General features: G+C 62.7%; 196 protein-coding genes, 2 tRNA genes and 1 pseudogene (2 of these 199 cut by a window edge). 64 read left to right on the top strand and 135 right to left on the bottom strand.

Annotation, left to right across the window (positions count from 1 at the left end):
• Together prmB and DXK50_RS25135 are read right to left on the bottom strand one after the other, a co-directional pair.
• A protein-coding gene (prmB, locus tag DXK50_RS05270; protein ID WP_161865343.1) for a 50S ribosomal protein L3 N(5)-glutamine methyltransferase crosses the window boundary here: on the bottom strand, positions 1 to 278 show its 5' portion. Its footprint begins 643 nt before the window's first position; 278 of the gene's 921 nt are visible here — the first part of the coding sequence; its start codon is at positions 276 to 278; the stop codon falls past the left edge of the window.
• Between the two features lie 77 nt (positions 279 to 355).
• On the bottom strand, positions 356 to 484 hold the full coding sequence (locus DXK50_RS25135; protein WP_268870299.1) for a hypothetical protein: 129 nt from the start codon (positions 482 to 484) through the stop codon (positions 356 to 358).
• A gap of 155 nt (positions 485 to 639) precedes the next feature.
• On the opposite strand from DXK50_RS25135, the gene DXK50_RS05275 reads away from it, so the two are divergent.
• The 5 genes from DXK50_RS05275 to DXK50_RS05295 all read left to right on the top strand — a co-directional run bounded on the left by DXK50_RS05275 (position 640) and on the right by DXK50_RS05295 (position 3,370).
• Positions 640 to 1,236, top strand: coding sequence for a cysteine hydrolase family protein (locus DXK50_RS05275; RefSeq protein WP_161865344.1), 597 nt, complete (start codon positions 640 to 642; stop codon positions 1,234 to 1,236).
• 81 nt (positions 1,237 to 1,317) lie between these two features.
• Positions 1,318 to 1,638 (top strand): hypothetical protein, encoded by a 321-nt coding sequence (locus DXK50_RS05280; protein ID WP_161865345.1) that lies wholly within the window; start codon positions 1,318 to 1,320, stop codon positions 1,636 to 1,638.
• Between the two features lie 110 nt (positions 1,639 to 1,748).
• On the top strand, positions 1,749 to 2,306 hold the full coding sequence (locus DXK50_RS05285; protein ID WP_090430735.1) for a Smr/MutS family protein: 558 nt from the start codon (positions 1,749 to 1,751) through the stop codon (positions 2,304 to 2,306).
• A gap of 85 nt (positions 2,307 to 2,391) precedes the next feature.
• Positions 2,392 to 2,937, top strand: a complete 546-nt coding sequence (folE, locus tag DXK50_RS05290; RefSeq protein ID WP_024307778.1) for a GTP cyclohydrolase I FolE — start codon at positions 2,392 to 2,394, stop codon at positions 2,935 to 2,937.
• Between the two features lie 64 nt (positions 2,938 to 3,001).
• Positions 3,002 to 3,370 carry a glutathione S-transferase N-terminal domain-containing protein gene (locus tag DXK50_RS05295; protein ID WP_212629606.1) on the top strand — a complete coding sequence of 123 codons (369 nt, stop codon included), beginning with the start codon at positions 3,002 to 3,004 and terminating at the stop codon, positions 3,368 to 3,370.
• Positions 3,371 to 3,523: 153 nt separating this feature from the next.
• On the opposite strand, the gene ligA is transcribed toward DXK50_RS05295, so the two are convergent.
• The 4 genes from ligA to DXK50_RS05315 form a co-directional block, all read right to left on the bottom strand.
• Positions 3,524 to 5,884, bottom strand: a complete 2,361-nt coding sequence (ligA, locus tag DXK50_RS05300; RefSeq protein ID WP_212629607.1) for an NAD-dependent DNA ligase LigA — start codon at positions 5,882 to 5,884, stop codon at positions 3,524 to 3,526.
• 60 nt (positions 5,885 to 5,944) lie between these two features.
• Complete coding sequence (gene zipA, locus DXK50_RS05305) at positions 5,945 to 6,769, bottom strand: cell division protein ZipA (protein ID WP_161865349.1); 825 nt, start codon at positions 6,767 to 6,769, stop codon at positions 5,945 to 5,947.
• 214 nt (positions 6,770 to 6,983) lie between these two features.
• On the bottom strand, positions 6,984 to 10,472 hold the full coding sequence (gene smc, locus DXK50_RS05310; RefSeq protein ID WP_212629608.1) for a chromosome segregation protein SMC: 3,489 nt from the start codon (positions 10,470 to 10,472) through the stop codon (positions 6,984 to 6,986).
• 6 nt (positions 10,473 to 10,478) lie between these two features.
• Positions 10,479 to 11,138 (bottom strand): GntR family transcriptional regulator, encoded by a 660-nt coding sequence (locus DXK50_RS05315; RefSeq protein ID WP_143502634.1) that lies wholly within the window; start codon positions 11,136 to 11,138, stop codon positions 10,479 to 10,481.
• Positions 11,139 to 11,369: 231 nt separating this feature from the next.
• Between DXK50_RS05315 and DXK50_RS05320 the strand changes: the two genes are divergently transcribed.
• The 6 genes from DXK50_RS05320 to guaD all read left to right on the top strand — a co-directional run bounded on the left by DXK50_RS05320 (position 11,370) and on the right by guaD (position 19,371).
• A complete protein-coding gene (locus DXK50_RS05320; RefSeq protein WP_212629609.1) occupies positions 11,370 to 12,503 on the top strand; it encodes an alkane 1-monooxygenase in 1,134 nt (377 codons plus the stop codon).
• 315 nt (positions 12,504 to 12,818) lie between these two features.
• Positions 12,819 to 14,258, top strand: a complete 1,440-nt coding sequence (gene xdhA, locus DXK50_RS05325; RefSeq protein WP_212629610.1) for a xanthine dehydrogenase small subunit — start codon at positions 12,819 to 12,821, stop codon at positions 14,256 to 14,258.
• A gap of 27 nt (positions 14,259 to 14,285) precedes the next feature.
• Complete coding sequence (gene xdhB / locus DXK50_RS05330) at positions 14,286 to 16,682, top strand: xanthine dehydrogenase molybdopterin binding subunit (protein ID WP_212629611.1); 2,397 nt, start codon at positions 14,286 to 14,288, stop codon at positions 16,680 to 16,682.
• 153 nt (positions 16,683 to 16,835) lie between these two features.
• Positions 16,836 to 16,967, top strand: coding sequence for a hypothetical protein (locus tag DXK50_RS25140; protein WP_268251338.1), 132 nt, complete (start codon positions 16,836 to 16,838; stop codon positions 16,965 to 16,967).
• Positions 16,964 to 17,809 (top strand): xanthine dehydrogenase accessory protein XdhC, encoded by an 846-nt coding sequence (xdhC, locus tag DXK50_RS05335; protein WP_212629612.1) that lies wholly within the window; start codon positions 16,964 to 16,966, stop codon positions 17,807 to 17,809. Before DXK50_RS25140 ends, xdhC begins: the two co-directional genes overlap by 4 nt.
• 257 nt (positions 17,810 to 18,066) lie before the next feature.
• Positions 18,067 to 19,371, top strand: a complete 1,305-nt coding sequence (guaD, locus tag DXK50_RS05340) for a guanine deaminase (RefSeq protein ID WP_212629989.1) — start codon at positions 18,067 to 18,069, stop codon at positions 19,369 to 19,371.
• Positions 19,372 to 19,556: 185 nt separating this feature from the next.
• On the opposite strand, the gene DXK50_RS05345 is transcribed toward guaD, so the two are convergent.
• Complete coding sequence (locus tag DXK50_RS05345) at positions 19,557 to 20,324, bottom strand: GntR family transcriptional regulator (RefSeq protein ID WP_037050562.1); 768 nt, start codon at positions 20,322 to 20,324, stop codon at positions 19,557 to 19,559.
• Positions 20,325 to 20,916: 592 nt separating this feature from the next.
• Here DXK50_RS05345 and DXK50_RS05350 point away from each other — a divergent pair.
• A complete protein-coding gene (locus tag DXK50_RS05350) occupies positions 20,917 to 22,257 on the top strand; it encodes an NCS2 family permease (protein ID WP_003243322.1) in 1,341 nt (446 codons plus the stop codon).
• A gap of 403 nt (positions 22,258 to 22,660) precedes the next feature.
• Here DXK50_RS05350 and uraH read toward each other — a convergent pair whose 3' ends face one another.
• The gene (uraH, locus tag DXK50_RS05355) at positions 22,661 to 23,014 is read right to left on the bottom strand and encodes a hydroxyisourate hydrolase (RefSeq protein WP_161866241.1); all 354 of its coding nucleotides are present in this window, start codon (positions 23,012 to 23,014) and stop codon (positions 22,661 to 22,663) included.
• A 399-nt stretch (positions 23,015 to 23,413) separates the two neighbouring features.
• On the opposite strand from uraH, the gene puuE reads away from it, so the two are divergent.
• The 7 genes from puuE to DXK50_RS05390 all read left to right on the top strand — a co-directional run bounded on the left by puuE (position 23,414) and on the right by DXK50_RS05390 (position 31,998).
• Positions 23,414 to 24,340 carry an allantoinase PuuE gene (gene puuE, locus DXK50_RS05360; protein WP_212629613.1) on the top strand — a complete coding sequence of 309 codons (927 nt, stop codon included), beginning with the start codon at positions 23,414 to 23,416 and terminating at the stop codon, positions 24,338 to 24,340.
• A gap of 11 nt (positions 24,341 to 24,351) precedes the next feature.
• Complete coding sequence (gene uraD, locus DXK50_RS05365; protein ID WP_161866243.1) at positions 24,352 to 24,867, top strand: 2-oxo-4-hydroxy-4-carboxy-5-ureidoimidazoline decarboxylase; 516 nt, start codon at positions 24,352 to 24,354, stop codon at positions 24,865 to 24,867.
• 44 nt (positions 24,868 to 24,911) lie between these two features.
• Positions 24,912 to 25,415 carry an ureidoglycolate lyase gene (locus tag DXK50_RS05370; RefSeq protein WP_003243314.1) on the top strand — a complete coding sequence of 168 codons (504 nt, stop codon included), beginning with the start codon at positions 24,912 to 24,914 and terminating at the stop codon, positions 25,413 to 25,415.
• 47 nt (positions 25,416 to 25,462) lie between these two features.
• Positions 25,463 to 26,761, top strand: coding sequence for a urate hydroxylase PuuD (locus tag DXK50_RS05375; RefSeq protein ID WP_212629614.1), 1,299 nt, complete (start codon positions 25,463 to 25,465; stop codon positions 26,759 to 26,761).
• A gap of 234 nt (positions 26,762 to 26,995) precedes the next feature.
• Complete coding sequence (locus tag DXK50_RS05380) at positions 26,996 to 28,513, top strand: nucleobase:cation symporter-2 family protein (RefSeq protein WP_212629615.1); 1,518 nt, start codon at positions 26,996 to 26,998, stop codon at positions 28,511 to 28,513.
• Positions 28,514 to 28,598: 85 nt separating this feature from the next.
• On the top strand, positions 28,599 to 29,459 hold the full coding sequence (locus DXK50_RS05385; RefSeq protein ID WP_212629616.1) for an outer membrane protein OmpK: 861 nt from the start codon (positions 28,599 to 28,601) through the stop codon (positions 29,457 to 29,459).
• 1,078 nt (positions 29,460 to 30,537) lie between these two features.
• Positions 30,538 to 31,998 carry an NCS1 family nucleobase:cation symporter-1 gene (locus DXK50_RS05390; RefSeq protein WP_212629617.1) on the top strand — a complete coding sequence of 487 codons (1,461 nt, stop codon included), beginning with the start codon at positions 30,538 to 30,540 and terminating at the stop codon, positions 31,996 to 31,998.
• A 4-nt stretch (positions 31,999 to 32,002) separates the two neighbouring features.
• Here DXK50_RS05390 and DXK50_RS05395 read toward each other — a convergent pair whose 3' ends face one another.
• A complete protein-coding gene (locus tag DXK50_RS05395; protein WP_212629618.1) occupies positions 32,003 to 32,842 on the bottom strand; it encodes a substrate-binding periplasmic protein in 840 nt (279 codons plus the stop codon).
• A gap of 42 nt (positions 32,843 to 32,884) precedes the next feature.
• Positions 32,885 to 33,880 (bottom strand): GTP 3',8-cyclase MoaA, encoded by a 996-nt coding sequence (gene moaA, locus DXK50_RS05400; RefSeq protein WP_212629619.1) that lies wholly within the window; start codon positions 33,878 to 33,880, stop codon positions 32,885 to 32,887.
• A gap of 210 nt (positions 33,881 to 34,090) precedes the next feature.
• Here moaA and DXK50_RS05405 point away from each other — a divergent pair, with 210 nt between their 5' ends.
• Entirely contained in the window at positions 34,091 to 34,726 is a 636-nt protein-coding gene (locus tag DXK50_RS05405) for a TetR/AcrR family transcriptional regulator (protein ID WP_161865644.1), read from the top strand.
• A 216-nt stretch (positions 34,727 to 34,942) separates the two neighbouring features.
• Here DXK50_RS05405 and DXK50_RS05410 read toward each other — a convergent pair whose 3' ends face one another.
• On the bottom strand, positions 34,943 to 35,377 hold the full coding sequence (locus DXK50_RS05410; RefSeq protein ID WP_161865623.1) for a GlcG/HbpS family heme-binding protein: 435 nt from the start codon (positions 35,375 to 35,377) through the stop codon (positions 34,943 to 34,945).
• Positions 35,378 to 35,559: 182 nt separating this feature from the next.
• Positions 35,560 to 36,474: a LysR family transcriptional regulator gene (locus DXK50_RS05415; RefSeq protein ID WP_013715037.1), complete on the bottom strand. Its 915-nt coding sequence runs from the start codon at positions 36,472 to 36,474 to the stop codon at positions 35,560 to 35,562.
• 111 nt (positions 36,475 to 36,585) lie between these two features.
• Here DXK50_RS05415 and gcl point away from each other — a divergent pair, with 111 nt between their 5' ends.
• The 7 genes from gcl (at position 36,586) to DXK50_RS05450 (ending at position 45,588) form a co-directional block, all read left to right on the top strand.
• Positions 36,586 to 38,361, top strand: coding sequence for a glyoxylate carboligase (gcl, locus tag DXK50_RS05420; protein WP_212629620.1), 1,776 nt, complete (start codon positions 36,586 to 36,588; stop codon positions 38,359 to 38,361).
• Between the two features lie 114 nt (positions 38,362 to 38,475).
• Positions 38,476 to 39,258: a hydroxypyruvate isomerase gene (gene hyi / locus DXK50_RS05425; RefSeq protein ID WP_212629621.1), complete on the top strand. Its 783-nt coding sequence runs from the start codon at positions 38,476 to 38,478 to the stop codon at positions 39,256 to 39,258.
• A 141-nt stretch (positions 39,259 to 39,399) separates the two neighbouring features.
• Positions 39,400 to 40,290: a 2-hydroxy-3-oxopropionate reductase gene (locus DXK50_RS05430; protein ID WP_161865620.1), complete on the top strand. Its 891-nt coding sequence runs from the start codon at positions 39,400 to 39,402 to the stop codon at positions 40,288 to 40,290.
• A gap of 342 nt (positions 40,291 to 40,632) precedes the next feature.
• Complete coding sequence (locus DXK50_RS05435; protein ID WP_212629622.1) at positions 40,633 to 41,904, top strand: glycerate kinase type-2 family protein; 1,272 nt, start codon at positions 40,633 to 40,635, stop codon at positions 41,902 to 41,904.
• Positions 41,901 to 43,316, top strand: coding sequence for a pyruvate kinase (gene pyk / locus DXK50_RS05440; RefSeq protein WP_212629623.1), 1,416 nt, complete (start codon positions 41,901 to 41,903; stop codon positions 43,314 to 43,316). Before DXK50_RS05435 ends, pyk begins: the two co-directional genes overlap by 4 nt.
• 176 nt (positions 43,317 to 43,492) lie before the next feature.
• On the top strand, positions 43,493 to 44,404 hold the full coding sequence (locus tag DXK50_RS05445; protein ID WP_212629624.1) for an urea transporter: 912 nt from the start codon (positions 43,493 to 43,495) through the stop codon (positions 44,402 to 44,404).
• Positions 44,405 to 44,562: 158 nt separating this feature from the next.
• Positions 44,563 to 45,588, top strand: coding sequence for a DNA topoisomerase IB (locus tag DXK50_RS05450; protein ID WP_212629625.1), 1,026 nt, complete (start codon positions 44,563 to 44,565; stop codon positions 45,586 to 45,588).
• Positions 45,589 to 45,889: 301 nt separating this feature from the next.
• Here DXK50_RS05450 and DXK50_RS05455 read toward each other — a convergent pair whose 3' ends face one another.
• From DXK50_RS05455 to DXK50_RS05465, 3 genes are read right to left on the bottom strand one after another with little or no spacing between them, the layout of a single operon-like run.
• Positions 45,890 to 47,353, bottom strand: a complete 1,464-nt coding sequence (locus DXK50_RS05455; RefSeq protein WP_212629626.1) for an efflux transporter outer membrane subunit — start codon at positions 47,351 to 47,353, stop codon at positions 45,890 to 45,892.
• Positions 47,350 to 50,394: an efflux RND transporter permease subunit gene (locus DXK50_RS05460; RefSeq protein ID WP_212629627.1), complete on the bottom strand. Its 3,045-nt coding sequence runs from the start codon at positions 50,392 to 50,394 to the stop codon at positions 47,350 to 47,352. The genes DXK50_RS05455 and DXK50_RS05460 overlap by 4 nt, the downstream gene beginning before the upstream one ends.
• 4 nt (positions 50,395 to 50,398) lie before the next feature.
• The gene (locus DXK50_RS05465) at positions 50,399 to 51,478 is read right to left on the bottom strand and encodes an efflux RND transporter periplasmic adaptor subunit (RefSeq protein ID WP_212629628.1); all 1,080 of its coding nucleotides are present in this window, start codon (positions 51,476 to 51,478) and stop codon (positions 50,399 to 50,401) included.
• Between the two features lie 275 nt (positions 51,479 to 51,753).
• Here DXK50_RS05465 and DXK50_RS05470 point away from each other — a divergent pair, with 275 nt between their 5' ends.
• Positions 51,754 to 52,116, top strand: a complete 363-nt coding sequence (locus tag DXK50_RS05470) for a cupin domain-containing protein (RefSeq protein ID WP_212629629.1) — start codon at positions 51,754 to 51,756, stop codon at positions 52,114 to 52,116.
• A gap of 121 nt (positions 52,117 to 52,237) precedes the next feature.
• On the opposite strand, the gene DXK50_RS05475 is transcribed toward DXK50_RS05470, so the two are convergent.
• The gene (locus DXK50_RS05475; RefSeq protein WP_212629630.1) at positions 52,238 to 52,432 is read right to left on the bottom strand and encodes a hypothetical protein; all 195 of its coding nucleotides are present in this window, start codon (positions 52,430 to 52,432) and stop codon (positions 52,238 to 52,240) included.
• Positions 52,433 to 53,098: 666 nt separating this feature from the next.
• Between DXK50_RS05475 and DXK50_RS25275 the strand changes: the two genes are divergently transcribed.
• Complete coding sequence (locus DXK50_RS25275; RefSeq protein WP_349292090.1) at positions 53,099 to 53,416, top strand: helix-turn-helix domain-containing protein; 318 nt, start codon at positions 53,099 to 53,101, stop codon at positions 53,414 to 53,416.
• Here the strand turns inward: DXK50_RS25275 and DXK50_RS05485 are convergent.
• Positions 53,399 to 54,304: a sterol desaturase family protein gene (locus DXK50_RS05485; RefSeq protein ID WP_212629631.1), complete on the bottom strand. Its 906-nt coding sequence runs from the start codon at positions 54,302 to 54,304 to the stop codon at positions 53,399 to 53,401. The genes DXK50_RS25275 and DXK50_RS05485 overlap by 18 nt on opposite strands.
• Positions 54,305 to 54,457: 153 nt before the next feature.
• Here DXK50_RS05485 and DXK50_RS05490 point away from each other — a divergent pair, with 153 nt between their 5' ends.
• Complete coding sequence (locus DXK50_RS05490; protein ID WP_212629632.1) at positions 54,458 to 55,324, top strand: ion transporter; 867 nt, start codon at positions 54,458 to 54,460, stop codon at positions 55,322 to 55,324.
• A gap of 84 nt (positions 55,325 to 55,408) precedes the next feature.
• Positions 55,409 to 56,866, top strand: coding sequence for an SLC13 family permease (locus DXK50_RS05495; protein WP_212629633.1), 1,458 nt, complete (start codon positions 55,409 to 55,411; stop codon positions 56,864 to 56,866).
• A gap of 97 nt (positions 56,867 to 56,963) precedes the next feature.
• On the opposite strand, the gene DXK50_RS05500 is transcribed toward DXK50_RS05495, so the two are convergent.
• The 10 genes from DXK50_RS05500 to ccmA all read right to left on the bottom strand — a co-directional run bounded on the left by DXK50_RS05500 (position 56,964) and on the right by ccmA (position 64,463).
• On the bottom strand, positions 56,964 to 57,329 hold the full coding sequence (locus DXK50_RS05500) for a hypothetical protein (RefSeq protein WP_212629634.1): 366 nt from the start codon (positions 57,327 to 57,329) through the stop codon (positions 56,964 to 56,966).
• The gene (ccmI, locus tag DXK50_RS05505) at positions 57,326 to 58,537 is read right to left on the bottom strand and encodes a c-type cytochrome biogenesis protein CcmI (RefSeq protein WP_212629635.1); all 1,212 of its coding nucleotides are present in this window, start codon (positions 58,535 to 58,537) and stop codon (positions 57,326 to 57,328) included. The genes DXK50_RS05500 and ccmI overlap by 4 nt, the downstream gene beginning before the upstream one ends.
• Complete coding sequence (locus tag DXK50_RS05510; RefSeq protein ID WP_161865607.1) at positions 58,534 to 59,007, bottom strand: cytochrome c-type biogenesis protein; 474 nt, start codon at positions 59,005 to 59,007, stop codon at positions 58,534 to 58,536. The genes ccmI and DXK50_RS05510 overlap by 4 nt, the downstream gene beginning before the upstream one ends.
• 158 nt (positions 59,008 to 59,165) lie before the next feature.
• A complete protein-coding gene (locus DXK50_RS05515; protein WP_212629636.1) occupies positions 59,166 to 59,708 on the bottom strand; it encodes a DsbE family thiol:disulfide interchange protein in 543 nt (180 codons plus the stop codon).
• Positions 59,705 to 61,678 carry a heme lyase CcmF/NrfE family subunit gene (locus tag DXK50_RS05520; RefSeq protein ID WP_212629637.1) on the bottom strand — a complete coding sequence of 658 codons (1,974 nt, stop codon included), beginning with the start codon at positions 61,676 to 61,678 and terminating at the stop codon, positions 59,705 to 59,707. Before DXK50_RS05520 ends, DXK50_RS05515 begins: the two co-directional genes overlap by 4 nt.
• Positions 61,675 to 62,166 (bottom strand): cytochrome c maturation protein CcmE, encoded by a 492-nt coding sequence (gene ccmE / locus DXK50_RS05525; protein WP_161865604.1) that lies wholly within the window; start codon positions 62,164 to 62,166, stop codon positions 61,675 to 61,677. Before ccmE ends, DXK50_RS05520 begins: the two co-directional genes overlap by 4 nt.
• Entirely contained in the window at positions 62,163 to 62,339 is a 177-nt protein-coding gene (gene ccmD, locus DXK50_RS05530) for a heme exporter protein CcmD (protein WP_013715013.1), read from the bottom strand. Before ccmD ends, ccmE begins: the two co-directional genes overlap by 4 nt.
• On the bottom strand, positions 62,336 to 63,091 hold the full coding sequence (locus DXK50_RS05535; RefSeq protein ID WP_212629638.1) for a heme ABC transporter permease: 756 nt from the start codon (positions 63,089 to 63,091) through the stop codon (positions 62,336 to 62,338). Before DXK50_RS05535 ends, ccmD begins: the two co-directional genes overlap by 4 nt.
• A 59-nt stretch (positions 63,092 to 63,150) precedes the next feature.
• Complete coding sequence (gene ccmB, locus DXK50_RS05540) at positions 63,151 to 63,822, bottom strand: heme exporter protein CcmB (RefSeq protein ID WP_013715011.1); 672 nt, start codon at positions 63,820 to 63,822, stop codon at positions 63,151 to 63,153.
• Positions 63,819 to 64,463 carry a cytochrome c biogenesis heme-transporting ATPase CcmA gene (ccmA, locus tag DXK50_RS05545; RefSeq protein ID WP_212629639.1) on the bottom strand — a complete coding sequence of 215 codons (645 nt, stop codon included), beginning with the start codon at positions 64,461 to 64,463 and terminating at the stop codon, positions 63,819 to 63,821. The genes ccmB and ccmA overlap by 4 nt, the downstream gene beginning before the upstream one ends.
• Positions 64,464 to 64,690: 227 nt before the next feature.
• Between ccmA and fliK the strand changes: the two genes are divergently transcribed.
• Together fliK and DXK50_RS05555 are read left to right on the top strand one after the other, a co-directional pair.
• On the top strand, positions 64,691 to 66,220 hold the full coding sequence (gene fliK / locus DXK50_RS05550; protein WP_212629640.1) for a flagellar hook-length control protein FliK: 1,530 nt from the start codon (positions 64,691 to 64,693) through the stop codon (positions 66,218 to 66,220).
• Complete coding sequence (locus DXK50_RS05555; RefSeq protein ID WP_161865600.1) at positions 66,217 to 66,558, top strand: EscU/YscU/HrcU family type III secretion system export apparatus switch protein; 342 nt, start codon at positions 66,217 to 66,219, stop codon at positions 66,556 to 66,558. The genes fliK and DXK50_RS05555 overlap by 4 nt, the downstream gene beginning before the upstream one ends.
• 104 nt (positions 66,559 to 66,662) lie before the next feature.
• On the opposite strand, the gene DXK50_RS05560 is transcribed toward DXK50_RS05555, so the two are convergent.
• The 70 genes from DXK50_RS05560 to DXK50_RS05905 all read right to left on the bottom strand — a co-directional run bounded on the left by DXK50_RS05560 (position 66,663) and on the right by DXK50_RS05905 (position 140,816).
• Positions 66,663 to 67,085, bottom strand: coding sequence for a DUF2802 domain-containing protein (locus DXK50_RS05560; RefSeq protein ID WP_013715007.1), 423 nt, complete (start codon positions 67,083 to 67,085; stop codon positions 66,663 to 66,665).
• A gap of 3 nt (positions 67,086 to 67,088) precedes the next feature.
• Complete coding sequence (locus DXK50_RS05565; RefSeq protein ID WP_003243242.1) at positions 67,089 to 67,568, bottom strand: chemotaxis protein CheW; 480 nt, start codon at positions 67,566 to 67,568, stop codon at positions 67,089 to 67,091.
• A gap of 95 nt (positions 67,569 to 67,663) precedes the next feature.
• A complete protein-coding gene (locus DXK50_RS05570) occupies positions 67,664 to 68,470 on the bottom strand; it encodes a CheW domain-containing protein (protein ID WP_212629641.1) in 807 nt (268 codons plus the stop codon).
• Between the two features lie 86 nt (positions 68,471 to 68,556).
• A complete protein-coding gene (locus DXK50_RS05575; RefSeq protein ID WP_161865597.1) occupies positions 68,557 to 69,345 on the bottom strand; it encodes a ParA family protein in 789 nt (262 codons plus the stop codon).
• 82 nt (positions 69,346 to 69,427) lie between these two features.
• Complete coding sequence (gene motD / locus DXK50_RS05580; protein WP_212629642.1) at positions 69,428 to 70,237, bottom strand: flagellar motor protein MotD; 810 nt, start codon at positions 70,235 to 70,237, stop codon at positions 69,428 to 69,430.
• Positions 70,238 to 70,249: 12 nt separating this feature from the next.
• The gene (locus DXK50_RS05585) at positions 70,250 to 70,990 is read right to left on the bottom strand and encodes a flagellar motor protein (RefSeq protein ID WP_161928836.1); all 741 of its coding nucleotides are present in this window, start codon (positions 70,988 to 70,990) and stop codon (positions 70,250 to 70,252) included.
• Positions 70,991 to 71,015: 25 nt separating this feature from the next.
• On the bottom strand, positions 71,016 to 72,149 hold the full coding sequence (locus DXK50_RS05590; protein WP_212629643.1) for a protein-glutamate methylesterase/protein-glutamine glutaminase: 1,134 nt from the start codon (positions 72,147 to 72,149) through the stop codon (positions 71,016 to 71,018).
• A 45-nt stretch (positions 72,150 to 72,194) separates the two neighbouring features.
• A complete protein-coding gene (locus DXK50_RS05595) occupies positions 72,195 to 74,423 on the bottom strand; it encodes a chemotaxis protein CheA (RefSeq protein ID WP_161865593.1) in 2,229 nt (742 codons plus the stop codon).
• Positions 74,424 to 74,435: 12 nt separating this feature from the next.
• Positions 74,436 to 75,224: a protein phosphatase CheZ gene (locus tag DXK50_RS05600; RefSeq protein WP_161865592.1), complete on the bottom strand. Its 789-nt coding sequence runs from the start codon at positions 75,222 to 75,224 to the stop codon at positions 74,436 to 74,438.
• Positions 75,225 to 75,243: 19 nt separating this feature from the next.
• Complete coding sequence (locus tag DXK50_RS05605; protein WP_169968482.1) at positions 75,244 to 75,618, bottom strand: chemotaxis response regulator CheY; 375 nt, start codon at positions 75,616 to 75,618, stop codon at positions 75,244 to 75,246.
• Positions 75,619 to 75,717: 99 nt separating this feature from the next.
• Complete coding sequence (fliA, locus tag DXK50_RS05610; protein ID WP_161865591.1) at positions 75,718 to 76,464, bottom strand: RNA polymerase sigma factor FliA; 747 nt, start codon at positions 76,462 to 76,464, stop codon at positions 75,718 to 75,720.
• Positions 76,461 to 77,291 (bottom strand): flagellar synthesis regulator FleN, encoded by an 831-nt coding sequence (fleN, locus tag DXK50_RS05615; protein WP_161865590.1) that lies wholly within the window; start codon positions 77,289 to 77,291, stop codon positions 76,461 to 76,463. Before fleN ends, fliA begins: the two co-directional genes overlap by 4 nt.
• Positions 77,292 to 77,378: 87 nt before the next feature.
• Positions 77,379 to 78,689: a flagellar biosynthesis protein FlhF gene (gene flhF / locus DXK50_RS05620; RefSeq protein ID WP_161865589.1), complete on the bottom strand. Its 1,311-nt coding sequence runs from the start codon at positions 78,687 to 78,689 to the stop codon at positions 77,379 to 77,381.
• 11 nt (positions 78,690 to 78,700) lie between these two features.
• Complete coding sequence (flhA, locus tag DXK50_RS05625) at positions 78,701 to 80,830, bottom strand: flagellar biosynthesis protein FlhA (RefSeq protein WP_161865588.1); 2,130 nt, start codon at positions 80,828 to 80,830, stop codon at positions 78,701 to 78,703.
• Positions 80,831 to 80,929: 99 nt separating this feature from the next.
• Positions 80,930 to 82,066, bottom strand: a complete 1,137-nt coding sequence (flhB, locus tag DXK50_RS05630) for a flagellar biosynthesis protein FlhB (protein WP_161865587.1) — start codon at positions 82,064 to 82,066, stop codon at positions 80,930 to 80,932.
• 9 nt (positions 82,067 to 82,075) lie between these two features.
• Positions 82,076 to 82,852 carry a flagellar biosynthetic protein FliR gene (gene fliR / locus DXK50_RS05635; protein ID WP_161865586.1) on the bottom strand — a complete coding sequence of 259 codons (777 nt, stop codon included), beginning with the start codon at positions 82,850 to 82,852 and terminating at the stop codon, positions 82,076 to 82,078.
• A gap of 11 nt (positions 82,853 to 82,863) precedes the next feature.
• On the bottom strand, positions 82,864 to 83,133 hold the full coding sequence (fliQ, locus tag DXK50_RS05640) for a flagellar biosynthesis protein FliQ (RefSeq protein WP_013714993.1): 270 nt from the start codon (positions 83,131 to 83,133) through the stop codon (positions 82,864 to 82,866).
• Between the two features lie 11 nt (positions 83,134 to 83,144).
• Complete coding sequence (gene fliP / locus DXK50_RS05645) at positions 83,145 to 83,930, bottom strand: flagellar type III secretion system pore protein FliP (protein WP_212629644.1); 786 nt, start codon at positions 83,928 to 83,930, stop codon at positions 83,145 to 83,147.
• Positions 83,930 to 84,361, bottom strand: coding sequence for a flagellar biosynthetic protein FliO (gene fliO / locus DXK50_RS05650; RefSeq protein ID WP_161865584.1), 432 nt, complete (start codon positions 84,359 to 84,361; stop codon positions 83,930 to 83,932). Before fliO ends, fliP begins: the two co-directional genes overlap by 1 nt.
• Before the next feature lie 2 nt (positions 84,362 to 84,363).
• Complete coding sequence (fliN, locus tag DXK50_RS05655) at positions 84,364 to 84,831, bottom strand: flagellar motor switch protein FliN (RefSeq protein ID WP_161865583.1); 468 nt, start codon at positions 84,829 to 84,831, stop codon at positions 84,364 to 84,366.
• Between the two features lie 69 nt (positions 84,832 to 84,900).
• Positions 84,901 to 85,872, bottom strand: coding sequence for a flagellar motor switch protein FliM (gene fliM, locus DXK50_RS05660; RefSeq protein ID WP_161865582.1), 972 nt, complete (start codon positions 85,870 to 85,872; stop codon positions 84,901 to 84,903).
• Positions 85,873 to 85,884: 12 nt separating this feature from the next.
• Positions 85,885 to 86,403 carry a flagellar basal body-associated protein FliL gene (gene fliL / locus DXK50_RS05665; RefSeq protein WP_212629645.1) on the bottom strand — a complete coding sequence of 173 codons (519 nt, stop codon included), beginning with the start codon at positions 86,401 to 86,403 and terminating at the stop codon, positions 85,885 to 85,887.
• Between the two features lie 273 nt (positions 86,404 to 86,676).
• Complete coding sequence (locus DXK50_RS05670; protein ID WP_212629646.1) at positions 86,677 to 87,915, bottom strand: flagellar hook-length control protein FliK; 1,239 nt, start codon at positions 87,913 to 87,915, stop codon at positions 86,677 to 86,679.
• 66 nt (positions 87,916 to 87,981) lie between these two features.
• Entirely contained in the window at positions 87,982 to 88,335 is a 354-nt protein-coding gene (locus DXK50_RS05675; protein WP_161865579.1) for an Hpt domain-containing protein, read from the bottom strand.
• A 30-nt stretch (positions 88,336 to 88,365) separates the two neighbouring features.
• Positions 88,366 to 90,054 carry a fused response regulator/phosphatase gene (locus tag DXK50_RS05680; protein WP_161865578.1) on the bottom strand — a complete coding sequence of 563 codons (1,689 nt, stop codon included), beginning with the start codon at positions 90,052 to 90,054 and terminating at the stop codon, positions 88,366 to 88,368.
• On the bottom strand, positions 90,054 to 90,359 hold the full coding sequence (locus DXK50_RS05685; RefSeq protein ID WP_161865577.1) for an STAS domain-containing protein: 306 nt from the start codon (positions 90,357 to 90,359) through the stop codon (positions 90,054 to 90,056). Before DXK50_RS05685 ends, DXK50_RS05680 begins: the two co-directional genes overlap by 1 nt.
• 85 nt (positions 90,360 to 90,444) lie before the next feature.
• Positions 90,445 to 90,894 (bottom strand): flagellar export protein FliJ, encoded by a 450-nt coding sequence (fliJ, locus tag DXK50_RS05690; protein WP_021489636.1) that lies wholly within the window; start codon positions 90,892 to 90,894, stop codon positions 90,445 to 90,447.
• 46 nt (positions 90,895 to 90,940) lie between these two features.
• Complete coding sequence (fliI, locus tag DXK50_RS05695; RefSeq protein ID WP_161865576.1) at positions 90,941 to 92,287, bottom strand: flagellar protein export ATPase FliI; 1,347 nt, start codon at positions 92,285 to 92,287, stop codon at positions 90,941 to 90,943.
• The gene (fliH, locus tag DXK50_RS05700; RefSeq protein WP_161865575.1) at positions 92,277 to 93,077 is read right to left on the bottom strand and encodes a flagellar assembly protein FliH; all 801 of its coding nucleotides are present in this window, start codon (positions 93,075 to 93,077) and stop codon (positions 92,277 to 92,279) included. The genes fliI and fliH overlap by 11 nt, the downstream gene beginning before the upstream one ends.
• A 3-nt stretch (positions 93,078 to 93,080) precedes the next feature.
• On the bottom strand, positions 93,081 to 94,097 hold the full coding sequence (gene fliG, locus DXK50_RS05705; protein WP_024307703.1) for a flagellar motor switch protein FliG: 1,017 nt from the start codon (positions 94,095 to 94,097) through the stop codon (positions 93,081 to 93,083).
• Complete coding sequence (gene fliF / locus DXK50_RS05710; RefSeq protein ID WP_161865574.1) at positions 94,090 to 95,874, bottom strand: flagellar basal-body MS-ring/collar protein FliF; 1,785 nt, start codon at positions 95,872 to 95,874, stop codon at positions 94,090 to 94,092. The genes fliG and fliF overlap by 8 nt, the downstream gene beginning before the upstream one ends.
• Before the next feature lie 10 nt (positions 95,875 to 95,884).
• A complete protein-coding gene (fliE, locus tag DXK50_RS05715; protein WP_212629647.1) occupies positions 95,885 to 96,214 on the bottom strand; it encodes a flagellar hook-basal body complex protein FliE in 330 nt (109 codons plus the stop codon).
• Positions 96,215 to 96,428: 214 nt separating this feature from the next.
• Positions 96,429 to 97,844, bottom strand: coding sequence for a sigma-54-dependent response regulator transcription factor FleR (gene fleR / locus DXK50_RS05720; protein WP_212629648.1), 1,416 nt, complete (start codon positions 97,842 to 97,844; stop codon positions 96,429 to 96,431).
• A 3-nt stretch (positions 97,845 to 97,847) separates the two neighbouring features.
• Positions 97,848 to 99,062: a sensor histidine kinase gene (locus DXK50_RS05725; protein WP_161865571.1), complete on the bottom strand. Its 1,215-nt coding sequence runs from the start codon at positions 99,060 to 99,062 to the stop codon at positions 97,848 to 97,850.
• 167 nt (positions 99,063 to 99,229) lie between these two features.
• Positions 99,230 to 100,705, bottom strand: a complete 1,476-nt coding sequence (locus DXK50_RS05730; RefSeq protein ID WP_161865570.1) for a sigma-54 dependent transcriptional regulator — start codon at positions 100,703 to 100,705, stop codon at positions 99,230 to 99,232.
• A gap of 258 nt (positions 100,706 to 100,963) precedes the next feature.
• The gene (gene fliT / locus DXK50_RS05735) at positions 100,964 to 101,257 is read right to left on the bottom strand and encodes a flagellar protein FliT (RefSeq protein WP_161865569.1); all 294 of its coding nucleotides are present in this window, start codon (positions 101,255 to 101,257) and stop codon (positions 100,964 to 100,966) included.
• 25 nt (positions 101,258 to 101,282) lie between these two features.
• Positions 101,283 to 101,663 carry a flagellar export chaperone FliS gene (gene fliS / locus DXK50_RS05740; protein ID WP_161865568.1) on the bottom strand — a complete coding sequence of 127 codons (381 nt, stop codon included), beginning with the start codon at positions 101,661 to 101,663 and terminating at the stop codon, positions 101,283 to 101,285.
• A gap of 72 nt (positions 101,664 to 101,735) precedes the next feature.
• Positions 101,736 to 102,128, bottom strand: a complete 393-nt coding sequence (fliS, locus tag DXK50_RS05745) for a flagellar export chaperone FliS (RefSeq protein ID WP_161865567.1) — start codon at positions 102,126 to 102,128, stop codon at positions 101,736 to 101,738.
• 3 nt (positions 102,129 to 102,131) lie between these two features.
• Complete coding sequence (gene fliD, locus DXK50_RS05750; protein ID WP_212629649.1) at positions 102,132 to 103,598, bottom strand: flagellar filament capping protein FliD; 1,467 nt, start codon at positions 103,596 to 103,598, stop codon at positions 102,132 to 102,134.
• A gap of 80 nt (positions 103,599 to 103,678) precedes the next feature.
• Positions 103,679 to 104,080: a flagellar protein FlaG gene (locus DXK50_RS05755; RefSeq protein ID WP_161865565.1), complete on the bottom strand. Its 402-nt coding sequence runs from the start codon at positions 104,078 to 104,080 to the stop codon at positions 103,679 to 103,681.
• Positions 104,081 to 104,151: 71 nt separating this feature from the next.
• Positions 104,152 to 105,660: a flagellin gene (locus DXK50_RS25345; RefSeq protein WP_212629650.1), complete on the bottom strand. Its 1,509-nt coding sequence runs from the start codon at positions 105,658 to 105,660 to the stop codon at positions 104,152 to 104,154.
• 249 nt (positions 105,661 to 105,909) lie between these two features.
• Positions 105,910 to 109,446, bottom strand: coding sequence for a glycosyltransferase (locus DXK50_RS05765; protein WP_349292091.1), 3,537 nt, complete (start codon positions 109,444 to 109,446; stop codon positions 105,910 to 105,912).
• A 187-nt stretch (positions 109,447 to 109,633) separates the two neighbouring features.
• Positions 109,634 to 110,938, bottom strand: coding sequence for a polysaccharide pyruvyl transferase family protein (locus tag DXK50_RS05770; protein ID WP_212629651.1), 1,305 nt, complete (start codon positions 110,936 to 110,938; stop codon positions 109,634 to 109,636).
• 11 nt (positions 110,939 to 110,949) lie between these two features.
• The gene (locus DXK50_RS05775) at positions 110,950 to 111,912 is read right to left on the bottom strand and encodes an FkbM family methyltransferase (RefSeq protein WP_212629652.1); all 963 of its coding nucleotides are present in this window, start codon (positions 111,910 to 111,912) and stop codon (positions 110,950 to 110,952) included.
• 13 nt (positions 111,913 to 111,925) lie between these two features.
• Positions 111,926 to 112,969: an NAD-dependent epimerase/dehydratase family protein gene (locus DXK50_RS05780; protein WP_212629653.1), complete on the bottom strand. Its 1,044-nt coding sequence runs from the start codon at positions 112,967 to 112,969 to the stop codon at positions 111,926 to 111,928.
• Between the two features lie 10 nt (positions 112,970 to 112,979).
• A complete protein-coding gene (locus DXK50_RS05785) occupies positions 112,980 to 113,849 on the bottom strand; it encodes a class I SAM-dependent methyltransferase (RefSeq protein ID WP_212629654.1) in 870 nt (289 codons plus the stop codon).
• Complete coding sequence (locus DXK50_RS05790) at positions 113,843 to 114,673, bottom strand: SDR family oxidoreductase (protein ID WP_249186700.1); 831 nt, start codon at positions 114,671 to 114,673, stop codon at positions 113,843 to 113,845. The genes DXK50_RS05785 and DXK50_RS05790 overlap by 7 nt, the downstream gene beginning before the upstream one ends.
• Complete coding sequence (locus tag DXK50_RS05795) at positions 114,666 to 115,721, bottom strand: Gfo/Idh/MocA family protein (protein ID WP_212629655.1); 1,056 nt, start codon at positions 115,719 to 115,721, stop codon at positions 114,666 to 114,668. The genes DXK50_RS05790 and DXK50_RS05795 overlap by 8 nt, the downstream gene beginning before the upstream one ends.
• On the bottom strand, positions 115,718 to 116,599 hold the full coding sequence (locus tag DXK50_RS05800; RefSeq protein WP_212629656.1) for a sugar phosphate isomerase/epimerase family protein: 882 nt from the start codon (positions 116,597 to 116,599) through the stop codon (positions 115,718 to 115,720). The genes DXK50_RS05795 and DXK50_RS05800 overlap by 4 nt, the downstream gene beginning before the upstream one ends.
• A 2-nt stretch (positions 116,600 to 116,601) precedes the next feature.
• Entirely contained in the window at positions 116,602 to 118,392 is a 1,791-nt protein-coding gene (locus DXK50_RS05805; protein ID WP_212629657.1) for a thiamine pyrophosphate-binding protein, read from the bottom strand.
• Complete coding sequence (locus DXK50_RS05810) at positions 118,393 to 119,592, bottom strand: FkbM family methyltransferase (protein WP_212629658.1); 1,200 nt, start codon at positions 119,590 to 119,592, stop codon at positions 118,393 to 118,395.
• Between the two features lie 10 nt (positions 119,593 to 119,602).
• Positions 119,603 to 121,498, bottom strand: coding sequence for an N-acetylneuraminate synthase family protein (locus DXK50_RS05815; RefSeq protein ID WP_212629659.1), 1,896 nt, complete (start codon positions 121,496 to 121,498; stop codon positions 119,603 to 119,605).
• Entirely contained in the window at positions 121,495 to 122,859 is a 1,365-nt protein-coding gene (locus DXK50_RS05820; RefSeq protein ID WP_212629660.1) for a GHMP family kinase ATP-binding protein, read from the bottom strand. The genes DXK50_RS05815 and DXK50_RS05820 overlap by 4 nt, the downstream gene beginning before the upstream one ends.
• Before the next feature lie 2 nt (positions 122,860 to 122,861).
• A complete protein-coding gene (locus DXK50_RS05825; RefSeq protein WP_212629661.1) occupies positions 122,862 to 123,548 on the bottom strand; it encodes a sugar phosphate nucleotidyltransferase in 687 nt (228 codons plus the stop codon).
• Positions 123,548 to 124,870, bottom strand: coding sequence for a lipopolysaccharide biosynthesis protein RfbH (gene rfbH, locus DXK50_RS05830; RefSeq protein WP_212629662.1), 1,323 nt, complete (start codon positions 124,868 to 124,870; stop codon positions 123,548 to 123,550). Before rfbH ends, DXK50_RS05825 begins: the two co-directional genes overlap by 1 nt.
• On the bottom strand, positions 124,863 to 125,930 hold the full coding sequence (gene rfbG / locus DXK50_RS05835; RefSeq protein ID WP_212629663.1) for a CDP-glucose 4,6-dehydratase: 1,068 nt from the start codon (positions 125,928 to 125,930) through the stop codon (positions 124,863 to 124,865). The genes rfbH and rfbG overlap by 8 nt, the downstream gene beginning before the upstream one ends.
• Positions 125,921 to 126,691 (bottom strand): glucose-1-phosphate cytidylyltransferase, encoded by a 771-nt coding sequence (rfbF, locus tag DXK50_RS05840; RefSeq protein ID WP_212629993.1) that lies wholly within the window; start codon positions 126,689 to 126,691, stop codon positions 125,921 to 125,923. The genes rfbG and rfbF overlap by 10 nt, the downstream gene beginning before the upstream one ends.
• Before the next feature lie 203 nt (positions 126,692 to 126,894).
• Complete coding sequence (locus tag DXK50_RS05845; protein WP_249186701.1) at positions 126,895 to 128,583, bottom strand: flagellar hook-associated protein 3; 1,689 nt, start codon at positions 128,581 to 128,583, stop codon at positions 126,895 to 126,897.
• Between the two features lie 63 nt (positions 128,584 to 128,646).
• A complete protein-coding gene (gene flgK / locus DXK50_RS05850; protein ID WP_212629664.1) occupies positions 128,647 to 130,692 on the bottom strand; it encodes a flagellar hook-associated protein FlgK in 2,046 nt (681 codons plus the stop codon).
• A gap of 9 nt (positions 130,693 to 130,701) precedes the next feature.
• Entirely contained in the window at positions 130,702 to 131,886 is a 1,185-nt protein-coding gene (flgJ, locus tag DXK50_RS05855; RefSeq protein WP_161865557.1) for a flagellar assembly peptidoglycan hydrolase FlgJ, read from the bottom strand.
• Between the two features lie 14 nt (positions 131,887 to 131,900).
• Entirely contained in the window at positions 131,901 to 132,980 is a 1,080-nt protein-coding gene (locus DXK50_RS05860; RefSeq protein WP_074681540.1) for a flagellar basal body P-ring protein FlgI, read from the bottom strand.
• A 251-nt stretch (positions 132,981 to 133,231) separates the two neighbouring features.
• Positions 133,232 to 133,930 carry a flagellar basal body L-ring protein FlgH gene (flgH, locus tag DXK50_RS05865; RefSeq protein ID WP_179589866.1) on the bottom strand — a complete coding sequence of 233 codons (699 nt, stop codon included), beginning with the start codon at positions 133,928 to 133,930 and terminating at the stop codon, positions 133,232 to 133,234.
• A gap of 40 nt (positions 133,931 to 133,970) precedes the next feature.
• Positions 133,971 to 134,756 carry a flagellar basal-body rod protein FlgG gene (flgG, locus tag DXK50_RS05870; RefSeq protein WP_024307671.1) on the bottom strand — a complete coding sequence of 262 codons (786 nt, stop codon included), beginning with the start codon at positions 134,754 to 134,756 and terminating at the stop codon, positions 133,971 to 133,973.
• 46 nt (positions 134,757 to 134,802) lie between these two features.
• On the bottom strand, positions 134,803 to 135,543 hold the full coding sequence (locus DXK50_RS05875) for a flagellar basal body rod protein FlgF (RefSeq protein WP_143502044.1): 741 nt from the start codon (positions 135,541 to 135,543) through the stop codon (positions 134,803 to 134,805).
• A 207-nt stretch (positions 135,544 to 135,750) separates the two neighbouring features.
• Positions 135,751 to 137,121 carry a flagellar hook protein FlgE gene (flgE, locus tag DXK50_RS05880; RefSeq protein ID WP_161865555.1) on the bottom strand — a complete coding sequence of 457 codons (1,371 nt, stop codon included), beginning with the start codon at positions 137,119 to 137,121 and terminating at the stop codon, positions 135,751 to 135,753.
• A gap of 36 nt (positions 137,122 to 137,157) precedes the next feature.
• Positions 137,158 to 137,823, bottom strand: a complete 666-nt coding sequence (gene flgD, locus DXK50_RS05885) for a flagellar hook assembly protein FlgD (protein ID WP_212629665.1) — start codon at positions 137,821 to 137,823, stop codon at positions 137,158 to 137,160.
• Positions 137,824 to 137,842: 19 nt separating this feature from the next.
• Positions 137,843 to 138,286, bottom strand: a complete 444-nt coding sequence (flgC, locus tag DXK50_RS05890; protein ID WP_143508575.1) for a flagellar basal body rod protein FlgC — start codon at positions 138,284 to 138,286, stop codon at positions 137,843 to 137,845.
• Positions 138,287 to 138,297: 11 nt separating this feature from the next.
• On the bottom strand, positions 138,298 to 138,705 hold the full coding sequence (gene flgB, locus DXK50_RS05895) for a flagellar basal body rod protein FlgB (protein WP_161865553.1): 408 nt from the start codon (positions 138,703 to 138,705) through the stop codon (positions 138,298 to 138,300).
• A gap of 307 nt (positions 138,706 to 139,012) precedes the next feature.
• Positions 139,013 to 139,840 (bottom strand): protein-glutamate O-methyltransferase CheR, encoded by an 828-nt coding sequence (cheR, locus tag DXK50_RS05900; protein WP_212629666.1) that lies wholly within the window; start codon positions 139,838 to 139,840, stop codon positions 139,013 to 139,015.
• 43 nt (positions 139,841 to 139,883) lie between these two features.
• On the bottom strand, positions 139,884 to 140,816 hold the full coding sequence (locus tag DXK50_RS05905; RefSeq protein ID WP_161865551.1) for a chemotaxis protein CheV: 933 nt from the start codon (positions 140,814 to 140,816) through the stop codon (positions 139,884 to 139,886).
• A 76-nt stretch (positions 140,817 to 140,892) separates the two neighbouring features.
• Here DXK50_RS05905 and flgA point away from each other — a divergent pair, with 76 nt between their 5' ends.
• From flgA to DXK50_RS05925, 4 genes are all read left to right on the top strand, one after another.
• Positions 140,893 to 141,651 carry a flagellar basal body P-ring formation chaperone FlgA gene (gene flgA / locus DXK50_RS05910; RefSeq protein WP_161865550.1) on the top strand — a complete coding sequence of 253 codons (759 nt, stop codon included), beginning with the start codon at positions 140,893 to 140,895 and terminating at the stop codon, positions 141,649 to 141,651.
• 135 nt (positions 141,652 to 141,786) lie between these two features.
• Positions 141,787 to 142,122 (top strand): flagellar biosynthesis anti-sigma factor FlgM, encoded by a 336-nt coding sequence (gene flgM, locus DXK50_RS05915; RefSeq protein WP_161865549.1) that lies wholly within the window; start codon positions 141,787 to 141,789, stop codon positions 142,120 to 142,122.
• Positions 142,123 to 142,172: 50 nt separating this feature from the next.
• Positions 142,173 to 142,640 carry a flagella synthesis protein FlgN gene (locus tag DXK50_RS05920; RefSeq protein ID WP_161865548.1) on the top strand — a complete coding sequence of 156 codons (468 nt, stop codon included), beginning with the start codon at positions 142,173 to 142,175 and terminating at the stop codon, positions 142,638 to 142,640.
• A gap of 89 nt (positions 142,641 to 142,729) precedes the next feature.
• Entirely contained in the window at positions 142,730 to 143,479 is a 750-nt protein-coding gene (locus tag DXK50_RS05925) for a flagellar brake protein (RefSeq protein ID WP_212629667.1), read from the top strand.
• 20 nt (positions 143,480 to 143,499) lie between these two features.
• Here DXK50_RS05925 and DXK50_RS05930 read toward each other — a convergent pair whose 3' ends face one another.
• On the bottom strand, positions 143,500 to 144,813 hold the full coding sequence (locus DXK50_RS05930) for an MFS transporter (RefSeq protein WP_161865546.1): 1,314 nt from the start codon (positions 144,811 to 144,813) through the stop codon (positions 143,500 to 143,502).
• Positions 144,814 to 145,326: 513 nt separating this feature from the next.
• Here DXK50_RS05930 and sstT point away from each other — a divergent pair.
• Together sstT and DXK50_RS05940 are read left to right on the top strand one after the other, a co-directional pair.
• Positions 145,327 to 146,550 (top strand): serine/threonine transporter SstT, encoded by a 1,224-nt coding sequence (sstT, locus tag DXK50_RS05935; RefSeq protein ID WP_161865545.1) that lies wholly within the window; start codon positions 145,327 to 145,329, stop codon positions 146,548 to 146,550.
• A gap of 135 nt (positions 146,551 to 146,685) precedes the next feature.
• On the top strand, positions 146,686 to 147,453 hold the full coding sequence (locus tag DXK50_RS05940) for an ATP-binding cassette domain-containing protein (protein ID WP_212629668.1): 768 nt from the start codon (positions 146,686 to 146,688) through the stop codon (positions 147,451 to 147,453).
• A 10-nt stretch (positions 147,454 to 147,463) separates the two neighbouring features.
• On the opposite strand, the gene fhuF (DXK50_RS05945) is transcribed toward DXK50_RS05940, so the two are convergent.
• The 8 genes and pseudogenes from fhuF (DXK50_RS05945) to DXK50_RS05980 form a co-directional block, all read right to left on the bottom strand.
• On the bottom strand, positions 147,464 to 148,207 hold the full coding sequence (fhuF, locus tag DXK50_RS05945) for a siderophore-iron reductase FhuF (protein WP_212629669.1): 744 nt from the start codon (positions 148,205 to 148,207) through the stop codon (positions 147,464 to 147,466).
• Between the two features lie 21 nt (positions 148,208 to 148,228).
• Positions 148,229 to 148,375, bottom strand: a pseudogene (locus tag DXK50_RS05950) (GNAT family N-acetyltransferase); the annotation flags it as partial.
• Between the two features lie 88 nt (positions 148,376 to 148,463).
• The gene (locus tag DXK50_RS05955; RefSeq protein WP_212629670.1) at positions 148,464 to 149,378 is read right to left on the bottom strand and encodes an iron-siderophore ABC transporter substrate-binding protein; all 915 of its coding nucleotides are present in this window, start codon (positions 149,376 to 149,378) and stop codon (positions 148,464 to 148,466) included.
• A gap of 10 nt (positions 149,379 to 149,388) precedes the next feature.
• On the bottom strand, positions 149,389 to 151,425 hold the full coding sequence (fhuB, locus tag DXK50_RS05960; protein WP_212629671.1) for a Fe(3+)-hydroxamate ABC transporter permease FhuB: 2,037 nt from the start codon (positions 151,423 to 151,425) through the stop codon (positions 149,389 to 149,391).
• Between the two features lie 70 nt (positions 151,426 to 151,495).
• Positions 151,496 to 153,697 (bottom strand): TonB-dependent siderophore receptor, encoded by a 2,202-nt coding sequence (locus DXK50_RS05965; RefSeq protein ID WP_212629672.1) that lies wholly within the window; start codon positions 153,695 to 153,697, stop codon positions 151,496 to 151,498.
• A 558-nt stretch (positions 153,698 to 154,255) separates the two neighbouring features.
• Positions 154,256 to 155,932: a multidrug ABC transporter permease/ATP-binding protein gene (locus DXK50_RS05970; protein ID WP_212629673.1), complete on the bottom strand. Its 1,677-nt coding sequence runs from the start codon at positions 155,930 to 155,932 to the stop codon at positions 154,256 to 154,258.
• Positions 155,933 to 156,451, bottom strand: coding sequence for a sigma-70 family RNA polymerase sigma factor (locus DXK50_RS05975; protein WP_249186702.1), 519 nt, complete (start codon positions 156,449 to 156,451; stop codon positions 155,933 to 155,935).
• Positions 156,452 to 156,545: 94 nt separating this feature from the next.
• On the bottom strand, positions 156,546 to 158,633 hold the full coding sequence (locus tag DXK50_RS05980) for a TonB-dependent receptor (protein WP_212629674.1): 2,088 nt from the start codon (positions 158,631 to 158,633) through the stop codon (positions 156,546 to 156,548).
• A 202-nt stretch (positions 158,634 to 158,835) separates the two neighbouring features.
• On the opposite strand from DXK50_RS05980, the gene DXK50_RS05985 reads away from it, so the two are divergent.
• On the top strand, positions 158,836 to 160,482 hold the full coding sequence (locus DXK50_RS05985) for a cyclic peptide export ABC transporter (protein ID WP_212629675.1): 1,647 nt from the start codon (positions 158,836 to 158,838) through the stop codon (positions 160,480 to 160,482).
• Here the strand turns inward: DXK50_RS05985 and fhuF (DXK50_RS05990) are convergent.
• A complete protein-coding gene (fhuF, locus tag DXK50_RS05990) occupies positions 160,473 to 161,123 on the bottom strand; it encodes a siderophore-iron reductase FhuF (protein ID WP_212629995.1) in 651 nt (216 codons plus the stop codon). The two genes, DXK50_RS05985 and fhuF (DXK50_RS05990), sit on opposite strands and share 10 nt — an antisense overlap.
• Positions 161,124 to 161,356: 233 nt before the next feature.
• On the opposite strand from fhuF (DXK50_RS05990), the gene DXK50_RS05995 reads away from it, so the two are divergent.
• Complete coding sequence (locus DXK50_RS05995; protein WP_212629676.1) at positions 161,357 to 163,054, top strand: ABC transporter ATP-binding protein/permease; 1,698 nt, start codon at positions 161,357 to 161,359, stop codon at positions 163,052 to 163,054.
• A gap of 98 nt (positions 163,055 to 163,152) precedes the next feature.
• On the opposite strand, the gene DXK50_RS06000 is transcribed toward DXK50_RS05995, so the two are convergent.
• The 3 genes from DXK50_RS06000 to DXK50_RS06010 all read right to left on the bottom strand — a co-directional run bounded on the left by DXK50_RS06000 (position 163,153) and on the right by DXK50_RS06010 (position 167,953).
• A tRNA-Arg gene (locus DXK50_RS06000) sits at positions 163,153 to 163,227 on the bottom strand.
• Between the two features lie 75 nt (positions 163,228 to 163,302).
• Complete coding sequence (locus tag DXK50_RS06005; RefSeq protein ID WP_212629677.1) at positions 163,303 to 164,412, bottom strand: Leu/Phe/Val dehydrogenase; 1,110 nt, start codon at positions 164,410 to 164,412, stop codon at positions 163,303 to 163,305.
• 73 nt (positions 164,413 to 164,485) lie between these two features.
• Positions 164,486 to 167,953, bottom strand: coding sequence for an indolepyruvate ferredoxin oxidoreductase family protein (locus tag DXK50_RS06010; protein WP_212629678.1), 3,468 nt, complete (start codon positions 167,951 to 167,953; stop codon positions 164,486 to 164,488).
• A gap of 198 nt (positions 167,954 to 168,151) precedes the next feature.
• Here DXK50_RS06010 and DXK50_RS06015 point away from each other — a divergent pair, with 198 nt between their 5' ends.
• Entirely contained in the window at positions 168,152 to 168,619 is a 468-nt protein-coding gene (locus DXK50_RS06015) for an Lrp/AsnC family transcriptional regulator (protein WP_024308775.1), read from the top strand.
• Here DXK50_RS06015 and DXK50_RS06020 read toward each other — a convergent pair.
• Positions 168,616 to 169,578, bottom strand: a complete 963-nt coding sequence (locus DXK50_RS06020) for a DMT family transporter (protein WP_212629679.1) — start codon at positions 169,576 to 169,578, stop codon at positions 168,616 to 168,618. The genes DXK50_RS06015 and DXK50_RS06020 overlap by 4 nt on opposite strands.
• Before the next feature lie 277 nt (positions 169,579 to 169,855).
• Here DXK50_RS06020 and DXK50_RS06025 point away from each other — a divergent pair, with 277 nt between their 5' ends.
• Positions 169,856 to 170,116 carry a DUF6316 family protein gene (locus DXK50_RS06025; protein ID WP_024308777.1) on the top strand — a complete coding sequence of 87 codons (261 nt, stop codon included), beginning with the start codon at positions 169,856 to 169,858 and terminating at the stop codon, positions 170,114 to 170,116.
• A gap of 1 nt (position 170,117) precedes the next feature.
• On the opposite strand, the gene DXK50_RS06030 is transcribed toward DXK50_RS06025, so the two are convergent.
• Positions 170,118 to 171,107, bottom strand: a complete 990-nt coding sequence (locus tag DXK50_RS06030) for an alpha/beta fold hydrolase (RefSeq protein WP_212629680.1) — start codon at positions 171,105 to 171,107, stop codon at positions 170,118 to 170,120.
• 195 nt (positions 171,108 to 171,302) lie between these two features.
• Positions 171,303 to 173,603, bottom strand: coding sequence for a 5-methyltetrahydropteroyltriglutamate--homocysteine S-methyltransferase (gene metE, locus DXK50_RS06035; protein ID WP_212629681.1), 2,301 nt, complete (start codon positions 173,601 to 173,603; stop codon positions 171,303 to 171,305).
• A 168-nt stretch (positions 173,604 to 173,771) separates the two neighbouring features.
• Between metE and metR the strand changes: the two genes are divergently transcribed.
• The 6 genes from metR (at position 173,772) to DXK50_RS06065 (ending at position 182,091) form a co-directional block, all read left to right on the top strand.
• A complete protein-coding gene (metR, locus tag DXK50_RS06040) occupies positions 173,772 to 174,689 on the top strand; it encodes a transcriptional regulator MetR (RefSeq protein WP_024308780.1) in 918 nt (305 codons plus the stop codon).
• 208 nt (positions 174,690 to 174,897) lie between these two features.
• Entirely contained in the window at positions 174,898 to 175,554 is a 657-nt protein-coding gene (locus DXK50_RS06045) for a TetR/AcrR family transcriptional regulator (RefSeq protein WP_212629682.1), read from the top strand.
• 9 nt (positions 175,555 to 175,563) lie between these two features.
• Positions 175,564 to 176,649, top strand: a complete 1,086-nt coding sequence (locus DXK50_RS06050; protein ID WP_212629683.1) for an efflux RND transporter periplasmic adaptor subunit — start codon at positions 175,564 to 175,566, stop codon at positions 176,647 to 176,649.
• A gap of 1 nt (position 176,650) precedes the next feature.
• Complete coding sequence (locus tag DXK50_RS06055; protein WP_212629684.1) at positions 176,651 to 179,806, top strand: efflux RND transporter permease subunit; 3,156 nt, start codon at positions 176,651 to 176,653, stop codon at positions 179,804 to 179,806.
• Positions 179,807 to 180,362: 556 nt separating this feature from the next.
• The gene (gene yghU, locus DXK50_RS06060; RefSeq protein WP_212629685.1) at positions 180,363 to 181,208 is read left to right on the top strand and encodes a glutathione-dependent disulfide-bond oxidoreductase; all 846 of its coding nucleotides are present in this window, start codon (positions 180,363 to 180,365) and stop codon (positions 181,206 to 181,208) included.
• 538 nt (positions 181,209 to 181,746) lie between these two features.
• Complete coding sequence (locus DXK50_RS06065) at positions 181,747 to 182,091, top strand: hypothetical protein (protein WP_212629686.1); 345 nt, start codon at positions 181,747 to 181,749, stop codon at positions 182,089 to 182,091.
• Positions 182,092 to 182,682: 591 nt separating this feature from the next.
• Here the strand turns inward: DXK50_RS06065 and DXK50_RS06070 are convergent.
• The 4 genes from DXK50_RS06070 to dapA form a co-directional block, all read right to left on the bottom strand.
• Positions 182,683 to 182,772, bottom strand: a tRNA-Ser gene (locus DXK50_RS06070).
• A 118-nt stretch (positions 182,773 to 182,890) separates the two neighbouring features.
• Positions 182,891 to 183,760 (bottom strand): phosphoribosylaminoimidazolesuccinocarboxamide synthase, encoded by an 870-nt coding sequence (locus DXK50_RS06075; protein WP_161866920.1) that lies wholly within the window; start codon positions 183,758 to 183,760, stop codon positions 182,891 to 182,893.
• An 88-nt stretch (positions 183,761 to 183,848) separates the two neighbouring features.
• Entirely contained in the window at positions 183,849 to 184,970 is a 1,122-nt protein-coding gene (bamC, locus tag DXK50_RS06080; protein ID WP_212629687.1) for an outer membrane protein assembly factor BamC, read from the bottom strand.
• A 16-nt stretch (positions 184,971 to 184,986) separates the two neighbouring features.
• Complete coding sequence (gene dapA / locus DXK50_RS06085) at positions 184,987 to 185,865, bottom strand: 4-hydroxy-tetrahydrodipicolinate synthase (RefSeq protein ID WP_024308786.1); 879 nt, start codon at positions 185,863 to 185,865, stop codon at positions 184,987 to 184,989.
• A 200-nt stretch (positions 185,866 to 186,065) separates the two neighbouring features.
• Between dapA and DXK50_RS06090 the strand changes: the two genes are divergently transcribed.
• Both DXK50_RS06090 and DXK50_RS06095 read left to right on the top strand, forming a co-directional pair.
• On the top strand, positions 186,066 to 186,623 hold the full coding sequence (locus DXK50_RS06090; RefSeq protein WP_024308787.1) for a glycine cleavage system transcriptional repressor: 558 nt from the start codon (positions 186,066 to 186,068) through the stop codon (positions 186,621 to 186,623).
• Positions 186,624 to 186,792: 169 nt separating this feature from the next.
• Positions 186,793 to 187,266, top strand: a complete 474-nt coding sequence (locus DXK50_RS06095) for a peroxiredoxin (protein WP_212629688.1) — start codon at positions 186,793 to 186,795, stop codon at positions 187,264 to 187,266.
• A 59-nt stretch (positions 187,267 to 187,325) separates the two neighbouring features.
• Here DXK50_RS06095 and DXK50_RS06100 read toward each other — a convergent pair whose 3' ends face one another.
• Positions 187,326 to 188,390, bottom strand: coding sequence for an AI-2E family transporter (locus tag DXK50_RS06100; RefSeq protein ID WP_161866923.1), 1,065 nt, complete (start codon positions 188,388 to 188,390; stop codon positions 187,326 to 187,328).
• A gap of 64 nt (positions 188,391 to 188,454) precedes the next feature.
• Entirely contained in the window at positions 188,455 to 188,694 is a 240-nt protein-coding gene (locus tag DXK50_RS06105; RefSeq protein WP_013716292.1) for a sulfurtransferase TusA family protein, read from the bottom strand.
• Positions 188,695 to 188,802: 108 nt separating this feature from the next.
• Between DXK50_RS06105 and DXK50_RS06110 the strand changes: the two genes are divergently transcribed.
• Positions 188,803 to 190,236 (top strand): M48 family metalloprotease, encoded by a 1,434-nt coding sequence (locus tag DXK50_RS06110; protein ID WP_212629689.1) that lies wholly within the window; start codon positions 188,803 to 188,805, stop codon positions 190,234 to 190,236.
• A 486-nt stretch (positions 190,237 to 190,722) separates the two neighbouring features.
• Here the strand turns inward: DXK50_RS06110 and DXK50_RS06115 are convergent, their stop codons facing one another.
• The gene (locus DXK50_RS06115; RefSeq protein ID WP_212629690.1) at positions 190,723 to 195,564 is read right to left on the bottom strand and encodes an NAD-glutamate dehydrogenase; all 4,842 of its coding nucleotides are present in this window, start codon (positions 195,562 to 195,564) and stop codon (positions 190,723 to 190,725) included.
• Between the two features lie 652 nt (positions 195,565 to 196,216).
• On the opposite strand from DXK50_RS06115, the gene DXK50_RS06120 reads away from it, so the two are divergent.
• The 9 genes from DXK50_RS06120 to DXK50_RS06160 all read left to right on the top strand — a co-directional run bounded on the left by DXK50_RS06120 (position 196,217) and on the right by DXK50_RS06160 (position 207,060).
• The gene (locus DXK50_RS06120; RefSeq protein WP_212629691.1) at positions 196,217 to 198,100 is read left to right on the top strand and encodes a methyl-accepting chemotaxis protein; all 1,884 of its coding nucleotides are present in this window, start codon (positions 196,217 to 196,219) and stop codon (positions 198,098 to 198,100) included.
• 267 nt (positions 198,101 to 198,367) lie between these two features.
• Complete coding sequence (locus DXK50_RS06125; RefSeq protein WP_212629692.1) at positions 198,368 to 199,081, top strand: 5-oxoprolinase subunit B family protein; 714 nt, start codon at positions 198,368 to 198,370, stop codon at positions 199,079 to 199,081.
• Positions 199,078 to 200,007, top strand: a complete 930-nt coding sequence (locus DXK50_RS06130) for a 5-oxoprolinase subunit C family protein (RefSeq protein WP_212629693.1) — start codon at positions 199,078 to 199,080, stop codon at positions 200,005 to 200,007. Before DXK50_RS06125 ends, DXK50_RS06130 begins: the two co-directional genes overlap by 4 nt.
• Positions 200,008 to 200,173: 166 nt before the next feature.
• Positions 200,174 to 201,133: an AAA family ATPase gene (locus tag DXK50_RS06135; RefSeq protein ID WP_074856748.1), complete on the top strand. Its 960-nt coding sequence runs from the start codon at positions 200,174 to 200,176 to the stop codon at positions 201,131 to 201,133.
• 100 nt (positions 201,134 to 201,233) lie between these two features.
• Positions 201,234 to 202,181, top strand: coding sequence for a DUF58 domain-containing protein (locus DXK50_RS06140; RefSeq protein WP_212629694.1), 948 nt, complete (start codon positions 201,234 to 201,236; stop codon positions 202,179 to 202,181).
• Entirely contained in the window at positions 202,178 to 202,672 is a 495-nt protein-coding gene (locus DXK50_RS06145) for a DUF4381 domain-containing protein (protein WP_212629695.1), read from the top strand. Before DXK50_RS06140 ends, DXK50_RS06145 begins: the two co-directional genes overlap by 4 nt.
• Complete coding sequence (locus tag DXK50_RS06150; RefSeq protein ID WP_212629696.1) at positions 202,665 to 203,669, top strand: vWA domain-containing protein; 1,005 nt, start codon at positions 202,665 to 202,667, stop codon at positions 203,667 to 203,669. The genes DXK50_RS06145 and DXK50_RS06150 overlap by 8 nt, the downstream gene beginning before the upstream one ends.
• Positions 203,666 to 205,423 carry a VWA domain-containing protein gene (locus DXK50_RS06155; RefSeq protein WP_212629697.1) on the top strand — a complete coding sequence of 586 codons (1,758 nt, stop codon included), beginning with the start codon at positions 203,666 to 203,668 and terminating at the stop codon, positions 205,421 to 205,423. The genes DXK50_RS06150 and DXK50_RS06155 overlap by 4 nt, the downstream gene beginning before the upstream one ends.
• On the top strand, positions 205,420 to 207,060 hold the full coding sequence (locus DXK50_RS06160) for a BatD family protein (RefSeq protein ID WP_212629698.1): 1,641 nt from the start codon (positions 205,420 to 205,422) through the stop codon (positions 207,058 to 207,060). The genes DXK50_RS06155 and DXK50_RS06160 overlap by 4 nt, the downstream gene beginning before the upstream one ends.
• A gap of 325 nt (positions 207,061 to 207,385) precedes the next feature.
• Here DXK50_RS06160 and DXK50_RS06165 read toward each other — a convergent pair whose 3' ends face one another.
• The 10 genes from DXK50_RS06165 to DXK50_RS06210 form a co-directional block, all read right to left on the bottom strand.
• Complete coding sequence (locus tag DXK50_RS06165) at positions 207,386 to 209,740, bottom strand: efflux RND transporter permease subunit (protein ID WP_161866934.1); 2,355 nt, start codon at positions 209,738 to 209,740, stop codon at positions 207,386 to 207,388.
• Between the two features lie 18 nt (positions 209,741 to 209,758).
• Positions 209,759 to 210,853 carry a WD40/YVTN/BNR-like repeat-containing protein gene (locus tag DXK50_RS06170; protein WP_212629699.1) on the bottom strand — a complete coding sequence of 365 codons (1,095 nt, stop codon included), beginning with the start codon at positions 210,851 to 210,853 and terminating at the stop codon, positions 209,759 to 209,761.
• Positions 210,854 to 211,045: 192 nt separating this feature from the next.
• A complete protein-coding gene (locus DXK50_RS06175) occupies positions 211,046 to 212,416 on the bottom strand; it encodes a DUF1329 domain-containing protein (RefSeq protein WP_161866935.1) in 1,371 nt (456 codons plus the stop codon).
• 208 nt (positions 212,417 to 212,624) lie between these two features.
• Positions 212,625 to 214,658: a DUF1302 domain-containing protein gene (locus DXK50_RS06180; RefSeq protein ID WP_212629700.1), complete on the bottom strand. Its 2,034-nt coding sequence runs from the start codon at positions 214,656 to 214,658 to the stop codon at positions 212,625 to 212,627.
• A 461-nt stretch (positions 214,659 to 215,119) separates the two neighbouring features.
• Positions 215,120 to 217,777 (bottom strand): aminopeptidase N, encoded by a 2,658-nt coding sequence (gene pepN / locus DXK50_RS06185; protein WP_212629701.1) that lies wholly within the window; start codon positions 217,775 to 217,777, stop codon positions 215,120 to 215,122.
• Between the two features lie 51 nt (positions 217,778 to 217,828).
• Positions 217,829 to 218,665, bottom strand: coding sequence for a DUF2797 domain-containing protein (locus DXK50_RS06190; protein WP_212629702.1), 837 nt, complete (start codon positions 218,663 to 218,665; stop codon positions 217,829 to 217,831).
• Positions 218,665 to 218,928 carry a YeaC family protein gene (locus DXK50_RS06195; RefSeq protein ID WP_161897819.1) on the bottom strand — a complete coding sequence of 88 codons (264 nt, stop codon included), beginning with the start codon at positions 218,926 to 218,928 and terminating at the stop codon, positions 218,665 to 218,667. The genes DXK50_RS06190 and DXK50_RS06195 overlap by 1 nt, the downstream gene beginning before the upstream one ends.
• A gap of 47 nt (positions 218,929 to 218,975) precedes the next feature.
• Positions 218,976 to 219,830, bottom strand: a complete 855-nt coding sequence (locus DXK50_RS06200) for a rhomboid family intramembrane serine protease (RefSeq protein WP_212629703.1) — start codon at positions 219,828 to 219,830, stop codon at positions 218,976 to 218,978.
• On the bottom strand, positions 219,827 to 220,801 hold the full coding sequence (locus DXK50_RS06205; protein WP_212629704.1) for a metallophosphoesterase: 975 nt from the start codon (positions 220,799 to 220,801) through the stop codon (positions 219,827 to 219,829). Before DXK50_RS06205 ends, DXK50_RS06200 begins: the two co-directional genes overlap by 4 nt.
• A complete protein-coding gene (locus DXK50_RS06210; protein WP_013716320.1) occupies positions 220,802 to 221,689 on the bottom strand; it encodes an NAD(+) kinase in 888 nt (295 codons plus the stop codon).
• 96 nt (positions 221,690 to 221,785) lie between these two features.
• Between DXK50_RS06210 and DXK50_RS06215 the strand changes: the two genes are divergently transcribed.
• Entirely contained in the window at positions 221,786 to 222,718 is a 933-nt protein-coding gene (locus DXK50_RS06215; protein WP_212629705.1) for a DUF1853 family protein, read from the top strand.
• A 79-nt stretch (positions 222,719 to 222,797) separates the two neighbouring features.
• On the opposite strand, the gene DXK50_RS06220 is transcribed toward DXK50_RS06215, so the two are convergent.
• The 3 genes from DXK50_RS06220 to DXK50_RS06230 are packed head-to-tail and all read right to left on the bottom strand — an operon-like array spanning position 222,798 to position 226,240.
• Positions 222,798 to 223,907, bottom strand: coding sequence for a cyclic nucleotide-binding domain-containing protein (locus DXK50_RS06220; RefSeq protein ID WP_212629706.1), 1,110 nt, complete (start codon positions 223,905 to 223,907; stop codon positions 222,798 to 222,800).
• Between the two features lie 21 nt (positions 223,908 to 223,928).
• The gene (locus tag DXK50_RS06225) at positions 223,929 to 224,831 is read right to left on the bottom strand and encodes a 1-aminocyclopropane-1-carboxylate deaminase/D-cysteine desulfhydrase (protein WP_461818460.1); all 903 of its coding nucleotides are present in this window, start codon (positions 224,829 to 224,831) and stop codon (positions 223,929 to 223,931) included.
• A gap of 41 nt (positions 224,832 to 224,872) precedes the next feature.
• Complete coding sequence (locus DXK50_RS06230) at positions 224,873 to 226,240, bottom strand: chromosome partitioning protein ParA (RefSeq protein WP_212629708.1); 1,368 nt, start codon at positions 226,238 to 226,240, stop codon at positions 224,873 to 224,875.
• Positions 226,241 to 226,803: 563 nt separating this feature from the next.
• Here DXK50_RS06230 and DXK50_RS06235 point away from each other — a divergent pair.
• Positions 226,804 to 227,757 carry a TAXI family TRAP transporter solute-binding subunit gene (locus DXK50_RS06235; RefSeq protein ID WP_212629709.1) on the top strand — a complete coding sequence of 318 codons (954 nt, stop codon included), beginning with the start codon at positions 226,804 to 226,806 and terminating at the stop codon, positions 227,755 to 227,757.
• Between the two features lie 8 nt (positions 227,758 to 227,765).
• Here DXK50_RS06235 and DXK50_RS06240 read toward each other — a convergent pair whose 3' ends face one another.
• Positions 227,766 to 228,197, bottom strand: coding sequence for a nuclear transport factor 2 family protein (locus DXK50_RS06240; RefSeq protein WP_143502116.1), 432 nt, complete (start codon positions 228,195 to 228,197; stop codon positions 227,766 to 227,768).
• 65 nt (positions 228,198 to 228,262) lie between these two features.
• On the bottom strand, positions 228,263 to 230,296 hold the full coding sequence (locus tag DXK50_RS06245) for an NADPH-dependent 2,4-dienoyl-CoA reductase (RefSeq protein WP_212629710.1): 2,034 nt from the start codon (positions 230,294 to 230,296) through the stop codon (positions 228,263 to 228,265).
• 202 nt (positions 230,297 to 230,498) lie between these two features.
• On the opposite strand from DXK50_RS06245, the gene DXK50_RS06250 reads away from it, so the two are divergent.
• Positions 230,499 to 230,686, top strand: the 5' end (the start) of a protein-coding gene (locus DXK50_RS06250) for a carbon-nitrogen hydrolase family protein (RefSeq protein WP_212629711.1). 835 nt of this gene lie beyond the right edge of the window; only the first 188 of its 1,023 coding nucleotides appear in the window; its start codon is at positions 230,499 to 230,501; the stop codon falls past the right edge of the window.

A 230,686-nucleotide genomic window follows, 5' to 3' on the forward strand; every position in this document is an offset into this window, starting at 1 on the left:
CAGGCTTCGCCGAGCAGATAGGCGGTAGGAACGCGCTCTTCGATACGACGCTTGAGCAATGCCTGCAGATGGGCATGCTCGTCATCTTCCAGACGGCAGTCGAGGTAGGCGTCGGAGATTTCCCAGGGCAGGTGCAATGCACCGAGCACCAGTTGGCGCGCCTCATCCCAGGCATTGTCGGTGCCGTGCCCGAAAAACAGCTGTTCGGCCTGAAAACGGCTGACGGCCCAACGGATGTAATCACGCAGAGTGCGTAAACGGGTGGTGAGAGCGGTCACGGGCGGCCTCCGGAAGAAAAGTGCGGAAGTTTAGCCCAGTGCGGTAGCCAGCGCATGAACGTCGGGTTAACGAAGGCTCATGGACCTTTATGCTTTTCGCGCGCTGCATCGTCGTCAGGGCGGCGCAACTCGCGCAGCACGGCGACCGATACGGCGATGGAAAACAAAAGCCAGAAATGCGGGGACAACTGCGACAAAAGTGACATGGCAACTCCTTTTGCGTACGACCCCAACTCCTTCGGGGCAGTTCCGATTCTGCTCCGGCTCCATGCGCCGAGCAAGCATTGACGCAGATAGAGGTTCACAGACCGCTCTGGCAAGCGGACAATGGCACATCATCACCATCAGCCAGGAGCCCGAGATGTCCCATCCGCAAACCATGTTCCAGCTCACCGGTCGTGGCCACGCACCGGCCAGCCTGAGCAATGCGACCTTGCTGATCATCGATGCCCAGGAAGAGTACCGCAGCGGCGTACTGGCGCTTCCCGGCCTGGATCCGGCATTGGCGGAGATCGCCAGCCTGCTGGCCGCTGCCCGTGCAGCCGGCACCGACATCGTTCACGTCAAGCACCTCGGCATTCCCGGCGGTCTGCTCGACCCCAGCGGCCCGCGCGGCCGCCACCTGCCCGAGGCAGCGCCGCTGGCCGGCGAGATCATCGTGGAGAAACGCCTGCCCAACGCCTTCGCCGGCACCGAGCTGCATGATCGCCTGCAGGCGCTGGGCCATCTCGACCTGATCGTCTGCGGTTTCATGACTCACTCCAGTGTCAGCACCACGGTACGTGCAGCCAAGGACTATGGTTATCGCTGCACACTGGTCGATACCGCTTGCGCCACCCGCGACCTGCCTGCGCCGAATGGCAGCGTGATCGACGCCGCCGAAGTGCATCGCATCGAAATGATCGCCCTCGGCGACAACTTCGCCACCCTCGTGCCTAACGCCAAATCGCTGGTGTGAAAGCGGTAGCAGTATCACCAGCGCTGCGGAACCCGAACGCGACCAGCCGGTCATACCGCCGATAAGCCAAAGGAAATCGGAATGAAGCTGTCCGACGATTTCGATGCACGCCGTCTGCGTCCGCGCCAGCCGAAACACTGGCGCCTGCGTATCGGTGCCGGGCTAGGCGCCCTGCTCGCCGCCTTCGGCATCCTCCTGTCCATGGCCGGCGTCGCTTCGCTGGCAGGTCGTGCGCCGGTACTGGGTACGCTCAATGACTCCACTGGCGAGGCCATTGTTCTGCTGCTGCTCGGCCTGTTTCTGCTGTGGGCCGGCATCGCCTTCTGGCGTCGCTGTCGCCGGCGCCTGCGTCGCCCCAGCGACCTGAGCCTGTCGCCAGGACTGATGAAAAAGCGAGACTGACCGCCCTCAGCGGCAGGGGAAATAGCCCGACGGCCACCTTTAACGTCGCACAACGATGGCCCACAGGCTGGACAGCCCCTAAAATGGGAGTCTGTTTCGCGGAGCCACCGATGCAAGACGACGACTTTTCTCTGTTCCAGGCCGAGCTGCGCGGCGTCAAGCCGCTCAAGCACGACCGCGCCGACACCGGCAAACCCAAACCCGATCGCAAGCAGTTCAACACCCTGCGCCAGGCTGCGACCGTCAGCCAGAGCGAGATCAAGGTGGATGGCCTGTCCGACCAGTTCGTCATCGACGTCGGCGCCGAGGACGCCCTGTACTGGGCTGCCAATGGCATGCAGGAAGGGCAGATGCGCAAGCTCAAGCTTGGCCAGATTCCATTCGACGGCAGCCTCGACCTGCACGGCATGAGCGTCGAGAAGGCGCGCGACACGCTTTGGGAATTCCTGGCCGAGGCTACCAAGCTGGAGATTCGCTGCGTGCGCGTCACCCACGGCAAGGCGGTGCGCATGGACGGGCGCAAGCCCATGATCAAGAGCCACGTCAACACCTGGTTGCGCCAGCACCCGCAGGTGCTGGGCTTCAGCTCCTGTCTGGCCAAACACGGCGGTACCGGCGCGGTTTACATCATCCTCAAACGCACCATGATGGATGGTCGCGACGAGTAACCCGGTACGCATCGGCCCTGACACTCTTGTCAGGCTCATAATGGCGCCCTACCCTGCGCCCATTCGACACCCAACAGGATTTTCCATGTCCCTGGAACAACAGTACACCGCGATCCTCGGCCAGCTCGGTGAGGACGTATCCCGCGAAGGCCTGCTGGACACGCCCAAACGCGCCGCCAAAGCCATGCAGTACCTCTGCCGCGGCTACCAGCAGACGCTCGAGGAAGTGACCAATGGCGCGCTGTTCAGCTCCGACAACAGCGAAATGGTGCTGGTCAAGAACATCGAGCTTTACTCGCTGTGCGAGCACCACATGCTGCCGTTCATCGGCAAGGCGCACGTAGCCTACCTGCCCAACGGCAAGGTGCTCGGCCTGTCCAAGGTGGCGCGCATCGTCGACATGTACGCCCGCCGTCTGCAGATCCAGGAAAACCTCAGCCGCCAGATCGCCGAAGCGGTCGCGCAGGTCACCGGCGCCCTCGGCGTGGCGGTGGTCATCGAAGCGCAGCACATGTGCATGATGATGCGCGGCGTGGAGAAGCAGAATTCCTCCATGGTCACTTCGGTGATGCTCGGCGAATTCCGCAGCAACCCGGCGACCCGCGGCGAATTCCTCAATCTGGTTCGCTGATCCCGCTCAAGACGACGGCCGCTCACTTCGGTGAACGGCCGTCGGCATTTCAGGAGTTAGAAAGATGTTGATCAAAGTCCTTCGAATCGGCCTGGGCCAGCTGGTCGTGTTCGCCGACTGGGTCAGCCGTCCGCGCAAGCTCAAGCGCAGCCCCGAGGCACAAGCCGAAGTCGAGCGTGCCACGGCCAACCTGGCGCTGTACCAGTTCCACGCCTGCCCGTTCTGCGTCAAGGTACGGCGCACCCTGCACCGCCTCAATCTGCCGGTGCAATTGCGCGACGCCAAACACGACGGCGAGCACCGCCAGTCGCTGGAGCAGCAAGGCGGCCGCATCAAGGTGCCGTGCCTGCGCATCGAGGAAAACGGCCAGAGCACCTGGCTGTACGAGTCCAAGGCGATCATCGCCTATCTGGATCAGCGCTTCGCGAACTGATGCCTTAAGGTGGGTCTCCACCATTGCGGCGGATCGTAGCCCGGATGCAATCCGGGAGCTCTGGAACGGCTTTCGCGGCTGAAGCCGCGCCTACACGAGCGGCGTACCTTCGCCTGACTCTTGTAGGAGCGAGCTCTGCTCGCGAAAGGCCCTCTAGGGTTCGATGCCGTAGGCCTTGAGCTGGTCGAGGAACTGCGCTTCGTCCAATACCTTCACCCCGAGTTCGCCGGCCTTGGCCAGCTTCGAGCCAGCACCTGGCCCCGCCACCACACAGTGGGTCTTGGCCGACACCGAGCCGGCCACCTTGGCGCCCAGGCTTTCCAGCTTTTCCTTGGCGACATCGCGGCTCATCACCTCCAGGGTACCGGTCAGCACCCAGGTCTGGCCGGCCAGGGGCAGGCCTTCGGCGACCTTCTTCTCGCTTTGCCAGTGCATGCCGAACTCGCGCAGCTGCTGCTCGATGGCGCGGGCACGCTGGGCGTTGGCCGTCTCGTCGAAGAACTCGCGCACCGCCTTGGCCTGCCTCTCGGGCAGCGCCTGGCGCATGTCCAGCCAGTCGCCACCCAACACGCCTTCCAGGCTGCCGAAGCGCTCGGCCAGCTTGTGCGCCGCACCTGGGCCGACGGAGGGAATGTTCAGCTTGTCGAGCATGCCGCCGAGCGTGGCCACGGCGGAGAACTCGGCGCTCAGCTCGCCCTCGTCCTGCAACTCAAGGCCGCACTCGCCGAGCAAGGCGCTGATCACCTGCTGGTTATGCGCATCCTCGAAGAAGCTGTGGATCTCGTGGGCCACTTCCAAACCGATATCCGGCAGGTACGTCAGCACCTCGGGCAGCGCCTGGCGCACACGCTCCAGCGAGGCCAGCGAACGGGCCAGCACCTTGGCGGTTTCCTCGCCCACGTCGGGAATGCCCAGGGCATAGATGAACCGCGCCAGGCTCGGCCGCTTGCTGTTCTCGATGGCTGCCAGCAGCTTGTTGCTGGAAACCTCGGCGAAGCCTTCCAGACCGATGATCTGCTCGAAGGTCAGTTTGTACAGGTCGGCCGGCGAGCCGATCAGCTTCTCGTCCACCAGTTGCTCGATGGTCTTGTCGCCGAGCCCCTCGATGTCCATGGCGCGACGCGAGACGAAGTGGATGATGGCCTGCTTGAGCTGTGCCTGGCAGCTCAGGCGACCGACGCAGCGGTACACCGAGCCTTCGCTGACCGACTCCTTGCCCTTGCTGCGCTTGACCAGTTGCGTACGCTCCACCGCCGAGCCGCACACCGGGCACTGCTCGGGAATGTGCACCGGGCGGGCGTTTTCCGGGCGACGCTCGGGCACCACCGCCATCACTTGCGGGATCACGTCCCCGGCGCGGCGAATGATCACCGTGTCGCCGATCATCACACCCAGGCGCGCCACTTCGTCCATGTTGTGCAGGGTGGCGTTGGCCACCATCACGCCCGCCACCTTGACCGGGTTCAGGCGTGCAACCGGGGTCACCGCGCCGGTACGGCCGACCTGGAATTCCACGTCGAGCAGCTCGGTGAGCTCTTCCTGCGCAGGGAACTTGTGGGCGATGGCCCAGTGCGGCGTGCGCGCGCGGAAGCCCAGCTGCTGCTGGTCTTCGATATTGTTGACCTTGAACACCACGCCATCGATGTCGTAGGCCAGGCTCATGCGCCGCTGACCGATATCGCGGTAGTAGTCCAGGCAGGCCTCGACGCCCTTGGCCAGTTTCAACTCGCGGCTGATGGGCACGCCCCATGTCTTGAGCTGCTGCAGCATGGCCACCTGGGTGCCCGGCAGTTCGCCACTGACCTGACCGACGCCATAGCAGCAGAACTCCAGCGGGCGACTGGCGGTGATCTTCGGGTCGAGCTGGCGCAGGCTGCCGGCAGCAGCGTTGCGCGGGTTGGCGAAGGTCTTGCCACCGCTCTCGGCCTGACGTGCATTGAGCTCCTCGAAGCCCGACTTGGGCATGAACACTTCACCACGCACCTCCAGCACCTGCGGCCAGCCCTCGCCCTGCAGCTTGAGCGGCACGTTGCGAATGGTGCGCACATTGCTGGTGATGTCCTCGCCGGTGCTGCCGTCGCCGCGCGTGGCACCGCGCACCAGTTGGCCGTTCTCGTAGCGCAGGCTGACGGCCAGACCGTCGAGTTTGGGTTCGCAGCTGTACTCGATTTCGGCACCGCCGCCGAACAGATCGCCGCCCGAAACGCCAAGGCCATGCTGCACACTGCGATCAAAAGCGCGCAGGTCGTCTTCCTCGAAGGCGTTGCCCAGGCTGAGCATCGGCACCTCATGGCGCACCTCGCCGAAGGCGCTGAGCGCCTCACCACCGACGCGCTGGGTCGGCGACTCGGGCGTAACCAGCTCCGGATGCTCGGCTTCCAGCGCCTGCAGCTCGCGGAACAGGCGGTCGTACTCGGCGTCGGGCACGCTCGGCTCGTCCAGCACGTAGTAACGGTAGTTGTGCGCGTCCAGTTCGTTGCGCAGTTCGGAAATACGTTGGGCGGCGTCGGTCATGCTCGGTCTCTCAAACGAAAAGAGCAGCCTTGGCTGCTCTCTTTTGACTTCGTGTTCGGGTCAGCGTTTCTGTGTCAGTTGCCGGCGCTCGAACTCGACGATGCGCTGGCGGTAGTGTTCGATGGTTTGCGCGGTCATCACGCTGCGCTGGTCGTCCTTCAGCTCGCCGCCCAGTTCGTGGGCCAGCTTGCGTGCAGCCGCGACCATCACGTCGAAGGCCTGCTTGGGATGACGCGGGCCAGGCAGGCTGAGGAAGAAGCTCACCGCTCGGGTACTGAAGCCTTCGATATCGTCCAGATCGAAGGTACCGGGCTTGAGCGCGTTGGCCATGGAGAACAGCACCTCGCCATTACCCGCCATGCTCTCATGACGGTGGAAGATGTCCATTTCGCCGAAGCGCAGACCGCTTTCCAAAATGTTCTGCAGCAGCGCCGGGCCCTTGAAGCCGAAGTCGTCACGGGCCACCACGTTGATCACCAGCACCTCTTCCACGGGGGCAGCATCAGCGGCGGGCTTGGCGGGTTTCTTAGGCTCTTTCGGCTCGACTTCATCGACCGGGTTGAGCAGGGTCGGTACCGGCTCGTCGACCGCCAGGTTGAGGTCGCCCTGCTGCGGCTCGTTGCGCGAGCGACGTGGCAGGTCCTTGGCACTCATCGATGGCAGATCATCTTCATCCAGTTGAGGATCGTGGTCGCGCTGCACTACCCGCGGCGGGCTGAGCAGATCAGGATCACTGTCATCGTCGGGCATATTGGCGAAGCTGCGATCGAGCTTGAATCTGAGTTTCCCCTTACCGCCGCGCATACGGCGCCAACCGTCGAAAAGAATGCCAGCGATAACGATGATGCCAATAACGATCAGCCACTCGCGCAGACCGAATTCCATGAAATACCTGACCCTTAAAAATTCTGGTGAAAAAAAGATCCAATCAACCGGATCGCAACTCGACTATAAAACGCGGCGCCAACTCCATGTTCTGTCTGACGTTTTCCGCGTGTAACAAAAGTGGGCAATAAGCTAGCACGACGAAAGACAACTTTACACAGGGAGCAACATTAAGGTTGTGCCTATATTCAGTTAATCCCACGGCGCTCTGCCATCACGCCTCCACCATCGCCAGCGCCTCCTCGACATCCACTGCCACCAGACGCGAGCAGCCCGGCTCGTGCATGGTGACCCCCATCAGCTGATCGGCCATTTCCATGGCGATCTTGTTGTGGGTGATATAGATGAACTGCACCGTCGCCGACATCTCCTTGACCAGCCGCGCATAGCGTCCGACGTTGGCATCATCCAGCGGTGCATCCACTTCATCCAACATGCAGAACGGCGCCGGATTGAGCTGGAAGATGGAAAACACCAGTGCCAAGGCGGTCAACGCCTTCTCTCCACCGGAGAGCAAATGAATGGTGCTGTTCTTCTTGCCCGGGGGCCGCGCCATGATGGTTACACCGGTATCGAGTAAATCTTCGCCGGTGAGTTCCAAATAAGCGTTGCCGCCACCGAAAACTTTTGGAAAGAGTGCCTGCAAACCGCCATTGATCTGATCGAAGGTGTCCTTGAAACGGTTGCGCGTTTCCTTGTCGATCTTGCGGATGACGTTTTCCAGGGTTTCCAGGGCCTCGACCAGATCGGCGTCCTGCGCGTCCAGATAACGCTTGCGCTCTGACTGCTGCTGATACTCGTCGATGGCTGCCAGGTTGATCGGCCCGAGCCGGGCGATGCGTGCGGCCATGCGCTCCAGCTCTTCTTCCCAGGCGTTTTCAGTGGCCTCGGCCGGCAGCGTGGCGATCACCCCGTGCAGGTCGTAATTGTCCTCGGCGAGCTGGTCGGCCAGCGCCTTGCGCCGCACGTTGAGCGACTGCCAGTCCATGCGCTGCTGCTCCAGCTGGCTGCGCAGCATCTGCGCCTGCTGCTCGGCCTGAGTGCGGCGTTTCTCGGCGTCGCGCAGTTCGCGGTCGGCATCTTCCAAAGCCAAACGCGCCTGTCGCAGTTCCTCGTCTACCGCCATGCGCCGCTCTAACAGCTCTTCGAGCTTGATGCGCAGCTCTTCCAGCGGCGCCTCGCCCTCTTCCAGATTCAGCGACAACTGCTCGCGCCGCTCGTGCAGACGCTCGGCCTGCAGTTGCAGACGCTCCAGCGCCTGGCGGGTGGAGTCGTGCTGCGCCTTGAGCGAGCCGACCCGTACCGCCAGCTGGTGGGCGTGATCCTTATGCTGCCGCGCCTCCTGACGCACCCGATCGAGGCGCTCGCGCAGGCTGTCGCGGCTGGCCAGCAGGCTTTCGCGCTGCTCGTTATCCAGGGCCATGGCGTCCAGCGCATCCTGCAATTGCAGGCGCGCTTCGCCGAGTTGTTCCTGCTCGATCTCGCGCTGCTCGGCCGCTTCCTGCAGCTCGTCCTGCAGACGACGACGGCGCAGGCCCAGCTGCTCGGCCTTGGCCTGACTAGCGGACAGGCGCGCCTTCAGCTCGCTCAACTGCCGCGCCAACTCTTGGCCTTGGCGACGCTGCTGCTCACGCTGTTCTTCCTGAAGACGTTGTTCGTCGCGCAGCCCCAGCAGACGCTCATCCAGTTGCGCCAAAGCCGCTTCGCGTTCCTCACGCTCCAGTTGCAGACGTTCCAGTTCCTGGCCACGGGCCAGCACGCCACTGTCGGCCTCGGCAGCGCGGCGCACACGCAGAAAATGCCGGCCGACCCAATAGCCGTCGCGGCTGATCAGGCTTTCGCCCTCGGCCAGCTGCGCGCGAGCCGCCAGCGCCTGTTCCAGCGACTCCACCGGGCGCACACTGGCCAGCCAGGGCGACAGGTCGTGGCTCGACTCTATCTTGTCCAGCAGGCTGCCAGTACGACGTGCGCCGCCACTGGCGGGGCTGGCCAGACGCAGTTCACCCTGTTCCAGACTGGCAAAATCCAAGCCGGCGAAATCGTCCAGCAGCACGGCCTGCAGGTCGGCGCCGAGCACTGTTTCCACCGCTAGCTCCCAGCCGGCCTCCACACGCAGCCCTTCGGCCAGGCGCGGGCGCTGCAACAGGTTCTGCTCGCGCAGCCAGTCGCCTGCGCCCTGCCCCGGGTCCAGGGCAGCCTGTTGCAGGGCCTCCAGCGAGGCAAGGCGGCCGTTCAGCCGCTGTAGCTCACCTTGCGCCTGCTGCTGCGCCTGACCGGCTTGCTGCAGGTCCTCGCGCAGTTGCTGCAGAAGCTCGGCCTGCTGCTCTTCGCCCAGTTGCAGGGCTTCGTGCTCCAACTCGCCGGCGGCGAGCTGTTCGTTCAGTTCGAGAATGGCAGCGTCTTCGGGGTCGGCCGCCAGTTGCTGCAATTCTTCGTTCAGTCGGCGCTGGCGTTCGGCAAGGCGCTCCAGGCTCTGCTCCAGCTGGGCGATGCGCGACTGCTGCACTTCGGCCTGGCGACGCGGCTCGGCGCTGCGCTGGTTGAAGCCGTCCCATTGCTCCTGCCAGCCGTGCATGGCGGCCTCGGCCTCTTCCAGGCTGGCGGCGGACTCCTCGGCAGCGGCGGCGGTCATCTCCTGCTCGGGCAGAAGCATCTCCAGCTCTTCACCCAGAGTGGCCAGCAGGGTGCGGTCATGGCCGAGGTGCGATTCGGTTTCCAGGCGCGCCTTTTCCGCCTCGCGCAGGTCGTCCTGCAACTGGCGCAGGCGCTGCTGGCCGTGCTGGATACTCTGCTCGACGCGGGCAATATCGCCACCCACGGAATAGAAGCGGCCCTGCACCAGGTTGAACCGTTCGGAGAGTTCATGATGGCCGTCGCGCAGGCGCTCGATGGCGGCATCGGCGCTGCGCTGCTCGGCCACCAATGCTTCGAAGGCCACTTCCTGGTCGCCGATCACCTGCTCGCGGCTGCCCACCTGCTGATTCAGCGTCTGCCAGCGCAGGGCCAGCAGCTGGGCCTTGAGCTGACGCTCCTCGGCCTTGTATTCCTGGTACTTCTCCGCCGCCTGAGCCTGACGGTGCAGACGTTCGAGCTGGCGCTCCAGCTCCTCGCGCAGGTCGGTCAGGCGCGCCAGGTTTTCCTGAGTGCGGCGGATACGGTTCTCGGTCTCGCGGCGACGCTCCTTGTACTTGGAGATGCCGGCGGCTTCTTCGATGAAATTGCGCAGCTCCTCGGGCTTGGCCTCGATCAGCTTGCTGATCATGCCCTGCTCGATGATCGAGTAACTGCGCGGCCCAAGGCCGGTGCCGAGGAAGATATCGGTGATATCGCGGCGACGGCACTTGGTGCCGTTGAGGAAATAGGTGTTCTGCCCGTCACGGGTGACCCGGCGGCGGATGGAAATTTCCGCGAAGGCGGCGTACTCGCCCACCAGCGAGTTGTCGCTGTTGTCGAAGATCAGCTCGATGGAGGCCTGGGTCACCGGCTTGCGCGTGTTGGAGCCGTTGAAGATGACGTCGGTCATCGACTCGCCGCGCAGGTTCTTCGCCGAACTCTCACCCATCACCCAGCGCACGGCGTCGATGATGTTGGACTTGCCGCAACCGTTGGGGCCGACCACCGCCGCCATGTTGCTGGGAAAGCTCACCGTCGTCGGATCGACGAAGGACTTGAAGCCGGCCAGCTTGATGCTTTTCAGGCGCATCTGGGCTTAGCGCTCGGCCAGGGTCGCCAGCACCAGCTGGCAATTGTGCTGACCGTAGGCCTGCAGCACTTCGCGGGCGCGAGCGTGATCGCGGGCGATGATCGCCTGCAGCAGGCTGGCGAAGGTGTTCATGAACTGACCCATCTCGCCTTTGCGCCTTTCCAGCGCCAGGTGATAGGTGCGACTGATGGCCGGCAGCAGGTTCTCAAGGGTTTCCTGCAGGTAGGGGTTGTCGGCGAACGGGAAGGCGGCGCGCATCACGTCGAAGCTGTTCTCGACGAAGGCACCGATATCGCTGCGCTCGAGGCTGTCCTGCAGCCGATTCTTGATATCGATGAAAGGCGCCAGGTCGGTTTCCACCTGCCAGTGCTCGATCACCGCACGGGCCAGCATGGCGTACAGCTCGATGCTCAGGGCATAGAGGCTGGTGACGTGGTGGGCGGTCAGTTCGCTGACCTGGGCGCCGCGGCGCGGCAGGATCGTGATCAGGTGGCGACGCTCGAGAATCAGTAGCGCCTCACGTACCGAGCCGCGGCTGACATTGAGTGCCTGAGTGACCTTCTGCTCCTGGATGCGTTCGCGCTCCTTGAGCTCTCCGCGAATGATGCGTTCGGCCAGGTAGCGGGCGATTTGCTCGGCGAGGCTGTCCGGGGCCTTGAACGTCATGACATTCCTTATTTGCGTCGATCCAGGGGCAGGCAGTCGAGTCTGGGAGCCCCGCCACGGCTGGGCGGAGGCTGAAAAACAGACGCGAAGTGTAACACAGGGTGTTACCGGGCCAAGCGTCCCGGTGAGGTGGTTTCCGTTCGAAAGGTCGGGCGCACAGGCATGGTCACGAAAACTGATCGCCCTACAATCCTACATAGAACCTACAACAAGAATGACCCGGAGAATCCGATGTTCGAACGCCTGCCCTCAAACCGGATGCTGGCCCTGAAAAAGATCGGCTACTGGATCTGGCTGATCCCGGTATTCGGCATACCACTCAGCTATTACTGGTCGCTGGGTAGCGCCCATGCCGATGCCTGGGCCTGGCTGGTGATCACGGTGGTGTTCGGCGTCATTCCGCTGCTGGATTTCGTCGTCGGTCGCGACCCGGCCAACCCGGACGAGCGTGAGGAAGTACCGGCGCTGGAGGCGCAGGGCTACTACCGCCTGCTGAGCCTGGCCACGGTGCCCCTGCTGCTGGCGATGCTGATCTGGAGCGGCTGGATTTTCGTCAGCTACCCGGCCTGGAGCTGGGTCGGCCAGCTCGGCTGGGTGCTGTCGGTCGGCACGGTGATGGGCGCCATCGGCATCACCGTGTCCCACGAGCTGATCCACAAGGACCCGCGCCTGGAACAGAATGCCGGCGGCCTGCTGCTGGCGGCGGTGTGCTACGCCGGCTTCAAGGTCGAACATGTACGCGGCCACCACGTGCACGTATCCACGCCCGAGGACGCCTCCTCCTCGCGCTTCGGCCAGAGCCTGTACGCCTTCCTGCCGCACGCCTACAAGCACAACTTTCTCAACGCCTGGAAGCTGGAGGCCGAGCGCCTGGGGCGCCGCGGCCAGCCGGCCCTGCACTGGCGCAACGAACTGATCTGGTGGTACGCGATCAGTGCGCTGTTCCTGCTCGGTTTCACCCTGGCCTTCGGCACGCTCGGCGCGCTGTTCTTCCTTGGCCAGGCGGTGATGGCCTTCACCCTGCTGGAGATCGTCAATTACGTCGAGCACTACGGCCTGCACCGGCGCAAACTGGACAACGGCCGCTACGAGCGCACCAATCCGCATCACTCGTGGAACAGCAACTTTCTGCTGACCAACCTGTTCCTCTTCCACCTGCAGCGTCACTCCGATCACCACGCCTACGCCAAACGCCGCTATCAGGTGCTGCGCCATTTCGACGACAGCCCGCAGTTGCCCAATGGTTATGCGGGGATGATCGTACTCGCCCTCTTCCCGCCGCTGTGGCGCGCGGTAATGGACCCCAAGGTCCGCGCCTACTACGCAGGCGAAGAACATCAGCTAAGCGAATCGCAGCTGACGTAAGCCTCGCTCGAACCATCCCAAGCAACCCCGGCAGCGCCAGCTCCCGGGGTTTTCTTTTGCCGGCTGGCGCCTGTGAAAGGCCCACGATAGAGGCCTACCTGGCACGAAAGCCGCTAATCTCAGGCAATGATTCTGCCCGCCAGGCTCATAACCGTTTTGCATGACAAGCAGCTGACCGCAGGGTCAAATATTTGTTGACCCAAAAGTCAGAAAACTCTAGATTGGCCCCATGGCAGCCCGCGCCAGGGCCCTGCAGTGCGTGCATCACCTGGCCAGCCAACCGAGTCATAACAATAAAGTGCCTGGAGGTCGTCCTTGATCCAGTTTTTACTCAACCGGGAGCTGCGCACCGAGCATGCCCTGGACCCCAACGTCACCGTGCTCGAGTACCTGCGTGAGCACGTCGGCAAGACCGGAACCAAGGAAGGCTGCGCCTCCGGCGACTGCGGTGCCTGCACCGTGGTGGTGGGCGAGCTCGATGGCGAGCGCGTGCGCTATCGCACCCTCAATTCCTGCCTGACCTTCGTCTCCAGCCTGCACGGCAAGCAGCTGATCACCGTCGAAGACCTCAAGCACCAGGGCAAGCTGCACAGCGTGCAGCAGGCGATGGTCGACTGCCATGGCTCGCAGTGCGGCTTCTGCACCCCGGGCTTCATCATGTCGCTGTTCGCCCTGCAGAAGAACTCCACCGGCTTCGACAAGGGCGCCACGCTGGAAGCCCTGGCCGGCAACCTGTGCCGCTGCACCGGCTACCGCCCGATCATCGACGCCGCCGAGCAGGCCTGCTGCCAGAAGCAGCCGGACCAGTTCGACGCCTTCGAAGCCGACACCGTGACCCGGCTCAAGGCCATCGCCCCACGCGAGACCGCCGAACTCAACAGTGGCGACAAGCGCTGCCTGGTGCCGCTGACCGTCGCCGACCTGGCCGACCTCTACACCGCCAACCCGGAAGCCCGCCTGCTCGCCGGCGGTACCGACCTGGCCCTGGAAGTTACCCAGTTCCACCGTGAACTGCCGGTGATGATCTACGTCGGCCATATCGAGGACATGAAACGCATCGAAGTGACCGACAGCGCCATCGAAATCGGCGCTGCCGCGGCCCTGTCCGACTGCTACGAAGCGCTGTCGCGCGAGTACCCGGACTTCGGCGAGCTGCTGCACCGTTTCGCCTCGCTGCAGATCCGCAACCAGGGCACCCTGGGCGGCAACATCGGCAACGCCTCGCCCATCGGCGACGCCCCGCCGCTGCTGATCGCCCTCGGTGCGCAGATCGCTCTGCGCCAGGGCAACACCCGGCGCATCCTGCCGCTGCAGGACTACTTCCTCGACTACAAGGTGACCGCCCGCCAGGAAGCCGAATTCATCGAGAAGATCATCGTGCCGCGCAAGCAGGCGAACCAGGCGTTCCGTGCCTACAAGGTGTCCAAGCGCCTGGACGACGACATCTCCGCCGTCTGCGCAGCCTTCAACCTGAGCATCGTCGACGGCGTGGTGACAGACGCGCGCATCGCCTTCGGCGGCATGGCCGCCATCCCCAAACGCGCCAGCGCCTGCGAGGCGGCCCTGGTCGGCTCGGCCTGGTATCCCGGCGTGATCGAACGCGCCTGCGACGCACTGGGTGAGGACTTCACCCCGCTGTCGGATTTCCGTGCCAGCAAGGAATACCGCCTGCTCACTGCCCAGAACCTGCTGCGCAAGTTCTTCCTGGAACAGCAGTCACCCGAAATCGAAACCCGGGTCACGGCTTACGCCTGAGCGCGCAGCATTTTTTTGGAGACGAAGATGTCCAGTCATATCGAACACAAATCCCAGGAAGAACTGGCCGCCCTGTTCCGCGCCGGCATGACCAGCGGCGTCGGCCGCAGCGTCAAGCACGAGAGCGCGGACAAGCATGTCACCGGCGAGGCGGTCTATGTCGACGACCGTCTGGAATTCCCCAACCAGTTGCACGTCTATGCGCGCCAGTCGGATCGCGCCCATGCGCGCATCCTGCGCATCGACACGAGTCCCTGCTATGAGTTTCCGGGCGTGGCCATCGCCATCACCAAGGATGACGTACCGGGCCAGCTGGATATCGGCCCGGTGGTCGCCGGCGACCCGCTGCTGGCCGACGGCAAGGTGGAGTACGTTGGCCAGGTGGTGCTGGCGGTGGCCGCCGACAGTCTGGAAACCGCGCGCAAGGCGGCCATGGCCGCCATCGTCGAATACGAAGACCTGGAGCCGGTGCTCGACGTGGTCGAGGCCTACCGCAAGAAGCATTTCGTGCTCGCCAGCCACACCCACCGCATCGGCGACTCGGCCAGCAAACTGGCCAGCGCCCCACGTCGCCTGCAGGGCACCCTGCATATCGGCGGCCAGGAGCACTTCTACCTGGAAACCCAGATTTCCTCAGTAATGCCCACCGAAGATGGCGGCATGCTGGTCTATACCTCGACGCAGAACCCCACCGAGGTGCAGAAGCTGGTGGCCGAAGTGCTCGGCGTGCCGATGAACAAGATCGTCATCGACATGCGCCGCATGGGCGGCGGTTTCGGCGGCAAGGAAACCCAGGCCGCCGGCCCGGCCTGCCTGTGCGCGGTGATCGCCCATCTCACCGGCCGGCCGACCAAGATGCGCCTGCCGCGCATGGAAGACATGAGCATGACCGGCAAGCGTCACCCCTTCTATGTCGAGTACGACGTCGGCTTCGATGACGACGGCCTGCTGCACGGCATCGAGATGGACCTGGCTGGTAACTGCGGCTACTCGCCGGACCTGTCCGGCTCCATCGTCGACCGCGCCATGTTCCACTCGGACAACGCCTACTTCCTCGGCAACGCCACCATCAACGGTCATCGCTGCAAGACCAACACCGCGTCGAACACCGCCTACCGCGGCTTCGGCGGCCCGCAGGGCATGGTCGCCATCGAGGAAGTGATGGACGCCGTGGCGCGCAGCCTGGGCAAGGACCCTCTGGAGGTACGCAAGCTCAACTACTACGGCAAGACCGAGCGCAACGTCACCCACTACCACCAGACCGTCGAGCACAACGTCATCCACGAGATGACCGCCGAACTGGAGCAGAGCTGCGAGTACGCCAAGCGCCGCCGCGAAATCATCGAGTTCAACAACAAGAGCCCGGTATTGAAGAAAGGCCTGGCCATGACCCCGGTGAAATTCGGCATCAGCTTCACCGCCACCTTCCTCAACCAGGCCGGCGCGCTGATCCACATCTACACCGACGGCTCGATCCACCTCAACCACGGCGGCACCGAGATGGGCCAGGGCCTCAACACCAAGGTGGCTCAGGTCGTCGCCGAAGTGTTCCAGGTCGATATCTCGCGCATCCAGATCACCGCCACCAACACCGACAAGGTGCCCAATACCTCGCCGACCGCAGCCTCCAGCGGAGCCGACCTCAACGGCATGGCGGCGAAGAACGCAGCCGAAACCATCAAGCAGCGCCTGGTGGAATTCCTGGTGCGCGAGTACAAGGTCACTCCGGAAGACGTGGAGTTCCGCAACGGCCAGGTGCGCGTGCGTGATCACTTCCTGTCGTTCGAAGAAATGATCCAGAAGGCCTACTTCGGTCAGGTCTCGCTGTCTTCCACCGGCTTCTACCGCACGCCGAAGATCTACTACGATCGCGACAAGGCGGCCGGCCGCCCCTTCTATTACTACGCCTACGGCGTGGCTTGCGTGGAAGTGCTGGTGGATACCCTGACCGGCGAATACCGCATGCTGCGCGGCGACATCCTGCATGACGTCGGCGACTCGCTGAACCCGGCCATCGACATCGGCCAGGTCGAAGGTGCCTTCGTCCAGGGCATGGGCTGGCTGACCACCGAGGAGCTGGTGTGGAACGCCAAGGGCAAGCTAGAGACCTGCGGCCCGGCCAGCTACAAGATCCCGGCCATCGCCGACATGCCCATCGACCTGCGCGTGAAGCTGGTGGAGAACCGCAAGAACCCGGAAGACACCGTGTTCCATTCCAAGGCCGTGGGCGAGCCGCCCTTCATGCTCGGCATCGCCGCCTGGTGCGCTCTCAAGGACGCCGTGGCCAGCCTGGCGGACTACAAGGTGCAACCGCAGATCGACGCCCCGGCCACGCCCGAGCGCGTGCTCTGGGGTGTGGAACAGATGCGCAAGTTGAAGACGACGGCCAAGGCTGCCAGCGCTGCCGAGGTTGAACCGGCGTAACACGATCGGCCCCCTCTCCCATTCATGGGAGAGGGGTGGGGAGAGGGAGGCTCGGACGACTCGATCGAGCAGGCCACCCTCTCCCCCGCCCCTCTCCCGCAAGCGGGAGAGGGGTGAACAGCCATGTAGTTCGAATTAAACAGGTGTACAACAATGACAAAACACACCGAACCGAATAACCGCCCTGCTCGCCCGGCACCGGAGCCGATTCTCGATCCGTCGCCGAGCAACTGGCGCCTGCCGCGCCCGGGACAGACCACGCCTTCCTGGAGGCTGAGCAAATGAGCTGGATCAGTGCCCTCGCCGAACTGCAGGAAAAAGGTGAAGCCTGCGTTCTGGTGACCATCATCGAAGAACGCGGCTCGACGCCGCGTAATGCCGGCTCGAAGATGGTGGTCACCGCCGAGCGCATCTTCGAGACCATCGGCGGCGGCCATCTGGAATACAAGGCCATGGAAATGGCCCGCGAGATGCTCACCGCGCGCAGCCAGGACACACGCCTGGAGCGCTTCTCCCTCGGCGCCAGCCTGGGCCAATGCTGCGGCGGCGCCACCGTGCTGCTGTTCGAGCCAATGGGCCAGCCCCAGGCGCAGATCGCCGTGTTCGGCGCCGGCCATGTCGGTCGCGCGTTGGTGCCGCTGCTCGCCAGCCTGCCGTGCAAGGTGCGCTGGATCGACTCGCGGGAGAACGAATTTCCCGAGCACATCCCCGCCGGGGTGGAAAAGATCGTGGGTGACGAAGTGGTCGACGAGGTGGAGAACATGCCGCCCGGCAGCTACTACATCGTCATGACTCACAACCACCAGCTCGATCTGGAGTTGACCGCGGCCATCCTCAAACGCGGCGACTTCGCCTACTACGGCCTGATCGGCTCGAAGACCAAGCGCGTCAAGTTCGAGCATCGCCTGCGCGAACGCGGCTTCGCGGACACCCTGATGGCGCGCATGCGCTGCCCCATGGGCCTGCCCGAGGTGAAAGGCAAGCTGCCGGTGGAGATTGCCGTGTCCATCGCCGGCGAGGTGATCGCTACCTATAACGCCCTGTTTGGTGAAAAAAGAGCCGGCCAGGACGTGAAGAAGGGTGAGTCCAGCGTCGCCAAGCTGTTGCCCGCCTCGCGCCGGTCCTGATTATTGGTGCGCTGTACGCACTCCCCCCATTTTCTGGTGCGTCCAGCGCACCCTAGCCACAATGCTTTCACTTAAGGACGTATGCGTTTTGCTCCCCTCTACCATTTATGGGAGAGGGGTTGGGGGAGAGGGCCGAAAACACCGCGAGGCTGCCAGTTTCCCCCTCTCCCTAGCCCTCTCCCCAGAGGGGCGAGGGGACTGACCGCGCTCGCCCAGTACTAAGCGAACAGTATTGATCAACTCATGAGATCCAAATGATGAGCAACACCCGCAAAGCCTACCGCGCCGCCATCCTGCACAGCCTCGCCGATCCCGCCGTGGTCGGTGTCGAGCAGTCCTATGAATATTTCGAGGACGGCATCCTGCTGATCGAAAATGGCAAGGTCGCTCAGGTTGGCCCCGCCGCTGAGCTGTTGCCGAAGCTGGCCGGCGTCGAAGTCACCGAGTACCGCGACGCGCTGATTACCCCCGGTTTCATCGACACCCATATCCACTACCCGCAGACCGGGATGATTGCCTCCTACGGCGAGCAACTGCTGGACTGGCTCAACACCTACACCTTCCCCACCGAGCGGCAGTTCGAAGACAAGGCCCATGCCAGCGACGTGGCGGCGATCTTTCTCAAGGAACTGCTGCGCAACGGCACCACCACCGCCCTGGTGTTCGGCACCGTGCACCCGCAGTCGGTGGACGCCTTCTTCGAGCAGGCCGACAAGCTCAACCTACGGATGATCGCCGGCAAGGTGCTGATGGATCGCAACGCCCCGGACTACCTGACCGACACCGCCGAATCCGGCTATGCCGAGAGCAAGACCCTGATCGAACGCTGGCACGGCAAGGGTCGCCTGCACTATGCGGTCACCCCGCGCTTCGCCCCGACCAGCACGCCGGAGCAACTGGAGCTGGCCGGCAAGCTGCTGGGCGAGTACCCGGATCTGTACATGCACACCCACCTGTCCGAGAACCGCAAGGAAATAGAATGGGTCAAGGAACTGTTTCCCGAGCGCAAGGGCTATCTGGATGTCTATGACCACCACAAGCTGATCGGCCCGCGCGCGGTGTTCGCCCATGGCGTGCACCTGTGCGACGACGAGTGCAAGCGCCTCGCCGAAACCGGCTCGGCCGTGGCCTTCTGCCCGACCTCCAACCTGTTCCTCGGCAGCGGCCTGTTCGACCTGAACAAGCTGGAAGCCCATGGCGTGCGCGTCGGGCTGGGTACCGATGTCGGCGCCGGCACCAGCTTCAGCCAGCTGCAATCGCTGAACGAGGCGTACAAGATCATGCAGCTGCAGGGCAAGAAGCTCGACCCGTTCAAGTCGCTGTACCTGGCCACCCTGGGCGGTGCCAATGCGCTGTACCTGGACGACAAGCTGGGCAACTTCCTGCCCGGCAAGGACGCCGACTTCCTGGTGCTGGACTACAACGCCACGCCGCTGATGAGCTACCGCATGCAGCAGGCCAAGAGCCTGGAAGAGCGTTTGTTCGCCCTGACCATGCTCGGCGACGACCGTGCGGTGAAGGAAACCTTCGCGGCTGGTGCATCAGTGCACCAGCGCGATTGAGCCCGATGATCTGCGCGCCCTTGTAGGAGCGGATTTATCCGCGATCAGGCTGTAGGCAATGCCTCGACAGCATCGCGAATGAATTCGCTCCTACACAAGCGCGCCTCACCTCAGCCACATCGTCTCAGCAATGAAAAAGCCCCGCTGCTCGCGCAGCGGGGCTTTCTTAATTTGCATGCAACGAATCAGCGATTGGCAGCGTTGCGGCCGGGCTTTTTCTTGGTCTGCAGCAGGTGCGAGAACACCGCGTGCAGGTCATCCGAGGCGCTTTCCTCGTCCAGGTTGAGCTTGCTGTCGATGTGGTCCATGTGGTGCATCATCAGGTGCACCGCACGCTCGGCATCGCGCGCCTCGATGGCGTCGATCAACTGGTTGTGTTCGTCGTAGGAGCAATGCGAGCGGCTGCCGCTTTCGTACTGGGCGATGATCAGCGAGGTCTGCGACACCAGGCTGCGCTGGAAGCTCACCAGCGGCGCATTGCGCGCGGCCTCGGCCAGCTTCAGGTGGAACTCGCCGGACAGGCGGATGCCGGCACCACGATCACCGCGGGAGAAACTGTCCTGCTCGTCCTTGACCATCTGCCGCAGCTCGGCCAGCTGCTCGGCGGTGGCATGCTCGACGGCCAGCTCGGTGATGGCCCGCTCGACCAGGCGGCGCGCATAGAAGATCTGCCGGGCTTCTTCGACACTGGGGCTGGCCACCACCGCACCGCGGTTCGGGCGCAGCAGCACCACACCCTCGTGGGCCAGGCGCGACAGGGCGCGGCGAATGATGGTGCGGCTGACGCCGAAGATCTCACCCAGCGCCTCTTCGCTCAGCTTGGTGCCGGGCGCCAGACGCTGCTCGAGAATGGCATCGAAAATGTGGGCATATACGACATCGTCCTGAGTCCCGCTGCGGCTGCTTTTGCCCGCACGCGGCTGCTTCTTCAGTGGCTGCAATTGATCGTTCATTCTGGCTCGCGTCAATGAGAGTCGGCGACACTGCGACTCTACTGTGTTCTACCCGGTAGCTGACAAGCTCCGAGCGAAAAAACATCAGAAAAAAATCCGAGCAATTGTACACAAGTCAATCAGCCACTACACCTGCGTCGTATGACGTCATAGCTGCTCAATAGCAGCAGACTGTCTCAGTCTGAGTGCAACGCATCAAATCCTTTCTTTATATATAGGCCCCGCCTCAGCTCATTAGCAGCTAAGGGCGACCTACAGCCTGCAGATGATTGCCGAGGCAGCCAGAGCCCCCTTGCCAGCCGCGATCTTATCTAGTTGTTTTTAAAGACTTTTAACTTCAAGGCTTGGTGGATTGTCGCCAAATCCAGTCGCACTCATGCCCGCCCCGTCAACTGGTGCGATTAATGCAAAATTAAAAAACATTAATTGCATTTTTTGTATACAACATCATAATCGCGCCTGAGTGACTTCTTGACCGCTCGGTCAACAACTTAGCCAGGAAGCACCACTGAAACACCGCCTGCCTCAGAGAGCATTGTTCTTGCGCAACGCTCTGGGCGGTACACAACAAGAGAGATGAGGAGTACCCGCTGTGGAAAGCGTCAAACAAGAACAACACGCGAATCAACTGGCAAGGGGCGGCCTGCTCGACCGCTTCTTCAAACTGACCGAGCACCGCACCACCATCAAGACCGAGCTGCTGGCGGGCCTGACGACCTTCGTCACCATGGCCTACATCATCTTCGTCAACCCCAACATCATGGCCGGCGCCGGTATCGACCATGGCGCCGCCTTCGTCGCCACCTGCATCGGCGCAGCCCTGGGCTGCTTCCTGATGGGGCTGTATGCCAACTGGCCGGTGGGCCTGGCGCCAGGCATGGGCCTGAACGCCTTCTTCACCTACACCGTGGTCGGCGAGATGGGCTACAGCTGGCAGATCGCCCTCGGCGCGGTGTTCATCTCCGGCGTGCTGTTCATGATCATGAGCCTGTCGAAGATTCGCGAGTGGCTGCTCAACAGCATCCCGATGAGCCTGCGCTTCGCCATGGGCGCCGGGGTCGGCCTGTTCCTCGGCCTGATCGGCCTGAAGACCGCTGGCATCGTCGTCGACAGCCCGGCCACCCTGCTGACCATGGGTTCGTTCGGCAATCCTTCTGCGCTGCTCGCGGCGGTGTGCTTCCTGCTGATCGCGGTGCTCAGCCACCGCAACGTATTCGGCGCCATTCTGTTCAGCATGCTCGGCGTCACCGCCCTGGGCTGGGCCCTGGGCCTGGTGGAGTACGGCGGCCTGGTGTCGATGCCACCGAGCCTGGCGCCGACCTTCCTGGCCATGGATATCGCCGGCGCCTTCAATGTGGCGATGATCAGCGTGATCCTGGCCTTCCTCTTCGTGAACATGTTCGACACCGCCGGCACCCTGATGGGCGTGGCCCACCGCGCCAACCTGGTGGATGAGGACGGCAAGATCCACAACCTGTCCAAGGCGCTGAAGGCCGACTCCACCTCCAGCGTGGTGGGCGCCATGGTCGGCTGTCCGCCGGTGACCAGCTACGTCGAGAGCGCTTCGGGCGTGGCCGCCGGTGGCCGCACCGGGTTGACCGCCGTCACCGTCGGCATTCTGTTCCTCGCCGCGATGTTCTTCGCCCCGCTGGCCGGCATGATCCCCGCCTACGCCACCGCCGGCGCGCTGATCTACGTGGCGATGCTGATGATGAGCGGCATGGCGCACATCGACTGGAAGGATCACACCGACACCATTCCGGCCATCGTAACGGTGGTGATGATGCCGCTGACCTTCTCCATCGCCAACGGCATCGCCCTGGGCTTCCTTACCTACGCGACGCTGAAGCTGCTGACAGGCCAGCGCGACAAGGTATCGCTGAGTCTGTACGTGCTGTGCGTTATCTTCATCGCCAAGTTCGCCTTCCTCTGAGGGCAAACCCTTCGTTGATCGAAGCCCTAGCCCTGTGCCGAATGCTGTTCACTTAAGGTCGCACACGTTTGGCTCCCCTCTCCCATTTATGGGAGAGGGGCTGGGGGAGAGGGCTGAAAACACCGCAAAACTGCCAGTTTCCCCTCTCCCCAAAGGGGCGAGGGGACTAATCGCGTCCGACCATTTCTTATGCGAACAGCATTACGGCCCTGTGCGGGGCTTTTCGTTTGGCCCGGCAACGACAGACGCGCTCGTCGCAAACATATCGCCGGCCCCGGATTTCATCCGGGCTACGGCGCACCCTACACGCAGACGAAAAAAAGCCCGCAGTGTGAGCGGGCGTAAGGACTCAAACGAGTCTGAGGGTGACAAGCATTCGTCTGGCGGGCGGCCCGCCAGTCAGTCAGCTACCGCGATAGGTGGAGTAGCTGTAAGGGGAAATCAGGAGCGGCACGTGGTAGTGCTCCTGGCCGGCATCGATGCCGAAGCGCAGCACCACCACATCGAGGAAGGCCGGCTCGGGCAGTTTCACGCCACGGGCACGGTAGTAGTCGCCGGCATGGAAGTGCAGCTGATACACGCCCGTGCGGTAGTCTCCGCCCTGCAGCACCGGCGCATCGCAACGGCCGTCGTGGTTGGTGGTCACGCTGTTGATCAGCTCCAGCTGCGCGCCTTCGACGCGATACAGCTCGACCTTGATGTCACTCCCTGGGCAGCCGTGTGCGGCGTCCAGTACATGCGTAGTTAAACGTCCCATGGGTCTCGGATGCTCGTGGCGACCTGCGCCCAACGAACACCACACCTCCTCTACTCTGTTGAAATCGGCTCGTCGCAGTGCTCCGACGCGATGGCAGGATAGCATGCAGCTCGAATATAAAACATTTTAACCATAAATTGTACACAATAAATTTATTGGTCGCGCCGGCAACGCACCATAAAGGTTCATGATCCACATCGTCCAAAGCTAGCAATCACGGCCTTACCAGCACAGGTTGCTGGCCACTCGGTCAATTTCGACGTCGCTGCCTATAGTGAAGAAAAGCGTAAAAAGTCGATTTACAAACGACAACTAACTTTGTATACAATTATCCATTCCGGTCGCGCAGCCCCCATCGTCATGCGCAGTGACCGCCACGATCCAGATAGGAAGACTGCAGTGAATGCTGATTACCCACGCGATTTGATCGGCTACGGCGCCAACCCGCCCCATCCGCACTGGCCGGGCGATGCCCGCATCGCGCTGTCCTTCGTGCTCAATTACGAGGAAGGTGGCGAGCGCAACATTCTTCATGGGGACAGGGAATCCGAGGCTTTCCTCTCCGAGATGGTCGCCGCCCAGCCATTGCAGGGCCAGCGCAACCTGTGCATGGAATCGCTGTACGAATACGGCAGCCGCGCCGGTGTCTGGCGCCTGCTCGAGCTGTTCAAGAAGCACGACATCCCGCTGACCATCTTCGCCGTGGCCATGGCCGCCCAGCGTCACCCCGAGGTGATTCGCCAGATGGTCGCCGCCGGTCACGAGATCTGCAGCCACGGCTACCGCTGGATCGACTACCAGAATGTCGACGAAACCACCGAGCGCGAGCATATGCTCGAGGCCATCCGCATCCTCACCGAGCTGACCGGCGAGCGCCCGCGGGGCTGGTATACCGGCCGCCTGGGGCCAAACACCCGGCGCATCGTGCGCGAGGAAGGCGGTTTCCTCTACGACTCCGACACCTACGACGACGACCTGCCCTACTGGGACCCGGCCAGCACCGCGGAGAAGCCGCACCTGGTGATCCCCTACACCCTGGACACCAACGACATGCGCTTCACCCAGGTGCAGGGCTTCAACAAGGGCGACGATTTCTTCGAGTACCTCAAGGATGCCTTCGACGTGCTCTATGCCGAAGGCCAGGCCGGCGCGCCGAAGATGCTGTCGATCGGCATGCACTGCCGCCTGCTCGGGCGCCCGGCGCGCCTGGCCTCGCTGGCACGCTTCATCGACTACGTGAAAAGCCATGACAAGGTCTGGTGCGCCCGCCGCGTCGATATCGCCAGACACTGGCACGCCAACCACCCCTTCCGCGCGACCGAATGAGAGAGCCGTCCATGAGCCGTTTCCAAACCCTGACCCCGTCCCAGTTGAGCCGCGAGGAGTTCGTCGCAGCCTTCGCCGACATCTACGAGCACTCGCCCTGGGTCGCCGAGAAAGCCTATGACCTCGGTCTGGACGAAAGCGTGGACGATATCGACAGTCTGCAGCAGCGCATGGCCGACATCCTGCTGTCCGCCAGCGCCGATGCGCAGTTGGCACTGATCAACGCGCACCCGGACCTGGCCGGCAAGGCTGCAGTGCGTGGCGAGCTGACTGCTTCCAGCACCGCCGAACAGTCTGGCGCCGGCATTCATGAGTGCACCGCCGAGGAGTTCGCCCGCTTCACCGAGCTCAACGACACCTACAAGGCCAAGTTCGGCTTTCCCTTCATCAAGGCCGTCAAGGGCAGCAACCGCCACCAGATCCTGGCCGCCTTCGAGGAGCGCATTCACAACACGCCAGAGCAGGAATTCGCCACCGCCCTGGCCGAGATCAACAAGATCGCCCTCTTCCGTCTGCAGCAGCTTTAAGCCTGCAGCAGCCCCGACAATCGAACAGAACAAGTAGAACAGCCATGCGTAGCCTGACCATCGAGCCCCTGAGCAAAGAAGCCTTCGCCCCTTTCGGTGACGTGATCGAAACCGAGGGCAGCGACTTCTTCATGATCAACAACGGCTCCACCCGCCGCTATCACAAGTTGGCCACGGTGGAGACCGCGCAGCCGGAGGACAAGGCCATCATCAGCATCTTCAGCGCCGAAGCACTGGAGATGCCACTGACCATCCGCATGCTGGAACGCCATCCGCTGGGCAGCCAGGCCTTTATCCCGCTGCTCGGCAACCCCTTTCTGATCGTGGTCGCGCCACTTGGCGATGTACCTGTATCAGGGTCCGTCCGTGCCTTCCTCAGCAATGGCAGGCAGGGCGTCAATTACCATCGCGGCGTCTGGCACCACCCGGTGCTGACGATCGAAAAGCGGGATGACTTCCTGGTGGTTGATCGCAGTGGTTCCGGCAACAACTGCGATGAGCATTTCTTCAATGAGGACGAGCTCCTTCTCCTCAACCCCCACCAATAAGAGAAGCCCGGGGCTGGCGTGCCTCCCCCGGGAAAGAGGTACGAATCGTGGAAGCACATTTCACCGAATGGCTAAACCTGGGCATCCGCTGGATCCATATGATCACCGGTATCGCCTGGATCGGCGCATCCTTCTATTTCGTCTGGCTGGAGAACAACCTCAACCGGAGCAACCCCCGCGAGGGCCTGTCGGGCGACCTCTGGGCGATTCACGGCGGCGGTATCTACCACCTGGAAAAGTACAAGCTGGCCCCACCGAAAATGCCGGAGAACCTGCACTGGTTCAAATGGGAGGCCTATGCCACCTGGCTGTCGGGCGTCGCCCTGCTGCTGGTGGTGTACTACCTCAACCCCAGCCTGTACCTGGTCAAGCCGGGCGTCGAGCTGTCCCCGGCAATGGGCATCGCCATCGGCCTCGGCTCCATGGCGATCAGCTATGTGATCTACCACTTCCTCTGCGACTCGCCCCTGGGCAAGCGCCCCGCCCTGCTCGGCGCCGTGCTGTTCGTGCTGATCATCGCCGCCGCCTATGGCTTCAGCCAGATCTTCAGCGGCCGCGCGGCGTACATCCATGTCGGCGCGATCATCGGCACCATCATGGTCGGCAACGTGTTCTTCACCATCATGCCGGCCCAGCGTGCGCTGGTTAAGGCCATCGAAGAGAACCGTACGCCCGACCCGGTACTGCCGGCCAAGGGCCTGCTGCGCTCACGGCACAACAACTACTTCACCCTGCCGGTGCTGTTCATCATGATCAGCAACCACTTCCCGAGCACCTACGGCAGCCAGTACAACTGGGCGATCCTGGCTGGCATCGCGGTCCTGGCCGTGCTGGTGCGTCACTACTTCAACACCCGCCATGACAGCAGCAAGTACGTCTGGACCCTGCCGGCCGCAGCGCTGGGCATGATCTGCCTGGCTTATGTCACCTCTCCAGCGCACCGCGCGCCAGCTGCTGCGCCAGTAGCCGCCGTCGAAAAACCGGCCAGCACAACCCCGGCCAAGGTCGAGCAAGCAAACCCGGTAGCGACTCCTGTCGAGCAAGCCGCCAGCACGGACGGCACACCAGCCGCCAATGCGGGTGCGAGCGACTTCGCCCAGGTCGAGAGCGTGATCCATGAGCGCTGCACCGTGTGCCACTCGGCCAACCCGACCAGCCCGATGTTCAGCGCAGCGCCGGCCGGCCTGATGCTCGACACCCCCGAGCAAATGAAGGCGCAGGCGGCGAAGATCCACGCCCAAACCGTGGCTTCGCAGATCATGCCGCTGGGCAACATCACCCAGATGACCCAGGACGAACGCGACCTGATCGGCAGCTGGATCGCCGAGGGCGCGCAGATCAACTGATTGCCACACATGTCGCGCCCGTGACTGGGTGCGGCATCTTTTTACAGCCATGAACCGCCGGCAGCGCGAGCTGACCGGCGGTTCATTTTTTGTGCACAATCTATAAATAAATTGTTTTTAACCATGTCCACAAGTTGCTATAGTCGCCACATCCTGACCACCTAGACAACTTTCTAGTAACCAGGAAAGAGGTGCCGTGAAGCCTCGTGCAAGCCCATGACCGTATAAAAACAAATGGCAGGCTATGACATGACCACAGACAGCAACACCCCTACCCCCGCTGCGCCTTCCGGCAATAGCGACCTGATCTATCAGCTGGATGACACCCCGGCATTCGCCCCAGCCATCTTCGCGGCGCTGCAGCATGTGCTGGCCAGCTTCGTCGGCATCATTACCCCCACCCTGATCGTCGGCAGCGCGCTGGGCCTCAGTGCCCATGTGCCGTATCTGGTGAGCATGGCGCTTTTCGTGTCCGGCCTCGGCACCTTCGTCCAGGCCAAGCGCATCGGCCCGATCGGCTCCGGCCTGCTATGCCTGCAGGGCACCAGCTTCGGTTTTCTCAGCGTGGTGCTCAGCGCGGGGTTCATCGTCAAGGGCCGCGGAGCCAGCGAGGAGGAAATACTCGCCACGCTGTTCGGCATCTGCTTCTGCGCCGCCTTCGTCGAGATCGCCTTCAGCCAGTTCATCAACAAGTTGCGCAAGGTCATCACCCCGGTGGTGACCGGCACCATCATCTGCCTGATGGGTCTTTCGCTGATCAAGGTGGGCATGACCGACCTGGCCGGCGGGTACGGCGCGCCAGATCTCGGCGCATTGCATCACCTCGCGCTCGGCGGCCTGGTGCTGGGCACCATCGTCGTGCTCAACCGCGTCTCGTCGCAGGTACTGCGCCTGTCCGCGGTGATCATCGGCCTGACCCTGGGCTTCGCCGTAGCCTGGTTCACCGGCCGGGTAGATTTCGCCAACATGGCCGAGGTACCACTGATCAGCGTGCCGCAGCCGTTCAAGTACGGCTTCGGTTTCGACTGGATCGCCTTTGTGCCCATCGCAGTGATCTTCCTGATCACCCCGCTGGAGACCGCTGGCGACCTGACCGCCAACTCGATCATCTCCAAACAGCCGGTAAAGGGCCCGCTGTACATGCGCCGGATCAAGTCCGGGGTGCTGGCCGACGGCTGCAACTCGGCAGTCGCCGCCATGTTCAACAGCCTGCCGATGACCACCTTCAGCCAGAACAACGGGGTGATTCAGCTTACCGGCGTGGCCAGCCGTCATGTGGCCTTCTACATCGCCGGCATACTGGTGCTGCTCGGCCTTTTTCCGGTGGTCGGTGCAGTGTTGCAACTGATGCCCAAGCCGGTACTCGGCGGCGCTACGTTGATCATGTTCGGCACCGTCGCGGTGGCCGGCATCAAGATTCTCAGCGAAGCCGGTCTGCACCGTCGCAACGTGCTGATCGTGGCCATCTCCCTGGGCCTGGGCCTGGGCGTAGCCGGCGTGCCGGAGGTGCTCTCGCACATGCCGGACGTGTTGAAGAACATCTTCGGTTCACCGATTACCATCGGAGCCTTCAGCGCCATCGTGCTGAACATTTTCCTGCCAGACGAACAGCAGGAAGTGGAGGAGGACGACTACGATCCCGAGGCGCACCTGCACACCGTGCTGCAGAACCGCGAGGACGACGATAGCGTCGATGACAACAGCCTCAAGACTCTGAGCCGTGACCTTACCCCGGAAGCGCGCACTAGCTGACCCCCGTTAACCGCAATACACCGATTCACTCCCGGCAGCTTCTGCCGGGAGGCACCTGCTTGCACCTCAAAAACAAGGACAATTCATGAAACTCAAGCATCTGCCTCACTGCCTGGCCCTCTCTGCCGGACTGTTCTCCGGCCAGCAGACGCTCGCCGGCGACCTGCTCCACTGGCAGGACAACAGCCTGTCCTACCTGTATGGCGAGAACTTCCAGCGCATGAACTTCAATGGCGAGGAGCAGCGCACCCAGACCACCTTCACCTTCGAGCACGCCAGCGGCTGGGCCTGGGGCGACATCTTCTACTTCCTCGACTACATCCGCGCCGACAACGTGCAGACACGCGGCAGCTTCGACAATGGCACCTTCCGCCAGCACGACCGCAACTCCTTCTACTACATGGAGTTCTCACCGCGTGTCAGCCTGAGCTGGCTGACCGGGCAGAAGCTGGCTGCCGGTCCGATCAAGGATGTCTACGCCGCCTTCACCTACGAGAAAGGCGAAGGCGGCCCGGGACCGGAGAACTACCTGTACGGCATAGGTCTGGATTGGGAAATACCGGGTTTCAACTACTTCAAGACCAACCTGTATCAGGTGAAGATCAACAACCACACCTTCTTCACCGATGCCAACAGCAACGGCTACGCCACCCAGCTGACCGTCAGCGCCGCGTACCCCTTCAGCCTCGGCGATCAGGATTTCGTCGTCGACGGCTTCGTCGACTGGCGCTCGCCGTCGCGCGATGCGGGCACCCAGACCTCGGTAGGCTCCTCGATCCAGGTCAAGTGGGACGCCGGCAAGGCTCTGTTCGGCAAGGAACGCCAGCTCTACGTCGGCACCGAGATCAACATGTGGCGCGCCAAGTACGGCGTGAAACCGGTGGATGGCTCGGGCGATCGCTTCGACCAGACGGCCGTGCAGGCACTGGTTAAGTACCACTTCTGACCACTGCCGCAACGCACTTGGCCGACGTCGGGTAGGGACGGCGGCCGGGTAAAAAGGGGGATGGGCGTTCGCGCCCTTTCCCCTTTTTCTTTGATCGTCGTCTTTCCATGCACGGTGCGCTTGAGACCGGACTAGCAAATAAGTGTGTGCTTTTGGTGCTAGCCCTATCCATTAATGCGTCGCATGACCTGACCGGTTTCGCCCCTTACGGGCGACTCACTTTCTTTGCTTGTGCAAAGAAAGTAAGCAAAGAAACACACCCTTGCATACGAGCTAGGCGCCCCCGCCCTGCTGCGCCGGGGTTCCCTCCTGAAGAGCACTTGAGCGTCGTCTGTGAGATCGCACTTCAAGAGCAAAAGCCAAACGCTGCCGACGTTGGTCTTCCGGAGATGTCGCAAGCTCGCGACCTGGTCCCCTTCAGGAGGCCGAGTGGAGGTGTTGCGTAGGGGGATGAGCCGCATGGATGCGGCGAAATACCGATGGCGGCCCCGCTTAAAGGGCCATGGACGGCCCTTGTAAGCCGGCCCCCCGGAGCAGCGTCGGAGCGAGGAAACGCAGCGCAGCGGAGTAACAGCCGCAGGCTGGCCCAAAGGGTGAGCGCAGCGAATCAAGGTGTGGCGCCCGAAAGGGGCGCAACCCAAACGCTCAGTACACGCGGTAATGGACAGCGCCAAGTCAGTAAGCGGTACGCACACAAAATTGCCAGTCCGGTTCAACCGACCCTTGCCCAGCACCGCGCGAGACGCACCAACCTAATCCCCTCGAGCGAGACCAGCACCGCATCGGTGCAGAATCGGGCCGCCTATCCGGCTTTTTCATCAACGACTTGCAAGCATGCAACTGACCGCAAGGTCAAGTTTTTGATCACAAAAATGCTGTTTTTTGTGTGCAATTTATCCGAAAGCCATATTCAGCAACGAATTTTCTGTGTACAAGACAAACAGGTTCTTACCGAAACACTGTTGAAATGGCTGTATACACAGATTCAGTCATGACGCGAATACAAATTCGGAACGAAACCTGCAGACAAACCTCCTCATACGCCATCGCGGCGCAAGAACAAAACTGGGAGCTGTCCATGTCCAATGCCGAAGATTTCCGCATCAAACACATCGATACCTCGCTGCACAACGAAGATCTCGCCCCCCTGGCTCCCGAGAAACGTACCTGGGGCTGGTTCGAGATCTTCAATGTCTGGTCGAACGACATTCAGAGCCTGTTCGGCTATACCCTGGCGGCGACACTGTTTATCTCTTACGGCCTAAATGGCTGGGCGGTACTGGCCGGCATCGTCCTTGCCGGCTTCATCGTCATGGGCCTGGTACAGCTGACCGGCAAACCCAGCGTCAAGTACGGCATTCCCTTCCCGGTGTTCGCCCGCGCCAGCGTGGGCGTGCGCGGCGCCAACTTCCCCGCCCTGGTGCGCGGTATCGTCGCCATCTTCTGGTACGGCGTGCAGACCTACTTCGCCTCCACCGCGGTGGCGCTGTTGCTCAACTCGCTGCTGCAACCGCAGGATCCGGCCGTATACATGGGTCTGACCGCCATCGGCTGGCTGTCCTACGTGATCGTCTGCCTGTTCCAGGTGGCGTTGTTCGTCTGCGGCATGAGCTGGATCACCCGCTTCCTCAACTGGGCCGGGCCGCTGGTCTACGTGGTGATGATCGCGCTGATGGGCCTGATCTGGTACAAGGCCGGCCCCAGTCTGCTCAGTGAGCTGGGCAACATCTTCAGTGGCAGCGGTGAATACAAGGCCGGCCCGGTGGCTGCCTTCTTCGCGGTAGTCGGGACCATGGTCGCCTACTTCGCCGCGGTGGTGATCAACTACGGCGACTTCGCCCGCTTCGTCAAAAGCGAGAAGCAAATGACCATCGGCAACTTCCTCGGCCTGCCGGTGAGCCTGGCGTTCTTCTCGCTGATCGCCCTGGTGATCACCGCCGGCACCGTGGTGGTGTTCGGCGAGACGCTGACCAACCCCACCGACATCGTCGCGCGCGTCGACAACCTGACCCTGACCATCATCGCCGCGCTGACCTTCTTCGCCGCGACCGTGGGCATCAACCTGGTGGCCAACTTCATCCCGCCGGCCTACGACCTCGCCAACCTGGCCCCGGCACATATCAGCGCGCGCACCGGCGGCTTCATCACCGCCGGCATCGCCTTCTTCATCGGCGCGCTGTGGGTCGCCTTCATCAGTAGCGTCGGCATCGCCGCTTTCGTCGACACTCTGGGCGCCGTGCTCGCGCCGCTGTACGGCATCATCGTCGCCGACTACTACCTGGTGCGCCGGCGCAAGCTCGACCTGCAGCAGCTGTTCAGTGCCGAAGTCGGTTCCGCCTACTACTTCGATGGCGGCTGGAACCGCAAGGCGCTGATCGCCTTCGCCATCGGCTCGGTGTTCTCCGTCGCCTCGGTCTGGGCGCCGGCACTGAGCCAGCTGTCGGGATATGCCTGGCTGCTTGGCGCCCTGCTTGGCGCAGTGCTGCACTATGGCCTGATGCACGGCCAGGCGCAGGCGCTGAAACGCGCTACCGTATGAACCCTCATCGAGCGGACGAAGCCGGCGCCTGTGCGCCGGCTTTGGCTTTCCGGCGTTCGAGAAAGTCCACCTTCCATTGCTCGACGCCCATGTATTCGCTATCCAGGTTGGCCTCAACGCGGTGACTCGCCTTGAGCGTCGCGACCTGAGCCGAGCGCTCGCTGAGGAAACGATCGAAACGGGCGATCAGTTGTGGATGACGCTGGCTCGACAGATGAAAACTGCCGCGGGTGTGCGGCAAGCTGGGATCGAACACCAGCGCACCGGGCCGCGCGCGGATGTTGTCCAGATAATGCGTGGCCACCACCACATTGAAATAGGCGCCATCGGTGTCCTGCTTCAAGGCCTGGCGGATCATCTGGCGCAGATCCTCGCTGTAACTCAGCTGGATCTGCCCTCTGTCGATGGGTTGCTCGTAGCCCCGCGGGGTCCAGCCCTGCACCATCGCCAGGCGGTGAACCTTCTCCAGCGCCTGGCCCTGACGCTGTGGCGCTACCAGCACACCGTCGACATAGGCGACCACGGCCCGGCTGTAATACAACGTCACGCCCGCCTTCTGCGCGCCGGCCCAGTGCGGGCTGTCGGGATACTTGAAGTCGATCTCGCCGCGCTGCAGGGCCGGCAACAGTTGATCCACCGGCAGAGCCCTGTAGGTCAGGCTGACGCCGCTATCGGCGGCGAAGGCATCCAGCACCTCACGCGCGAAGCCACGGTATTGCCCATCGGCATCGAGGCTGTAGTGCGGCTCGAACGGCAGGTCCTCGACGCCGACCACATAGGTCTGGGCCAGAACATTCGGGCTCATCAAAACGGTAGATAGCAGACACAGTCGTACGGGCTTCATGCAGAGCCTCCTTATTGTTGTTGTGAAAATCCAGAAGCGGGACTATCCGCCGGTCATGCTCATGAAGCGCACCACCTGGACCTGCTCGTCGGCGGCGAAGTGGTGTCTTTCGGGCTTCAGGCGCAGTGCCTCGATCAGTGCCTGACGCAGGCGTTCCCCGTCACCGGGATGGGCACGCAGCAGACGCTTGAGATCCAGTGCGTTGTCGTGGCCAAGGCAGAGCACCAGCTTGCCCTCGGCAGTAACCCGCACACGATTGCAGTCGCCGCAGAAGTTGTGACTATGCGGCGAGATAAAGCCGACTCGCGTATCGCTACCGACCACCTGCCAGTAGCGCGAGGGGCCGCCGGTTACGGTGCTGCTACGCAGCAGCGAGTGCCGCTGCTCGATACGCTGGCGCACCTCGTCGCTGGAGCAGAAGGTCTGCTCACGACTGTGGCTCACCACGCTGCCCAGCGGCATTTCCTCGATAAAGCTGATATCCAGGCCACGGTCGATGGCGAACTCGACCAGATCGAGCACCTCGTCGTCGTTACGCCCGCTCTGCACCACGCTGTTGAGCTTGATCCTGTCGAAGCCGGCAGCACGCGCCGCGTCGATACCCGCCAGTACCTGGCCGAGTTTGTCGCGGCGGGTGAAGGCGGCGAAGCGCTCGCGCCGCAGCGAATCCAGGCTGATGTTCAGCCGGCGTACACCGGCCGCACGCAACTGCGGTGCCAGCGCGGCCAGCTGCGAACCGTTGGTGGTAATGGCCAGGTCCTCCAGCTCGTCACGCTCGCCCAGGCGCTGCAGCAGGCTCAGCAGATTCTTGCGCACCAGCGGCTCGCCACCAGTGATGCGAATACGCCGTACGCCAAGGCCGATGAAGGCGTCGGCCACGGCGTAGAGCTCTTCCAGGCTGAGAATCTGCGCGCGCGGCGCGAACTGCATGTCTTCGCTCATGCAGTAGGTGCAGCGAAAATCGCAGCGGTCGGTCACCGACAAACGCAGGTAGGTGATGCGCCGACCGAAGGGATCGACGAGCTGACTGGTATTCACGTTGGTCTCCTGCAGCGTCGCGCGCCGAGACTTTTGCTCATGGATGTAACTGTTCGGGATAAGAACAGAAAAGCGATTTCCTGTACACAGAAATTTGACCCGCAAGTCAGCTAAGCGCTGCGCAGCCCGTGGCCGCTGCCTTGAGCCTCGCGCAAAGCCGGTGCTACCATGCCCGACCGCCGCTCGGCGGCAGAGAAGACACAGGGCCTTATGACCAGCATTCGCGAGCGCAACAAAGAGCTCATCCTGCGCGCAGCCAGCGAGGAGTTCGCCGACAAGGGCTTCGCCGCCACCAAGACCAGTGACATCGCGGCCAAGGCAGGCCTGCCCAAGCCCAACGTCTACTACTACTTCAAATCCAAGGAAAACCTCTACCGCGAGGTCCTGGAAAGTATCGTCGAGCCGCTGCTGGCCGCCTCTGCCCCCTTCAACCAGCCGGGCCACCCGAGCGAAGTCCTGACGGCCTACATCCGCTCGAAGATCCGCATTTCCCGCGAGCTGCCGCATGCCTCCAAGGTGTTCGCCAGCGAGATCATGCACGGTGCGCCGCACCTGTCACCGGAACAGACCGAACAGCTCAACGCACAGGCCAAACACAACATCGCCTGCATCCAGCACTGGATCGACCAGGGCCTGATGGCAAAGGTCGACCCACATCATCTGCTGTTCAGCATCTGGGCTGCGACTCAGACCTACGCCGACTTCGACTGGCAAATCTCCACCGTCACCGGCAAGGCCAGCCTGGACGACGCCGATTACGAAGCCGCGGCGCAGACCATCATTCGCCTGGTGCTCAAAGGCTGTGACGTCGACCCGAAGGCCTCCGAACTGGTAAGCAGCGTCTAGGTGACTGTCCGTCTCAGTATGGATCGCGCTCTACCGATACACCTCTGGTGGATGTAAAAGGCGACATCCACCCTACGGAGCCCTGTAAACCGTGGGAGGCGCTTTAGCGGCGACGCTTCGATGTCCCAGTCGCGGCTGAAGCCCCTCCCACAGTCGTAGCCCGGATGCAATCCAGGGCATCGCGCAGTCGCGATCAAGGCGGTGCGCAAAGCCTCCTTACGCCCCCGCATCCGCCTTCAGCCCAAGAGATTCCAGCGCGCTGACCGCACACTGCTCATCGATGTCCGAGGTGTCGCCGGTGATGCCGACGGCGCCGATCACCTGCCCCTGCGCGTCACGGATCAACACCCCACCCGGGGCCGGCACCAGGCTGCCCTGGGCCAGATTGTTCACCGCACCGATAAAGGCCGGGCGCTGCTGCGCATCGGCGGCGATCAGGCGCGAGCCCTTGCCCAGGGCCAGCGCGCCCCAGGCCTTGCCGATGGCGATCTGCGGACGCAACAGGCTGGCACCATCCTCACGCTGCAGGCTGATCAGATGCCCGCCGGCATCCAGCACCGCCACCGTCAGCGGCGCAGCGTGAAGCTCACGCCCGACGGCGAGCGCGTTGTGGGTAATGCTCACGGCTGTGGACAGGTTAAGCGCATTCATAAGGAATCTCCGAAAACCGAACAGGAAGTCACCGCACGCACCAATGACGACGTGCGACATGAGAAGGCGCCTTATGCAATAGCCGAACAGAAGGATTGTTTCAACAAAAAAGAACAAAATAAATTGAAAATGTACACAATAAATTTATCTGATAAAAACAAGACAAGTATCGAATAACCTCTTTACCCTCCCCGTACTTCCCAGTACCCCGGCGCGTTGTAGATGTCCTTCAGGTAGTCGATGAAAAAGCGCACCTTGGCCGGCAGGTAACGTTGCTGTGGGTATACCGCCTGGATGTCATAGGCCGGGATTTCGTAATCATCGAGCACCGTGACCAGCTCGCCGGCCTTCAACTCCGCCTGGATTTCCCAGGTCGAGCGCCAGCCGATCCCCAGCCCCTGCTTGACCCAGTCGTAGAGCAGTTCGCCGTCGTTGCAATCGAGGTTGCCGGCCACCTTCACCGCCACCTGGCGCCCGTCGCGCAGGAAGGTCCAGCCGCGCTGTTGACCGCCCTGCAGGTTGAACGCCAGGCAATTGTGCCGCGCCAGGTCTTCGAGGGTGCGCGGCACGCCATGCAGCTCGAAGTAACTGGGCGCCCCACAGACCACGCGGCGGTTGGGGAAGAGCTTGACCGCAACGTAGTTGGGGTCGGTCACCTCGCCGATACGGATGCCCATGTCGTAACCCTGGCGCACCAGGTCGACCAGGCTGTCGGTGAAGTTGAACGACAGCTTCAGGTCCGGGTAGCGCTTGAGAAATGCCGGTGCATGAGGCGCGATATGCCGCCTGCCGAACGCCGCAGGCGCGGATACTACCAGGTGCCCGCGCACCGACCTGCCCCCACGGGCCACGCTGGCATCGGCCTCGTCGAAGTCCTTGAGCAGGGCGCGGGCGCGATCGAGGTACTGCTCACCGAGGTCGGTCAGCTGCAGGCCGCGCGTGGAGCGATGCATCAGCTTGACGCCCAGGTGGCGCTCCAGCGCGTCCAGGCGGCGCCCCATGACCACCGGGGTGACACCTTCGCTCAGCGCAGCTGCGGCAAAGCTGCCGTTGTCGGCTACCAGAACGAAACTGCGGATGAGGGTATGACGGTCCATTCGGTACTCCAAGTATCGACAGAACTGAAGTATCCAACAATTCCGCCGCACCGGTACAGCCGTCATCCTTGCTCCCAAGAAGAAAAACCACTGACTCGGAGAACAATGGTCATGGCCAGAATGAGAGCAATCGAGGCAGCCGTACTGGTGATGCGCCGCGAAGGCGTCGATACCGCGTTCGGCGTCCCCGGCGCTGCCATCAACCCCCTGTATGCCGCCCTGAAGAAACTCGGTGGCATCGATCACGTCCTGGCCCGTCACGTCGAAGGCGCTTCGCACATGGCCGAGGGTTACACCCGCACCAATGCCGGCAACATCGGCGTGTGCATCGGCACCTCCGGCCCGGCCGGCACCGACATGGTCACCGGCCTGTACTCGGCCTCCGCCGACTCCATCCCGATCCTGTGCATCACCGGCCAGGCGCCCCGTGCGCGCATGCACAAGGAAGACTTCCAGGCGGTCGACATCACCAGCATCGTCGGCCCGGTGACCAAGTGGGCCACCACCGTGATGGAGCCCGGCCAGGTGCCGCGCGCCTTCCAGCGTGCCTTCCATGAAATGCGCAGCGGCCGCCCTGGCCCGGTGCTGATCGACCTGCCGTTCGACGTGCAGATGGCCGAGATCGAATTCGATATCGACGCCTACGAGCCGCTGCCGGTAGCCAAGCCGAGCACCAGCCGCGTCCAGGCCGAGAAGGCCATCGCCATGCTCAACGAGGCCGAGCGCCCGCTGCTGGTCGCCGGTGGCGGCATCTTCAACGCCGATGCGGCGGACAAGCTGGTGGAGTTCGCCGAGCTGACCGGCGTACCGGTGGTGCCGACCCTGATGGGCTGGGGCGCGATCCCCGACGACCACAAGCTGATGGTCGGCATGGTCGGCCTGCAGACCTCGCATCGTTACGGTAACGCCACCCTGCTCGCCTCCGACCTGGTGTTCGGCATCGGCAACCGCTGGGCCAACCGCCATACCGGCTCGGTGGACGTCTACACGGAGGGCCGCAAATTCATCCACGTCGACATCGAACCGACGCAGATCGGCCGCGTGTTCAACCCGGATCTGGGCATCGTTTCTGACGCCGGTAGCGCACTGAATGCCTTCCTCCAGGTGGCCCGCGAGTGGAAAGCCGCCGGCAAGCTGAAGGACCGCAGTGCCTGGGTCGAAGCCTGCCGCGAGCGCAAGCGCACCCTGCAGCGCAAGACCCACTTCGACAACGTGCCGGCCAAGCCGCAGCGCGTGTACGAGGAAATGAACGAAGCCTTCGGCAAGGACACCTGCTATGTCAGCACCATCGGTCTGTCGCAGATCGCCGGCGCGCAGTTCCTCCACGTGTACAAGCCGCGCCACTGGATCAACTGCGGTCAGGCAGGTCCCTTGGGCTGGACCATTCCGGCAGCCCTCGGCGTGGTCAAGGCCGACCCGACTCGCAACGTGGTGGCGCTGTCCGGCGACTACGACTTCCAGTTCATGATCGAGGAGCTGGCCGTCGGTGCCCAGTTCAACCTGCCGTACATCCACGTGCTGGTGAACAACGCCTACCTGGGCCTGATTCGCCAGGCGCAGCGCGGCTTCGACATGGACTACTGCGTGCAGCTGGCGTTCGAGAACATCAACGCCGAGGAGCTGGGCGGTTACGGCGTCGATCACGTCGCCGTAGTCGAGGGCCTGGGCTGCAAGGCGATCCGCGTGTTCGACCCTAACGAGCTGCAGAACGCCTTTGCCGAAGCCAAGCGCCTGATGGCCGAGCACCGCGTACCAGTGGTGGTCGAGGTGATCCTGGAGCGTGTCACCAACATCTCCATGGGCACCGAGATCAACGCCATCAACGAGTTCGAGGAACTGGCCGAGCGCGGCGTCGACGCCCCGACCGCCATCTCGCTGCTGGATTGATCCGTACGCCGGGCTTGCCAAGCGCACCCGGCCACCACGACGTAGCCCGGATGCAATCCGGGAAGACCGCAACACCGCCCCGGATTGCATCCGGGCTACGACAAGGAGCACACCATGCCCCGTTTTGCTGCCAACCTGTCCATGCTGTTCACCGAAGTGGACTTCCTGGACCGTTTCGCCGCTGCCGCCGAAGCCGGTTTCAGCGGCGTGGAATACCTCTTCCCCTATGACTTCGCGGTGGAAGAAATCAAGGCCCGCCTGGACGCCAACAAGCTGGAACAGGTGCTGTTCAACCTGCCGGCCGGCGACTGGGGCAAGGGCGAGCGCGGCATCGCCTGCCATCCGGATCGCGTCGAGGAATTCCGCGCCGGCGTCGACAAGGCCATCGCCTACGCCAAGGTGCTGGGCAACAAGCAGATCAACTGCCTGGCCGGCATCCGCCCGCAGGGCGTGGATTGCGCGACCGTCGAGAAGACCTTCGTCGACAACCTGCGCTATGCGGCCGACAAGCTTGCCGGCGCCGGTATCCGCCTGGTGATGGAAGCCATCAACACCCGCGACATCCCCGGCTTCTACCTCAGCACCACCAAGCAGGCTCTGGACATCCGCGACAAAGTCGGCAGCACCAACCTGTACCTGCAGTACGACATCTACCACATGCAGATCATGGAAGGTGACCTGGCCCGCACGGTTGAAAGCAACCTGGCCACGATCAACCACGTGCAGCTGGCCGACAACCCGGGCCGCAACGAGCCGGGCACCGGCGAGATCAACTACCGCTTCCTCTTCGAGCACCTGGATCGCATCGGCTACCAGGGCTGGATCGGCTGTGAATACAAGCCGGCAACCACCACCGCTGCCGGCCTCGGCTGGATGAAAAGCCACAACGTGATCTGACGGCCGCATCTGTAGGAGCGGATTCATCCGCGAACACTGGCGCAGCCGGTGCCAATCACCGCGCTGTCTGCTTCGCGGGTAAACCCGCTCCTACAGGGCTCTGCGGCATCTGATTCAACACTTAAGACGAGGTTATCTCTCATGGCAAAAATCGGATTTATCGGCACCGGCATCATGGGCAAACCCATGGCGCAGAACCTGCAGAAAGCCGGCCATACCCTGTTCCTTTCTGAGCATCACGACCCGGCTCCGGCCGACCTCGTAGCTGCCGGGGCTATCGCGCTGGCCAACCCGCAGGAAGTCGCTCAGGAAGCCGAATTCATCATCGTCATGGTCCCGGACACCCCGCAGGTCGAGGACGTGCTGTTCCGCGCGGACGGCGTTGCCAGCGGTGTTGGCAGCGGCAAGGTGGTGATCGACATGAGCTCGATCTCGCCCTCCGCCACCAAGGCCTTCGCCGAGAAGATCAAGGCCACCGGCGCCGCCTACCTTGACGCCCCGGTATCCGGCGGCGAAGTCGGTGCCAAGGCCGCGACCCTGTCGATCATGGTCGGCGGCTGCCCGAACGCCTTCGAACGCGCACTGCCGCTGTTCCAGGCCATGGGTAAGAACATCACCCTCGTCGGCGGCAATGGTGACGGCCAGACCGCCAAGGTGGCCAACCAGATCATCGTCGCGCTGAACATCCAGGCGGTGGCCGAAGCGCTGCTGTTTGCTGCCAGGAACGGCGCCGACCCGGCCAAGGTGCGCGAGGCGCTGTCCGGTGGTTTCGCCGGCTCGAAGATCCTCGAAGTGCACGGCGAGCGCATGATCAAGGGCACCTTCGATCCGGGCTTCCGCATCAGCCTGCACCAGAAGGACCTCAACCTGGCGCTGTCCGGCGCACGCGAGCTGGGCCTGAACCTGCCCAACACCGCCAATGCTCAGCAGGTGTTCAGCACCTGCGCGGCCCTCGGCGGCAGCGGCTGGGACCACTCCGCCCTGATCAAGGGTCTGGAGCATATGGCCAACTTCAATATCCGCGGCGAGTAACAGAGCGCCCTCTCCCCCGGCCCCTCTCCCGTAAACGTGAGAGGGGAGACAAGCAGTTCGGCGTTACACGGATTTCCGGCGTACGCCAAGCCAGTCCCCTCCCATAAATGGGAGAGGAAGAGACAAGCAGCTTGGCGTTGCACGGACTTTCGGCTTACGCCAAGCCAGTCCCCTCTCCCATTTATGGGAGAGGGTTAGGGAGAGGGGCTTTGCTTCTGGCCCACCCTTTCGACCTTCCTGGCAGGAGGTGTCACGGCCCGATTGCCAGGTTGGTCGATTCCATTCCCCAGATGCTGCGCGCGGCATCTGGGGAATGGAATCGATCTGCAAGAGACCACCACGATGACCTTCGACCCGCAACGCCTGCTGCGCGACCTGTTCGCCACCGCCATCGCTGCTGCCCATCCGCGCCAGGTACTGGCCGATCATCTGCCTGTCGACCGCAGCGGTCGTGTCATCGTCATCGGCGCCGGCAAGGCCGCCGCAGCGATGGCCGAGGTGATCGAGCAACAGTGGCAGGGCGAAGTCAGCGGCCTGGTGGTGACCCGCTACGAGCACGGCGCCGATTGCAGGAAGATCGAAGTGGTGGAAGCCTCCCACCCGGTGCCGGACGATGCCGGCGAGCGCGTGGCGCGCCGCGTGCTGGAGCTGGTGTCGAACCTGTCCGAAGACGACCGGGTAATCTTCCTGCTTTCCGGCGGCGGCTCCTCGCTGCTGGCGCTGCCAGCAGAAGGCATCAGCCTTAAGGACAAGCAGGCGATCAACAAGGCGCTGCTCAAATCCGGCGCCACCATTGGCGAGATGAACTGCGTGCGCAAGCACCTCTCGGCGATCAAGGGCGGCCGCCTGGCCAAGGCCTGCTGGCCGGCCACGGTCTACACCTACGCCATCTCCGACGTGCCCGGCGACGAGGCTACGGTGATCGCCTCCGGCCCCACCGTGGGCGACCCGACCACCTCGGCCGAAGCCCTGGCGATTCTCGCCCGCTATGGCATCGACATTCCCGCCAACGTGCGCGCCTGGCTGGAAGATCCGCGCTCGGAAACGGTCAAGCCGGGCGACCCGGTACTCGCCCGTAGCCACTTCCAGCTGATCGCCACCCCGCAGCAGTCGCTCGACGCCGCTGCGGCCAAGGCCGAAGCCGCCGGCCTCCCGGTGCTGATTCTTGGCGACCTGGAAGGCGAGTCGCGCGACGTGGCCAAGGTGCATGCCGGCATCGCCCGCCAGGTGCAGCTGCACGGCCAGCCGATCAAGCCGCCGTGCGTGATCCTCTCCGGCGGCGAAACCACCGTCACCGTGCGTGGTAATGGCCGCGGCGGGCGCAACGCCGAATTTCTCCTGAGCCTCACCGAGAGCCTCAAAGGCCTGCCCGGCGTCTACGCGCTGACCGGCGACACCGACGGCATCGACGGTTCCGAAGACAACGCCGGCGCCATCATGACGCCCTACAGCTACGCCCGCGCCGGAATCAAGGGCCTGAGCGCCCGCGACGAGCTGGACAACAACAACGGCTATGGCTACTTCGCCGCCCTCGACGAGCTGATCGTCACCGGCCCGACCCGCACCAACGTCAACGATTTCCGCGCCATTCTGATTCTCGAGAAAACCCAATGAACGCCGACAAGAAAGTAAAGATCCTCGCCACCCTCGGCCCGGCCATCCGCGACGCCGCGCATATCCGCCAGTTGGTGGAGGCCGGGGTCAACCTGTTCCGCCTCAACTTCAGCCATGGCGAACACGCCGACCACGCACAGCGCTACCAGTGGGTGCGCGAGGTGGAGCGCGAGCTGAACCAGCCCATCGGCATTCTCATGGACCTGCAGGGGCCGAAGCTGCGCGTCGGCCGCATCAAAGGCGGTAAGGTGCATCTGGTCAACGGCCAGAGCCTGCGCCTGGATCTGGACGCCACGCCCGGCGACGCCAGCCGGGTCAACCTGCCCCACCCGGAAATCATCGAAGCCCTGCAGCCGGGCATGAGCCTGCTGCTGGACGACGGCCGCCTGCGCCTGAAAGTGACCGGCAAGCAGGCCGATGCCGTAGACACCTGCGTCGTCGCCGGTGGCGAGCTGTCCGACCGCAAGGGCGTCAACGTCCCCGAGGCGGTGCTGCAGCTGTCGCCACTGACCGAGAAGGATCGTCGCGACCTGGCCTTCGGCCTGGAGCTGGGCGTGGACTGGGTGGCGCTGTCCTTCGTACAGCGCCCCGAGGACATCGTCGAAGCCCGTGAGCTGATCGGCGGCAAGGCCTTCCTGATGGCCAAGATCGAGAAGCCCTCGGCGGTGCAGCACCTCGAAGAAATCGCCCGTCTGTGCGACGCCATCATGGTGGCGCGCGGCGATCTGGGCGTGGAAGTGCCGGCCGAGAACGTGCCGCGCATTCAGAAGGATATCGTGCGCACCTGCCGCCAACTGGGCCGCCCGGTGGTGGTCGCCACGCAGATGCTGGAATCCATGCGCTTCTCCCCGGCGCCGACCCGCGCCGAGGTCACCGACGTGGCCAACGCCGTGGCCGAAGGCGCCGATGCGGTGATGCTGTCGGCCGAGACCGCCTCCGGCGACTACCCGCTGGAAACCGTGCAGATGATGAGCAAGATCATCCGCCAGGTGGAAAACGGCCCGGACTACCAGAGCCAGCTCGACGTCGGTCGCCCGCAGGCCGAGGCCACCGCCAGCGACGCCATCAGCTGCGCCATCCGTCGTATCAGCTCGATCCTGCCGGTGGCGGCGTTGGTCAACTACACGGAATCCGGCAGCTCCAGCCTGCGCGCCTCGCGTGAGCGGCCCAAGGCGCCGATCTTGAGCCTGACGCCGAGCCTGACCACTGCCCGCCGCCTGACCGTGGCCTGGGGCATCTACTCGGTGGTCAACGAGCGCCTGCGCCGGGTCGAGGAAGTCACCAGCACCGCGCTGGAGATCGCCCAGGCCCAGGGCATGGCCAAGCGCGGCGAAACCGTGGTGATCACCGCCGGCGAACCCTTCGGCCAGCCCGGCAGTACCAACAGCCTGAGGATCGAAACGCTGCAGTGACGTCCGTAGCCCGGATGAAATCCGGGGGAAATGTTCCGCCCCCCTGCCCCGGATTGCATCCGGGCTACGCACTGAGCCGGCGCGAACTACACCGCTCCTCCGGGCCACACGGACGGCTCCCCTCTCCCATTTATGGGAGAGGGGCTGGGGGAGAGGGCTCTCATGGCCAATACATCATGTCCCCATTACCAACATCCCACGTCATCCTGCAAAGCATGCGCGCCCTGCTCTGCGGCTTCGCCCAGATCTTCCTGCAACAGAGTCCCGGCTGCGGCGCACTGGTGCTGCTCGCCATCATGATCGGCGCACCCGAGCTGCTGCCCGGCGCCCTGCTCGGCGGCCTGACCTCGACGTGGGTAGCGCAACGCTGCGGCTACCCGCCTTCCGATATCGCCATCGGTCTGTACGGTTACAACGGCGTCCTCCTCGGTCTGATGCTCAGCCTGAAACTGCCGTGGACGCCGCTGCTGCCCGTGCTGATCATCGCCAGCGCCACCCTGTCCAGCCTGCTGCTGGCACCCTGGATGCGGCGCATGCGCCAGCATGGCTGGCTGCCCGCCTTCACCTTTCCCTTCGTGCTGCTGGGTTGGCTGCTTTTGGCACTGCTCGCTCAGTTGGAGCTGTCAGCTGCACCGCCAGCCAGCGCGCCCGACGCGCCGGCGCTGAGCCTCCTGCAGCTGATACTCGCCGTGCTGCGCGGGCTCGGTCAGGTGATCTTCCTCGACTCGCCATTGGCCGGCCTGTGCCTGCTGCTCGGCTTGCGCCTGGCCGATGGCCGCATGGCGCTGTGGGCGCTGCTGGGTTCCAGCGGCGGCTTCGCCCTGGCGCTCTTCTCCGGCTGGCCCGGCGAGGGTGCGCTGGCCGGTCTGTACGGCTACAACGCCACTCTGGCGGCCATTGCCCTGGCCCAGGTACACCGCAACCTCTGGGTGCCCGCCCTCGGCATCCTGCTCGCCTTGCTGCTGCAGCCCGGTTTCAGCGCCCTCGGCCTGCCGGCCCTGACCATGCCCTTCATCCTCGCCTGCTGGCTGATCAGAGCCGGCGCGCAGAGCTGGCAGCAGGCGGTCAGAAACAGCGCAGCGCCCTGACGCCCGGCCCCTCTCCCCCGCTTGTAAAGAGTGAACTCCCGCCTCGTTTGGCGGGCTAATTCATATCTGCTGCAACGAGCGATCCCCATGCCCGACATTGTCCTTTGCCCTGCCATCGCCGTTTCGCCTGTTGTCAGGTTTTATCGAGGGGCGCGCCGATGAGCCTGGCGCCTGGCGATATCGAACTACCGGCCGACCTGCGCTATGTCGACGACAGCATGCCGGGCATCAGCCGCCGCAAGCTGCGTGGCAAGTTCTGCTACTTCGACACGCAGGGCCAGCGCATCCGGGACCCCAAGGAGGTAGCTCGCATCAATGCCCTGGCAGTGCCGCCTGCCTACACCGATGTCTGGATCTGCCCACTGGCCAACGGTCATCTGCAGGCAACCGGCCGCGATGCCCGCGGGCGCAAGCAATACCGTTACCACACCCGCTGGCGCGAAATCCGCGATGCGGACAAGTACGCCAGCCTGCTGGCATTCGGCAAAGCCCTGCCGGCGCTGCGCGAAGCGCTGCAGCAGCACCTGAACCTGCGCGAACATCGCCGCGAGAAGGTGCTGGCGACCGTGATCATGCTGCTGGACAACACCCTGATCCGGGTCGGCAACGCCCGCTACGCGCGGGACAATCGCTCCTATGGGCTGACCACCCTGCGCAACCGTCACGTCGAGGTGCAAGGCAACACCATACGCTTTCACTTTCGTGGCAAGAGCGGCATCGAGCATGAAGTGAAGGTCAACGATCGACGCCTGGCGCGCATCATCCAGCGCTGTCTGGAACTGCCCGGGCAACACCTGTTCCAGTATCTGGACGAGCATGGCGAGCGTCGCGCGGTGACCTCCACCGATATCAACGAGTACCTGCGTGAACTCACCGGCGCCGACTTCACCGCCAAGCACTACCGCACCTGGGCCGGCAGCGCGCTGGCCCTGACGCTATTGCGCGAGCTCGAATGGCAGCCGGAAAGCGCAGCCAAGAAGCATGTGGTGGCCATGGTCAAGGAGGTGGCGCAGCAGCTGCGCAATACGCCGGCGGTCTGCCGCAAATGCTACATCCATCCGGCCCTGATCGACGCCTTCCTCGCTGGCGAACTCGCCGGCATCCGCCTGGCGACGTCGCGCAAGGGCCTGCGCGCCGAAGAAAGCCTGCTGATGCGCTTTCTGGAAAAACTGCCGCCCGCCTGAGCCTGCTGCCCGGGGATGCTCTGAACATCAAGGCTGCACGACGCCTACCGGACGCAGAACGTCCGAGGGTCAAGCTCCCACGCGGAGCTCGGCAACGATCAAACGGGCATGTGGGTTCTGTAGGAGCGGCTTCAGCCGCGATCATCTTGCACCGCATGATGCCGAGTAGCGCTGAACCCTAGGCCCCAAGGACACAAGCGCTCCGGGGCGAGCCCACGCAGAGCGTGCCAACGACGCTGACAGCGATTCGCGGCTGAAGCCGCTCCTACAGAGGCGGCACATCGGCGCTCTGCCGCCGCGATCACTCCCCAGCGCCAGTATCCGCAGCCTGCACGCCCCCCGCCTGCCAGCCACCGCCCAGCGCCACGTACAACGCCACCTGCGCGGTCGCCAGTGCGGTGCGGCCTTCCAGTGCGCGCTGGCGCGCCTGCAGTGCGCCACGCTGGGCGTCCAGCACCTCGCTCAGGTTCGCCTCGCCCAGCTCGTAGCTACGCTGCGCCAGCCGGTGCGCGCGCTCGCGGTGCGCGCGGGTGCGGCTGAGGGCGGCGTGCCGACGCTGTTGTCCGGCAATGCGCGTCAGGCCGCGTTCGACCTCCTCCAGCGCGCGGGCCAAGGCCTGCTCGAAGGCGATGTAGGCGCCCTCGCCCTCGGCATCGGCCAATTCGATGGCAGCGCCACGGTTTGCATAGTCCAGCAGCGGCAGACCGAAGGTGGCGCCGACCCGGGCGAAATTCGAAGCGCTGGAAACGGCGTCGCCCAACGCGAAGCCGGAGCGCCCCACGGCAGCCTGCACCGCCAGTTTCGGGAACAGGTCGCGGCGGGCGGCCAGTGCCTGCAGTTCGGCGGCATCCAGCCGCGCCGCTTCAGCGATCAGGTCCGGGCGACGGCGCAACAGGTCGATGGGCTGACCGGCGGCGATTCGCGATTCGGCCAGCGGCACCGCCGCATTGGCGGCGAGGTGGACGGCGGTACTGCCCGGCGGCTCGGCAAGCAGGGTATCCAGCGCCAGCTGCGCTTCGGCCAGGTGGATGTCCAGCTCGTCCAGATCGGCTTCCAGCGATGCGCGTTCGGCGGATGTGGCCTCGACGTCCAGCCGGGTCACCTCGCCGGCGTGAAACAGCAGCCCGGCGATGCGCTCCAGTTCGCGCGCCACTTCGATGCCTTCGACCAAGAGCGCGCGCTGCCCCTGCAGCGCGCGCAGCTGCAGATAGCCCTGCGCGGTGTTGGCAGCCACGGCCAGGCGTGCGGCCACCGTCTGCGCCTCGGCCGAACGCAGTTGCTGGGCGGCGCTGTCGCGCCGGGCTCGGGTGGCGCCGAACAGGTCCAGTTCCCAGGTCGCCTGCAGCGCCAGTTCCCAACTGTCGAAGGCGATCGGGTCGTCATCCGGGATGAAGTCAGCCAGCGGGCTGCCGGGTTCGGCGTCCTGGTCGTTCTCGATCCACTGGCGGCTGGCCGAGCCCGGCAGGTCGAAGCTCGGCAGCAGGCCGGCGCGCGACTGGCGCAGCTGCGCGCGGGCGCTGTCGACCCGCGCCATGGCCAGGCGAACATCGTGGTTCTGCTGCATGGCGCGGTGGACCAGCGCGGTGAGCTGCGGGTCGTCGAACTGACGCCACCAGCTGGCCAGCGACTCGGCATCGGCCGGGTGGGCGCCGGCGGCGCTGAACCAGGTATCCGGCAGTTGCGGCGCCGGGTGCTGCGGTGCGCTGGAGCAGGCGCTCAGGGCCAGGGCGAGCAGCAGCGGAGCGGCCAGGGCCTTGGCAGTCATGCGGTTTCCTCCGGGCGCACTTTCATCAGCAACAGGTACAGACAGGGCACGGCCAGCAGCGTCAGCAGCGTGGCGAAGCCCAGGCCGCCCATGATGGTCACCGCCATGTTGGCGAAGAACGGGTCGAACAGCAGCGGCACCATGCCCAGCACCGTGGTGCCGGCGGCCATCGTCACCGGGCGCAGACGCGAGGCCGAGGCCTCGATGATGGCAGTCAGGCGCGGCACCTCGGCGGCGATCTGCCGGTCGATTTCGTCCACCAGCACCACGGCGTTCTTGATCAGCATGCCGGTCAGGCTGAGCAGGCCGAGCAGCGCCATGAAACCGAAGGCCTGGCCGGTGAGCAGCAGGCCGAAACTCACGCCGCAGATGGCCATGGGCACCACCGCCCAGATCATCAGCGGCTGGCGCACCCTGGCGAACAACAGCACGGTGACGAGTACCATCGCCAGGTAGGGCACCGCCAGCGTGCTGGCCAGCGCCTGCTGGGCGTCGGAGGACTGCTCGTAGTCGCCGCCCCACTTCAGGCTGTAATTGACCGGCAGCTCAATGCCCTCGATCAGCGGACGGATGCGCTCGTGCGCCTCGTTGGTGTTCTCGCCGTCGCGCGGTTCGGCGCGGATGGAGATGGTGCGCTCGCGGTCGTAGCGCACGATGATGCCGTCCTCGCTGCTCGGTTCGATGCGGTCGGCGACCTGCGCCAGCGGCACGTAACCGTTGCCGGCCGGGCTCCAGATCAGCCGTTGCAGCAGGTTGTCGGCGTCGATGCGGTCATCCGGCGCGGCGCGCAGCAGCACCGGGATCAGCTCGTCGCGTTCGCGCAGCAGGCTGACGCGCTGGCCCTCGCTGCCGGCAGCCAGTGCGCGCGCCACCGCCTGGCGGGTCAGCCCGGCATCGGCGAGGCGATCCAGCGCCAGTTGCGGGCGCAGCACCAGCACCGGCTGACGCCAGTCGTCACGCACGTTGAGCACCTGGCCCTGCTCCTGCAGGCGCTTGCGCCCCTCGGCGGATATCTCGCGCAGCACCTCGGTGTCCGGGCCGCTGATGCGCGCTTCCAGCTTCGCCTCGGCATTGGGGCCGAACATGAACTGGGCGGCGCTGACGTCCGCTGATGGATAGCGCTGCGGCAACTCCTGGTTGATCTGCCGGACCAGGCCGTCGATCCGCTCGGCATCCTCGGTGCGCACGAGAAAGTGCATCAGCGAGGCATTCGGCTGCTCCGGCATGTAGGTGAGCATGAAGCGCGAGGCCCCGGCGCCGATGAAGCTCGACACATCGCTCACGCCGTCCTGCTCAGACAGGTACTGCTGGACCTCGCTGGCAGCGCGCGCGGTATCGCGGATATGCGTGCCCTGCGGCAAAAACAGGTTGACGTAGAACAGCGGCGTGCTCGACGGCGGAAAGAAGCTCTGCGGCAGGCGGGTGAAGATCACCGCACTGATCACCGTCAGCACCAGCAGCGCGCCGATGGTCAGCTTCGGCCGGCGCAGCACGCCTGTTGCCAGCCGGCGATAGCGCGCGTACCAGGGGCCGTCGTATGCGGCATCGGCATCCTCGTCGGCGCCGGCATTGCGCAGCAGGTAATGACCGAACAGCGGTACCAGCAGCAGGGCCAGCAACCAGCTGAGCAGCAGCGACACGGCGATGACGAAGAACAGCGAGAAGAGGAACTCGCCGGTGGTGTCCTGGGACAGGCCGATGCCGGCGAAGGCCAGGATGCCGATGATGGTCGCCCCCAGCAGCGGCCACTGCGTCTGCTGCAGCGTCTGCTGCGACGCCTCGAGAATGCTCTTGCCCTGGCGCTGACGCACCAGCATGCCGTCGCAGACCACCACCGCGTTGTCCACCAGCATGCCCATGGCGATGATCAACGCGCCGAGGGAAATCCGCTCCAGCTCGATGCCGACCAGCCACATCACCAGCAGCGTGCCGAGCACGGTGAGAAACAGCACCGCGCCGATGATCACGCCGGCGCGCAGGCCCATGGCGATGCACAGCACACCGACCACGATGGCCACCGAGAGAAAAACGTTGAGGGCGAAGCTGTTCACCGACTCGTCGACGATGCGGTGCTGCTCGTACAGCGGGTGCAGCTCGGCGCCCAGCGGCATGCGGTGCTCAACGGCCTGCAGCACTGCCTCGACGCTGTGCCCGACCTCGACGATGTTCGCCCCGGACACCCCGCTGATGCCCAGCGTCAGCGCCGGCTGGCCATTGTGGCGGATGATCTGCTGCGGCCGCTCGGCGTAGTCGCGCGACAGCTTGGCGATGGCGCCCAGCTCGACCCGTTGCGGGCCCTGGCCGACCGGCAGCGCGCGCAGCTCCTCCAGGGAGTCGAACGCCCCGCTGGGGCGCAGGCGCACGAAGAAGTCGCCGGCATTGACGCCGCCGGCTTCCACCGCGGCGTCGGTATCGCCCAGCGCTGCGGCGATCTCGTCGGGGGCGATGTTCATCGCCGCCAGCTGCGCCTGATCGACCTCCACCAGGATGCGTTCCTCCTGCACGCCGGCGATCTCCACCTTGCCGACGCCATCGGCGGTGAGCAGCGCGCGACGCAGGTCCTTGGCCGTTTCGTGCAGTTCCTTGAGCGTCAGACCGTCGCCGGTCAGGGCGTAGAAGATGCCGTAGACATCACCGAAATCGTCGTTGACCTGCGGCGGCTCGATGCCCGGCGGCAGATCGCCCTGGGCATCGTTGATCTTGTTGCGCAGCTCGTCCCAGATCTGCGGCAGCGCGTCACCGTCGTAGCGGTCCTGCATCTCCACGCGGATCTCGGCGATGCCCGGCATCGAGCGCGAGCGGATCTCCTTGATCTGCGACATCTGCTGGATGGCGCTTTCCAGCGGTTCGGTCACCTGCTGCTCGACCTCCAGCGCCGTGGCGCCGGGGTACTGCACGTTGACGATGGCCTGCTTGATGGTGAACTCGGGGTCTTCCAGGCGGCCGATCTCGAAGAAGGCGAGGATGCCGCCGAGCAGGCAGGTGAGCACCAGAATCCAGATATTGACCGGCCGAGTGATGGCGTAACGGGCAAAATCCATCGGCTCAGTTCCGCTCCCGCGCTTCGATCGGCTGGTCCTCGTGCAGCTTGCTGCCGCCGGCGACGATGATCGGCAGCTGCGCCTGCAGGCCCTCGCCGCGGATCAGCGCCTGGTCGCCCTCGACCTGCTGCAGCTGCACCGCCAGCCGCCGCGCGCGTCCCTCGTCGGCCTGCCAGATGAAGTACTTGCCGTCGCTGCCAGTCTGCAGCGCCGACAGCGGCAGGCGAAAGCCCTCCTCCTCTGTCTGTGACTGTGCGGGGCGCTGCAGACTGACGCGCATGGCCATGCCCGGCAGCAGGTTGTAGTCCTCGGGCGGCTCACCCTGTAGCACCAGCCGGTAGGTGCGCGCGCCCTCGCGCGGCTGGGTGCTGTGTTCCTTGTAGCGCAGCGGCAGGCGCAGGTCGGCGATCACCAGCTGCGCTTCGGCCTCGAGCTCGGGCCCGAGCGGAATGCTCAGCGCGGCGCTTTCCGGCAGATCGACGCCGACCTCGATCTGGCGGTTGTCCTGCATCTCGAACACCGGCGTGCCGACCGCCACCACCATGTCCGGCTCGGCCAGGCGGCGCGCCACCACGCCATCGAACGGCGCGTTCAGGGTGCTGTGTTCCAAGTCGCGCTGCGCGCTGTCGCGCGCCACCCGCGCGGCCACGGTGTTGGCCTCCAGCGCCTCGATGGCGGCGGGGGCGAGAATGCCTTCGGCAAGCAGGGTGCGCTTGCGCGCCAGATCCGCCGCCAGCTGACGCAGGCGCGCCTCGGCTTCACGCAGCTGCAGGCGGTAGTCGGTGCGGTCCAGCTCGGCCAGCGGCTGACCCCGCCTGACACGGGTGCCCTCATCGATCAGGATGCGCTCGATGCGCCCGGCCACCTCGAACGACAGCTGGGTGGTGGTCACGCTCTGCACCACCCCGGAGAAACGCAGCGCCTCGGCCTGCGGCGCGGCGGGCTGCAGCGGCTCGACCAGCGCCACCCGCGGCGGCTCGGGTGCCGGCTCGGTCTCGGAGGAACAGCCGCCGAGCAGCGGCAGCGCACAGGCGACGATCATCAACCAGGACTTGGGCGAGCGGGATGCTGGTGTTGACGTCATCGGGACTCCTTGTCTGCGCTGCTTGACGACCACAGGTTCGGGCCGCGGGACAGACAATAGAGCCCCCTTTATGCGCAGGAGTTCGGCGACAAGTTATGAACACCGGCGTGACCAGGCAGTCGCGCTTCGCCGCATGTACCGAACGCAAGCAGTCCGACGCAGGCTGAACGCAATGATCAGGACGTTCCCTGGCTACCGATGTCGCTGCCACGACTGGCTCGTCCCCAGGTCCCTGCTAGCGTGCATTACCTTTCACCCTATCGAGCGAGAACGACATGCTGCACAGCATCAAGCAAGGCATCACCCTGGACGAACTGGAACTGGCCGGCACCCTCGAGGACATCGGCGTGGAAATGCTCGAAGGCGACAACGCCATGTTCGCCCTGACCACCTTCGCCACCGAAGACGAATCGGTCAGCGCCGGCTACTTTGGCGTGCGCCGCAGCCGCTTCCGCCTGCCCTACACTTTTCACGAACAGGCTGTGGTGACCCTCGGCGAAGTGAAGATCACTGATGAAGCCACCGGCGAGACGGCGCACTACAAGGCTGGCGACGCCTTCTTCGTTGCCAGTGGCACCAACACCCTGTGGGAAGTGGTGAGCGACAGCTTTACCAAGCACTACCTGGCCGTCGACTGAAACCGCTTCAGAGCAAGCACTCGCTGCCCGGCGCAGTTCGTTGACCGGGCAACGACGCTCCCAAGGCCATGGGACGCATAGCAAAGGATCGCGAAAGACATGGATAGACGCACACTTGGCCTCAGCCTGCTACTGGCAAGCTGCAACGTAAGCGCAGAAAAAGATCCCCACCCTGCTCGGCCCGGTCAACGATATTCAGGTAAGCGAGGACGCACTCGGACCAGAGCAGGACAACTGCCGGGAATGCAAGGTCAGCGAAGAAACTGTCGCGGACTTCCTGCGCCACGCCATCCTCATCACCCATCGCCAGGAACACGACTGGTACCTCTATGACCCCTGTCAGGCTAGAGGCACCTTCAGCACCCGCTACGGGGAATGGCAGTGGCAACTGCACAATCTGGGCACCGCACGTATCACGGCGGTGACGGGGGAACAATTCATACTGGCCGATCCGCGAGAGGAGTCATCACTCGCCGAGCACTGACGAGACACTTAACTCAGTACGGCGATGGCGCTAAGCTGGTTTTCCGCACATTCCGAAGCACCTTAATGAAAGTCTTCACCCTAACCCCGAGCACGCTCTCCGTGCCGGGCTTCTGAGCATCGCCTCATGCAACCAAGTACTGCCATGCAGCAGCCCTGGAATGGCCGGCTCTGGCTAGCGACTGATCACTGCCTGTTCGAAGGGCAGTCTGGGGATACCCGTCCGCACGCCCATTACGCTCACCAAATCCTGTTGGTCGACAAGGGCGAGCTGGGGATGAAGATTGCCGGAAAGTCATACCAAGGCTCGCGCCTAGTAGTACCCTCGCTGCAGCAACATGCTTTCTGCGAAGCGGGCCAACCACTGCTGGCTCTATACCTCGAGCCACAGGCGTTTCACCTGCAAACACTGCAGGCATGGCTAGCCAAAGCGCCGTGCGAGCCACAGGCAGTTCTTGCGCAGCTTCGTCATTGGTCACGTCCAGCACTGGATGGGCGTGTGCAGCAAACCCTGCAGACTATCGATGCGTTGCTACTGGAGCGTATCGACGCCAACGCACTAGCCAGCCGCGCCCATATCTCTTTGAGCCAGCTGGAGCGGCTGTTTGGCCATCAGGTCGGCCTGCCGGTGCGCAAACTGATACTCTGGCGCCGCCTGCGGCTGGCCCTGAGCCTGGTGCTGCGCGGCAGCAATCTCACCGAAGCAGCGCACGCGGCGAATTTCGCCGACCTGGCACACTTTTCACGCACGCTACGTGGCATGTTCGGCATCCAGGGCCAGACCCTGCGACAACTGCAGCTACAACTGCTCGACTGAACCTCTCAGCTCGGCAGGCGGCGCAGGTGATCGCTCAGATCGCGCCCGACAGACGAATGGCTCAAGCAGTTGAGCCAAGTAGCCATCGGGGTATTCCGGCTGGCTACCGATACCCAAGTCCTTGCTGCCAACCTTGTAGGGTGAGTCAAAAGCGGTACCAAGCAGGCGGTCCCAGAGACAGAAGAACAGTGCGAAGTTCACGTCCCCCGCACGCCCATAGCGTAGGTGATGAAAACGATGCACGGGTGCCCAAGCAATCAGGTGGCGTAACGCGCCGATGCGCATGTCTACGTTACTGTGCTGCAGCAATAACTGAATCGCGATGGCAAAAGCCAGTAGTGCCGCCACCGTCACCGGCATTCCCGCCAGCAGCAACGGCAGAGTTCCAGCCAGCGCCTCCAGCCCCTGATGCAGTGGGTGTTTCATCAGGCCGTTAAGCCCGTACATGCGGCGCACGCTGTGGTGTACGGCGTGCAATCGCCAAAGCAAGGCGCTACGGTGGCTGAGCCAGTGCATCAAGGTAATGCCCAGGTCGGCCACGACGATGGCAATCAGCACCTGCAACCATAACGGCAAGGTGTGAGGCCAAAGCGTATTGTCCGGCAGCAACCTGGCGAATAGTGGGATGCTCAAGATGCCCACGCAGTTGAGGGCCTCATTAACCAGCGCGTGCAATCGGTCACGGCCAATGTCGCCATGATTGAGGTTCCACTGGCGCTCATAGGGGGCCAACGCCTCTGCCAACATGGACAGACCGATGGCAAGCAAAAGTAGCACCGGCAGGCACCACAGGCCCATCGGCCAATGGCCTACCAGCCAAACCGACAGCCCCGTGAACCCCAGGCTGAAGCAGGGAGCGTAAAGATAGCGGAAGAAAAACAGGTGCATGTGACTCTCCATGGTGAAAGGAGCACACAGCCTGAAGACTCGCGGGCACTCAGCGCTTGAACAAACCGCGCACGCATTACCAACCCGTGCCTATTGCCTGCTCGGCCCTCTCCTGCCTAGGCTTGGCCCTCGCATCATTAGGAGAGTCACGCCGTGGAAAAACGCCAGACCTGGCGTCAGCGCCTCTACATCATCATCTTCGAGACCAGCACGCCCGCGGCTCAGCGCTTCGACAACTGGCTGCTGGTGACCATTCTCGCCAGCCTGGTGGTGGTGATGCTCGACAGCGTCGAGCACTTCCATAACCAGTACGCCGAGGTATTCAAGGCGCTGGAATGGTTCTTCACCGTGCTTTTCGCGATCGAGTACGGCTTGCGTCTGTATATATCGCCCAAGCCCATGCGCTATGCCTTCAGTTTCTTCGGTCTGGTGGATCTGCTGGCGGTACTGCCTGCCATCCTCGCGCTGATGTTCGCCGATGCGCAGTACCTGATGATCGTTCGCGCCATACGCCTGATCCGCGTCTTCCGCGTGCTCAAGCTGCGCCAGTATCTGTCCCAGGCGAATTTCCTGCTGGTGGCGCTGCGCGGCAGCAAGCAGAAGATCATCGTCTTTCTGGTCAGCGTCTCGACCCTGGTCACGGTCTATGGCGCGCTGATGTACGTGATCGAAGGCCCCGCCAACGGCTTCACCAGCATACCGATCAGCATCTACTGGGCGGTGGTGACGCTGACCACCGTGGGCTTCGGTGACATCACGCCGCAAACGCCCATCGGTCAGATGCTGGCGACCATGGTGATGATCACAGGTTATTCGATCATCGCGGTGCCGACCGGCATCTTCACCGCCGAACTGGCCAACGCCATGCGCCAGGACGGGCTGATGGAACACGATTGTCCGCATTGCCGGAAGAACCGCCACGAATACAGCGCGGCGTTCTGCAGTCGCTGTGGCGGGCCGTTGTTCCGTCGGCAGGCCGAGCCCACCGCGCCATCGCGGAGCTCACCTGAAACAGACTGAAGCAAAACCGAACGGCCATCGCGTGGTCATAAAGTCGCCCTGTGGGCTATAAAGCCCGACTTTTTTAGCTGAAGGAAGCGCGCGATGGCCGTTACCACCAATGAATCCACGGCGCCAGCCAAGGCCGCCTGGATTGGCCTGATTCTAGGCCCATTGTTACTGCTCGTTTGCCTGGTCACGGAGCCGCCGGGCAGCCTGTCCAGCGCCGCCTGGGCCACCATCGGCCTGACCCTGCTGATGGCCAGCTGGTGGTCGACCGAGGCCATTCCGATTCCGGCCACCTCGCTGCTGCCGATCCTGCTGATCCCGGCGCTGGGCATCGACAGCCTCAATGCCGCCACCGCGCCTTACGCCAACCCGACCATCTACCTGTTCCTCGGTGGTTTCGTCCTGGGCCTGGCCATGGAACGCTGGAATTTGCACAAGCGCATCGCCCTGATGACGCTGCTGGCCATGGGCAGCAAGCCAAGCAAGCAGATTGCCGGTTTCATGATGGCCACCGCCTTTCTCAGCATGTGGGTGAGCAACACCGCCACCACCATCATGATGCTGCCCATCGGTCTTTCCGTAATCGGTATGCTTACCGGCGAGAAGAGCGCGGGTGATGCCGACCGTGAACGCTTCGCCACCGCCCTGCTGCTGGCGATCGCCTACGCTGCCAGCGTCGGTGGCATCGCCACACTGATCGGCACGCCGCCCAATGCCCTGCTGGCGGCCTTCCTCGCCGACAACTATGACGTACAGATCGGTTTCGGCCAGTGGATGCTACTGGGCGTGCCGGTGGCGGTAATCATGCTGGCGATCATCTGGTGGTGGCTGACCCGCGGCGGTTTCAACCTGGCCGGGCATGACAGCACGCAACTGATCCGCAGCGAATTGGCCGCGCTCGGTCCACTGAGCCGCGGCGAAAAACTGGTGGCGCTGGTATTCGTGATCACCGCGCTGGCCTGGGTGTTCCAGCCACTGATCGCCGGCTGGGTATCGGGCGTCAACGACACCAGCATCGCCATCGCTGCAGCGCTGGCGCTGTTCATCATCCCCGTGGATACCAAACAGCGGGTGTTCCTGATGGACTGGGAAAGCGCCAGCAAGCTGCCCTGGGGTGTACTGCTGCTGTTCGGCGGCGGCCTGTCGCTGGCCGGGGTGATTCGCAGCACCGGCCTGGCCGAGTGGATCGCACAAAGCCTCGGTGCCCTGGGCGCGCTGCCGGTAGTCGCGATGATCGGCGTGGTGGTGCTGGTGATCATCTTCCTCACCGAAGTCACCTCCAACACCGCTACCGCGGCCGCCTTCCTGCCGCTGCTGGGGGCTCTGGCGGTGTCGCAGGGCATGCCGGCCGAACTGCTGGCCATTCCTGCCGCCATCGCTGCCAGCTGCGCCTTCATGATGCCGGTGGCGACGCCGCCCAATGCCATCGTGTTCGGCACCGGGCATATGAAGATACAGTCGATGATCAGGGCGGGCTTCGCCCTCAATCTGTTCGGCGTAGTGCTGGTGACGCTGATCAGCTACCTGCTGGTGGGCCTGATCTGGGCGCATTGAGCCTGGATCGCAGCCACAAAAACGGCGCCTTCGGGCGCCGTTTTCATTTGTGCAGGGCGACTCGCCAAGCTCATGTAGGCTTTACCCGCCCCGGAGATCAGCGATTCTGATACTGCCGGAACAGCCCCGGTGGAATGCCCGAGCTGTCGGTTTCCTTCCACGGCCCGCCAGCTTGCGGCGACCAGCTCCAGCCGCCGTCCCAGCGGTAGAAGACGCGTTCGCGATAGTAGAGATCGCGCGCTCCTTCGACCACGTACACGCCCAAGGCCGGATTCCAGTGGCTTTTCACCCCGGGCGGCGGCGCATAACGCGGGTGCGAGGGTTGCTGGACAGGCGGCAACTTGCCAGCGGGCGTACCGGGTTGCTGCACCGGTGGCAGCCCCCCGACCGGGGCGCTGGGCTGCTGCAATACGCAGCCACTCAAGCCAAGCCCGAGCGCGCAGGCCAGCGCCAGGCGCTTCACTGGGCCTGCCCGTCGCGGCTGTCGATCAGCAGCGTCTGCACGTCACGAGCGGTATTGGCAACGGGGCCGGTCTGGCCGACCCACTCGCCCTGAGTGGCGTTACCCGCGCGGGAAACGCGCGCCACCAGTTGCACCTGGTCGAATTGCGACATTTTCAGTTCCGGCATCATTGCATCCACATCCGAGAGACTGATCTGCACCGGCAGATCGGAAACCTTCAGGCGTTTGGCCGCCAACGGCATCGGCGGGCCGCTGAGTGCACGGGCGAAGACGAACACGGCATCGTCCGGCTGCACCTTCTGCTGCACCTCGGGCGACAGCGACACGCTGACTTCCAGCGCATGCACCTTGGCGCTCGGCTCAGCGGCAGCGCTGGGCTGCTCGCCCTCACCCATCTGCTGCCGGGCGCGTTCGACACCGCCGGCGATGGCCGTGCGGGACGGGTCCTGCTCCGGCAGCACGGCGACCAGACGCTCCCAATAGCGCACTGCATCAGCATAGCGCTGACTTTCATAGGCCGCGATGCCGAGTAGCCCCAAGCTGGTGACCTCTTCTGGATCGGCCTTCAACGCCTCGTCGGTGAGCCCCTGCAATTGCTCGTTCCACTGTTTGCCTTCGGCGAAATACAGCGCCTGCGCCCACTGGCCGAGCAGTTCCGGGGCACGCCCGGCGATCTCCACGGCGCGCTCGAAGGCCTTGGCGGCGTCGCCGGCACGCTCCTGCGCCATATAGGTACGGCCAAGGAAGTACCAGCCTTCGGCGGAGTCCGGCTGCTGCTTGACGGTCTGCTCCAGGCGCGCGGTCATTTCCTCGATGCTCTGCGGCTGCATGGTCGCCAGCTGACGGGTCTGCTCGACCTGATCGAGAGCGCCCCAGTGCAGGTACAGGGCCACGCCGAGCACCGGCACCAGCAACGCCGAGACCAGCGGGATCTTGCCGCCGAGCACACCGCTGCGGCGCTGTACGCCTTCGGTATCGTCGAGCAACTCGCGCGCCGCTTCGGCGCGACCGGCCTGCATCTGCGCATCATCGAGCACACCGGCCTGGCGCTGGGCTTCCAGCTCCTGCAGGCGTTCCTGATAGAGGGTGACGTTGAGTGCGGTACGGTCTTCTTCGGCCTGCAGCTTGCGAATGCGCAGTACCGGAATCAGCAGAAACGCCAGGGCAGTCAGCAAAAGCAGCCCGGCGGGCAACCAGAAATCGATCATTGGTCTTTCTTGTCCTGAGAGGCTTGGGCGAGCAGCGCGTCGAGGCGCGCCTGCTCATCAAGGGAGAGGCCAGCGGCGGAGCGATCCTTCTGCTGGCCACGGCGGCGCAGGACGATCACCCCAAGCACGCCGAAACCTATCAGCAGCAGGCCGGCCGGACCGTACCAGAGCAACAGCGTGCGGCTGGTCAGTGGTGGCTTGTAGAGCACGAAGTCGCCGTAGCGGGAAACCAGAAAGTCGATGATCTCCTCGTTGCTCTTGCCCTCTTCGAGCATGCGATAGATTTCGCCACGCAGGTCCATGGCGATCGGCGCATCGGAGTCGGCGATGTTCTGGTTCTGGCATTTCGGGCAACGCAGCTCTTCGATCAGGTTGCGATAGCGCTGGCGCTCAGCCTCGCTGGCGAACTCGAAGGTATCGATGGCGGCATGGGCGCTGGCCAACAGGCCCAGCGCCAGACCGGCGGACATCAGCAAACGTTTAGGCAGGCGCCATGAAAACGTCGCGAGCGAAGAGCAGGCAAGGCGAAAGCAGGCGAAGAAGCGGAGTTTACAAGTTGTAAATGAGCATTTGACCGGGCTGGCGCTCCAGCCTGTTTTCAACGCAGCATGATCGAGCGCAGTAGTTTTCATGGTGCCTGTGCCTCGTCGACCAGTTCTTGATAGATCGGCGCCAGTTTTTCGCGCCAGATTCGCTCGTCGATGGCCCCGACGTACTTGTGGCGAATGATGCCCTTGGCGTCGATGAAGAAAGTCTCCGGCGCGCCGTACACCCCCAGGTCCAGCCCCAGGCTGCCCTTGGCATCCTCGATATTGAGCTGGTAGGGGTTGTGCAGGTCACGCAGCCACTTCTGCGCCGGCTCGCGCTGATCCTTGTAGTTGATGCCGTGAATGACCACACCGGCCTCGGCCAGCTTGTTCAGCACCGGATGCTCGTGCCGGCAGGCCGGGCACCAGGTGGCCCAGACGTTGACCAGCGCAGGCCTGCCCTTGAGGTCGTCCGCGCTCAGGGTGCGCTCGGGATTGTCCAGCGCTGGCAGGCTGAAAGCCGGGAACGGCTTGCCGATCAGCGCCGAGGGCAGCTCGGACGGATCGAGAAACAGACCGCGGTAGAGAAATACGGCAATCGCCAGAAATGCCAGCAGCGGCAACAGCAGCAGCAAACGTCTCATACGCTGGCCTCCTGCAAGCCCAGGGCGTCGCGCACACGGGTGCGGACCTTGATCCGGTAGCGCTTGTCGGCCGCAGCGAGGAAGCCGCCGAAGGCCATCAACAGGCCGCCGAGCCAGATCCAGCGCACGAAGGGTTTGATGTGAATGCGCACGGCCCAGGCGCCCTGCTCCAGCGGCTCACCCAGGGCGACGAACAGATCGCGAGTGAAACCGGCATCGATGCCCGCCTCGGTCATGGTCGACTGCTGCACGGTGTACAGGCGCTTCTCCGGGTGCAGCACCTTGATCTGCCGCTCACCATCGAAGACACGCACCGTGCCCTTGTCTGAGATGAAGTTGGGGCCTTCGTGATGCACGGCGCCGTCGAACTGGAAGCGATAGCCCGCCAGCTCCACCGAATCACCCGGCGCCATGCGCAGGTCGCGCTCATAGCTGCCCAGGCTGGTCAGCACCACGCCCAGGGCACACACGGCGAACCCCAGGTGCGCCATCTGCATGCCCCAGTAGCTGCGACCGAGACTCGGCAGGCCCTTGATCAGGCCTTTGTGGCGCGTCTTGTCGAGAATGTCGCGCACGCCGCCGAGGATTACCCAGAACGCCAGCAGGCAGACGGCCAGCACCGCCCAGTGGAAATCAGCATGCAGGAAGGTCGCGGCCACCGCCAGCACCACGCTGGCGACCAGCACCGGCGTCAGCATGCTGCCCAGCCATTTCAGCGGGGTGTCCTTCCAGCGCACCAGCACGCCGACGCTGATCACCGCCATCAGCAGCGCCATCAGCGGCAGGAACAGCGCGTTGAAGTAAGGCGGGCCGACCGACAGCTTGGCGCCGGTCAGGGCATCGAGCACCAGCGGGTAGAGGGTGCCAAGCAGGATCATCGCAGCCGACACCACCAGCACGATGTTGTTGACCAGCAGCAGGGTCTCACGCGACCACAGGCCAAAGCCGACCTGGCTCTTGACCACCGGTGCGCGCACGGCGAACAGCGCCAGCGAACCGCCGACCACCACCAGCAGGAAGGCAAGGATGAACACGCCGCGCTCGGGGTCGGTGGCAAAGGCATGCACCGAGGTCAGCACGCCGGAACGCACCAGGAAGGTCCCCAGCAGGCTGAGGGAAAACGCGGCGATGGCCAGCAGCACCGTCCAGCTCTTGAACACACCGCGCTTTTCGGTCACGGCCAGTGAGTGGATCAGCGCCGTGCCCACCAGCCAGGGCATGAACGAGGCGTTCTCCACCGGGTCCCAGAACCACCAGCCGCCCCAGCCCAGCTCGTAGTAGGCCCACCAGGAACCGAGCGCGATACCGATGCCGAGGAAGGCCCAGGCGACGATGGTCCAGGGACGCGACCAGCGCGCCCAGGCGGCGTCCAGCTTGCCGCCGAGCAGCGCGGCGATGGCGAAGGCGAAGGCCACCGAGAAGCCGACATAGCCCATGTACAGCATCGGCGGATGCACGATCAGGCCGAAGTCCTGCAGCAACGGGTTGAGGTCGCGGCCATCGGCCGGCGAGTTCGGCAGCAGACGTTCGAATGGGTTGGAGGTGACGATCAGAAACAGCAGGAAGCCGACGCTGATCATGCCCATCACCGCCAGCACGCGGGCGAGCATCTCTTCCGGCAGGTGGCGCGAGAAGATCGCCACGGCGAAGGTCCAGCCGGCCAGGATCAAGGCCCACAGCAGCAGAGAGCCTTCGTGAGCGCCCCATACCGCGCTGAACTTGTAGTACCAGGGCAACGCGCTGTTGGAGTTGTTGGCCACGTAGGCGACGGAGAAGTCGTCGACCATGAAGGCGTAAGTCAGGCACAGGAAGGAGAACAACAGGAAGGCGAACTGACCCCAGGCGGCCGGCTGCGCCAGGCTCATCCACTGGTGGTCACCACGCCAGGCACCGACCAGCGGCAGCGTCGCCTGTACCAGGCACAGGCACAGCGCCAGGATCATCGCCAGATGGCCAAGCTCGGGGATCATTGTGCGCTCTCCTGCTGGTAGCCGCCTTGCTTGGCTGCTTTGGCCTCATCGTGCTTTTGCATCATCCCGCTCTTTTCCAGCGCCTGCATGACCTCAGGCGGCATGTAGTTCTCGTCGTGTTTGGCCAGTACCTCGTCGGCCACCAGGACGCCCTCTTCGTTGACGCGGCCCAGGGCAACGATGCCCTGCCCTTCACGGAACAGGTCCGGCAGGATGCCGCTGTAGCGGATGGTCACGCCATGGGCGCCGTCGGTGACGACGAAGTCCACTTCCAGCGAATCGGCCGAACGCTTCACCGATCCCTCCTCCACCAGACCACCGGCACGAATGCGGGTATCGACTGGCGCCTCGCCGTTGGCGATCTGGCTCGGGGTGTAGAACAGGTTGATATTCTCCTGCAGCGCGGTCAGCGCCAGGGCGACGGCGATGCTGACGCCGCAGAGGATGGCCAGAACGATGTACAGGCGTTTCTTGCGAACCGGATTCACTTCGACTTCTCCCGGCGCAAACGGCGCGCCTCGTCTTGCAGGTAACGGCGGCGAGCCAGGATCGGCAGCACCACATTCAACGCCAGAATCGCCAGGCTGATGCCGTAGGCGCTCCAGACGTAGGCGCCATGGGTGCCCATGGCGAGGAATTCGGAAAAGGACGAAAAGCTCATGCCTTGCCCTCCACCAGGTTCTGCACTTCGGCTTTCACCCAGCTGCTGCGCGATTCGCGCTTGAGTACTTCCAGACGCATGCGGTACAGCAGCACGGCGCCGAAGAAGCAGTAGAACCCCAGTACCGCCAGCAGCAGCGGCAGCCACATTTCCACCGGCATCGCGGGTTTTTCGGTGACCTTGAAGGTGGCGGTCTGGTGCAGTGAGTTCCACCACTCCACCGAGTACTTGATGATCGGGATATTGATCACACCGACGATGGCCAGCACGGCACAGGCCTTGGCGGCGCTGTCGCGGTTGCTGATGGCGTTGCCCAGTGCGATGACGCCGAAATAGAGGAACAGCAGGATCAGCATCGAGGTCAGACGCGCATCCCATACCCAGTAGGTGCCCCAGGTCGGCTTGCCCCAGATGGCGCCGGTAAGCAGCGCGATGGCCGTCATCCAGGCGCCGATGGGGGCGGCCTGCTGCAGGGCGACATCGGCCAGTTTCATTTTCCAGACCAGGCCGACCAGGCCGGCGACGGCGAGCGTCACGTAGATGGATTGAGCCAGGAACGCGGCTGGAACATGAATGTAGATGATGCGAAAGCTGTTGCCCTGCTGGTAGTCCGGTGGCGCGAAGGCCAGGCCCCAGACCAGGCCGGCGACGGTCAGCAATACGGCAGCGATGCTGAGCCAGGGCAGCCAGCGGCCACTCATCTCATAGAACCACTTGGGCGAACCCCATTTGTGAAACCACGTCCAGTTCATGCTCGACTCATCATTCAGGCCTGGCTCGACTGCTGTCGGTCAGGTATCACGGTTCGTTCTTATTCGCCGACACTGATGGTCAGGCCGGCGGCTATCGCAAAAGGTGTCAGGGTAACCGCCAGAGCGGTGAGGCTCGCCAGCCACAACAGGTGACCGGTAGCCGGCAGTCCTTGCAGGGCCGCCTGCAACGCCCCGCTGCCAAGAATCAGCACCGGGATGTACAGCGGCAGGATCAGCAGCGCCAGCAGCAGGCCGCCGCGCTTGAGACCAACGGTAAGCGCCGCGCCCACCGCACCGAGCAGGCTCAACACCGGGGTGCCGAGCAGCAGGGAAATCAGCAGTACCGGCAGGCAACGCCCGGGCAGACCGAGCATCAGCGCCAGCACAGGCGCCAGCAAAACCAGCGCGAGACCGCTGAAAAGCCAGTGTGCCAGCACCTTGGCCAACACCAGAAGAGGCAGGGGGTGCGACGAAAGGACCCACTGCTCCAGCGAGCCGTCTTCGAAATCGCTGCGAAAAAGCCCGTCCAGCGAGAGCAGCACGGCCAAAAGCGCTGCCACCCATACCAAGCCAGGGGAAAGGGTTTGCAACAATTGCGTTTCCGGCCCTACCGCCAGCGGGAACAGCGCGATGACGATAGCGAAGAAAACCAGGGGGTTGGCCAGATCGGACGGACGGCGGGCGAGCAGACGCATTTCGCGTGAAAGCAGCTGTGTGAAAACGTTGCTCATGCCGCGTACTGCCCCAGATCCAGATCGCGATAGGTGGCCGGCTTGTGCTGCAGGCTGTGGTGGGTGGTCAGCACCACCACGCCGCCGCGCTCACAGTGGCCGGCCAGGTGCGCTTCGAGTTGCGCCACCCCGCTCTTGTCCAGCGCGGTGAAGGGCTCATCGAGCACCCACAACGGCGGCGTGTCTTCCAGATACAGGCGCGCCAGGGCCACCCGGCGCTGCTGACCGGCGGACAGGGTGTGACAGGGAACGTCCTCGAAACCGCGCAGGCCGACCGCTTCCAGCGCCTGCCAGATGGCGTCGCGGCCGGCCGGGCGATGCAACGCGCAAAGCCAGGCCAGGTTCTCTTCGGCGCTCAAGAGCCCCTTGATCCCGGCTGCATGGCCTATCCATAGAAGATTGCGCGCCAGTTCGCTGCGCTGCTCGGCCAGAGCCTGGCCCTGCAGGAGAATGTCGCCGGAGGTCGGCTGCCGCAGCCCGGCGATCAGTCGCAGCAGGCTGGTTTTGCCGCTGCCGTTGGGACCGCTGATCTGCAACATGTCGCCTGGCTGCAGGGCGAAATGCAGCTGCTCGAAAAGCATGCGCCAGTCCCGCTCACAGCTGAGCGCCACGGCTTCGAGAAGAGGAACAGGACGGGTCATCGATACCTGGCAGGGCTAAAGTCGACGGTGCTCCGGCCGCTATACTGACGCGTGCCGGAAGTGTGGTGCGCAGCGGGCCGGCATTATACATGGCGCATCGCTGTCCCCGCAGTCAGCATTTTCGACAGGGTGTTAATCGCGTAGGGTGTGCCATACGCACCAGCAGTCGAACCCCGTGCGCAGCGCCCCCTGCCGCACCTGCATAGGACGGAGCCTCAGCAAAGCCCATGAGCGAAATCAGCAGCCCACGCCCGCTTCCTCCTTCCACGCAGGTGATTCGCACCGCTGCGACCGCTGCCGACATGGCGGTGCGCCTGCTGCAGCCGCTGGATGGCATGCTGGCAGCCGGCGAAAGCGCCAAGGCCGAAGTGGTGGCGGTTCGCGAGCAGGCACAGAGTTTCCAGCTGCTGCTGAAACTCACCCTTGAAGGCGGCAAGCAGGCGACTCTGCAAGCCGAAAGCCCCAGGCCGCTGGCTCAGGGCAGCGCCCTGGTGGTCACTGCGCTTTCCGACACCCGTCTGGCGCTGGCCCTGCAGGCAGGCGGCGACAAGCCACTGACCAGCCTCGATCTGCAGCAACTGCCGCCCGGCACCCTGGTCCAGGGCAAAGTCGTCAGCCGCGACGTTTTGCCGCCGCAAGGCGCGCAGACGATCTATCGCCTGGTGGTCAATCTGCTCAACACGCCGCTCGCCGGCAAGCAGCTGGCGCTCGACAGCCCGCTCGCCTTGCCGCTCGGCAGCCTGCTCAGCGCCCAGGTCCAGAGCAGCCAGAGCCTTGCCTTCCTGCCGCTCAGTGGCCGTCTCGATCAACTGGTACTGGGCCAGCAACTGACCGCCCAGCAAAATCGCCAGGCTTCGCTGGAGGGGTTGTTCAAGGGCCTGCAGAATCTGAGCGGTGGCGATGAGGCGCTGCGCGGCAGCATCGACAAGCTGCTCGGTGCCCTGCCCGACAGTACCCAGCTGAGCACAGCCAAAGGTCTGGCGCAGGCCCTGGAAGGCAGCGGCGTACTGCTCGAAGCCAAGCTGTTGCAGGGCCAGACCAGCGCACTGGCGCAGGATCTGAAAGCCAACCTGCTGCGCCTGATTGCCCAACTGGTGCCACAGCTGCCTGGTGGTGCCGGTACCCTCGCCGGCCTGCAGAACGCACTCAACCAGAATCTGCCCAACCTGGCCCGGCAACTGCTCGGCGTCAACGCAGCCGGCTCGTCGCGGCAGCAGGCGCTGACCTTTCCCCTGCCCTCGCGCCTGCTGCAGAACATGGATGGCGAGGCCGATCTGGAAACCCTGCTGAAGCTCGCCGCGGCGGCCGTCTCGCGATTGCAGACCCACCAGTTGTCGAGCCTGGCGCAAACCCAGGTGGACGCCAATGGCAACCTGCTGACCACCTGGCAGCTGGAGCTGCCCATGCGCCACCAGCAGGAAGTGATTCCCCTGCAGGTCAAATTGCAGCGCGAAGACAGCGGCAAGACGGAAAAACCGGAGCAGAAGGAGACGCTCTGGCGAGTGGAACTGGCCTTCGAACTCGATCATCTCGGCCCGTTGCAGGTGCGTGCGCAACTGCTGCGCGGCAGCCTGTCCAGCCAGCTGTGGGCCGAACGCGCCGAAACCACCCATCTGATCAATGCAGAACTGGGTCATCTGCGTGAGCGTCTGCAGGCCGCCGGACTGGAAGTCGGTGAATTGGCCTGCAGCCAGGGCATGCCGCCCCAGGGGCCGAAGACTTCACTGGAACAACGCTGGGTGGATGAAACCGCATGAGCCGCAAGCCGCAGCCCGAAGCCCGTCAGGCCATAGCCCTCAACTACGACGGGCAAAACGCGCCGGTGCTCAGCGCCAAGGGTGATGACGAACTGGCCGAAGCCATCCTCGCGATCGCCCGCGAGTACGAAGTTCCGATCTACGAGAATGCCGAGCTGGTGCGTCTGCTGGCGCGCCTGGAGTTGGGCGACGCAATTCCCGAAGCGCTGTATCGCTGCATCGCCGAAATAATCGCCTTTGCCTGGTACCTGCAGGGCAAGACCCCGCCCGGCTTCGAAGCGGACGCGGAGCGCGACGTCACGCCGCCACTGCGCCAGCTCAAGGGGCCGGCGAGCTGAGCAACTGCCGCCCTACGGAGGCGTCGAATAAACCAAGTCTGGTAATTGCGCGGGCAGCAGCGCCTGCCCGGATACGCATCGACGATGCGCTCAAACGCAGAGTGTTATTGCGCCTGCCCTGCCTTGGGTTTGTGCAGACGACTGATCAGCTCGGCCTCGGCCTTGCTCAGGCCACAGGACTGGGTCAGGTCCTCGACGCTTGCCCCCATACCTACCAGGCGCGCCGCCTGGGTGAAGGACAGGCTGCTGGGGTCGCGCTGCTCGATCTGGCTGACCTTGTCCGGCAGCGGCGCCACCACACGGCGCAGCTCATGCAGCTCCTCGCCCATGCGGATGCTGCCGGTCAGGTAGGTATCGAGGCGCTTGCTCAGCTCCTTGATCCGCGCATCGCGCGCGGCATCACGCTTGGCCTGCTCGGCCAGCAGGCGCTGCTGGTTGCGATACAGGCCATTGCAGACGATGCCCAGTGCCACGCATAGCAAGGCCACGAAGGCCAGGGCCGCAGCGAGCATGGCAAACTCGGACATGGCTCAGATGCTCTCCAGCTCCGACCACTCTTCCTCGGACATCATCTTGTCCAGCTCGACCAGGATCAGCAGTTCGCCGTTCTTGTTGCACACGCCCTGGATGAACTTGGCCGACTCGTCGTTACCGACGTTCGGTGCGGTCTCGATCTCGGACTGACGCAGGTAGACCACTTCGGCCACGCTGTCGACCAGGATGCCGACCACTTGCTTGTCCGCTTCGATGATGACGATACGGGTGTTGTCGGTCACCGGCGCCGAACCCAGACCGAAACGCTGGCGAGTATCGATCACGGTCACCACGTTGCCACGCAGGTTGATGATGCCAAGCACATAGCTCGGCGCACCCGGTACCGGGGCGATCTCGGTGTAGCGCAGGACTTCCTGCACCTGCATCACATTGATGCCGTAGGTCTCGTTGTCCAGGCGAAAGGTCACCCACTGCAGAATCGGATCTTCGGCACCTTGTGCAGAACTTTTCTTCATGTCCCTAGCCTCATCAAAAACCGCTCAGTGCGGCATGTGCGGGTCGAACCGCTTGTCATCAACTATAGAGCCCGATGGCGCAGGCTCACCAATTCTTAATGCACTTTTCCGCCATTCAGGCGTTTCGCCGCGCCGCTGGCGATCAATTCCGCCAGCGCCGCCACGTCGAGCAGTGCACACATATGCTCGATCACCGTACCGGCCAGCCAGGGCCGCTGGGTACGCTGACTGCGCCATTTGACCTCGCTGGGGTCCAGGCGAATCGAGCGACTGACCTGATGCACCGCCAGCCCCCACTCGTAACCCTGCACGGAAATCACATACTGCAGGCCTTCGCGGAAGTCCTCGCGGTAGCGATCGGGCATCACCCAGCGCGCAGTGTCCAGCACCTTCAGGTTGCCTGCCTGACTCGGCAGGATGCCGAGGAACCAATCCGGCTGACCGAACAGCGGCGTCAGCTCCTGGCCTTCGAGCGGATAGATCGAGCCCAGGCAGATCAGCGGTACCGCCAGGGTCAGCCCCGCAACGTCGAACAACAGACACTCGAAGGGTTCCTCGGCCCAGGCCGGACGACCATCGGCGAGCAAGGCAGCCGGTTGCGGCGCCAGTTCGACAAGGGGCGCAACCTCTGGCGGCGCCTGTACGGGCACGAGCAACTCTACCGGCGCAACGGGGGCCTGAACCTGCGGCTCGACCACAGCCGCGAGTGCGACTGGAGCAACAGTTGGTGCTACCGATTCGACCAGGCGGGCATCGCGTACCTGCTCCTCGAGCACCGCGGCCTCGAATTCGTCCAGGCTGACGGACATCTCCAGCTCGGCAGCGGCTTCCTGCAACAATCCGTCGAGGTAGGACTGCAGGGCCAACTGGGAACGTGTAGCGGTGGCGAGGTTACGACTCATGACAGGAACCCGAGATAAGATCTTTACAGCCTATCGGCCGCAGCATGCTCCGACTTGAGCACCCAAGTTCAACACAGTCATACATTTCAAGCCACCTGCGCCGCCGGCTGATGGCTCAGCAGATGCTTGAGCAGCGCCCGGTAGGCGATCACGCCGCGACTATTGGCATCGAACTGCGACGGCGTGCGCCCCGCCCGGCTGGCATCGCGCAAACGCGTATCGACCGGGATATAGGCCGGCCACAGGTGTTCCGGATAGGTGTTGCGCAGCACACGCAGGGTACTCATGGACGCCTGGGTCCGACGATCGAAAAGGGTCGGCACGATGGTGTAGGGCAGCGCCTGCTTGCGCGAGCGATTGATCATCGCCAGCGTGGTGATCATGCGCTCCAGGCCCTTGACCGCGAGAAATTCGGTTTGCACCGGTATCGCCAGCTGCTGGCTGGCCGCCAGGGCGTTGACCATCAATACGCCGAGCAATGGCGGGCTGTCGATGATCGCGTGATCGAAATCCTCCCACAGCTGCGCCAGGCTCTTGGCGATCACCAGGCCAAGGCCACTCTGCCCCGGCGACTGGCGTTCGAGCGTGGCCAGCGCGGTGCTCGACGGCAGCAGTGAGATATTCTCGTGGCTGGTGCTGTGCAAAAGCTGCTTGGGCAACCCTTGCGGCACATTGCCCTGATGCAGGAACAGATCGAAGCAACTGTGCTCCAGCGTATCGGGATCATGACCGAAATAACTGGTCATCGACCCATGCGGGTCGAGATCGACGACGATCACGCGCTTGCCGGCATCGGCCAACAGGCCCGCCAGCGCGATGGAGGTGGTGGTCTTGCCGACCCCACCCTTCTGATTGGCTACTGCCCAGACTTTCATCTTCTCTCATCCTCCCGGCAAGAGGCGCTCAGGCCGAGAATGGCTGTCGCACGCACACGGCAGGCGACTTGGATTTGACGGCTCACGACTGTGGAACCCCCGATGCTGACGCCGGTGCAGTTTGCGTGCCAGCCTCGGACTGCTGGGTCACGGCACTGCCAGCGCCACGTCGGGTATCAAGGTTGCGCGAAATCACCAGCACAACCCGACGGTTTCGCCCCCTGCCCTCCGCAGTGGCATTGTCGGCCACCGGCTGAAATTCGCCATAACCCACTGCGGCCAGACGTGAAGGGTCGACACCATCCATGGCCAGCATACGCACGATGCTCGACGCGCGCGCCGAAGACAGCTCCCAGTTGGTCGGATACTGGGCGGTTTGGATCGGCAGATTGTCTGTGAAACCTTCGACCTTGACCGGATTCTGGTACGGCGCCAGGATTTTGGCGACCTTCTCGATGATATCGAACGCCTGGTTGTTCGGAATCGCATCGCCGCTGGGAAAAAGCAGACTGGAGCTGAGCTCGATCTCGATCCACATCTCGTTGCCGCGCACCGTCAGCTGATCGCTCTGGATCAGATCGCCAAAAGCCTCGCGCACGCTGGAGGCGATACTCTGCAGGGTCGAGTCCGAGCTCGGGTCGTCCATCGAGGTGTCGTCCGGCTCGCTGGTACGCGGCCGTTCCTCGCCGACAGGAATCGGCTTGATCGAGCGATCCGGCTGATTGAACACGCCGGTCAGCGACTCCGAAAGAATCTTGTATTTGCCTTCGTTGATCGAAGAGATCGAGTACATCACCACGAAGAAGGCGAAGAGCAAGGTGATGAAGTCGGCGTAGGAAACCAGCCAACGCTCATGGTTCTCGTGCTCTTCATGTTGCCGCCTGCGTGCCATGCCATGCCTCCATCAGTCCATGAAGCCTTGCAGCTTCAGTTCGATGGAACGCGGATTCTCACCCTCGGCGATGGAGAGAATGCCCTCCAGCAGCATCTCGCGGTAACGCGACTGGCGCAGCGCGATGGACTTGAGCTTGTTGCCAGCCGGCAACAGCAACAGGTTGGCAAAGCCGACGCCATAGATGGTGGCAACAAAAGCCACGGCGATACCGCTGCCGAGCATGCTCGGATCGGCCAGGTTGCCCATCACGTGGATCAGCCCCATCACGGCACCGATGATGCCGATAGTCGGCGCATAGCCGCCCATGCTCTCGAATACCTTGGCGGCCTGTATATCGCGGGCCTCCTGGGTGTAGAGATCGACCTCCAGAATGCTGCGAATGGACTCGGGCTCGGCACCATCGACGAGCAACTGCAAGCCTTTGCGCGCATACGGATCCGGCTCGGCATCGGCGACCGACTCCAGGCCCAGCAGGCCCTCCTTGCGCGCCACCATGCTCCAGCCAACCACGCGGTTGATGCCACCGATCAGATCGATGCGCGGCGGAAAGAAGATCCAGCGCAGGATGCCCATGGCACGCTTGAACACCTGCACAGGCGCCTGCAGGAAAGCAGCTCCCAGCGTACCGCCAATGACGATCAGCGCTGCCGGGCCGTTGAGCAAGGCCCCGGCATGACCGCCTTCCAGATAATTGCCGCCCAGAATGGCAACGAACGCCAGGATGACGCCGATCAGGCTCAGTACATCCATACGCTTGTTCCCGGCTTAACCCTGGTCACTGGCAGGCCTCGGTCAAGTGTCGACCGATATCGTCCAGGCCGTAGACCGCATCGGCCAGGTTGGCTTTGACCACCGCCATGGGCATGCCATAGATCACGCAACTGGCCTCGTCCTGCGCCCACACCTGGCTGCCACCCTGCTTGAGCAGGCGCGCGCCTTCGCGGCCATCGGCGCCCATTCCGGTCAGAACCACGGCCAGTACCTTGTCGCCATAGGACTTGGCCGCCGAACCGAAGGTGATGTCGACACAAGGCTTGTAATTGAGGCGCTCGTCGCCCGGCAGGATTTTTACCGTGCCGCGGGCATCGACCATCATCTGCTTGCCGCCAGGCGCCAGCAGCGCCAGGCCGGGGCGCAAAATATCGCCATCCTCGGCTTCCTTGACCTGAATGCGGCACAGCTTGTCCAGGCGCTCGGCGAAGGCCTTGGTGAAGGCGGCCGGCATGTGCTGGATCAGCACAAGCGGTGCCGGGAAATTGGCTGGCAGCTGGGTCAGCACACGCTGCAGCGCCACCGGCCCGCCGGTCGAGGTACCGATGGCTACGAGCTTGTACGCCTTACGCTTGGGTGCGGCCGATGCGGCTGCCGGTGCGGGACGCGCAGGCGCAGGCGCAGGCGCAACGGGGGCCGGCGCAGCGGGCCGTGTCGAAACGGCCGGACGGCTAATCGGCGCTGCGCTCGGACTGGCCGCAGTCGGCGCCGGAGCCACTGCAGCCGAGCTGAAACGACGGTTGCTGCGCGCGATGCTGTGCACCTTTTCGCAGAGCATCTGCTTGACCTTCTCGGGGTTGCGCGAGATGTCTTCGAAATTCTTCGGCAGAAAATCCACCGCGCCGGCGTCCAGCGCATCGAGGGTCACCCGCGCGCCTTCGTGAGTCAGCGAGGAGAACATCAGTACCGGCGTCGGGCAGCGCTGCATGATGTTTCGAACCGCGGTGATGCCGTCCATCATCGGCATCTCGTAATCCATGGTGATCACGTCGGGCTTGAGCGCCAACGCCTGATCGATGGCTTCCCGCCCGTTGGTGGCCGTGCCCACGACCTGAATGCTGGGGTCAGCGGACAGGATTTCCGAGACGCGCCGGCGGAAGAAACCGGAGTCGTCCACCACCAGAACCTTAACAGCCATACACACTCCTAGACGGCGCGAAGCCATGGCCCGCGCCGCGAAACATCAGAAACGTCGAGCGTAGCGCTTGAGCATGCTCGGTACGTCGAGAATCAATGCGATGCGTCCGTCGCCAGTGATCGTGGCACCGGACATCCCGGGCGTGCCTTGCAGCATCTTGCCCAGTGGCTTGATTACCACTTCTTCCTGCCCGACCAATTGATCGACGACAAAGCCGATGCGTTGGCTGCCAACCGTGAGGATCACCACGTGACCTTCGCGCTGACCTTCGTGGAAGGCCTGCGGCACCAGCCAGCGCTTGAGATAGAACAGCGGCAAAGCCTTGTCACGCACGATCACCACTTCCTGGCCATCGACCACGTTGGTGCGCGACAGATCGAGGTGGAAGATCTCGTTGACGTTGACCAGCGGGAAGGCGAAGGCCTGGTTCTCCAGCATCACCATCAGGGTCGGCATGATCGCCAGGGTCAGCGGCACCTTGATGACGATCTTCGAGCCCTGGCCTTTCTGCGAGAACACGTTGACCGTGCCGTTGAGCTGGGAAATCTTGGTCTTCACCACGTCCATGCCGACGCCGCGGCCGGACACGTCGGAAATCTCGGTCTTGGTCGAGAAGCCCGGCGCGAAGATCAGGTTGTAACACTCGAACTCGTTGAGACGATCGGCCGCGTCCTTGTCCAGCAGGCCCTTCTCCACGGCCTTGGCCCGCAGCACGTCGGCGTCCATGCCCTTGCCGTCATCGGTGATCGACAAGAGGATGTGGTCGCCTTCCTGCTCGGCTGACAGCACTACACGACCAGCGCGGGCCTTGCCAGCCTTCTCGCGCTCTTCGGGGGTTTCCACGCCATGGTCGACGGCGTTGCGCACCAGGTGCACCAGCGGGTCGGCCAGGGCCTCGACCAGGTTCTTGTCGAGGTCGGTTTCCTCGCCCACCAGCTCGAGGTTGATTTCCTTCTTCAGGTTACGCGCCAGGTCACGTACCAGACGCGGGAAGCGGCCGAAGACCTTCTTGATCGGCTGCATGCGGGTTTTCATCACCGAGGTCTGCAGATCAGCGGTCACAACATCGAGGTTCGACACGGCCTTGGACATGGCCTCGTCGCCGCTGTTGAGCCCCAGACGTACCAAGCGGTTACGTACCAACACCAGCTCGCCGACCATGTTCATGATCTCGTCGAGGCGCGCGGTATCGACCCGTACGGTGGTCTCCGCTTCGCTCGCTGCCGGTGCCTTGTCGGCACCTGCCGCGGGAGCGGCGGGCGCACGAGCGGCAGCAGGCTCGGCCTTGGCCGGCGCCGGTTTGGCAGCAGGCGCAGGTGCCTTGGGAGCAGCAGCAGGCTTGGCTACCGCAGCAGGAGCTGGCGCGGGCTCGCTGGGCGGCACGAACTTGCCCTTGCCGTGCAACTGGTCGAGCAGCGACTCGAACTCGTCGTCGGTGATTTCGTCACTGGCCGGAGCGGGCGCTGCGGCAGCGGCCACCGGCGCCGTAACTTCGGCTGCCGCACCGGAGAACTGGCCCTTGCCATGCAACTGATCGAGCAGCGCTTCGAATTCGTCGTCGGTGATGTCGTCACCCGCCGGCGCGTCAGCCGCTACCGAAGCGACGGTAGCAGCAGGCGTCTCGACGGTGCCAGAGAACTGACCCTTGCCGTGCAGCTGGTCGAGCAGCGACTCGAACTCGTCATCAGTGATCTCGTCGCTGGCTGCGCTCTCCGCACTCGGAGCGGCCGCCGGCGCGTCACCCAGCGCATCGAGCAGTTGCTCGAACTCGCTGTCGGTGATGTCTCCCGAAGCAGCAGAGGGCGCGGCTTGGAATGCCGGCTCTGGCTCTGGCTCCGGCTCCGGTTCTGCTTGCTGCACCGGCGCAGGGGCCGCTTCGCCGCCACCCGGCTCGGCCAGACGTGACAAGGCCGCCAGCAGTTCCGGCGACGCGGGCGTCGGCTCACGCCGCTCACGTACCTCGCCGAACATGCCATTGACTGCATCAAGAGCCTCGAGCACCACATCCATCAGCTCCGAATCGACGCGACGCTCACCCTTGCGCAGGATGTCGAAGACGTTTTCGGCGATATGGCAGCACTCCACCAGCTCATTGAGCTGGAGGAAGCCTGCTCCGCCCTTTACGGTATGGAAACCGCGAAAGATGGCGTTGAGCAGGTTCATGTCATCCGGTCGGCTTTCCAGCTCGACTAACTGTTCGGATAACTGTTCGAGAATCTCGCCGGCCTCTACCAGGAAATCCTGGAGGATCTCTTCATCGGCGCCGAAGCTCATATTGTGTGCTCCTTAGAACCCTAGACTGGACAGCAGGTCGTCGACATCGTCCTGGCTGGAGGCAACGTCATCACGCTTATCGGCATGAATCTGCGGACCTTCACCCCGCGATGGTTCTTTTAATTTTTCCTGTTCGGCGCGCAGCACTTCGTGGTCGTGCTGAATGCCGGCAAAACGGTCGACCTGGCTGGCCATAAGCACCAGCTTGAGCAGGTTGCTTTCCACTTCGGTCACCAGCTGGGTGACACGCTTGATCACCTGACCGGTAAGGTCCTGATAGTCCTGCGCCAGCAAAATGTCGTTGAGGTGGCCGGAAAGCTTGGCGCCGTCTCGCTCGCTACGGGCGAGGAATAGCTCGACACGCTTGGCCAGCTCGCGAAAGCCATCGGCACCGATTTCGCGGCGCATGAAGCGGCCCCATTCGACGCTCAGGCTGTGTGCCTCGTCGCTCAGGTCATTGACCAGCGGCGCGCTCTGCTCGACCAGATCCATGGTCCGGTTGGCGGCCTTCTCGGTCATGGTCACGACGTAGTTCAGGCGTTCGGTAGCGTCGGCGATCTGCGACAGCTCCTGAGCATGCGGCATACGCGGGTCGAGCTGAAAGTTGACGATAGCGTTGTGCAGCTCACGGGTCAGTTTGCCGACTTCGTGATAAAGCCCGCGGTCGCGGACCTTGTTGAGCTCGTTGATCAGTTGCACCGCGGCGCCGAAATTGCCTTGTTCGAGGCTGTCGACCAGATCGCGGGCGTTGTTTTTCAGGGTCGACTCAAGGTCACCCAGCGTGGAGTCATCGTGTTCCATAGCACCCTCGCGGCTGGCATCAGCCGTTGACCCGCTCGAAGATCTTCTCGATCTTTTCCTTCAGCACCTGGGCGGTGAAGGGTTTGACCACATAGCCATTCACGCCGGCCTGGGCCGCCTCGATGATCTGATCACGCTTGGCTTCAGCGGTCACCATCAGCACCGGCAAGTGCTTGAGACGCTCATCGGCACGCACGGCACGCAGCAGGTCGATGCCGGTCATGCCGGGCATGTTCCAGTCGGTCACCAGAAAGTCGAAGCTGCCGCTTTGCAGCATCGGCAGCGCCGAAGTCCCGTCATCGGCTTCCGCGGTGTTGGTGAAACCCAAGTCCCGCAAGAGGTTCTTGATGATCCGTCGCATCGTCGAGAAATCGTCAACGATGAGGATTTTCATGTTCTTGTCCAAGTCGACCTCCGTACAGTCCCAAACGTATTGCGCTCGCAACTACGTCCTTTAATCATGAAACCGTTTCTGCCTGCGAGTACGCCGCCTTCAGCCAGCGCGCCATTCACTCAGCCGCGAGCGCAAACGCGCCGCGCACTGACTGTGCAACTGGCTCACGCGCGACTCGCTAACCCCCAGCACTTCACCGATTTCCTTCAAGTTCAATTCTTCATCGTAATACAGCGCTAGCACCAGACGTTCACGCTCCGGCAAGCCGGCGATGGCGTTGGCCAAGGCCGCCTGGAAGCGTTCGTCTTCGAGGTCCCGCGAAGGTTCGAGGTGGGTGTGCCCGGCGTCTTCGTGCAGCCCGCCATGCTCGCCGTCCTGTAACAGGTCGTCGAAGCTGAACAGGCGGCTGCCCAAAGTGTCGCCAAGAATGCCGTAGTAATCCTCCAGACTCAATTGGAGTTCGGCCGCAACTTCCTGATCTTTAGCGTCACGCCCGGTTCTCGCTTCAACGGCGCGAATGGCATCGCTGACCATACGGCTGTTGCGGTGCACCGAACGCGGCGCCCAATCGCCCTTGCGCACCTCATCGAGCATCGAGCCACGAATACGAATACCGGCGAAGGTTTCGAAACTGGCACCTTTGCCGGAGTCGTATTTGCGTGAGGCTTCGAGCAGGCCGATCATGCCCGCCTGAATGAGATCGTCGACTTGCACGCTGGCCGGTAAACGGGCCAGCAGGTGATAAGCAATGCGCTTGACCAGAGGGGCATAGCGTTCGATCAGCTGATGCTGGGAGTCCTGCGCCTGCGCCTTGTTGTACATACGAAGTCCAGAGGCTGCTGTCATACGGCCGAGTCTGCGGTCGGTTGCTGCACCAGACGCTCGACGAAAAACTCCAGATGGCCACGGGGATTGGCCGGCAGCGGCCAGGTGTCAACCTTCTGGGCAATCGCCTTGAACGCCAGAGCGCACTTGGAACGAGGGAAGGCTTCATAGACTGCGCGCTGTTTCTGCACGGCTTTACGCACACATTCATCGTAGGGCACGGCACCGACGTACTGCAGGGCGACATCAAGGAAGCGATCCGTCACCTTGGTCAGCTTAGCAAAGAGATTGCGCCCTTCCTGCGGGCTGTGGGCCATATTGGCCAGAACACGGAAGCGACTGATGCCGTGATCACGGTTGAGCAGCTTGATCAGGGCGTACGCGTCGGTGATCGAAGTGGGTTCGTCGCATACCACCACGAGGATTTCCTGAGCGGCACGAACGAAGCTGACCACCGCATCGCCGATCCCGGCAGCGGTATCGATCACTAGCACGTCAAGATTTTCGCTGATATCGCTGAACGCCTGGATCAAGCCGGCGTGCTGCATCGGCGTAAGGCTGACCATGCTCTGCGTGCCGGATGCGGCCGGCACGATACGGATGCCGCCCGGCCCCTGCAGCAGAACATCACGCAGGTCGCACTCACCCGCGATGACATCGGCCAGCGTGCGCTTGGGCGCCAACCCCAGCAGCACGTCAACGTTGGCCAGCCCCAGGTCGGCGTCCAGCAGCATCACCCGACGGCCGAGATCGGCCAGGGCCATGGACAGATTCACCGACACATTGGTCTTGCCGACGCCACCTTTGCCGCCGGTCACCGCGATCACCTGTACGGGATGCATACCCATGTTCTCTCTACACCTTGTCTAACTTCGACTTGACCAGAAGGCCGTTCACTCTCGCGTAACGCGAAAGGGTGCAACACTCTCGCCGCTTCAGCCGGCTCGCTGCGCCGGGTTGTGGTAGAGGCCGGCGAACATCTGCGCCATGGCATCTTCACTCGGCTCCTCGGCAGCCTGCAGCCCTACCGCACGACTGACCAGCTGATGGCTGCGCGGCACTTGCAGGTCATCCGGAATTCGCGGCCCGTCTGTCACATAGGCTACCGGCAGTTGCTGGCCTATAGCCAGACCCAAAACCTCTCCCAGACTCGCAGCCTCGTCCAGTTTCGTCAGTATGCAGCCTGCGAGGCCACAACGCTTATAACTATGGTAGGCGGCCTTGAGCACCTGGCTCTGACTTGTTGCCGCCAGAACCAGATAATTTTTCGCGTTGATGCGTGCCGAGGCCAGGCTTTCCAGCTGCAGACGCAGCGCCGGATCGTTACCCGGCAGGCCGGCGGTGTCGACCAGCACCACGCGCTTCTTGGCCAGCGGCGCCAAAGCCTGCAACAAAGACTGACCGGGGTCGATCTGGGTCACCGACACGCCGAGGATACGCCCCAAGGTCTTGAGCTGCTCCTGCGCGCCGATACGGAAGCTGTCCATGCTCACCAGAGCGACCTGCTGCGCGCCATACTTAAGCACATAGCGTGCGGCCAGCTTGGCCAGCGTAGTGGTCTTGCCCATGCCGGCCGGACCGACCAGCGCGATCACCCCGCCCTCTTCCAGCGGCTCGACCTTGGGCGTCTTGATTGCATGCGCCAGATGCGCCAGCAACATACGCCAGGCCTGGCGCGGCTCAGCGACCCCAGCGACCTTGCCCAGCAAGGCCTGCGACAGTTCGGCAGACAGTCCCATGCGTTGCAGGCGACGCCACAGGTTGGCCTGCTGCGGACGGCGACTCTGCAATTGCCCCCAGGCGATGGAGCCCAGCTGCACTTCGATCAGCTCACGCAAGCCGTTGAGCTCGAAGCGCATGGCATCCAGCGCACGCGGATCGACCGACGGTGCGGCAGGTGCAACGGCCTCGACCGGGCGCTGCGGCTTGACCGGCGTCGCTGGCAACTCGGGCGCCAGCAGGGATTCGTTGGCAAACAGTTGGCGGTCCTTGCCGGCATCCTGCTCGGCACGGGTGGTCAGCTCGGCCTGGGCACTGGCGATGCGCGCCTGGGTCTTGCGCAGCTCGGCTTCCAGCGCCGGGTTCGGACGTACCGGCGCCGGCGCCTGGTAATCCAGCGCGGCAGTCAGCTCGACGCCACCGGCGACGCGACGATTGCCGATGATCGAGGCATCAGCGCCCAGTTCGTCACGCACCAGTTTCATGGCGGTCCGCATATCGGCGGCGAAGAAGCGTTTGACCTGCATGACCCTTTACCTCAGTTCTGGCCAACCGTAGCGACTATGGTGACCTGCTTGTTGTCCGGAATTTCCTGGTACGCCAGCACATGCATGCTGGGAACCGCCAGCCGCGCGAAGCGCGACAGCATCGCCCGGACCGGTCCGGCCACCAGCAGAATCACCGGTTTGCCGAGCATTTCCTGGCGCTGCGCCGCTTCCACCAGGGAACGCTGCAGCTTCTCGGCCATGCCAGGTTCGAGGAGGATGCCATCCTCGCTGCCCTGACCGGCCTTCTGCAGACTATTGAGCAATATCTGTTCCAACCTTGGCTCAAGGGTGATCACAGGCAGCTCCGGCTCTAGTCCCACAATGCTTTGCACGATGGCGCGGGCCAGTGACACGCGAACAGCAGCGACCATAGCGGCGGGATCTTGACTCTTTGGCGCGACGTTGGCGATGGCCTCGGCAATGGTGCGGATATCGCGCACCGGCACCTGCTCCTGCAACAGCGCCTGCAGCACCTTGAGCAGGGTCGACAGCGACACCAGCCCCGGCACCAGCTCCTCGGCCAGCTTCGGCGAGCTCTTGGCCAGCAGCTGCATGAGCTGCTGCACTTCCTCGTGCCCGAGCAGCTCATGGGCGTGCTTGTGCAGGATCTGGTTGAGATGGGTGGCAACCACGGTGCTGGCATCGACCACGGTGTAACCCAGCGATTGCGCCTGATCCCGCTGACTCGGATCTATCCACACCGCTTCCAGGCCGAACGCCGGATCCTTGGCGGCGATGCCATTGAGCGGGCCGAATACCTGACCGGGGTTGATCGCCAATTCGCGGTCTGGATAGACCTCCGCTTCGGCGACACTAACGCCCATCAGCGTCAGACGATAGGCATTGGGCGCCAGATCGAGGTTGTCGCGGATATGCACCGAGGGCATGAGAAAGCCCATCTCCTGCGAGAGCTTCTTGCGTACGCCCTTGATCCGCGCCAGCAGTTGGCCACCCTGATTGCGGTCGACCAACGGGATCAGACGGTAGCCCACTTCCAGGCCAACCATGTCCACCGGAGTGACGTCGTCCCACCCCAACTCCTTGACCTCCTGCGCCTTCTGCGCCGGAAGCAGCTCCTGCTGGCGCTGGACCTCCTTGACCTCGGCTTCCTTGGCCTTGCGGTTCTTGTGCGCGATCCAGTAGGCGCCGCCAGCGGCGAGCAGGCCCAGGCTGATGAAGGAAAAGTGCGGCATGCCCGGCACCAGGCCCATGGCGATGAGAATGGCAGCGGCCACTGCCAGCGCACGCGGCGAGGCGAACATCTGCCGATTGACCTGGGCGCCCATGTCCTCGGAAGTGGAAACGCGGGTCACCATCACCGCAGCAGCGGTAGACAGCAACAGGGAAGGAATCTGTGCTACAAGGCCATCACCGATGGTCAGCAGGGTGTAGACCTTGCCCGCATCAGCAAAGGCCAGGCTGTGCTGCAGCACGCCGATGGCGATACCGCCGATCAGGTTGATGAACAGGATCAGCAGGCCGGCGATGGCGTCGCCACGGACGAACTTGCTGGCACCGTCCATCGAGCCGTAGAAGTCCGCTTCCTGCGCCACCTCCGAGCGGCGCTTCTTGGCCTCGGTCTGATCGATCAGACCGGCGTTGAGGTCGGCGTCAATGGCCATCTGTTTGCCGGGCATGGCATCGAGGGTAAAGCGTGCGCTGACCTCGGAAATACGCCCGGCGCCCTTGGTGACCACCACGAAGTTGATGATCATCAAGATGGCGAACACCACGATACCGACCACGTAGTTGCCGCCGATCACCACCTCACCGAAGGCCTGAATCACCTGCCCCGCCGCACCGTGCCCGTCATGACCGTTGAGCAGCACGACGCGGGTCGAGGCCACGTTCAGCGCCAGACGCAGCAGCGTCGCAGCCAGCAGGATGGTCGGGAATACCGCGAAATCCAGCGGGCGCAACGCGTAGATACTGACCAAGAGCACGACAATCGACAGCGCAATGCTGAAGGTGAACAGCACGTCGAGCAGAAACGGCGGGATCGGCAGCATGACCATGCCGAGCATGACCAGCAGCAACAGGGGAATGCCCAGGTTGCCGTGACGCAGCCCCGCCAGATTGCTGCGGACATCACCGATTAACTGTGCGCGATCTACTGCCACGTCCTACCTCAGCCATTCAATCTTTTGACGCGAAAGTGCGTCCTGAAGGGGTAATGGCAAGAAGCGTTCCAGAAATGACGGAGGGGCCAGCAGAAGTGTTTAAGAGTCGCGACGCAGGTCCGCAGGAATCGGCAGATCCGGCAGCGGGCCCGGGCGCTTGCCCTTGCCGGCGCGGTACTGGCGCAGCTGATAGACGTAGGCCAGAACCTGGGCCACCGCCAGGTACAGGCCGGCCGGAATTTCCTGGTCCAGCTCGGTGGAGTAGTAAACGGCCCGCGCCAGTGCCGGCGATTCCAGCACCATCACCTGATGCTCCTGGGCGATCTCGCGGATCTTCAGTGCCAGGAAGTCGCCCCCCTTGGCCAGCAGCATCGGCGCGCCACCTTTCTCCGGGTCGTACTTGAGCGCTACGGCGAAGTGTGTCGGGTTGGTGATTACCACATCGGCCTGCGGCACGGCCTGCATCATCCGTCGCTCGGCCATTTCGCGCTGCAGCTGACGGATGCGCCCCTTGACCTCGGGCTTGCCCTCGGTGTCCTTGTACTCGTCACGCACCTCCTGCTTGGTCATCATCAGCTTCTGCTTGTGACTCCACAGCTGGAACGGGACATCCACGGCGGCGATCAGGATCAGGCCGCAGGACAACCAGAACGCGCTCCAGCCAACCACTCTGAGGCTATGCAGGATTGCCGGCTCCACAGGTTCGTTGGCGATCGCCAGCAAATCGTCCTGATCCACCGCAAGCACCACCAGCGCCACCGCGAGGATCACCAGGAACTTGGCCAGCGCCTTGACCAGCTCGACCAGGGCCTGAACCGAAAACATGCGTTTCAGCCCCGCCAAGGGGTTCATCCGACTGGCCTTGGGCTGCAGCGCTTCGGCGGAAAACAGCCAGCCGCCCAGGGCAATCGGGCCGGCGATGGAAGCGATCAGCAAGGCGATCAAGAATGGCTGAACCGCCAGCAGCGCCTCCTTGCCGGAGGCAAGCAGGTATAACGCCATGCTGCGCTCGCTCATCAACACCTCACGCGGCAGGCTGAAATTGCCGCGCATGATGTCCATCAGCACATTGCCCATGTAGGCGCCGAAGATGATCAGGGCCACGGTGCCGGTGAGGGTTACCGCCAGGGTATTGAGTTCCTTGGATCGAGCGATCTGGCCTTTCTTTCGCGACTCTTCAAGTCGCTTGCCTGTGGGTTCCTCGCTCTTGTCGGCGCCGCTCTCGCTTTCAGCCATGCTCGCTCCTCATCGCGTCAGCGCGAATTCGCCCAACTGCTGCAGGGCTTCGCTGGCCAGTGCCTGAAACAGGCTGCCGAAATCGGAGAGGCCCACCCAGAAGATCACCAGGCCCAGGGCCAGGGTCAGCGGGAAGCCGATGGAGAAGATGTTGAGCTGCGGCGCAGCCCGGGTCATTACACCGAACGCCAGGTTGATCACCAGTAGCGCCGTGACCATGGGCAGCGTCAGCAGCAGCCCGGCGCCTATGACCCAGCCCAGCTTGCCGGCCAATATCCAGTAGTGATTGACCATCATCCCCTGCCCCGGAGGCAGGCTGATGAAGCTTTCGGCGAGAATCTCCAGCACCACCAGATGGCCATTGATCGCCAGGAACAGCAACGTCACCAGCATCAGCATGAACTGGCCGAGCACCGGCACCGACACGCCGTTGGTCGGGTCGACCATGGAGGCGAACCCCAGGCCCATCTGCATGGCGATGATCTGCCCAGCCACAGTGAACAGGTGGAAGAACAACTGCAGAATGAAGCCGAACATGGCGCCGATCAGTATCTGCTCGAGAATCAACAGCAGGCTGCGCAAGCTCAACGCATCGACCTGCGGCATAGGCGGCAGCGTCGGCACCAGCACCACGCTGATGGCCAGGGCCAGGTAGAGCCGCACACGGGTCGGCACCAGCTGGGTACCGATGATCGGCATCACCATCAGCATCGCGGCGATGCGAAACAACGGCAGCAGGAACTGGCCAACCCAGCCACTGATCTGCTCGCTGCTCAACTCCAGCATCCTGCCTCGCCTCAGCCTATGAGGTACGGAATGTTCTGGATCAGCGTCTGGGTGTACTCCATCAGCTGGCTCACCAGCCAGGGGCCGGCCCAGATCAGGGTGATCAGCATCACCATCAGACGCGGCAGAAAACTCAGGGTCTGTTCGTTGATCTGCGTGGCGGCCTGGAACATCGCCACGATCAGACCGACCACCAGGCTCGGCACCACCGCCAGGCCGACGATCAACACGATCAGCCAAAGCGCTTCGCGAAACAGGTCAACCGCTACCTCGGGAGTCATCAAAGGCCTCGCTATAACGTGCCGAAACTGGCGGCCAGAGTGCCCATGATCAGCGCCCAGCCATCGACCAGGACGAACAGCATGATCTTGAACGGCAGGGAAATGATCAGCGGCGACAGCATCATCATACCCATCGCCATGAGGATACTGGCGACCACCATGTCGATGATCAAAAACGGAATGAAGATCATGAAACCGATCTGGAACGCGGTCTTCAGCTCGGAAGTGACGAATGCCGGCACCAGGATGGTCAGCGGCACATCTTCGACGCCCGCCAGGTCGGTACGCTTGGACAAGCGTACGAACAGGGCTAGGTCGCTTTCACGGGTCTGCGCCAGCATGAAGTCGCGGATCGGCCCTTCTGCACGGCTCAATGCCTCCTGAGCGACGATTTCTTCGTTGAGATAAGGCTGCAGTGCATCGGTATTAATCCGGTCGAACACCGGCGCCATGATGAACAGGGTCAGAAACAGCGCCAGGCCGACCAGAATCTGGTTGGAGGGCGTACTTTGCAGGCCCAGGGCCTGGCGCAAAATGGAAAAGACGATGATGATCCGGGTGAAGCTGGTCATCAGCATGACGAACGCCGGGATGAAACTCAGCGCCGTCATGATCAGCAGGATCTGCAGGCTGACCGAGTATTCCTGCTGACCCTCTGCGTCCGTCGATAGGGTAATGGCCGGGATAGACAGCGGGCTGTTGCCCTGCTGAATCAGCGAGCTGGCGCCAGGCGGGTCTTCGGCAAACGCCAGCGAAGCGGCCAGACTCAGCACCAGCACCAGCAACAAACGCAGCATCAGGATTTGTCCTTCTGATCCTTGCCCAGCAGCTCCATCAGGCGCTGGGCGAATTCCGGCGTGGCCGGCTCGGCATCGGCCAGATGCACGGGCTCCTTGAGCACATGCAGGGGCGTGATACGTCCGGCGGACAGGCCCAGCAGAATCTGCTCGCTGCCCACCTGCACCAACACCAGGCGATCACGCGGCCCCAGCGGTTGCGTGGCCAGCAGCTTGATCACCTGCCCGCCGCGCGGTGCCAGTTGCTGCACGCGGCGCAGCAGCCAGGCCAGGACGAAGATCAGACCGATGACCAGCAGCAACCCCAGCAACAACTGGCCCAGCTGACCGGCCACATCGCTACCGGCCATGGGCGTGGCGGCTTTGCCAGCAGGCTCTGCAGCCAGCGCGAGCCCCGGCAGCGCAAGCAACAATGCGAATAATCGAGCCATGATCAGCGAAGCTTCTTGATGCGTTCGCTGGGGCTGATGACGTCCGTCAGACGGATGCCGAACTTCTCGTTGACCACCACCACTTCACCGTGGGCGATCAGCGTGCCGTTGACCAGCACGTCGAGCGGCTCACCGGCCAGGCGATCCAGCTCGATCACCGAGCCCTGGTTGAGCTGCAGCAGGTTACGGATGGTGATATCGGTGTTGCCCACCTCCATGGAAATGGATACCGGAATGTCCAGAATCACGTCCAGATTCGGCCCATCCAGGTTGGCGGGCAGATTAGCGGGCGGTGGCGCGCTGCCGAACTCTTCCATTGGCGCACGCGGCGTAGCCGGCTGCGCAGTAGCCTGCCCGGCCAGCATTGCATCGATGTCGTCCTGTCCGGCATCGCCCGCCTCGGCCAGTGCTGCGGCCCACTCATCGGCCAGCGCCTGTTCCTCTGGGGAGGTGTTTTCTTCGTCTGCCATCGTCTTTCCTCGCCTGGCTTCAGCTATTCGTTTGCATTGAGTCTGCCGACCCTACAGAGCTCCAGCGCCTCAGCGCTGGCGCTCGATTGGTTCCAAAACCTGCAGGGCCAGATTGCCCTTGTGCGCTCCCAGCTTGACCTTGAAGGTCGGCACGCCATTGGCGCGCATGATCACGTTCTCCGGCAGCTCCACCGGGATCACGTCACCCGGCTGCATGTGCAGGATATCGCGCAGCTTCAACTGACGGCGTGCCACGGTGGCGGCCAGCGGTACGCTGACATCGAGAATGTCTTCGCGCAAAGCCTTGATCCAGCGCTCGTCCTGATCGTCGACATCGGACTGGAAACCGGCATCGAGCATCTCGCGGATCGGCTCGATCATCGAATACGGAATAGTGATGTGCAGGTCTCCACCACCGCCGTCCAACTCGATGTGGAAAGTGGACACCACCACCACCTCACTGGGGCTGACGATGTTGGCCAACGCCGGGTTGACCTCGGAGTTTACGTACTCGAAGTTGATGTCCATGACCGCGTGCCAGGCCTCACGCAGGTCGACGAAGGCCTGATCGAGCACCATGCGCACCACGCGCAGTTCGGTAGGGGTGAACTCGCGGCCCTCGATCTTGGCGTGACGACCGTCACCGCCGAAGAAGTTGTCCACCAGCTTGAACACCAGCTTGGCATCGAGGATGAACAGGCCGGTGCCGCGCAACGGCTTCATCTTCACCAGGTTGAGACTGGTGGGTACATAGAGCGAATGCACGTATTCGCCGAACTTCATCACCTGTACGCCACCGACGGCGACATCGGCTGAGCGGCGCAGCAGATTGAACATGCTGATGCGCGTGTAACGGGCGAAACGCTCGTTGATCATTTCCAGGGTCGGCATGCGCCCACGGACGATACGATCCTGACTGGTCAGGTCGTACTGTTTGACGCTACCCGGCTCCGCAGCGTCCTCGGTTTCCACCAGGCCGTCATCGACGCCATGCAGCAGCGCATCGATCTCGTCCTGGGAAAGCAGGTCTTGCACGGCCATGTTCGGCTCCCGCTACTGCAACACGAAATTGGTGAACAGCACCTGCTCGACCACAGTGCTGCCGGTTTCCTTCTGCGCCAGCTCCTGCACACTGGCCAGCGCCTGCTGCAGGAGCATCTCCTTACCCAGCGGCGTTTGCAGCGCTGCGAAATCCTGACCGGAGAGCAGCATCACCAGACGGTTGCGCAGTACCGGCATATGCACCTTGAGCTTCTCCATGCCGGCGGCATCCCGGCTCATCAGGGCCATGCTCACCTGCAGATAGCGGGTGCGGTTCTGGTGATTGAAATTGACCACGAAGGCTGGCATCAGGTCCTGGTAAGTGGCCGGCTGACGAACAGGAGCGGCAGCTGCAGCTTCTGCCGGCTTGGCCTCCTCATGCTTGTCGCCCTTGCTGAGAATGAACCAGGTACCGCCAACGGAAAGGCCGACGGCCAAAAGCAGTCCCACCACGATCAGGATGATGAGTTTGAGCTTGCTCTTGCCTGCAGGTTGCCCATCGGCAGCCGGTGCCGCTTGTTTCTTAGCCATGCCAATATTCCGTCAGTGCCTAGGTTGTTTCGGCATTCAAAAGGTTAAGAGCAAGTGTTATGCCAGCATATGAGCAGGCTTGTCTAACTCTGGGCTGCGGATTTAACAGCCCCAATCGCTTGCTGTCACCCAAAATGCATTCGCCCGAGCGCCTTTCGGCCACTCGGGCAAATGCAAGTCTAGCGGAGGAATACCGATCGTCGGCGATTGCCTCGTGCGATGCAGCGCTACCCATCACCTCTGGAGGCAACCTGGAACGTTGGCAAGAGGCCTTCACGCATAGTAGTCGACCAGGCCGCGTCCCGTGCTTGACCGCTCGCTACGCACCTCGTGCTGGGCACCGCCCTGCAGCTCCTCGCCGGCGAGCAGGCCATCTCGCGAACCGGACCCACCACGGCCACCCTCGCCCTGCCCCTGCCAGCCGCGGTTGAGCGACTGGTCGGAAACATTGGCATCGGCCAGGTTCATGCCCTGCTGGGCGAACAGCTCACGCAGCCTGTGCATCTGCCCCTCCAGCGCCTCCCGCACACCGGCATTGGGGCTGGCGAAGGTCACCTGGGCCTGATCCTGAGACAGGTTCACGCGCACCTCGAGGCGCCCCAGCTCGGCCGGGTCGAGCTGTATTTCAGCCGACTTGAGGTTCTGGCTCGACAACCACATGACGCGATCGACCACCGCCTCGCTCCAGCCGCCCTGCTGCATCGCCACCGGCTGCCCCGGTACCAATGGCAGACGTTGCGCAGCACCGGCCTGATGATTGAGCGCCTGGGTCAGCGCATTGAGCTTACTGACGAACTGATCCGGACGATTGGGCTGAACGCTGTCCTTGAGGCTCTCCAGCGCGTCCTTTGCCAGGCTTTCCAATGGCAGGTCCAGCGTCGGCTCTTCGGTGTTCTCGACGGACTCCTCGCCCTTGCCCATCGCCGCCATGGCAGCAGCGAAATCGGTACTGGTGGCGACCCTGGCGCTTTTGATCGCAGCATCCTGCGGAGCCTGGGCCTTGCTTGCCTCTTCAGCTGGCTGCTTGAGTAGCGCCAGCGAATCGAGGCTGTCATCCTCCAGCACCGGCTCGGCCTGCTCAGTGACGCCAAGATTGGCGCCGGTGATCACCAAAGCCGGCACATCCGGTGACTCCTCGGCTACCGGAGCCTCCGGCGCCTGAGCCTGAATACCGCTCAACGCCATTGCCAGTAGCGGGTCGAGCTCTTCTTCAGCGCCCTCCTGGGTCGGCAAGGAATTGCCGGGGGCGGCAACCGCAGGCTGTTCGGCGGCAGTTGATGCGGCAGTCGAAGCGGTATCAGGCTCCCCTGAGGCTGGCGCAGAACTCTGCTCCTGGCTGGATTTATCGGTACTGCCTGCGCGCTCGCCAGGCTTGGCCTGACGCTCCTTGGCATATACCTCGGCAAAGCTGGAAGCACCGTTCTTGCTGGGTTCCGGCGCTTTGGCCGGCTGCTTCGCTTTGCTCTTCACCTCAGGCGCAGCCTGCAGGCGAATATCGGGCAACGCGGACATGGACGCTCTCCGTCTGATGGGTCGTGACGGGATCAGAGCAAAGGACGGGCCAACTCGTGAAGGCAGTCAGGCTCGGTAGCGCTGCCGCTCGGACTTGAACAGGATGCGCACAATGGCGAACTCGCGCTCGATCTGCTCGATCAGTGCCGGAGCCGGTTCCAATGCCTCGCGCCGACCGGCATCCTCGAGCTCCTTGCACAGGCCGGCCAATATGATCGCGCCCATGTTGCTGCAACTGCCCTTGAAGCTGTGCGCAGCCAGACGCAAGCCCTGCGCATCACCCTCGGCCAGCGCCTGATGCAGCAGGCGCAAACGCTCCTCGGAATCGGCAACGAAGGTATCGAGCAGAATCGGGTATTCGTCTTCCATGACGTCCTGTAGCGCCGCCAGGACGGCATCGTCGAGATGAATATCGGACACCGGGTCACTCCCTGAACATCAAGGCCCGGATTATGCCTCAGCGGACCAACAAAACTCCACGCTGACGCCCCGTCCGTCGGGACCGCAAGCAAAGCCGTCGCTCAACTCCCGAACCAGTGCCAGACCACGCCCGCAGAGCGCATTGTCTCGAGTCGCCATGATCCTGGCTGGATCGAAACCGGGCCCGCTGTCCTCCACCCCGACAACAAGACGACCGCCATTTCCCGTTGGCAGCATCTGCAGGTGAAAGCGCACATAGCCGTCCTGCAATGAGGCCAGGCGCAGACGCCGCTCCCGGTAGTACTCGGCAAAACCGCTCGCATCCTGCTTGAGCGAGGAATCCAAGCCCATCACACCATGCTCCAGCGCATTGGAATAAAGCTCGGCAAGCACCGTATACAGCTCTCCACCACGCGGGCGCAGCGCCTGCACATCCAGCAGCAGCTGCAACAGGAACGGCAAGGGGTTGAAATGGCGCAGACTCAGCGCGCGAAACTCGAAACTGGCCGACCAGTCCATCACGCTACTCTGCCCGCTGTCGGCAAAGGCCAGCGGCCGCGGACGCTCCTCGTCCTCAGCGAGCCCCACCTGGACCAGACTGACATCGTCCTGCTGCTCGCCGCGAAACGCCACCAGCGCCTGCTGGATCTCCTCGAACAAGGCCTGCGGCTGACGATTGGCGTCCAACAGCCTGAGCAGGCGGTCCTCACCGAACAGCTGCCCCTGCTGATCACTGGCTTCAAGCACACCATCGCTGAGCAGAAAGATGCGATCTCCCGGCGACAGCGGATAAACCTCGCAACGATCACTGAACGCTGCGGGATCAAGGATGCCAAGCGGCAAGTGGCGTGACACCAGCGGCTGACGCGGACGGCCATCGGCATGCAGCAGATAGCCATCCGGCAAGCCACCATTCCACACCTCGAGCAGACCGCGCTTGCTGCTGATGTTGAGCACGGTGGCGCAGCAGAAAACGCCCACCGGCAGGATGCGCTTGAGCTTGGCGTTGATCTCGCGAAGGATTTCGGCCAGGGAGTGGCCCTTGGCCGTCATGCCGTAGAACACTTCGGCCAGTGGCATGGCGCCAATCGCCGCCGGCAGGCCATGGCCGGTGAAGTCACCGAGCATCACGTGCATGCCGCCGGAAGGCTTGTAGGCCGCCAGCAGCAAGTCACCGTTGAACAGCGCATAAGGCGATTGCATATAGCGGATGTTCGGCGCGTCCAGGCAGCCGGAATGCGCCACCTTGTCGAATACTGCCTTGGCTACGCGCTGCTCGCGCAGCAGGTGCTCGTTGTGCCGGGCAATCAGGTCGCGCTGGCGCAACACCGTGTCGTGCAGACGGCGCAGGCGATCCATCGCACCGATCTTGGCTTCGAGAATCACCCGGTTGTAGGGCTTGGCGAGAAAGTCGTCACCACCTGCCTCCAGGCAGCGCACAAGCGCCTCCCCCTCGGTAAGCGAGGTGAGAAAGATGATTGGCACCAGCGCCTCGCCGGCCTGCTCCTTGATTCGTCGCGCAGCCTCGAAGCCATCCATTACCGGCATCAGCGCATCCATCAGGACCAGATGCGGGCGCTCCTGCTCGAACAGAGCGACCGCTTCCAGACCATTGCTCGCTGTCAGGACCCGATGGCCCTGGCGACTGACGATGGTGGACAACAGCATGCGATCCGCGGCGTTGTCCTCGGCGATCAGGATCGCGAGACGATCAGGCATCAACTGATCTGGAACAGCTGCTCGAAATTGGAAATGGCGAGAATCTTGCGCACGTCGCTGCTGCAGTTGAGCAGGCGAATCTGCGCCGAATCGCCGCCCGCGTGATCACGCAAGAGCAGCAGCATGCCCAGTGCCGAGCTATCCAGATAGCTGGTGTCGCGCAGATCGACCTGATAACGCCTAGGCGTCACGTTGACGCGCTCGTAGGCGTCACGAAATTCCTGGTGGGAGGCGAAGTCGAAGCGTCCTCGAATCACGATGGTCAGCTCTTGCCCGTCCGCCGACGGTTGCGAGGTGATGGCCATGTCTACTCCTTTGTCGAGACTTTGCCAGATAGGGCGGTTCACGACTGAAGGTGTAGCATCTGACAGGCGCCGAAACAACTTCTAATCAGGGTTCGCCGCGATCAATCAGCCGCTGCGCCAGTTCGTCGAGCAGTTTCTGCTCGCGCTTGTCTTCAGCCAGACGCGCTTCGTCGATATAGCGCTGGACCAGTTTGCGCAGGCCCTCGAGGCGCGCGTAGCGCTGCTGCCACACGGCACGCACCTTCTCCAGGTTGGCACGATGCCACTCCAGACTTTGCTGCTGCTGACCAACCGCAGTCTCTAGCTGCGACAAAAAGCGCTGATAGTTCATCAGCCACTGGCCGGAAACGCCCTTGCTGCCCTCGCTGATCCACTGCTGCTGGTAATCGCCACGAAAGCGCTCCAGCTCCCCCAGTTTCGCCTCGGCCTGGCCGACTAGCCCCTGGCAATGCCCCAGTTGTCGGGCGGCCTCGCGCTCGGCTTTTTCTGCCATCTCGACAACCGGCTGCAGGCGCTTGGCGCGACTGAGACTCATCGCCGTGCAGCCTCACTGATATCGAGCAAATACATCGTCCACACCATCACTGCCCCAGCACGGCGGCCAATTGTTCACGGCTCTGCGGCATGCCCACGCTTTCGTCCAGCCGCTGACGCAGGTACTGAGCCATCGCCGGCTGGCGCGCGATGGCAAGGTCTGTGTCCGCATCGCCCCCCGGAACATAGGCGCCGACACTGATCAGATCGCGACTCTGCTGGTAGCGCGACCACAGCTGTTTGAAACGCTGCGCCTGTCTGAGCTGCTCCGCTGGCACCACTTGCGGCATGACGCGACTGATCGAGGACTCGATATCGATCGCCGGGTAGTGGCCCTCCTCCGCCAGACGGCGAGACAGAACGAAGTGCCCATCGAGCACCCCGCGCGCGGCGTCGGCGATCGGATCCTGCTGATCATCGCCCTCGCTCAATACGGTATAGAACGCGGTGATCGAACCACCGCCAGCCTCGGCATTGCCGGCACGCTCGACCAGCTTGGGCAACTTGGCGAACACCGAAGGCGGATAACCTTTGGTGGCCGGCGGCTCACCGATGGCCAGAGCGATTTCACGCTGGGCCTGGGCATAGCGCGTGAGCGAGTCCATCAGCAGCAGGACGTTCTTACCCTTGTCGCGGAAATATTCGGCGATACGCGTGCAGTACTGCGCAGCGCGCAGCCGCATCAGCGGTGCATCATCGGCCGGCGAGGCCACGACGACGGAGCGCTTGAGCCCCTCTTCGCCGAGAATCTCGTCGATGAACTCCTTGACCTCCCGCCCCCGCTCGCCGATCAGCCCGACGACGATGATCTCGGCCTCCGTGAAGCGCGTCATCATGCCCAACAGCACCGACTTGCCGACACCGGTACCGGCGAACAGGCCGAGGCGCTGGCCACGCCCAACGGTGAGCAGGCCGTTGATCGAACGAATGCCGACGTCCAGCGGCTGGCTGATGGGATCACGGTTGAGCGGGTTGATGGTCGGGCCGTCCATCGGCACCCAATCTTCGGCTTTCATGCCGCCCTTGCCATCCAGCGCACGTCCGGCGCCATCGAGCACCCGGCCAAGCATGGTCATGCCCATGGGCAGGCGCCCGGCATCCGGCAAAGGCACCACGCGCGCGCCCGGCGCGATGCCGGCAAGGCTGCCCACCGGCATCAGATAGATCTTGCCTCCGGAAAAGCCCATCACCTCGGCTTCGACCTGAACCGGGTGGTAGCTGTCGTCGTTGATCACCAGACAACGGCTGCCAACCGCCGCACGCAGACCTTCAGCCTCCAGCGTAAGACCGACCATGCGCAAAAGACGGCCTTCGAGTATGGGTTGGCTGGGTAGGCTGATCGCATCGCTGTAGCCCTCCAGGCGTCGGGCGAAGCTCACGCGGTCAAGACGCATCGTCGCTATCCAGATCCAGGTTGATGTCAGCCTCCGGCGGTTGGGTGCTTTGCGCACGCTGTTGCTCGAACAGTTGCTTGAGCGCCTGCGCCATACGTGTCTCGACGCTGGCGTCGATCTGGCTGTGTTCCGACTCGATACGGCAACCGCCAGGCAGCAGGCTGTCATCTTCCAGGATGCGCCAGCTTTCCTCATGACGCTCACGCAGCGCCTTGATCGTTTCGAAGTCTTGCGGGTTGACCTGGATGCGCACGTTGTCCGCCCCCATAGGTAGCAGCTTGAGCGCCTCGCGCAGAACCTGACGAATCTGGCTGGAATCGGTGCTCAGCTCACGCTGAATCACCTCGCGCACCATATGGCTGACCAGACGCACCATGGCCACTTCCATCTGCTGATCCTGTTCGGCAATCGGATCGAGCAGTTGCGTCATGAGTTTTTCCAGACTGCCTATCTTGAGCGCCAGGGCGGCGTCGGCCTCCTGCTTGGCCTTGATCTGGCCAGCATGAAAGCCGTCCTTCTCGCCGGTGGCGAAGCCTTCGTTGTAGGCGTCCTGGCGGATGGCTTCGAGCTCATCGAGCGTCAGCGGTTTGACATCCTCGATGGCGACCTCTTCCACCTGCCCGGTGTCCTGGGCTTCGGCTTCGGCAGCTGAGGGCGCTGGCTCGTCGGCCGGGACATCAACCTCGACCGGTTCCTCTCCCGGCGCGTCAAAGCTGGGCAAAGCCCAGCGGTCGACGGTGCCCAGATCCTTGGCGCGAATCAGCTCGCTCTCAGGCTCCTTGGCTGCCATGGTTTAGACCATCTCCTCGCCACCCTTGCCGCCGAGCACGATCTCTCCGGCCTCGGCCATGCGCCGGGCGATGGTGAGAATTTCCTTCTGCGCCGCTTCCACATCGCTGACCCGTACCGGCCCCTTGGCTTCCAGGTCGTCGCGCAGCAGCTCGGCCGCGCGCTTGGACATGTTCTTGAACACCTTGTCCTTGATCGCATCGTCGGCGCCCTTGAGCGCCAGCACCAGCACCTCGGACGAGACCTCGCGCATCAGCGCCTGAATGCCGCGGTCGTCGACATCGGCCAGGTTGTCGAAAACGAACATTAGGTCTTCGATCTGCGTCGACAGGTCTTCGTCCACCTCGCGAATGGAATCCATCAGCTGACCTTCCACCGAGCTGTCGAGGAAGTTCATGATGTCCGCCGCCCGCTTGACACCGCCCATGGTGGCGCGCGTGGTGTTGGCACTGCCGGAGAATTGCTTCTCGAGAATCTGGTTGAGTTCCTTGAGCGCAGACGGCTGCACGGTATTCAGCGACGACACGCGCAGAATGATGTCCAGACGCACCTTGTGATCGAAATGGCTGAGCACCTCGCCGGCCTGATCCGGGTCGAGATAGGCGACGACGATGGCCTGAATCTGCGGGTGCTCATAGCGAATCACATCGGCAACGGCCCGTGGTTCCATCCACTTCAGGCTGTCCAGACCACTGGTGCTGCCGCCAAGGAGGATGCGGTCGATGAGGTTGCCGGCCTTGTCTTCGCCCAGCGCTGCGGTGAGCATCTTGCGGATGTAGCCGTCGGAACCGACGCCCAGGCTGGTCTGGTCGCCGACGATCTCGACGAACTCGCTCATCACCTGCTCGACCTGCTCGCGGTGGATGTTGCGCATGCCGGCCATGGCGACGCCGACGCGCTGCACTTCTTTCGGCCCGAGGTGACGCAGCACCTGCGCAGCGTCGGTCTCGCCCAGCGAAAGCAGCAGAATCGCCGCCTTGTCGACCTTGGTCAGCTTGGTAGCGGTACGATTGTCACTCATCTGCGTTGATCCACTCTTTGACGACCTGGGCTACGCGGCCAGGATCTTCCGCCACCAGACTCTTGATTGCGTTCAGTTGCGCATCATACCCCTCACTGGGGCTTGGCAACATGATGCTCTGCGGCCCACCGAGGCTGACACGATCATCGGACAGCTCGCCATCCAGACCGGCCATTTCGCCAAGCTCCACATCGCCGGCGCCTGCCAGTTCCTTGCCCTTGCCGCCGCCGGTGATGTTGTTGAGCACCGGCCGCAACACGCCGAACACCAGCACCAGGATGAACAGCACGCCGAGCACCTGCTTGACGATGTCCCAGAACCAGGGCTGGGTGTAGAACGGAATATCAGGAATTTCCTCGCCCTGCGACGCGTTGAAGGCCGTGTTGATCACGCTGACGCTATCGCCACGGCTGGCATCGAAGCCCACCGAGTCCTGTACCAGGCGGGTGAAGCGCGCCAGGTCATCGGCTGTCCACGGCACGCGAGTGGTCTCACCGGTAGCCGGATCGACCCGCACCTGGTCATCCACCACCACCGCCACCGACAGGCGACGCAGGCGCCCCTGTTGCTGGCGGGTATAGCTGATGGAGCGATCCAGCTCGAAGTTACGCGTGGACTGTTCGCGCTTGTCCGCCGGGTACGGCGCCAGCATCGGCTGACCGGTAACCGGGTCCATGATCTGCTGGCCATTGGCATCGACCAGCGGCTGGCCCGCGGCAACCGGACCAGCCGGTGCGGCGGCGCCAGCGGCCTGCTCGGGAGCGGCAGCCGGACCTGGCGGTTGATTCGACAGCGCGCCCGGCACGCCCTGCGGCGGCAGGCTGCTCTGACGCTGCTCGTTGACCTGCTGCTCGCTGCGCAGCGCCGGCTGATCCGGGTTGAACATCTCGGAGGTGGACTCGACCGAGCTGAAATCAACGTCAGCCGAAACTTCCGCCTTGTAGCGACCGTTGCCCAGCACCGGCTGCAGGATGTTGTGCACGCGCTGGGTGAACAGGCTCTCCATGCGCCGCGTGTAGTCGAACTGCTTGCCAGCCATGGTCAGCTCGGAGAGCTCCTGCTGATCGGAAAGCAGGTTGCCCTTCTGATCGACGACGGTGACCTGGCCCTTGTCCAACTCGGGCACGCTGGTAGCCACCAGATTGACGATCGCCATGACCTGACTCGGCTCCAGCGCGCGCCCGGGATAGAGCTCGACCAGAACCGAGGCGGACGGCTTGCGCTCGTCACGCACGAAAACCGACGCTTTGGGCATGGCCAGATGCACGCGTGCCGCCTTGACATTGTTGAGGCTGGCAACCGTGCGCGCCAGTTCGCCCTCGAGGCCACGGCGATAACGGGTCGCCTCCATGAACTGGCTGGTGCCCAGCCCCTGCTCGCGGTCGAGAATTTCGAAACCCACACTGTTGTCGGTCGGCGCCACGCCGGCAGCAGCCAGGCGCATACGCGCGCGCGCCAGGTCGTCCGCCTTGACCAGCAGCGCACCGGAGTTGGGTTCGATGGTGTAATCGATACCGGAAGCGGTCAGGGTCTCGACCACCTGGGTAGCGTCCATACCGTTGAGGCTGCCATAGAGCGGACGGTAATCCGGCTGCTGCGACCAGAGCACAACGGCAAAGCCGATGGCCACGCTGGCCGCCAGGCCGACCAGCAGGCCGAGCTGACGCAACACCGACATTTCGGCGAGATTTTCCAGGAAGCTAAGACCCAGCAGGGGCTTCTTCGGCTCCCCCGCTTCGGCCTTGGCCGGTACGTTTGCTACTGCTGCCTCAGCCATGAATCAACCCTCAGACCGGCATCTGCATGATGTCTTGATACGCCTGGACCAGCTTGTTACGCACTTGGGTCATGGCTTGAAAGGATACGCCGGCTTTCTGCGAGGCGATCATCACGTCGGTCAGATCAACCCCACTCTGGCCCATCTCGAAGGCAGTGGCGAGCTTACTGGATGCCTGCTGAGTCTCGTTGACCTTGTTCACCGCCTGGCCGAGCATTTCCGAGAAACTCGGCACCCCTTGTACCGGCTCGCTCGCAACAGGTTTCTGGCGCGACATGGCCTCAGCCTGCATGGAACGCATTTCCAGCATCAAGCGATTGAATTCGACACCTTGGCTCATGACTTCCTCCACTGCCCGCTTTTTGACACTAGCGGCGCTATGCAGGGGTATTAGCAACAAGGGTGCCAACAGCGCAGGAAAAGATGGCAAGACTCAGACGACAGGCAGAAGCGCCCTGAAGTCGAGCGAATGGACGGTAAAAGCGAAGAGGCAAACCAGACGCTTAAGAAAGCGCCTGGCTCGCCCTTGAAGGCAGAATTTGGACAAGGCCAGATTAGCTGGCGTAAAGATATGCCTCGACATCCATACCGGCATCGCGCATCTGCGCCAGCTTGTAGCGCAGGGTGCGCGGGCTGATACCCAGGCGCTCCGCAGCTTCCTTGCGCCGACCACGCTCGGCACGCAGGGTGTCGATGATGACCTGAAACTCGCGACGGCGAAGATCCTCGCCCAGTGCACCGGAGTCCACCACATTCGGCGACTCAACCGGGTGCGCCACCGGTGGCGCAACGCTGGGCACGACCGCCAGACGCGGGGCAGCGCTCTGCACCGTTTGCCCGATGGGTGCATGCAGGCACAGATCCTGCGCCTGAATCACCCCGCCCTGCTGCAGAATCAAGGCACGCTGAATGGCGTTGTCCAATTCACGCACATTGCCCGGCCATTGATGCTGGACCAGGCTTTGTGCAGCCGACTCGGACAAACGTACCGGCGCCTGATTCATTTTTTTGACGTGCTTGGCCAGCAGCCGCTCGGCCAGCGGCAGGATATCGGCAGGTCGCTCACGCAGAGGACACCACGCCAACGGAAAAACCGACAGGCGATAGTAAAGATCCTCTCGGAAACGGCCAGCCGCCACTTCGCTGGCCAGATCACGGTTGCTGGTCGCCAGAACGCGAATATCCAGATTGATAGGCTTGCGTGCCCCGACCCGCTCCACCTCACGTTCCTGCAGCACACGCAGCAACTTGGCCTGCAAGCCCAGCGGCATTTCGGAAATTTCATCGAGCAGAATGGTGCCGCCATCGGCCAGCTCGAACTTGCCGGGCTGCGCAGTGACAGCACCGGTGAAAGCCCCCTTCTCATGGCCGAACAGCGTGGCCTCGAGCATGTTGTCGGGAATCGCCGCACAGTTGATGGCGATGAATGGGCCGGCTGCACGTGGCGACTGCTGGTGGATATAGCGCGCTAATACTTCCTTACCAGTCCCGGACTCACCTGTGATCATCACCGTCGAATCGCTCTGCGCCACGCGCGACGCCAGCTCCAGCAGCTGCACGCTGGCCGGTTCGAGCGCTACAGGGCCGTCACGGTCACCGGCGGTCATTTTGCCCAGTGCGTGCTTGGCCACCAACTCCAGTAGCGTGCGCGGCTCGAACGGCTTGACCAGATAATCGGCCGCACCCTGGCGAATGGCATCCACCGCGCGCTCCACGGCGCCGAACGCCGTCATCAACAGTACCGGCAGTTGCGGGTAGCGGCTGCGAATCTGCGCCAACAACTGATGCCCATCCATACCCGGCATATTGACGTCACTCACCACCAGGCCGAAGGGCTCCTCGGTCAGCGCGACCAAGGCCGCTTCGGCACAATCAACCGCCCGATAATCATACCCGCCCAGGCACAGGGTGTCGGCCAGGGCTTCGCGCAGTGCGCGATCGTCTTCAACCAGCAGGACTTTGGCAGCCATGGGTTACTCCTGATTCGAGTGAGGCGCTGCATCGAGCAGCGGTAGAGAAACGATGGCGCAGGTGCCACGACCTGCACGTGATTGCAGCAGCAGTTGGCCCTGATGAGCACGCGCCACAGCCTTGACCACGGCCAGGCCGAGGCCGGTTCCGGTGGTCTTGGTGGTAAAGAAGGGTTCGCCCAGACGCGCCAGGGTTTCCTGAGTCATCCCCGGCCCGTCGTCACTGACGCACAGGCGCAATTGGTTTTCGCGGCGATACAGATGAATCTTCAGACGCGCCTCGCGGCCAGCCGCCTGGATGGCATTGTCGATCAGGTTGAGCACGGTGCCGACCAGTGTGTCGCGATTGCACAACAACTCACCGTCGCGCACATCGCACTGCCAGCGCACGGCCATGCCACCGACATGCGCGTCGGCAGCCGCACGCAGCGCATCGAACAGGGCCGACGGCGCCAGACGATCCGGCAATGGCAGCTCTCCACGGGCGAAGATCAGCATGTCGCGTACCTGGTTCTCCAGCTCGTGCAGACGCTCCTTCAAGCGCCCAGCGAAACGCTGCTGCTGTTCGGCTGGCAGAACCTGCTCGTTGAGATGGCTGGCATAGAGCAAAGCAGCGGAGAGTGGTGTGCGAATCTGATGCGCGAGCGAAGCCACCATTCGCCCCAGCGCCGAGAGACGCTCATGACGAGATAGCTGATCCTGCAGGCGACGGGTTTCCGTCAGGTCCGTCAGCAGTACCAACTGCCCTGGCTCCCCATGCAGGGAACGGGTCGCGATGGATAACCGACGTCCATCGCGCATGGAGATTTCGTGGCCGTCATCTTCACGCGGCGCGAAATTGCGAGCGATCACCTGGCGCCAGAGCATGCCCACCAGCGGCTGGCCCAGCAATGCGCGGGCCACGGGGTTGGCTTCACGTACGACACCCTGACCATCGATGACGATCACGCCACCGGGCAGCAGATCCAGCAGGCTCTGCAAGCGATGCGCCAGACGTTCCTTCTCGGCCAACTCCTGCATACGCTGAGCGCTGACCAGCGCCAGCTGCCCCTTCAGCTCATTGACTCGTGCCTCGAGCAGGCTGTACGACTCGCTGAGCTGGCTGGACATCTGATTGAACAGGGCAAAGGCCTGCTCCAGTCCTGCACGACTGGCTTGTTCGAGCGGCGCAGCAAGGCTTGGCTCGGCTGACTCGGTAGGACGACGGTTGGCTTCCATCTGCTTCTCTCGTACGACGCACCGTCAGAAGACGGTCGGATACAAGAGCTTTAGCAATCCGCGTGCCTACTTTTTTATTGTTATTTTTCAATCACTTGAAAAAACGAAGCCGGAGCTTGCGTCAAAGCTCCGGCTTTCGTTCTGCTATCTAGCCTGCGCCAGAGGGATCAATCCTCCTCTTGGCCGTCCTCTTCGCGGCGACTCATACCGTACTTGCGCATTTTCTCCACCAAGGTGGTACGCCGAATACGCAGGCGTTCGGCCGCACGGGCCACCACGCCACCAGCATCGTCCAGCGCTTGCTGGATCAGCCCTTGCTCCAGGTTGCCAAGGTAGTCCTTCAGATCCAGACCTTCCGGCGGCAGCATCGCCGGCGTATCCAGGCCCGGCAGGCCGGCCATGATCGCCGCGCGCTCTTCCATCTCGTCACGCAGGCTGGCTGCAAGCTGCTCATCTTCATCGTCGACATGACGGAATTTCTTCGGCAGTTCGCCAACGCCGATCACGCCATAGGGATGCATGATTGCCATACGCTCCACCAGATTGGCTAGCTCGCGCACGTTGCCTGCCCAGTCATGGCGGCACAGCGACATGATAGCGGCGGAATTGAAGCGTATGGAGCCGCGCTTTTCGTGCTCCATGCGCGAGATCAGCTCGTTCATCAGCAGCGGGATGTCTTCGATGCGCTCGCGCAGCGGCGCCATTTCGATCGGGAAGACATTTAGGCGGTAGTACAGATCCTCGCGGAAGCTGCCGTCCTCGATCATCTTCTCCAGGTTCTTGTGCGTGGCAGCGATGATGCGCACATCAGCCGTCTGGGTCTTGTTGCTGCCAACGCGCTCGAAGGTTCGCTCCTGCAGCACACGCAACAGCTTGACCTGCATCGGCAGCGGCATGTCACCGATCTCGTCGAGGAACAGCGTGCCGCCATTGGCCAGCTCGAAGCGCCCTGCCCGACTGGTGATGGCGCCGGTGAACGCGCCTTTCTCATGCCCAAACAGCTCGCTCTCCAGCAATTCGGCAGGAATGGCACCACAGTTGACCGGTACGAACGGCGCTTCACGGCGCTTGGAGTGATAGTGCAGGTTGCGCGCGACCACTTCCTTGCCGGTTCCGGACTCACCGAGAATCAACACGCTGGCCTCGGTATCGGCCACCTGCTGCATCATTTGCCTGACTTGCTGGATGGCGCGACTGGTGCCTACCAGGCTGCGAAACAGGTTGGGCTCGCGCTGACGGCCCCGGTCACGGGCCTGGTCGTACATTTCACGATAGACCTGGGCACGATGCAGGGAGTCGAGCAGTTTGTTGTAGCTGAGCGGGGTTTCCAGGCTGGCCAGCACCCGCCTACGCAGGTCTTCCGGCCACTCGGCGAAGCTGAATTCGCCGATCGTCAATAGCGGCAGAAACTCATCCCAGCCGGCGATCTGCTTGGTCAGCTCCAGCGCGCCGCCCTTGGCCTCGACATCGCCCAGCAAGACGCTGAGCACTTCGCGACTGGCCCCCAGCTCGGCGACCGCACTGCGCCAGTTCTGACTGGTGCAGGCCAGATGCTCTTCCCCGAGAAAGCTCAGAATGATCGCCAGCTCATGGCGGCGCGCGGCATTGTCGTCGATCAACAGGATTTTGGTTTCACGCCACATCTTGTGCTTGTCTGACCCGAGGAGTAAGGGAAATTGCACGCCAGTTCTTCGGCGCACACCGGCAACTTGCCACTAGTAAAGTCAAAAAATTGAAGCCAGTCAATTTTATGGCGTACTTTTTTGCTCCTTGTAAGCATCACCCAAGCAGCCGCTTGCAAAGCCAAGTAATCAGCAATCGATGAAAGGAGAGAAAAACAGAAAGCGCAACGAGAGGAAACCGAGTCGAACCTGCTGGTTAAACTCGGTAAACGCGGAGAATTAGCCGAAAAGCTGATAGACCTTGGCGCCCTGGTGGGATTGATTGAGCTGCACCAGCTCACTGGCCAGACGCTGCTGCTCGGCCTGACAAACGGTGACCAGCTCACGGTAGAGTGCGAGGAGGTTTTCCAAGCCGCTGCGCAGGTCTTCCTCTTCGCGACTATCGACCATGGCTGCTTCGACTGCCATACGGCATTGCACATCGAGCGCGCCAATCGCGGCCCAGTCCTGATTGGCCAACGCATCACGCAGGGCCGACCCGGTGGCTTGCAGATGCTGGACGGATGAACTCATTCGCTTCTCCTCCGATGCCAGCTCATTACTGAGCGATGGCATCCCAACCCTGTTTGATGTTACGCAGCAGCATCGATACTTCTTCGAGAAGTTCGGGCTCATTGCTGACGTTGGCCTCGGTCAAACGGGCGATCATGTATTCATACAGACTGTCCAGGTTACCAGCCAGCTCACCACCCTGCTGATGATCCAGACTCTCCCGCAAACCGGCGATGATGGCAATGCTCTTGCCGATCAGCTCGCCTTTCAGCGCAGTCTGCTCGCGCTCCATGGCGCCACGCGCCTGAGCGATGCGAGACAAGCCGCCCTCCATCAACATCTGAATCAGACGATGAGGGCTAGCCTCTGCAGCCTGGGCTTGGTTGTTGACGGTTTGATACTGCCTGAGGGCCGCCATTGCATTCATAATCGCTCTCGCTCTAACGATAGGCTTGATACTTAGCGTATCGGCGAACGCGACTGAACCTTTAGCGAAAAATCACCCTGCCGTCGCTGGCTCGACCTCAGGGCCGATCGCATCCCAGGCGGTCTTGATATCGGTCAGCAGGGCCTGAACTTCGTCCAATGTACGAGGCGTTTCATCCAGCGCTACACCTGCCAGACGGCGAGTCATGTAGTCATAGAGCGCATCCAGATTCTCGGCGATCTCTCCGCCAAGTTCTTTGTCCAGAGCAGCCTGCAGCACACCCAAAATGGTGATGGTACTGCCTACGGCCATGCCACGAATCTCGGTATCGCCTTCAGCGAGCGCTTGCTTGGCCAGCATCACACGTTGCAAGGCGCCTTCGAGCAACAGCTGCACCGTACGATAAGGGGACACCTCTTGGCTGGTTTTGACCTGCTTGTAGGCATCGATCGGGTTTTTGCTCATGAATTACTTATCCTTTCTGACGAAGCCGGGCAGGTTGGCGAGCATGCTGCTCAGGCTATTGCTGGTTTGCTTGAGCTGCCCGACCAGAGAATCCATGGCATTGAATTGCGAATAAAGACGCTTTTGCAGACTCTCGACACGCACGTCCAACGCCTTGCGCTGCTTGTCGACATCCTGCTTGGTGGCTTGTAGCGCATCGTTACGCTGCTTGAGCACCCCATCAGTAGCAACGTACGAGGAGGTAAAACTCGACAGGCGCCCCATCAAACCGCCGTTCCCAGTCAGATAAGCCCCTACCTCGTCGAAGTTCTTATCTAGCGCAGCAGTTAGCTTAGTGTCGTCCAGGGACAGTTTGCCGTCCTTTGCGGTGGTGATACCCAACTCCGCAAGCGCTTGAATGCCGCCTTGCCCAGATGCACTCACCAATTCGTTACGCATTCCTGAGATAAGGCTACGTACGGATGTATCACCGAACAGAGGCCCCGTTACAGGCTTGGAACCATCCACCGGGACGAAAGCCGTCAGCTGCGAGGTAGTGGAGATTAGCGCATTGTAGGCATCGACGAACTTTTGAAGGCTGCTTTTTACAGTGCCTTTGTCGACGCCCACGGTAAGATTAATGGTCTTGCCATCGGCCAGATCGCTGGAGCTTTGGGCAGCAAGCAGATCAAGCGTTACACCTTCAAGGGCGTCCTCGATACGATTGTTGTTCCGAACCAATTGCAGACCGTCGATGGTCAATTTGGCAGACTTAGCTTGAGTAATGACCCCACCCGCACCGGAGGTCGAATCTGGCTTTAGATAGGCGCCGGTATTATCAGGATCATCGGCGGCGGTGAAAGCCAGCACGGAAAGCTGGTTATCGCCTGCTACTTCATCACCTGAAGGTGGCGGCACCGTCACCTTTACGTCATTACCCTGCCCTGTCTTGGTCGAACTCAATACCAAGCGAGAACCTGAGTCGTCTGTAATAATGGTTGCGCTGATACCACTGCTCTTACCGGCCTCATTGATCGAGTCGCGTATCCCGGCCAGAGTATTGTTGGCCTCCGTGACTTCGACATTGATACTCGTCGAACCGGCAGAAATCTCCAGGATACCACCACTAAACTTAGCGCCAGTGCCACCAGATACGGACTGCAGCGCTACCTTGCTGCTGGATGCCAGCTGCTGCACTTGCAAGCTGTAGCTACCGGCTGGAGCCGTGGATGTCGCCGAGGCTTTTACCACGCTGCTACTGGACGTGCTGGCCGTGCGCGATTCGAAGAGAGAGGCCTTGTTCAAGGAGTCAACGGCGCTTTTGAAGGTGTTGATCGCTCCAGTAAGCGTGCCGATCGCCGAAATCCGGGTAGTGGTAGCTTTCTCGAGATTGTCGAGCTGATTGGCCTTCGGCGCTTTTTCAGCATTGACCAGAGACTTGACGATCTCGTCAATGTTGAGTCCCGAGTTTATTCCTGTAATACCGGCCATGTTGTGCTACCTCGTCAAACATTCGACGTCACTCATCATCGGGACGAGTATCAATCAAAACTCATGCCAAGGTTTACTGCTTATGCCTCAGCCTTGAACAGTAGACTACGCACCTCCGACAGGTTCTCTGCCAGCTTGAGCGCTTCTTCTGATGGAATTTGTCGAATCACATCACCTGATCCAGCGTCCGTTACCTTTACCACGACCCGGCCAGAACCGTCGTCTACGGCAAAGTTAATGCTGCGTCGAACGCTTTGAACGAACTCCTGAATAGTCGCAACCGCATCCTCGACCTGCTTGCGACTCACACCCTGAGCAGGCTGGACGGTGCTTGCACCAGGCTGTGCAGCCTCGTCCACATCCTTAGCAGCGCCGGCATCGCCAGCAGCGGTGGATTTCTGGCGGACATCGACAGCACCAGATACGCTGCCATCGCGGCCAAGCGCAGGAAGTACAGGGAGCTTAACCGAACCAACGTCCATACATTTCTCCTCACAATGAGGTAACGGGGGAAAGAGCCAAGCCCTTCCCCCCGCAGTCTAGCGCCTTTACCTTAGCCCAGCAGGCTGAGCACGGCCTGCGGCAGCTGGTTGGCCTGGGCCAGGATCGCAGTACCTGCCTGCTGCAGGATCTGGTTCTTGGTCAGGTTCGCAGTCTCGGTAGCGAAGTCAGTGTCCTGAATTCGGCTGCGGGCGGCCGAGGAGTTCTCACTGATGCTCTGCAGATTCGAGATGGTGTTCTCGAAGCGATTCTGCACCGCACCAAGCTGAGCGCGCTGACTATCGATATTGGAGATCGCGCCGTTGATGATACCCAGAGCGGTCTGCGCGCCACCGGCGGTGCTGATATCGATGTCACGAACCGAGTCCAGGGTACTAAACTTGTCCTCACCCAGGCCGGCACTCATGCCGCGCACTTCAAAGGCATCAGCCGCTTCCAGTTGAACCTGGCCGTCAGCACGAGCACCGCCACCTGCCGTGATGCTGCCGGAGCTACCAACGTTCTCGTCACCAGCAAAGTTCTTGGTCTGCAGGCTTGCAGTCGCACCGCTACCGCCCTGGTAGTTCTTGATCGCGATGGCATCACCGCGCGAGTTAACCAGTTCGATCTTGTCACCCTTGGAGATGGCGGAGATACCCGTCTTACCGGTCTCCTTGTTGATGGCGTCAGCAAGGGCGCCCAGATCCTTGGTATCGGTCACTACCGCAGAAATGACTGCTTTATCGGTATCCTTGGTAGTGCTGTTAGCACCATACAGCTCGAAGGAAATAGTGCCACTCGCAGAAATGGTGCCCAACTCCGCAACAGTACGGGCATTGGCGGTCACACCAGTCTCGTCACTCTTGGCATTGACAGCGCGAGCGATTTCACTGGCTGCGGCGCCACTGGCCGGACCGCTAATGTCGACCACACCACCGGATGCACCTGCGGTGAACTTGGAAGCGATCTGGAACGAAGTGTCGGAGTAGGCAGAAGTACCATAAGCGGCTGCACCACTGGCACCACTGGCGATGCTGCCAGCACCACCACCGGAAGTGGTGACACGGTTGATGCCGATGCGATCAGTCGCAGCCGAGCCGATGGAGACGCTGATGGTCTCATAGGCGTTGGCACCCACCTGGAAGCTCTGAGAACCGAACGAACCGTCGAGGATCTTGCGGCCACCGAAGCTGGTGGTTTCGGAAATGCGGTTCAGTTCCTGTTGCAGCTGGGACACTTCGGACTGCAGTGCAGCACGTTCGGTCGCACCGTTGGAACCGTTGGCCGACTGCAGGGCCAGGTCACGCATACGCTGCAGAATACCTGTGGACTGCTGCAGAGCGCCTTCAGCGGTCTGCGCCAGGGAGATACCGTCGTTGGCGTTGCGGGTCGCAACGCCCAGGCCGTTGATCTGGCTGGTCAGGCGGTTGGAGATCTGCAGGCCTGCTGCATCGTCCTTCGCGCTATTGATACGATAACCGGTGGAAAGACGCTGGAGGGAAGTGTCCAGGCCTTTGGAAGAGCTGTTCAGGTTACGCTGAGTGTTGAGGGACGCAACGTTAGTGTTGACTGTAAGGGCCATGGTATTGCCTCCAGATGACCTTGAGTACCGATTGTCTGAGCTTGCGAGCTCGGGCCTGCATGCTCAGACGCCCAGAGAGTTCGCATTCGATCTCTTTATCGGCGCCTCCCCAATGAGCTTTAGGGACTTTTTTAAGCTTTTTTTATTCTTTCCCGCTCAGTCATTTAACAGCGCTCTCGCTGACCAGAGAACGCTCTGCCTGAAAACCGTCGAGCCATTCGCGTTGAGCTCGACGGCAATCACGCACGCTCAGTCCGGCATCCAGGCATCGCGCCAGCGCTGCAGGCCTGCACCTTCGAGCATCCAGTCGCGATAGACCGCCGCGCGCAAGCGATCTCCCGCTTCGGCTGCAGCATCGAGGTCGTTGATGTGCATACGGATGGCTTCGACCCAGTCGCGGAAACGGTTCTTGACCCGGGTTACGGGCAGATCCCCCTTGTAGCACTCCAGATCACTGCATACCACGGGAAAACCACAGGCGCCGTACTCAAGCAGGCGCAGGTTACTCTTGCACTCGTTGAACAGGTTCTGCTCGACCGGCGCCAGCGCCAGATCCAGATCCAGACGCGCCAATGCAGCTGGATACGAATCGATCTCGACCCCGGCATGCATCTCATGGATGTAGGGACGGATGGCGGCTGGGCACATGCCGAAGAAGACCCACTCCACCTCCCCTGCCAGTTCCTTGACCACATCCGCGATCAACTCCAGATCCCCGGTATGACTGACCCCACCGGCCCAACCGACCCGTGGCTTGCGCCCACGCCTGCGCTTGGCATCCAGGCCCTGCCACCACCCGAGCGGCAAGCGGTTCTCCACTACGCGAATATCGTCATGCAACCCGGCGAAGGCTTCGGCTAGCGGCGCAGTAGAGACCACGAAGCGATCGACGAAACTCAGGCCACGGCGCAGGGACTTGAGAATATCCCTGGGCATGTGCTCACGGTGCACGCTCTTGATCGGCAGGTTGGGCAGATAGTCATCGAGTTCATAGACGGTGAAGGCGCGCGAGAACTTGCGGATGCGCCGCATCGCCTCCAGACGCTCATCGCCGATCTGGCGCTGCAGCACCACCACGTCCGGCGCGAAGCGTTCGAGATCGGTGACCTGCAGTAAGCCCATGGACAACATGCCATCAGCCAGTCCTTCGGATTTCATGGCCGAGAATGGCTGGATCACCCGATAGTGTCCACAGCCCCACGGGTCGGCAGGGTGTGCCAGTATCACCGGCAAGGGCCGCCAACTGAGCGGGCGCCAAGTCAGCGATACGTCACTTTCTAGATCAAATCCCCCTCCACTGAGGGCTAGGTTGCGGTTGTAGGCCGGATCATTCGCCAATTGCGGCAGATAACGCTCATAGAGCTGATCTTCCACCGCAGCCTCTACCCGCTGGGACGGCGCCTCATGCAAAACCGCTGCATGTGCCGCCCAAACCGTCAGGTAGCCTGCCTCACGCGCCTTCAGGCACAGATCCACGTCACGGAATGCAGCCAGACCGCCATCCAGTCCGCCGAGCTGACGGAACAGTTCGGCACGCACCATCAGGCAGGCGTCCCCCACGGCACTGTAGTTCTGGTCGACCTGTAAGCGCTGCAGATAACCCGCCGCGTCCATCGGCTCGCCCACAAAGGCAGGCGTAGCGGGGCCGTTGAGCCCCAGCACCAAGCCCGCCTGGGCGATGCGTCCGCCAGGTGTGAGCAGCTTGCCGCCAACCACGCCTACTTCCGGGCGCTGAGCATGGTTGAGCAATTCGTCCAACCAATCCGCATTGACGATTGCTGCCGCCCCGGAAAGCAGCAGCAAGTATTCACCACGCGCCTGCTCGGCTGCGTGGTTCTGCGCCAACGTGCCACTGACCGCCAGCACACGCACCTTATCATCGCCCAGCGCGGCCACCTCACGCAGCCAGGCACTGACGTCGGCACGCGCACCGGTATCAACTAGCAGCAGCTCGTAATGGGCGTAGGCAGTTTTCTCCAACAAGCTGTCGATACAACGCTGCAGCTTAGGCAGCGGAACATCAGTGGACAGGATGATCGACACCAGCGGTGTGGCAGCATGGCCGTAGTGCACGCGGTAACGTGCAGGCAAACCGGGCAGAAGCTGGGCTTGATAGCCACGATTGCGCAGATGACGTTCGATCACGCGGAGCTCGTCGGGGTTATCGCGCAGCGTCGGCGCAGCGGTAATCAGCAACGGCTCGTCGATATGCCCCAGCCCCACCAGCCCATCCTGCTCGATGAGCCGGGTCAGCAGCTCGAACTCGAAGGCCTCGGGATACTCGGCATCGAAACCACCGCAGTTGATGAAGAGATCGCGGCGATACAGCCAGTAACGCGCCATGACCAACGGAAAGCTGAGCAACAGATCAAGGTTGAAACCAGGCAGGAAAGCGGCGCCCAGATTGCCATCGGGCAGACGCTGCAACTGATCACCATAGACAGCGCGACAATCGGGATTGCCCGCCAACTCTAACGCCGCGACCATCAACCCACTCTGGGTGAACTCGTCACCAGCGCGCGCCAGCATGAACCACTGACAGTCACTCCCCTCGACCGCACGATTGATCTGCGTCGCCAAAGGCTCGTCGGTCATCGGCAGGAAGTGCAGCTTGTCCGCTGCCGATGTGGCCGGCACCTTGGATGGCGTGATCACCAAAATACGCAACGTCGCGTACAGGCAACGCTCGCCAAGCAAACTCTTGAGCGTGGCCATCAAGGCCTCGGATTGCCCCTCGGCATCGAGCACAACAACACCGATAGAAGGCCCACCCTGATGCGCCTGCAGATACTCTCCGATCAGGCGGTTCTCGGCAGCCGTCGGCAAGCGATCGGCCAGCCATGCCTGCAAAGTACTCTTTCTAGCAGTGGCAGCGCGCTCTTGCGCTGCAGCCTGGGTAACCGCAATGAAGTGATCCAGGGCTGGCCAGAAATCGATCTGAGCCTTGAGTAGCCGGTCACGCAGCAGATGATTGGTAGATTTAGCCCGCTCAATCTCTTCAGGCTCAAGGCTCCAAGCCACGCCATAAGCTGTGGGTTCGAGCTTCAGTGGCGCCCATTCGTTGGGCAAGATGACGGCCAGGCAGCCACAAAGTGCAGCCTCTCCGCCTAGTGCCGACGCTTCGGTGCAGTAAAAAAACTCGCACTGCTGAAACAGATCGGCCAATTCCTCCCAGGTGGCGGGCCACTGCGCGGTAATTTCCACGGCATCTGCCGGCAACAATGCCGGGGCGACTTTGGCCTGACCACGCCGCCCCTGGTAATAGCAAACTTTGCCTGGAACGCGTTTTGCGGGATCAGTAGGCGGGCAGAAAACCTTCAGATCCGGAGCCGGCAAATACAGAACTCGGTCTTCTGCCATGCCCGGTAGCAGCAGAGGTTCGGTGTAAGAAAACAGAATGTCGTCGTTCTCATACTTACCCCGCCCCTCGACGAACCCTGGCTGGTTGAGTATGTAACGTACAACAGTACTGGCGTTGAGCGGATTGCCATCAATGATCTCTGGATAGATGGCAATCGGCTGCAGCCCCTGACTGCGATGCAACTCCACTACATCTGGCGTCAGCTTGGGGGTCATCAATTGAGGATTCAGGACGTCGGCGACGATATAGGCCTCCTGTCCCGAGCGGTTTAACGCGTCACATAACATGTGCATGACGCGAATACCCGAGGAGCTCCTACGATAGTTCGGAGCTTGTATGTAATACGGCAGCGGGCGCTTGATAAACAGCTCACGTTGCATTGCCAGTTTCCCTTTTACATATCTGTTTGATTCAAGCGGACTCACGCGAAAAGGCATTGCCCCTAAAGAGACCGCTGGAGCTGTAAGGCATGATCAAATGTAGCCACACCGCGATTGGGGATGAAGCTTATCCTCAAGCAGACGCCCAATAAAAACACGACATTCGATCAGATATCCATTGACTCACACTGGCAAGCTGATGAGCCTCGCGCAACTGCCGGACTCAACACATTCAAGACAATGCATGGAACGTCAATAAGTCATCGAACAGGCAACCATAATCGACCCCCTTTTCGCGCAAATGCCGCTCTGCGTATTCACGTCCGGCGAATGTGGCAATGAATACATAGACTCCGTCTCGCCGTAATGCCTCCAGCGCCTCCGAACGCACCACGGACACCCCACAAAAACGGTCAGCCTGCAAGTATTCATCCACAACGACCACCAGCTCACTGCCGGGACGTAGCGCTCGTAGTGCACGACTCAAACGAACACCATGAGTATTTGCCCCCCAGAATGCAAAACGCAGGGGGGTCGAATCATCAGGTAGCAAACGATGCAACGCCTGCTCCATCAGATGATTGTAGCGGCTACGCTCGCGCGACTCGTAGAACGCACTGATTTCAGCCCAAGGCGCCCAGCGCTCACGAGCGAGTTCTATTTGCCTGGCTGCCGCGCTGCGGATCTTCTGTTTGACCTCTTCGATATCCGGCACCTCGGGGTTCCAATCGATCTCGGCGAAGGTGTCCCGAGTATGGATCTTCACGAAGCGATCCAACCAGGCGAAGCGATCACTGATATTGTGTGCCACGACGATGGTCGGGATGCCCATTGCGATGCAGGGTGCTGCGCAATGCAGACGGCTGGTCACGATCAGTGCACCTTCGTCGGCATAGCGTCTACACAACTCGCGCGCCAGGGCATCCAGCCGATCAGCCTCCTCCTGATCGGAGGGAATGCGCTCATAAGGGTATACGTGCGTCAAACGCTCGGACTTATCGAGAAGCGCTTGAGGCATGTGCTTGAGCACCTCGTCCGGTACGTCGACGAGAAACACCTTGCCATTGGTCGGAGCGCGCTCGCGAAGGGGAAAGGTGATGGTCAGGCACCCCGACAGAAAAGCCGCCACCCCACGCGAGCGGAACATCTGCATGACCCGCTCGTCACGTGTACCGATGGGTTCGTGCCGGCGGAAATGCTCCAGCTGCACGGGATCGTCGACATCGCTGGACAGACCGAAACTGAAGTAGACGGGGATGATGTAGGGTGACAGCGGCAAGGGGCTCTGCGCGTTGCCCAGGGTGAAGTAACCACACATCGGCATCAGGATGTAGCCATGACGCCCGTCGTATTGCTGAAACTCATAACGATTGAGCCGCACGATTTGCTCAGGTGCGATGCCCATGCAGGCGTACAAGTGTTCGACCGCGTGGGTCTGAATATCGTCGCCCAGGTTGCTCCGACTTCCTGATGTGAGATGGCCGAAGGTCATGACGTTGGTTATGAGGCCATATTTTATGGCCGCAGGCGCGAGCATCGGATGAACCTCTAACGGGTGGGAGCGGTCGCCCAGCGGGCAATCACTTCAGCGTGTTTCTGCGGGTGCAGGAATACGTAATTGGTCTGGATGGTTTCTTCGGTCACCTGATCGCAGCTTTGCAAGGATCCGTCGGCGCTAAAGACCCAGGCGCCATAGCCGTATTGCGCCAACAAGGCAAACACGTCATTGGGGTGATAGCCGAATTCCCGCGACCACTTGCGCAACAGTTCCATGAGGATGATCGGGGTATGCTGCAAAGTCTCACCCCCGCCCTGCACCACCATCAGTTCCGCGCCCTCGACATCGATCTTCAGCAATGTGGGAACGATATCGCGCTCGGCGCAGAAGCTATCCAGGGTCGTGGTGCGACAGGTCACGCTCTGAATCGAGGTACGGCCACGGGTCTGCCCGGTGACCTTGAGCGAAGTGGCGCCAGAAACATCCGGCGCATAGAGGAAACTCAACTCGTCTTCCTTGTTGAACATGCCCATGCAGATCGGCTCTACGTTCTGCAGGGCATTGAGACGAATGTTCTTTTCGAGTGCTGCGACAGTGCTTGGAATCGGTTCGAAGGCGAATATCCGTGAGCCAGGGCAATTGCGCCCCAGTACAAGCGAGTACCAGCCGAGGTTCGCACCGATATCGAGGAACACGTCGCCATCACCAAAAACCGCCTTGAGAAAACGGGTCTCCTCCGTCTCGTAGCTGCCGAAATCCAGCAGCGTGTAGGGCGTGGAGTGTAGATCGACCGGGTCCATCAGCATGCTGATTTGATGAAGGGCCGAACGAATTTCGACGCCCTGGGCAGTGATGCGAATTTCTGCCACATCGATGTCGGCCAAAAAAGCAACGTAATCGAACAGCCCGGCATGCAGGCCATTGAGATGCTCCGCGTACTGGTACTTGTCGATCTCACCAGCCCTGTAGCGGTCCCGAGCCAGGATCAAGCGATTATGAAGTGTCTTTTCCATGTCGGTTTACCGTTCAGGATTCAATGAAATAACGCAGGGTTCGCTCGAAACCTTCTTCGGGCAATATCACCGGGCGCCATCCCAGGCGCTCCATACGCGCCAGATCGAAGTGGCCACCAGCGCGAAACAGTGCCTGCCGCTCCATACTGGGTGGCAGGTGCTTGACCTTGAGGCCAGGTATTGGAGAAAGCCGCGCGATCAGCCTGGCCAGATCGAGGATGGTGGTTTCCTGATCCAGGCCGACGTTGTAGGCACTGCCACCCTCCCCTCGCAGCAGCAGGATCAGGAACGCCGCAGCAGTATCGGCCACATAGCAGAACGGACGACTGCCGGAACCATCACTATTGAGCACGATATCGCGCCCGGCCAGGGCGTCAGCGACAAAATCGGCGAAGGAGCGGCCGTCATCCAGCGCGATCCCTGGGCCATAGGTATGAGAAATACGCGCAATCACGGCATGCACGCCGTACTGGCGGTGATAATCGGCACACAGGGTTTCCACCACCCGCTTGCCTTCACCGTAGCAGGCCGAGACATCCAACGGGTCAAGGGCGCCAAAATCGCTCTCGCCGATGGCCTCCTCGCTGTGACCATGGCCATAGACCGCACCGCTGCTCATGAACAGCAGGCGCGCGCCATGCGCCTTGGCCAACTCCAGCAGATTGAACGCCCCCAGCACATTGGAGCGCAGCGTGCCGACCGGGTCTGCAAGGTATTGCCGGGGGCTGCCGGCGCCTGCGGCGTGGACGATGAAGTCGACCTGCGGCAAAGCGGGCATCGGCGCGCAGACATCCTGAATGATCGGTCGGAACCAGTCTCGCTCGGCCAGATGCGCGAAGCGCTGGCGTAGCTTCTGCGAATTGCGCGCCAGAGCGTGAATGACCACCGGAGACTCCGGCCAGCGCTCGCTCAGCGAGGCGAAGAACTCCACCAGATAACTCGCCAGGAAGCTGGTAGCGCCGGCGATGAGGACATGACGACCGGCGAAACGGCGCCAGTCTTCGGGGCGAGAGAAAACCAGCTCGATGTCTTCGGCGATCACCGGATGACGAGTCATACCGCCCATCTCACGCAAGCCTCGCCAGCACGCCCATGACCTCGCCTCTCGTCCAGCCGACGTCCACCGGCAAGCGCAATACATCCACCACCTGCAGACCGAGCCGCGCCAGCAAGCGACGCATTGCAGTTTCGGTGAAGAAATTGACGTGCTCGTGCCAGTGCCGCTTCAGCGGTGCCAGTTGCAAGCTACCGGGATGCTCACGAATCAGTGCTTCATGCGGCACCTCGAGATACAACAGGGACGTCGGATGCAGAGCCGGCAGCATCCGCTGTACCTGATCGTAGGGGAAGGCCACATGCTCGAGCACCTGGCTACAGGAAACGAGGTCATAGCGATGGCGCCCCATGAGTTGCGGCTCAATACGCTCGGCGCCAGGCACCAGCTCTACGCCGGAGATATCGTGGATGTGCAGCAGGCGATTGCACTCGCGAAAAGGGCTGTTGATACCGCTGTCGCCCCCCCAGTCCAACACCGCGGGAGCATCGGGCAGATACGGAGCGAGCCAGGCCTCGACCTCGTCGAGGTAGGCGGCACGCTCGTGATAGTGAGGTATCACGTTGACGTAGTTCGGCTCGAAACGGATGCGCTGAGCGTTGTAAAGCTCGTCACGGTAATTGTGGTAAAGCGCCGCCATCTGCTGGTCAGTGAAGCGATAGTCGAGAAACAGAGCACCGCAATCCTGGCACTGCAGCGAACTGCACAGCGTATAGGCCATGCCCTGACGCAAATCGCGCAGCCCCCACTCGTCGGTGATCTCCACCGGCTCGTGGCCGAACACCCGCAGGGCAACGAACGGCATCAGCACCGCTGGCGACCGGCTTAGGTCGCCGTTACCACAGCAGATGCACTGCCGGGCGATCAGCTCTCGGCTCACCATGTGCTGCGCCCTCCGTCCATCACGAGGTTGGCGCCGTTCATGTAGGCGGAAGCATCGGAGCACAGAAAGGCAATGGCGCCCCGGTACTCGTCAGCATCGGCCATACGGCCGAGCGGAATCAGTTGCGTCAGCTTGCTGACGAACACATCGTTCTGCCCGGCATAAACGCCGCCAGGCGAGAGCGCATTGCAACGCACGCCCTGCTCACACCAGTAGGTGGCCAGGTACTTGGTCAGGCCGATCAGGCCATGCTTGACCACCGAGTAAGTCACCGGTTTGACCGGCTGCTGCCCGGACTCGCGCCCTTCGACCCGGTACAGGCGCTGATCCGGCGCGATGACACCGAGGTCGGAGGCAATATTGACGATCACCCCACCACCCTGCCGCGCCATCTGCGCGCCGAACACCTTGGCGCAGTTGAACGCACCGCCTAGGCCGACGTTCAGGTCGAGCTGCCATTGCTCCCAGGGGAAGTGCTCCAGGCGGGAAAAGTCCTTGTCGCCGGCGCTCTCCACCTTGGGATTGCGTGCGGCATTGTTGATCAGGATGTCCACCCGGCCATGATCGGCCAAGAGCTGCTGCCCAACGGCCTCGAGTGCCTGCAGGTCGGTAATATCAACCACGTAGGTCGGCGCCTGGCACGCTGTTTCTTCGGCCAACTTGGCGGCGTTGGCGGTCAGGGCTTCGCCGTTGATATCCAGCAGCACCGGGATGCCGCCAAGGCCAGCGATGGTTGCGGCATGCTGATAACCCAGCAGGCCCGCGCCACCGGTGATAACGGCCACGCGACCGTCCAGACGGAACAGACTGTCTACGCTAGCCATGCACGTTAACCTCGCTCAGCGCCACTTCCCTGCCCTCCTTCAGTGAACGCAGGGCCGCCAGTGCCAGACGCAGGCTCTGCAGGCCGTCGTGCAGGCTCACCTGCGGCGTAGCCGAGCCGTTCACACAATCGAGGAAATGCCGCGCCTGAGCCAGGAACATGTCGTTGCGCACGAAACCGGGGAAGTCTTTCTCCTCGCTCAACTCGCCTTCAGCGCCGTAAACGCGCAAACGGTTGGCCAGCAGGTCGATCTCGGCATAACCGGCGTCGCCGACGATCTTGAAGCAGCGCACCGGCGGGCGTTGCAGATAATCCTGATGCAGCAGGATGGGGAAGCTGCCCATGGCGCCATCGCAGCGCATCAGTGACGAAGCGGTGTCTTCGACGTCAATTTCCAGATGGCTGAGCTGGCCGCCATGGGTGACGATGCTGCGCGGCAGACCGAAGAACCAGTAGATCAGATCCATCTCGTGAATCTGCGACAGAATCACCCCGCCGCCCTGATCGGCGCGCGCGGCGTACATCTGCCGGTAGTCCTCGTAGCGATGCCAGTTAGGCAGATACTCGCCGATTTCCGAACGCACACTCAGCAGGCGCCCGAAGAAACCGTCGTCAAGCAGAGCCTTGAGGCGCTGCAATCCAGGATGGAAACGGAAGTTGTAGCCAACGTGGAACGGCAGGCGACGCTGCTCCACTTCGGCCAGCAACTGATCGATACCGGCAAGATCGCTGGCCAGCGGTTTTTCCATGAACACCGGTACACCAGCACGTACGCAGTCCAGTGCCACCGGTACATGCAGCGAGTTTGGGTTGCAGATGAAGGCGGCAGCCGGCTTTTCCGCCAGCGCCGCGGCCAGGTCGTGATGCACGACGATGCCATAGTCGCGCTCCAAGTCGGCGCCTTCATCGACAGTCAAGTTGTCACGCAGCTTGATACGTTGGCCGCGCACCCGATAGGCGTGCACCTGCAACTCATCTCCGAGCAATTGGCGCAGGTTGCGCAAGTGACGCTGGCCGATACCGCCCAAGCCACAGAACAGAATCTTCACGATGTTTTTCTCTCGTTGAGGGCCGTACCACGCAGCCAGGCGGCAGCGAGCGCCGCCATACCGGCAAGCCAGCGTGGTTCGTCACCGGCCTCGCCACGGGCGACTTGCAGAACGAAATCGCCACGGTAGCCGTACTGGATCAGTTGCTCGCGCAAGCTGGGAAAATCGGTATCGCCCTGCCCCAACGGCACGGTCGTGGCGCCCAGGCGGCGGTCCTTGATATGCACACTGCCGACACGCGTGCCATAGGCGGCGAACTCCTCCGCCGGGCGATAGCCCAGCGACGCGCTGTTGCCAGCATCGTAATTGACCTTGACCAGCGGGTGATCAAGCAGGTCGAGCAATTCACGGAAAGCCTGCGGCGCTAGATCGGTTTCCAGGTGCAGCTCGACGCCATGGCGTTCAGCCTGCGGCAGCACCTGGCGCAGATTCGCCACTACTTGGTCGCGCTCCGCCTCATCACGGATGCGCGAGGCGTCGACGAAAGGCAACACTACGCGTCCCACGCCCATTTCCGGGCAGATGCTCAGCAGCCACTGCAGGCGCTCGATCAGCTCGGCATTCTCGGTCTGGCTGCAGCGCAGCAGCGGACGATCCATAAAGTAGTCAGCACAGATCGACACCACGGAGATGCAGTGCTCAGCCAGCAGACCGCGCAGCTCCTCACGCCCTTGCGCTGTTTCCAGCGGATTGGCGCCCTCGCCGAACAGGTCATAGATCCACTCGATGCCGCGCAGGCCGATATCGGCCGCACGAGCGATCTCCAGACGCCAGCCCTGGCGCGGGAAGGACTGGAAGCGCCCTTCTTCCGGTGCGCCCAGACGGCCCTGCATGGTGTAGAGGCCGGCGTCGGCGTATTGGCTCAGGTAGTCGTTCATCATCACTCATCCACCAGCGGAATCAGCATGTTGGCGCGCAACTCGTCGCGCTCCAGGAAAGGGAACAAGTCTTCCAGCGGGCTCGAAACCATGACACCGTTCTGACCGATCTTCGAAGTGATGCGCGGGCCGATAGCCTGGTCGGGCTCAACCATCACCTCACAGAGTACTGGCCCCTCCAGCGCCAGTGCCTCATCAATGGCCTGGCGCAGGTCGGCGCGGCCGTCGATACGGCGAACCGACAAGCCAAAGGCGGCGGCCAGGGCCGAAATGTCCGGCAGGGTCAGCCCGGAATCAGGGTCGCAACCAATGGTCTGCTTGAAGTAGCCGCCTTGCGAGGCGCGGATCGAGGCATAACCATTATTGTTGAGCACGAAGTACTTGATCGGCAGGCGCAAACGGCGCACCACTTCCAGTTCTTGAATATTCATCACGAAGCCGCCATCGCCATCTACCGAGATGGTGCGTCGGCTGCCGCTGCCCAGGCAGCCGCCGATTGAGGCAGGTAGGCCATAGCCCATCGAGCCAAGACCGCCGGTCGCCACCGCACGCTGACCGCGCTTGAGGCGCACAGATAGCCAGAAGGTGTCCAGCGCCGCACCGGAACTGCCGGGGATGATCTGGTCGCCCTCGGCCATGGCCTCGGACAGGGTTTCGCTGAAGACGTAGGTGTTCACGTAGTCGCTAGGCTGGCGGTACTCGGGCAGTACCACCGGGTAAGCAGCCTTCCAGTCCTGGCAGCGCTCGCGCCAACTCTGGCAATCCAGCGCCTGCGAACCATTGGCGGCAAGCAGTTGCTGCATGAACGCGCGCGCATCGCAGACGAAGCGCTCGTCGGGCATGTCGCCCAGTTTGGCGATTTCCGCCGGATCGATGTCCACCACCACGATTTCGGCCTGACGCGCGAAGTGGCCGCGGTTGAAGCCGGTGATAGAAAAGTCCATGCGACAACCGATGGCCAAGACCAGATCAGCGTTCTGCACACTGAAATTGGCGCCACGCTGCGCCACGGTGCCGCAGCGACCGACATAGAGCGGGTGCTCGTACTCAAGCAGATCCGCGCCGATCCAGGTGGTCAGCGTCGGTAATCCCAGCGTCTCGATCAGCTCGCACATGGCGGCTTCGCCACCAGCGGCATGCACGCCATTGCCCACCAGCAGCACGGGGCGCTGGGCCTGGCGCAAACGCTGCACCAGTCGTTGTATGGCAGAGTCGTCGGGAGCCAAAGGCTGCGTATCCACCTCGGGCGTGTAGCCAACAAGCTGCTCCGGCGCGATCTCGGTGGCCTGCACATCGAGCGGTACATCCAGCCACACCGGGCCTTTGCGTCCGCTGAGCATCAGATGCAGGGCCTTCTCTAACTCATAGCGCACCCGCAGCGGATCGAGCAGACACACTGCGTACTTGGTCAGAGGCGTGACCACGCTGACGATATCCAGCTCCTGAGTACCGAGCTGACGCAGGCCGCTGTCGCCCTTGAGGTCGGCACGCTTGACCTGGCCGGAGACGAACAACGCCGGGGTCGATTCGAACCAGGCACCCGCTAAGCCGGTGATGGCATTGGTCGCTCCGGGGCCGGAAGTCACTAGGCAGGCGCCGAACTTGCCAGAGGTGCGCGCATAGCCTTCGGCGGCAATCGCGGCACCCTGCTCGTGGAGCATGCTCACGGCAGTCAGTCGCGGCTGACGGAACAAGGCGTTGTTGAGGTGCATGGCCCCACCACCGGGCAGGAAGAACACATGCCCGACCCCCTGATTGGCGATGAATTCGAAGATGTAATCGGCGACGCGCATTTAGGATGGCTCACTAGGGGAATGCTGAGGAACACGATCGGCGGGAACGGCATAGAGCACCAAATCCCAGCCATCACTGACGTGAGGGCAGAGACTGAAACGGTAGGCGTCGTTGTACTCATGCAACTGCAAGGCGATTTGCCATAGATGATTCTGCTGGTGATAAACACTCACAGCGATCAGTGGCTGATGCTCGCGGATCAACTGACGACCGCCAGCCAGACACTGCGGCTCGAAACCCTCGATGTCGATCTTGATGAACGTGGGGCGCATGCCCTGCGCAAGCAGATGATCCAGAGTGGTCATCGGTACAGGCTCGTCCCCCATACCAACGCGTGACGAGGGGCCATTACTCGCTTCGATCATCACTTCACCCTGGCTATCGCCCACAGCCATGCGATGAGCATGCATACCCGGCTTTGCCAGACGCGCCAGGTTGGCCGTTAGCGCAGCGAAGTTGCGCGCGACGGGTTCGAAACAGTGGTACTCGCTAAAACTGCGGCCGCTTGCTAGGTAGCCTTCCGCCGTGTCGCCATTGAACGCCCCCAGATCAAAGACCACCTCATCGGAGCAGTCCGTACTGAACGCTGCGTCGAAGTAAATCTGTAACGGCGAAGATACCGGTAGCAGATCGTGATTCAGATGCAGGCGCCACTCGATGTGATCGACAAACAACTGGCGTGACGACTGGTCGGCCAGCAGAGCGAATGCCTGCCGGATCGGCTCGATTTCACCGAGAACATGCTCAGGTAAATCCATGCAGTAATGCGGCAACAACTGAGCGGGATAGCGCCAGGCCAGGTGACCGAACAGCGCAATGCGCTGGAAGCCCAATTCATACAGTGGCCGCAAGCGGTCAGCCATGCAGTCGTGAATATGGCCACTCCAGATCGTGCAAATCACGGCAGGCAATTCACCGGGCCATTGCGCCACGAACTGTGCTGGGCTGTAGACCGGGACTGTGTCAATGCTTTGCCCCGCAAGAGCTGGGTTATTGTCGATGAAAGCGCACGGCAAATGACCTAACTCGTTGAGCAGCGCCAACGCCCGGCGCCCAAGATGGCTGGCACCGAACAGCACGAAGGGGCTTTCCAGCGAGCCGATCAGACGCTCCAGCGTCTGTGACTGGCGTTCACGCACAGACTCCAGCGGCTCGTTCAGCAGTCGCTCCAAGCGTTTTGAAAGAAGATCGGTAGGCATATCTGCGCGCTCAGAGTGATTGCAGGTAACGCAAGGCCGACCAGAACCCTGCGCCGTGATCCTTGTGCCCCTGCCAGACCTCGGGGATAAAGCTGACCTGCGGGTGCTGGCGAATCTGCGCCCAGGTGGCCGGCCAGTCGATGTCGCCGGTGCCCATCAGCACGCCTTCACCGTTGGTACCCTTGGCATCGGCCACGTGCAGGTGCGCCGAATGCGGAAGCAGCAGCGCCAGCGCCTGCTGGAAATCGAGGCCGAAGTGGAAGCAGGTCATTTGCAGGTGCGACAAATCCAGGCACAGGCGCAGATCATACTCGCGCGCCTGGGCGGCCAGCTCCTCGGGCATCATGAAGATATTCTGGTGGCGCTGACCCCCGAAGTGCCAGGGGAACGGAGCCATGTTCTGCGGGATCAGTTCGGTGCCGGCGAAGTCCACCTGGCGGCAGGCTTCGTGGAAGCGCTCGTAGAGTTCAGGGCGCATGGCCAGCGGGCGTGGCTCGTCGGCGGAGAAGCCACCGATATTGGCGACAATCAAACGTGCATCGGCATTGGGGAAGAACTCGCCCATCTGTAGCGTGGCATCCACCACGCGCTGCAGGTTGTCGATCGAGCGCTGGCGATAGGCCGGATCGTCCGAGGCCAGATCCAGCAGTTCGCTGTTCTCGAACAGCTCCGGCGCGTGCACCACCAGGCGCGAACAGTCGACCTCGGCGAGAAACGGCTGTGGTTTGAGGCTGAGGTCACGATAGGACAGGTGGAACTCGAACAGATCCGGATTGATCCGCCGACGGTAATCGAGGAAGTCGTGATAGCGCACCGGCACGCCCCAGCGAATCGGCAGGTCGAACGCCAGGCGCTGCTGCTGGGCCTGCTCGCTCAGGTCGCTGTCGAAGAGAAAATCGCCCAGAGCGATATCACGTCCGGCCGGTTTGCCCAGCAACTCCGGCAAGCGATACGGCGGCAAACCTTGGCCGGGGCTGGCGATACGCAGCATCGACGCCTCCATGATGGTGCCACGGGCGATGTCACAGGCAGCAATCACGCTCTTGCCGAGGTTTTCGCGGTTGAGCAGCTCACCCTGACTGGCATGGCGACCCGGCCCTTGCCAGGGCAGGGCAAGCTCCAGTTGGCGGATGCCGTCGACCAGTTGGCGGAACTCGCCCGGCTCCAGGCTGGCCAGGTGATCCGGCCCTTCCATGCCGCGATCTAAGGTGATGTGACGCTCCACCAGTTTGGCGCCCAGCGCCACTGCGCCGAGGGTGATGGCGATACCACGCTCATGCCCGGAGTAGCCGATCAGGCCATGTAGCTCCTGCAAGCGCCGCAGATAGCCGAGCTGGATATCGGCCTCGGGCGCCGGATAGGCGCTGTTGCAATGCAGCAGGGCAAAGGGCACACCGAGCGCCTTGAGCTGCTCGATGGCGCGCACGATCTCGTGCTCGAAGGACATGCCAGTGGACAGGATCAGCGGCTTGCCCAGGCTGGCGGCCTTGGCGATCAGGTAGGGGTTGCACAGATCCGCCGAAGCGATCTTCAGCGCCGCCACGTCGAAGCTGGCCAGCGCATCGACACTGGGCTCGTCCCAGGGCGTGCACAGGTAGGTGATGCCCTTCTGCTCGCAATAGGCGCGCACCTCGCGGTGCTCGTTGAGGCTGAGTTCCACCTTGTCTAGCAGATCCTGAATGTACTCGACGCCCAGATCCTCGGCGCGCGAGCCATCCGCCTTGCGTCGGTAAAGGGCCTCACGGTTGCGCAGTTGAAACTTGACGCAATCGGCACCGGCCTCGATAGCCGCATCGACCAGTTGCCGCGCCAGCGCCAGCGAGCCGTTGTGATTGTTGCCGACTTCGGCGATGACGTAGACGCGCTCGCCGCAAAGCGGGAAGCCGTCGATATGAAATGGGGTCATTGGATTTTCGTTCGCCATGAGGTCACGCCGCTCGATTCGAAGCGGAAGTTCTGGGTCTGACAGCCCAGCGCGCCGACGGCGTTGATCACATGCTGGCGGTGCTGGGGCTGGACGTAAAACAGGAAAAAGCCGCCGCCGCCAGCGCCCAGCAGCTTGCCGCCACAGGCTCCGGCAGCCAGGGCGGCTGCATAGATGTCGTCGAGTCGGCCATCACTGATGGCCGAGGAAAAGCGCTTCTTCAATTGCCAGGCTTCGTCCAGGCAGGTGCCGAACGCCTTGAGTTCACCCCGGATAAGAAAGTGGTGCATGCGCCGACACAGGGTGACGCTGGCGCTGAGCAGCTCGGTCTGCGACAGCTCGGCCTCGATCTCCTCGCGCTGCAGTTCGTGCAGGCGCCCGGAGTCATGAGAGATGCCGGTGTCGCACAGCACCAGGCAGGACTCCAGCTCATTACGGATGGCGTCTTCCAGACGAATCGGGTGAACGAGATTGCGCTGGTTCTCGAACTCGATCAGGTTGAAACCGCCGAAGGCCGAGGCGTACTGATCCTGCCAGCCACCGGCGATACCGAAACACAGGCGCTCGGCCTGGAACGCCAGCTCGGCGATTTCGTAGGTGTTCCAACGATCTTGACGCAGCTCGTTGAACACGGCGATGGTCGCCGTGGTGGCCGCCGATGAACCGCCCAGGCCGGAGCCTACGGGAAAATCCGAACGCAGGTAGAGGTCGAAGCCGTACTTGGGCTTGATCACCGCGACGATGGTGGCCAGCAGACTCTTCTCCGGCGCGGCCAGCAACTCGGCCAGGGAGCTGTAATGCTCTTCGCGTTTCAGGTCTTCGGCGAAGATGCTGATGCGCCCATCGTCACGCGGGATCAACGTGGCATGGGCATACAGCCCCACGGTGCAACTGAGCACCGCCGCCGAGTGGTCGATGAAGAAATAGGTGAGATCGGCACCGCCGCCGCAGAAGCTCATGCGCACGGGCGCACGAGCACGAGCCAGCACGGGCACCTCGGCGCTGGCGGCCATCTGCCGGGTATACACCTCAACCAAACAGCCTTGCTCGTCCAGACCTGGCAGGGCGATGTAGCCCAGGTCGAATGCCTTGAGCAGATCCTCACGCGGCACGCCGGCCTGCACCGAGCGAAACTCCTCGTTCATGCAGGCGGTAACCGGCTCGTCCGTTCTGCCGCCTTGCAGCAGATGGCGACGCACGTCACCGTTGGTCACCACGCCCAGCAGACGCATCTGCTCGTCCACCACGAAGGCGATCTGCAGGGCGCCAGCCTCGATGCACTCGACGGCGTCGAGGATGCTCTGCTGTTCGCGGATGCTGAGGTTTTGCACGAGCAGGCTCATGATCAGGGTTCCATCCGAAAATCAGTGGCGTATCGGTCAAGCGACTCTGGCGTGCCAATATCGATAAAGCGGCCGCCGTATTCGATGACCCCCACGGCCTCATGAGCCAGCAAATCGGGCAGCAACTCCTGCTCCATCGAGCACGCACGCACGGTGGCGCTCGCGAAGGTTTCACAGGTAAAAGCGTAGACGCCCGCGTTGATCAGCCCCGCGCCTTCGCGCCCCTTCTCCAGCAGCGCAAGCAACCGACCAGTAGCATCTACCTCCAGGCTGCCGTAACGGCTGCGGTCATCCACCTGCACACCTAGCAGCGCGCTGCCCTGACCTTGCGCCATCAGCGCGTAGCCATCGGCATCGACAAAGGTGTCGGCGTTGAGCACCAGATAGCGTCCCTGCGGCGGTTGCTCGCGCAAGGCATTGAGCAGTGCACCGCCTGTGCCCATGGGGCTGGGTTCGACCACTAGCATCAATTGCAGCCCGGCATCCTGCGCGAGAGCCGCCAGTTGTTCAGCCACCTGCTCGGCGCGGTAATGCGCGCAGAGTACGGCCTCGTTGACGCCGGCCCGCGCCAGTTGCCGCAGCACACGTGCCAGAAAAGGCTCGCCATGCACCGGCACCAGCGCTTTCTGCGTGTCCGTCACGCTGCGCAGGCGCGTACCGAAGCCACCGCAGAGGACGTAGGCGCGCATCAGCGTAGCCTCCGCACATAGGTTTCCAGGCTGCGCGCGGCGTGCTCCAGGTGATCCTCGGAAAGCCCCGGCCAGAGGCCGATCCAGAAGGTGTCGCGCATCACCTTGTCGGTCATCGTCAGCTCACCGCTCACGCGGTACGTCTGGCCCTGCATGTAGGGCTGGCGCGTCAGGTTACCGGCGAACAGCAGACGCGTGCCCACACGTTGCTCATCCAGATAACGCAGCAGCCCGACACGCTCGATACCGCGACCATCGCGCAGGGTCAGTGGGAAGCCGAACCATGACGGATCGCTGCCGGGCGTCGCCTGCGGCAGGATCAGTTGCTCGGAGCAGCCGGCCAGGCGCTCGCTGAGCCAGGCAAAATTGCGCTTGCGCGCAGCGATGAAGTCATCCAGACGATCCATCTGCGCCAGGGCGCAGGCAGCCTGCATATCGGTGATCTTCAGGTTGTAGCCCAGGTGCGAATAGGTGTACTTGTGGTCGTAACCTTCCGGCAGATCGCCCAGTTGCCAGCAGAAGCGCTTGCCGCAGGTGTTGTCCTCGCCCGGCGCGCAATAACAATCGCGGCCCCAGTCACGGAACGACTCGACGATACGTTTGAGCAGTGGCGAGTCGGTGAACACCGCCCCGCCCTCGCCCATGGTGATGTGGTGCGCCGGGTAGAAGCTGAGCGTGCCGATATCACCGAAACTGCCCACCTGGCGGCCTTCATAGGTCGAGCCGAGGGCGTCGCAGCAATCTTCGATCAGCCACAGGCCATAGCGATCACAGAGTTCGCGGATGACCTTGAGGTTGAACGGGTTACCCAGCGTGTGGGCGAGCATGATCGCCTTGGTACGCGGCCCGATGGCGGCTTCGATCAAAGCCGGGTCGATGTTGTAGGTGCCCAGTTCGATATCGACGAACACAGGCACCGCACCGAACTGCAGAATCGGATTGACGGTGGTGGGAAAACCGGCGGCCACGCCGATCACTTCATCGCCCTTGCGGATCGCCCGATCCCCCAGGCGTGGCGAGGTCAGGGCAGAAAACGCCAAGAGGTTGGCCGAAGAACCGGAGTTGACGGTAAGCACGCCACGACGCCCCAGATAACGAGCCAGACGTTTCTCGAACGCCTCGTTGAAACGCCCCGTGGTCAACCAGCCATCGAGCACCGCTTCGGTCATGGATTTCAGTTCCGCGGCACCGATCACCTTGCCAGAGGGCGGCACAGCACCGCGGCCGGCCTCGAATGCGGTGGGCGCCAGTTGCAGGTTGGCGTAACGCTCCACCAGCTCGGCTATCTGCTGGCGCAACTCTTGCGCCGTTTGCTCACTCATTGGATTCGCCTTGATAGGCCGCGATCTGTGCGCGGCTGAATGTCTGCATATTCTGGCCAGCCTGCCAGGCTTGGTGCCAGTCGAGCGTTCGTTCGAGAGCTTGCGACAGCGCCCAGCGCGGCCGCCAGCCCAGCATGGTTCGTGCTTTGCTGGAATCCAGCGACAACAGGCCGGCTTCGTGCGGTTGCGCGGCAGCATCGGTGTACCAGCGCGCCTCTCCAGGCCACTGACGGGCCAGACGCTCCACCAGATCGCCAACGCTGACGAGACCTTCGGCGTCAGGACCGAAATTCCACGCCGACGCCACCGCCTGGCCCTGTTCCACCAGCGCCTGAGCCAGAGCCAGGTAGCCGTGCAGAGGTTCGAGTACGTGCTGCCAGGGGCGTACCGCCTGCGGGTAACGCAAGGTCAGCGACTCGCCGGCCTGCCAGGCACGCAGAATATCCGGCACTAGCCGATCGGCCGACCAGTCGCCACCGCCCAGCACGTTACCGGCCCGAGCAGTGGCCAGCGCGACCCCCGCCTCACGCAGGAAAGACTCACGCCAGGAAGCACACAGCAACTCGGCGCATGCCTTGCTGCTGCTGTAGGGATCATGCCCGCCGACGCTGTCCTGCTCACGGTACGGCCACAGCCATTCGCGATTCTCGTAGCACTTGTCGCTGGTCACCACCACAATGGCACGCACCGAATCGCACTTGCGTACGGCCTCAAGCAGGTTGAGGGTGCCCATCACGTTAGTCGCATAAGTCTCGGCAGGTGTGCGATAGGATTCACGCACCAGCGGCTGGGCGGCCATATGCAGGACGATTTCGGGGGCAAAAGCCGCAACGGCCTTAGCCAGGCATTGTGCATCACGAATATCGGCCAAAAAACCTGGCGTCTGCTCCTGTAATCGAGCCACCTGCCATAGAGACGGCTCGGTGGTCGGCGGCAAGGCATAACCGAATACCTCGGCACCCAGCTCCCGCAGCCATAGCGCCAGCCAGCTGCCCTTGAAGCCGGTATGTCCGGTCAGAAAAACCCGGCGCCCGGTCCAGAACGCCTTGCTTACGCCCATAACCGCCACTCCGCCTGGCCGCTTTTCCAGCGTTCCTCAAGCAGCACGCGGTCCCGCAGCGTATCCATCGGTTGCCAGAAACCGCGATGCAGATGGCTCATGAGCTGACCTTGCTCAGCCAGCTGACGCATGGGCTCGAACTCCCATGTAGTGTCGTCACCTTCGATGTAATCAAAAACACCCGGTTCCAGCACGAAAAAACCGCCGTTGATCCAACCACCATCACCCTGCGGCTTTTCCTGGAAGCCCCGAACCTGCTGCCCCTGAATATCGAGGGCGCCGTAGCGTCCCGGCGGCTGCACAGCCGTCACGCTAGCTAGCTTGCCGTGGCTGCGGTGAAAGGCGATCAGTTGCGCGATGTCGACGTTGGAAACGCCATCACCATAGGTGAGGCAGAAGGTCTCGCCACCGACATAATCACGTACACGCTTCAGACGACCGCCCGTGGCGGTGCTCTCCCCGGTATCAATCAGGGTCACGCGCCACGGCTCGGCGTGGCGGTGGTGAATGTGCATCTGGTTTTCCGCCATGTCGAAGGTGACGTCCGACATATGCAGGAAGTAGTTGGCGAAATACTCCTTGATCACATAACCCTTGTAACCCAGGCATATCACGAAGTCATTGATGCCAAAGTGGGAGTAGATCTTCATGATGTGCCAGATGATCGGCTTACCGCCTATCTCGATCATCGGCTTGGGCCGCAGGTGAGACTCTTCGCTGATGCGCGTGCCCAAACCACCGGCCAGAATGACTGTTTTCATAGATTCGCCCAAGGTCGTCCGTAAGGCCGACAATTCATTGACCCTATTCGCTCAAACGATTATTGAGCAAAACCTGTGCCGTGCTACAGGACAGGAATGGCGTGCACACGACAAAACAGAAGAACTCGTACGCAGATCTGTACGGGCGTTCCGCCAAGAGCGCGAGCGTAGCAGCCTTCAGAAGAAGGAGGCTACGCTGGAATCTATCGTAACTGGTTGAAAAGATTGAGCCCTGCGATCTTCACGTAGCTTTGCTGCGCGGCCTCGAGGACGATCGTCTGGAACGACAAACGAGACAGCGCCTCGGCATAATCCAGCTCGCGCAGTTCCGCTTGCACTGACTTGTTCACCAGAGTGACGTCTTCATTGTCGACCTGGGTCGTGTCGATCAGGTTGCGTCTGGCACCGATCTCGGTGCGCACTTCGTCGACGTTGGCGATGCCGTTGTCGAAATTCTTCAGGGCAATGGCCACTTCGTCGCGGATGGCCAGGTTACCGGCTGGCGAGGTGGGTGAGGACTCCAGCGTCTGACGCAGGCGCGCGATGCTGTCGAGGATGCTGCGCTGCTGCTGAAATTGCGGCTGTATGCCGAACTCGTCGCCCCCAGCCGCGGCGGCTGGGCCGGACATCGTGAACTGCGCACCATAGATGTCGAAGGTCGCAGGATACGGCGCCGCTACCGAGCCGGTTGTGAGCACCGTACTGTTGGGTCCCAGCGGCCGAGCGTATACCTCGTAGTCGGTATCGTTGGTGAAACGCACCACCACACCCGAGGTGGGAAACTGGCCATCGAACACACCCTGGTTGACTATGGCGCCCCCGGACACCACGGCGGCCGAGGTGTTGGTTGACGAGCGAGTCACGGCAAACTCGGTGGGTGCCGATTGCAAGGTGAAACTATGGGTACCAGCACCAGGAGTGCCGGCGGTAGCCGGTGGCTGGATATCGGCCAGAAGGTTGTCCAGGTCCTGCGGGTTATCCCCTTGCTTGAGCACCACGTCAAGCTGGAAGCGCATGCCACGGAAGTTGATGGTGTTACCGTTGCTGGTCAGCGGATCGATCTTGCCGCGGCCCGGGATTTCCGAGGTCACGTCAGCACCGGAAGCGTCATAGATACGAAATTCGTTGCCGCTGACGAAGGCGAGCGAGTACGGCTCGCCATTGCGAAAGTCGGCGTTGAAGGCGCGATCATCCTCGACCAGACCGGGGGACATGAACACCCGCTGCTCATTGGCAGGTACCGCGGCAATGGTAGTGCCCGGCAAAGGCGGCGACGGCAGCGCCGGGTTGTTGACGCCGCCATTGCTGGCGGTGCGATTGGCATTGGTCACGCTCTCGAACAGGCGTTTGCCGTTGTCGTTGATCGCCACGTTGGTTGAACTGGCGACCTGCAGACTGCGCTGGCCCTCATCCCCCATGTAAGAATAAGTGCCGTCGGGGTTGCGCACGAAGGGCTCGGTCTTGCCCAAGTTACCGCTGAACAGATATTCACCGCGGGCGTTCTGGCTGTTCATCAGGTTTAGCAGCTCGGCTTCGCGCTCCTCCAGCTCCTTGGCGATGGACTGACGATCCTCGGCAGACAGTGCGCCACCACCGGCGCGCACGGCCAACTCGCGCACGCGCTGCATCACAGTGTTGACCGAATTTAAAGTGGTCTCCTCCTGCACCAGACTATTATCCGCTGCGATCAGGTTATCTTTGTATTGCTTGAGGACAGCCTGTTGCTGCTCGAGCTGCAACAGGCGCACCGAGGCGACAGGGTCATCGGCCGGCGTGAGGATACGATTGCCACTACTGATCTGCTCCTGCGTGCGAATCAGGTTCGAATAGTTGCGCCCCAGGCCGGAGACGCCATTATTGAAAGCCTGGATGGAGGAAATGCGCATGACCATGTGGCGTGCCTCTTGCCGAGCCTGCTTTCCACAGGCTACCCCTTCCCGCAGGAAGGGCAACTATCAGAATGAATTGATCAGGGTATCGAACAGGCTACGCGCAACTTGAATGATCTGCGCCGATGCCTGGTAGTACTGCTCGAACTGAATCAGCTTGGCAGCCTCTTCATCGAGGTTCACGCCGGACACCGAGTCGCGGTTGTCGGTGGCCTGCTTGAGAATCGCACCCGTCGCCTCGCCGTCGACCCGCGCCTGGCTGGTCAGGGTGCCGACCCGCTCGACCAGGTCGCCATAGGCATCGGAGAAGCTGGCGCCGGTGGTGTCGGGGGCCGCTGGGTTGATGCCGATGACCGACTTTTTCTGCAGATCGACCAGGCCCAGGGCATTGCGGTTATCCGAAACGCCATTGGTGTTGAACGACACCGAGAAGTTGTCGCCCTGCGAGGGGCGACCGCCGATGCTGACGCCGTAGGAGAAGGCGCTGGGCACGTTCGGCGGGTTGGCCGGTACGTTGATGGTGATGTTGTTGCTCTGCCCCGGCGTGATGTTGCCGTTGTCGATCACGTTACCGTTGATGTCCAGCACTTCGTAGGACTGGGTCGCGCCGCCGGCGGGCCCCATGACGATGCGCATCGGTGGGGCATTGCGCAGGCTGGTTTCCATGTTGGCCTGGGCTACTGGATCGTAGATATCGATCTCCGTGCTGAGCCGGGGCTGACTGACAGTTCCGGTGCCGGTGTTGCCGGGACTGGAGTCGGTCTTCAGCGGAGCGGCAAAGGCCAGCTCCTCCGGGTTCTTCATCTCGGCACGGGTGTCGCGCGCGGCATTGCGGGTCGGCATCACGGTGAAGCGGTCGCCAGCGGCGAAGGTGCCCTGTGCCACGCTCAGGGAAAAACCGTCGATTTCCGGCGTGGGCACCGTATTGATATCGAAGGTCGCCGGGCTGGCAGGGAACATCGTGCCATCGGAAGAACGCCGTACGACGTATTCGGTGGCGCTGGTGAACTGGACTTCATAATCGCTGGTGGTCAGGCGCGTGGTGTCGGTGATGCTGACATTGAGATTGGCCGCCGGATCGCTGTTGCCGATGCGCGCCAGGCTGCGCTGGGACAGCAGCAGTGGGTCGTTGATCGGACGGAACAACTCGTTGCCAAACTGGCCGTTGAGGTCGAGCCCCTGCCCCAGCTGGCGATTCATCTGGTCTGCGATGGACAGTGACAGACGGCCGATGGCGTTCATCGAGGTGTCCAGCACATCCTGGCGGTAACGCAGCAAGCCGCCCATCTCACCGCCAGTGATCAGCGAGCTGACATTCTGCCGGGAGTTGCCGCTGACGAACTGGATCTCGCTGCGCAGTGGGTCGGACTGCCCCGGCGTCACCTCCAGGCGCGCAGCGTTCTTTCCCACCACCAGCGGCTGGCCGGAACCGATAAAGAGGTTGTAGGTGTTGTCATCCTGCGGCACCACCGTCACGCCGACGAACTCGGAGAGCTTGCGCACCGCCTCTTCACGGGCATCGAGCAGGTCGTTAGGGGCCTGGCCATTGGAGGACGCCACGGCGATCGCATCGTTATAACCGGCGATCGAAGTCGCCAGCTGGTTGACCTGATCGGTCACTGCCGACAACTGCTTGTTAATGAACGCGTTCTGCTCGTACAACCGGTCGTAGATGTTGTTGAAGCGCTTTGCCAGACCTTCCGCTTCGGACAGCACCAACTGCCGGGCCGGAACATTGGCCGGGTCTTCCGCTGCGGTCTGCAGGGCTGCGAACAGCTTCTGCATGCCGGGAGTAACGCCCGTATTGCTACCGGCCAGCAACGAGTCGAGTTGGTTGATCTGACTCAGGTACGCCTTGGTATCGCTGTTGAGTGCAGTGCTGCTGCGCACCTGGGTATTGAGGAAGTCGTTATAAATGCGCCTTACATCGGTCAGGGTGGTACCCGAACCAATGTATCCGGCACCACTGAACTGCGGCGTACGCGTAGCCTGGATCGTCTCCTGACGAGAGAAACCCGGCGTATTGACGTTGACGATGTTATGGCCGGTAACGGCCAGCGATGTCTTGTTCGCAGCGAGACCGGAGAGACCGATGTTGAGTAGGTCAGCCATGGTTCAACCTCAAGTCCTTGTAGTGGCGCTATCGGCAGCGGCGATTGCCTGATAGGTCTGCATCTTGCGAGCGATCTGCGAAATCTTGCGCGCGTAGTTCGGGTCGGTGGCGTAGCCGGCCTGCTGCAGTTCCTTGACGAAACGCTCGGGGTTTTCGGTGCTATTCAGGGCCTTTTCGTAGCGACCATTGTTCTGCAGAAAGCTGACGTAATCGTCGAAGCTTTGCGCATAGGAATCGTAAGCACGGAAGTTGGCCGCTTCTCTTACGGCCTTGCCGCCCTTGTATTCAGTCGTGAGCACCCGGGCCGACTCGCCGTCCCAGCTGTTGTGGGATTTGATGCCGAACAGGTTATGACTGCTCTGACCATCACCGGTACGGATGATCGATTTACCCCAACCGGTTTCCAGTGCCGCCTGGGCCACTAGATAACGTGGGTCGACACCGATTTTCTCGGCCGCCGCTTCAGCCATCGGCAGCATGGTGGCCACGAACTCCTGCGGTGAACTGAACGCCGCCTTGCCCGGCGCCAGCGGCGGCTGTGCGATACGGCGGCCAGTCAACGCGTCACTGTTGGCCAGGCTAAGCCCAGCATCCTTGGGCGCAGCGCTGGTTTGCGCCGGGATCCAGTCGTTGCCGGCCAGCGCCTTGCTCTCGCCTTCACCCGTCGAAGGTACGATGCCCGCCAACAGACGATCCGCCAGCTTGCCCGGCACGGCCAGGCGCCGACGGTTGATCAATGCCGCATCATCACGGAAGCCTTCACTGCTGGCGACCTTGTCGGCCTTCGACTCGCCCGCGGCGGAAACCGGTTGTTCGATCTGCGCGAAGGGATTCGGGCGACTCGACGGCTGCTTGATTTTCGACATCTGCCGCACCAGTACGTCAGCCAGACCGATACCGCGCCCTTCCTTGGACAGGGTCACGGCCAGCTGTTGGTCGTGCATGTCCTGATAGGTCTTGCTCTCGTTGCTGTTCATGAAGTTGCCCTCGCCGAACGCGGCGTTGGCCGAACGCATGGCCTTGAGCATTTCGTTCATGAACAGCGATTCGAACTCCTGAGCGACCTTGCGAATGTTCTGCTCGGTGTCGCCGCCCACCTTGAACTGGTTGAGGCGGTTCAGGTCGGTAAAAGCGCCGCTGTCGATGGGGCTTTTGCCGTTGCCGAGCAGACCGGCTGAGAGTCGAGAATCCATGGCAGCAATCCTCCTCAGATCACAATCAGGTCGGCCTGCAAAGCGCCGGCTTGCTTGAGCGCCTCCAGGATGGCCATCAGATCGGAAGGTGCAGCACCCACCTGGTTCACCGCCCGCACGATCTCGTCGAGACTGGTACCGGGGCCGAACTTGAACATCGGTTTGGCTTCCTCCTCGGCGCCCACACGTGAGCGCGGCACTACCGCGGTCTGCCCGCCGGACAGCGCTTCAGGCTGGCTGACGATGGGGTCTTCGGTGATGGTCACGGTCAGGCTGCCGTGGGTAACGGCAGCCGGCTGAACCTTGACGTCCTGGCCGATGACGATGGTGCCGGTGCGCGAGTTGATGATGACCTTGGCCACCGCCTTGCCCGCTTCGACCTGCAAGTTTTCCAGAATCGACAGATAGTCGACGCGCTGATTGGGATCGAGCGGCGCGCTGACACGAATCGAACCGCCATCGATGGCCTGGGCGACGCCAGGGCCAAGCAGGTCGTTGATCTGGTCGACGATATTCTTCGCTGTGGTGAAATCGGGGCGATTGAGGTTAAGGGTCAGGTAGTTGCCCTGATCAAAGCCGCTGGGTACCGGACGCTCCACAGTGGCGCCACCGGGAATACGGCCGGCAGACGGAACGTTGACGGTGATTCGCGAACCATCGGCGCCACTGGCATCGAAACCACCGACAACCAGGTTGCCCTGGGCGATGGCGTAGACGTTGCCATCGATGCCCTTTAGCGGCGTCATCAGCAGGCTGCCGCCACGCAGGCTCTTGGCATTACCGATGGAAGAAATCGTGATGTCGATGGTCTGTCCCGGCTTGGCGAACGCCGGTAGGTCAGCATGCACCGATACGGCTGCAACGTTCTTCAATTGCACGTTGCCACCCGGCGGCACCTTGATGCCGAACTGCGCCAGCATGTTATTGAAAGTCTGCACGGTGAACGGCGTTTGCGTGGTCTGATCACCGCTTCCATTAAGACCAACCACCAGGCCGTAACCGATCAGCTGGTTGCTACGCACCCCCTGAATCGATGCCAGGTCCTTCAGACGCTCGGCCTGGGTCGGCAGGCTCAGCAGCAGGCACGCGAGCATGGTCACCAGCAGCACCCAATCGTTGGCGCCGCGATGACGATAGCCGCGATGAGCAACGGCGAACTGACGACGGCATGCGCCGGCCTGCGCCGACTCGAGGCCATGGACTCGCAGCCCCCGCTTGGCAGTCGAGGTCACTGCGAATGCCTTGCGCGCAGACCCGCTTGCCGTGGCTCGCGAGTAGCACCGGGAAAGAAGGTTGAGCAAGGACGCGGAATGAGCCAGCCAGGATTTCATCGGTAACACTCCGATCAGAACGGCCACAGCGGGCTGACGAAGAAACGACTCAACCAGCCGGGCTGGCTGGCATCGGCGAACGCGCCGGTGCCCGAGTACGTGATGCGCGCATCGGCAATGCGGGTGGAGGCCACGGTATTGTCGGTGGCAATATCGTCGGCACGCACCAGACCGGAGATACGCACCAGCTCGTCACCGGTGTTGAGGGTCATCCACTTCTCGCCACGCACGGCGAGGATGCCATTGGGCAGCACTTCGGCGACGGTCACGGTAATCGAGCCGGACAGGCTGTTGCTCTGCCCGGCCTGGCCGGAGCCGCTGGCCTCGCGCTCGCCGTTGAATTGGGCGCCGAGGTTCATGTTGCCGCCCGTCAGCGGGTTGGTAACCGAAGGGGTCGAACCGAACAGGGAAGTCACGCCAAGGTTGGCGCTACTGTCCTTCTGAATATTGCTGTTGGCGTTCTTGCTGGCCTGGGTACGCTCGTTAAGGGTGATGGTGATGATGTCACCGACACGGAAAGCCTTACGGTCGTCGTATAGGCCGTTTTCGAAACCGGCCTGATAGATTGAGCCATTGTTCTGTGCCGCCGGCAACGGCGTGCGCGGCAACACCGGCGCGTAATAGGGATCATCCGGCTTGGCTGTCGGCGCCATGCAGCCACTGCTGAGCAGCAGACCAGCCAACAGGGGGAAACACAGAATTTGCCGGTTCATAACCACTACCTCGCGGCGTTCACAACAGTGTCAAAAGAAATCAGAGGTTCTGCGTCACGAAGGACAGCATCTGATCGGCGGTGGAAATCACCTTGGAGTTCATTTCGTAGGCGCGCTGGGTAGTGATCATGTTCACCAGCTCTTCCACCACGCTGACGTTGGAGTTTTCCAGGGTGTTTTGCAGGGTGGTGCCGAGGCCATTGAGGCCCGGATTGCCCACCTGCGGCGCGCCGCTGGAACCGGTCTCCAGGAACAGGTTGTTGCCGATGGCTTCCAGGCCTGCCGGGTTGACGAAATCAGCCAGCTGAATGTTGCCGATGATCTGCGGCTGCGGGTTACCCGCAGTCGTCACGGAGACGGTGCCGTCTTCGCCGACGGTGAAGGTGCGCACCTCGTTGGGCAGCACGATTGCCGGCTCAAGAGCAAACCCCTGAGAGGTGACGATCTGGCCATCGGAGTTAAGGTGGAAGCTGCCATCGCGGGTGTAGGAAACGGTCCCGTCAGGCTGCAGAATCTGGAAGAAGCCCCGGCCATTTACAGCCATGTCCAGAGGCTGCTCGGTGGTCTGCAGGCTGCCGGCGGTGAAGATTTTTTGCGTGCCGACCACGCGCACACCGGTACCCAGCTGCAGGCCGGACGGCAGTTCACTGTCCTGGCTGGACTGGCCACCCGGCTGACGACGGATCTGATACAGCAGATCCTCGAACTCGGCACGATCACGCTTGAAGCCGGTAGTCGCGACGTTGGCCAGGTTGTTGGAAATGGTGGTCAGGTTCATGTCCTGAGCGGACAAACCGGTCTTGCTGACCCACAGTGCCGGAAGCATATCGTTTCTCCTCGGGTGCCGGTTTTACGGCGCCGCGTACTGGTAATTAGCTAATCTGCAAAACCCGCGCCATGGCCGACGAGTTGTCTTCGGCAGTGCGCATCATCTTTACCGACAGTTCGAACTGTCGAGACAAGGACAGGATGGCGGTCATTTCTTCCACGGCGTTGACGTTGCTCGCCTCGAGGAAGCCCGAAGTCACCTGAACGGTGGCGTCAGCCTCGACCTCGGGCTGGCCCTTGACGCGAATCAAGCCATCGGTGCCCTTCTCCATGCTTTTGGGATCAGGGTTGACCAGCTTGATGCGGTCCACCTCGGCCAGTACGTTGGGGTTCTCGCCCAGCGCTCGAATGCTAATGGTGCCGTCCTGACCAATTTCAACCTTCTGCTCCGGCGGCACGGCGATCGGCCCGGCATTGCCCATCACCGGCAAACCGTTGCCGGTGCGCAGCACACCCAAGGCATCGATGTTCAGACTCGCGGTACGGACGTATGCCTCACTGCCATCGGGCGCCTGCACGGCGATCCAGCCCTTGCCACCAATGGCGACATCGAGATCACGACCGGTTTCCTGCAGCGTGCCGGCACGAAAGTCAGTGGCCGGGCGCTCGGTCATGGCAAATACACGCGCCGGATAGCTTTCACCGAACAACGGCATCGAACGCGCCTGTTCGAAATCACGACGGAAACCGGACGTGGAAACGTTCGCCAGGTTATTGGCGTGGGCGCGCAGGCTCAGCGTGTTGTTCTGCGCTCCGGTCATGGAGACGTACAGCATCTTGTCCATGGTAATTCTCCGAGTGGGCGACGTGCCCTTGGCTCTTTGCAAGCAATACAGCAAGCGCCGTGCCAGACTCGAGAAACGAACTCAAGACACTGATTTAGAAGGAATTAAAACAACGAGGAGAAGTGCCAGGGAATACCAGCGGCGAGGTTTTGCCGGCGCTGGAACGGCAAAGCGGCAAGCCCGGCTTGCCGCTTTGCTTCAACATCATTAACGCAGGTTGATGATGGTCTGGGTGATGGCGCTTTCAGTTTCGATGGTTTTGGCGTTGGCCTGGTAGTTGCGCTGAGCCACGATCAGGTTCACCAACTGGTCCGACAGCTCGACGTTGGAGTCTTCCAGCGCACCGGCCTGCAGGGCACCGAGCGTACTGCTTCGCGGCGTCCCGATCACCGGCTCACCGGACTCGAACGACTGTACCCAGGCGGTCTTGCCGACGGGAGTCAGGCCCTGCACGTTGGCGAAGTTGGCCAGCAGCACCTGACCTTGCACCTTGGACTGACCATTGGTGTAGCGAGCGAAGATCACCCCGGTATCGTCTACCTCCACCCCGGCGAGCTGACCGGTGGTGTAGCCATCCTGGCTGACCGCATTGACGCCGAATGATGCGGCGTATTGAGTCGAACCACGCATGTCGAACGTGAAGGCCGCGCTGTCCGCGCCATTGGCGACCATGGCACCCGGAGTGGCCGGGTCTTTCTCCGCCGGCGTCCAGTCCGCCGCTCCCAGGGCGAAAATACCGTTCGGAGTTCCGGCCGGAATGGGCGGAGCATCCAGGGCTGGATTCGCCGGCGCACCTGCAAGGGGAGTGAGGGCAGGTGTAGCGAACTGCCCGGCAGCATCGTAATTCACTGCGTAGCTGAACGGCCGAGTGCTGCTCGGATCACGAGGGTTAACCCCGTCGATCAGCACATGCATGGTCCAGCCGTTGTTGGCCGGCGCCTCGTTCTTGACGAAGTACTGGCTCATGACGTGGGCGTTGCCCTGCTCGTCATAGATATTGGTGGAAGTTGACCAGTTGAAGGACTGCGAGTCGCTCGGATCGAAGGTCGGCGCCGCCATGGTTCCGGCATTGGCCGGACGTACGGCGTTGGAGTTCAGGTTGATCGTCTGCGTGACCGAGGTAGTCGCCTTCGGCTCCTGCTGCCCGGCATTGACCCGCAGATCGCTGCGAACCGGCAGGATGTTGCCGTTCTCGTCCGCGCCATAGCCCTGCAGCCGATAGCCGAAATTGTTGACGATATAACCATCGCGATCGGTACCGAAGTAGCCGGCACGGGTATAGCTGATCTCGCCGTTGTTGCTGGTAACGAAGAAGCCGTTGCCGTTGACAGCCATGTCCAGGGCGTTCTGCGTGTAGTTGATATTGCCCTGATTGAACATCTGCGCCACATCGCCCAGCAGCACGCCACTGCCCTGCGGATTCTTGCCGGTGCCGAGCATCGACGAGGCGTAGAGATCGGCGAACTCGGCACGCGACTGTTTGAAGCCGGCAGTACCGGCGTTGGCAATGTTGTTGCCGGTGACGTTGAGGTCGCTGGTTGCCGCACGCAGACCACTGAGACCGATATTGAACGACATGGAAGACTCCTTTGCCGGAACGACCGGCGTAAATAATTACTGGCCGATGACCTGCACTTGGGAAAGCGGAACGTTGCCGAGGCCGGCGAGATTGAGCATCAGCTCGTTGCCGCCCAGCGTCACGCTGTCGACGTTGGCCGGCAGCATGGTGTAAAGACCTTTGGTTTCGTTACCGTAGGTGGCCTGCGCCTCGAACTTGTAGGTGCCGGGCGGCGCCACATTGCCACTCGAATCCTTGCCGTCCCAGATGAAGCTGACATTGCCAGCGGCCTGCTCGCCCAGGTTGATCCGGGTAACCAGCGAACCGGAGTTGTTATAAACGTTGACGTACACGTTGCTGCTGCTGACCGGCAGCACGGTGCTCGCCTTGAAGCTCTCACTGGTATCGACCACTGCCTTCTCGCCCGGCACGATAACCTTGCGGCCAACCAGAGAGGACGCCTGCAACGCCTGTGAAGACTGGAAGCTGGAGAGCATCGACCCCATGCTGGTGTTGAGTTTCTCGATCCCTTCCACCTGGCTGAACTGCGCCAGTTGGGCGATGAATTCGCCATTGCCCTGCGGCTCCAGCGGGTTCTGGTTGTTCAACTGCGCCACCAGCAGATTGAGAAACTCGTTTTTGCCGAGATCCTTATTCTGCTTGGTGTCCTGCTTGATCTGATACTGGTCGAGTACCGAGCTGGTTCCGCCTACTGTGCTCATTCGAAATCTCCTCGATGCGTTACTGACCCAGAGTCAGTACGCGCTGCAACATTTGTTTGGCGGTATTCATCATTTCCACGTTGGTCTGGAAGGCGCGACTGGCGGAAATCATGTCGGCCATTTCCTCGACCACGTTGACGTTCGGGTAGTAGACATAACCGTCGCCGTTGGCCATGGGATGATCCGGCTCGTAGCGCGGCATCAGGCTGCTCTGATCCTCGATCACACCCAGCACCTGAACACCACGACCTGCCTCGTCCTGCTCGGCGAACAGAGAGCCACGGTCGCCGCCCTGCGCTTGCTGGAATACAGTCGCGAATACCGGATGACGGGCGCGGTAGGTCTGATCCAGGCTCGAAGACACGGTCTCGGCGTTGGCGATGTTGCTGGAAATGGTGTTCAGGCGAGTGCTCTGGGCGCTCATGCCGGTTCCGGCGATATTGAAGACACTGGCAAGGGACATGGTCGCGCTCCTTATTCGCCGCGCAGGGCTGCGGTCAGCCCTTTGAATTTGCTGTTGAGGAAGGTAAAGCTGGCCTGGAACTGCACGGCATTCTCCGCGTAGTTGGCCTGCTCGATCTGCAGGTCAACGGTGTTCTGATCCAGCGAGGCATGGAACGGGGTGCGATACGGCAGCTCAGCCTCACCGGTTTTCACGCCGTCGGCCGGAATATGGCGGCTGTCGGTGCGGTTCAGAGAAACGCCACCGCGCTGCATACGGCTGTTCTGCTCAGCCAGCACGCTGGCGAAGTCCAGGTCGCGCGCCTTGTAGTTCGGGGTATCGGCGTTGGCGATGTTGTTTGCCAGCACCTCGGCACGCTGGGAGCGGAAACCGAGTGCCTGTTCGTGGATGCCGAGTGCGCTACCGAAATTGATGCTCATGTTCGAACCTTTGCCGCTAAGGCCATGTGGTCACTGTTGCGAGCTGTTAAGCAAAGGCTGTGCCAAGTTATTTAAATCAATAAAATCAACTACTTAACATCATATAAGGCGAAGACAAGCGGCAAAGCGGCAAGGCTTTACCGCTTGCTGGCAACGGGTGGCAAAGGGCGTTTGGCAGACTGCCGCCTGTCGGTGCGGATCTATTTGCGATAAAACAATCGCTCCCGCGCGAATAATTCCGCTCCTACAAATGCAAGCGGGAGGCCATGGGCCTCCCGCTAGTGATGATAACGAACGAGCCTCGCGGCTATTTCGCCTTGTAGATGATCCCAGGGCTGCATTGCACCATCTGATACTTATCCGGCAGGCCATTGAGCGCCTCGGAAGCGCCCAGGAAAAGGTATCCGCCAGGTTTCAGCGTGGCGTGAATGCGAGTGAGGATGTCTTTCTTCACCTCGGCAGAAAAGTAGATCAGCACGTTGCGACAGAACACGATGTCGAACTTGCCCAGCGCCGCGTAACTGTCCAGCAGGTTGAGCGGCCGAAACTCGACCCGACTCTTGACCGGCGCCTTGACCTGCCAGCGACCCGGCCCTTTGGGGTCAAAGTAGCGCTGCAGACGCTCCTGCGAGAGGCCGCGCCCCATGGCCAGGCTGTCGTACTCACCGGACTTGCAATTGGCCAGCATCGAAGGCGAAAGATCGGTGGCGACGATCTGCACGCCCGCCTTGAGCTGACCAAGATTGGTACGCTCGAACTCATCGATGGACATCGACAGCGAGTATGGCTCCTGCCCCGAAGAGCAAGCCGCCGACCAGATACGCAGGCGCTGAGCCGGATAGGCCTTGATCAACTCCGGCAGGACGCGGTTCTTGAGCACCTCGAATGGGTAGGTGTCGCGAAACCACAAGGTCTCGTTGGTGGTCATGGCATCCACCACCTGCTCGCGCAGCCCGCCGCGCGGCTGGCTTTGCATGCGCTGCACCAGCTCGCCCAAGGTTTTGATGCCGTTCTGTTCCATCAGCTTGTTCAAACGACTGGAGACCAGGTACTGCTTGTTGCTACCAAGCAAAATACCGCAGGCCTTTTCCAGAAACGTCCGGAACTGCTCGAAATCCAAATTACCTGAAGACACTAGCGCCGCCTCACCCACCATAACGTTCGCCGAAGGACGACCTTCAGCCCCCATCCGATACACGAATGCGATCGACCACACGTGCTGCCAAGTCATCTGGTTTGAACTTGGCGAGGAAATCGTCCGCGCCGACCTTCTTCACCATCGCCTGGTTGAACACACCGGAAAGCGAAGTATGCAGGAGGATATGCAGCTTCTGCATGCGCGGATCGCTGCGAATCTCCGTCGTCAGCGTGTAGCCATCCATTTCCGGCATCTCGATGTCGGAAATCAGCATCAGCAGCTCCTTGTCAGGATCGCGCCCCTCTTCCGCCATTTTCTTGAGGTAATTGAGCGCCTCTCGTCCATCATTCAGCGCCGTCACCTCGACGCCAACCGTCTGCAGACAGCGCGAAACCTGTTTGCGCGCCACCGAGGAGTCATCGACGATCAACACATGCTTGGTCACTGCCTGACTCTGAACCTGCTCATCGATGACGCCGGCGGAAATCACCTCGGAGGTAGGCGCAACCTCGGCAAGGATTTTCTCCACATCAATGATCTCGACCAGCTGCTGATCGAGCCGCGTGACGGCGGTCAGATAATGATCGCGCCCGGTTCCCTTGGGTGGCGGATGGATCTCTTCCCAATTCATGTTGACGATACGCTCCACCGAACGCACCAGAAAACCCTGAACCTTGGTGTTGTACTCGGTAATGATGACGAAGCTGGTCTTGAGATCTTCCAGCGGCGCCCGCCCGGTGGCGATGGATAGATCAAGGATCGGGATGGTGCCGCCACGAATGTTGGCCACCCCCCGCACCACCCGACTGGACTTGGGCATAATGGTGAGGTTGGGGCATTGCAGCACCTCCTTCACCTTGAACACGTTGATACCGTATAGCTGTGGGCCTTCCAGGCGAAACAGCAACAACTCCAAGCGGTTCTGTCCCACCAGCTGAGTTCGCTGGTTAACCGAATCCATCAACCCGGCCATGCCCGGACTCCTTCTTGTTTAGTCACGCATCCCCATTGAGCCTAGCAGGCGGCACGGGGCTTGCTTTGCATTGCTTATGAAGCAGAGAACGTCATCATTCCGTCAGCTACTGGCAAAGTGCCTTGCCCCTTTGTCCGTTTTACTCGCTTTGCCAACACTCGGCTATAGCAGTACAGCGGCGGCCACCTTTACCAGCACTGAAGAGCTTATCGGCGCAACCGAGTCCTTTCTTGAGCAGGCAACCGCCGAATATCTACAGCGTAGCGAAATTCAGGGCCGCCATGAGATTCGCGTCAATCGTCTCGACCCACGGTTACGCCTGCCCTTGTGCGATCAACCGCTGACCACCACGCTGGAAAGCCCGGCGCAGCCTCTGGGCCGCGTCACCACACGCGTGCGCTGCGATGGCAGCGCCCCCTGGACCGTGTTCGTGCCGGCTGAGATACGCTTGTACCGCCCGGTGGTCGTATTGACTCGCCCTCTCAAACGCATGAGCGTAGTCAAAGCCGCGGATCTCAGCATGATGGAACGCGACGTGGGGCCACTGGGTCAAAACTTCCTGACAGACCCTTCACAGGCAATTGGCAAGAAATTGACGCGGCAACTGGGCGGCGATCAGGTACTTGCGCCGAGCCATTTACAGATTGCCGAAGTCATACGTCGTGGCGATCAGGTCGTCATCAGCGCTCGTGGCACCACTGTCAATGTCCGTATGCCCGGGGAGGCTCTGGCTGACGGCGCACCGGGCGAACAGATCAATGTGCGTAACCTGCGCTCGCAGCGAGTGGTGCGAGCCCGCGTCGTCGGCCCTGGCCAAGTGGAAGTTTCCATGTAGGCATGTTTCTTGTAGCGCAAAGGTCTGGCGATTCCCTACACTAATGAACGACGCAGTGAAATTAGTCCTAAAGTTTTCTCGGCAACGGCCGAAAAGCATGGCAAGCGTCCACCAAATCGTCTGAGGTTCTGCATCATGGTCATCGACTTCAACCGGCTGAACAATGCCAATACGCCCGCTAATGCGGGGCGTACCGGCGCGACTCAGGCTGGCAATCGCAGTGATTCGGCGCAGCCGAACAAGGCGCCTGTCACCGGTACCGATGAACAAACCAACGCCAAGAGCGGCGAATCCGTGCAACTGAGCCGCGAGGCACAGCAGTTGCAGGCAATCGGCGAAAAGCTGCGCGATCAGCCCATCGTCAACAAGGAGCGTGTGGCCCAGCTGAAACAGGCCATCGCCGACGGCAGCTACCAGGTCGACAGCAAACGCGTCGCCCAGAAACTGCTCGACTTCGAATCCCAGCGCTAGTCCCAGGGCTGCGCTGGGGGTGTTGGACGCCCGACCCCCAAGAGCCCGCCATGCACGACACAGCCCTGCTTGACCTGTTCACCACCGATATTGGCACCGCCGAGCAATTGCTTGAGCTGATCGATAACGAATTTCAGGCCCTCACCGAACGCGACCTGTCCCGCCTCGATAGCCTGCTCAACGAAAAGCAACCTCTGCTTGCCTTGCTCCAACAGCATGGCAGTGAGCGCAGCCGCCTGCTGCAAAACGCCGGCCTGAGCGCTGATCGTGAGGGGCTTACTGCACTGGCAGGTAAATCTTCAGTGGGCGATCAGCTACTCGCTCGCAGCGAGGAACTTTCCGCCCTGCTCAAGCGCTGCCAGGACGCCAATCTGCGCAATGGCCGCCTGATCCGTGCCAACCAGGCCTCGGTGGGTAGCGTGCTCGGCATCCTGCGCGGTGGTGAAACGCCTGGCCTCTATGACAGTCGTGGCAGTGCCGCTAGAATCGCGCAGCAAAGGCCGCTCAGCCAGGCCTGAGCCCTCATCATAAAAAAGCACAGGGACATGCAGGCACTACGCCAGTATGCTGGTGCCGATGTAGTCCATGACTCGGAGAGTTCCGAACTGTGTCCAGTGCGTTCAACGACGAGAGCGGTCCTCAGCCGCCCAAGGTGCTCAAGACATCCGTCGAGATCATTGCCACCCTACGACAATTGCAGCAAAACCATGACCCTCTGGTTATCCAGTTCAAGGACCGTGGTCAGCGTTTTCAAAGTTATCTTGTCGAGATCGACAAGGACCGGGCGCGCATCGCCCTGGATGAAATTATTCCCACCGACGGTGAGCGTTTTCTCAAACAGGGGGAAACATTCAATGTCGAGGCTTATCGCGATGGTGTGCGCGTGGCCTGGACCTGTGACCATGACGTGCAGCTTGGCGAGCTCGATGGCGCTCCGTGCTACTGGGCTCCCCTACCCGTCGAAGTAATCTATCACCAGCGTCGCAGTGCCTATCGCGCACCACTGAAGCAGAGCGATCTGGTCAAGGTGGTTCTCAACGGCGACAAACTGCGTGAGCCGCTACCCGGTCATCTGCTGGATATTTCCGCCACAGGCTGCAAGCTGCGCTTTGCCGGCGATCTCGCCCAGCAGTTGAGCAATGGCCAGGTGCACGAACGTCTCACAGCCTATCTCCCCTTCGGCAATCTGACCTGCGCGGTGGAAATACGCCATGTGCAATACGAGGACAAGGTCGACATGACTTTCGTCGGCTGTCGCTTCCATCGCATCGGTGGCCTGGAACAACGTCAGGTCGAGCGTTTCGTCTATCAGCTGCAACGTGAGGCGCGCCGCACCGAGAGCGACGGCACGCTCTAGGCGGTTGCTTGCAGGTAGCCTTAAAGGGCCGCCTGCCTCTTCTCCTGATCACTCTCAGCTGCCGCAGCTGCAGCAGGCTCCTGCATCTGCTCCTGCACGGTCTGCTCATCCACCCGCGGATCGAGCGCAGCAACCAATGGCGAGCTCGCGACATTGCCGGGCATGGCCATGTGCTGCAGCGGTGCGTCATCAACCTGATGCAGATGCGTCACCTTTTCAGGGCGAATGCGCCAGACCAGGATAAGCGCACAGACGCTGACGAATACGTACAGCATGTTGGCCCCGTAAAACCGCATCAGCACGCCCGTCAGCAAGGGGCCGATACAGGCACCAACGCCGAAGGTGACCAGCAGCATCGCTGTAAGCGATACACGTCGTTCCGGCTCCACATGGTCGTTGGCTAGGGCTACTGCCAGTGGATAGAGACTGAACTGCATCAGACTCACCAGAAAACCGATGCAGATCAGCAGGCCCAGAAAGACGTTTGGCAATGCCGCCAGCGGCAAGGCTGCGAACAGGAGCAGTACTGCGCAGCCGCGAATCAGGCGCACGCGATCATGGCGATCGGACAACCAGCCCAGAGGCCACTGCACCAGCAAGCCGGCGAGAATGCAGCTCCCCATGAACAGGCCCACCTCCTCCGTGGAAAGCCCCATGCGCGTGGCATACAGCGGCGCCAGACCGTAGAACGAGCCGATCAGCAGGCCAGCCACCGAAATGGTGGTGAGCGAGAGCGGTACCCGCTTTAGAAAAAAGCGCAGCTCCAGCGGAGCCGGGTGCAAAGGCGCCGGGTGCAGGCGGCGAGTCAGTGCGACCGGTACCAGGCACAGGGCGAAACACAGCGCCACCAGCATCAGCAGCTCCAGCCCCAACGTCGGATGCACCACCAGCGTCAGCTGTCCGAGGATCAGCCCCAGGTAGGAAGCGGCCATGTAACCACTGAATACCAGACCGCGCTGCCTGGCTTCGGCCTGCTCGTTGAGCCAGCTCTCGATCACCATGTACTGGCACATCATGCCCAGGCCCACCAGCATGCGCAGGAACAGCCAGAACGGCAGCCACTCCACCAGACCGTGGCCCAGCACCGCCGCGGTAACCACCCCGGCGCAGGCCACGTAAGCGCGGATGTGTCCCACCCGGCCGATCAGCCGATGACCCAGTTTGCCGCCCAGCACCAGACCGAAATAGTTGGCGGCCATCAATGCACCCACCCACAGACCGTCCACCGTATCGGCCAGGCGCAGTGCCAGGTAGGTACTGAGCAGGCCGGAGCCAAGCAACATCAGCAGAGTGGCGAAATAAAGCGAGCGGAATGACTTCCAGATCAGTCGCATTGGCGGGTAAAACTCCTTGTACGCGGTAACGATTAACGGCGTCAGACGTGCCTAGCCGGAACACGACACTGCCGTAATCCTGAAAGCGGGCCACAAGCTTGCTGGCGATGTACCCTTCGATGAATTACTCACCAAACAGTTCGACTGTCAGCTCGCTTCGCTTAGGATGCTCAATAGCGGTGGCGATGGTACAGCGTAGCGTCAATTCCCCGGGCGTCTCGAATGCCCCGGAATCCCAGGGTATGGCTACAACTCGCGCCCAGACCATGCCTCCGGGCCTAGCGCGATAGTCTGATTCGCTTATGCAATATCTGGCGCGGTCAAGCTTACCGAGATGCGACACCGGCTTGCACCCTGTCGTCCAGATGTTCCTTCCGTGACTCGAAGCCTGGCAAGGCTGTGCTAGAGTCGCGCGCTATTTTTTCGGCAGGCCTTTCACTGTCTTCGCTGAAAAACCTCTCGAACCAGGCACGACGCCACTTGCAACGCGCCCAGCAACCAGAGAACAACGCGATGTCCCAAGCCATCCACCCTGTCCTGCAGCTCCTCAACCGCACCAGCCTGGTGACGCAGATCATCATCGGCCTGCTCGCAGGTATAGCCCTTGCCGTTATTGCCCCGCAGGCAGCACTGTCCGTCGGCTTCATCGGTAACGTGTTCGTCTCGGCGCTCAAGGCGGTCGCTCCGGTGCTGGTATTCATCCTGGTGATGTCGTCCATCGCCAACCACCAGCAAGGCCAGCAGACCCATATCCGCCCGATCCTGCTGATGTACCTGATCGGCACCTTCAGCGCCGCGCTGGTGGCGGTGGTTGCGAGCTTCGCCTTTCCGTCGTCGCTGGTGCTGAGCAGCCAAGCCGCAGAGCTGACCCCGCCCGGAGGAATCGGCGAGGTACTCAAGACGCTGCTGATGAATGTGGTCGACAACCCGGTCAACGCCCTGCTGCGCGGCAACTTCATCGGCATCCTGGCTTGGGCCATCGGCCTCGGCTTCGCCTTCCGCCACGCCAGCGCCGGCAGCAAGCAGCTGCTCGGCGACCTGGCCAACGGCGTGACCGCCATCGTCAAGCTGGTGATTCGCCTGGCGCCGCTGGGCATCTTCGGCCTGGTCGCGGCGACCCTTGCCGAGTCCGGCTTCGACGCCCTGCTCGGCTACCTGCACCTGCTGGTGGTGCTGGTCGGCTGCATGCTGCTGGTAGCGCTGCTGATCAACCCTGCGCTGGTCTATTGGAAGCTGCGCCGCAACCCTTACCCGCTGGTGTTCACCTGCCTGCGCGAGAGCGGCATCACCGCCTTCTTCACCCGCAGCTCGGCCGCCAACATTCCGGTCAACCTGCAGCTGTGCCAGCGCCTGGGCCTGCACGAGGAAACCTATTCGGTCTCCATCCCGCTGGGCGCCACCATCAACATGGCCGGCGCGGCGATCACCATCACCGTACTGACCATGGCCGCGGTGCATACCCTGGGCATCGCCGTCGACCTGCCCACCGCCCTGCTGCTGAGCGTGCTGGCCTCGATCAGTGCCTGCGGCGCCTCGGGCGTGGCCGGCGGCTCGCTGCTGTTGATCCCGCTGGCCTGCAGCCTGTTCGGCATCCCCAACGACGTCGCCATGCAGATCGTCGCCATCGGCTTCATCATCGGCATCGTTCAGGATTCGGCGGAGACCGCGCTGAACTCCTCTACCGACGCCCTGTTCACCGCCGCCGCATGCATGGCGGAAGAACAGCGTCAGGCCTGATGACAAAGGACAGAAGGCTTGCATGAAGTGCAGGCCTTCTGCTCTCCGGACGGCAGATTCCGGCAAGGCAAAATTGATAACGATTAGCGTTTGAATTAGATTGACGCCCTTCGCACACCGACCGCGGACGGCTTCATGTTCGAATTGCAAAGCGTCAGTTTCAGCATTCCTGAACGCACCCTGCTGCATCCCCTGAACCTGCACATCGATGCCGGGCGCATGGTCGGCCTGATCGGTCATAACGGTTCAGGCAAGTCCACCCTGATCAAACTGCTTGCCCGCCAGCAGTCGCCCAGCAGCGGCCAGATCCTGCTCGACGGCAAACCGGTGCCAGCGTGGGGTCAGCGCGACTTCGCTCGTCAGGTGGCCTACCTGCCGCAGCACTTGCCGCAGACCGAGGGTCTTACCGTACGCGAGCTGGTGGGCTTTGGCCGGTATCCCTGGCATGGCGCCCTTGGCCGTCTGGGCAGTGAAGACCGCGCGCACATCGAGCGCGCCCTGGACCTGACCGACACCGGCATGTTTGCCGATCGTCTGGTGGATCATCTGTCCGGTGGCGAGCGCCAGCGTGTCTGGCTGGCCATGCTGCTGGCGCAGAACACCCGCTACCTGCTGCTCGACGAACCCACCTCGGCGCTGGACATCGCCCACCAGGTGGAAGTCCTCTCACGGGTTCACGACCTCAGCCGCGAGCTGGGCCTCGGCGTGCTGGTGGTGCTGCACGACATCAATATGGCCGCGCGTTACTGCGACCACCTGCTGGCCCTGCACAGCGGTCGTCTACTGGCGCAAGGCAGCCCGACCGAGCTAATGCATGGCGAAACCCTGGAGCGCATCTACGGCGTGCCGATGGGGGTGATGGCCAATCCGGTGGACGGCTCGCCGATCAGCTACCTGCACTGACCGGCACGCCTCAGGAGGCCGAACCGACCGCCTGCGCCGGGGGCTCGTCGAGCAGCGGGCAGTTCTCGCACAGTTCGAGTTCGGGCAGCAGATAGCGAATGCAGCACACCCGCCGCTGTCGCCACGGCAGCGCCGCGCCCTGCAGCTCGACATAACGCACCGGCTGATACAGCAGATTGCGTCTCCCATCAGGCAGCATGGCCGCTTGCAGGAGGCTGAAACCGTCAGTCAGCAATGGCGCCGGCAGGACCTTGCCCAGCGCCGTCAGAATCCACTCGAAATAGTTGCCTGCATTGCTCCAGAGCACCTTGGGCGCGACCTTCACCTGCGCGGTGAAGGCCTGGATCAGGGGTGCCAGATGTTCGTGCTGGAGATGGGCGAAACGCTCGAACGGATCGCCAGGGGCGAACGGCTGCCCCGCATCGCGCAGCTTGAACGCCTGTGGCAGATGCTCCTCATCGAGCACCACCTCGATGTCATCGAGGTTTAGCGGCAGGCGCCGGTTCAGCACCAGCGCGGCGGCCGCCACCGGCGGGATCAGGCGCACGAAATAATACTTCGACCACTGCGACAGCAGCGCGCGGCGGTCACCGCCCGGATATGCCTCGCCGAAGCGCGCCAGCAGCGCCGGCAGCCCTTCGGCGCTGAGCAGTTCGCGTAGCGGCACCGAGGACCGTGGATCATCGCGCAACACCAGTGTGTCCCGATAGGACGAAAAATCGCCGATGAACAGCGGCGCCAGTGCCTCAATCACGCTGAGCGATTCCCGATACGTTCAACACAGTGCCCCGCTATCAAAAAAGCGCTCGCGACCGATCGCCATCAGCGCGGCGCGCTTGTGAGGGAAATCGAACTCCTTTTCCCGGTAGTAACCCAGCGTTTGCATATAGGCGATCATCTTCGCATTGTCGGCGCGCGGTTCGCGCCGCCCTGATCGTCGGTTAAATAGCAGAACATCAATAGTTGATCATCAGCAAGGATCAATCCAGATAGCGAGCCGGGGGCAAAATTCAACGATTCATCGCCTCGATGGCCTCGCGCACCTGGGTCGCGATAGCGGCTGTCGAGCGTGGGCCACCAAAGGTCCAGTACGGCGTGGCAAGAAAGGCGTAACGCTGCTGCTGGGCGACCGGCAGGGCCTTCCACAAAGGGCTGGCGAAGAACGGCGCCCGCTCCTGCCCACCGATGAACAGCACGCGCAGCCCCTCCTCGCTAGCGACGCTGCGCATATCGATGCGCCGGTGCAGGCTGTGTGCAGAACTTAGCGTCCAGGGCGAGCGCACCTCCAGGCGGTTCATCAGGCTGCCGATCAGCGTCTGCTGGTTGAGGGCGATGAAACTGCCCTGCTGCACCAGCGGATAGAGCACGGCAACCGGCTCGCCCTGCAGGCCTCGCTCACGAACGGACTGACGCGCTGCTTCCACTGCCAGCTGACCGTCGCGGATCACTGCAGCAGCCTGCTCCTGGCGCCCGGTCAGACGCCCGAGATGCTCCAGCATGGCCTCGCCGATGGCCACGCCGTCATAGCCTGCCGATGCCAGCGACACCTGATAGATGAGGGTCGGTGCCAGGCCATCGAGACGCTCGAACAACGGCAGGTGCAGGTAGGCCACACCGACGATCAGATCCGGCTTGAGCCGGGCGATGGCCTCCAGATTGGGTTGCTGCGCGCTGCCCAGCGCCACACTGCGCTCGAGCAGGTCGTTGCCGATGCCGATGTAACGGCGATAGCTGGCCAGGTTGGCGACGCCGACCGGCTCTATCCCCAGCGACACCAGCAGCTCGGTACTCAGCTCATCGAGGCTGACGATCCGCTGTGGCGCGCCTCCAACGCCGGCCGACTGTCGGGCCACCAGTTGCGCATCGGCCGCCCAGGCACCCTGTGCCAGACAGAGCAGCAATGCCCCAAAGAAAAGACGCAGCATCGCCACCGCACTAGCTCCTTTTGTCACTGAAATAGACACGGCTGAGCAACAGCAGGAACAACGGCGCACCGATGGCGGCCGTGGCGATTCCCAGCGGGATGTCCAGCGGTGCCAGCAGCACGCGCCCGAGCAAGTCAGCCGAGGCCAGCAGGGTCGCGCCCAACAGCGGCGCCGCCACCAAGCGTTGGCGAGCGCGATGAAAGCCCAGCAAACGCACGCCATGTGGCACCAGCAAGCCGATGAACGCCACCGGGCCGACCACCGCCACAGCCGCTGCAATCAATGCACTGGCCAGCACGATCAGCAACACGCGCCTGCTCGGCACCGACAGTCCGAGGCTGCCGGCTACACCATCGCCCAGCTGCAGCAGATCCATCCAGCGCATGGTCGCCGCGCACAGCGCCAGGCCGATCACCAACCAGGGCAGCATGGCCTGCAGATCACTCCAGGTTCGCCCATAACTGCTGCCCACCATCCAGATCAGCGCCTGGGCGATATTGCTGGTGAACTGCGCCATCAGCAGGCTCACCACGGCAAGCACCACGCCGCTAATGGCAAAGCCGGTGAGCGTTACGCGCAGCGGCTCCAGGCCGTGACGCAGGTTGAGGCCGATGACGATCACCAGCGCCAGGCCGGCGCCCAGCCAGGCCAGCGGGAACCGCCAGGCAACGGCCAGCTCGGGCATGAAGATCAGGGCCAGCAGCACCACCAGCGCTGCCATCTGGCTCACCCCGAGAATTTCCGGGCCGGCCAGCGGGTTGCGTGTCACCGCCTGCAACAGCATCCCGGCAGTTGCCAGCAGCGCGCCAGCGGCCATGTCCACCAGCAGGCGCGGCAGGCGCAAATCGAGCAACGTCATGGCCATGGGCTCGCCGCTCCAGACCCGTTGCCAGAACACCCAGACACCCGACTCCCCCTGCGCCGTGCCCGCTACCAGCAGCGCCAGGCAGATCAGCACCGCGAGCACGACGAACGACCACAAGGGCAAGCGCATGGCCCGGCTCTCGCCCGGCATGCTCGCAGTGACCGCCGCCACCGGCGCGCTGCGCCCGTAACGCAGCAGTAAGAGGATCGCCAGCGAACCGAGAATGGCCGACAGCACCCCCAGCGGCAATTGGATCCAGGGCTCTACCGCAGCTACCAGCGCATCGGCGAGTAACGTAAGCAGTGCGCCCCATATCGCGCACAAGGGGATCAGTCGAGAAGGCCGAACCACAGCGAAGGCAAAGCGCAACAGGTTCGGCGTGATAAGCCCGATGAAGCCCAGCGGCCCGGCCAGATGAATGGCCAGCGCCGCCAGCAGGCTGCCGAGGACGATGCTCAGCCCTTTCAGCCAGGCCGGCGAGAGCCCCAGCGAGCGCATCTGCCCGTCGCCCAGCACCGCCAGGTTCATCGGCCGCATCAGCACCAGCAGAGCCAGTGCAATCAGCGGCAACAGATACAGCACCGGATGCATCGCGCCCCAGCCCAACTGCTGCAGCGAACCGGTGTTCCACAGCGACACCACCATCGCGGCCTGGTCGTTGAGGCTGAGAAACAGTGCGATCAGCGCGGCGAAGGTCTGCGCCACTGCCACTCCGGCCAGGGTCAGGCGCAGCGGCGAGGTGTTCCAGCCGCCGGCCATGAGGAAGGTGAACAAGGCCGCCAGCAGGCCGCCGACAAAGATCAGCGGCAAACCCAGCGAGCCAGGCAGAAGCATGCCGAGGATCACGCCCAGTTGCGCCCCGGCGGTGATGCCGAGCAGATCCGGCGACACCAGCGGGTTGCGCGTGATCAGCTGCATGATCGCCCCGGAAACGCCCAGGCAGGCGCCCACCAGTACTCCGGCAAAGGCACGGGGCAGTTGCGTCCACCAAAGCAACAGGCCGTCGAGCGAAGGCTGCGACGACAGCGGCGCCAGCCAGGCCTCGGTCGTTGGCCAAGGATGGCGTAATACGCCCTGCCAAAGCAGCATGGCCAGCAGCAGCGCCAGACCCAGCAGCGCGAGGCCAGCGTGACCGAACCCACGTACAGCGGCGGGCTGGCCGGGGCGGCTCAAACTCGTCATCCGTTGTCCTTACTTATGCAAAAAGGCGAAGGGTTGCCCCCTCGCCTTGGTTTGCCCACTCGGTTGCCGCTTACCAGCGCAGCGACACGGTACCGAGGAAGGTGCGTTCATCGCCCCAGTAGCAGCGTCCGGCATTGTTGCAACCTGCTACGTACTCTTTATCGAAGAGGTTCTTGGCGTTGAGATCGACCGACCAGTTCTCGTCGATGTCATAGCCGATAGCGGCATCGACCAGGGTGACGTCGCCGGTATCCAAACGGCCATAGGAGACGACAGCGGGGTTGGTACCGGGCGGGTTGGTGTAAGCGAAGGTACTGTCGAAATGACGCACACCACCACCCAGACGCAGACCACGCAGGGCCCCATCGAGGAAGCGGTAGTTGGCCCAGACCGATGCCTGGTTGCGCGGTACGCCGGTCATCTGATTGCCTTCGAGCAGTGAGCCCGGCGCATCCTTGGTGACACGTGCATCGGTGTAGGTGTAGGCAGCCGTGATATTCAGATTGGCGCTGATATCACTGCTGACCTCCAGCTCGACGCCCTTGGAGCGGCTCTCACCAACCTGACGGTAATCATTGATCCCCGCCTCGAAATAAACGTCATTCTCCTTACGCAGGTCGAATACAGCGGCAGTGAACATGGTGTTCCAGCCCTTTGGCTCGTACTTCAGACCCACCTCGTACTGCTCGGCGGTGATTGGGTCCAGAGGACCGTTGGTGGCGGAGGTTTCCTGCACCGGTACGAAAGCCGTGGAGTAACTGAAGTAGGGCGACAGACCGTTTTCGAACTGGTACATCACACCGCCCTGCCAGGTCCCCTTGTGATCGCTGAAATCAAGATCGGAGGCCGGCGCCAGTTTGTTGCGGTACTCGTTGTCGACCGAGTCGAAACGACCACCGAGCAGAAAAATCCAGTTCTCATACTTGCTCTGCAACTGGCTGTAGACGCCAGTCATCTTCTGCTCAAGCAAGGTATTGCCTTGAGCAATCGGAGTGGTCGGTTCACCCACCACGCCCCAGGCCGGATTGTAGTAATCAATCAGCGGGATGACACCGACGTCCTGATTCTGATTGAAGGAAGTGCGGTCGAAGGCCAGCCCCATCAGCAGGGTGTGCTGTAGAGCTCCCGTGGCAAATTTGCCCTCCAGCTGATTATCCAGCGAGTAGGTCATGGACTTGTTGTAACGATCACGTGCCAGGTTGGTGCCCACAGTACTGCTGTAATTGGCACTGGACAAACTGCTGCTCGGCCAGACTTCGTTGCGCTGGATACGCGACTGCATATAGCGCGAGTTCTGGCGGAACTGCCAATCGTCGTTGAAGCGGTGAGTGTACTCGTAGCCCAGCGTCCAGACTTCGCGATCGAAGTCGTCCCAGTCCGGGTGACCCACAAGGGTGTCCTTGTCCAGCTTACCGTTGGGGTTGGGTAGCAGCGTACCGGCAGCCGGCAAGCCCAGCTGAATCTTAGTGCGATCCTTCTGGTAGTTGGCCAGCAAGGTCAAACTGTTGTAATCGTCAAAATTCAAGGTCAGCGACGGCGCGACGTAGATACGGTCATCTTGTACGTGGTCGACCGCAGTGTCGGCATTACGCCCCAACAACACCACGCGCCCCAGCACATTGCCGCTATCGCTCAATGGGCCCGAAACATCTACGCCAAGTTGACGGCGGTTGTTGGAGCCATAACTGAGCTGTACTTCGCCCTGCGAAGCAGCGGTCGGGCGCTTGCTGACCAGGTTGACCAGACCACCCGGTGCGTTCTCGCCATAGAGGATCGAGGTCGGCCCGCGAAACACTTCCACCCGTTCCAGACCATAAGGCTCGCTGGTGGTGTCGTAGCGGTTGCCTTGCACACGCAGACCGTCGCGCAGCAGGCCATAGCCGTAGTCGGTGGCATTGAAACCACGGATAAAGAAGTAGTCACCCGCCAGGCCGTCGCCCACGGCGAATGGTGGCGCGAAGATTCCTGGCACATAGCCCAGCACATCGGTGAGGCTCTGCGATTTCTGGTCTTCGATACGCTTGCGGGTCACTACCGACACCGAACGCGGCGTTTCCGACAGCGGCGTGCTGGTTTTGCTGGCGGTCAGGCTTTTCTCGGCCTTGTAGCCGTAGTCCGGGCCTTGCGGACGGTCCAGCTCGCCGGTGACCGTCTGTGACGGCAGCGTCACCTGGTCATCTTGCGCCTGAACCGTTCCATGGCATGTGGCAGCAATCACCACGGCCAGACACTTCAGTTGAAAACGTCCAGCACCCTGCACTGCTTTCGACATCATCTTCTCCCCCGATACCGCCAGCCAATCCGCTGGCCTGTCAAAAAATCGCTCGCTAGCCTAACCAATACCAGAATGAAACTAAATAGTAATTTTTATCATTTAGATAGCAATTCGACACAGTACTGCCATCATGGAAAGAGGGTACGCTCTGCGATGGATTGACTAGGCAACCGCTGAATGGTCGTCCTACCCGCTCGAGTGGCAACCAGCCAGCATAAACTCGGCGCCGGTATGATCAACGGTGGCAGCTGCCGCAAACGCTGGAGTTGCGGCCGCCGACCTCCAGGATCGGGCCCCGACGCGGGCACTGCCGCTGAACGGCTAAGGTCAGCGCGCGGTTGTGCGATGCATGCGATGGCGCCCGGCGTGCCCTGCGGACCGACCAAAGCTCCTAGACACCTATAGAGGAAGACTTGCGCTCGCCGAGGCGGCACTTGGTCTCGCAGAGCGAACTTTCGTTAGGCAATGTTTAGAGCGATTTCCTGCGGAATATGAAATCACTCCGCAAAAACGGCTGCACCCGCATGATGCGGGCGCAGCGCGGGCAATCGGCATTCAGGAACGGGCGGCGCCACCAATCTCCAGCAGTGCGTTGCGACTGGCCCGGGCGCGATGCTCGCCCTGCAGTTCGTGGAGCTGCCCACCATCCATCTTCAGCAGGCGGTCGGCCTGGTCGAAGTAGTGATCGTCGTGGCTGATGGCGAATACGGTCTTGCCAGCGGCCTTCAACTGAGGCAACAGCTCGCGGTAGAACACCTGTCGGAACAGCGGATCCTGGTCGGCGGCCCATTCGTCGAGCAGCAGGACGTCGCGCGCTTCGAGCAACGCCAGGAGCAAGGCCAGACGCTTGCGCTGACCGGCGGACAGACGTGTATCACGCAGGCGCCCCGCCGCCACCTGCACCTTGTGGCGGATGTGCAAGCTGCCCAGCCAGTGATCGAGTTCCTCATCCGACGCCGCCACGCCGCGTGGGCCAAGCAGCTGCGAGAACAGGTGATAGTCGGTGAACACCGATGCGAACAGCTGGCGGTAGGCCGGCCACTCCTGCGGCCCGAGCACCCGGCCATCGACACGGATCTCGCCGCGCTGCGGGATGTACAGGCCCGTCAGCAGACGCGCCAGAGTCGACTTGCCGCTGCCGTTGCCGCCGACCAGAAACACCGTTTCGCCGCGCTCAAGGCGCAGACTGACCGGGCCTACGTCGAAGCCGGGCTCGCCGTCCTGTGCCGGATAGCGGTACTCCACCTCATGCAGTTCCAGCACCTGCCACTGTCCGCTCAAGGGGTCAGCTGGATGCTCGAACGCCTCCACATGCGGTGCCAGCGCCAGCGACTCGACCTTGTCCAGCGCCACGCGCCCGGCGATCTGCGTCGGAATCGCCGCCACCGCCGAAACCAATGGCGTGCGCATGAACAGAATGGTCAGCGCATAGGTCGAGGCCACCGCTGTGGAGGCCCAACCCAGGCCGTTGGCCAGGTAGAACACCAGGCCGATGGTGCCCAGCACCATGATGTTGGCCCAGTTGCTGGCCAGGCCGTGGTAACGGTCTGCCAGCGTCACGTGATCGCGATAGGCGCGCGCGCTGAGGTCGAACTCGTCCTCGTACAGGCGCTGCGCGCGGTCGCGGTTGAGGGTCAGCTCCTTGCGCCCGTCGATCACCGCCTGGTAGTCGCCGTAGAGACGATCCTCGGACTCACGCAGCATGCGCAGGTGATGATTGAGGCGCCCGACCAGTAGCCAGCCTACGCCGAGGGTGAAACTCATCCACAGCAATGTGGTGACGAACAGCCCCGGCGACAGCCAGGCCAGATAGGCGAACGCCGCCAGCGTCAGCACGCCGCCGTAGATCAGTTCGGGCAGATGGACGAAGGCCAGGGTGATATTGCGGATGTCGCTGGACAGGCTGGCGATGATGTTGGAGCCACCGATGATCTCCAGACGCTCGATGCTGGTGTCCAGCACCCGCTTCACCAACGCGCGGCGCAGGCGATAGACGAAGCGATGGCCCAGCGCCGTCAGCGACAGTTGCGCCGCCGAGGCCAGCACCAGCAGCAAGGCCAGCAATGCGACGAACTGCCCCAGCGCTACCCCCGGATTGCTCGCCGGGGTGAGCATGCGCTGATTGATGAAGGCAATCACCGCCACGCTGAGCAATGCGCTGCCCAGGCTGAGCCCCAGCACCAGCGCGATGGACCAGCGATATTCGTGGAAAACCAGACGCAGCAGCTTCATTCAGAACCTCTTGGCCAGGGGGCAGTTGCGCGAGCACTGCCCGTCGAGTCGAACACGGCAATGCCCTAGGGTATCGCGCAGAATCAGATTGATGAGCGCCGGCGAGGTACCCAGCCGCGTCGCCACCTCGCGCTGGGTGAGGCCATCGAGCTGACTGAGGGTGAATACCCGGCGCATGCGCGGGGTCAGCTCGGCCAGCGCATCGAGCAACTGGCGCACCGCCTGCTGCCCACCTACGGTCTGCTCTGGGGAAATTTCCGAAGGCTGCAGGTCGGCCAGCTCAGCGGCCGCACCGTAGCGCTGTTCCAGTTGCAGGCGGCGCAGATGATCGATGGCCAGATTACGCACCAGGCGCGTCAGATACCGCTCGGGCGACTCGACCCGAGACAGCTTGAGACCGCCCTCCCACAATTTGAGAAAGGCATCCTGCAGCACATCCTCGGCCCTGCTGCGACAGCCCAGTACGCGCGTCGCCAGGTTAAGCAGCCCATGACGCTGCGCCTGATAGGCACTCAGCAACGCCTTGCGGTCGATGACCGCAGCAGGCTGCTCGTAGGCAGGTGCACTGGCTGCAAAAGACCAGTCCGTTTAAATGGCCACCGCCCGGCAACATCTAGAAGTCGTAACGAGCCGCCACACCCAGGGTCATCGGCGCACCGACGTCGAGCAGGCTGTCGCTCTGGTTATTGGTGATGTATTGCTCATCGAACAGGTTGTGAACATAACCGCTGAGCGTCAGATTACCGATTGGCAACTCGGCATTGAGATTCACCAGCGTGACGCTGTCGTTACGACGTACCTTGGTTATTTCACGAGCGCCGTTGGCATCGAAGTTGGAGATGCTTCGCCCTTGGTAGATGACGTCACCACCGATCATCAGGCCGTTATCGAAGGTGTAGTTGGCGCCCACGTTGGCCATCTTCTTCGGGGCGTAGACGAACTCATAGCCGCTGAGATCCACGCCATCTCGGACGAAGGACTTGTACTTGGTATCGTTGTAGGCGAAACCGGCATTGAGCAACAGTTGCGAGGTCACCAGATACTCTGCGGAAAATTCCAGACCGATCATGCGGCTGTCGGCAGCGTTGGATACCTGAGTGGTGCCATCGGCGATATTACGGAACGATACCTGCTGGTCTTTCCAGGTGGTGTGGTAGAGATTGGCAGTCGTGCGCAAACGGCGATCCAGCCAGTTGCCACGCCAGGCCAACTCGTAGGTGCTGGTGAACTCGGGGTCATAACTATCATGACGGGCGCGGCTACGAATGTTCACACCACCGCTGCGATAACCACGCTGCCACGTCAGACCGAGCACTTGGTTCTCGGTGAGATCATGGCTGATACCGATCTTCGGCAGTAGCACGCTGGAGCTGATGTCTTCATCTACGGTAGGGTCTGTAACGGAAACCACACGGATCGGATAGTTGATCTTGGTGTTGTTCTTTTCGTGATCCCAACGCAATCCGGTAATCAATTGCCAGTCGTCCACGAACTCCCAGTTGAGTTCACCGAACAAGGCTTGGCTCCTGATATTGATCTCGCCCTTCTGGTTCAGCAGCACCGTTCCGTTGTTGACCAGTTGATCGTCGATCTCGCCCTTGGAACGTCCCAGATAGGCACCTACTACACCATCTACACGATCCGAGACGTAGCCCAGGCGAAACTCCTGACTGCCCAAGCTCTGATCATGATGACGAGGAGCGGTCTGGGTGGGGTTGTCGGCGGTAGTGCGATCGAAGTCGAGAATGGAATCGTACTTCGACCAGGTTCCGGAGGTAACGCTGGTCAGAGTCCAAAAATCATCCAGGCGGTAGTCCAGCTTGGCCGTAGCGGTATTCTGGTTCAGCGTATTGTAGGTCTCGGTATTCTCGTAAACGCTGTAGTAATCGGGTCTACCGTTAGTCGCCGCCGTTGCATTGAGGCCACTACGCTGCTTGGTACGAGCAAAGGTCAGCAGCAAATCCATGTCGTCGGACGGCAAAATGAGGAACTTGCCGCGAATGTTGGACGAGCGCAGCTGGTTGGCGTCCATGTCCAGGAATTCGTTTTCGATATAGCCATCGGAGGTCTGGTAATCGACAGCCAGACGGCCCGCGACGAGGCCGTCAATCAGGGTGCCGTTGGCCATGGCCGAAGCACCACGCTCTCCGTACTTACCAGCATTGCTTCTCACCGAAAACTCGGGATCGAAGGTCGGATCTTTGCTCTTCATGATGATGGCGCCAGCCAGGGAGTTACGTCCCTGAGTGGTCGACTGAGCACCACGATAGATTTCCACCTGCTCCATGTCCCAGAGCTGAATGGGGTTGTGGGTGAGCAGCCTGTTGACCTGTAGCGCATCATCGACATACACCGAGACCGCGCCATTCATGGCAGCCGGCCCCTGATCATCGAATCCACTCACCGGAATACCGCGAATCCCCCAGTTCTCGTTACCCGACTGGGCGTAGACGCCCGGAGTGCGATCCAGCACGCCCTGAAGATCTTGATCTCCGTGGCTGCGAATATCCTCGGCAGTCACGACGGCGACACTGGAGAGTGTCCTGTCCTGGCTGCGCTGGATCTTCTCGCCAGTAACCACCACTTCCTTTAACTCAAGCGCCTTCTCTGCACCGGGTTCTTCAGCTGCCATCGCCGCAGTCACAGCCATCAGACTGGACGCGACAGCCAATGCCAACGTGTTCTTCTTGAATATGATCATCGAGCCCTGGTTCTCATGGGTCTTATTTGGTTCCTGAAGGCCGCAACGACATGCTCCAACCTCCCCCAATCCCGGCAAAGCGCCGGAATACAAATCGATATCATTTCAACATAATTTGCATTCTTTACAAGAATGATTTGCTTTTATAGCCAAGCACAGCATTCTGCCCAGCCTCGCTCAACGATCTGGATGATCAACGGAAATGGATTTGTTACTGCTACTGGCGCGACGCTCCTGGCGCAGCCTGCTGATCGCGACTCTCACCGGCCTGGCCTGTGGCCTCGCGGCGGCCGGTCTGATCGCTAACATCAACCATTCCCTGGCCGATTTCAGCCACTTGCGCCCGACCGATGGATTGCTGTTCGCCGGCCTGGTCGTCTTGGTGGTGGTTGCACGCATCCTCTCCGACATAAGCCTGCTACGCCTGGGGCAGACTACGGTCAGCGACATGCGTCTGCATCTGAGCAGCAAGCTGATCGACACGCCCTATCCACGTCTGCAACACCTGGGTAAGCATCGTCTGCTGGCGATGCTCACCGACGACACGCATACCATCAGCCAGGCCGTCGAGCTGATGCCCACCCTGCTGGTCAATAGCGGCATTGTTCTAGCCTGCCTGGGCTACCTGGGCTGGCTCAGCTTGCCACTGCTGGCACTCACGGCAGTGCTGATCGTGCTCGGCGCGGCCAGCTTCCATTGGCCACAGCGCAAGGCGCTGACCTCGATAGGCAAGGCACGTGAACTGAAGGATCAGTTGTTCGACCAGTACCGCTTACTCACCGACGGCAGCAAGGAACTGCAACTCAACCACGCGCGGCGCCTGCAGTTCTTCGAACGCCTGCTCTACCCCATCAGCCAGCAGTATCGCCGCGACTTCGTGCGCGGCATGAGCATCTACGCCCTAGTGCTCAACTGGGGCAATGGCATTTTCTACCTGCTGATCGGCACGGTGCTGTTCGTCGTCCCGCAGTTCATCGAGCTCAGCGCGACGCTGGTGACCGGCTACATACTCACCCTGCTATACATGATCACGCCGCTGTCGGAGTTGATGAACGCCCTGCCTGGTCTGGGCAGGGCCAGCGTCTCGCTACGCAAGATCGGCGCCCTCGAAGGGCAACTGGAGGTGGCCGACACGCCAGGCCACAACCTGGTGCCAGCACGCCATGTGCGCTCGCTGAACTGTCGTGATGTGCGCCATACCTACTACCGTGAGGGCGAGGATGGCCGCTTTACCCTCGGCCCGTTCGACCTCGACCTGCGGGCGGGCGAAGTGGTCTTCATCACTGGCGGTAATGGCAGCGGCAAAACCACCCTGGCCCTGCTACTGACCGGGTTGTACCAGCCCGAAGGCGGCGAACTGCTGCTTGACGGCCAGGTGTCTTCAAGCACCCAGAACCAGATCTACCGCCAGCACTTCTCGGCGATCTTCACCGACTTCTGTCTGTTCGAGCACATGCTCGACGGCGATGACCCACAACTCATGCAGCAGGCCCGTGACTACCTGGCGCATCTGCAACTGTCGCACAAGGTCAATATTGATGGCGGCCGCTTGTCCACACTGGATCTCTCCACCGGTCAACGCAAACGCCTGGCCCTTCTGGCCGCCTACCTCGACGACCGCCCCTGCTACCTGTTCGATGAATGGGCGGCGGATCAGGACCCGGTGTTCAAGCGCTTCTTCTACACCAAGATCCTTCCGGATCTGCGCCAGCGTGGAAAACTGGTGATCGTGATTTCGCACGACGATGCCTACTTCCAGCTCGCCGACCGGCTGATCAAGGTGGATCAGGGAACTGTCTTAGAGGCAGACTCGGATACGTCTCTTGAGACCGGTCAAATTCACTGCTGATATATCAACCGCAAGTAACTTGCCTGATCCGCCTCGGGCAGGCGATGCAGCTTCGGACAGGACTCGCACAGCACCTGCGGCTGATCGGGTACCGGGGCATGCAACTGGTAATGCAGGCAGCAATGACGGCGCAAGGGAATACGCGCGCAGATCTCGGGCGCCGGTGAGTCGACCATCCATTGCAGACTTCTCGGCTTGATGCGACCGTCGGCGACCACCGCCCGCTCCAGCCAGCGGTGGGCCTCCGCGAAACCTTCACGCTCCAGCTTGGCGTCAATGCGTGCGAAGGCGCCGTCCCAGATGGCGGCAAAGTTGCCCCAGAGTATCTTCGGTGCCAATCCCCCCCAGGCTGCAATGCTGGCGAACAATGGCTCCAAATGCTCATGCAGCAGGCGCGCCCAGTAGTCATCGCGCTGCCGGGCGGCAAGTGCCGCCTGCGGCGTCGGCAGCCACAACGCCCGGGGCTGGCCAACCTCGTGCAACAAGGCGACCTCCTGATCCCAGAAGGCAATGGCCCGGTCACGCGTCAACACGGCCGCCAGCGTGGCCGGCAGCGTGACGCTGAGGTAATTCATCGACCACTGGGAGGCGACTGGGGGGCGCTTGATGCCGGGGTAGAGCTCGGCGAAGCACTCGAGCAGGGGGTACAGCACACTGGTGTCAGCCAGCTCGGGCAGCGGCACCGAAGTACGCCCCTGGCGCTCCACCTGGATCACACGCTGGATGGGTGGCCATGCTTGGCACAGCCAGTCCGGGAATTCGATGGCCGGCCTCCGCCGCTGTGGGTCAAAAAATGATGAGAACGATTAGCGTTGATGGTATAGACGCCCCTCTATAAACTCAACGCGTTTCACGCCGGGCAACTCGAGGCCACATGCAGACATTACGTGATTTCTGGTTGCTCGCCCGGCCGTTCTGGTCTTCTGCCGAAAGGCGTCCAGCCTTCCTGCTGCTATTCGGCACGATCCTGATGAACCTGTGCCTGGTCGGGGTCAACCTGCTGTACAACTTCTGGAACCTGCACTTCTACAACGCCCTGCAGGCACTCGACTACGACGCCTTCCTGATCGGTGGCGTGCAGTTCCTATTCCTGCAGATGGGCCTGGCCACCTTCACCGTGGCCGCCTTCCATTTCCAGCAGAAACTCACCCTGCGCTGGCGCCGCTGGGCCACCGAGAACACCCTGCAACTCTGGCTGCAGCGCCAACGCTACCTCAAGCTGCAACTGACGGCTCCGGAGACGGACAACCCCGACCAGCGCATCGCCGACGACATCAACCTGTTCATCACCATGTCGCTGAAACTCAGCCTGGGCCTGATGACCGCCCTGCTGTCGCTGTTCTCCTTCCTGCATATTCTCTGGCAGGCATCGAGCTTGGTGAAGATTCCCGTCGCTGGCGAGGAGCTGGTGATTCCCGGCTTGCTGGTGTGGGCCGCGCTGCTTTACTCCATCCTCGGTACTGGCGGCGCCTTCTGGCTGGGGCGCACGTTGCCCCGCCTGAATTTCATCCAGCAGCGTCGTGAGGCGGATTTCCGCTTCGCCATGATGCGCCTGCGCGAAAACGCCGAAGCCGTGGCTCAGTACCGGGGCGAGAGCGAAGAGCACGCCCGTTTCAGCCAGCGCCTGGGGGCGGCATTGGAGAATTTCTGGTCCCTGGTGAAACAGCAGAAGATCGTGCTCGGCTACTCCACCTTCTACATGCGTAGCGCCATGATCATTCCCATGTTCATCATGGCGCCCCAGTTCTTCGCCGGCGCTTTTCCCCTGGGCCGTCTGACCCAGCTCAGCGCCGCCTTTGGCGAGGTTCACGAGGCCATGGCCTATCTGGTCAAGGTGTTTCCCGAAGTCGCCGAATGGAAATCGGTGGTCGACCGCCTGACCGGTTTTCAGCAACGCCTGGGCAGCGTCGGTAGCGAAAATGGCGTGCGCCTCGAGCACCAGACGGAAGGCTTCGACGTGCAGGATCTGTCGCTGTGGCTGCCGAACGGCAGACGGCTGCTCGAAGGGTTCGACCTGCACATGCAGCCCGGCGAGCGCCTGCTGATCCGGGCACCGTCCGGCTTCGGCAAGTCCACGCTGATCCGTGCCCTGACCGGCATCTGGAACCATGCCAGCGGCGCGGCGCGCTACGATCTGGGCAGCACCCTCACCCTGGCGCAAAAGCCCTACCTGCCCCTGGGCACGCTGCGCGACATGCTCTGGTACCCATCAGCGCCACACCCTGAAGAAGACCCGCGGCTGCTGGCGGCGATGCATCAGTGCGGTATCGGCCACCTGAGCGAGCAGCTCGACGCCGAACTCGACTGGTCGCAGACCCTGAGCATCGGCGAGCAGCAGCGTTGTGCCTTCGTGCGCGCCCTGTTGCTGCAGCCGAAGGTCTTGTTTCTGGATGAAAGCAGCTCCGCACTGGATGAGGCGAGCGAAAGGAGCTGTTATCAGCAACTGCGACATGCCTTGCCGGACGCCATCGTCATCAGCGTCGGGCATCGCGCCTCGCTGGAAGCCCTGCATACCCGCACACTGGATCTGCTGCCCGCACAATGTACGGAACAGGCACTGGAATACGCCTGAACCGGCTCTGCGCACTCGCGACACCTGGTTTCGCACCTGACAGGAGACCATCTACGACAAAGCCGGCAGCAAGAGCCGGCTTTGTGCTGATCAAATCGTGGCGTCCCCTGCTGGAATCGAACCAGCATCTAGCCCTTAGGAGGGGCTTATTCTATCCGTTGAACTAAGGGGACACGGCCGTATTGGCAACGGCCGGGCCGCATCTTAGCGGCGGCGCGCACATTTGTCATGTCGCCACCGCCCACTTCCTAGCGCTGCCAACCTTGGGAGACGATCTTGGCGGTTGCAGCACGCACTGGCTGCAGGCCGCCGCGCAAGCGCTCCACCGCCATGCGGTCGGCGACCGCGATGGTGGTCTCCCCCTCGCGCTCGGCACGCTGGAAGATCTCCGTGAGAGTCGGGCCGATGCCTTCGATATGCGCCTTGAGCTCTGCGGCGCTGCCACCGGTGCGCTCGTAGCAGACGTCGATGATGCCGCCGGCATTGATCGCGTAGTCCGGCGCGTACAGGCATTCGCGGCGACGCAGCAGCTCGGCCAGGCTGGCGTCGGCCAGCTGGTTGTTGGCCGCGCCGGCGATGATTGGCGCGCGCAGGGCTTCCAGCGTCTGCAGGTTGACGATGGCGCCCAGCGCGCACGGCGCGAACACGTCCACGTCGAGGCGGTAGATCTCATGCTGGCCAACCGCAGTAGCGCCCAGCTGGCTGACGGCGCGCTGCACGTTGGCCTCGACGATATCCGTCACCCACAGCTGGGCACCGGCCTCCTTGAGTAGTTTGGCCAGGCCGAAACCAACCTGCCCCACGCCCTGGATGGCCACGCGTACGCCCTCAAGATCCTGACGCCCCAGGCGATCCGCCACCGCCGCCTGGATGCCGATGAAGACGCCGTAGGCGGTGGACGGCGATGGATCGCCGTCACGACTGCCTCCGTCGAAGGCCTCACGCTGGCCGGCGCCGGATACGTGGCGGGTGCGCTCGGCCATGATGCGCATCTCGGCCACGCCGGTACCGGAATCTGCCGCCGTGATGTAGCGCCCGCCCAGGCTGTCGACGAAATCACCCATGGCCTGGAACAGCGCCTCGCTCTTGCCGGTGTGCGGGTCGCCGATGATCACCGCCTTGCCGCCGCCCAGCGGCAAGCGGGCCAGCGCCGATTTGTAGGTCATGCCGCGCGACAGGCGCAGCACATCGCGCAGCGCCTCCTCGTCCGTGGCGTAGTTCCACATGCGGCAGCCGCCCAGCGCCGGGCCAAGGGTGCTGTCGTGAATGGCGATGATGGCTTTCAGGCCACTGGCCTTGTCGTGGCCGTAGATCACCTGTTCGTGATGATCGAAGTCGACGTGAGTGAAGACGGACATCGGGTTACCTCGGATGTAAAAGGCCGCCCCTCCCCCGAATGGGAGAGGGTGGCAAAGGGGATGGGTTTGCGGCTCAGGCAGCCGGTTCGAACAACTGCACCGCGGCGATCTCGCTGACGGTCAGACGTGCCTTGAGCTGCGTCGCCTGCTCGCGCGCCTTGGTCAGCGCCGCTTCCTTGACATGGCCGTAGCCGCGGATCTGCTCGGGAATCTCGGCCAGTGCCACCGCCGTGCGGTAGTTATCACCATTGAGCTCGCCCAGCAGGTAGGCCACGTTGGCTTCGTACTCCTCGATCAGTTCGCGTTCCAGACGACGCTCGGCGCTGTGGCCGAACGGATCGAGCACGCTGCCACGCAGGAACTTGAAGCGTGCCAGTACGGCGAACGCCTTGAGCATCCAGGGGCCGAAACTGCGCTTGCGCGGCTCACCAGTCACCGCATCCGGCTTGCTCAGCCAGCTCGGCGCCAGGTGGAACTGCAGCCGGTAATCACCTTCGAACTGCGCTTCGAGCTGCTTGCGGAAGGTTGCATCGCTGTAAAGCCGCGCCACTTCGTACTCGTCCTTGTAGGCCAGCAGCTTGAAGTAATAACGCGCGACGGCCTTGCTCAGGCGCTGCTCGGCATCGGTGTCGGCCTTGCGCACGCGCTCGACCAGTTCGCGGTAGCGCTCGGCATAGGCGGCGTTTTGGTAGGCGGTCAGGCGCTGCACGCGATCGGCGACGATTTCCTCCAGCGTGCTGCAATGTGGCGCCTCGACCACCTTGGGTGCAGCGACTTTCTCCACCGCAGCCAGATCATGCGCAGCACGACGCCCCCAGAGGAACGCCTGCTGGTTTAGCTCGATGGCCACGCCATTGAGTTCGATGGCCTTGTTGATCGCCTCCGCCGATACCGGCACCAGTCCCTTTTGGTATGCATAGCCGAGCATGAACAGGTTGGTGGCGATGCTGTCGCCGAGCAGGCGAGTGGCCAGGCGGGTAGCGTCGACGAAGCGGGTCTTGCCCTCGCCCACTGCCTCGCTGATCGCTTCGCGCATGGCCGCGCCAGGCACCTGGGCGTCCGGGTTGCGGGTGAACTCGGCGGTGGCCGCCTCATGACTGTTGATCACCGCATGGGCGATCTTGTCGTTGAGCTTGGCCAGCGCCTCTTCACTGGACGACACCACCAGGTCGCAGCCCAGCAGCAGATCGGTTTCCCCGGCGGCGATACGCACCGCGTAGATGTCGCTCTGCCGCGCGGCGATGCGGATGTGGGTGATCACCGGGCCGAACTTCTGCGCCAGCCCAGCCTGGTCGAGCACGGTGCAGCCCTTGCCTTCGATGTGCGCGGCCATGCCCAGCAGCGCACCGACGGTGGTCACGCCACTGCCGCCGACCCCGGGCAGGAGGATGTTCCAGGGCCGGCTCAGAGCCGGTTGTTTGGGCTCCGGCAGGGCGATGAACAGCGCACCGAGGCCAACGGCCTCGGGCTTGCGCAGGCTGCCGCCGTGCACGGTGACGAAACTCGGGCAGAAGCCTTCCAGGCAGCTGAAGTCCTTGTTGCAGGCGCTCTGGTCGATCTCGCGCTTGCGCCCCAGTTCGGTCTCCAGCGGCAGCACCGACAGACAGTTGGATTTCACGCTGCAATCACCGCAGCCTTCGCACACCGCCGGGTTGATGAAGGCGCGCTTGGCCGGATCGACCATCTTGCCGCGCTTGCGCCGACGGCGTTTCTCGGTGGCGCAGGTCTGGTCGTAGAGAATCACCGAAACGCCCTTGAACTCGCGCAACTCGCGCTGCACGGCATCCAGTTCGCGGCGGTGATGGAAGGTCACGCCGGGTGCGAAGGTTGCGCGGGTCGGGTACTTGTCCGGCTCGTCACTGACCAGGGCGATGCGCTTGACACCCTCGGCATGCACCTGCTGGCTGAGCTGGTCGATGCGCAACTCGCCGTCGATGGGCTGGCCACCAGTCATGGCCACCGCGTCGTTGTAGAGGATCTTGTAAGTGATGTTGACCCCGGAGGCCACGGCGGCACGCAGGGCCAGGTGGCCGGAGTGGAAGTAGGTGCCGTCGCCCAGGTTCTGGAACACGTGCGGCGTATCGGTGAATGGCGCCTGACCAATCCAGGTGGCGCCCTCACCGCCCATCTGGGTGAAGGTGTCGGTGCTGCGATCCATCCACTGGGTCATGTAATGGCAGCCGATGCCACCAAGAGCGCGGCTGCCTTTGGGCACCTTGGTCGAACTGTTGTGCGGGCAGCCGGAGCAGAAATGCGGGGTGCGCGCCGTCTTGTGCTTGGGCGCGGCCAGTGCCTTTTCCTTGGCATCGAGGAAGGCCAGTCGCTCTTCGATGGTCGGGCTGCTGTAGATCGGCGCCAGGCGCTTGGCGATCACCCGGGCGATCATCGCTGGGGTCAACTCGCCGAGGTTGGGCAGCAACGAATTACCCTCTTCGTCGAACTCGCCGACCACGCGCGGGCGTTTGCCGACCGGCCAGTTGTAGAGCTGGCCGGTCAACTGGTCTTCGATGATGCTGCGCTTCTCTTCCACCACCAGGATTTCGTCCAGGCCTTCGGCGAACTGGTGCACCGAAACCGGTTCCAACGGCCAGCTCATGCCGACCTTGAGCACGCGCAAGCCGACCTGGGCGCACAACGCCTCGTCCAGGCCGAGGTCATCCAATGCCTGGCGCACGTCGAGGTAGGATTTGCCGGTGGTGATGATGCCGAGGCGCGGGTTTGGCGAATCGAGCTTGACCTGGTTGAGGTTGTTGGCCAGAGCGAAGGCGCGTGCGGCGTAGATCTTGTAGACGTTGAGGCGTTTCTCCTGGGCCAGGGGCGGATCGGGCCAGCGGATGTGCACACCGTCTTCCGGCAGCTGGAAATCCTCGGGAATCTTCACCTGGATACGCAGCGGGTCGACGTCCACCACGGCCGAGGAATCGACGTTCTCAGCAATGGTCTTCAGTGCCACCCAGCAGCCGCTGTAGCGCGACAGCTCCCAGCCGATGATGCCGTAGTCCAGCACTTCCTGGACGTTGGCCGGGTTGAGTACCGGAATCGACGCGGCGATAAAGGCGTGCTCGCTCTGGTGGGCAATGGTCGAGGACTTGCAGCCATGGTCATCACCGGCCAGCAACAGCACACCGCCATGCTTGGAGACGCCGGCCGAGTTGCCGTGCTTGAACACGTCTCCGCTGCGGTCGACGCCCGGCCCCTTGCCGTACCACATGGCGAACACGCCGTCATAACGGGCGCCGGGGAACAGGTTGGCCTGCTGGCTGCCCCACACCGCGGTGGCACCCAACTCTTCGTTGACGCCGGGCTGGAAGTGGATGTGGTTCTGCTTGAGGTACTCGCGCGCGTCCCACAGGCTCTTGTCCAGGCCGCCCAGGGGCGAGCCGCGATAGCCGGATATGAAGCAGGCGGTATTGAGTCCGAAGGCGGCATCACGCTGCTTCTGCAGCATGGGCAGGCGGGTGAGCGCCTGAGTGCCGGTCAGGTAGAGGTGACCAGTCGCGAGGCGGTATTTGTCATCCAGGCGGATTTCGGCCAGTGACATGGAGCGCTCCTTTTATTCTTATGGCGAGCACGGGGAGCGCGACGGTAGACACGCTCCACTGGTTTCCACAGCAGGATCGCTGCCGTGGATTTACCTAAATCATGACCGGAGGGTTCCGCTTTTTTCTTTCTATTTTTGGGCAGCAGAGACAATACTTCGCATGATCCTTCCAACAATCACAAGAAAATGGAAACAATCATGCAGGACAAGCTCAGCCCCATCGACAGGCGGATTCTCCGCCTGCTGCAACACGATGCCGACCTCTCTGCAGCCGAGGTCGCCGAGAAAGTCGAGCTGTCACAATCGCCCTGTTGGCGGCGTATTCATCGGATGCAGGAAGAAGGCCTGATCGAGCGCAAGGTCGCCCTGCTCAACCACAAGCGCCTGGGATTCGGCATCACGGTGTTCGTCGACATCAAGCTGTCGGCCCATGGTCGCGGCAATCTGGACGAGTTCGAACAGGCCGTGGTCGGCTACCCGCAGGTGCTGGAGTGCTACAGCATGGCCGGCGGCTCGGACTACCTGCTCAAGGTGGTGGCCAAGGACATAGGCGATTACGAGCGCTTCCTGCGCGATCACCTGCTGCAGCGCCCACACGTACATGAAGCGCACTCGCACATCGCCATGAGCGAGGTCAAACGCACCACCGAGTTGCCGCTGGATTAGATCCCGACCTGCCGCCTGGCCCTGAGTGCTCGCAGGGCCTCCATGAGCGATGGGCCAAGGGCGGTTAGCGCCGAGCCGAGCACGACGACCACAGCGCCTGCGTAAGCGATCCAGTTGACCTGCTCGGGTAGCACGTGGTCCGGCCACCAGGTCGAGGCCAGGGCCACGGAGACGAAGGTCACCAGCGGAGTCAGCGCCAGGGTCGCGCTCACTCTTGAAGCCTCCCAGTGCGCCAACGCCTCAGCGAAGGCGCCATAAGCCACCAGGGTATTCAGGCAGCAGGCCAGCAGCAGCCACCCTTGTAGCGGGCTCAGCTCCAGCACTTGCAAGGGATGCGCCCAGGGCGTCAGCAGGAGTGCGCAGGCCAGGTAGATGACCATCATCACCTGCACCGAACTCCACGAGGTCAGCAGTTGCTTCTGCGCCAGACCGTAGAAAGTCCAGACGAAGGCAGCAGCCAGCACGGTCAGGACGCCGGTGGTGTAAGCGGTGAGCGAAGTCAGCAACTCACCCAGGCGCTGATTGAAGAACAGGCCGAAGCCCAGCAACATCACTATCAGGCCAAGCGCCTGGCCCAGACTGAAGCGTTCGCGAAAGACAAACAGGCTGCTGATCAGCAACAGGATCGGCGCCACCTGGATCACCAGTTGCGTGGTACCGGGGCTGAGCAGATTGAGCCCGACCAGATACAACACGTAGTTGGAGGTCAGCCCGCCGATGGCCAGCGCCAGCAGCCAGCCACCCTTGCGCCCGAGCGGGCGAAAGCTCGGCAGGCGGCGGCTCGCGGCGAGATAGGCCAGCAACAGCGAACCGGCGACCGCCAGGCGGTACCAGGTGACCGTGACCGGATCCATTACCTGGAGAACTTCTTTGAGTTTGATTGGCAGGATGCCCCATAGCACCGATGTGACCAGGGCAAGTAGCAGGCCGTACATCCAACGGCCGGAGGAAATGTGCATGACGACCTCAGGCAGGCGGCCAACAGGACATGTCGACCGCAGCAGACCATTCTAGGAGAGGTCAGGACACCGACACAGCAACAGTTAAGCCCGGTAGTCGGGCACAACTGTACCGCCAGGCGCGCACAACCTGACAATCGACCGGCGCCAAAAATCCATAAAATCGGCCAAAAGACGCTAAAAGGCCGACAAAAGAAACCATCTATCGCTTTGCCATGCGCACCGCTTCGCTTGCATTAAACTCAGACCATCCAGCCCCACAGATGGAGCTTTCGCCATGTTCGGCCAACGTACCGCCGACCCGCAACCGGGTACGCATTACCGCAGTTCACGGCTCAGCGCCGTCAATGGTCAGTACTTTTTCGCCACCCGCGAAGGCACGCTGGAAGGCCCCTTCCTCTCCCGCCACGATGCCGAGCAAAGCATCACCCGCTACATCGAGCGCATGGCCATGGCCGAGAAGCTGCTGCGCCACAGCAGCGAGCACATCGATAACCTGCAGCGCCGCGAAGCGATCAAGCACAACCAGGAGTTGTGAACTACAAACGCGCCAACCCCAGATCCTCCCGGTGCGCCGCAAGATGCGGCAACACGGCGGCCAGCAGTGGCTCCTTGAAGGCGTCCTGAAAACGATGCGCAAGCCCCGGAATCAGCTTGAGTTCGGCGCCCTTGATATGCGCGGCTACATGCACGCCGTGCATCACCGGCAGGAGCGGGTCGGCGGTGCCGTGCACCACCAGCGTCGGCACTTTCAGGCGATTGAGCAGTTCGACCCGGCTCGACTCGGCGAGAATCGCCAGCAACTGCCGCTGCACGCCTTCGGGATTGAAGGCACGGTCATAGGCCACTTCGGCCTGATGCAGAAGCAAGGCGCGATCATCATGTACTGAAGGACTGCCGAGCGCCGCGAGCAGATCGGCCTGCTGCTGCAGAGCGGCCTCGCGACTACCGGCCTCACGTCGTGCCAACAGGGCAACCAGGGCATCGCTTGGCGCTGGCAAGCCTTGCGCACCTGAGCTGGTCATCACCAGCGTCAGGCTGAGCACGCGCTGCGGCGCCAGATCGGCCAGGTGCTGGGCGATCATGCCGCCCATGCTCGCGCCCAGCACGTGGAAGGCATCGACCCCGAGGCTGTCCATCAATCCCAGGGCATCGCCGGCCATGTCACGCAGGTGATAAGGCGCGCCGAGCGAGAGGCCCAGCCGGTAGCGCAGCACTTCATAAGGCAGATTGATGCTCGGCGCGGGCTTGCGCCAGGTACTCAGCCCCACATCGCGATTGTCGAAACGCACCACGCGAAAGCCCTGCTGGCAAAGGCGCTCGACCACCTCGTCAGGCCAATGGATCAACTGCCCACCCAGGCCCATGACCAGTAGCAGAGCGGGGTCGCGCTCGCTGCCGACGCTCTGATAGGCCAGGCGTACGTCGCCCACATCGGCATACCGGGTCGGCTCGGAAAGATCACAACGGTTGGCCGCAAAAGACGGCAGGCCGCAAAGCATTGCGACCACAAAGATGAATGCACGCATGAAAACACCAGAAACGCAGAACCCCACTGGAACGCGATTCTGGTGAAAGTCATTCGACGGCGCTGCCACACAAGCATGACAGTTTAATGAAGGAGGACGAACGGTTGTCCGGATGCTGACCAGAGGTGCGATCCAGAGCATTGCGAACGCCCCTCCTTACTGTAGGAGGGGCTTTAGCCGCGACGACCTGGAGCATCAGGCCAGCTCGGCACGCAACTGCCTGGCCGCCGCGACCATGTTCACCAGCGCTGCCTCGGTCTCCGGCCAGGCGCGGGTTTTCAGGCCGCAATCGGGGTTGACCCAGAGACGCTCCAGCGGGATACGCCGCACCGCCTTGCGCACCAGGTTGGCTATCTCGACGCTGTCCGGCACCCGTGGCGAGTGGATGTCGTAGACGCCTGGGCCAATCTCGTTGGGATAATCGAAGCGCTCGAAGGCCTCCAGCAACTCCATATCCGAACGCGACGTCTCGATGGTGATCACGTCGGCATCCATCGCCGCGATGGCCTCGATCACATCGTTGAACTCGCTGTAGCACATATGAGTGTGGATCTGGGTTTCGTCACGCACGCCGCTGGCGGTCAGGCGGAAGGCTTCGGTGGCCCAGTCCAGGTAATGCTGCCAGGCGGCCCGACGCAGCGGCAGCCCCTCGCGAAACGCGGCCTCGTCGATCTGGATGATCTTGATGCCCGCCGCCTCCAGATCCATCACCTCGTCGCGAATCGCCAGCGCCAGTTGCCTGGCCTGTACTTCGCGGGCAACGTCCTCGCGCGGGAAGGACCACATCAGCATGGTCACCGGGCCGGTCAGCATGCCCTTCACTACCTTGTCGGTCAGACTTTGGGCATAGCGAATCCACTCCACGCTCATGGCCTGCGGGCGACTCAGATCGCCGACGATCACTGCCGGTTTGACGCAGCGCGAACCATAGCTCTGCACCCAGCCGAAGCGGGTGAAGGCGTAGCCGTCGAGCTGCTCGGCGAAGTACTCGACCATGTCGTTGCGCTCGGCCTCGCCGTGCACCAGCACATCCAGGCCGAGGCGTTCCTGGGTCCGTATGGCTTCACGTATTTCGCCGTGCATAGCCTCAAGGTAATCGGCGGCGCCGAGCTTGCCCTGCTTGAACGCCTGGCGTGCCAGGCGAATGGCCGAAGTCTGCGGGAAGGAGCCGATGCTGGTAGTCGGCAGCACCGGCAACTGCAGGCGCTCGCGCTGTTTGCCGATACGCTCGGCAAATGGCGATTGGCGCTGGGCATGACGCGGCAGGATCGCTGCCAGACGCGCCTGCACCTCAGGCTTGTGAATGCGCGTCGATGCAGCACGTGCGGCCTGTACCGTACGGCTGGCTTCCAGCGCAGCCTGCACAGCGGCGTCGTCCGGCGCCTCCAGTGCCCTGCCGAGCACGGCGACCTCCTGGCACTTCTGCACGGCAAAGGCGAGCCAGCTCTTCAGTTCGGCGTCGAGCTGATCTTCACGCGCCAGGTCCACCGGGCTATGCAGCAGTGAGCAGGACGGCGCCACCCACAAGCGCTCGCCCAGACGTTCGTGAGCGTGACGCAACACTTCGAGGGCCTTGTCCAGATCGCAGCGCCAGACGTTGCGGCCATTGACCAGACCCAGCGACAACACTTTATAAGCCGGCAGACGGTCGAGAATGGTCGGATACTGCTCCGGCGCCCGCACCAGATCGATATGCAGGCCATCCACCGGCAGATTGGCGGCCAGACCGAGGTTGTCTTCCAGGCCACCGAAATAGGTGGCGATCAGCTTCTTGCAGGGTTCACGCTGAATCAGGTTGTAGGCGCGCTCGAAGGCATTCTTCCAGTCCTGCGACAGGTCCAGCACCAGGATCGGCTCGTCGATCTGCACCCACTCCACACCTTGCGCAGCCAGGCGCTGGAGAATTTCGCCATACACCGGTAACAGGCGCTCGAGCAGCTCCAGCCGGTCGAAGTCGGCGCCTTTGGCCTTGCCCAGCCATAAATAGGTCAGCGGGCCGATCAGCACCGGTTTGACCTGGTGGCCAAGGGCGTGCGCCTCCTCCACTTCCTCGAACAACTGCTCCCAGCTCAGGGCGAACTGCTGATCAACGCCGAATTCCGGTACCAGGTAGTGATAGTTGGTATCGAACCACTTGGTCAGCTCCTGCGCATGAGCGCCACAGCAGTTGCCGCTGCTCTTGTTTGCAACGGCCCCACGGGCCATGGCGAACAGCGTCTCCAACGTCGGCTTGCCGCCGGCCGGGCGAAAACGCTCGGGAATCACGCCGAAGGCCAGCGAATGGCCAAGCACCTGGTCGTACCAGGCAAAGTCGCCCACCGGCAGCAGGTCGATGCCGGCGTCTTTCTGCAACTGCCAGTGCTCGGCGCGCAGACGCTGGCCGACCGCGCGCAGCCCGGTTTCATCCAGCTCACCTCGCCAATGCGCTTCGAGCGCTTTTTTCAGTTCGCGGTCGCGACCGATGCGCGGGAAACCGAGGGAATGGGACAGGGCCATGACTTAACGCTCCATACTAAATCGAGATGGCGCCATTCTCGGCATCGGCCATGAGTGAGACAAACTCAAGATTTTCGTCTTGATCTAAAGATTTACTCATGTAGGCTGTATGAAGCATTTTCATCCAGCACCGAAACTGGATGAGTGAAACCTTCGCAGAGACCCGCCATGCTCGAGCTACGTCACCTGAAAACCCTGCACGCCCTGCGCGAAACCGACAGCCTGGTCGAAGCGGCCGAGCGCCTGCACCTGACCCAGTCGGCGCTGTCGCATCAGTTCAAGGAGCTGGAAGAACGCCTCGGCCTGCAGCTGTTCGTGCGCAAGACCAAACCGGTGCGTTTCACCAGTGCCGGCCTGCGCCTGCTGCAACTAGCCGACGCCACCCTGCCCCTGCTGCGCAGCGCAGAACGCGACCTGGCACGCCTGGCCGGCGGCACTGCCGGGCGCCTGCACATGGCGATCGAATGCCACAGCTGCTTTCAGTGGCTGATGCCGACCATCGACCAGTTCCGCGATGCCTGGCCGGAAGTGGAGCTGGACCTGGCCTCGGGCTTCTCCTTCGCCCCGCTGCCGGCGCTGGCCCGTGGGGACCTGGACCTGGTGGTGACTTCCGACCCCATCGAACTGGCAGGCATCACCTACGTACCGCTGTTCACCTACGAAGCCCAGCTGGCGGTCGCCAATCAGCATCGCCTGGCGTCCAAGGCCTATATCCAGCCCGAGGATCTGGCCAGGGAAACCCTGATCACCTACCCCATCGAGCGCGACCGCCTGGACATCTTCACCCGCTTCCTCGAACCGGCCGATGTCGAGCCGGCGCAGGTGCGCACTTCCGAGCTGACGGTCATGATGATGCAGCTGGTCGCCAGCGGTCGTGGCGTATGCGGCCTGCCCAACTGGGCGCTTCACGAATACAGCTCGCGCGGCTACGTCAGCGCCAAGCGCCTGGGCGAGAAAGGTTTGTACTGCACGCTGTATGCAGCGATCCGCAGCGACATGCTCGACGCGCCCTTCATGCGTGATTTCCTGCTGACCGCCAAGGACACCTCCTTCGCCAGCCTCGAAGGTGTCAGCGTGGCACGCTAAGCGCCGCCGTGAGGCAGCTGTCAGCCCAGCGAAATTTTTTGGGCTGTCAGCATGCTTGGCCCCGTGACGCTGCTGTAGGCACCTCGCACCTGGCGCAGCCCTCAGCCTAGGTGGCAACCCGCAATTGCCTTGTTACAACTCCCCGCTTGCCGCATCGTGACCAACAGTCATAGCATGACCGCCGGTCACAACTTGCCGCGGAATACCCATGCGCTATCAGGATCAACTCTTCCAGCAACGGGAAAACGCCCTGCTCCAATCCGCTCGCCTGCTGTTTCAGGAACAATCCTGGGATCGGGTCACCATCGCCGACGTGGCGCGTCACGCGGGTATCGGCAAAGGCACCGTGTACAAACACTTCACCAGCAAGGAAGCGCTCTATGCGCGCCTTGTCCTGGACTGCTCACGCCAACACCTGGCCGAGCTGCAGGAAATCGCCCACAGCGCACCTGAGCAAGAGGCCATGCGCCGAGTGATTCACCGCGCCTTTGAATTGCTGCAGGCCGACCCGCTGCAGGCGCAGCTTTGCCTGCTATGTGACCGCCCGGCATTTCAGGAGCGCCTGGAGCCACCCTACCGCGAGCAGTTCATCGAGCTCGAAGGCCAGTACATGAACCTGTTCAGCGGCCTGCTGCAGAGCAGCTTCCGCGATCTGCAGCTCTCCCCTGTGCACTGCCAGCATCTGCTGTGGGGTGTGGAGGCCTGCGTCAATGGTGTCATGGCGCGCATTGCCTCCGGCGGTTTCGCGCACTGGGCCGAGTACATCGAGCTCAGCGCGTACTTCGACCGCGTTACCGACTTCATCATCGCCGGCCTGCAGGGCCAGGCCGCCGCGCTGCTGGCAGCGCCCGCCAACAACGAGTAAGCCATCGCCATGTTCGCGCAACTCAGCAAACGTCCCTGGATCATCGCCGTCGTCATCGCCATCGTGCTGCTGCTCTGGCTGCTCAGCGGCGACCGCTTCGTCGCACGCGACGAGGTACAGGCCGAGCCCGATAAACCGGCCACGAGCGCCGAACTGGCGCGGGTCGAGGTGACCTGGCTGGAAGCGCAGCCCATGCAGCGCCAGCATGTGGTGCAGGGCCAGATCGAGGCCTGGCGCCGCGTGGAACTGCGCGCCCAGGTCAGCGGCAGCGTGCAGAACCTGGATCAGGACAAGGGCAACCGTGTCGCCGCCGATCAGTTGCTGCTCAGCCTCTCGCCGGACGACCGTCCGGCGCAGGTCGCACGCAGCGAGGCCGATGTCCGGCAACGGCAAAGCGACGTCACCGCGGCCAAACGCCTGCGTGAGCGCAGCCTGGTATCGGCCAACGAACTGATGCGCCTGGAAAGCGAGCTGGCCAAGGCACGCGCCGAACTCGACAGCGCCCGCCTGCAGCAACGCAACACCAAGATCAGGGCGCCGTTCGCCGGCATTTACGACCAGCGCATGGTCGAGCTGGGAGACTTCGTCCAACCCGGCCAGAGCCTGTTGACCCTGGTGGACATCGACCGCCTCAAGGTCAGCGCGCAGATCGCCCAGCAACAGGTGACCCAGCTCGAGCTGGGCCAGCCGGTGAAGGTGGAACTGCTCGACGGCCGCACGCTGCAGGGCGAACTGCACTTCATCGCCGCCGCAGCCGACCCGGGCTCGCGCAGCTTCCGCATCGAGGTCAAGGTGGACAACCCGGACGGCCTGCGTCTGGCCGGGGCCAGCGCCACGCTGCATATCCAGACCGGCGAAGCCATGGCTCATCGCCTGTCCCCTGCCCTGCTCAGCCTGGATGAAAACGGCCGTCATGGCGTCAAGTGGGTCAACGATGCGCAGCGTGTGCAGTTCACGCCGGTCGAGCTGATCAGCGTCGACAACCAGGGCGCCTGGGTCAGCGGCCTGCCGCCGAAGGTGGCGCTGATCACCCTCGGCCAGGGCTTCGTCCAGCCCGGCCAGCAGGTGCGCACGCAACTTGCCGAGGGCAGCTGAGATGCACGCACTGATCGCCGCTGCCCTCGACCGCAGCCGCACCACCATCCTCATCCTGCTATTCCTGCTCTGCGGCGGGCTGGTGGCCTACATCGCCATGCCCAAGGAGTCCAACCCCGACGTCACCATCCCGATGATCTATGTCTCGGTGACCCTCGAAGGCATCAGCCCGGAAGACGGCGAGCGCCTGCTGGTACGCCCGCTGGAACAGGAGCTGCGCAGCCTGGAGGGCGTCAAGGAAATGCGCTCGATGTCCAGCGAGGGTCACGCCTCGGTGATTCTCGAATTCGACGCCGGCTTCGATGCCAAGGTGGCGCTGGCCGATGTACGCGAGAAGGTCGACACCGCACGCAGCAAACTGCCTGAGGAGGCCGACGAGCCGACCGTCACCGAAGTCAACGTGGCGCTGTTCCCGGTGCTGTCGGTGGGCCTTTCCGGGCCGATCGCCGAGAACGAGCTGGTGTACATCGCCAGGCGCCTGAAGGAGAACATCGAAGGCATCGCCGAGGTGTTGTCGGTGGAGATCGGTGGCGACCGCGAAGACCTGCTGGAAATCGTCGTCGACCCGCAGGTGCTGGACAGCTACGGGATCGACTACAACGAGCTGTTCAACCTGGTCAGCCGCAACAACCGCCTGGTCGCTGCCGGCAGCCTGGATACCGGCGCCGGGCGCATGAGCATGAAGGTGCCCGGCGTCATCGAAGACCTCGAAGACGTGATGCGCATGCCGATCAAGGTGGTCGGCGACAGCGTGGTCACCTTCGCCGACGTCGCCACCATCCGTCGCACCTTCAAGGACCCCACCGGTTTCGCTCGCATCAACGGCCAGCCGGCCATCGTGCTGGAAGTAGCCAAACGCAGCGGCGCCAACATCATCGAGACCATCGACCAGGTCAAGGCGCTGATGGAACAGGCGGGGCCCCTGCTGCCGCCGGGCGTTGAAGTCAGCTACATCATGGATCAGTCGCAGGAGGTGCAGGGCATGCTCGGCGATCTCCTCAACAACGTGCTGACCGCCATCGTTCTGGTGCTGATCCTGGTGGTGGCGAGCATGGGCATGCGCTCGGCGCTGCTGGTCGGCCTGACCATTCCCGGCGCCTTCCTGACCGGCATCCTGCTGATCTGGATGCTCGGCTTCACCCTCAATATCGTCGTACTGTTCAGCCTGATCCTGGTAGCCGGCATGCTGGTGGACGGCGCCATCGTCGTCTCCGAACTGGCCGACCGCTACCTGCAACAGGGCCAGCCGCCTCGTCAGGCCTGGGCCAACGCTGCCACACGGATGGCCTGGCCGGTGATCGCCTCCACCGCCACCACCCTCGTGGTGTTCCTGCCTCTGCTGTTCTGGCCAGGCGTGGTCGGCCAGTTCATGAAGTACCTGCCGGCCACCGTGATTCTCTGCCTGCTGGCATCGCTGGCCATGGCGCTGGTCTTTCTACCCGTGCTCGGCGCCGTCACCGGCGGCCAGGCACGTCCACAAGCGCCCACCGCCAACCGCGCCGGCAACGCCTACCGCAATCTGCTGGCTACCCTGCTCAAGCGCCCGGGCCTGACCCTGCTCGGCATGCTGGCGCTGATCGCCCTGATCTACGTCGGCTACGGGCGCTTCAACCATGGCGTGGAATTCTTCCCCGACGTCGAGCCGGAAAGCGCGCAGATTTGGCTACGCGCCCGTGGCGATCTGTCGGTACAGGAGAAGGACAGCCTGCTCCAGCAGGTGGAGAAGCAGGTGCTCGGCATGCGTGAGGTCAAGGCGCTGTATGCGCGCTCCCTGGCCCAGCCGGAAGGCCAGCAAGGCCAACTCGGCGCCGACGTGATCGGCACATTGCAGTTCCAGTTCGTCGACTGGCACCAACGCCGGCCGGCCAAGGACATTCTTGCCGAAATGAGCCAGCGCACCGCCGGCATTCCCGGCGTCCTCCTGGAGTTCCGCAAGCAGGAACAGGGGCCCACCGACGGCAAGCCGGTGAAGCTGCAGATCAGCTCGCTGGACCCTGCATTGAGCGAGCAATGGGTCGAACGTATTCGCGGCGAGATGCAGAACCTCGGCGGCTTCGTCGACATCGAAGACGACCGTGCCCTGCCCGGCATCGAGTGGCGCATCAAGGTCGATCGCGAGGCCGCCGCGCGCTTCGGCGCCGACGTGCTCAGCGTCGGCAACGCGGTGCAGATGATCACCAACGGCCTGAAGCTGGCCACGTACCGGCCCGAGGATGCCACTGACGAAGTCGACATCCGCGTGCGTCTGCCCGGCAATTGGCGTTCGCTCGATCAGCTCGGCCGCCTGACACTCAATACACCATCAGGTCAGGTGCCGCTGAGCAACTTCGTCGACCTGCAACCCGCGCCCAAGGTCGGCACCCTGCGCCGCGTCGACGGCGACCGCACCATCACCCTGCAGGCCGACCTGGCCGAAGGTGCACGCCTGGATGAACGCCTCAAGGCACTACGCGAAACGCTCGGCGAGGTTCCGGCCGAGGTCAAGGTGAAATTCGCAGGGGAAGATGCCGACCAGCGTGAAGCGGCCACCTTCCTGATGACCGCCTTCGTTGTCGCCATCTTCCTCATGGCGATCATCCTGGTGACCCAGTTCAACAGCCTGTACCAGGCGGCGCTGGTGCTGTCGGCCATCGTCCTGTCCACCGCCGGCGTGCTGATGGGCCTGCTGGTCAACGGCCAGTCGTTCGGCATCGTCATGGTGGGCATGGGCCTGATCGCCCTGGCCGGCATCGTGGTGAACAACAACATCATTCTGATCGACACCTACAACCAGTTGCGCCGCCAGGGCCTGGAGCCGCGCGAGGCGGCGCTGGAAACCGGCAGCCTGCGCCTGCGCCCGGTGCTGCTCACGGCAGTGACCACCATCCTCGGCCTGATGCCCATGGTGCTCAGCATCAATGTCGACCTGGTGACACCAAGCCTCGGCTTCGGGGCGCCCTCGACGCAGTGGTGGACGCAACTGTCGAGCGCCATCGCCGGCGGCCTGGCCTTTGCCACGGTGCTGACCCTGCTGCTCACGCCCTGTCTGCTGGTGCTGGGCGCCCGCTTCGAACGCCGCCCGCCACCGCTGGAGAGCTACGACACCGACCTGCTCGACCTACCCGAGCATCTGATCGCACACCGCGCGGACAAGCCGCACCTGCAACGCACCGATTGAGGCGCCCAGGCAAGACACGGCAAATCGCCAGGTATCGCCTGGGCTAGATAGCCACGACGACTAAGGTAGGGGTTGGAGAATTTTTCAAGCGCGAGTCGCGCAATGCGACTCGCACAAACGACAAAGCCCTCTTTTGGAGGGCTTTGTCGTTTCCGCTCGCCTCGTATCAGCCAGCGGAAACAATGAACACCGAGCTAACGAAGTGTGTGGGGTCGGCATCCTGCCTGTTGGCCACTTCGTTAGCCCGGTGATCGGAGAGTAGATCAGGCAGTGGCGTTTTGCCAAGTATCAAGGTGAGACCTGTTCAGCGACTCTCGAAGCCTGCTCGGTACAACGCAAAGCCCAGCAACAGCTGCGCGCGAAACGAATCTGAAGCAGATCAGGACGAACGTCTACCACTTTTTCTGCGTAGCAACTGCAACGCTGATATCGATACCGGCAGGCACTATCAACCAAGCCGATAATCCAAATGCACGAAAGGCATTCAAATCTCGGGCGCAATCCGGATAGCCTTGGTTGCGACTGCACCCTTCACATGTCGACAAGCGAGGCATCGATGACTCAATCCACCTACGTACCGCCGAAGGTCTGGCAACACCTGGAGGCATCCGGCGGCCAGTTCTTCAAAATCAACCGTCCGGTTGCAGGCGCGACCCATGACAAGGAGTTACCGGTCGGCAAGCATCCATTGCAGCTCTATTCCATGGCGACACCCAATGGCGTGAAGGTGACCATCCTTCTGGAGGAACTGCTCGCGCAGGGCCATGAGGGCGCCGAATACGACGCCTGGCTCATTCGCATCAGCGAAGGTGATCAGTTTTCCAGCGGGTTCGTTGGCGTAAACCCGAACTCGAAAATCCCCGCCCTGCTCGACCGCAGCACGGATAAACCCATCCGTGTCTTCGAGTCAGGTTCGATCCTGCTTTACCTGGCGGAAAAATTCGACGCCTTCCTGCCCAAAGACCCGGCAGGTCGTACCGAAACCCTCAACTGGCTGTTCTGGCAAATGGGCTCGGCGCCCTACCTGGGGGGCGGTTTCGGGCACTTTTACGTCTACGCCCCAGAAAAGTTCGAATACGCCATCAACCGCTTCACCATGGAAGCCAAGCGCCAGCTCGACGTCCTCAACCAGCGGCTCGCCAATAACCGCTATCTGGCCGGCGATACTTACACCATCGCCGATATCGCCGTATGGCCCTGGTATGGCGAACTGGTGAGAAACAACGTCTACTCGGCCGCTGAATTCCTGGCCGTTCACGAATACCCGCACGTTATGCGCTGGGCCGAAGAAATCGCCGAGCGCGAGGCCGTGCAACGCGGCCGGCGGGTCAACCGCACCTGGGGCGATGAATCGGAACAAGTGCCCGAGCGGCATCAGGCTTCTGATCTGAACACTATCTGAGGCGGGAGAGCGATCGCGAAGCCCGAAGCGCTCCCCAGCCGAGAAACAAAGCCCCGGATCGCTATGCGATCCGGGGCTTTTTGCTGTGACATAAGATATGACTTACTCCAGCAGGACTAACGCCGGTGCGGTGCAGATCGCCGCAACTCATGATCGACAATTGAGAATGGGGCCTCGCCCCCCACCTGATTACACCCAGCCTCATCCCTCAAACTTCGTCCGTCGAAGTTTCGCGAACGCAATAAAAGGATACCAAGGCAGATTGGTGTCAAAAGTAAATCTCTTAAAAACAGCGCCAAGCATTATTACAGCGCCGAAGTGCGTCAGGTCAGCTGGTATCGATGGCAACATCAGATCACCCCGCGGTAATCAAGAGCCGCAGCTTGCACGATAGCGTTATGCCTGCTCATGCATTTTGCACTCCTCACCAGCGGTCGAAACCCAGGCAAAGCCAGAAAATCCAGGGCCTGAACAATCGACGCAGCCTGGCATAAATCCTGCCATTGGACTCGAACCAGAATTATGGAGTTCACTCGTCATGGAACACGCTATCCGTTGTTTGAACGAAAGTTTCCCTGGGCATGAAGTTGCATTCAAGTCGCGTCCCGACGGCAAGCTGCTAGTGTCTCTCAGCCAAAATGGCAAGAGCCTCTACATGAAAGCAATTGACCCGTGCACACTCATGCATGAGCGAGATCTGAGATCGTTGATCAATGAGTTCAATCTCAGCCGGAAATCAGCCAACGGAACCATTCGCAAGGAAGATATCTATGAGCAGTTACTGCAAAGCGCTCTTCCTACCTTTAGCGGAAGCCCAATCAACCCGACCGCGGCGAAAATGATCTGGATAAAACGTGAAGGAAGGCCTATCACGCACCGCTAGATGCTAGGAATGGTCTGAATTAGCCCTGAATTTCCGGTCTCTGCCAATTTTCGAACGCGGCCAACCGATCAGAAAAGTCGATCAGGTCGCGCGCACATTTCTGAGTTTTTAGTCGCCGCAGGCCCCCGCGGCAACCATTTCCCGTATTACAGATACACCTCTCGTGCGGTAGTCAGGAAATACCAGCGCGCCATCCATAGATTTGACAGGGCAAACAAATTCATCAACTGAGACTTGTTCCGCAATCTGTCAGATGATGTCGCGTCCTTCATGCACACAACCTATTTACGTTGTGGCTACGACTGTCTGATAGATGACGGCCCTGGCCAAAGAGCCGGTTCAGCTTGAGCCCGAACTGCGACGTCATTTGCCCGTAGCAACAGGCCAAAGAGCATGATGAATTCGTGTACCGCAAGGTCGCTGCTGCCAGGGGATCGGTGGAGGCTGGTAGTGGCCGCTCCAATGATGATGTAGAAGCTGATTTCGCCACTCGCCGTGCCAAGACTCCGGGTGACTCTTCGACACCTTGCATGCCGCAGATAGCAAAAGCCCCCGAAGCTCTGGGAGCTTCAGGGGCTTAGGCTTGAGATATGGCGGGAAGATAGGGATTTGAACCCTAGGTGCCATTGCTGACACAACGGATTTCGAATCCGTCCCGTTCGACCACTCCGGCATCTTCCCAAGCGGCGCGCATGATAACAGCTGAATGCGCTTTGGCGAAGCTTATTTTGAAAAATTTTCTTGTTCTATCAGGCGCTTGTGAAAAGGCCGGGATATGCCCGGTCTTCTCCGGCGGGGCTCAGGCGGTCAGACGGGTCAGCGCTTCGCGATACTTGTCGGCGGTCTTCTGCGCGACATCTGCCGGAACTGCCGGGGCCGGGGGTTGTTTGTTCCAGCCGGTGGACTCCAGCCAGTCACGCACGAACTGCTTGTCGAAGCTCGGCGGATTGCTGCCCTCTGCATAGCTGTCGGCGGGCCAGAAGCGGCTGGAGTCCGGGGTCAGCACTTCGTCCATCAGGGTCAGGGTGCCGTCTTCGTCCAGGCCGAATTCGAATTTGGTGTCGGCGATGATGATGCCGCGGGTAGCGGCGTACTCGACTGCCGTGGTGTACAGCTTGATCGCCGTGTCACGCACCTGGGCGGCCAGTTCGGCGCCGATGATGGCTTCGCACTGCTCGAAGCTGATGTTCTCGTCATGATCGCCCACGGCGGCCTTGGTCGAAGGCGTGAAGATCGGTTGCGGCAGTTTGGCCGCTTCTTTCAGGCCTGCCGGCAGGGCGATGCCGCAGACGGTGCCGCTCTTCTGGTATTCCTTCCAACCAGAGCCGACGATATAGCCGCGCACGATGGCTTCCACGGCGACCGGCTTTAGGCGCTTGGCGACGACCGCGCGGCCTTCGACCAGCGGCAGCTCGGCAGCCGATACGACGTCCTCGACCTTGTCACCGGTGAAGTGGTTGGGCACTACGCCAGCCAGCTTGTCGAACCAGAAATTGGAGATGGCGGTGAGGATCTTGCCCTTTTCCGGGATCGGTTGTTCGAGGATGACGTCGAATGCCGACAGACGATCGGTGGCCACCATCAGCATGCGCTTGTCGTCGATTTCGTAGAGGTCGCGGACCTTGCCCGAGTAGATTTTCTTCAGGCTCAGGGTGGTGGGTGTGCTCATGTCGGCATTTCCGTTTCTGGCAAACAAAACAGGCGAAACCTTTGCGGGGTTTCGCCCATCGATTAGCGGCTGGAGCGCTGTGCGCTGATCAGCCGAGATTATCCTGGATCAGGCTCAGCACGCGGCGCGATACATCGGCCGGAGCGACGGTGTTGAGGTCTTTTTCCAAAGTGACCTGCACGCCATCGCCCACCGGGGTCAGACGCACCTGGTAGCGCTCGGCACGGGCTTCGATCTCTTCCTTGCTCGGCGCGCTGCCGAACATGCGGCCGAAGAAGCCGGGCTTCTTCTCGTTGACCTGAGCACCTTCGGCCAGGTTGATGTAGTACAGGCCGAGGCTGCGGTTGAGGTCGTCGACGCGCACGTCACCAAGCTCCAGCGAGCGACCGACACCGGACCAGGCACGGTCGAAATCGGCGCCCAGGTTGAGCACCGGGTTACCGTTGCCGTCTTCGCTCAGGCTGACGCGGCTGGGGGCGTCGAAGTCGCGCGCGGCCAGCAGCGATACGGAACCGCCCTGCTCCACGCCGCGGGCCATGCTCACCAGCATTTCGTCGAGCAGCGCCGCTTCCAGACTGGCGTTGCCGCTACGCGATGCGAAATCGACCTCGGCCGCACTACCGGCAGGACGCTCGGCACTGGTGACGAAAATTTCGCTGGTGTTGCGCTGCACGCCCGGTTCGATGCGCACACGCACGCGGGTTTCGGCATCCGGCGCAACGCCGGAAACACGGCTGCTCAAACGGCGCGCCATACCAGCGGAGAGCTCGTCGAAACGCTGCCAGGAGGTGGTGAACTCACCGACCTGCGGACGCTCGTTGGCGATACGGAAGCCATTGTCTTCGAAGAACTGACGCGCCAGCGGCCAGACTTCGGCCGGCACGCGCTGAGCCACCACCCAGCGCGAATCGCCGCTGCGCTGCAAGCTGAACTCACGCTCGTCGGCACGTACCTGCAGGCCTTGCGGGCGCGGCACTTCGAATTCGGCAGGAGTGGCGGTGGTACTGGCAATCTGTGCAGGCACAGGCAGCAGCGGATCGAGGCGCTTGGCCTGGACGTCGGCCGGCAATTGCATCGGTGCAGTCTGGCGCGCTTCCAGGTAGTCGCTGCCGCGATCACGGAAGTAGCCATTTTCACCCCAGAGCCAGCCGCAACCGCTGGTGCTGGAGACGATCAGAGCAAGGGCGGAGAATCCGGCCAGTCGCTTCATGCGTAAAGTCCTTGAGTTAAGCCAATACACCGCACTGGCGCATGGCCTGGCGCAGCGGTTCGTGACAGCGCGGGCTGAGCCAGGTCAGCGGCAGGCGGATACCGTCGCCCATCAAGCCCATTTCGTGCAGCGCCCATTTCACCGGAATCGGATTGGATTCGAGGAACAGGGCCTTGTGCAACGGCATCAGACGGTCATTGATGGCGCGGGCGATGGCAGCCTCGCCACGCATGGCAGCAGCGCACAGGTCGCTCATGGCGCGCGGCGCAACGTTGGCGGTAACCGAGATGTTGCCCTTGCCGCCCAGCAGCATGAGTTCAACGGCGGTGGCGTCGTCACCGGAGTAGACGAGGAAATCCTTGCTGACGCGATCCAGCACTTCCTGGGCGCGCTGCAGGTCGCCGGTGGCTTCCTTGATACCGATGATGTTGTCGATCTTCGACAGGCGCTCGACGGTCTCCGGCAGCATGTCGCACACGGTACGACCCGGCACGTTGTAGAGGATCTGCGGGATGGACACGGCTTCGGCAATGTGGCGGAAGTGCAGGTACAGGCCTTCCTGGGTCGGCTTGTTGTAGTACGGGGTCACCAGCAGGGCAGCGTCGGCGCCAACCTCCTGGGCGGCACGGGTCAGCTCGACCGACTCGCGAGTGGAGTTGCCACCGGTACCGGCGATCACCGGAATGCGGCCGGCGACCTGCTTGACCACACGCTTGATCACTTCGATGTGTTCACCCACGTCCAGCGTGGCGGACTCACCGGTGGTGCCGACCGCGACGATGGCATTGGTGCCCTCCTGCAGGTGGAAATCCACCAATTTGCTCAGGGCCTCCCAATCCAGACCACCCTGCGCATCCATGGGCGTGACCAGTGCCACCATACTGCCCGCAATCATGCAACCGCTCCTGCCGGAAAAATTGAGCCGTAATGGTACTGGTGCCACCAGTCCGGCACAAGCAACGGCCCGTTATACGTGCTGGCCGTCGTCCGATGCACCAGGGTCCGCCATTCCCCTCGGCGGTGCTTTTCGCTAACCTGCTGCCTTTGGTCTGCGGCTGCTCATGCGCGGACCGTTCATCGCTTTAGGAAGGCTGCATGTCCACCCCCCCCGTTCGCGAACAATTCCTCGTTATCAGCGCTCTCGGCCGCGATGCCATGGCCCTGACCAACCTGCTCAGCCGCACCAGCCACGAGAACCGTTGCGCGGTGATCAGCACCCGCTTGAGCCGCCATGGAGAGTTCAGCGCTCTGGTGCTGCAGGTGTCCGGCAGTTGGGATGCACTGGCGCGCCTGGAGTCGAGCCTGCCGCTGCTGGCCAAGAAGCACGACTTCACCGTGGATCTGGTGCGCAGCGCCGCCGCGGAGGTACGCCCGCAGGCGCTGCCTTACGTGGCCTACGTCAGCGCCGTTTACCGCCCGGATATCCTCAACGAACTGTGCCAGTTCTTCATCGATCACCGCGTCGAGCTGGAGAGCCTGACCTGCGATACCTACCAGGCGCCACAGACCGGCGGCACCATGCTCAACGCCACCCTGACCGTGACGCTGCCGGCCGGCACGCAAATCAGCTGGCTGCGCGATCAGTTTCTGGATTTTGCCGATGCGCTTAATCTCGATGCCTTGATCGAACCCTGGCGCCCGCAGAATCCATGACGATCTGCTGCGCGTCGGCCCTGCTGCGTTAGAAACAGGTTCGGCTCATTTACCGCTCGTAAAGGCGTACGCGATCCCGACCGGGCCTCACCTGTTTCTGCGGGGCCGCCATCGGTATTGCATGGTTCTAGCGCTAGATCGCTGACAACCCCTGAATGAAGGAGTCTCCATGTCCGTTGAACTCGACAAACCCGTTGCCGACTTCCAGGCCCAGGCCACCAGTGGTCAGCAGGTAAAGCTGTCCGACCTCAAGGGCAAGCAGGTGGTGCTGTACTTCTACCCGAAGGACGCCACGCCGGGCTGCACCACTGAAGGTATGGATTTCAGCGCTCGCTTCGAGCAGTTCGAAGCAGCCAATACGCTGATCTTCGGCGTATCGATGGACAGCCTGAAGAAGCACGAGAGTTTCAAAAGCAAGCAGGCCTTTCCCTTCGAGCTGATCAGCGACGAAGAGCACCAGCTGTGCGACCTGTTCGGCGTGTATCAGTTGAAGAAGAACTACGGCAAGGAATACATGGGCATCGTGCGCAGCACCTTCCTCATAGACAAGAACGGCGTGCTGCGCGAGGAATGGCGCAATATCAAGGTCGCCGGCCATGTCGACAAGGTGCTGGCAGCGGCCGAGGCCCTGAACAAGGCCTGATCCTCGCCACAATCGAAAAAGGCCGCGCTTGCGGCCTTCTTTCTATCTGCGTGTCCCTTTCAGTCGATAGCCACCAGCTCGGTACGCGGCCAGGCATTGATCACGGCCTTGAACAGGGTGGCCAGCGGAATGGCGAAGAACACGCCCCAGAACCCCCATAGCCCACCGAACAGCAGCACCGCGCAGATGATCGCCACCGGATGCAGGTTGACCGCCTCGGAGAACAGCAGCGGCACCAGCACGTTGCCGTCGAGTGCCTGGATGATGCCGTAGATCACCATCAGGTAGAGGAACTGGTCGCTCCAGCCCCACTGGAACAGACCGATCAGCGCCACCGGCACCGTCACCACCACCGCACCGATGTAGGGCACCACCACCGACAGGCCGACCAGCAGGGCCAGCAGCGCGGCGTAATTCAGGCCCAGGTAGGCGAAGGCGATGTAAGTGACCACGCCGCAAATGATGATCTCGATGAACTTGCCGCGAATGTAGTTGGCGATCTGCTGGTTCATCTCCTGCGCCACCTGAGTGATCAGCGCGCGCTCGCGCGGCAGGTAGCCGCGGAACCACTGGCCGATCTGCTCTCGGTCCTTGAGGAAGAAGAACACCAGAATTGGCACCAGCACCAGGTAGATCATCACGCTGACCAGCACCGGCAGGCTGGACAGGGAGAACGACAGCGCCCACTGGCCAAACTTGCCGGCTTCGCCGCGCATGCTGTCGATCAGTTGCACCACCTGTGCATCGGTAATCAGATTCGGGTAACGCTCAGGCAGCAGCAGGAAGACCGACTGCCATTCAGCCGCCATGCGCGGCAGTTCGTTGAACAGGGTGCTCAGCTGCTGCCAAAGCAGCGGCATCAGCACCAGCAGAAATACCGTCAGGCCGCCCATGAACAGGGTGAACACCAGCCAGACTGCCAACACCTGCGGTACCTTGAGACGCTCCAGACCGTTGACCAGGCCCTGCATGAGAAAGGCCAGCACCAGGCCGGTCAGCACTGGCGCAAGCATCCCGCCGAGCGTCAGCACCACGGCAAAGCCCAGCACCAGCAGCACCGCCAGCACCACGGCCTGCTCATCGGAGAAATAGCGGTACAGCCAGTCGCGAATAACCTTGACCATCAACAATCCTTAATCTGCAAAAGAGGCGCGCCCGTTATCTTTTAGCCTGCGTGACGGGGATGGTTCAGGCTTTACGCAACCAGTAACGATAAATACCTGCGTCGACCTCTTCATGCAGCAGCGCATGCCCGGCGAGACTGGCGAAGGCGCGAAAATCGCGCTGCGAGCCGGCATCGGTGGCGCTGACCTTGAGCACGGCACCGCTGGCCAGGCGATTGAGCTCGAGCTTGGCTTTGAGCAACGGCAGCGGGCAGTTCAGCCCGCAGGCATCGAGTTCGGCATCGAACGCCGGTACGTCTGTCATCATCTACTCCTGATAAGTCGGCTAGGATACCCAAGCCGCCGCAACCCTGGCCAGCGCGGTGTCTGGCCGGCTACAGTAACGCCTTTGCCTCCCGAGAGCCCTGAGTGCATGACTTTTCTGCGCCCCACCCTGCTGACGCTGGCCTGCCTGTTCGCCGCCCATACCGGCGCCAGTGACCTGCCGTCGCTTGGCGACGCCAGCTCCTCGATCGTCTCGCCGCAGCAAGAACACCAGCTAGGCCGCGCCTGGCTCGGTCTGCTGCGTGGTCAGGTTTCGCAACTGGACGACCCGCAACTCAAGGACTTCGTCGAGTCCAGCGTCTATCGCCTGGCAGAAACCAGCCAGCTGCAGGATCGCCGCCTGGAATTCGTCCTGCTCAACAGCCCGCAACTGAACGCCTTCGCCGCCCCTGGCGGGATCGTCGGGGTCAACGGCGGCTTGTTCCTCTATGCTCAGACCGAAGCCGAGTACGCCTCGGTCATGGCGCACGAACTGGCGCACTTGTCGCAGCGCCATTTCGCCCGTGGCGTCGAGGCGCAGCAGCGCATGCAGTTGCCGCTGATGGCCGCCATGCTCGCCGGCATCGTCGCCGCGGCGGCAGGTGCGGGCGACGCCGGTATCGCCACCATCATGTCGACCCAGGCCGCGGCCATTCAGGAGCAACGGCGCTTCTCCCGACAGAACGAGCAGGAGGCCGACCGTATTGGCCTGGTCAACCTGGAAAAGGCAGGATACGACCCACGCGCGATGCCGATGATGTTCGAGCGATTGATGCGTCAGTACCGCTACGACGCCAAGCCGCCGGAATTCCTGCTGACTCACCCGGTTTCGGAATCGCGTATCGCCGATACCCGCAACCGCGCCGAACAGTATCCGGCCCAGGGTCGTGAGGACAGCTTGCGTTACCAGTTGATGCGTGCACGCGTACAACTGACCTACGAGGAGACACCGGGCGTCGCTGCCAAGCGTTTCCGCGCCATGCTCGACGAGAACCCGGGCCTCGATGCAGCCCGCTATGGGCTGGTGCTGGCACAGATGAAAACCGGCCAACTCGCCGAGGCCGGCGAGACCCTGGCCCCGCTACTGAGCAAGAGCCCGGACGACATCACCTACAACCTGGCGCAGATCGAGCTGGATATGGCGGCCAACCGCCTGGATGCCGCCGAGCGCCGCCAGAAGCGCATGTTCAGCCTCTACCCGAGCAACTACCCGCTGCAGCAGACGCAAGTCGACCTGTTGCTCAAACAGCAACGCATCGCCGAAGCCGAGCGCGCCCTGGACAACCTGCTCAAAACCCGAGCCAAGGACCCGGACGTGTGGTATCAAGTCGCCGAGGTACGTGGCCTGAGCGGCAACACCATCGGTCTGCACCAGGCGCGCGCGGAGTTCTTCGCCCTGGTCGGCGATTACAACCAGGCCATCGAGCAACTGGACTTCGCCAAGCGCCGCGCCAGCAACAACTTCCAGTTGGCCTCGCGCATCGATGCCCGTCAGCGCGAACTCTCCGAAGAGAAGCGTCTGGTCGAGCAGATGCTGCGCTGAGCTTGGGTACGTAGCCCGGAGGAAAGCCGGGGCGTCCCTGAGCCTGACCCCGGATTGCATCCGGGCTACGGGTTTCCGTCTAGCGAGACAGGCAGATGACTCGCGGCGCTACCGCCCTCTCCCCTAGCCCCTCTCCCATGAATGGGAGAGGGGAGCACACTGCGTAGAACCTGGATGTGTAGCCCGGATGAAATCCGGGGCGTTCTTGAGCCTGCCCCCGGATTGCATCCGGGCTACGGGTTTCCGTCTAGCGAGACAGACAGGCGACTCGCGGCGCTACCGCCCTCTCCCCCAGCCCCTCTCCCATAAATGGGAGAGGGGAGCACATTTGCGTAGAACCTGAATGTGTAGCCCGGATGAAATCCGGGGCGTTCCTGAGCCTGCCCCCGGATTGCATCCGGCTACCCGACTACCAAAGCCAGTGAATACCGCCCCAGAAAAAAGAAGCCCCGCACTTGGCGGGGCTCTTTGATTTCAGCGGACAGCTCAGGCGCTTTGCGCCAGATCCATCAGCTCGCGGTTGGCCACCGCATACATGGCGTAGTCAGTGCCGGTCGCCGAACGCAGCTCGACCAGCATCGCCTTCCAGCGGTCGACCAGGCGTTGATGCTGGTCGAGCCAGAGCGCCACGCGCGCCTCGATCTCCTGTGGCCCCTCGGCCATCTGCAGCACCGACACGGTGATCGCACGCTGCTGCCAGTCCAGATCGTCACGGAAGGCTTCGCGGGCCAGCGCCTGCCAGTTGGTTTCCACCGGCAGATTGGTGATCTGCTGCAGGTACCAGGACAGCTCCAGCGCACCGCCGACGGCGAAGTAGGCGGTGGCCACTTCGCTGGTGTCCTTGCCGGTTACATCCGCCGCTTCGATGATCGGCAGCAGGGTGTACAGGTGGCTGGTACCGGCCACCACACGCGCCAGCTCTTCCGGCGTGCCGGCTTCGACGAAGCTCTGGTAACGCGCCAGCCACTGTTCGCGGGCCGGGCCTTCGAGCAGCTCGTCCAGACGACCGACCAGCGCCTCGATGCGCGGCGCGAAGTGCGCCACGTCGCGGGCGGCGTCCAGCTCGTTGCGACGGCTGCGCAGGAACCAGCGAGTGGCACGACGGCCCAGACGCATCAGCTCGTCCATCAGCTGCAGCTGCAGCTCGGCCGGCACCTTGTAGTCCAGCGCCTCGATCTGCGCCCACCAGTGCGGCAGGCGGAACAGGTCACGCACGATGACGTAGGCGCCGGCGACGTTGGCCGCGCTCATGCCGGTGGACTCCTTCAGGCGCTGCACGAAGGTGATGCCCATGTGGTTGACCAGATCGTTGGCGATCTGCGTGCTGACGATCTCGCGCTTGAGGCGATGACGGCGCATGGCGTCGCCGAACCTCTCGGTGAGGATTTCCGGGAAGGCGGTTTCCATCTCGCGCGCCAGGTAGTCGTCGTCCGGCACCAGGGACTTGAGCAAGGATTCCTTGAGGTCGATCTTGCTGTAGGAGATCAGCACCGACAGTTCCGGGCGGGTCAGGCCCTGGCCGTTGGTGGCGCGCTCGTTCAGCTCCTCGTCTGAGGGCAGGAACTCCAGCGCGCGGTCGAGCTTGCCGGCACTCTCCAGCGCGTTCATCAGGCGCTTGTACTCGCCGACGCGCTCGCGGGCGCGGCGTTCGGCGAGCGACAGCGCCTGGGTCTGCTTGTAGTTGTTGCCCAGCACCAGCTCGGACACGTCATCGGTCATCTCGGCCAGCAGCTTGTTGCGCTGCTTCTCGGTCATGTCGCCGCCCGAGACGATCTCGCCCAATAGAATCTTGATGTTCACTTCATGGTCGGAGCAGTCCACACCGCCGGCGTTGTCGATGAAGTCTGTGTTGCTGGCGCCGCCATGCAGGCCGAACTCGACGCGGCCGAGCTGAGTCATGCCCAGGTTGCCGCCCTCGCCCACCACCTTGGCGCGCAGTTCACGACCGTCCACGCGCAGCGCGTCGTTGGCCTTGTCGCCGACGTCAGCGTGGCTTTCCTTGCTGGATTTGACGTAGGTGCCGATACCGCCGTTCCACAGCAGGTCGACCGGTGCCTTGAGCAGCGCGTTGAGCAGCTCGGTGGGCGCCAGCTTGTCGGCGGCGATGTCGAAGCGCGCCTTCATCTGCGGGGTGATGGTGATGCTCTTGGCGCTGCGCAGGAAGATGCCGCCGCCTTCGGAGATCAGCTTGCTGTCGTAGTCGGCCCAGCTCGAACGCGGCAGGTCGAACAGACGCTTGCGCTCGGCGAAGCTCTTGGCCGCATCCGGGTTCGGATCGATGAAGATATGCATGTGGTTGAAGGCAGCCACCAGCTGCAGCTTGTCCGACAGCAGCATGCCGTTGCCGAACACGTCGCCGGCCATATCGCCGATGCCGATCACGGTGACGTTGTCCTTCTGCACGTCGATGCCGCGCTCGCGGAAGTGGCGCTGCACCGAGACCCAGCCGCCCTTGGCGGTGATGCCCATGCCCTTGTGGTCGTAACCGGCCGAACCGCCGGAGGCGAAGGCGTCGCCGAGCCAGAAGCCGTACTCGGCAGCGATGCCGTTGGCGATGTCGGAGAAGGTCGCGGTACCCTTGTCCGCCGCCACCACCAGGTAGGGGTCGTCGGCGTCATGACGCACCACGCCCACCGGCGGCACCACCTCGCCTTCCTTGAGGTTGTCGGTGATATCCAGCAGGCCGCTGATGAAGATGCGGTAGCAGGCGATACCCTCGGCCATCACCTCGTCACGCGAACCGCCGAGCGGCATCTTGCGCGGCACGAAGCCGCCCTTGGCGCCCATCGGCACGATCACCGCGTTCTTCACCTGCTGCGCCTTGACCAGGCCAAGCACCTCGGTACGGAAGTCTTCCTCGCGGTCCGACCAGCGCAGGCCGCCGCGGGCGACGTCGCCGAAGCGCAGGTGCACACCCTCGACGCGCGGGCTGTAGACGAAGATCTCGAACTTAGGCACCGGCCGCGGAATCTCCGGAATCAGGCGCGGGCTGAGCTTGAAGCTGAAATAGGACTTGGCCACGCCGCTGGCATCGGCCTGGAAGAAGTTGGTACGCAGGGTCGCCTTGATCAGATCCAGGTAGCGACGCAGGATGCGGTCTTCGTTGAGTACGGCGACGTTGTCCAGCGCAGCCAGGATGGCCTGCTCGAGCTTCTGCTGCTTGTCTTCCAGATCCTCGGCGGTGAGCTTGCGCGCGAGGTAGAAACGGGTGCGGAACAGGCGCACCAGCTCCCTGGCGATATCGGCGTGGTTGATCAGGGTCGAGGCGATGTAGCTGAGGTCGAAGCCCAGGCGGATCTGCTTGAGATAACGCGCATAGGCACGCAGCAGAGCGACGTCACGCCAGGGCATGGCGGCGATCAACACCAGGCGGTTGAAGGCATCGTTCTCGGCTTCGCCGCCGACGATATGGATGAACGCGTCCTGCAGCGTGTCGTTGAGCTGCTGGATGTCGACATCCAGGCCTTCGGCGTAGGTGAAGGCGAAGTCGTGAATCCAGAATTCGCGGCCGTCATTGCGGCGCAGCTTGTAGGGGAACTCGCCGAGCACGCGCAGGCCGAGGTTCTCCAGAATCGGCAGCACGTCGGACAGCGGCAGCGGCGTGTCGGCGTGGTACAGCTTGCAGTGCAGCTGTTGGTCGCCCTGCGCTAGCGGCTGGTAGAAGCTCATCACCAGCGGTTTTTCGTTGCTCAGGCTGAGCAGGTGCTGCATGTCCACCACTGCCGAATGCGGGGCGAAACGCTCACGGTAACCGGCCGGGAAGCCGCCGGGGAATTCGGCCAGCACACTGGTGCCCTGGGCTTCTCCGAGGCTTTCCACCATCAGGCTGGCGTAGTCGTCCTTCCACGAACGGCAGGCCTGGATGACTTCCTTCTCCAGCCGCACGGGGTCGATCTGGGTCTTGTTCTTCGGGTCGACGCGCAGGATGAACTGGACGCGCGCCAGCACCGATTCGGAGAAAAAGGTCCAGAACTCGCAATCGGTGGCCTGCAGACGATCCATCAGCACCTGCTGGATCTTCATCCGGGTTTCGGTGGAGTAGACGTCGCGCGGCACGTAGGCCAGGCAGTAGCAGAAGCGGCCGTAGGGATCGCGACGCAGGAACACGCGAATCTTGTTGCGTTCCTGAATCTGCACGATGGCCAGGGCGGTGTTGAACAGGTCGTCCACCGGGGTCTGGAACAGATCATCACGCGGCAGCACTTCCAGCACCTGGGCCAGTTCCTTGCCGAGGTGGGCGCTGCTGTCGAAGCCCGAGCGCTGCTTGATCACATCCACCTTGCGGCGGATGTAGGGGATGTTCCACACGCTTTCGGCGTACACCGCCGAGGTGTACAGACCCATGAAGCGGCATTCCTTGACCACGTTGCCCTTGGCATCGAGTTCGCGGATGGAAACGAAATCCGGGTAGGCCGGACGGTGCACGCGGCTCGGCACCGCAGCCTTGGCAAAGGACAGCAGCTGCGGCTCGCGCAGGTAGGCCACCGCTTCCGGCTCGATGTGCAGTTCCTCGGCGGACAGTCCGGTGCGCAGGCGCTTGGACAGGCCCAGCAGGGATTTCTCGTCATAGACCATGGTGCCGCCATCGGCGGTCGGCGCGACGGTGAACTCTTCGTAACCGAGGAAGGTGAAGTGGTTGTCCAGCAGCCAGTTGAGGTAGACCTTGATTTCCTCCAGCTCGGTCTTGTCCACCTTGAGCTTGGCGCGATCCAGCCAGGCCAGCAGCTCGCGTGCCTTGGCCTTCATCGGCTGGAAGTCGGCGACGCTCATGCGCACGTCACCGAAGACTTCGTGAATGGCTTTCTCCAGGGTCTTCAGCTCGGCGGCGCTGGAGCAGCGATCGATCTCCAGGAACATCAGCGCTTCCTGCAGCACGCCCTCGCCCTGGGTGCCACGCGGGAGGATTTCCAGCAACTGGCCATTCTGGTCGCGGCGCACGCTGAATACGCTGTTCTGCAGGGTGTGGATGCTGTAACCGTGGCGGTTCAGCTCCATGCGTACCGAGTCGACCAGAAACGGAATGTCGCCATGCAGGATTTCCACCGCGGTGTGGGTGGACTGCCAGCCGTGCTTCTCGTAATCGGGGTTGAACGCGCGCACCTGCGGCTTGGCGTGATCGAACTGCTCCAGCATGCGCCAGGCCGACAGGGTGCAACCGACCAGGTCGGAAAGGCGCCGCTGGGTCAACTCCTCGAGGGCGATGATGCCGAAGAACTGTTCGGCGAAAAGGGCTACTTGTGGCAGCGCCTGCTCACTCACGTGCTGTGCCAGGGCCGCTTGCAGTTGGTGCTGGAAGTCGGCTTTGCTGGCCGCCGTAAAGAACGCCATGGTTTTGCTCCATTGGGCTGATGGTTCGACAGAAGTCTGGATTGCTGTCGCAGGGTTTAGCAGCTGTTGAAAAACTACCTACGTTGCCATAGCTGCGTTAAAAACAGGCTCGTGCGCGAGTCCGATCAAAATGCTCATTTACAACTCGTAAACTGCGCTTTCTCGCCTGTTTTCGCCTTGCACTGGCTGCCTCGCCTACGTTTTTCAACGGCCTGCTCGTTCAACGTTAGTCCATGAAGCGACAATGACACTTGCAAGTCGCATGCGGACCAGCGTGAAGGCGGGCGACCAGGTGGTCACACTTAATCGGCGAGCTTAACGAGGGACGCCCTGCCACCGCTTGCGGCGCTGCGACATTTTCTTTCAAGGCTGCACCGAGACGGTGCATGACTACAGAACAGACCGACCGGTAAGCCATTCTGTGGGTATGGCAACCGCAACCACATGCGCCCCGGTCCTGCTGCGTGACAACGCCATTTGAATCCGCTACGCCAGGGTTCGCAGGGACACTTTCGATCGCGCGCAAGAGCCTGAGCCGGGTCTGTAAACCACCCACGCATAAACGCCCACACAGCCATAGACTTTTAATCAAGTTGTATGACAACTTGCCGATTCCTAAGAATCATCCACAAGAAGATGGCGAGGCCTTATCGTGAATTTTTCACTGTCCTGGCAACAAAAATTCCGCGCCCTGATCGCGCTCACCCTGATCAGTCTGACCCTCATGGCAGCCGCCTCGTTATGGTCCAGCCACCGTCTCAGCAGCGCGCTGCAGGCGCGAGAACAGGCGGCTGCCTATGCCAGCGCCAGTACCCAGCTGATGAACCGCTGGTGGCAGCAGAACGCTCTGCGCCAGCAAATCACCCCGGAAAGGCAGGAGGACTTCAACGATGGGCTCAACGAATTGCAGGAACTCATCGGACAACTGTTGACGCAAGCCCAGGCTCTGGAAGATGACGTCACTTTGCAACAAGCTCAGCAGATCCAGGCCGCGCTGCTCGAGGAACTGGCTCAGCAACGCCAGTGGCTGACGCTCAATCAGGCCCTGGGCCTGACACCATTCGAAGGCCAGCGCAAAACGCTGACGGAGAGGGGCAAGGCGTTGGAAGCGATCAGCTTCGACCTGATCAAGCCCTTTATCGCCAGCGCCCTGAGCAGCCAGCGTGACTATCTGTCGACATTCGATCCGGCCTACGCCCAGATTGCCCTAACGGCGATCGGCAAACTGCAGGAGCAGATTGCGGACCTCGAATGGGAGCAGACGCCGATCGGCAAGAATGTGCAGGGCTACGCTCAGGCTTTCGCGGACATCCACGGCAATATCGAACGCATCAACGCGACCAACCAGCGCCTACGCCAACTGGGCGAGCAATTGCAGACGCGTATCGATGAACAGGCGCAAGCGCTGCAAAGCGGCCTGCTGCTGCGGCGTAGCCAGGAAGCCGAACAGGCTCGCCTGTCCGCGCTGTGGATGATGGGGCTGAGTTTCCTCGCCATCGCCGCCCTGCTCTGCTTCACCCTGCTGCAAGCCTCACGCACCCTGGTCACTCGGCTGCGCAACGTGATCCAGCTGCTCACGCAGGTCGCCTCCGGCGATCTCACCGGCAAGCTGTACGTGGGGAGCAACCCGCGCGACGAGTTCAATCAGTTGGCCGACGCCGCCAACCGCATGATTCAGGGCATCGGCGGCATCGTTGCCGAAGTGGTGCGTGCCAACGGCGAGCTGAGCCGCCTGCATAACCACCTGGGCGATGCCATGCGTCAGTTGGGCGACAACAGCACCCAGGTAGAAATGCAGACCGAGCAGGCCGCCTCGGCCTCGCACCAGATCAGCGCCACACTTAATGACATGGCGCAACGCACCGCGGAAGTCGGTAGCGCCACCACCAGCGCCTACGATGCGGCGCGCAACGGCGGCGAGGTGATAGCCGCCAGCGTAGACAGCATGAGTCGCCTAGCGCAGCTGATCCAGGACACCCACAGCCAGGTCGACGCCCTCGGCCAAAGCAGTGCACGGGTCAACGGTATCGTCGACGTGATCAACAGCCTCGCCGATCAGACCAACCTGCTCGCGCTCAATGCGGCCATCGAGGCTGCCCGTGCGGGCGAAGCCGGTCGAGGCTTCTCGGTGGTGGCTGATGAGGTGCGCTCGCTGGCACAGAAAACCGTCGCCGCGACCACTGACATCAGCGCCATCGTCGGTGAATTCCAGCAGCAGACCCGACACATGCACCAGTTGATGAGCAACGGCCTGAACCTGGCCGCCGACAGCGAACGACATGCCGCTCAGGTGGCGGATGCGATCACCTCCATCACCTCGGCGATGGAACGACTGACCGGCGAAATGAATCAGGTCGTGGTGGCCATCGAGGAAGTCTCCACCACCACCGAGGACATTGCCGACAAGATGGAAACCATCCATGTGCATACCGGGCAGAGCAAGGACCTGCGCCACACCTTAGGCGGTCACACCGAGGGGCTGTCGTCCCAGGTCGACGCCCTGGGACGCAGCGCCAGCCAGTTCCGCCTGGCCTGAGCCGGCTGTTTTTTGCTGGACGCCCCCGACATGCCGCTGAAAAATGACGCCAGGGGATGACGACCATGTCCGTCCCCAATCGCGCCACTATGGCTTACCAAAGCTCGCAGGAGGAACGCCCCGCGTGAACGACATGCTTGTGCATTGCGCTGTTGGCGCACGCTTGCGGGCCCGGATCATGGGCCGCGATGCCAGGACCACACCCCGCCATAACTCGGTGGCTGCCGTGCAACATATCCGCCAGCCCCTCGACGGCCCGGTTCAGGCATGAAGGGGCCCCACGCCCGGCTGGAAGTCGCCGGCATCGACAGCCTGATCCTGCGCCTGTTCGACCATATCGATGAAGCCAACCTGCCGTGGATGCTGGCGGCGCGTGCACGTCTGCAGGAGGCGTTCGGCAACGCGCTGATCGATCTGGTGCCCTCCTACACTACGCTGCTGCTGCACTACGACCTGTGCCAGCTCGACAGCGAGCAGGCGCGAGCGAAGATCGCCGGGGCGCTCGATGGCTTGCAGCCTGGCGATCTGCAGGGCGGCCGCGAACACCAGTTGCCCACCTGGTACGACCGCAGCGTCGGCCCGGAGCTGCAACTGCTCGCCCGGCGCAGCGGACTCAGCGAAGCCGAAGTGATCGCCCGGCACAGTGGCCATGCCTATCAGGTATTCGCCCTGGGTTTCGCGCCCGGCTTCGCTTTCATGGGCCTGGTCGAGGAAATTCTCGCCGCGCCGCGCCTGAGCACGCCGCGCAAGCGCATCGCCGCCGGCAGCGTCGGCATCGCCGAACGGCAGACGGCCGCGTACCCGGCAGTTTCCCCCGGCGGCTGGAACCTCATCGGGCGCACACCAAACCGCCTGTTCGGCAGCGATATCGAGGGTTACAGCCTGCTGCAACCGGGTGATCGCGTGCGCTTCGTGCCCATCGAGCGCGCCGAATTCATCCGCCTGGGCGGTGATGACAGTCCGCTGGAGGCCAACCAATGAGCGCCATCGACGGCGGCCTACGTGTATTGCGCAGCAGCCCTTTCATTCACCTGCAGGATGCTGGCCGCTTCGGTGTTCGCCATCTCGGCGTGACCCAGTGCGGCGCCCTGGACTGGGTCGCCCATCGCTGGGCCAACTGGCTGCTGGGCAACCCGCTCACCGCCGCGGTGGTGGAGATCACCCTGGGCAACGCCGAGTTCGAATGCACTCGCGACGCCACACTGGCGCTGACCGGGGCCGACCTCGGCGCACGGCTGGACGATCAGCCGCTGGCGCCCTGGCGCAGCTTCGACGTGCGCAAGGGCCAGCGCCTGAGCTTCGCCCAGCCGCGTCAGGGCGCGCGCGCCTACCTGGCCGCTCCAGGTGGATTGCAGGCGCCGCTGGTGCTTGGCAGCTGCGCCAGCATGCTGCGCGAAGGCCTCGGTGGCTTGCACGGCGATGGCCGCGCCATCGCTGTCGGCGATGCCCTGGGTTGGAGCGGCAGCGCCAATGCAACGCGGCAGATGCCCGCCGAGTACATTCCCGAGTACCAGACCACGCCCCGCCTGCAGCTGGTGCTGGGCGCACAGATCGGCGACTTCCGCGGCCAGAGTCTGTTCGATGCGTTCAACAGCGAGTGGCTGATCGACCAGCGTGCCGACCGCATGGGCATTCGTCTCAACGGTCCGCAGCTGCAATGCCAACGTAGCTCGATGATCTCCGAGGGCATTCCCCTGGGCGCCGTGCAGGTGCCGCCGGATGGCCAGCCGATCGTCCTGCTCAACGACCGCCAGACCATCGGCGGCTACCCGCGCCTGGGCGCGCTGACGCCGCAGGCCGTGGCACGGCTGGCGCAATGCCTGCCAGGCCAGACGTTGTACCTGGCGCCCATCACCCAGGACCGCGCGCAACTTGCCCAGCGCCGGCTACTGGCGCAGTGGCAATAAGCTCCGTCCTGGACGACGGTGGGCGCTGGCGACCTGCCTCGCATTTCTGTTGCCAGAGCGTTCATGACCAGCGCCGCTGATAGCGGCTGAAGCGGCAAATGCATTAAAGTCGGCGGTCTGCACGCGCGGCTTCGCAAGCCCGCTCATCCGCCAGAAGAGCCCGACGATGGAACACCGTGAAGCGCTGGTCGCGTTACGCCAATTTCTCTCCACCCAGATTCTCGGCCAGGACAAGCTCATCGAGCGCCTGCTGATCGCCCTGCTCGCCGACGGCCACCTGCTGGTCGAAGGCGCCCCCGGCCTGGCCAAGACCAAGGCGATCAAGGAGCTGGCCGAAGGCATCGAAGGCGAGTTCCATCGCATCCAGTTCACCCCGGACCTGCTGCCTGCGGACATCACCGGCACCGAGATCTATCGCCCGGAAACCGGCAGCTTCGTGTTCCAGCAGGGGCCGATCTTCCACAATCTGGTGCTGGCCGACGAGATCAACCGCGCCCCGGCCAAGGTGCAGTCGGCGCTGCTCGAGGCCATGGCCGAACGCCAGGTTTCCGTAGGCCGCTCGACCTATGATCTGTCGCCGCTGTTTCTGGTCATGGCCACGCAGAACCCCATCGAGCAGGAAGGCACCTATCCGCTGCCCGAAGCGCAGCTCGACCGCTTCCTGATGCACGTGAAGATCGGTTTTCCCGATGCGGCGGTGGAGCGCAAGATCCTCGCCCAGGCCCGTGGCGATGCGCTCAATGGCGAAGCCAAACCCGAGCACCGGGTCAGCCAGCAGGCGGTGTTCGCCGCACGCAAGGAAATCCTCGGCCTGTACATGGCTGATGCCGTGGAGGAGTACCTGGTGCAACTGGTAATGGCCAGCCGTACCCCGGCCAAGTTCGACGCCGAGCTGGCCGACTGGATCGCCTATGGGGCCAGCCCGCGCGGTTCCATCGCCCTCGATCGCTGCGCGCGTGCTCATGCCTGGCTGGCCGGGCGCGACTTCGTCAGCCCGGAAGATATCCAGGCGGTGCTGTTCGACGTGCTGCGCCACCGCATCATCCTGTCCTTCGAGGCCGAAGCCTCGGGCGTCGATCAGGATCGCGTGATCCAGCGCATCCTCGACGTGGTGGCGGTGGCCTGATGCAACCGCGCGACTTGCGCTCGCCCTGCGTAGCCCGGATGCAATCCGGGGCTGATCACGCTGCCTTCCCGGATTGCATCCGGGCTACGGGCTAAAGCCCATGCAAACCCCGGCCGGCAACCCCGGCATCCATATCAGCCTCGGCGAGCTCATCGACATGCGCCACAAGGTGCATGAGGTGCCGCTGTTCTCCACTCCGGCCCGGCGCAGCCCGCTGACGGGCCTGCATCATTCCAAGCTGCGCGGCCGTGGTGTGGACTTCGACCAGGTGCGCGTCTACCAACCGGGCGACGACGTGCGCACCATCGACTGGCGCGTCACAGCGCGCACCCAGGAGCCGCACACCAAGCTGTTCCATGAGGAGCGCGAGCGCCCCATCTTCATCATCAGCGAACAGAGCCAGCGCCTGTTCTTCGGCTCCGGCCTGTGCTTCAAGTCGGTGCTGGCTGCGCGCGCCGCAGCGCTGATCGGTTGGGCCGCGCTGGGCCACAACGACCGCATCGGCGGCCTGGTATTCGCCGACAACGAGCATCACGAGGTCAAACCACGGCGCAGCAAGCAGAGTCTGCTGCAACTGCTCAACCTGCTGGCCCGCGCCAACCAGGCGCTGGGCCCAGAGAGCCAGGCCAGTGCCGGCCGCGACAACTTCGGCCTGGCCCTGCGTCGCGCCCGCGAGGTGCTGCGACCGGGTAGCCTGGTGATCGTACTGTGCGATGAGCGTGCCCTCAGCGACAATGCCGAGCAGCAGTTGACGCTGCTCGCGCGCCACACCGACCTGCTGCTGCTGCCGCTGTCCGATCCACTCGATCATGCCCTGCCGGCAGCCGGTCTGCTGCGTTTTACCCAAGGTGGCGCACAGCTGGAACTGGACAGCCACAACGGCGACCTGCGCCAGGCTTATCGTGCCCAGGCCCAGGCGCGTGAGGCGCGCTGGCAGCGTCTGGCGCAGAAACTCGGTGTGCCGCTGCTGCCTTTGAGCACGCAGCTCGAACTGGTCGAGCAGCTGCAGGAACAGCTCAGCACCCTGCACGCGAGAAGATCCCTATGAACCCCATCGACCAGTTGCAGCCGCTGATCGACCCGGCCCCAGTGCCCTGGTGGCCACCGGCACCGGGCTGGTGGTTGCTCGCCGTATTGCTGCCGTTGGTGGGGTGGGGACTGTGGCGCCTGCTGCGCAACTGGCTGCGTCGACAGCCCAAAGCGGCCCTGCAACAGGCGCTCGACCCACTGCGCCAGGCGGCGCTCGACGAGCTGGCCACCTTGCGCAAACCCTATGACGGCGCCCCTGCCGGCCCCTGGCTGCAGCAGCTCAACGCCCTGCTCAAGCGCCTGTGCCGCGAACGCTACCCGGACAGCGCCAGCCACACCCTGAGCAGCCGAGCCTGGCTGGCCTTTCTCGACAACCGCTGCCCGGCAGCGGGCCTGACCCGCTGGATGATCCTCGTCGATGGCGGCTACAGGCCACAATGCACGCTGAGCGACAAAGCCATCGCAGAACTCGATCAGGCCGTCGCCACCTGGATTCGCAAGCATGTTTGAGTTCGCCTGGCCCTGGATCTTTCTGCTCGCGCCGCTGCCCTGGCTGCTGCGCCTTCTGCTGCCCGCGGCCGACAGCGGTGACGCCGCATTGCGTGTCGGTTTTTTGGACGAGCTGCAGGCCCTGAGCGGTCGCCGCGCCCGCGCCGCCCTGCCCAGCTGGCGCCAGCAGGCGCCGCTGGTCCTGCTCTGGTGCCTGCTGTTGTGCGCCGCCGCGCGGCCGCAGTGGGTCGGTGAACCGCTGCCGCTGCCGGCCAGCGGCCGTGATCTGCTGCTGGCGGTGGATGTCTCGGGCTCCATGGATTACGCCGACATGCAGTGGGACGACGAGCCCATCAGTCGCCTGGAGCTGGTCAAACGCCTGCTCGGCGACTTCATCGAAGGTCGCCGAGGCGATCGCGTCGGCCTGATCCTGTTCGGCAGCCAGGCCTATCTGCAGGCGCCGCTGACCTTCGACCGTCAGACGGTGCGCACCTGGCTGGACGAGGCGCTGATCGGCATCGCCGGCAAGAACACCGCCATCGGCGACGCCATCGGCCTGGCCGTCAAGCGCCTGCGTCAACGCCCCGCGCAAAGCCGGGTATTGGTGCTGATTACCGATGGCGCGAACAACGGTGGCGAGATCGACCCGATGGTCGCCGCGCAACTGGCCGCCGATGAGGGCGTGCGCATCTACACCATCGGCATCGGCGCCGATCCACAACAAAGCGGCGCATTCGGCACCTTCGGTTTCAGCGCGCTGGACCTGGATGAAACCAGCCTGCGCGCAATCAGCGACACCACCGGCGGCGAGTACTTCCGCGCGCGCAATCAGGCTGAGCTGGAGCAGATCGAGCTGACCCTCGATCGCCTCGAGCCGGTCGCCCAGCAACCCACCCTCGCCCGCCCGGCCATGACGCTCTACGCCTGGCCACTGGCGCTGGCTCTGCTGGGCTCGCTGCTGCTGGTCGGCCAGGTGCTCTGGCCTGACCTGCTGCAGCGGCTAAGGAGGCGGGCATGAGTCTGCTCTGGCCGGAATGGCTGCGCCCATTGTGGCTGCTGGCCGTGCCCGTGCTGGCCTGGCTGCTCTGGCGCCTGTGGCATCGCGAACGGCAGAGCGGGCGCTGGCAGCTGCTGTTGCCGCCTGCGTTCCATCAGGCGCTGCTCAAGGGCGGCAGCGGCCGCTCGAGCAAATTGCCATGGCTGACACTCGGCCTGGCCTGGCTGCTGGCTGTGCTGGCACTGCTCGGCCCCAGCTGGCAGCGCGTCGAGCAGAGCAACCAGAAGCCTGCCGATCCGTTGGTGATTCTGCTCGAGCTGACGCCGCAGATGCTCGCCACCGACGGCCGCCCCAACCGCCTGGAACAGACCCGGCGCAAGTTGCTCGACCTGCTCGAAGCACGCCGCGATGCGCAGACGGCGATCATCGTCTATGCCGGTAGCGCACACAGCCTGGTGCCGCTGTCAGACGACCTGGCCACCAGCCGCAATCTGCTCGAGGCGCTGAAACCCTCGCTGATGCCCGAGCCGGGCCGTCGCGCTGACCTGGCCGTGGCGCGGGCGCTGCAACTGCTCGACCAGGCACAACTGGGTCAGGGCCGCCTGCTGCTGATCAGCAGCGCCCTGGATGACGAGGAACGCAGCGGCATTCAGCAGGCGCTGGCCAAGCGCTCAGTGCCGCTGCTGGTGCTCGGCGTGGGCAGCCGCGAAGGCGCCCCCGTGGCGCAGGAAGACGGCAGCTTTCTCAAGGACTCGCGCGGCGCCATCATGATTCCGCGTCTCGATGCCCGCAGCCTGCGGGAGGCGGCGAAGGCCCACGCTGGCCGCTACGCGGCGATGCGCCTGGATGACGACGACTTGCGCAGTCTGGGCCTGCTCGACGGCCCGCAGGCCATGCGCGCTGCGGGTGAGCCTACTCAGCTCGACAGCCATCTCGACCAGGGCTATTGGCTGTTGCTGCCGCTGCTGTTGCTGGCTGCCTGCGCCGGTCGTCGAGGCTGGCTGTTCTGCCTGCCGCTGCTGTTGATACTGCCGCCGCAAAGCAGCCAGGCCTTCGAGTTCGAGGATCTCTGGCTGCGCCCCGATCAGCAAGGCCAGCGCCTGCTGCAGGCACAACGCCCGGCCGAGGCGGCGCAACGCTTCATCGACCCGCAGTGGCAAGGCAAGGCGCTCTTCGAGGCCGAGGATTATTCCGCCGCCGCGCAGCGTTTCGCCAAGGGTGACAGCGCCGCCGATCATTACAATCGCGGCAATGCGCTGGCCAAGGCCGGCGAGCTGGAGGCAGCGCTGGATGCCTACGAGCAGGCGCTGGAGCGCCAGCCGGAGCTGGCCGCCGCGCAGCATAACAAGGCATTGGTGGAACAAGCGCTGCGCCAGCGCGAGCACCAGCAGCAGCCCGGCACTGGCGATTCGGAAGAGCAGCAGGAACCCGCCCACGAGCAGCCGGAGGTGAGAGAATCGCCGGCCGGTCAAACGGCCGAGAACAACACGGCTCAATCTGCCCAGCCAGGCAGCAGCGGCGAGAACAGTGAGAACGACCAAACACAAGGCACCGCCAATGGCGCTGGGGAAGACAGCGAGCCCGGCACCGACAGTGCGAGCCCAGGCGATGCAGAACCCGTCGAGCAGCCTCTTGCGGAAGCTGATCTGGGCACTGCGGCAGAGCGCCGGCAAGCGCTGGAACAATGGCTGCGGCAGATTCCGGACGACCCGGCCGAACTGCTGCGGCGCAAATTCTGGTATGAACAGCAACAGCGTCAGGACCCGAAACCATGAAGCCTCTGGTCTTCCTGCTTCTCCTACTGCTTGCGGGGCAGGCCCACGCCGAAACCTTCTTCGCCAGTGTCGACCGCACCCGCCTGAGCGAAGGCGAGACCGTGGTGCTGACACTGGAGTCGACCGATCCGACCCGCTTCGGCCGCCCCGACCTGAGCCCGCTGGAGCAGGATTTCGAGATTCTCGGCAGCCGTCAGGTCAACCGTCTGAGCAGCATCGGTGACACGCCACGTGCCAGCACGCGCTGGATCCTGACCCTGCAGCCACGGCGCAGCGGCGAAGTGACGATCCCGGCGATTCGCCTGGAAGATGCCGAAACCCTGCCGATCATGCTCAATGTCGAGGAAGCCGTCAGCGCTGGCGATGGCGACAAGCTCGCGCCGGTATTCATCGATGCCAGCCTCGATCAGCCAAGCGTCTACGTACAGGCCCAGGCGGTGCTGACCCTGCGCATCTACCACTCGGTTTCGATGTATGACGACAGCAACCTGACGCCTCTGCGCATAGAGGACGCCCGCGCTGAACAACTGGGCGAGCCGCGCACCTATGAGAAAAGCATCGGTGGCGTGCTGCACGGCGTGATCGAACTGCAATACGCCATCTATCCGCAGCGCAGTGGCCAGCTGGTGATTCCCGGGCAAACCTTCAGTGCCACGCTGGTCGACCGCTCGCGCAATAACGATTTTCTGCCCTTCGGCCCGCGCACCGGCAAGGTCACGCGGGTCAAATCCCCAGACATTCCCCTGCAGGTCAAACCCAAGCCGGCCGACTACCCCGCCGACGCACCCTGGCTACCGGCACGAGCCCTGGGGCTGGCGGAAACCTGGAACCCGCAACCGCAACAAAGCCAGGTCGGCGACTCGCTGACCCGCCGCCTGATTCTCAAGGTCGATGGCCTTTCCAGCGCCCAGCTGCCGCCGTTGCCGGCAACCCAGGTCGACGGCCTGCGGCGTTATCCGGATCAGCCGCAGATGGACGACCAGAAAAGCGAGAACGGCATCGTCGGCACCCGCGAAGAGCGCGAAGCGCTGGTGCCCAGCCGCGCCGGCAGCTTCGACCTGCCACCTCTAGAAGTGCTGTGGTGGAATACCCAGACCGACACGCTGGAGCGCACCACCCTCGCCGCCCGCAGTCTGCAGGTTGCGGAAAATCCGCAACTGCAAAACGACGAGCAACCCAACACCCCGATGGTGACGACTCAGGTGATCGAAGGGCCGGAGCTGTGGCCCTGGCAACTGGCCTGTGCACTGCTGAGTCTGACCACCCTGCTGGGCTTCGGCCTGTGGTGGCATGCTCGCCGGCAACCGGCGATCCAGCGCGCGGCACAGGCGGGCCCGAGCCCGCGCACGCTGCTCGACGACCTCAAACGCGCCTGTCAGGCTGGCGACGCCCAGGCGACCCGCCATGCCCTCGATGCCTGGGCGCGGCAGCAGCCGGAGACGCTCGCCGATATGGCGGCGCGCTACGTACCGCTGTCCGACGCGCTGGACGGCCTCAACGGCGCGCTGTACAGCGAAACTGGCCAGCAATGGCAGGGCGAGGAGCTGTGGAAAGCCATTCGCAACCTGCCCGCCGCACAGGAGCCGAGCGCTGCGCCGCAGGACAGCAGCGCACTGCCGCCGCTGTATCCGCGCTAGGCGCGCGATGGGCTTGCAGGATATGCAGTCCGAGGCGTGCAACTGGTGGGGTGCGCATCGCTGAATCGATCACGGCACTATGCCCATCAGGGCGGCGCCCTGTCCGGCAATTGAGCATTCGCCTGGTCGATAGCCGTGAACGCTCTCACGTAGCCTGACCCTGGCCTTGTCGGCATAGTTGCCGGCGAAGCCCCGGATTTCATCCGGGCTACCGGTTGGCTCAGGCAGGCCATGCAGCCTTTGAGCGAGACCGTCTCGTCACTGCAAAAGCCTTAAAACAAAAAACCGCGGCCAGGGCCGCGGTTCTCGTCTTACGCAACGGGCATCAGCCCTTGGCGCGCAGCTTCTCCGGATTGATCAGGAAGCGGGCCAGAGCCGGCAGCAGCCAGATCGCGCCGATCATGTTCCACAGGAACATGAAGGTCAGCATCAGCCCCATGTCGGCCTGGAACTTGATCGCCGAGAAGATCCAGGTCGCCACGCCGATCGCCAGGCAAACGCCGGTGAACAGCACCGCCTTGCCGGTGGACTTGAGCGTCTCGTAGTAGGCGTCCTGCAGCGACAGCCCCTGACGCAGGTAGGTCTCCAGACGGCTGTAGATGTAGATGCCGTAGTCGACACCGATACCCACACCCAGGGCGATCACCGGCAGGGTGGCGACCTTCACACCAATGCCCATGAAGGCCATCAGCGCGTTACCCAGCACCGAGGTCAGCACCAGCGGCAGGATCACGCACAGGGTCGCAGCCAGCGAACGGAAGGTCAGCAGGCACATGATGCTCACCGCCGCGTAGACCGCGATCAGCATGGTGGTCTCGGAGGCCGCGATCACCTCGTTGGTGGCCGCTTCGATACCGGCGTTACCCGCTGCCAGCACCACCTGCAGCTCCTCGGTGTTGTGCTGCGCGGCGAACTCTTCGGCAGCAGTAACGGCGCGCGACAGGGTTTCTGCCTTGTGGTCCTCGAGGAAGATCAATACCGGAGCCACCGAACAGTCTGCGTTGTACAGGCCTTCAGCACGGGCGATGGAGTTGTTCAACACATCCTGGTTACGCGACAGGGTCTCCCATTTCAGGTTGCCCTCGTTCATGCCCTTGATCACCTGCTTGGACACCGTGACCATGGAGATGGCCGACTGCACACCTTCGGTGTTCTCCATCTTCCACATCAGCTCGTCCATAGCCGACAGCGCTTCGTAGGTGGAGCAGCCTTCGGTGGGCGTTTTGATCATCACTACCAGCACGTCGGAGCTGGTCGAGTAGTTGCGGATGACGAAATCGTTATCCAGGTTATAACGCGAATCCGGGTGCAGTTCCGGCGCGCCTTGGTCGAGGTCGCCGATCTTCAGGTTCTGCCCGTACCAGACGCCGCCAGCCAGCGCCACAACGGCGATGACCACGGAAATCGGTGCCACCATCGGATGGGCGAAGTTGGAAATGGCACGCCAGACCGGGTGATCCTTCGCGGCCTCCTCGCGACTCTTCTTCACCGCGCGTTTACCAATGCCGATATAGGAAATCAGAACCGGCAGCAGGATCAGGTTGGTCAGGATGATCACCGCCACGCCCATCGAGGCGCCGATGGCTAGTTCGCGGATCACCCCGATATCGATCAGCAGCAGGGTGACGAAACCGACGGCGTCGGACAGCAGCGCTACCAACCCCGGAATGAACAGCTGACGGAAGGCCATGCGCGCGGCGGACAGAGCATCAGTCGCCTCGCCCGAGGCCATGGCGATGCCGTTGATCTTCTGCACCCCGTGAGAGATACCGATGGCGAACACCAGGAACGGCACCAGCATCGAGTAGGGATCGAGACCGAAGCCCAGAGTGTGCAGCAGGCCGAGCTGCCAGATCACGGCGATCAGGGTGGTGATCACCACGGCCAGGGTGCTCTTGAAGCAGTGGGTGAACCACAGCAGCAGCACGAAGGTGATGCCGATGGCGACGGCAAAGAACAGCGCCACGCCCACCAGGCCATCGATCAGGTCGCCAACCTTCTTGGCGAAGCCGATGATGTGTACCTCGACGTTGGGGTTCTGCGCTTCGTACTTGTCGCGAATCTTCTCTTCCAGCTCGTGGGAGAACTTCTGATAGTCCAGCTTGATCAGCTTGCTCTGATCCTCCGGGTCCGGATAGGACTCCAGCAGCGGCACGTCGACGATGCTGGACTTGAAGTTGTTCGCCACCAGACGGCCAATCTGGCCTGATTTGAGGATGTTGCTGCGCAGGTCTTCGAGGCTGTCGGCAGAACCGTCGTAGGTCTGCGGGATCACCTCGCCACCGGCGAAACCCTCTTCGGTCACTTCGGTCCAGCGCACGCTGGGGCTCCACAGCGACTTCAGGCCGGAGCGGTCGACACCGGGAATGTAGAAGGCCTCGTCATGGATCTGCCGCAGCGTTTCCATGTACTCCTTGCTGAAGATGTCGCCATCGGTGGCTTCTACCGAGATGCGCACCGTGTTGCCCAGGTTGGCCAGGTCGTTGCGGTGCTCGAGCATCTTCTGGATGTAGGGGTGACCCAGCGGAATCATCTTCTCGAAGCTGGTCTGCGGACGTACCTGGGCAGCCTGATAGAACAGGAAGATGCTGATCAGCAGGCAGATCAGGATCACCGCCGGGCGATTGTTGAAAATCAGCCGCTCGAGGAAAGACGCAGGCTGTTGTTGGTGCTTGCTCATGCAAAGGCTCCCGGCTTGTTATTGTTGGCCCAGATCGGCGCCGGTCGAGGCGGCGAGATGAACGCCGCCCTGCCCCACCAGGATCAGATTGCCGTTATCCAGTGCAGTTACCCCGGCCAGCGAAAGGCGGTCGGGCCGATTGATCAGGCTGAAGCTCTGACCGTGATCCGTGCTGCGCAGCACGGTACCGCCGTGGCCGACCACGGCGACGCTGCCGTCACGCAGCAGGGTGCCATCGGCCAGGCCGAATTCCAGCGGACCATTGTTCGGCGTGTTGAGGGAGATCTGCTGCCAGCTGTCACCGAAATCGGTGGAGCGGAACAGGTGGCCACGCAGGCCGTAGACCAGCAGCGTGCCGGCTTCGTCGGTGCCCAGCGCGCCGAACAGCGAGCCCTCGTAGGGTTTGTCTTCGACGGTCTCCCAGGTTTCGCCCCAGTCGCGCGAGCGGAACATGCCACCCAGCTCGCCGACAATGAACAGACCGGCGCCCTTCACCGCGGTGATGGCATTGAGGTGATAGGCATCTTCGTTGTCGAGGCGGTCGCTGACGTCTTCCCAGCTCTCGCCGCCGTCTGTGGTTTCCAGCAGCGCGCCATAGGCGCCCACGGCGTAACCGGTTTCAAGATCCTTGAACCAGATATCCAGCAGCGGCGCTTCGCGCTCCAGATCTTCGAACTGCTTGGTCCAGGTCAATCCCCCGTCGGTGGTGGCGAGAATCTGCGCATCGTGACCGACCACCCAGCCATGCTGGGCATCGACGAAGAACAGGGAGGTCAGCATCTGGCGAGTCGGCACCTTGGCCTGCTGCCAGCTTTGCCCCTGATCATTGGAATAGAGGATGTGGCCGCGGTCGCCCACGGCGACCAGGCGCTCGCCGGTGTTGACGACATCGAGCAGCAGGCTGTGTACGGCCTTGGGCGACTCGATAGCGTAGATGGCATCGGCTCCAGCCGTAGTCTCAGCCTGCAAGGGTGCGGCAGCGAAAGCCAGAATGGAAAGCACACTGCACAGCGAGAGCGCTTTAGCCAGCGGCGAATGGACACGGAGCGCCGATTTGCGCGCCTGCTTGGGCGCCAGACCGGACTGGGTGCGCCGCATGACGGGCTCACTCATATACCTTCCCCCTTTCTTGTTATAGGCGGTACTACTGATTCCGCCCATCCTAGCGAGCTTCGGAAAGCCCTGACAATTGGCGCGACGTTATGTTTTGTTAAGGCAAAACCCGCGTTATAGAAGCCTATTCGCCAAGCTGATACGAAAAGGCCGCTACTACTGTAGCGGCCTTCGCCTGAGGCTACACGACTATTATCGAGTGCCGCGGCGGCGCAGGGCAGCCGGTTTGAAATAACCGTCGTCCGGAACCGCCTGGGTGAAGTCGATGGTGTTACTTTCTTCGTTATCCAGGTTCTGCACGTGGTAACGACGCGCCTGCAGGTCGTGGAACACGTCGAGCGCGGACCAGGTGGTCGGCAGGTCGTAGTAGTTTTTCAGGTAGGCAATGGAAACGCGCCACAGCTCACCACGGCCGTCGTACTGATCAACCACCGCTGCCTGCCAGCTGTCCTCGTCGAGGAACAGGGTACGCTTGGAGTAGATATGACGGGCGCCGGACTTCAGCGTGCCCTCGACCACCCATACGCGGTGCAGCTCGTTACGGGTCAGTGCCGGATTCAGGTGACCGACCTGCAGCAGATCCTTGTACTTAACCTCAGGGCTGGTGACCTTGTAGTTGTTGTACGGGATGTAGATTTCCTTCTTGCCCACCAGCTTCCAGTCGTAGCGATCCGGAGCACCGTTGAACATGTCGGTGTCATCGGCGGTACGCAGGCCATCGGCTGCGGCGATCGGCGTGTCGTAGGCCAGGTTCGGCGCACGACGCACACGGCGCTGGCCGGCGTTGTAGCCCCAGGCCTGACGTGGCTCCTTGACCTGATCCAGGGTCTCGTGAACCAGGGTCGCGCCACCGGCCAGACGCGCCGGGCTGGTGGTGAACGACAGGTAATAGAACATGATGTTGTTCAGATCGGCGAAAGAACCGTTCTGCAGGTAGTACTTGAACAGTGCTTCCTGCTGCGAGGTGACCAGCGAGTAGGAGCCGTTGCGTTGCACCGCCACTTCCGAGGCGCGACGCACGATGTAGGTGCCGCGATAGCGGGCGATGTGGTTCCACAGCGCTTCCACGCCGTTCTGCGGGATCGGGAACGGGATACCGCCATAGGCGTTGGTGAAGCCGTTGCCGCCATCGGCCAGTTGAGCGCTGGTGGCGTTCTTGATGGTGTTGTCATAGACCCACTGCGGCGCGGAGCCGGAGCGGCGGGTCTGGTACACCGGCATCTGATAGGTTTCCGGATAAGCCTTGAACATGGCGATCTGACCCGGGGTCAGGTTGGCCTCGTACTGGCTCAGGTTGGCCGCGGTGATGGTGAACAGCGGTTTGTCGTCCGGGAAGGGATTGACGTGGTGCTGGCCCGAGCGGGTGTAGCCGGCCGGCGCCTGGGTGATGCCACCGGTCCAGGCAGGGATGGTGCCGGCGGCATTGCCGGCTTTCTCGGCGCCGAAAGGCGTCAGGGTATCGCCGAGCTTGGCGGCTTCCTGCGGGGAAACGCCAGCCAGCGCGGAACCGGCGGAAAACGCCAGTGCAACGGCTACAGCCATCAGCCTGTGCTTGTTCAGCATGGGTAATTCTCCGTGAAGAGTCTGACCGGGCGCCCGAGAGCGCCCGGCATTTTTCTGGTTATAGGTACAGAGGGTGTTTACAAAGCAGCGAGCGAAGGCCAGGCAAGGCGAAACCAGTCGAAAAAGCGGAGTGTACGAGCAGTACATGAGCATTTTGAGACTGGTTCCAACGCAGCATGGCCGAGCGCAGCAATTTGTAGACGTCCTCTTAGAAGGAGTACTTGACGTTCAGACCAATGTTGTCGCGATCACGCGCACCGTTGTTCTGGCCTGCGCCGTAGAACTCGGTGTACTGGATCTCGGCTTCCAGGCTGTTCAGGTAGCTGGCGCGCATACCGACGGTGTACGCCTTGCGACCTTCGATGAAGTTGCCGGTCTGGTGCGAATTGCCTTCGAAGTCATGCTTGAACACGGCGAAGGGCGACAGGTTCACACCGGCATAGACGTCGTTCCAGGTACCAGAGAGCACCAGGGTGTAGCCGTAGGCGTTCTTGTTGACCTGGTCATCGCGATCGTAACCGGAGATGTAGGAGCCGTTACCACGGCCGGCGTAATACCGGTTACCGGTGGGCGAGCTGTACTGGAGGCTGTCGCCACGCAGGTGCTCGGAGGCCAGCTCGGCGACACCGAACAGAGAATCGAAGCCAAAGCTCGGGCCGAAGTTGTAAATCGTACCCAGAGATGTATTGAACGCTTCTACACGGGTGTAGTTGTGAATCTGATCACCCAACTGTACTTGCTGGCCGCCAATATTGACGACGCCACCGCCCGCCAGTTGGGGCGCCTGGGTCAGCAGATCGCCAAGCAGGTCATTGGTGGCCGCGATACCAACCGGGAGGTTAGGACGGTAGGACAACTCACCGAATACCGACGCATTGCCGACAGTGGTATTGAAACTGAAGCCATACATGCGGATGTCTTCGACATACTCGCGACGGGCGTTAACCTGGTTGGCAACATCGATGGTGGCGAGGCCGCCAGTCGCATTGGTTACCGCGCTGGTAAGAGCATTCGAATAGGCTGCAGCCAGCGCCGGGTTCAGAGCCGGGTTCGCAATTACGGCTTGTAACGTTGGGACCGACACGCCAGCCTGAGATGCCACCGCTTGCTGTACCTGCGGAGTCAATGCCCCTTGCGCTTGCGCGGAAATGGCAGCGAGATCAAGCCCTTCATAGGCTCCGAGATCCGCATAGATAGTCGGTTCTTTGGCATGGTAGTTGACGAAGTAGAAACCGAACTCTGTCGAGTTCAACTCTTCGGCGATATAACGGAAGGCAACGCCAAATTGACCATCGTTCTTGGCATTGATATCCGGACCGACGCTAGCCACCTTGATATTGCCGTTCGCATCGACGGTACGGCCACCCTGCAAGCCACCAACCCCTGCAGCGCTCAACCCCGAGTAGAGGCCGCCCAGCGGAATCAGGGCACGCTGGGTCGAATACGCGGTATTGCCGCCGTCTGCGAACAAATCAGTCTCGGAGAAATAGGTACCGACCGGGTCAATGGCGGTTTCCTTCCAGTTCCATTGGTAGAACGCTTCCATGGACAGGTTGTCGGTCAGCCCGAGGTTGAAGCTCAGCGCCTCGACCGGCACCAGCACTTCCTTCACTTCCGAACCCGGCAGGCGGAACTTGGCGGCATCGACCGGGTTGGTGGTATTCACGCCACCGCGATAGAACAGGCCCTCACCCCAGTTGAACACCTGCTTACCCAGACGACCGGACACCGGCATGTTGCCTACATCCCAGTTGCCATAAACATAGGCATCAAGAATCTGCGCATCGCGGCCAGCCTTATGGCGAGTCTCGCGAGTGAAAGTGTTGTTGCGCGGTGCGCTCTGGCTCGGCTGGGCCGGGGAGTTGGCGTCATAGTAATCGTTGCGCTTGTCCATGATCTGGGTGTCATAGAAAGCGGTGCCGCGAATGAATACACCGTAATTCTGGTAGGACGCTTCGAGGTCCGAGGTGATCTTGAACACCTCAGAAACCAGGCCGGTATCGAAGTTGCGATTACCGTCGTTGGTATTGATGTCGTCGTTGGTCTTGTCCTGACCCTGTACACGCCACAACTGACCGTAGGAAACGGTAGTATCGAGGGAACCGGTGATTTCGTTGTCGGCGAAGCTGAACTCTACCGCCTGAGCCTGGGCGGCGACCAGCAACGGCAGAACGCCAGCGAACGCAAAGCCGGCCTTGGCCGGGGCAAAACGTAGAACGGGCTTGCGGGACTTAATTTCCATCGAGACTCACTCCGTGGACAGATCATTCTTTTGGGCGATCCCGTAGCCGGGTCGCGAATTGCCGTGCTGACGACGGCTTCTATTTTTTATTTGCTGCGACATATGCCAACGACCAGCGAGTGCTCGCCCGCGGTCAAATCCCGCTCAGCACTGCAACCATGGTGCCAATTCAAACAGGTGTATCAGCTCAAACCGGCTTGGAAGAGCTGTTGGACGGTTTCTTTTCGTGACTGATCAGCCACTGACCAACGCGTCAGAAAAACTGGCGCATCTTGTCCTACGATCCGACGCTTTATGTCGCTCTTGAGGCAGTGCTCAGCCGCAAAGATCAGCTCGCTGTCAAGCAGCGAAACCAGAACTTAGCAGTGCAATGCATAACGGGTCACATGCATATTTCATCGGGTAACAAAAAAGTGTTACCAGCCAAAGACCGGTAACACTTCTTGTCGAGCGGAGCAGTCTTAGGCGAGGCTCTTACTCACAACTTCATAGACGTCGCTGGACAGCTCGCCGGAGGCGAGAATGCGCTCCAGTTCGGTCTTCATGAGCGCCTGGCGGGCAGGGCCGTACTTGCGCCAGCGGGTCAGCGGCGCCAGCAGGCGCGAGGCGATCTGCGGGTTGAGGGCGTTGAGGGTGATCACCTGATCGGCGAGGAAGCGGTAGCCCGCCCCGTCCGCGCGGTGAAAGTTGATCAGGTTCTGGTTGGCGAAGGCGCCGATCAATGCACGCACCTTGTTCGGGTTCTTCAGGGTGAAGGCTTCGTGCTGCATCAGCGCATGCACGCGCTCCAGCCCGCCCGGCAACGGGCAGCCGGCCTGCACGCTGAACCACTGATCCATGACCAGCGGATTGTCCTTGAAGAAGTCGGCGAACATGGCCAGGGCCTTGCCCTGTTCGTCCTGGAACGGCGAGTTGACCAGCACGGCCAGCGCGGCCAGGCGCTCGGTCATGTTGTCAGCGTTCTCGAACTGGTCGACGCAAGCCGCCAGCACCTCAGCTTTCTCGCTGAGCATCAGGTAGGACAGCGCGATGTTCTGCAGGCTGCGGCGGGCGAAGTGCGCCGCCTCGGCCACATAAGGCGTGACCTTGGAGACTTCGCGGTTGGCCTGGTAGCGCGCCCACAGCAGGGCGAACAGCGCGCTGGCCAGCTCCTTGCGGGCGAACTCGCGTGCGGCGTGAATGGCTTCGACATCCGCCACTTCGCTGATCTCGGTCAGATACGCCTCGCCCGGCAGCGAGAGCATCTCGGCGACCATGGCCTGATCCAGCGACTCGTCTTCCAGCAGGGTGCGCAAGGCAGTGACCAGGCGCTGATCCAGCACCAGGGCCTCGCCACGCTGGTGCTGGCCGATCAGCTCCTGCAGCACCTGTACCGACAGTTGCTGGCCCGCTTCCCAACGATTGAATCCATCGCTGTCGTGCTGCATGAGGAACATCAGCTGATCGCGGTCATAGGGGAAGTGCAGCTTGACCGGCGCACTGAAGCCGCGCAGCAGCGAGGGCAGCGGCTTCTCGGCGATGCCTGCGAAGGTGAAGGTCTGCTCGGCTTCGGTGACCGACAGCACGCCGCTGGTGCCCTGCGCCGCGCTTTCGCCCTGCAGGCGCAGCGGCAGCTCGCTGCCCTGGGCATCGAGCAGGCCAAGCGCCACGGGAATCACGAACGGCAGCTTCTCGCTCTGCCCCGGCGTGGCCGGGCAGCTCTGACGGAAGGTCAGGCTGTAGGTCTGCGCAGCGGCGTCATAAGCCTCGCTGACCTCCAGGCGCGGCGTGCCAGCCTGGGTGTACCAGCGTTTGAACTGGGTCAGATCGATGCCACTGGCATCCTCCATGGCCTTGACGAAATCGTCGCAGGTCACGGCCTGGCCGTCGTGGCGCTCGAAGTACAGGTCCGAGCCCTTACGAAACAGTTCCGCGCCGAGCAGGGTGTGGATCATGCGCAGCACTTCGGCACCCTTCTCGTAGATAGTCAGGGTGTAGAAGTTGGAGATTTCCATGTACGCATCCGGACGCACCGGGTGGGCCATGGGGCCGGCGTCTTCGGCGAACTGGTGGGTGCGCAGGTAGGCCACGTCCTCGATGCGCTTGACCGTGCGCGAGTGGGTGTCGGCGGAGAACTCGCTGTCACGGAACACGGTGAAGCCTTCCTTGAGCGACAGCTGGAACCAGTCGCGGCAGGTCACGCGGTTGCCCGACCAGTTGTGGAAATACTCGTGCGCCACCACCGCCTCGACGCGCTGGTGGGCGGCATCGGTTGCGGTCTCGGCCTTGGCCAGCACGCAACTGGAGTTGAAGATGTTGAGACCCTTGTTCTCCATGGCGCCCATGTTGAAGTCGTTGACCGCGACGATCATGAAGATGTCCAGATCGTACTCGCGGCCATAGACCTCCTCGTCCCACTTCATCGAGCGCTTGAGACTGTCCATGGCGTGCTGCACCTTGTCGATGTTCTCCGGCTCGACATAGATGCGCAGCGCCACCTCACGCTGGCTCATGGTGGTGAAGCTGTCCTCCACGCACCAGAGGTCACCTGCGACCAGGGCGAACAGGTAGGCCGGCTTCTTGAACGGATCCTCCCAGGTGGCCCAGTGCCGACCGCCCTCTTCCGAGCCGCTGGCAATCGGGTTGCCGTTGGACAGCAGCACCGGGTAGGCATGCTGCTCGGCGCTGACCGTGGTGGTGAATTTGCTCATCACATCCGGGCGGTCGAGGTAAAAGGTGATCTTGCGAAAGCCCTCGGCCTCGCACTGGGTACAGAACATCTTGCCGGACTTGTACAGACCTTCCAGCGCGGTGTTGCTTTCGGGGTGGATGCGCACGCTGCTGTCGACCACGAAGCGTTCCTGAGTCGGCTGCAGGGTCAGGTGGCTGTCGGTCAGGGTGTAATCGGCAGCGCTCAGCTCATGGTCGTCGAGCTTGAGCTCCAGCAGCTCCAGTTGCTGGCCGTCCAGCACCAGCTTGGGCAGGCCGGCACCAGCTTCGGGGTTGCGCCGCATGACCAGCTGCGCATGCACCAGGCTGTGATCCTCGAACAGCTCGAAGGTCAGGTGGGTTTCGTCGATCAGGTAATCGGGAACCTGATAGTCCTTCAGATAGATGGTCTTGGATTGTTCGGTGCGCATGGCTCTTGGCCTCTCGTCTGCGGCGCGCCGGGCGCCGGTGGCAATCGGGTGTCAGGCGGCGATCTCGTGGACGGCCAGCTGATAGGCGGTGTACTTGCGGATATTGATCACGCCGGTGTCGAACATCAGGTACTGGCCCTTGATACCGAGCAGGGTACCCTCGGCCAGGGGCTGCTTGTCCAGGTTGAAGCTGGTGATCTTGGCCGGATAGGCCTCGATGGGGTAACGGATTTCCAGCACCTCGGCTGCGCTCAGCGGCTGGACGGCCTGCAGGCCGAAACGTTGCTGCAGTTCGGTGATGCCCGCTGCGCAGGCGGCGAACAGTTGTTCGCGAATCGCGATCAGGTCGACCGGCGCGGCGTCGCCCTTTAGCAGCGCGCGCCAGTTGGTCTTGTCCGCCACCTGACTACGCAACAGGTCTTCGACAAAACCGGACTGCTGCCGGGTGGCCACGCGCAGGATCGGCAAGGCCTGGGTCGCGCCCTGGTCGATCCAGCGCGTCGGCACCTGGCTGGCGCGAGTGATGCCCACCTTCACGCCGCTGGAGTTGGCCAGGTACACGACATGGTCGGTCATGCAGAACTGCTCACCCCAGCTCGGTTCGCGGCAGGTGCCGGCGTCGTAGTGACATTTCTCCGGGCTCATGATGCAGATGTCGCACTGCGCCAGCTTCTGCATGCAGGGGTAGCAGTAGCCCTGACTGAAGCTGGTCTTGGTTCTGCGCCCGCAATGGCTGCAATGGATGGCGCCGAGATACTCCAGGCGCAGGTGCTTGCCCACCAGCGGATTGACCGGCACCTCTTCCTCGCCAAGGCGGAAGGCGTATTGCACCGGCGCATCCAGGTGCGCCTTCATCTTGCTCAGCGAGCCACGTCCCAACTCGCTCATCAGTGCAGGGTATCCGTGGACTTGAACAGCAGGTTCGGCACCGGCTCGGACTTGGATTGGCACTCCTGCGGGCCCATGTAGCCGGTTCGCTGATCTTCCGGCAGGTTCTGCATTTCCCAGGCGATCATCGCCTGCAGGCTCAACTCTTTCTGCTCCTGGGTCAGCTTGCGGCCATCGGGCCATTTGCCGATTTCCACGGCCAGCTTGAGGCTCTCGTAGATTTCCGGGGTGATGTTGTCGATGGCTTCGAGAAAGGACGACATAGAGTTCTCCAGTTAAACCGTAGGGCGGGCTCAACCCGCCAGATAAATCAGCGTCGCGCCAGCATACCGCCAAGCAGCCCGGTCAGGCAGCCGGTGAGAAGACCGCCGACATGCGCGGCATTGGCGATGGCGCCGAATTGCAGCAGCTCGAAGATGCCGGTCATACAGATCGCCAACCAGGCCAGCATCATCACCAGCACGCCGGGCGGCAGGCGATACGCCGGGTTCGGCGCCAGGCGCTGGTAGATCCAGCAATGCCCGAGCAGGCCGTAGAGCACGCCGGACAGGCCACCGAACATCGAAGGCCCGGCCCACCAGTATTGGGCGAAATTCGAGGCGAGGCCGAACAAAAGGGTCAGGCCGAGCAATCCAATCGCGCCCTGGCGAAATTCGATGCGCCGGCCCAGCTCCCAGTACCACAGGCTGTTCATCGCCAGATGCAGCCAGCCGAAGTGGATCAGCATCGGCGTGATCAGGCGCCACCACTGGCCGCTATCGAGCGTGGCATCCAGATAGGTCAGGTAGATGTGCTCGCCGTCGATACGAAAGTCGACGAAGCTCAGCCAGCGAATAGCGGAAAAATTCTCGCCCGCCAGCGTCACGGCGAACACGATGAAGGTACTCAGCAGCACCAGAGCCGTTATCGGGCTGCGCCGCAGTTGGGCAAGAAAGCCCTCGCGCACGGGTGCCGGGTTGGGCGGCAGCTCCGCGCCCGCGTCGCCCTGTGGGTGGCGTGCGTAGAGCTCACGCACCTGCTCAGCAAGCTCCTCACCCGGCACCCAGAGCACCTGCTGACCGCCCTCTTCCGCCACCCGGTGCGGCACACGCAGGCGCTGCAGCAAGGTGACGAACCCGCTCAGGTCAGTCTCCAGCGGCAGGCGCAGTACTTCCACTGGTGTCATCGCGGCGCCTCCTGTGGATCGACATCGACCCAGACGAACTTAGCCGCGTCCAGACGCGTCTCCTGATCCAGACGGTAAGCCACCAGACGGCCGCCGACTACCGCGCTGTAGTCCAGGCAGGCCAGGTTCGCTCGAATCGGCGCCGGCTTGCCACGTCGCCAATAGTGGCCGACGAACAGCAGCGGCTCGTGCGCGCCATATCTGAGCAGCTCGTCCTTCTGTAGCTCGGTCAGGGGCGTCTGCGCCGCCAGCTCCGGCAGGGCATCGGGTTGGAAGACGATATCGCCGTAGGTCTGCGGATTCTCTTCCCAGAACTTGGTACGGAAGTAGGAACGGGTGAAGCCGTCACCACCGGTCAGGGTCAGGCCATGCGGCAGGCGCATGTCGGTGCCGCGCAGCAGGCGATCGAGCGCCATGTTGGCGAAACTGCCAGGCACGGCCGAGGCCTGCAGGAAATGCTCGTCGATGCAGCCGTCGGGGAACTGCGCCCTGAGCGGCGCGATCAGCTCGGCGTCCCAGCAGGCATGCACGACGCGGAAACGCCCGGCGTCGAGAAACAGCGGCATCTCGTAGAACCAGCGCAGGAATTCGCGCCACTCCTGCGGATGGTCCTCGAACTGCATCAATGTCTCGCGCATCAGGCGCTGATGGCGCGGGCTGTGTTCGCGCACGTACTGGCGGCCGCTGCCCGGTGGCGCCGGCGTGCTCCAGCCCAGTGCGTTGAACTCGTGGTTGCCCATGATGCAAAGGGCCTGGCCGGCGCGCACCATGTCGTGCACCAGGTGCAGGGCTTCGCGAATGCCGGGGCCGCGGTCGACCAGGTCACCGAGAAAGATCGCCATGCGCGTCGGATGGCGCCACACGCCGCTGTGCCGGCTGTAACCCAGGCGTTCGAGCAGACGTTCGAGGGTGCGCGCACAACCGTGGATATCACCGATCAGGTCATAGCCACGATGGGGGTCGAGGGACATTCAGTCCTGCCCTCCCAGGCGGCTGCCCCAACCGAGCTTGGTTCTGCAGACCTCGTAATAGTTGTGATCCAGCGGATGGATCAGGCGCAGCTTCTGCGCCTTCTTGGCCACGTGCAGGGTGTCGCCCGGCGCACAGGTGAAGTGGTTCTGGCCGTCGCAGGACACCTGTGGGTAGATGGTCATGTCCGGCGACACCACCACCTTCAGTTCGCTGTTGCCGTCGACCACGATGGGCCGGCTGGACAGGGTGTGCGGGTACATCGGCACCACCACGATGGCATCGAGCTTGGGATGCATGATCGGCCCGCCGGCAGACAGCGCGTAGGCGGTCGAGCCGGTAGGCGTGGCGACGATAAGACCGTCGGCCTTCTGGCTGCAGACGAACTGGCCATCGATGTACAGCTCGAACTCGATCATCCGCGTCGACTTGCCGGGGTGCAGCACCACGTCGTTGAGCGCATCGCCCTGGCCGATGGCCTCGCCCTGACGGCGCACCTCGGCCTCGAGCAGGAAGCGGTTCTCGGTCAGGTACTGACCTTCCAGCACCTGTGCCACCTTCAGTTCCAGCTCATCGGGGCGGATGTCGGTGAGAAAGCCCAGGCTGCCGCGGTTGATCCCAAGCACCGGAACCTTGTGCCGCGCCAACGCGCGCGCGGCACCGAGCATGCTGCCATCGCCGCCGACGACGATCACAAGGTCGCAAACCTCGCCGAGCATCTTGCGCGAAGATGTCTGCAGGCCATGGCCAGGCAGTACATCGGCGATGGTGTCCTCGAGAATCACATGCAGGTGACGGTCGATCAGAAAGCGCTTGAGGCGACGCACGGTTTCCAGAACCCGCGTGCTCCCCAGGCGCCCGATGATGCCGACATTGCGAAATTGCTCCATGGGACCCCGCCAGACAGATAAGAAACGATGGGTGATTATCGGCCAAAGGCCTGGGGCGCAGCAAACCAGCACTGTTACTGCGCTATGCTCGGCTTCATGACCCACCATGACATGATGCACGACCTGCTGCACAGCCTGAGCAACCCTGCTGTGCGCGACCTGGCCTGGGCGCTGCGCTCTTGCCCCTTGCTCGGTGAGACCACGAAAGTCCAACGTCATCCCCTGCAAGCCAGCTGCTGGACGCGACAACCGCAGCGGCTGGCAGACTGGCTTGCGCAGCAGGACAGAGACCCCAGCCCCCTGCACAGCTGGCTGGCGGAAAAACCGGTACGCCGCCTCGGCCTGTACTACGAGCGCCTGTGGCAGTTCGCCCTGCATGCCGCACCTGACGTCGAAGTGGTCGCCGCCAACCTGCCTATCCGCCAGGGCGGTCAGACTCTGGGCGAGCTGGATCTGCTGCTGCGCGACGACGAAGGCGAGCACCATCTGGAACTGGCGGTGAAGTTCTATCTGGGCACCGGCGGCAGTGATGCCGCTGACTGGCTCGGCCCCGGCAGCCATGACCGACTCGACCTGAAGCTGAGCCATCTGGCACACCATCAACTGCCCCTGTCGTCACGACGTGAAGCACGGGGGGCATTGAACGAGCTGCAGTTAAGCGAGGCTCGCGCGGCCTTCTGGCTCGGCGGCTATCTGTTCTACCCCTGGCCTGACGGTTGCTCGGCGCCGCGCGGCGCATTACCTGGACATTGTCGGGGCGGCTGGCTGCATCGACGCGACTGGGATTGCTTCGCTGCGACAAGGCCGGATGCTCACTGGCAACCGCTGCCCAGGCTGGCCTGGCTGGCACCGGCGCAGCTGAGGGCTGACGAGGCCTGGTCTGCAGAAATATTCCAGCAATGGCTGAGCATCCTGCGCCCCGAGGCTCAGGCGCAGTTACTAGTACGCCTGGAGGAAGATCAGGCCGGACATTGGCAGGAAGTGGAGCGGCTATTCCTGGTCAACGACCAGTGGCCGACGCACTCGTAGCCCTTATGCAATCCGGGATGTATGCATCTGCAAACCCCGGATTTCATCCGGGCTACGCTTGCCCCAAAGCCAGCGCCGCTCAAAGACTGCGCTCGATACGCCCCCCGGAGCGCGCCAGATACCCGGCACCGCTCTCACACAGCAGCGCATCACGCTGTACTGCCGGCAGGCCATCGAGCCCCTCACGCAGGGCGTAAACGCTGTAACCCAGCTGAGCGAGGAGAAACACCGCGCTGCTGCTGCGTTTGCCGCTGTCGCAGTAGCACAGATAGGTGCGCGACCGATCCAGCAGACGCGCCTTCAGGCGCAACAGTTGCAACGGCATGTGCAAGGCCTGGGGCGCATGCGCCTTTTCGTACTCTTCCAGCAGGCGTACGTCGAGCCATTGCGCACCCTGTGCCAGCAACCTGGCTGCCTCGCCAAGCGAAACCTCGGCCACCACGGGCGCCTTGAGCAGGGCGAAGAAATCCTGGCGATCCAGACGCAGCACAGTGCCGGCCTCGACCATGGTAACCGTGGCATTGCGTGGTCGATCGGCAAGCAGCGCCTCCTCACCGAAACAGGCGCCCACATCCAGTTCCGCCAGCACCTGACGGTCACTGCCGGCACTGCGGATCACCTCGGCGCGACCGCTTTCCAGGAAATAACAGCAATCGCCGCTGGCACCCTCCTCCAGTACCTGACTGCCAGCCGCAAGCTCGACCCGCTGCAGGCGAGCGAGCATGCTCTGCACGTTGGCCGGCGGCACCTTGGCGAACAGCGGATTCTCCAGCAGCCGCTCCAGCCACTCGATATCGGCGCCACTCTGCTGCAGCGCCAGCAACAGGTCCTGATGCGCCACACGCCAGGTCAACAGGCGATCCAGGGTGGCACTGTCGATCATCAGCACGCTGACATCGGTGAGGGCGCGCGCGTCATGCGAGCGCGGCAGCCCTGGCGACAAGGGATGACAGCTGACCTCGCTGCCGGCCTGGACCTTCTGCGTACGCCCCTCGGCATCCTGCAGTTGCAGCTCGCCGGCCAGCAGGTAGCAGGTCAGGCGCGCCTGATCCCCCTGGCGAAACAGCAACTGCCCGGCCAACAGCGGCTGCGGCACCAGCTGGCTGCGCAGCTCGCGCCACTGCTGCTCGGAGAGCGCATTGAGCGGCGTCAGGCTGCGTAGCTGTTCGGGGGTAAGGGGTTCGCTCATGTGGGTTCCAGGCTCCGCTGGTCAGACCTGAGTGTAGTCGGCGTCTGCGCCCATCAGCGCCCGACGCCCCTGCAAGCCGCCAGTATGAATGAAGATCAGCCGACTGCCGCGCGCAAGTTGACCACGTTCGCAGAAATCGCGCAGCGCCATCAGCGCCTTGCCGGTATACACCGGCTCCAACGGCAGATCACAGGCACGTTCGGTGTGCAGGATGAACTGGCGCAGCGGCTCGTCGAACCGGGCAAAACCGCCGCGCGCGGCATCGACCAGTTGGTAATGCCGCTGCGCCTCACCGGCCGCCTCCAACAGCGCGGCGACCTGGGCAGCGACGCCATGGTCCCCCGGCACGGCCAGTGCACCGAACACGGTGCGTCGCCTCTCCCCCAGCACCACTCCGGCCAAGGTGGTGCCGGTCCCGGCGGCCAGCCACCAGGCATCGAAATCGTCCCAGCCGATTGTGCTCATCTGTATCTCGGCCATCTCCACCAGCGTGCTGCAACCTCGGGCACCCTGCAAACCCAGACCTCCCTCGCCTATCGCGTGAAAACCACTGTAGCGTTCCAGCCAGGGCGCCCAGAAATCCGGCTGATGGCGCGCGCGATAACCGCCATAACCCAGCCAGTGCAGCTCCATACCCATGCGCTGTAGATCATCGACGGTCGGCGTTCGTTGCGCCTCACCGCGCAGCAAACCGACGGTAGCGAAGCCGAAGCGCTGCCCGGCGGCGGCCAGCGCATGCAAATGATTGGAGTGTGCGCCGCCGAGGCTGATCACGCCCTGCGCGCCTGCGGCAGCGGCCTGCTCTAGATAGGGCGCGAGCTTGAACCATTTGTTGCCGGACACCAGTGGATCGACGCGATCGAGGCGCAAACAGGCGAGCTCGACGCCGGCAGCCTCGAGCCAGGGCAGCTTTACTGGGTGCAATGGCGCCTGCGGGCGCCAGCAGGGAATGTGTACCTGCAAAATCAGCTGACGGTACGCAAACGGCTACTCGCCTTGTGCCGCGTACAGCAGTTCGAATCACCCAGCGTGAAACGACTGGGCGTATCGACACGGTCGATGGGAATGGCGCAGCGTTCTCCACTGGGCAAGGTGGCATCGCAGCTGGGCTGCTGATAATGCGCCAGCCAGTGGCGGTACTGTTCTTCGGAAACGAAGCATTTGGCTGCGGCGTAGGCCATGGGGTTGTACTGATAACGGGCAACATCCTGCAGCGCAATGGTCAGGTGCCCGGCGCCGGGATGGTACACCACGAACACCACGCCGAGTTTGGCCAAGCGCTCCAGCACCTGGTCTGCGCCCTGACTGGCAAAGGCATCGCGCTCACGCTTGAGACGCTCGATCTCCGCCTGCTGCTGAGCGTCCAGCTCGTTGCGATAGGCCAGTTCCACGTCGCGAATGGCGATCTGTTCCTTGTACTCGGCAACCGCCGCGGCGACTTTCGCCTTCAGCTCGCTGTCGAACTGGGCGCGCAGGATATCGCCTTCGGTGCGCCCGTGACGCTCCAGGGCACGCAGCTGCTGGGCCATTTCCTCACGGCTGCTCTGGAAGCTTTCCGCCTGTGCCGCCAGCTGCGCCTTGAGACTGGCGTTGAGTTCCTCCTGCTGGCGCAGCGCCTGATGCAGGCCATGCAGCTGCGCCTGCAGATGCTTGCTCTGCTCCTCACTGGCCAGCTTGAGTTTGGCCAGTTCTTCCTCATGCTGCTGGGTCAGGCTGGTGATACGCAGGCGCTGCTGCTGAATCAGCTGCGCGGTCTTGGCGCGGTGCTCCTGGTCCATCTTTTGCGCCAACTGGTCAGCGACTTCCTTGGCCGGATCTGGCGCATACCATTTGTCTTCGGAGGCCACCTGCAAACGTTCGGCAACCACCGCCTGGGCGCTGTCGTCCTCGACCAGCAGGCCGAGCTGATTGCGCTTGACCGCATCACGCAGCAGCACCAGATCGTTCTGCCCGGGCGCCAGGCTCGGGTCCCACAAATGCATCTGGTGCCAGGACACCGGGCATTGGCTGCGACAAGCCAGGCGAATCGGCCCGGCACCGAGATCCGGGCCTCGGCCGGCGCGCTCGGCCAGATGCTGCAGAGGAATGTTCCAGCCCTTGTCGGGGCGACCGTCCTCGTCGAAATCCAGCAAGAAGAACACCGCGGACCTGACCAGCAGGCGCGGGTTGATCGCCACGAATACCGCACGCATCTGCTCGTCGGCGAACTCGGGCATGTTCACCACACCGTCGAGCAAGGCTTCGAACTCAGGGAACATCATCTGTTTGCAGATACCGCGTTCACTGAAGAACATCACGGCTTCCACCATCTGCGGCTTGTTCTGCATGCTCATCGAAGGCCCTCTGAACCAACGGGGGATATGCGCGTACGACATCGATCGCCAAAGCCCATCCTGCTTTGGCGATTGATGCCGTCCCTGATCGGTCAGGCAAGTCTAGGGGAAAACCCGCCCCCAGCAATGTGACTGGGTTGGCACTCATTCTGCGAGCCAGGCCGGATAGGCGCACCGCTGACGCCAAAATGTGATGAGAGCGCTAAGTTCCGGGGCGACCATTGCTCGGTGCCTGGCCTACCTGGCACGGGCCAATCGGCGGATTTCTGCCACCACGACCCGACCAGACAAGCGAATTTCCGCCTAGAGAAGCCAGCTGCGAAATCCGCACCCGCTCTGCAACGGCATTGCGACAACCTGGCACGTCACCTGCTCGTCATACATCCCCCACGCGCCCGTTGCGCGACCGGACTGATAAAAAAGACAAGAGGTCAGCCATGCTCCGCCATCGTTTCACTGCCAATCCTTCCCGCTCACTGCACCTGGCGAATGCCTGTCCCACGCCTGCATAGCCCTGCGCTGACTCGCTCAGCTCGAAGAACAACAATAACGGAGAATTCACCATGCGCTTAGCCAAACGGCTTGGCCTGCTCGTCGCTGCCGCGATCCTGGTCAACAGTCCCAACACTCATGCCAACCCAACCTCGATCAACATCCTCACCGGCGGCACCAGTGGCGTGTATTACCCGCTGGGCATGAGCCTATCCGACCTCTATGGCGAGAACATCGAAGGCTCGACCACCAGCGTACGCGCCACCAAGGCCTCGGTGGAGAACCTGAATCTGCTACAGATCGCCCGTGGCCAGCTGGCCTTCGCCCTTGGCGACTCGGTGGCCGACGCCTGGAAAGGCAACGAGGACGCCGGCTTCAGGGCACCGCGTGACCGCCTGCGGGCCATTGCCGGCATCTACCCGAACTACATCCAGATCGTCGCCAGCCAGGCGTCAGGCATCCGCAGTCTGGAAGACCTGCGCGGCAAGCGTATTTCCGTCGGCGCCCCGCGCTCGGGCACCGAGCTCAATGCCAGGGCCATCTTCAAGGCCGCAGGTCTGAGCTACAAAGACATGGGGCAGGTCGAGTTCAAACCCTATGCCGAGTCGGTGGAACTGATCGAAAAAGGCCAGTTGGACGCCACCCTGCAGTCGGCCGGTCTGGGCATGGCGGCCATTCGCGAACTGGCCGAGCGCATGCCGATCACCTTCGTGGCCATTCCGGAGCAGGTGGTGTCACGTATCGGCGGCGCCTATCAGCCAGGCATCATCCCGGCCGGCACTTACAAGGGGCAGGCCAGCGACGTGACCACGGCGACCATCACCAACCTTCTGGTGAGCCAGACCAGCGTTTCCGACGACCTGGCCTATCAGATGACCAGGCTGCTCTTCGAGAACCTGGGCCGCCTGGCCGAAGCTCATCCGGCCGCCAGGGACATCCAGCTGGAGCGGGCAACCAATGGCCTGCCGATACCGCTGCATCCCGGTGCCGAGCGCTTCTACCGTGAAGTGGGTGTCCTCAAATAGGGCGCGCCTCAGCCCTTGGCTGCGGCGAGAAAAGGCGCGAGGCGCTGAGCCATTTCCGCGCCGAGGGCCTGCAGCCCGCTCATTGGGCGCACCATGACCTCGAACTCGACGATCCGCCCCGACTCGTCGAAACGAATCATGTCGATGCCCTTGAGCTCGCGCTCGCCCACCCGTGCGGAGAACTCCAGCACGACATTGAGGCCATCGGCCGAGGCCAGCTCCCGGTGATAGGTGAAATCCTCGAACACCTTGAGCACCGTATTGAGGATCAGATTAACTGCCTGCGCGCCCGGATAAGGCGTATGCGCCATGGGCGAACGAAACACCGCCTGCGGATGTAGCAGCTCAGGCAAGGCGCTCAGGTCCCTGGCCGCGACGAACTGGTGCCAGCGCGCCAGGCTGGCGGCGGCGGATGGGTTGAGTTGAGCATCGAGCGACATGGGCTTCTCCTTGTTATTGTCAGCCACTAAGCAGACGCCCCGCATAAGGCGGGGCGTCGGTTCGATCAGAGTTCGGCCGCCAGGCGCGAGCCCTGGTTGATCGCGCGCTTGGCATCGAGCTCGGCGGCGACATCCGCGCCACCGACCAGGTGCACGCGCTGACCTGCGCTTTCCAGCCCTTCCTGCAGCTCGCGCAGCGGATCCTGCCCCGCACAGACGATCACGGTGTCGACCGGCAGCACCTGCTCATCGCCACCGGCGATGCGGATATGCAGGCCGGCATCGTCGATCTTCAGGTACTCGACACTGTTGAGCATCTGTACGTTCTTGTTCTTCAGCCCGGTGCGGTGAATCCAGCCGGTGGTCTTGCCCAGACCATCGCCAACCTTGGACTTCTTGCGCTGCAGCAGGAACACCTGACGCGCCGCCGGGTGCGGATGCGCCTGTACGCCAGCCACGCCACCACGCGCTTCGAGGGAGGTATCGATACCCCACTCCTTCCAGAACTCGTCACGATCGAGACTGGTGGCCTTGCCCTGGTGAGTGATGAACTCGGAGACGTCGAAGCCGATACCACCGGCGCCGATCACCGCCACCGTCTGGCCGACCGGCTTGCGCTCGAGAATCGCGTCCAGGTAGCCGATCACCTTGGGATGCTCGATCCCCGGAATATCCGGAGTACGCGGGGCGATGCCGGTGGCCAGGATGATTTCGTCGAAACCGCCCGCCACCAGGTCATCCACCGACACGCGGGTATTGAGGCGCACGTCGACACCGGTGGTTTCCAGCTTGCGCTTGAAATAGCGCAGGGTCTCATAGAACTCTTCCTTGCCCGGCACGCGCTTGGCCACGTTGAACTGGCCGCCGATCTCGCTGGCCGCATCGAACAGGGTCACACTGTGGCCACGCTCGGCAGCGACGGTGGAAGCAGCGAGGCCGGCCGGGCCGGCGCCGACCACGGCGATCTTCTTCACCGTGGTGGTGGGAATGTAGTTGAGCTCGGTCTCGTGGCAGGCGCGCGGGTTGACCAGGCAACTGGTCAGCTTGCCGCCGAAGGTGTGATCCAGGCAGGCCTGGTTGCAGCCGATGCAGGTGTTGATTTCGTCCGCGCGGCCTTCGGCGGCCTTGTTGACGAAGTCCGGGTCGGCGAGGAAGGGGCGCGCCATGGACACCATGTCGGCATCGCCCTCGGCCAGCACCTGCTCGGCCACTTCCGGGGTGTTGATGCGGTTTGTGGTGATCAGCGGGATGTTCACCTCGCCCTTGAGCTTGGCGGTGACCTTGGTGAAGGCCGCGCGCGGTACCTTGGTGGCGATGGTGGGGATGCGCGCCTCGTGCCAGCCGATGCCGGTGTTGATCAGGGTAGCGCCGGCCTGTTCGATGGCCTTGGCCAGCAGGACGATCTCGTCCCAGGTGCTGCCGCCTTCGACCAGGTCGAGCATCGACAGGCGATAGATGATGATGAAGTTCGGCCCGACCGCCTCACGCACGCGGCGCACGATCTCCACCGGCAGGCGCATGCGGTTATCAAAGCTGCCGCCCCAGCGGTCGGTACGGTGGTTGGTGTGAGCGACCAGGAACTGGTTGATGAAGTAGCCTTCCGAGCCCATCACTTCGACGCCGTCGTAGCCGGCCTGCTGGGCCAGCGCGGCGCAATTGACGAAGTCGGCGATCTGCTTCTCGATGCCCTCCTCGTCCAGCTCGCGCGGCTTGAACGGGTTGATCGGCGCCTGGATGGCGCTGGGGGCCACGGACTTCGGGCTGTAGGCATAACGCCCGGCATGCAGGATCTGCATGCAGATCTTGCCACCGGCCTCGTGCACGGCCTGGGTGACGATCTTGTGCTTCTCCGCCTCCTCGACCGTGCTCAGCTTGGCCGCGCCAGCGTACACGCCGCCCTCCTCGTTCGGGCCGATACCGCCGGTGACCATCAGGCCAACGCCGCCCCGGGCACGCTCGGCGAAGTAGGCCGCCATGCGCTCGAAGCCGCCCGGCTTCTCTTCCAGGCCGGTGTGCATGGAGCCCATGAGGGTGCGGTTGCTCAGCGTGGTGAAGCCGAGGTCGAGCGGGGCCAGCAGGTGCGGGTAACGAGCAGTCATGGAAATCTCCACATCGCGGTGCAGTTCACGGATTGCCGCGGTCTCATGGTCACGCGGTCGGTTATGGAGCCAGACGATAAAGAGGCCGCCAGCCAGGCTCAATGATCAAAAGTGACAAGATAATGATCAAAAATAGCAACATATCTTGGCAGCACGGCTCGACCGACCTAACCTGCACCGCAATCCAACCGAACACCCTGAAATGCGCCTACTGATCACCCTTCTGCTCTCGCTGACTCTGCTAGCCGGTCTCGGCAGCTACGCCCACTGGATCGAACAGCGCCCCAGCAGCCATTACCTGTCCGATCTGCGCAGCCAGGTCGCGCTCGATATCGGCCAGCCGGGCCCACGCGGCAACCTGCTGGGCATCCAGCCGGAGCTGTTCGCCGC

It is taken from the genome of Pseudomonas sp. KB-10 (assembly GCF_018221585.1).
Taxonomy (GTDB): Bacteria; Pseudomonadota; Gammaproteobacteria; order Pseudomonadales; family Pseudomonadaceae; genus Aquipseudomonas; species Aquipseudomonas yangonensis.

Excerpts from the sequence above, each read along its gene's own strand:
- DXK50_RS25135 (WP_268870299.1), bottom strand. The coding sequence starts at position 484 with ATGTCACTTTTGTCGCAGTTGTCCCCGCATTTCTGGCTTTTGTTTTCC.
- DXK50_RS05275 (WP_161865344.1), top strand. The coding sequence starts at position 640 with ATGTCCCATCCGCAAACCATGTTCCAGCTCACCGGTCGTGGCCACGCA.
- DXK50_RS05280 (WP_161865345.1), top strand. The coding sequence starts at position 1,318 with ATGAAGCTGTCCGACGATTTCGATGCACGCCGTCTGCGTCCGCGCCAG.
- DXK50_RS05285 (WP_090430735.1), top strand. The coding sequence starts at position 1,749 with ATGCAAGACGACGACTTTTCTCTGTTCCAGGCCGAGCTGCGCGGCGTC.
- folE (WP_024307778.1), top strand. The coding sequence starts at position 2,392 with ATGTCCCTGGAACAACAGTACACCGCGATCCTCGGCCAGCTCGGTGAG.
- DXK50_RS05295 (WP_212629606.1), top strand. The coding sequence starts at position 3,002 with ATGTTGATCAAAGTCCTTCGAATCGGCCTGGGCCAGCTGGTCGTGTTC.
- ligA (WP_212629607.1), bottom strand. The coding sequence starts at position 5,884 with ATGACCGACGCCGCCCAACGTATTTCCGAACTGCGCAACGAACTGGAC.
- zipA (WP_161865349.1), bottom strand. The coding sequence starts at position 6,769 with ATGGAATTCGGTCTGCGCGAGTGGCTGATCGTTATTGGCATCATCGTT.
- smc (WP_212629608.1), bottom strand. The coding sequence starts at position 10,472 with ATGCGCCTGAAAAGCATCAAGCTGGCCGGCTTCAAGTCCTTCGTCGAT.
- DXK50_RS05315 (WP_143502634.1), bottom strand. The coding sequence starts at position 11,138 with ATGACGTTCAAGGCCCCGGACAGCCTCGCCGAGCAAATCGCCCGCTAC.
- DXK50_RS05320 (WP_212629609.1), top strand. The coding sequence starts at position 11,370 with ATGTTCGAACGCCTGCCCTCAAACCGGATGCTGGCCCTGAAAAAGATC.
- xdhB (WP_212629611.1), top strand. The coding sequence starts at position 14,286 with ATGTCCAGTCATATCGAACACAAATCCCAGGAAGAACTGGCCGCCCTG.
- DXK50_RS25140 (WP_268251338.1), top strand. The coding sequence starts at position 16,836 with ATGACAAAACACACCGAACCGAATAACCGCCCTGCTCGCCCGGCACCG.
- xdhC (WP_212629612.1), top strand. The coding sequence starts at position 16,964 with ATGAGCTGGATCAGTGCCCTCGCCGAACTGCAGGAAAAAGGTGAAGCC.
- guaD (WP_212629989.1), top strand. The coding sequence starts at position 18,067 with ATGAGCAACACCCGCAAAGCCTACCGCGCCGCCATCCTGCACAGCCTC.
- DXK50_RS05345 (WP_037050562.1), bottom strand. The coding sequence starts at position 20,324 with ATGAACGATCAATTGCAGCCACTGAAGAAGCAGCCGCGTGCGGGCAAA.
- uraH (WP_161866241.1), bottom strand. The coding sequence starts at position 23,014 with ATGGGACGTTTAACTACGCATGTACTGGACGCCGCACACGGCTGCCCA.
- uraD (WP_161866243.1), top strand. The coding sequence starts at position 24,352 with ATGAGCCGTTTCCAAACCCTGACCCCGTCCCAGTTGAGCCGCGAGGAG.
- DXK50_RS05370 (WP_003243314.1), top strand. The coding sequence starts at position 24,912 with ATGCGTAGCCTGACCATCGAGCCCCTGAGCAAAGAAGCCTTCGCCCCT.
- DXK50_RS05380 (WP_212629615.1), top strand. The coding sequence starts at position 26,996 with ATGGCAGGCTATGACATGACCACAGACAGCAACACCCCTACCCCCGCT.
- DXK50_RS05385 (WP_212629616.1), top strand. The coding sequence starts at position 28,599 with ATGAAACTCAAGCATCTGCCTCACTGCCTGGCCCTCTCTGCCGGACTG.
- DXK50_RS05390 (WP_212629617.1), top strand. The coding sequence starts at position 30,538 with ATGTCCAATGCCGAAGATTTCCGCATCAAACACATCGATACCTCGCTG.
- DXK50_RS05395 (WP_212629618.1), bottom strand. The coding sequence starts at position 32,842 with ATGAAGCCCGTACGACTGTGTCTGCTATCTACCGTTTTGATGAGCCCG.
- DXK50_RS05405 (WP_161865644.1), top strand. The coding sequence starts at position 34,091 with ATGACCAGCATTCGCGAGCGCAACAAAGAGCTCATCCTGCGCGCAGCC.
- DXK50_RS05410 (WP_161865623.1), bottom strand. The coding sequence starts at position 35,377 with ATGAATGCGCTTAACCTGTCCACAGCCGTGAGCATTACCCACAACGCG.
- DXK50_RS05415 (WP_013715037.1), bottom strand. The coding sequence starts at position 36,474 with ATGGACCGTCATACCCTCATCCGCAGTTTCGTTCTGGTAGCCGACAAC.
- gcl (WP_212629620.1), top strand. The coding sequence starts at position 36,586 with ATGGCCAGAATGAGAGCAATCGAGGCAGCCGTACTGGTGATGCGCCGC.
- hyi (WP_212629621.1), top strand. The coding sequence starts at position 38,476 with ATGCCCCGTTTTGCTGCCAACCTGTCCATGCTGTTCACCGAAGTGGAC.
- DXK50_RS05430 (WP_161865620.1), top strand. The coding sequence starts at position 39,400 with ATGGCAAAAATCGGATTTATCGGCACCGGCATCATGGGCAAACCCATG.
- DXK50_RS05435 (WP_212629622.1), top strand. The coding sequence starts at position 40,633 with ATGACCTTCGACCCGCAACGCCTGCTGCGCGACCTGTTCGCCACCGCC.
- pyk (WP_212629623.1), top strand. The coding sequence starts at position 41,901 with ATGAACGCCGACAAGAAAGTAAAGATCCTCGCCACCCTCGGCCCGGCC.
- DXK50_RS05445 (WP_212629624.1), top strand. The coding sequence starts at position 43,493 with ATGTCCCCATTACCAACATCCCACGTCATCCTGCAAAGCATGCGCGCC.
- DXK50_RS05450 (WP_212629625.1), top strand. The coding sequence starts at position 44,563 with ATGAGCCTGGCGCCTGGCGATATCGAACTACCGGCCGACCTGCGCTAT.
- DXK50_RS05455 (WP_212629626.1), bottom strand. The coding sequence starts at position 47,353 with ATGACTGCCAAGGCCCTGGCCGCTCCGCTGCTGCTCGCCCTGGCCCTG.
- DXK50_RS05460 (WP_212629627.1), bottom strand. The coding sequence starts at position 50,394 with ATGGATTTTGCCCGTTACGCCATCACTCGGCCGGTCAATATCTGGATT.
- DXK50_RS05465 (WP_212629628.1), bottom strand. The coding sequence starts at position 51,478 with ATGACGTCAACACCAGCATCCCGCTCGCCCAAGTCCTGGTTGATGATC.
- DXK50_RS05470 (WP_212629629.1), top strand. The coding sequence starts at position 51,754 with ATGCTGCACAGCATCAAGCAAGGCATCACCCTGGACGAACTGGAACTG.
- DXK50_RS05485 (WP_212629631.1), bottom strand. The coding sequence starts at position 54,304 with ATGCACCTGTTTTTCTTCCGCTATCTTTACGCTCCCTGCTTCAGCCTG.
- DXK50_RS05495 (WP_212629633.1), top strand. The coding sequence starts at position 55,409 with ATGGCCGTTACCACCAATGAATCCACGGCGCCAGCCAAGGCCGCCTGG.
- ccmI (WP_212629635.1), bottom strand. The coding sequence starts at position 58,537 with ATGATCGATTTCTGGTTGCCCGCCGGGCTGCTTTTGCTGACTGCCCTG.
- DXK50_RS05510 (WP_161865607.1), bottom strand. The coding sequence starts at position 59,007 with ATGTCCGCCGGTCTGGCGCTGGGCCTGTTGGCCAGCGCCCATGCCGCC.
- DXK50_RS05515 (WP_212629636.1), bottom strand. The coding sequence starts at position 59,708 with ATGAGACGTTTGCTGCTGCTGTTGCCGCTGCTGGCATTTCTGGCGATT.
- DXK50_RS05520 (WP_212629637.1), bottom strand. The coding sequence starts at position 61,678 with ATGATCCCCGAGCTTGGCCATCTGGCGATGATCCTGGCGCTGTGCCTG.
- ccmD (WP_013715013.1), bottom strand. The coding sequence starts at position 62,339 with ATGAGCTTTTCGTCCTTTTCCGAATTCCTCGCCATGGGCACCCATGGC.
- DXK50_RS05535 (WP_212629638.1), bottom strand. The coding sequence starts at position 63,091 with ATGAACTGGACGTGGTTTCACAAATGGGGTTCGCCCAAGTGGTTCTAT.
- ccmB (WP_013715011.1), bottom strand. The coding sequence starts at position 63,822 with ATGAGCAACGTTTTCACACAGCTGCTTTCACGCGAAATGCGTCTGCTC.
- ccmA (WP_212629639.1), bottom strand. The coding sequence starts at position 64,463 with ATGACCCGTCCTGTTCCTCTTCTCGAAGCCGTGGCGCTCAGCTGTGAG.
- fliK (WP_212629640.1), top strand. The coding sequence starts at position 64,691 with ATGAGCGAAATCAGCAGCCCACGCCCGCTTCCTCCTTCCACGCAGGTG.
- DXK50_RS05555 (WP_161865600.1), top strand. The coding sequence starts at position 66,217 with ATGAGCCGCAAGCCGCAGCCCGAAGCCCGTCAGGCCATAGCCCTCAAC.
- DXK50_RS05560 (WP_013715007.1), bottom strand. The coding sequence starts at position 67,085 with ATGTCCGAGTTTGCCATGCTCGCTGCGGCCCTGGCCTTCGTGGCCTTG.
- DXK50_RS05565 (WP_003243242.1), bottom strand. The coding sequence starts at position 67,568 with ATGAAGAAAAGTTCTGCACAAGGTGCCGAAGATCCGATTCTGCAGTGG.
- DXK50_RS05570 (WP_212629641.1), bottom strand. The coding sequence starts at position 68,470 with ATGAGTCGTAACCTCGCCACCGCTACACGTTCCCAGTTGGCCCTGCAG.
- DXK50_RS05575 (WP_161865597.1), bottom strand. The coding sequence starts at position 69,345 with ATGAAAGTCTGGGCAGTAGCCAATCAGAAGGGTGGGGTCGGCAAGACC.
- motD (WP_212629642.1), bottom strand. The coding sequence starts at position 70,237 with ATGGCACGCAGGCGGCAACATGAAGAGCACGAGAACCATGAGCGTTGG.
- DXK50_RS05585 (WP_161928836.1), bottom strand. The coding sequence starts at position 70,990 with ATGGATGTACTGAGCCTGATCGGCGTCATCCTGGCGTTCGTTGCCATT.
- DXK50_RS05590 (WP_212629643.1), bottom strand. The coding sequence starts at position 72,149 with ATGGCTGTTAAGGTTCTGGTGGTGGACGACTCCGGTTTCTTCCGCCGG.
- DXK50_RS05595 (WP_161865593.1), bottom strand. The coding sequence starts at position 74,423 with ATGAGCTTCGGCGCCGATGAAGAGATCCTCCAGGATTTCCTGGTAGAG.
- DXK50_RS05600 (WP_161865592.1), bottom strand. The coding sequence starts at position 75,224 with ATGGAACACGATGACTCCACGCTGGGTGACCTTGAGTCGACCCTGAAA.
- DXK50_RS05605 (WP_169968482.1), bottom strand. The coding sequence starts at position 75,618 with ATGAAAATCCTCATCGTTGACGATTTCTCGACGATGCGACGGATCATC.
- fliA (WP_161865591.1), bottom strand. The coding sequence starts at position 76,464 with ATGACAGCAGCCTCTGGACTTCGTATGTACAACAAGGCGCAGGCGCAG.
- fleN (WP_161865590.1), bottom strand. The coding sequence starts at position 77,291 with ATGGGTATGCATCCCGTACAGGTGATCGCGGTGACCGGCGGCAAAGGT.
- flhF (WP_161865589.1), bottom strand. The coding sequence starts at position 78,689 with ATGCAGGTCAAACGCTTCTTCGCCGCCGATATGCGGACCGCCATGAAA.
- flhB (WP_161865587.1), bottom strand. The coding sequence starts at position 82,066 with ATGGCTGAAAGCGAGAGCGGCGCCGACAAGAGCGAGGAACCCACAGGC.
- fliR (WP_161865586.1), bottom strand. The coding sequence starts at position 82,852 with ATGCTGGAGTTGAGCAGCGAGCAGATCAGTGGCTGGGTTGGCCAGTTC.
- fliQ (WP_013714993.1), bottom strand. The coding sequence starts at position 83,133 with ATGACTCCCGAGGTAGCGGTTGACCTGTTTCGCGAAGCGCTTTGGCTG.
- fliP (WP_212629644.1), bottom strand. The coding sequence starts at position 83,930 with ATGCTGCGTTTGTTGCTGGTGCTGGTGCTGAGTCTGGCCGCTTCGCTG.
- fliO (WP_161865584.1), bottom strand. The coding sequence starts at position 84,361 with ATGGCTCGATTATTCGCATTGTTGCTTGCGCTGCCGGGGCTCGCGCTG.
- fliN (WP_161865583.1), bottom strand. The coding sequence starts at position 84,831 with ATGGCAGACGAAGAAAACACCTCCCCAGAGGAACAGGCGCTGGCCGAT.
- fliM (WP_161865582.1), bottom strand. The coding sequence starts at position 85,872 with ATGGCCGTGCAAGACCTGCTTTCCCAGGACGAGATCGATGCGCTGCTG.
- fliL (WP_212629645.1), bottom strand. The coding sequence starts at position 86,403 with ATGGCTAAGAAACAAGCGGCACCGGCTGCCGATGGGCAACCTGCAGGC.
- DXK50_RS05670 (WP_212629646.1), bottom strand. The coding sequence starts at position 87,915 with ATGTCCGCGTTGCCCGATATTCGCCTGCAGGCTGCGCCTGAGGTGAAG.
- DXK50_RS05680 (WP_161865578.1), bottom strand. The coding sequence starts at position 90,054 with ATGCCTGATCGTCTCGCGATCCTGATCGCCGAGGACAACGCCGCGGAT.
- DXK50_RS05685 (WP_161865577.1), bottom strand. The coding sequence starts at position 90,359 with ATGGCCATCACCTCGCAACCGTCGGCGGACGGGCAAGAGCTGACCATC.
- fliJ (WP_021489636.1), bottom strand. The coding sequence starts at position 90,894 with ATGAGTCTCAGTCGCGCCAAGCGCCTGCAGCCGGTTGTCGAGATGGCA.
- fliI (WP_161865576.1), bottom strand. The coding sequence starts at position 92,287 with ATGCGTCTTGACCGCGTGAGCTTCGCCCGACGCCTGGAGGGCTACAGC.
- fliH (WP_161865575.1), bottom strand. The coding sequence starts at position 93,077 with ATGGCAGCCAAGGAGCCTGAGAGCGAGCTGATTCGCGCCAAGGATCTG.
- fliG (WP_024307703.1), bottom strand. The coding sequence starts at position 94,097 with ATGAGTGACAATCGTACCGCTACCAAGCTGACCAAGGTCGACAAGGCG.
- fliF (WP_161865574.1), bottom strand. The coding sequence starts at position 95,874 with ATGGCTGAGGCAGCAGTAGCAAACGTACCGGCCAAGGCCGAAGCGGGG.
- fliE (WP_212629647.1), bottom strand. The coding sequence starts at position 96,214 with ATGAGCCAAGGTGTCGAATTCAATCGCTTGATGCTGGAAATGCGTTCC.
- fleR (WP_212629648.1), bottom strand. The coding sequence starts at position 97,844 with ATGGCTGCCAAAGTCCTGCTGGTTGAAGACGATCGCGCACTGCGCGAA.
- DXK50_RS05725 (WP_161865571.1), bottom strand. The coding sequence starts at position 99,062 with ATGGAAGCCAACCGTCGTCCTACCGAGTCAGCCGAGCCAAGCCTTGCT.
- DXK50_RS05730 (WP_161865570.1), bottom strand. The coding sequence starts at position 100,705 with ATGTGGCGTGAAACCAAAATCCTGTTGATCGACGACAATGCCGCGCGC.
- fliT (WP_161865569.1), bottom strand. The coding sequence starts at position 101,257 with ATGAGTTCATCCGTCCAGCATCTGCAAGCCACCGGGTCGGCCCTGCGT.
- fliS (WP_161865568.1), bottom strand. The coding sequence starts at position 101,663 with ATGAATGCAATGGCGGCCCTCAGGCAGTATCAAACCGTCAACAACCAA.
- fliS (WP_161865567.1), bottom strand. The coding sequence starts at position 102,128 with ATGAGCAAAAACCCGATCGATGCCTACAAGCAGGTCAAAACCAGCCAA.
- fliD (WP_212629649.1), bottom strand. The coding sequence starts at position 103,598 with ATGGCCGGTATTACAGGAATAAACTCGGGACTCAACATTGACGAGATC.
- DXK50_RS05755 (WP_161865565.1), bottom strand. The coding sequence starts at position 104,080 with ATGGACGTTGGTTCGGTTAAGCTCCCTGTACTTCCTGCGCTTGGCCGC.
- DXK50_RS25345 (WP_212629650.1), bottom strand. The coding sequence starts at position 105,660 with ATGGCCCTTACAGTCAACACTAACGTTGCGTCCCTCAACACTCAGCGT.
- DXK50_RS05770 (WP_212629651.1), bottom strand. The coding sequence starts at position 110,938 with ATGCTCGCGCCTGCGGCCATAAAATATGGCCTCATAACCAACGTCATG.
- DXK50_RS05775 (WP_212629652.1), bottom strand. The coding sequence starts at position 111,912 with ATGGAAAAGACACTTCATAATCGCTTGATCCTGGCTCGGGACCGCTAC.
- DXK50_RS05780 (WP_212629653.1), bottom strand. The coding sequence starts at position 112,969 with ATGACTCGTCATCCGGTGATCGCCGAAGACATCGAGCTGGTTTTCTCT.
- DXK50_RS05785 (WP_212629654.1), bottom strand. The coding sequence starts at position 113,849 with ATGGTGAGCCGAGAGCTGATCGCCCGGCAGTGCATCTGCTGTGGTAAC.
- DXK50_RS05790 (WP_249186700.1), bottom strand. The coding sequence starts at position 114,673 with ATGGCTAGCGTAGACAGTCTGTTCCGTCTGGACGGTCGCGTGGCCGTT.
- DXK50_RS05800 (WP_212629656.1), bottom strand. The coding sequence starts at position 116,599 with ATGAACGACTACCTGAGCCAATACGCCGACGCCGGCCTCTACACCATG.
- DXK50_RS05805 (WP_212629657.1), bottom strand. The coding sequence starts at position 118,392 with ATGCGCGTCGCCGATTACATCTTCGAATTCATCGCCAATCAGGGGGTC.
- DXK50_RS05810 (WP_212629658.1), bottom strand. The coding sequence starts at position 119,592 with ATGCCTACCGATCTTCTTTCAAAACGCTTGGAGCGACTGCTGAACGAG.
- DXK50_RS05815 (WP_212629659.1), bottom strand. The coding sequence starts at position 121,498 with ATGACCCCATTTCATATCGACGGCTTCCCGCTTTGCGGCGAGCGCGTC.
- DXK50_RS05820 (WP_212629660.1), bottom strand. The coding sequence starts at position 122,859 with ATGAGCCTGCTCGTGCAAAACCTCAGCATCCGCGAACAGCAGAGCATC.
- DXK50_RS05825 (WP_212629661.1), bottom strand. The coding sequence starts at position 123,548 with ATGCGCGCCTACGTCCTCTGCGGTGGCTTCGGTACGCGCCTGCGCAGC.
- rfbH (WP_212629662.1), bottom strand. The coding sequence starts at position 124,870 with ATGAGTGAGCAAACGGCGCAAGAGTTGCGCCAGCAGATAGCCGAGCTG.
- rfbG (WP_212629663.1), bottom strand. The coding sequence starts at position 125,930 with ATGGGCGTAAGCAAGGCGTTCTGGACCGGGCGCCGGGTTTTTCTGACC.
- rfbF (WP_212629993.1), bottom strand. The coding sequence starts at position 126,691 with ATGAAAACAGTCATTCTGGCCGGTGGTTTGGGCACGCGCATCAGCGAA.
- DXK50_RS05845 (WP_249186701.1), bottom strand. The coding sequence starts at position 128,583 with ATGGTCATGCGCATTTCCTCCATCCAGGCTTTCAATAATGGCGTCTCC.
- flgK (WP_212629664.1), bottom strand. The coding sequence starts at position 130,692 with ATGGCTGACCTACTCAACATCGGTCTCTCCGGTCTCGCTGCGAACAAG.
- flgJ (WP_161865557.1), bottom strand. The coding sequence starts at position 131,886 with ATGGATTCTCGACTCTCAGCCGGTCTGCTCGGCAACGGCAAAAGCCCC.
- DXK50_RS05860 (WP_074681540.1), bottom strand. The coding sequence starts at position 132,980 with ATGCTCGCGTGCCTGCTGCTGAGCCTGCCGACCCAGGCCGAGCGTCTG.
- flgH (WP_179589866.1), bottom strand. The coding sequence starts at position 133,930 with ATGAACCGGCAAATTCTGTGTTTCCCCCTGTTGGCTGGTCTGCTGCTC.
- flgG (WP_024307671.1), bottom strand. The coding sequence starts at position 134,756 with ATGCTTCCGGCACTGTGGGTCAGCAAGACCGGTTTGTCCGCTCAGGAC.
- DXK50_RS05875 (WP_143502044.1), bottom strand. The coding sequence starts at position 135,543 with ATGGACAAGATGCTGTACGTCTCCATGACCGGAGCGCAGAACAACACG.
- flgE (WP_161865555.1), bottom strand. The coding sequence starts at position 137,121 with ATGTCGTTCAATATCGGTCTCAGTGGTCTGCGTGCGGCAACCAGCGAC.
- flgD (WP_212629665.1), bottom strand. The coding sequence starts at position 137,823 with ATGAGCACAGTAGGCGGAACCAGCTCGGTACTCGACCAGTATCAGATC.
- flgC (WP_143508575.1), bottom strand. The coding sequence starts at position 138,286 with ATGTCCCTTGCCAGTGTCTTCAATATCGCCGGAACCGGCATGAGCGCC.
- flgB (WP_161865553.1), bottom strand. The coding sequence starts at position 138,705 with ATGAGCATCAATTTCGGTAGCGCACTCGGCATCCACGAACAGGCACTC.
- DXK50_RS05905 (WP_161865551.1), bottom strand. The coding sequence starts at position 140,816 with ATGGCCGGGTTGATGGATTCGGTTAACCAGCGAACTCAGCTGGTGGGA.
- flgA (WP_161865550.1), top strand. The coding sequence starts at position 140,893 with ATGAAGCAGAGAACGTCATCATTCCGTCAGCTACTGGCAAAGTGCCTT.
- flgM (WP_161865549.1), top strand. The coding sequence starts at position 141,787 with ATGGTCATCGACTTCAACCGGCTGAACAATGCCAATACGCCCGCTAAT.
- DXK50_RS05920 (WP_161865548.1), top strand. The coding sequence starts at position 142,173 with ATGCACGACACAGCCCTGCTTGACCTGTTCACCACCGATATTGGCACC.
- DXK50_RS05930 (WP_161865546.1), bottom strand. The coding sequence starts at position 144,813 with ATGCGACTGATCTGGAAGTCATTCCGCTCGCTTTATTTCGCCACTCTG.
- sstT (WP_161865545.1), top strand. The coding sequence starts at position 145,327 with ATGTCCCAAGCCATCCACCCTGTCCTGCAGCTCCTCAACCGCACCAGC.
- DXK50_RS05940 (WP_212629668.1), top strand. The coding sequence starts at position 146,686 with ATGTTCGAATTGCAAAGCGTCAGTTTCAGCATTCCTGAACGCACCCTG.
- DXK50_RS05955 (WP_212629670.1), bottom strand. The coding sequence starts at position 149,378 with ATGCTGCGTCTTTTCTTTGGGGCATTGCTGCTCTGTCTGGCACAGGGT.
- fhuB (WP_212629671.1), bottom strand. The coding sequence starts at position 151,425 with ATGACGAGTTTGAGCCGCCCCGGCCAGCCCGCCGCTGTACGTGGGTTC.
- DXK50_RS05965 (WP_212629672.1), bottom strand. The coding sequence starts at position 153,697 with ATGTCGAAAGCAGTGCAGGGTGCTGGACGTTTTCAACTGAAGTGTCTG.
- DXK50_RS05970 (WP_212629673.1), bottom strand. The coding sequence starts at position 155,932 with ATGAAGCTGCTGCGTCTGGTTTTCCACGAATATCGCTGGTCCATCGCG.
- DXK50_RS05980 (WP_212629674.1), bottom strand. The coding sequence starts at position 158,633 with ATGATCATATTCAAGAAGAACACGTTGGCATTGGCTGTCGCGTCCAGT.
- DXK50_RS05985 (WP_212629675.1), top strand. The coding sequence starts at position 158,836 with ATGGATTTGTTACTGCTACTGGCGCGACGCTCCTGGCGCAGCCTGCTG.
- DXK50_RS05995 (WP_212629676.1), top strand. The coding sequence starts at position 161,357 with ATGCAGACATTACGTGATTTCTGGTTGCTCGCCCGGCCGTTCTGGTCT.
- DXK50_RS06005 (WP_212629677.1), bottom strand. The coding sequence starts at position 164,412 with ATGTCCGTCTTCACTCACGTCGACTTCGATCATCACGAACAGGTGATC.
- DXK50_RS06010 (WP_212629678.1), bottom strand. The coding sequence starts at position 167,953 with ATGTCACTGGCCGAAATCCGCCTGGATGACAAATACCGCCTCGCGACT.
- DXK50_RS06015 (WP_024308775.1), top strand. The coding sequence starts at position 168,152 with ATGCAGGACAAGCTCAGCCCCATCGACAGGCGGATTCTCCGCCTGCTG.
- DXK50_RS06020 (WP_212629679.1), bottom strand. The coding sequence starts at position 169,578 with ATGCACATTTCCTCCGGCCGTTGGATGTACGGCCTGCTACTTGCCCTG.
- DXK50_RS06025 (WP_024308777.1), top strand. The coding sequence starts at position 169,856 with ATGTTCGGCCAACGTACCGCCGACCCGCAACCGGGTACGCATTACCGC.
- DXK50_RS06030 (WP_212629680.1), bottom strand. The coding sequence starts at position 171,107 with ATGCGTGCATTCATCTTTGTGGTCGCAATGCTTTGCGGCCTGCCGTCT.
- metE (WP_212629681.1), bottom strand. The coding sequence starts at position 173,603 with ATGGCCCTGTCCCATTCCCTCGGTTTCCCGCGCATCGGTCGCGACCGC.
- metR (WP_024308780.1), top strand. The coding sequence starts at position 173,772 with ATGCTCGAGCTACGTCACCTGAAAACCCTGCACGCCCTGCGCGAAACC.
- DXK50_RS06045 (WP_212629682.1), top strand. The coding sequence starts at position 174,898 with ATGCGCTATCAGGATCAACTCTTCCAGCAACGGGAAAACGCCCTGCTC.
- DXK50_RS06050 (WP_212629683.1), top strand. The coding sequence starts at position 175,564 with ATGTTCGCGCAACTCAGCAAACGTCCCTGGATCATCGCCGTCGTCATC.
- DXK50_RS06055 (WP_212629684.1), top strand. The coding sequence starts at position 176,651 with ATGCACGCACTGATCGCCGCTGCCCTCGACCGCAGCCGCACCACCATC.
- yghU (WP_212629685.1), top strand. The coding sequence starts at position 180,363 with ATGACTCAATCCACCTACGTACCGCCGAAGGTCTGGCAACACCTGGAG.
- DXK50_RS06065 (WP_212629686.1), top strand. The coding sequence starts at position 181,747 with ATGGAACACGCTATCCGTTGTTTGAACGAAAGTTTCCCTGGGCATGAA.
- DXK50_RS06075 (WP_161866920.1), bottom strand. The coding sequence starts at position 183,760 with ATGAGCACACCCACCACCCTGAGCCTGAAGAAAATCTACTCGGGCAAG.
- bamC (WP_212629687.1), bottom strand. The coding sequence starts at position 184,970 with ATGAAGCGACTGGCCGGATTCTCCGCCCTTGCTCTGATCGTCTCCAGC.
- dapA (WP_024308786.1), bottom strand. The coding sequence starts at position 185,865 with ATGATTGCGGGCAGTATGGTGGCACTGGTCACGCCCATGGATGCGCAG.
- DXK50_RS06090 (WP_024308787.1), top strand. The coding sequence starts at position 186,066 with ATGTCCACCCCCCCCGTTCGCGAACAATTCCTCGTTATCAGCGCTCTC.
- DXK50_RS06095 (WP_212629688.1), top strand. The coding sequence starts at position 186,793 with ATGTCCGTTGAACTCGACAAACCCGTTGCCGACTTCCAGGCCCAGGCC.
- DXK50_RS06100 (WP_161866923.1), bottom strand. The coding sequence starts at position 188,390 with ATGGTCAAGGTTATTCGCGACTGGCTGTACCGCTATTTCTCCGATGAG.
- DXK50_RS06105 (WP_013716292.1), bottom strand. The coding sequence starts at position 188,694 with ATGACAGACGTACCGGCGTTCGATGCCGAACTCGATGCCTGCGGGCTG.
- DXK50_RS06110 (WP_212629689.1), top strand. The coding sequence starts at position 188,803 with ATGACTTTTCTGCGCCCCACCCTGCTGACGCTGGCCTGCCTGTTCGCC.
- DXK50_RS06115 (WP_212629690.1), bottom strand. The coding sequence starts at position 195,564 with ATGGCGTTCTTTACGGCGGCCAGCAAAGCCGACTTCCAGCACCAACTG.
- DXK50_RS06125 (WP_212629692.1), top strand. The coding sequence starts at position 198,368 with ATGAAGGGGCCCCACGCCCGGCTGGAAGTCGCCGGCATCGACAGCCTG.
- DXK50_RS06130 (WP_212629693.1), top strand. The coding sequence starts at position 199,078 with ATGAGCGCCATCGACGGCGGCCTACGTGTATTGCGCAGCAGCCCTTTC.
- DXK50_RS06135 (WP_074856748.1), top strand. The coding sequence starts at position 200,174 with ATGGAACACCGTGAAGCGCTGGTCGCGTTACGCCAATTTCTCTCCACC.
- DXK50_RS06140 (WP_212629694.1), top strand. The coding sequence starts at position 201,234 with ATGCAAACCCCGGCCGGCAACCCCGGCATCCATATCAGCCTCGGCGAG.
- DXK50_RS06145 (WP_212629695.1), top strand. The coding sequence starts at position 202,178 with ATGAACCCCATCGACCAGTTGCAGCCGCTGATCGACCCGGCCCCAGTG.
- DXK50_RS06150 (WP_212629696.1), top strand. The coding sequence starts at position 202,665 with ATGTTTGAGTTCGCCTGGCCCTGGATCTTTCTGCTCGCGCCGCTGCCC.
- DXK50_RS06155 (WP_212629697.1), top strand. The coding sequence starts at position 203,666 with ATGAGTCTGCTCTGGCCGGAATGGCTGCGCCCATTGTGGCTGCTGGCC.
- DXK50_RS06160 (WP_212629698.1), top strand. The coding sequence starts at position 205,420 with ATGAAGCCTCTGGTCTTCCTGCTTCTCCTACTGCTTGCGGGGCAGGCC.
- DXK50_RS06165 (WP_161866934.1), bottom strand. The coding sequence starts at position 209,740 with ATGAGCAAGCACCAACAACAGCCTGCGTCTTTCCTCGAGCGGCTGATT.
- DXK50_RS06170 (WP_212629699.1), bottom strand. The coding sequence starts at position 210,853 with ATGAGTGAGCCCGTCATGCGGCGCACCCAGTCCGGTCTGGCGCCCAAG.
- DXK50_RS06175 (WP_161866935.1), bottom strand. The coding sequence starts at position 212,416 with ATGCTGAACAAGCACAGGCTGATGGCTGTAGCCGTTGCACTGGCGTTT.
- DXK50_RS06180 (WP_212629700.1), bottom strand. The coding sequence starts at position 214,658 with ATGGAAATTAAGTCCCGCAAGCCCGTTCTACGTTTTGCCCCGGCCAAG.
- pepN (WP_212629701.1), bottom strand. The coding sequence starts at position 217,777 with ATGCGCACCGAACAATCCAAGACCATCTATCTGAAGGACTATCAGGTT.
- DXK50_RS06190 (WP_212629702.1), bottom strand. The coding sequence starts at position 218,665 with ATGAGCGAGTTGGGACGTGGCTCGCTGAGCAAGATGAAGGCGCACCTG.
- DXK50_RS06195 (WP_161897819.1), bottom strand. The coding sequence starts at position 218,928 with ATGTCGTCCTTTCTCGAAGCCATCGACAACATCACCCCGGAAATCTAC.
- DXK50_RS06200 (WP_212629703.1), bottom strand. The coding sequence starts at position 219,830 with ATGACACCAGTGGAAGTACTGCGCCTGCCGCTGGAGACTGACCTGAGC.
- DXK50_RS06205 (WP_212629704.1), bottom strand. The coding sequence starts at position 220,801 with ATGTCCCTCGACCCCCATCGTGGCTATGACCTGATCGGTGATATCCAC.
- DXK50_RS06210 (WP_013716320.1), bottom strand. The coding sequence starts at position 221,689 with ATGGAGCAATTTCGCAATGTCGGCATCATCGGGCGCCTGGGGAGCACG.
- DXK50_RS06215 (WP_212629705.1), top strand. The coding sequence starts at position 221,786 with ATGACCCACCATGACATGATGCACGACCTGCTGCACAGCCTGAGCAAC.
- DXK50_RS06220 (WP_212629706.1), bottom strand. The coding sequence starts at position 223,907 with ATGAGCGAACCCCTTACCCCCGAACAGCTACGCAGCCTGACGCCGCTC.
- DXK50_RS06230 (WP_212629708.1), bottom strand. The coding sequence starts at position 226,240 with ATGAGCATGCAGAACAAGCCGCAGATGGTGGAAGCCGTGATGTTCTTC.
- DXK50_RS06235 (WP_212629709.1), top strand. The coding sequence starts at position 226,804 with ATGCGCTTAGCCAAACGGCTTGGCCTGCTCGTCGCTGCCGCGATCCTG.
- DXK50_RS06240 (WP_143502116.1), bottom strand. The coding sequence starts at position 228,197 with ATGTCGCTCGATGCTCAACTCAACCCATCCGCCGCCGCCAGCCTGGCG.
- DXK50_RS06245 (WP_212629710.1), bottom strand. The coding sequence starts at position 230,296 with ATGACTGCTCGTTACCCGCACCTGCTGGCCCCGCTCGACCTCGGCTTC.